The following is a 222814-nucleotide window of genomic DNA, read 5'->3' on the forward strand; positions in this document are numbered from 1 at the left end:
GGCGTGAGGAACGACGGCGCGACGATGAGCACGAACACCACGGCGTACAGGACGAGCACCCAGCGGACGAACGCGTGGGACGCGACGTACCTGAGCCCGCCGACCAGGTCGTCGAAGTAGCCGAGCCGCCCGTCCGAGGAGCGCACGAGCCGCGGCACCGTCACCGCCAGCAGCAGGCCGATGCCGATGACGGCGGTCACGACGTCGATGTAGAACACGGCGACGATCGACATGTTCGCGTAGACGGCCGCCGCCGCGGCCGGGGCGACCAGCATCATGGCCGACTGGATCGTGCCGTGGATGCCGTTGACGCGCATGAGCTTGTCCGTGGGCACGATCTGCGGCAGCAGCGCCGCGACCGCGGGCATCTGGATGCCCGCGCCGGCCGAGCGGATGGCGATCGCGACGAAGATCAGCCACAGGTCGGTGGCGCCCGCCGCCATGAACATCGCCAGCGCCAGCGTGACGACGGCGATGGTCGCGTCCGCGCCGATGATCAGCTTCTTGCGGTCGAGCCGGTCCGCCCATACTCCGCCGAAGATCGAGATCACGGCCTGCGGCAGGAAGCCGAACACCGCGTACAGCGCCATGATCCCGCCGGACTTGGTCTCCAGGGTCAGGTGCCACATCACGGCGTACTGCACGAGCATCGAGCCGAACAGCGAGATCGTCTGCCCGGTCAGGAAGAGGGTGGTCTGGCGGCGCCATCCCGGTCGGTCCACGGCCGGGACCTCGTGCGGCTCGCTCATGGCCGTCATGCTGTCAGTACCCTCCGACATCGTGCACGCGAGTTTCGGTGAGGGCCGCCGCCCTGGCCATCAGCAGGTTCCGCTCGCGCTGCGTCGGCGCGAGAGCCGCGGCGCTCTCCAGCTCGTCGGCCGCCTCGTCGCCCCGACCGAGCCTGGCCAGCACGTCCGCCCGCACCGCGCCGAGCAGGTGGTAGCGCGCCAGCCGCGGGTCGTGCCGGACGGCGTCGATCGCCGCGAGCGCGGCCTGCGGCCCGTCGGCGTGCAGGATCGCGACCGCCCGGTTCACCTCGACCACGGGTGACCGGGTCAGCTGCGCGAGCGCGTCGTAGAGCGCCACGATCGCCTCCCAGTCCGTGTCGGCGAACGTCGGTGCCCGGCTGTGGCGCGCCGCGATGGCCGCCTGCAGCGTGTACGGACCCAGCGGCTTGCCCAGCGTCGTCGCGCGGTCCAGCGCCCGGAGACCGTGCTCGATCAGCGTGCTGTCCCAGCGCCTGCGGTCCTGGTCCTGCAGCAGCACGCCGTCGCCGCGGGCGTCGAAGCGCGACGCCTGCAGCTCCATGAGCGCGACGAGCCCGTGCACCTCCGGCTCGCGCGGCAGGAGCCCCGCCAGCACGCGGCCCAGCCGCATCGCCTCGTCGGCGAGGTCGCGGCGCACCCACGTCGGACCCGAGGTCGCGGCGTGCCCCTCGGTGAACACGAGGTAGATGACCTCGAGCACGGACCCCAGGCGTTCCGGCAGCGCGTCCGCCTGCGGCACCTCGAACGGCACCTTCGCCTCGGCCAGCGTGCGCTTCGCCCGCGAGATCCGCTGCCCGACGGTCGGCGACGGGACCAGGTAAGCGCGGGCGATCTCCTCGGTGGTGAGCCCGCCGAAGAGCCGCAGCGTGAGCGCGATCCGCGACTCGCGCGGCAGCACCGGGTGGCAGGTGAGGAAGACCAGCGACAGGAGGTCGTCGCCGATGGGCTCGTCGACGATGCTGTCCGCCCCCGCCTCGTCGGCCGACCCGGACGCGAGCAGGGCGTACTTGGCGCCGCGGTTCTGCTCGCGCCGGACCAGGTCGATCGCGCGGTGCCGTGCGGTGACCATGAGCCACGCGCCCGGGACGTCCGGGACGCCGCTGACCGGCCACTGCTCGAGCGCCGCGACGAACGCGTCCTGCGCCAGCTCCTCGGCCAGGGCGACGTCCCGAACCAGGCGGGTCAGCGACGCGACGAGCCGCGGCGACTCGATCCGGAAGACGACCTCGACGGTGCGCCGCGCGTCAACCGTGCCGCTCCTTGAGCCGGTCGAGCAGCGCCTGCTCCCGCTCGAGGGTCTCGGGCGAGACCATCGCGGCAAAGTCCTCCATCTCGAAGTACGGACGGATCTCGAGCACCGAGCGCAACCCCTCGGTGGACGGGCAGCGCTTGGCCCACTCGACGGCCTCGTCGAGCGAGCTGACCTGCCAGATCCAGTAGCCGGCGATGATCTCCTTGGCCTCCGCGAAGGGGCCGTCCACCACCGAGACCTCACCGGTGGTCTCCCACACCACCTTGGCGCCGGCCCTGCTCGGCTGCAGCCCTTCGCCGGCGAGCATGATCCCGGCGTTCACCAGCTGCTCGTTGTAGGCGTTCATCTCGGCGAACATCTCGTCCGTGGGGGTGATCTTGTCCTCGTCGGCGCCGTCGCCCTTGATCATGACCAGGACCTTCATGGTGCTCTCCTTCGTTGGGTGGTTCGAGCCTTCACCTGTGTCGTCGAACGGGCAACGACGGCTTCGACAGCGGGTCGCGACGAATCGCGGGGATCTGTGCGGCACCGGTGGGACGCTGGACCCATGAAGCTCTTCGCGCGTCGAGGCGCGGTCCTGGCGGACGTGGGCGACGGCTTCGTCGCGGGCGAGGCCGTCGCGCTCCAGGCCGCGTTCACGGGAGCGCTGACCGCGGCCGAGCGCAGCTCGGCAGAACCCGTACGGGTCGACCTCACGCTCGAGACCGAGCACGGCGGCCGCGCCCTGGTGGTGTGCCGCAACCACGTCGTGGGGTTCGTGCCGCCGTCGTGGGACCAGGCCGTGCGGGCGCAGGTGGCCGCTGCCGGTCGGGCGCGCCTCGCGACCACGGGCCAGGTGTACCGCGCCGAGGAGGGGTGGCGGCTGTGGGTCGGGCCGCCCCACGCGGGCGACTTCCCCGGACCGGAGCCCGGCGCCGACACCCTGCGCGCCCCGCAGCGCCGGATCCTCGGGATCGCGCTCCCCGACGCCTAGGCCTACGTTAGGTGGACTGGTTCGTCTACCAAGGAGGCCCCGGTGCGCCTGACCACCACCACGGACGCCGCAGCATGAACGCCGCGCGGACCGCTCGCGCACTCGTCACGGTGCTCCGGGGCGACGTCGTCGCGGCACCGCCCACCCGGCGCAGCGGTGTGCTGCGGACCGTCGGGCGCCTCTGGCTCGGCGCCACCCTCGCGCTCGCGGGGACCTCTCACCTGACGGTCGCGCGCGAGGAGTTCCAGGCACAGGTGCCGACGTGGTTCCCGGCCGACCCGGACGCCGTCGTGGTCGTGTCCGGCGTCATGGAGATCGCGCTGGGTGCCGCGCTGCTCGCTGCGCCCGGTCGGCGGCGGGCGGCCGTCGGGTGGGTCGTCGCCGGCTTCTTCGTGGCGATCTTCCCCGGCAACATCTCGCAGCTGGTCACGCGGACCGACGCCTTCGGGCTCGAGTCGGACACGGCGCGGGCCGTCCGCCTGCTCGGGCAGCCGCTGCTGGTGCTCTGGGCCCTGTGGTCCACCGGCGCCTGGCGCTCGCTCCGTTCCGCGCTGGCGGCGGACCCCGTCGTCGCCCTCGAGCGATGACGGTCGAGCTGAGCGCTCCCGTGATCGGGCGGCCGACCCGCGACGGGGGGCAGTCCGAGGTCGCGCGCCGGATCCTGGCCGCGGCCGCGCCGCGGTTCTACCTGGAGGGGATCCGCGCGGTCAGCGCCGACGCCGTCATGGCCGACGCCGGCGTCACCAAGGTGACCTTCTACCGCCACTTCCCGACGAAGGACCGCCTCGTCGAGGCCTACCTGGAGACGGTCGCCGCGGCCGAGCGGCAGGCAGTCACCCTATGGCGCACCGAGCACCCGGACGATCCGCGGTCGGTCCTGGCGGCCTACGCGGCCCAGCTCGAGGCGCAGCTGTGCGGCGACGGCTTCCGCGGGTGCCCGTTCCTCAACGCCGCCGCCGAATACCCCGAGGTCACCCACCCCGTCCGCGCGGTCGCCGAGCGGCACCGCGAGTGGCTCCGGGGCGTGGCCGAGGAGCTGGCGGCCGACCTGGGCGTCGCGGACCCGCACTCCGTCGCGGCGCAGCTGGTCCTGCTGCGGGACGGCGCGATGTCCACCGGCGTCGGGGTCGAGCCCGCGGAGGTCGGCCAGGCGCTGCGGCGCGCAGGCCTGGCCGTCCTCCACGCGGCCTGAGAGCACTCGCCCGAGAACACTCAGGGGACGGGCCACTCCAGGACCGTGCTCGGGCCCGCGAAGGTCGGCGTCACGGGGTCACCCGTGTCGTTGACCACGTGGTCGATCGTGCCCGCGGCGTTCAGCGACACGGTCAGCACGTTGTGCAGCCGCACGCCCGGCGTGACCGGCACCTCGTACGCCCGGGTGGCGTGCAGGGTCGGGTTCACGTTGGTGTAGATGTACGCGCCCATGCCCCAGGCCTCGTGCACCTTGACCTTGTCGCCGACCTTGTAGGCGGCCCAGCCGTTGACGCCGTCGTGCTGCCAGGACGCCTGGTCCGGCGGGTCGTACGGCAGCTCGTTCTGGAACATGACCGTCCTGCCCCGCTCGCCGTTCCAGATGACGTTGTACTTCTGGTAGTGCTCGGCGAACAGGCCGGTGGCCGTGACGTCGTTGCCGTTGACCAGCACGCCCGTCTCGGCGGTGTTCAGGTCCCAGCCGACGCCCGTGCCGTGGTCGGCCCGCCACGCCCACGTGTGGTCGATGAGCGTCTGGTTGGTGTTGACCACCAGGCTCTGGGTCGCCTTGCCGACGGCCTCGCCACCGATCCGGAAGAAGACGTCCTGCACCGCCGTGGGGTTGTCGGCGCTGCTCAGGAGCGGCCTCTTCAGCCGGGCGTCGAGCGACGACACCTTGGTGCCCAGCTGCAGCAGCGCCGGAGAGTTGACCGGGCCCGCGTCGAACATGATCCCGGCGATGTCGATGCCCGGGACGTCGAACGTCTGCATGGCCACGACGCCGTTGTCCGGGATGATCGTCGCGAGGCCCAGCCCGAGCACGACCTGGTTCGGCCACGGCACGGTGAGCGTCCGGTTGACGTGGTAGACGCCCGGCGTGAACAGCACGTTCTTGCCCAGCGCCAGGGCGCCGTTGATCTTCGCGGCGCTGTCCCCCGGCTTGGCGACGAAGAACCTGCTCAGCGGGATCGACCTGCCGGGCGTGCTGCCCGCGGCCCAGGTGGCGCCCGCGGAGTTCTTCTGCGCCGACGGGACGAAGACGCTGTACCGGCCGGCGTCGTCGACGTAGAGGTACGGCTTCTCCTTGGAGACCGGCGTGGTGTCCAGCGTCGTGTACTTGGGCTCGCCAACCACGGGACTGAAGTCGGTGGCCGGGGCGCCCTGGACGCCCGCGAACACCTGGTTCCAGACGCTGTTGCTCCAGCCGCCCACCGAGCCGTTGCGCACCAGGAACTGCTGCTGGCTGCCGCTGGTCACGAACGGCAGCGTCGAGTCCGCGATGAAGCCGCCCGACGCGTACTGCGGCCCGGCGGTGCAGTAGTCCATGAGGCTGAGGTTGGCGCCGGTGACGTTCACCCGCCGCATCGGGGCCGCCTGGGAGACCGCCCAGAAGTTGGCGGAGCTGCGGCAGCCGTCGGCGTCCCCGGGTGCGTACTGGATGGTCAGGTTGGACAGCGAGCGCCAGAAGTTGACCAGCGCGATGCAGTTGGGGTCGGCGCCCTCCGGGACCGGCAGGCACTGGTTGTAGACCTCGATCGCGCCGTTGATGACCACGTCGCCCGGATCCTGGCCGAGGCCCGCGACCTCCGTGAAGTAGCCCACCTCGAAGCGCAGCGGCTGCGCCGGGGTTCCGTACGTGCCCGGCTTGAACAGCAGCGCGTACCGGTCCTCGCCGAAGTGCGCCGGCACCTGCTGGGTCGCGATGGCGTCGACCGTCGCCTGGATCTGCTCGATCGGCTGGCTGGGGTCGAACACGATCGTGTTCGGGCCGAGGTCGACGGCCGCCGCCTGGGCGGGACCCGCCTGGGCCGGCGCCGCGACCAGGGGGACCAGCGCCACGGTCAGCGCGGCGGCGAGCACCGTCGCCGTCCGCCTGCGCCGGTGGGTGGAGCGGTGTCTACGAGGGAGCACGGGGTGGGACCTTTCTCCGCACAGGGCACGTCGCAAGACGGGTCCCCGCGCGCGAGGAGGCACCGTCGTTGGCGCCGGAACCGGACAAGTGTCGTCGGCCACGACAAAACGTACTCAGCCGTTGGCACGTGTCAACAGCGGTCTGCCGACCTCAGTCTCCGGGTGTGCCCGCCTGCGCGAGCCGGGTGATCCACGACGGCGTCGCCGCGCCCCTGCCGCGGTCGGTCGCCACGCGCAGCCGCGCCGCGGCCACCTCGGAGCGCGTGACCGTGACCACCGCGCGCGCGCTCGACGGGCGCACCGGGGCCGGGTCGGCGGCCGGCACGAAGTCGACATCGTCGACCGTCGCGCGGTCCTGGACGGCGTCCAGCACGTCGATCGACAGCCCTGCCAGGAAGGCGTCGTCGTCGGGACCGGCCAGGGGGGAGGACGCGAGCAGCGCCAGCGCGTCGAACCCGACCGAGCGCCTGGCCTCGTCCGACTGGAACGTCAGGTCCACCGCCCACTGCACGCGGGCCCACCACTGCGCCCGGGCGTCCGCCGCGCTGCGCTGCCGCACCGTCAGGATGCCGACGGTCAGCGCACCGATGGCGCCCAGCGCCGCCGCCAGCGGTCCGAGCGTGGCCACCACGATGTACCAGGGCTCGTCCATGGGCATCCTTCCGTCGGCACCGCTGGTGAGCGTAGCGGGACGGACCCACGGTCCCTGAGAACCGGCTGTGACCCCGGGGCGCCGGGGAGGTGCGCCGTCCTAGCGTGGGGCGCGACGACAGGGGGCCGGCCGATGAGCATCGCCACGAGCTGGGGTGTGACCGCGGCCGAGCGGGACCGCGCCTACCCGTGCGACGACCTGCCGCGCGAGCCGGGGTACCGGTTGCTGCGCGGCGTCGACGTCGCCGCCCCGCCCGACGTCGTCTACCGATGGGTGTCCCAGCTGCGCGCCGCGCCCTACAGCTACGACTGGATCGACAACGGGGGCCGACGCAGCCCGCGCCGGCCGCTGCCCTGGTGCTGGGACCTGCAGGTCGGGCAGGTGGTCGCCAAGGTCTTCACGATCGCGTCGTTCGTCCCCGACGAGCACCTGACGCTCCGCGTGGCACCGGGGGTCGGGACGCGAGCGTTCGGCGACATCGCGCTCAGCTACGTCGTCGTCCCCGTCGGGCCCACGCGCAGCCGGCTCCTGGGCGTGGTCCGCGGCGGCGCTCCGGCCGGGCGACCCCTGGCCAGGCGATTCCTGACCGCGCGCGACCGGCTGCTGGCCTGGGGCGACCTGGTGATGATGCGCAAGCAGCTGCGCACCTTCGCGGCGCTCGCCGAGGCCGAGCACGCCCGCCGCGCAGACGCTCAGTCCAGCCGGTAGACGCTCAGTCCAGCGTGTAGTCGAGCCGCAGCCGATGCGTTCCGTCGGCGTCGATCACGATCGCGCCGCCCCCGGAGATGCCCGCCAGCTCCCCCGTGCCGCTCGACCGCGCGATCACCAGGTGCTCGTCGTAACGGTCCGCGCCGTGCGTCGACGCGGAGTGCGCGTAGTTGAAGGTGCCGCTGCGCCCGTCGATGCTGCCCTCGAACGACTCCATCGCCACGTAGGTGCCGACACCGCGCTCCGCGTCGTAGGCCGACGTGAACAGCGTCGTCGACCGACCCTCGATCCCGCCGACGTACTCCTTGACCATCGTCGCCAGGCCCACCGCCAGCGCCGTGCGGACCGGTTCCACGTCCTCGGCAATCGGCACACCGGTGAACCCGCTGACGGTGAATGTCCCCTCGGTAACCATCCCTGAACGCTAGCGACGAGCACCGACACGGCCCAGGCGAGAACCGGCACGGCTCAGAAGGGTGGGTCGCCGACGTCGGGTCGCCCCGAGGAGGTCGCCGCCGGGCGCCCGCGACACTCGGGCACCCGGACGTCGAAAGGGTGGGTGCACCCGACCGTCAGAAGGGTGGGTCGCCGGGGTCGGGTGGTGGGGGTGGTGGGGGTCGGTGGATGGCGGCGGTGGGTGTGGTGTGTACGGGGATGGGGTGGCGGGCGTAGGTCAGGCCGTGCCGGTCGGTCCAGGTGGAGATGCCGGTGTTCTTGTCCCAGGTGACCTGCCACCAGCCCGTGGTCTTGGCCTGGTGGTGGTGCTTGCACAGCGCGTGCAGGTTCTCCAGGCAGGTCTGGGGGTCGGCGTCGTGCTCGCGTCGGGCCTGGGAGTGGTCGTAGGGGATGCGGTGGTCGAGCTCGCAACGGGTGGCGGGTTGGCGGCAGCCGGGGAAGGTGCAGGTGACGTCGCGGGCGATGACGGTGCGGGTCAGGTCCGCTCCGGGCCGGTAGGCGGTGGTGCCCACGGCGCAGACCTGTCCGGCGGGATCGGTGAGGATGCGGCGCCAGGTGGCGTCCTGGGCGAGCTCGCGGGCGACCTGGGCGGGGATCGGGCCGTACGAGCCGAGGGTCGCGGGGTGGTCGTCCAGTCCGAGCAGGGTCGTCGCGGCGACGCTGACCTGCAGTGCGGCGCGTTGCCCGTGTCGGCTGGGCAGCGGGGTGCCGTCCAGCGTGGCCTGGCGGTCCAGGATCGTGGTGAACACGTCGGCGAAGGCGTCGGCGCGGCGTTGGTCGATCGGGCGGGGGTCACTGTCCGGGGCGCCGTTCCCGGCCAGGGCGTCGATCACGGTGAACGCCGCGGTGGCCTCGGCGGCGGGCAGGTAGGCGATCAGGCGGGCCATCGCGTCGGGGGCCAGGTCCAGGAACACCCCGCGCCGCGCGCGCTCGGCGACCCGACGCGCCTCGGCCGCGGCGGGGTCGCTGCCGATGACGCTCGCCCGCAGGTGACGGGTCAGCTGGGCAGCGGTGAGCTCGACCGCCTGCTCGACGGCATCGGCGACCACCGCGCGCACGGCACCCGCCTCGACCTGAGCCGTCTCGGCCAGGATCACGTCGACCTTGCGCGCGTCGATGGCGCCGGCCGCCCACGCGTCGGCCACAGCGGGATGCTGCCCGGCGCCCCAGGCGCGCAGGAACAGGTCCTGCGCGGCCCTGCGGGTGCACACCAGCGCGCACGCGAGCTCGTCGGGAACCCGTGCCAGAGCATCGACCGTGCGAGCCTCGATCTCGCGAACCACCTCCGCCTGCGCCGCCTGAGCCATGTTCAGCACCCGCTGCCACGCCGCCACCGCGTTCACCAGCGCCACGTCCGACAGGTCCGCGACAGCCACCGACCCCAGCATCGTGGCCAGCACGCCCACATCCCCACCAGCGACGGACGGCTCGGGAAGATCAGCCAGGCCCGCCACGCGCACTCTCGCGGGCATCGTGGTCGGGACGTCGGCCGCGTCGAGGCGCCCGTCCAGCAGCGTCGCCGTCATCGCCACCATCTCCCTCACCTCGCGGGAACCACCCGATATCGGGCATAGAACAAATGTACGACCGGCCACTGACACCGCCGCTGGCCTGCGGCTCCGGCGCACCACGACGCCGGTCGGTCACGGATCGGCGGCCGCGTACCGCTCGACCAGCTCGGCCCCGAGCGCCGCGAGCTCGGACCGCACCGACGCCGGCTCCAGGACCTCCACCGCCGCACCGAAGCCGGCCAGCTTCTCCGCGACGGACCGTGCGGTGTGCGACGCGACCCGGATCCTGACCCGTCCGTCCTCGGCGGGCCCGAGCTCGGTCAGGTGCCGGCCGAACTGGCCCCGGAGAACGCCCACCAGGAAGGCGCTGGTCAGGGCGGTCGCGGCGACGCGTGAGCGCCGCTGCTCGGCCTCGTCGACCACCGACTCCCAGATCGCGGCGACGTCGAGCCCGTCGGGGCGCGGTGCGGGCGAGTCGAGGACGCTCAGCGACCGGATCCGGTCCAGCCGGAACGTCCGCCGACCGCCCGGGGTGCCCGCCACGAGGTACCAGACCTCGCCCTTGTCGACGAGCGCCCACGGGTCCACCACCGGGGCGGACGGCCCGGCCCGCCCCGCGTACGTCAGGGACACCTGGCGTCGCCGCACGACGGCCCCCTGCAGCTCGTCGATCCAGGGAGCCCGTGGCCGGGCCGACGAGCCCCACCCGGCCGGGTCCACCAGGACCGCCCGCCCGGCCGCCTCGGCCTCCGCGCGGAACGTGGCGGGCAGCGCCTGCACGAGCTTGCGCAGGGCCGACGTGGCGTCGGCGGACCGCCCGCTCGACGACCCGACCAGGAGGAACAGCGCCTGGGCCTCGGACGCGGTCAGGCCGGTCAGGTCGGTGCGGGCCCCGCCGACCAGCGACCACCCGCCGCCGCGCCCCGGCTGCGGGTAGACCGGGATCCCCGCCGTGGACAGCGCCTCGAGGTCGCGCCGCGCGGTCGCGACCGACACCTCGAGCGCCTGCGCGACCTCGGCGGCGGTCACCCGGCCCCGGGACTGCATCAGCAGGAGGGTCGCCACCAGACGGTCGGCACGCATGACTCAAGGATGCGCGACAAAGCGCTCAGGAGGTGAGCACTTACGCGGGAAGAGTGGGTGTCATGACCACAACGACGCACACCTTCCGCGGCCTCGCCAACGTCTCGTTCTTCGCCGACGACCTCGACGCCGCCCGCACCTGGTACACCGAGCTGTTCGGCTTCGAGCCGTACTTCACGCGCGAGGGCTACATCGAGTTCCGGATCGGGGACCACCTCGACGAGCTCGGGATCATCGACCGCCGGTACGTCCCCGGCGCAGGCGGCCCGAGCGGCGCCGTCGTGTCCTGGCACGTCGACGACCTGGAGGCGACGCTCGCGCGCCTGCTCGCCCTCGGCGCCACCGAGCACGAGGGCATCCGCGAGCGCGGCGAGGGCTTCGTCACCGCATCGGTGGTGGACCCGTTCGGCAACCTCCTGGGGATCATGCACAACCCGCACTGGCTGGAGATCACCGGCTGAGCCGCGCTCCCCTGTAGTGCGCCCGCAGCGCGGGGGAGAGCCGCTCGAGCGAGTAGCGCAGTGCCGTGCGCGGCATGGTCGCGGCGTGCTCGTCGAGGTACGCGAGCAGGCGCGGCTCGTCGCGCTTGCCCGCCTCGCGCAGCATCCACCCGACCGCCTTGTGCAGGAGGTCGTGCGGGTCGCCCTCCAGCAGGGCGGCCAGCGCGAACGTGTGGTCGAGGTCGCCCGCGCGGATCAGCGGGAACGTCGCGACGATCGCGATGCGCCGCTCCCACAGCACCGGGGACCGGGCCAGGCGGTACAGCACGTCCGCCGGCAGCCCGGCGAGCACCGCGCGGCCGAGGACGTCCGGCGCGCTGGCGTCCACCAGGTCCCAGCCGTTCACCCGGTCGGTCCGCCGCAGGTAGAGGTCGAGCAGCTCCCGACGCCGTTGCGACGAGGTCCGCCGGGCGGCGCACTCGAGCGCCATGATCTTCAGCGCGAGCAGCCGGACCTCGTGCCGGGGGTCGTCGAGCAGGCCCTCGAGCGCGGCGACGGGCAGCCCGAGGTGCCGCCTGGCCACCGCAACCACCTGCGGCACGGACAGGCCGAGGAACTCGTCGCCCTCGCCGTACTGCCCGGGGCCGGTCTGGAAGAACCGCGCCATCCCGGCCGCCCGCTCCGGATCGGCGAGCGCCACGAGCTGGTCGACGGCTTCGCTCATCCGTCGATGGTGCCCTGCGGCACCGACAGGATCCCGACGACGACCGTCGCCTCGGTGTCCTCGTCGCGAGCCACCCGCGCCACCAGCCCCGCCGCCGTGAACGCGTCGGCCGCGGCGGGCGCCTGCGCCTCACTGGTCTCGACGAGCAGGTGACCGCCGGGCGCCAGCCACCCGGGCGCGACCGCCGCGACCCGACGGAGCACCGCGAGCCCGTCCGCGCCGCCGTCGAGCGTGACCGTCGGCTCGTGCAACCGCGCCTCGGGGGGCATGAGGGCGATCGCGTCGGTCGGCACGTACGGCACGTTGGCGACGAGCAGGTCGACGCGGCCGCGCAGCGAGGCGGGCAGCGGCTGGTCCAGGTCTCCCTCGAAGACCTGTCCCGCGACGGCGCCCACGTTGCGTCGGGCGCAGCGGACGGCCGCGGGGTCCACGTCGGCGGCGTACAGCGACACCGGGTCGAGCAGGTGCGCGAGCGCGACGCCGAGCGCACCGGACCCGCAGCACAGGTCCACCACGACGAGCGGTGCCGACGGCGCCAGCCGCACCGCCTCCCGCACCAGCAGCTCCGTCCGGCGTCGCGGGACGAACACGCCGGGGTCGATCTCTATCCGCAGCCCGCAGAACTCGGCCCAGCCGACGACCACCTCGAGCGGTTCCCCGGCGATCCGGCGCTCGACCAGCCGCTCGAGCTCGGGGCCGGCCGCGGCCGCGAGGAGCAGGGACGCCTCGTCCTCGGCGAACACGCAGCCCGCGGCCCGCAGCGCGGCCGTGAGCTCCGGGTGGGTCAGGGACACGGCGGGCAGACTACGCGCGCCGGGCACCGAGGTGCCCGGCGCGCGTAGTGGGACGGGTCAGACGGTGGCGTAGCCGACCGGCTCGCGGCCGGCGGCGCCCTGGTAGCGGTTCGAGTCGTAGCCGAGGATGAACAGGAAGACGACGCTGAGCAGCACGAGGCCCACGGTGAAGCCCGCCCCGTGACCGAACGAGGTCGACAGGCCGTGCATCACGAGGACCATGACGACGATCTGCACGATCGGGATCAGGAACAGGACGATCCACCACATGGGCTTGCCGGCGACCTTGATCAGGACGATCGAGCTCCAGATCGGGACGAAGGCCTGCCACACGGGCTCGCCGGCCTTGCGGAAGACTCCCATCAGCGCAAACGCGGTGATGAGGTAGCCGATGACTCCGGCGATGAACGGGCCGGGGCCGGGGTCGACTGCGGTCGTGTTCGCCACCGCGGTGGCCAGAGAAGTGATCATGCGCGGGACAGTAGTGGCAAACGCTCGCGGACCGCAGGAGGTTCGCCGACCGTCTCACGCCAGGCCTCCCGGATCGAGAAATTGCCTCCACAACGTCCTGCTCCTACCGTTGCTGGCGACACACAAGGGGACGGCCCGCCGCGGCGCGGCCCCTCGGAGAGGCCCCCATGACGACTCCGCAGACGTCCCTGTCGGCGCAGATCTGGCGCAAGAAGCCGATCACCCCCGCAACCGCGACGTCGAGCGAGGGCCTCCAGCGGTCCATCGGCACGTTCACGCTGATGATGTTCGGCGTCGGCGCGACCGTCGGCACGGGCGTGTTCTTCGTCATGCACGAGGCGGTCCCCGACGCCGGTCCGGCGGTCGTCATCTCGTTCCTGCTCGCCGGCCTGGCGGCGGGTCTGTCGGCGCTGTCCTACGCCGAGATGGCGTCGGCGGTCCCCGTGTCGGGATCGACGTACTCCTACGCCTACGCGACCCTCGGCGAGCTGATCGCGATGGGGGTGGCCGCCTGCCTGCTGCTCGAGTACGGCGTCTCGACCGCCGCCGTGGCGGTCGGCTGGAGCGACTACCTCAACCAGCTGCTGCACAACCTGATCGGCTGGCAGATCCCGACGGCCCTGTCTGCGGCCCCGTGGGACGCCGAGCCGGGCTTCGTCAACCTGCCGGCGCTGATCCTGGTCCTGATGTGCGCGATCCTGCTGATCAGGGGCGCAGCCGAGTCCGCGACCGCCAACGCCGTCATGGTCGTGATCAAGCTCGCCGTGCTGCTGATGTTCGTCGCGATCGCGTTCACGGGCTTCCACGCCGACAACTTCGCCGACTTCGCGCCGAACGGCATCACCGGGATCACGGCGGCCGCGGGAACCATCTTCTTCACGTTCATCGGCCTGGATGCGATCTCCACCGCCGGCAACGAGGTCCGGGACCCGCAGCGGACCATGCCGCGCGCCATCCTCGGCGCCCTGGCGATCGTCACCACGATCTACGTCCTCGTCGCGGTCTCGGCGCTCGGGACGCAGCCGTGGCAGGCGTTCGGCGACGCGGCCCAGAGCGAGGCCGGGCTGGCGAAGATCCTGGAGGACGTCGTCGGCTCGACCTGGCCGGGCACGGTCCTGTCCGCGGGTGCCGTCGTGTCGATCTTCTCGGTGACGCTGGTGACCATGTACGGGCAGACGCGCATCCTGTTCGCGATCGGTCGTGACGGGCTGCTGCCGCAGACGTTCGCGCGGGTCAACGCCCGCACCCACACGCCCGTGAACAACACCGTCGTCGTCGCGGTCGTGGTCGGCCTGCTCGCCGCGTTCGTCCCGCTCGACTACCTGTGGGACCTGGTCTCCATCGGCACCCTGATCGCGTTCATGGTGGTGTCGATCGGGGTCATCATCCTGCGCCGCACCCGGCCGGACCTGCCCCGCGCCTTCAAGGTGCCCGGCTACCCGGTCACCCCGGTGCTCGCCGTCGCGGCCTGCCTCTACATCCTGTCCGGCCTGCCCTGGTACACCTACGCCTGGTTCCTGCTCTGGCTCGGCGTGGTCCTCACGTTCTACTTCCTGTGGGGCCGCAAGCACTCGCGCCTGCAGCGCGCCGTCGAGGCGGGCACGCTCGACCGGGAGGAGATGCGATGACCATCGTCGTCGGCGCCAACCCCTTCGGGGACATCCGCGGAGCGATCGACCTGGGCGTCACGCTCGCGCACACGCTGCCCGCCACCTCCGGCACCACCGTCCTGGTGGTGGCGACCGTGATCCCGCCCGGCTGGACCGTGCGGTCCGCGCCTCGCTTGACCGAGGTCGAGGCGGCCGCCCGCGGCGTCCTCGAGGGCCGGGCGGACGAGCTCACCGTGGAGTTCGTCCGGCTGTCGGACCGGTCCACCCCCCGCGCGCTGGCGGTCCTGGCGGAGGAGCGCAGGGCGACGGCGCTGGTTCTGGGGTCGTCGCCCGACGGCCCTGACGGCCGCGTCGTGGTCGGCTCCACCGCCGACTACCTCCTGCACTCCTCGCCCGTCCCGCTCGCGATCGCCCCCCGGTCGTACCAGTGCGCGCCGAGCACGGACGACGTCACCGCGCACCGCCTCACGTGCTCGTTCAGCGGCTCGAACCTGGCCGCGTCCGCGGTCCGCTGGGCCGCGCGCCTCACCCGGGAGATCGACGTGCGGCTGCGCGTCGCGTCGTTCGGGGTCCGCTCCGCGACGATGTACCCGCCGGAGATCGGCACGGACATCGAGTCCGAGGTCACCGAGCAGTGGCGCGCGCAGATGGTGGAGACCCAGGGGGCGCTCCGCGCGTCGATGGGGGATCTCCTCGACGACGACGTGGAGTTCGTCGTCGCGTCGGGGGCGAGCTGGTCGGAGGTGCTGACCTCGGTCGACTGGCTGCCCAACGAGCTCCTCGTGCTGAGCTCGTCGAGCGGGGGGATGCTGCGGCGGGTTTTCCTCGGCACCGGGGCGACGAAGATCATCCGGCACTCGCCGGTGCCGGTGCTCGTGGTGCCGCGCGACGACCTGACCTAGGAGCCCTCGGTCAGGTCCTCCGAGGAGTCCGGCTGGTACACGCACACCCAGAGGCTGTCCGGGCGGACCGTCACCGCGAGGGTCTTCGAGGGCTCGATGACGTCACCGTCGAGCTGGCGGGGCTGCGGCCGGTCGCTGGTCACCGTGATCCGGGAGCCCCGCAGCACCTCCATGTTGGGCACCCTGTTCTTGCCGGGCCGCAGGACCGCGAACGCCGTCTGGATCCAGTGGCCGAGGTTGCGGGGAGCCAGGACTGCGATGTCCATCTCGCCGTTGTCGGGCTCGGCGTCCGGCAGGAGGTTGACCCCGCCCTGCAGGCGACCGACGTTGCCGACGAGCACCGTGCGGGCGCGGCGGCGCAGGACCGGGTGGTCGTCGATCTGCACCTCGACCTTCATCTGGGGGTCGCGGAGGTGCTTCAGCGCGGAGAAGACGTACGCGACCGAGCCGAGCTTGGCCTTGAGCTTGGTGGGGGCGTCGTCGACCATCGCGGCGTCCAGGCCCATGCCGGCCATGACCGCGAAGGTCTTGCCCTCGACCTCGCCCAGGTCCATCACGCGGCGGCCGCGGTCCAGCGCGAGCTGCACACCGTCGATCGTGTTCGTCGGCACGCCGAGGTTCGTCGCCAGCAGGTTCCCCGTGCCACCCGGCAGGATCGCGAGCGCCGTCTGGGTGCCCGCCAGGCCGTCGATGCACGCGCGGACCGTGCCGTCACCGCCGGCGACGAACACCACCTCGGCGCCGTCCTCGACGGCCTTCCGCGCCTGCCCGGTGCCGGGGTCCTCGGCGGTCGTCTCGAGCCAGGCCGGCTCGGGCCAGCCGGCGTCGGTGAGCTGCTCTGTGATGCTCGCGCGCAGCTCGTCGAGCCCATCGACGCGATTCGGGTTGACGATCACCGCCGTGCGCAGCGGACCGCGGTCCTCCCTCTGCTCGGCAGCGGGCTCGGCGGTCGCGTCATGGGGGGTCGTCACGCTCGCGAGTATGTCCCTCGGCTCGCGCACCGGCCACTCAGGGCGCCGTACGCTGTCGCGGTGATCACCGACGTGCTCGACGCCTGGACCCCGCGCGACCCGGCCCAGGCGTCGCTGTTGGCCGAATACCGTGCGTTCGTCGTCGCATCGGGACCCGCGGCCACCGATCGGTCCCTGGCACCCGCACACCTGACCGCGAGCTGCTTCGTGCTGACGCCGGACCGCTCCCGCGTCCTGCTCTGCTTCCACCGCAAGGGGCAGTTCTGGGTGCAGCTGGGCGGGCACCTGGAGCCCGGCGACGCGTCCCTGTCCGCGGCCGCGTACCGCGAAGCGCGCGAGGAGGGCGGCATCCTCGACCTGACTCCGGGCGGGATACAGCCGGCCGATCTCAACCGGCACGACCTGTCCGCGGCGTTCGGCCGGTGCCGGACGCACTGGGACGTCGGGTTCGTCGCGTACGCCCCCGCATCCTCGGTGCCCGTGGTCAGCGTCGAGAGCGAGCAGGTGGCGTGGTTCGACGTCGACGCGCTGCCCGAGCGCACGCCCGAGGACTTCGCGCTGCGGCTGCGGACCGTGCTGGCGGAGCTCGAGGGCTAGGCGCCGGCCGGGGCGACCGTACCCACCTGGATCGACCCGCCGGTCATGACGTCGGCGAGGCAGTCGGTCACCCGGTCGACGTCGGCCTCGGTGGCCTCGGCCACGAACACGGCGGTCACGGTGGAGCCCGAGGTGGTGGGCGGTGTCACCAGCGGGTCGTCGAAGCACGACGCCCAGTCACCCGCGGGGTCGGTGAGCTGGATCGCCCACGGTCCGTCCTGCGGCTCCTGCTGCGGCTGCCCACCGAGCCCCACCAGCGCGGTCAGGGCCAGCGCCAGCGCCAGCACGAGTGCCGCGACGACAGCGATCTTTCCCCTGATTGCTCGCACACCCCCAGTCTACGGGCCGTCATTGCACCAAGCGGTTCAGTGTCCTATGGTGAACCACATGGTTCAGCATGAAGTTCTCGACCGGGTCTACTCGGCGCTCGCCGACTCGACCCGGCGCGACATCCTCACCCGGCTCGGAGAGGAACCCGCCACCATCGGGCAGCTCGCCGAGCCGCACGGCATGACCCTCACCGGCATGACGAAGCACGTGCGGATCCTCGAGGACGTCGGCCTGGTCCGCACCGAGAAGGTCGGCCGGTCCCGGCAGTGCCGGCTCGGCGAGGAGCGACTGGAGGACGCGATGGCGTGGATCTCCTTCTACCAGCGGCTCTGGGAGCGTCGGCTCGACGGTCTCGAGGCCTACTTCACCCTGCAGAAAGGCGCGGACCGATGACCACCGACACCTCGCTCGACCTGCGCATGACGCGCATCCTGCCCGCCAGCCCGGAGGAGGTCTTCGACGCCTATACCGACGCGGAGAAGCAGAAGATCTGGTTCTCGATCCTCGACGAGGAGCCCGGCATCGTGGAGATCGAGGTCGACCTGCGCGTCGGCGGCCAGCAGACCGCCGTGTGGGGGCCGGACCGCGACACGCTGTTCCGCGAGGTCCAGACGTTCCAGGTCATCGACCGGCCGCACCGGCTGGTGACCGAGTCCACGGGCAGCACCCCCGACGGCATGACCATGACGACGCACATCGAGGTCACGTTCGACGCCGTCGACGGCGGCACTCTGGTGACCGTCGTGCAGAGCGGCTTCCCGGCCGTCGAGGTGCGCGACTTCTTCAGCCAGGAGGTCTGGGTGGGTGCGCTCAACCGCATCGAGGCGTACCTGAAGTCGGTCGCGACCGGCGATTGACGTTGCCGGTCCGCGGGGGCGGGCACGAGGCTGTGCGACATGCCGGAGCTCGTGCACGTCCCCGCGCAGCGGCAGCGGCGCCTGTGACGGACGTGGCCGGCTGGCAACCCGGGTCCGTGCGCGACGCCGCCGGCGGTCTGGCCGCCCTCACGCTGGCGACCTTCGTCGCGCTCACCACCGAGCTGGTGCCCGTCGGGCTGCTGCCGCAGATCAGTGCCGACCTGGACGTCACCGAGTCGGTCACCGGACTGCTGGTCACCGTCTACGCGTTCATGGTGGCGGCCCTCGCGATCCCGCTGACGGTCGGCACCCGTCGGCTCCCGCGCAAGGGCCTGCTCCTGGTGACGCTGTCCGCCTACACGCTCAGCAACGCCCTCGTCGCGATCGCGCCCTCGTTCACGCTCGTCGCCGCCGGGCGCGCCCTCGGCGGCATCGCGCACGCCCTGTTCTTCTCGCTCAGCATCGGCTACGGCGCACGCCTGGTGCTGCCGCAGGTCACCGGCCGGGCGCTCGCCCTGGTCACCGGCGGGGCGACCGCGGGAATGGTGCTCGGCGTACCGCTGTCCACCACGCTGGGCGCCGCCGTCGGCTGGCGCAACGCGTTCCTGGTGCTGGCGGCCGTCTGCGCGGTGTCCACCGTCCTGGTCGCCGTCCTGCTCCCCGCGGTGTCCTCCGACGACGCCCCGCCCGCCGACCAGACGAGGACCGTGCGCCGACAGCGGCTCGGTGCGGTGACGGCGACCAACGCGCTCACCTACCTGGCGCACTACACCGTCTACACGTACGTGTCGGTGATGCTGCTGGCCACCGGGCTGCGTGAGTCCGCCGTCGGCCCCGTCCTGCTGAGCCTGGGCGTCCTCGGGCTGGTGGGGACCGCGTTCGCCGCGGCCTCGCTCGACCGGCAGCCCCGGCGCGGCACGCTCGGCGTGCACGCGGTGATGCTGCTGGGGATGCTCGCGCTCGGAGCCGCATTCCCGTCGCGCCTGGGCGTCCTGGTCGCAGCGGCCGCCTGGTGCGGGGCGTTCGGCGCGATGGCCTCCATCTTCCAGACCGCCGCCCTCCGCACCCGCGGCGCCTCCCCCGACATCATCGGCGCCCTGGTGAACACGACCGCGAACATCGGGATCGGGGGCGGGGCCGCCGTCGGTGCCGTCGTCCTCGTCGGACCCGGCCTGGGTGCGCTGCCCTACGTCGGCGCGGCGCTCGCCGCCGGGAGCCTGGCGACGGTGCTCGTCGCGCGGCGGTCGTTCCCGGCGCTCACGCGGTAGTCGTCCCGTCCGCCTCCGGCGCCGCCTCGTCGGCGACGACCGGCGGTTCGGGCGGTGGCACCCGCAGCGGCGGGTCCTCCCCCGACAGCCACAGGTACCAGGCCGAGTCGGGGCCCCCGGGCAGGAGCACGGCCCGCGCCAGCAGGGTCAGCGGCACGGCGAGGATCGCCCCGAGCGGGCCGATGACGAACGTCCAGAAGATCACGGACACGAAGCTGAGCGTGAGCGTGATGTTCACGGCGTCGGCGACGAACTTCGGCTGCACCAGCACCTGCAGCACCACGTTCACCGCGCTGTAGACGGCGATCACGGCGAGCGCCAGGGGCCAGCCGCCCACGACGAGCGCGAGCAGCGCCGGTGGGACGACACCGATCACGAACCCGATGTTCGGGATGAAGTTGGTGACGAACGCGAGGATCGCCCAGACCGCGGGCGCGGGGACGCCGAGCGCCCACAGGGCGAGCCCGTCGATGACCGCCACCACCGCACCGAACGACGCGCTGACCACGAAGTACCGCCGCACCCCGATGTTGACGGCGGTGGCCCGGGCGAGCACGTCGCCGTGCGTGGAGCTGAACCGGTCGTCGGCCTCGTCGTAGCGGGCGGCGTCCACCGACACGAAGATGACGTACGCGACGACGACGAACAGGGTGCTCGCGACGCCCACGACCGTCCCGCTGACACTGGTCGCGACCCCGAGCAGCTGTGACGGCTGGAGCGCATCGGTCGCCGTCCGGACGGCCGACCGGTCGAGGCCGAGCGAGGCGAGCCACCGGCTGAGACCGCCGATGGCGTCCTGCAGCTCCGAGACGTACGTCTGGACGAGCCCCGCGAACTGCATGCCCGCGAACACGAGCATGGCGACGAGGACGAGCAGGATCAGGTAGACCACCGCGATGACGACCGTGGTGGCGGCCGGACGCGGCCACCCGCGACGCTCCAGCGGGTGCCGGAGCGGGTGCACGATGATGACCAGGACGGTGGCCAGGAACAGCGGCGCGAGCACCTCGCGCGCGGCGTGCAGGCCTGCGACGACGATGACCGCGGACGCGAGGAACAACAGCGTCCGGGTCGGGGGCGCGAGCCCCTGCGGCGATGCCATGGGCGCAGGGGCTCCCTTCGACGACGGCCGGGCGGGTCTTGGCAACATAGCGCGGCGGCTCAGCCCGCAACGCGCCACTCGCGGGGCGTCATGCCGTAGGTCTCCCGGAAGGCCCGACCGAAGTGCGAGGCGTCCGCGAAGCCCCAGCGGGCGCCGACGACCCCCACCGTCAGGTGTGCCGACGCGGGGTCGCGCAGCTCTCGGCGGCACTCCTGGAGGCGCTGCTCCCGGATGGTCGCCCCGAGCACGACGCCCGCCCGTGCGAGCTCGGCGTACAGGTGCCGGACCGACACGTGGTGCGCCGCCGCGATGGTCGCCGCCGACAGGTCGCGGTCGGCCAGGTGCGCGCGCACGTACGCCTCGACGCGGACGACGAGCGACCCGCTCCGCGGTGCGGCGACGTGCGTGGCGACCAGGGCGCGCACCAGGTCGACGCTCGGCCGGGTGAGCGCCACGGCCGTGGGGTGCTCGAGAGCGGCTGTCGTCGCGAGCGTGCCGAAGTAGGCGGCGACGACGGCAGCGAGCGGGTTGTTGTCCGGGCCGATGCGCCGCCCGGCGACGGCCTCGATCGTCGGAGCCGGCAGGGCGAGCTCGTCGCGGGCGACCCCGAAGCAGTAGAGCTCGCTGGGGTGGGTGTTCAGCACGGTGTACGGCCGGGTGCTCTCGTAGACCGTCATGTCGCCCGGGCGCAGGACCGCCTGGCTGCCCCCCTGCGCGACCATCGTGGAGCCCGAGACCTGCACCGCGAGGAAGACCGCCGGGTCCTCGTCGTGGCGCAGGACAAGGCTCATGAGAGACCTCGCAGGTCGGGCTGCACGGACCAGCCCACCGTAGGGCGCGGGGCCTGCGCGCCGACAGGGGTCCAGGACTGCGCGCATCGTGCAGCGACCGGCCAGAACCGTGCACGCGACGGCCATCCGCCCTCGGCAGCCGCTTCGAGACTGGCGTGACCCGCCGCCTGCTCCGAAGGAGAACCGACCATGAGCCCCACCGTCGTCCTCGTCCACGGTGCCTTTGCCGACGCCTCGGGCTGGTCCGGCGTGATCAGCCGCCTGACCGCCGCCGGGTACCAGACGTACGCCCCCGCCAACCCGCTGCGCTCGCTGTCCGGTGATGCGGCGTACATCCGCGCGTTCCTCGCGACGATCGAGGGCCCGGTCGTCCTGGTCGGGCACTCCTACGGCGGCGCGGTCATCACGAACGCGGCCGTCGGCGCCGACAACGTCACGGCCCTCGTCTACATCGCCGGTTTCGCGCTCGAGGAGGGTGAGGCGGCCGGGGCGGCCACCGCGCTCGGCAGCGACGGACCGCCGCCGGACCTCACGCAGGTCATCCTGCTGCGGCCGTTCCCCGACGCGGGCGACGGCAACGCCGACGGCTACCTGAAGCCGGAGATCTTCCCGCAGGTGTTCTGCCAGGACCTGCCGCCGGAGGAGGGCGCGATCATGGCCCTCTCGCAGCGGCCGGCCGCGCTGGCCACCCTCGGGGAGCCGTCGGGGCCGCCCGCCTGGAAGTCGCTCCCGGCCTGGTACCTGGTCGCGTCGTCGGACCGCGTGATCCCGCCCGCGGCGGAGCGTGCGATGGCGCTGCGGGCAGGCGCGACCACGGTCGAGATCGAGAGCTCGCACGTCGCGATGATCAGCCACCCCGACGAGGTCACCGCCCTCATCCAGCAGGCGATCGACGCGGCGGGGTGACGGACGGGGGTGCGCCCTACGCTCGACCGGTGATCACCCCCGCGCTCGTCGAGCGGCCCGACGGCCGCACGCTTCGCGCGTACGACGTCCCGGTCGACGACGAACGCCTCACCGTGTTCTGGCACCACGGCACCCCGAACGTCGGCACCCCGCCGGAGCCCCTGCTGCCCGCGAGCGCCGAGCGAGGGATCCGCTGGGTGTCCTACGACCGCCCCGGGTACGGCGGGTCGACGCCGCACCCCGGCCGGGACGTCGCCTCGGCGGCCGGCGACGTCGCCGCGATCGCCGACGCCCTGCGCATCGAGCGTTTCGCGGTGCTGGGCCACTCCGGCGGCGGGCCGCACGCGCTGGCCTGCGCGGCGCTGCTCCCCGACCGGGTCGTCGCCGCCGTCAGCGGGTCGGCCCAGGCGCCGTTCGGTGCGGACGGGCTCGACTGGTTCGCGGGCATCAACCGGTCCGGCACGGCCGAGCTCCGGGCCGCGGTGGCCGGCAGGGCCGCCCTCGAACGTGTGCTGGCCGCGAGCGAGTTCGACCCCGAGATGTTCACGCCGGCCGACCACGCGGCGCTCGCCGGCGCATGGGGCTGGCTCGGCCGGATCGCCGGGGAGGCCGCGGCGGCCGGCATCGGCGGCATGGTCGACGACGACCTCGCGTACGTGGCGCCGTGGGGCTTCGACCCGGCGGACGTGGTCGCGCCCGTGCTGCTGGTGCACGGCGACGCCGACCGCGTGGTGCCGCCCGCCCACGGCCGCTGGTTGGCGGACCGGATCGGGTCCGCCGAGCTGTGGCTGCGCCCCGGCGAGGGGCACGTGTCGGTGCTGGGTGCCGCGACCGACGCACTCGACTGGCTGCTGCGCACGTAGGACGTCTCGAAAGTCGTCGTGGCGCGGGGGTGAATCGCTTCGGTGCCTGGTCAGCCCGCGGTCGCGTGGTGAGGGTGGACGGACGCCCCCGCCACCCCGTCAGCGACACGGTCGCCCGGCGAGGGGGTGCTCCCGGGGGGTCAACGTCGACGTCTTCGAGAAGGGGACCCTATGTCTGTCCGAGCACGACCTCGCACTCTGATCACCGCGCTCCTCGTGGTGCTCATGGCGATGGCGGCCGCGATCGTCGCCTCCCAGCCCGCTTCCGCGCACGGGTCGGTCACCGACCCGCCCACCCGCAACTACGGCTGTTGGGAGCGCTGGGGCAGCAACCACCTCGACCCGACCATGGCGCAGAAGGACCCCATGTGCTGGCAGGCCTGGCAGGCCGACCCCAACGCCATGTGGAACTGGAACGGGCTGTACCGGGAGAACGTCGGCGGCCGGCACGAGGCCGTCATCCCGAACGGCCAGCTCTGCTCCGGCGGGCGGACGTTCTCGCCGCGCTACGACGCGCTCGACAAGCCCGGACCCTGGGTGGCCAAGACCGTCCCGACGTCCTTCACCCTCACGCTGACCGACAGCGCCAAGCACGGTGCCGACTACCTGCGCATCTACGTCTCGAAGCCGGGCTTCGACCCGACCACCGAGGCGCTCGGCTGGGACGACCTGAACCTGGTCAAGGAGACGGGTCGCTACGGCACCACGGGTCTGTACCAGACGGACGTGAACCTCTCGGGCCGCAGCGGCCGAGCCGTCCTGTTCACCATCTGGCAGGCGAGCCACCTGGACCAGCCGTACTACCTGTGCAGCGACATCAACATCGGCGGCGTCCCGGACCCCGACCCGACCACTCCCGACCCGGAGCCGACCACCCCCGACCCCGAGCCGACCACCCCCGACCCGGAGCCGACCACGCCCGGGCCGACCACCCCTGCCGGCTCCTGCACGGCGACCGTGAAGGTGGTCAACAGCTGGAACGGCTCCTTCGTCGGTGAGGTCACCGTCAAGGCCGGCTCTGCCCCGCTGACCGGCTGGCACACCGCCATCGCCGGGGCGACCATCACCCAGGCGTGGAACGGCTCCCTGTCGGGTGCCAACACCATCACCAGCGCTGCGTGGAACAGCGCCGTACCTGCGGGCGGGACCGCGACCGCCGGCTTCATCGCCAACGGCAGCGGGACCAACCTGACCGCGACCTGCGGCACGCACTGACCCATCACCACAGGCGCCCGCCGTCCCGGTCCGGGGCGGCGGGCGTCGTGGTCAGGGCAGCGTGTCCGGCAGGCCGAACGCCTCGAAGTGCTCCACGCCGATGAAGGCGGTGAGCTCCGCGACCAGGTCCCCGCGCAGCGTGAGCACGTCGAGCGACCAGGCCCGGTGCACGTCGTCGTCGGGTCTGCGCAGGTACGACGCCACGGCCGGGTGCCCGTTGGCGCTCGTCGGCACGTGCCGCCAGGAGCCGCACGCGAACGCGATCGTCGTCGCGAACTCGGCCACCGCGGACCGCCCGCGGTACCAGTGCGGCAGCGGAGGCATCGACCAGGTGACGTCCTCGGTCAGCAGCGACAGCAGGAGCTCCACGTCGCCCTGCTCGAGCGCCGAGGCGTAGGCCGCCACGGCCTCCCGGGCCCGCGCGTCGGCGGCCGGGTGCTCGTCGCGCGGCGGCACCTTCTCAGCCACCGTCGCCCGCGCGCGCTGCAGGGCGCTGTTCACCGACGCCGTCGACGTGTCCATCCAGGTCGCGATCTCGGCGGCGCTGAAGCCGAGCACCTCGAACAGCAGGAGCGCCGCGCGCTGGTTGCCGGGCAGGTGCTGCAGCGCGGCGACGAACGCGAGCTCGACCGCCTCGCGCTGCTCGTACCGCGCGTCCGGGTAGGGGCTGAGCCAGGCGACGTCCGTCAGCGGGACGTCGCCGACGACCGCGTGGTCGCTCGACGGCCCGAGGTCCACCGGCATCGCGCGGCGACCGCGGCGGCCGATCTGGTCCAGGCACGAGTTGGTGGCGATGCGGTACAGCCACGACCGCAGCGTGCTGCGCCCCTCGAAGCCGTCGAGCGCACGCCAGGCACGCAGGAGCGCGTCCTGGAGGGCGTCGTCGGCGTCGTGCACCGAGCCGAGCATCCGGTAGCAGTGCGCGTGCAGCTCCCCGCGCAGCGGAGCGACGAGCTGGGAGAAGTCCTGAGCGCGGATCTCGTCGATCTCGGTCATGTCCGATGATTCTGCCCCGCGGCGCAAGTCCTACCCGCATGACCACACTCACCACCGCCACCACCCTCGACGTCCCCGGCGCACGGCTGCACTACGAGCTGCGCGGATCCGGCCCCCTGGTCGCCCTCGTCGGCGCCCCGATGGATGCCACCGCGTTCGCTCCCCTGGCCGACCTGCTGGCCTCCGACCACACCGTCCTGACCACCGACCCGCGCGGCATCAACCGGAGCACGGTCGACCACCCGGATCGCGACTCGACGCCCGTCGAGCGCGCGTCCGACCTGGCCGCGCTCCTGCGGCACGCGGACCGAGGCCCCGCCGCGGTGCTCGGCTCGAGCGGCGGCGCCGTCGCCGTGCTGGCCCTCGTCGAGGCGCACCCGGACCTCGTGCACACCGCGATCGCGCACGAGCCCCCGCTGGACGAGCTGGTGCCCGACCACGCCGACCTGTACGAGCGCACCGAGCGGATGATCGCGACCTACCTGTCCGGCGACACCCGCGCGGCGTGGCGGCAGTTCATGGAGATCGGGAACATCCACATGCCCGAGGAGGCGTTCGAGATGTTCTTCGGCACGCCGCGCGAGGGGCAGGACGGCGCCGACGAGCACTTCCAGTTCGTGCACATGATCCGGGACACCGTGCGGTTCCGGCCGGACGTCGCCGCGCTGACCGCTGCTCCCACGCGGATCGTCGTCGGCATCGGCGAGGAGTCCACGGGCCAGCTCTGCGACCGGACCTCGCGCGCGCTCGCGTCGCTGCTGGGGATCGAGCCGGTGTTGTTCCCCGGGGACCACATCGGGTTCGCCGAACAGCCCGAGGAGTTCGTTGTCCGGCTGCGCGAGGTGCTCTAGCGTCGGGCGGATGACACCCGTCGTCGGCCACCTCACGATCGACAGCGCCGACCCCGGCACCCTCGCCGCATGGTGGGGGCAGGCGCTCGGGTGGCAGGAGGTCTGGCGGTCGCCGGACGGTGCCGAGGTCGCGATCGGCTCGCCCACCGGCGGGTCGACCAACTGGCTGTTCAACCGGGTCGAGGACGCCAAGACCGTGAAGAACCGGCTGCACGCCGACCTGCGCCCGCCGGACGGGTCCGACTACGACACCGAGCTGGCGCGGCTGCTCGGGCTCGGGTCCGTCCGCGTCGACATCGGCCAGGGCGACGCGCCCTGGGCGGTGCTCGCCGACCCCGAGGGCAACGAGTTCTGCCTGCTGCGCCACACCCCGGCCGAGATCGCGGCCTACCTGACCACCACCGACTGAGGAGAACCATGACGTTCCAGGCGTACCTCGACACGATCGAGGACAAGACCGGCCTCACCCCGCGGCAGCTGGTGGAGATCGCGCACGAGAAGGGTCTCGACGCCCCCGGGGCCAAGGCGGCCGGCGTCGTGACGTGGCTGCAGGAGGACTACGGGGTCGGCCGCGGGCACGCCATGGCGCTGTGGCACGTCATCACGAAGGGACCGACGATCAGCACCAAGCACGTCGGCACCGACGGGGTGCACCGCGACGACAGTGACACGCTCTGGCTGGACGGCAAGGCGACGAAGCCCAGCTAGGACGTCAGTGCCGCGGCCAGCTTGTCCAGCGAGGACTCCAGCCCCGTCCGGGACAGCTGCGCGGTCTCGTCGTCGGCGTAGCCGCGCTCGATCACGGTCATGAGCCCGTCGCGCACGGTGACCACGTGGGGGACCTCGCGCGGGATGCCGGGTGGGAAGCCGGCGTCCTGCGGGTCGACCGAGCGACCGTCGGCGTCACTGAAGCCGAACCGGAACTCGAGCCGCTCACCGGGGTCGATCCGCGTGTAGGTCCAGGTGTTCCACAGGTCCACCCCGTCGGGGGTGCGCATGGCGACCAGCGACACCCCGCCCACGCGCACGTCCATCCGCGCGACCGGACAGGTGAAGCCCTGGGGCCCCCACCACGCGCGCACCGCGTCGGACTCGGTCCAGGCTGCCCAGAGCGCCGCTGCCGGGGCGTCGAACGCCCGCTGCACCTCGAGATCGGTCACGACGCCACCGCCCGGTCGAGTGCCTCCATCGACGCGCGGGTACCCGACTCCAGGCCACCGGAGGGGACCCATCTGTCCCGGTCCTCGACCGACGCGAACAGCGACACCGAGGTGAGGCGGCACCCGGTCGGCGCGGGCTCGAAGGTCTCGACGAGCAGCTGCAGCGCGCCCGGGCCGCCCGGCTCGAACTCGAACGTCGACACGAGCCGGTGTGGTGGGCTGACCTCGTGGAAGACCCCCCGCATCGGGTACTCGACCCCGTCACCGCGCGTCATGAGGAGCCGCCAGCGACCGCCGACGCGCAGGTCGTACTCCTCGACGACGACCGCGAAGCGCTCGGAGCCCTTCCATCGCGGCATGAGCTCCGGGTCGGTGTAGGCGCGGAACGCGACCTCGGGCGGCACCTCGAAATCGTGCACGACGACGACGTCCTGCCGGCCCGGCTCCACGATCAGCTCAGTGGTTCCCATCGCTGTTCCCTTCGTCCCGCCGCAGCGCGGCGATCTCGCGGTCCAGTGCGTCGAAGCGGTGCCGGAACGCCGCCCGGTGGTGCTCGAGCCAGTCCGTGGCGTCGTCCAGCGCGTCCTCGCGGAGCCGGCTGGGCCGCCACTGCGCCCGCCGCCCCCGCGTGATCAGGCCGGCCTCCTCCAGGACGCGCAGGTGCTTGGAGACCGCCTGGGTCGTGATGTCGAACGGCTCCGCCAGCTCGGCGACCGTCGCCTCGCCCTCCGTCAGCCGGGCCAGGATCGCGCGGCGGGTCGGATCCGCCAGGGCGGCGAACGTCGTGCTCAGCGGATCCATCAATGAAACCCCTCGGTTGTACAACCAACAGGTTTGATACTGGCCGCCTCAGCACCCCGCCGTCAAGCACATCCGCGACGCCGTGGATACGCTCGCCGGGGCGGCGACGCCGCTGCACGGCTGCGAGACGAGGGAGTGTCATGAGCATCAACGACGACGACATCACCAGCGAGCCGGCCCCCGCGGGGGAAGGCGTGGCGGACGGCGGCGCGAACCCGCACGGGCACGACGGCGGCGCGGACGGCTCGGCCGGCGAGGGTACCGCCGACGGCGGGGCCAACCCCGACGGGCACGACGGCGGCGCGGACGGCTCCGCGGGCGAGGGCCCGGCCGACGGCGGCGCCAACCCCGACGGGCACGACGGCGGGGCGGACGGCTCCGCGTAGTGCCCGAGAACGTCCTGGCGGAGCGCGGACCGGTCCTGCGGTCCGCGCTCTCCCGCTGCATCAACGTTCCCCGCGAGCAGTTCGCCCAGGAGGTCTGGGGCCGGACCGCCCTGCTGTCGCCGGCGAACGACGACTTCACGGACCTGCTCTCCCCGGACGCCGTCGACGAGCTGGTCGGCCGGCGCGGGCTGCGCACCCCGTTCATCCGCCTGGCCCACGAGGGCACCGTCCTGCCGCCCGACCGGTTCACGGCGTCCGGCGGGTTCGGCGCCGAGGTGTCCGACCAGGTGTCCAGCGACAAGGTGCTGGCGCAGTTCGCCGCGGGCGCGACGATCGTGCTGCAGGGCCTGCACCGGATGTGGCCGCCGCTGGTGGACTTCACGCGGCAGCTCGTCGAGGAGCTCGGCCACCCCGCGCAGGTCAACGCGTACGTCACGCCGCCGTCCTCGCAGGGCTTCGCCCCCCACTACGACACGCACGACGTGTTCGTCCTGCAGGTGTCCGGCGAGAAGCACTGGGTCATCCACGCCCCCGTGCACCCGGACCCGCTCAAGGACCAGGTGTGGACGGACCATCGCGCGGCGGTCGCGCAGGCCGGCCGGGGGGACCCCGTCATCGACCAGGTGCTGCGCCCCGGTGACGCGCTGTACCTCCCGCGCGGCTGGATCCACTCCGCGACCGCGCTCGGCGACACGTCCATCCACCTGACCGTCGGGCTGTCCGCGTACACGCGCGCTGACGTCGTCGACACCCTGCTCAGCGTGGTCGGCGGCTCTGCTGCCCTGCGCGCGTCGTTGCCGCTGGGCATCGACGTCGGCGACCCCGACCAGCTGCGACCGATCGTCGAGCAGACGGTGAGCGACCTGGTCGCCGCGCTCTCGACCGCCGACGACCTGGCAGGGCTCAGTGCCGGCCGGCTCGGCGCCCGGTTCGGGCGGGACACCCGCCCGGAGCCGGTCGCGCCGCTGGCCACCCTGAGCGCCATCACGGCCCTGAGCGAGGCCACCGCGGTCCGCTGGCGGCACGGCTACGGCGGCCGGATCGACCTCGCGGACGGCCGCGTCCGGCTGACCGCCCGCGGCACCACGCTGTCGATGCCGGTCGAGGCCGCGCCCGCCCTGGAGGTGCTGCGCGCCGGCCACCCGATCACCGTCGGCGCGCTGCCCGGGCTCGACCTGGCGAGCGCACTCGTGGTGGTCCGGCGCCTGCTGCGCGAAGGCGTGGTGGTGACGTCGCCGTGACCGACGGGTGGGTGCCCTGCAGCGACGGCGCCCGCGTCCGCGGCGACAGCCTGGTCGGCACCGGGTCCCACGGCGAGCGCTGGTTCCTCGTCGAGAACCAGGCGGGCTGGGGCCGGCACGCGCTGCTGGACCCCCCGTTCGACCACGCCCTCGGGCGTGCGCTGGTGCACCGGATCGAGGGAGCCGGGATCCGGCCGCTCGCCATCCGCCGCCCCGGGCGCAGGACGGCGCAGGACGGCACCCGGTGGGCGCTGGTCGACTCGCGACCCGGGCGGGAGTCGGTGCGCTGGGGGCGGGTCGACGGGCCGCGCGGCCTCCTCGACGTCCCGCTCGACGGCTCCGCGGGGGTGGCCTCGGACCGACCGGTGTTCGCCGTGTGCGCCCACGGCCGCCACGACCAGTGCTGCGCGGTGCGCGGCCGGGTGGTCGCCGCCCGCCTGGCCGAGGCCTACCCGGAGGAGACCTGGGAGTGCTCGCACCTGGGGGGCGACCGGTTCGCCGGCACGATGGTCCTGCTCCCGCACGGCCTGTACTACGGCTGGGTCGACGACGGTGACCCGGTCGCGGTGGCCGACGCCTACCTGGCCCGCCGGGTCGAGCCGCGGCTCCTGCGCGGACGCAGCGCGTTCTCGAACCCCGTCCAGGCCGCGCAGCACTTCGCCCGGGTGCAGCTGGGCGACGACGCCCTCGACGCCTATCCGCCGCTGCGCGAGGACCGGACGGCCGACGGCTGGTCGGTCCGGCTCGGGGCACCGGACGGCCCGGTGACCGTGACGCTGGTCGAGACGTCGTCGCCACCCCTGCTGTCCACGTGCGCGGCCACGCAGGCGCTGCCCGTACGGCAGTGGGCGCTCGGCCGGATCGCCGGGTCGGATCGCTAGGACGCCTGCGAGATCCTGAGGTGGTTGCCCGACGGGTCGCGGAACGCGCAGTCGCGCGGACCCCAGCCCTGGTCCTTGGGCTCCTGGAGGACCTCGGCGCCGGACGCCCGCACGGCCTCGAACGTCTTGTCGAGGTCGTCGGAGGCGAACACGAGCATCGGCAGGGAGCCCTTGGTGAGCAGCTCCTGGATGGCGTCGCCCTCGGCCTGCGACCGGCCCGCGTGCGGCTCGGAGAGCACGATGCCCAGGCCCGGCTGGGCGTCGGTCCCCAGGGTCACCCACCGGAACCCGCCGGACGACACGTCGTTGCGGACCTCGAGTCCCAGCGCGTCACGGTAGAAGCCCAGCGCCTCGTCGACGTCGGTGACGGTGATGTTGGTGAACTGCAGTGAGATCGTCATGCGCACGACGCTAGGAGCCGGGCGCGGTCGAGGCTTCTTCGATCCTGCTCCGTGTGCGGACCGGGCGCGTGTGCACCTTGGCGATGCACGGGGGCATCGCCTCGACCGCGCTGTGCGCGCGGCTGCGGTACGCCGACGGGGTCTCGCCCACGATCTCGGTGAACCGCGAGCTGAACGACCCGAGGGACGTACAGCCGACCGCCATGCAGGTATCCGTGACGCTCGTCCCCCTGCGGAGCAACGCCATCGCCCGCTCGATCCGGCGGGTCATCAGGTAGCTGTACGGCGTCTCGCCGTAGGCGGCGCGGAACTGGCGGGAGAAGTGCGCGGGCGACATGAGCGCCCGGGCCGCCATGGTCGGGACGTCGAGCGGCTGGGCGTAGTCGCGGTCGATCAGGTCCCGGGCGCGGCGCAGGTGAGCGAGGTTCTGCAGCTCCTCCTCAGTCACGCGATCGACGCTAGCCCGAGCGGCTCCCGCGACGCTAGAACTGGCGGATGACTGTCGTCGCGCACCTGAGCGATCCGCACATCGGCGCCACCGCTGCGAGCGTCGACCGCCTGGACCGGGTGCTCGCCGAGGTCGGCCGGCTGCCCCGGCTCGACGCACTCCTGATCACCGGTGACCTGGCCGACCACGGCCTTCCCGACGAGTACGCCGCCTTCTTCGCGGCGCTCCCGCCGGCGGTCCCGACGCTCGTCACGCCCGGCAACCACGACGTCCGCGACGCGCTCCGGCCGTTCGTGCCCGCGGCGGGTGCCGGCCCGGTCAACTCGGTGCTCGACGTCGCCGACCTCCGGCTCGTCGGGCTGGACACCTCCGTCCCCGGGCGCGACGAGGGCTACCTCGAGCCCGCCACCCTGGCGTTCGCGCGGAACGCCATCGATCAGGCCCCCGGGCGCGTGCTGCTCGCCATGCACCACCCGTCGATACCGGTCGGCAACCCCGTCCTGGACGGGATGGCCCTGACCAACGCGTCGGCGCTGACGGAGCTGGTCACGTCGTCCCCGTCCGTCATCGGCTGCCTGACGGGGCACGTCCACAGCGGCCTGGCCGGGACCTTCGCCGGGCGACCCATGCTCGGCGCGGTCGGCATCGTGTCGACCCTGCGGATCGATGGTGGCACCGACCCGCTGGAGGACCGCACGGCCATGCCGGGACTTGCCCTGCACACGATCGACGACAGCGGCGGCATCATCACCGTCTTCCACGCCCTGGCTCCCGGCACCACCTAGCGCGTCGAGCCAACGGCCTCCCGGGTGCCTTGTCGGATCAACGCGAAGACTTGGTCGCGCCGGGTAGGACCAGGTCTTCGGGCTGCCGTCGGGACGCCAGCAGGCTTGCCTGGGGGCGGCGCTCGCCCGCGGCGGGTTCGCGGACGAGGCGGGCGTCGATGACGAACCCGGCCGCCTCGAGGAGGGCGGCGACGGTGTCCGGTGCGTGCAGCCAGGCGTCGCAGCTCACCTCGTGCCCGTAGGCGCGCGTCATCGCGCGGTGCTCGTCGTGCCCGGCCTGGAAGCCGAGCAGCAGGTGCCCGCCGGGGGCCAGGACACGACGCAGCTCGGCGACGACCGCCCGCAGCCCGTGCGGGGGCGTGTGGATGATCGAGTACCAGGCCAGCACCCCCGCCTGGCTCTCGTCCGGCAGGTCGAGCGCGGTCATCGAGCCGACCTCGAAGCGCAGTCCCGGGTGCGCGCCGCGGGCGACCTCGATCATCCCCGGCGACAGGTCGATGCCGACGACGTCGATCCCGAGCCCGGCCAGGTAGGCGGTCAGCCGACCCGTCCCGCAGCCCACGTCGGCGACCGGTCCGTCCACGCGGTCGGCGAAGTCGGCCAGCATCGCGCGGTCCAGCGGACCCTCGGCGTCCAGGCCCGTGACCACCCGCGCGTAGTCCACGGCCACGGTGTCGTACGTCGCGCGGGTGGCGTCGAGGGTCATCGCTCAGCCCGTGACGGTGAACTCCGCGCGCAGGAGCACCTCGTCGCGCGACGACGGGCCGACGAGCAGCTCGAACTGGCCGGGCTCGACGATGCGGCGACCGGCCGCGTCCACGAGCGTGCAGTCCGCGACGGGCAGCGAGAGGTCGACGACCACCCGCTCACCGGGCGCGACCTGCACCTGCCGGTACGTCTTGAGCTCCTTGATCGCCCACGTCACCGACGTGACGGTGTCGCGCACGTAGACCTGCACGGTCTCCAGCGCCGGCCGGTCGCCTGTGTTGTGCAGCGTGACCTGGGCCCGGATCGTGTCGCCGGTACCGAGCTCGGGCTCCAGGACCCGCAGGTCGTCGTACGTCACGGTCGTGTACGACAGGCCCTCGCCGAACGCGAACGGCACGCGCTGCGTCAGGTCGGCGTAGCGCGTCCCGTGCTGGCCGGGGAGCTGGTTGTAGAACACGGGCAGCTGGCCGACGTGCTGGGCGAACGAGATCGGCAGGCGGCCCGACGGCTCGATCCGGCCGAGGACCAGCTCGGCGATGGCCTGGCCGCCGCGCATGCCGGGGTTGGCGGCCCAGATGATCGCCGCGGCGTCCATCGCGCTGGCCGGCAGCACGTGCGGCTTGCTCGCGATGACGACGACCACCAGCGGCGTGCCGGTCGCGGCGAGCGCGTCGAGCAGCGCCACCTGGCCGCCGATGAGCTCCAGGGTGGCGGTGGACCGGCCCTCGCCGACCAGCTCGATGCGGTCGCCCACCACGGCGACGACGACGTCGGCGGCCCGGGCGGCGGCGACCGCCTCCGCGATCAGGGCCTCGTCGGGCTCGGCGGGGATGACGACCTGCGGGCGCGGCTGGCCGTCGGGGAAGAGCTCACCCTCCGGGTCGGCGCCGAGCGTGAGGATGTCGGCGCCGCGGGCGTGCGTGACCGTCCAGCCGTCGGGCGCGTGCTCGCGGAAGCCGTCCAGGACTGTGGTGGTCAGCTCGCGCGGGTGGCCGTCCGGCAGCCAGTCGGCCTGGCCGGAGGACCCGGCCCAGTCGCCCAGCTGGGTGTGCTGGTCGTCCGCGTTGGGCCCGACGACCGCGATGGTCCGGGTGCCGGAGTCGAGCGGGAGCGTGCCGTCGTTGGTGAGCAGGACCAGGGAGCGCCGGGCCACCTCGAGGTTGATCGCGGTGTGCTCGGCCGAGCCGATGACGGCGGCCTGCCGCTCCACCGAGGGGTGGCGGGCGTCCTCGAACAGGCCCAGCTCGAACTTCACGGTGAGGATGCGGGACACGGCCGCGTCCAGCGCGTCCTCGTCGAGAAGCCCGTCGCGCACGGCCTGCTGCGCGCCCTCGAAGAAGCCGGGCGTCGTCATGACCATGTCGTTGCCGGCCCGCACGGCCGCGGCCGACGCGTGCGCGTAGTCGGGCTGGATGCGCTGCTCCCAGACCATCCGGCCGACGTTGTCCCAGTCGGTGATGAGCGTGCCCTCGTAGCCCCACTCGCCCCGCAGCACCTCGCCCAGCAGCCAGTCGTTGACGGTGATCGGCACACCGTCCATCGACTGGTACCCGAGCATGAACGTGCGGCAACCCTCGCGGGCGACGCGCTCGAACGGGGGCAGGAACCACGAGCGGAGCTTGCGGCGGGAGATGTCGGCCTCGGTGGCGTCGCGGCCGCCCTGCGTCTCGGAGTACCCGGCGAAGTGCTTGGCCGTCGCCAGGATCGCGGTGGGGTCGGACAGGCCGTCGCCCTGGTAGCCGCGCACCATGGCCGACGACAGCTCGCCGATGAGGAACGGGTCCTCGCCGAAGGTCTCGCTCACGCGGCCCCAGCGCAGGTCCCGGGCGATGCAGAGCACCGGCGAGAACGTCCAGTGGATGCCGGTGGCGGCCACCTCGACGGCCGTCGCGCGCGCACCCCGCTCCAGCAGGTCGGCGTCCCACGTCGCCGCCATGCCGAGCTGCGTCGGGAAGATCGTCGCGCCCTCCCAGAAGGAGTGCCCGTGGATGCAGTCCTCGGCGATGAGCAGCGGGATCTGCAGCCGGGTCCGGGCGGTCAGCTCGTGTGCCTGGCGGACCCGCTCCGGCGACGTGTGCAGGATCGACCCGACGTGCTGCGTGAGCACCAGGTCCTCCACGCCGTCCTTGGCGTTGAGCTGCATCATCTGGCCGACCTTCTCCTCGAGCGTCATGCGCCCGACGAGGTCGGCGACGCGCTCGGCGACGGGGAGAGAGGGGTCCTGATAGGGCGCGCTCATGGGGTGTCCTGGTGGGGTCGGAACGATTCGAGGATGCTGGCTGCGAGACACCCTAGAGCAGCGCGCGACGGCGGACGAGTACGCGCTCGGTGGACGAGAGGACGGCGGCGCGGACCGCGCTCACCACGCCCCGGCGACCGTCACGAGCGCGAGCGCCAGCACCAGACCGGTGACCACGCTGCAGAACCAGAGGAAGCCGAGAGTGGGACGGCGACCACGGCGACGGCGACCACGGTCGCGATCGATGAGCGGCGCGCTGCCATGCAGGAACGATAGGGATGCGGCGCACAGGCGCGGCGGGTCGATGCGAAGATCACCCGGCTGGGTGGTCGGGAGCTTCGAGCGGTCGGCGGACCGCGGGTTCGGGACGTTGTCGAGATGCACGACAGATGGACCGCGGCCGAGCGTCGCACCTCGACCGGCTACCCGTCTCGGCCGGTCGCCAGTCAAGGTGTGCAGTCGGCTCAGTGGGTCAGACGGGATCGGTGAACGAGATCGGCTCGCCGGCGGCGTGAGCGGAAGTGATCTCCCCGCGCGTCGACTCGCCGATGTACCCACCGGGGTTGACGACCACAACCCGGTCAGCCCCGACGTCTGGCTACTGGCCCGGTAACGTCGCTCACATGCCTGGCTTCGCCCCTTTTCAGCCCGGCGCGGGGCATCGCCCAGCGCCGGTCGCCGTGCGGCCGGCAGCACTGGGTGATGTCGAGGCCATGCTGGAAATTCAGCGGCGGGCGGGCAGGCCGGCTCATCCGGATGCGTACCGCCGCGCGGTGGGGAACCCGGACTGCTGCGTTCTCGTCGCAGAATGCTCGTCGCAGGCGGGTGACCCGATCACCGTCGGCTGGGCCCGGACGTACCGCCACGCCGCGGCAGTAGATCCGGCACCCACCGGTCACTACCTTGGCGGCGTCACGGTCGACCCCTCGTGGCGGCGAAGGGGCATCGCCCTCGCTCTGACCGCGGCGCGCGTGCAGTGGATCGCGGACCGCGCAGACGAGGTCTTCTACGTCGTGAACCCCCGCAACCTGGCCTCGATCGAGCTGCACCGTCGCTGGTCCTTCGAGGAGGTCATGCGCTCGTCGCGTCTGACAGGTGTCGAGTTCTCGGGCGGCGTGGGGATCCTGATGCGCGCCACGTTGGCCCAACGCGCTGACTCTCAAGACGGCACTCTCCGGTAGCCATCCGCCCGAGGCGAGCGCAGGACGCCACCTGGCGTCGCGTGCTCACCGATCCGGCCGGACAGGTCTGCTCCGTCGGCACCCGGTCGTACCGGCCCGGCGCGGACCTGACGCGCACGGTGATGGCGCGTGACGTGACCTGCACGTTCCCCGGGTGCCGTCAGCCTGCGGCCCGCTGCGAGATCGACCACCGCGTCCCACGACTTCTCGCGCAGCCCGGACGACCACCTCCACGACCCGCCGACCTGCGAAGCGAACCTGCACTCGCTGTGCAAGCACCACCACCAGGCCAAGACCGAGGGCTGGTGGACGGTCCACTACGACCGGGCCACCGGCGTCTCCACCTGGACCGACCGGCACGGCATCACCCACGCCCGCCATCCCGTCCAGGTGTGCATCCCTCCCGAGGCCCTGACGCACCGAGCGCCACCACCCGACATCGGCGCCCCACCCTTCTGAGCTGGGGCTCACCGCGCCCGGCGCACCGCGATGACGTTGTCCGTGACCTCGGCGACCTGACCGTCGGGACCGGTCGCCATGCGCCGCGGGGACTCGAGCCGCTCCACGGACCAGCCGTCGCCCAGCTCGAACGACGCGAGCGACTCCTGCGCAGTCGGGAACTGCGCGTGGTGCATCCACGGCGCCACCGACGCGTGCTCGACGATCAGCAGGAGCCCGCCGGGCGCGACCAGATCAGCGGCGCGGTGCAGCACCTCGGACCGGGGGAACTCCGCCGGCCCGTGCAGGTAGGCCGAGGTCACCAGGTCGAACCGGCCGGACGGCATCGACACCTGCAGGTCGTGCTGCTCGACGGTCACCCGGTCGGACAGGCCCGCGTCGGCGGCGGCCTGGGCCACGCGGCCGAGCGCGACCGCGGAGGCGTCCACCGCGGTGACGTGCCAGCCCAGCGACGCCAGCCAGAGGGCGTCGCCGCCGTGCCCGCAGCCGAGGTCGACCGCGCGGCCGGCGGCGGGCGCCAGGCCTCCGAGGACGTCGACGAGAACCGCGTTCGGGCGCGTGCCCCACGCGGGGTCGATCGTCGCGTAGTGCTCGTCCCAGTAGTGCTCGTCGTGCGTGTGCCCGTCAGGCGTGTGCTCAGTCATGCTCGCCACTGTCCGTCGCCGCGGCGGCGGCCGGCAAGCCTTCTTGCCGGTCCGGCAAACCGACCGCGGCGACCAGGCGGCGGACCACCTCGTCCGGGTCCGACTCCCACTCGGTGGCCAGCACCTGCACCACGCGCCAGCCGCCCGAGCGCAGCGCGGTCGGCTGCGTCACCCGACGCTCGTCGAGCGAGTGCGCGCGCAGGCGTGCGGGCTGGTCGACGAGCACCCCGACGGTGTGCGCGGTGGCGCCCGGGGGCCGCAGGGCCAGGTCCGCGCGGAACGCGGACTGCCCGACTCCCGCGACGACCTCGACGCCGGCCGCGCGGACCGCGTCGGCGATCTGCTCGACGATCGGCACCACGGGAGCACCCGCCGCGGGCCCGGTGTGCTCGTGGAGGCCCGCCAGCACGCCGGCGGCTGCGGCCGCGTCGCCGTTGGAGACCGCGTCGGCGTAGTGCAGGAACTCGCGCAGGGTGTGTGCGCCGTCGTTGTAGACGTTGGTGATGGCTGTGTGGTCGATGCTGCTGACCAGGACCATGTGCCGGCGGGCGCGGCTGAAGATGACGTTGAGCCGCTTCTCGCCGCCCGCGTTGTTGATGGGCCCGAAGTTCATCCGCATCCGACCGTCCGGGCCGGCGGCGTAGCAGACGCTCATCAGGATGATGTCGCGCTCGTCGCCCTGGACGTTCTCGAGGTTCTTCACGAACAGCCCGACCACCTGGCCGTCCTCCTCGCGCGTCACCTCGGCGTCGTAGCGGCGGGCGAAGTCGGCGTCGTCGCGGCCCAGGCGCTCCAGCGCCCGCTCGATCTCCGACTGCTGCGCCTCCGAGAACGCGACGATCCCGAGCGTCTGGCCCGTCTCCCGGCGCAGGAGCTCACGCACCAGCTCCCCGATCCACGCGGCCTCCTGCGGGTTGGTGCGCTGCTCGTAGACGCCGTCGAGCACGCGCATCGCGCTGATGCTCCGCTCCAGCAGACCGTCGACGGCGGCCTCGACCTCCTGCGGCGAGCACGTCCCCACGGCGACCTCCAGGGGACGCGCCCGGACGTGGGTGAGCGTCCGGTCCGGGATCGTGGTCAGCCGGCCCTCGTAGAACGCCGCGTTGCTGAACTGGATGAGCGCCTCGTACTGGCTGCGGTAGTGCCAGGTGAGCATGGTCGACGGCAGCCGGACCGACCCGACCGCGAGGAAGCTGTCGGAGTCGAGCACCGCCCCGACCGGGGCGTCGTCGTCGAGGCCCTCCTGCGGAGATCCGCCCACCTGGAAGTACCGCGTCGGCGGCAGCTGCATCCGGTCCCCGACCACGATCACCTGCGCACCGCGGTACAGCGCGGGCACGGCCTCCTCGACGGGGATCTGGCTCGCCTCGTCGAAGATCACCACATCGAACGACGTGTCCAGGGGCAGGGTGTCCGACAGCGACGACGGGCTCATCAGCCAGACGGGCCGCATCGCGGCGACGACTGCGCCGGGCTCGGCCGAGGCGAGGTGCCGGATCGACTTGTACGCGCGCACCTTGCCGAACTCGTGCTCGAGCTCGCGCCGGCCCGCCATCCAGGTCGCCTTGAGCGCGCGGTCCTCCGGGTGCATCCCGGTGACGCTGCGCTGGGAGTGGGCGACCGCCTCGACGAACCGGGCACGCAGCCGGGCGGTGACCACGTCGGCGTTGGCGCGCTGCAGCGCCGGGGCGCGCTCGGCCACGCGGTCCAGCAGGTCGGCCAGCCGGTCGCCGTCCAGGTGGTTCAGGGTGGGCTGCTGGGCGCGCGCCTCGCGCATCGACGCCGCGACGACGGCGTGCTCCAGCTGGTCCGGCGACGCGTCCAGGTGCCGCAGCGCGCGCAGGACGGTCGGTGCCACGGCCAGGTCGCGCAGCGTGCCGGCGGCGGCGCGGACCAGGGCCTGGCCGTCCGCACCGGTCAGCCCCCGCAGCTCGTCGCGCAGCGTGCTCATGGGCAGGTCGTCCACCCCCGTGACGAGGCCGGCGAGGCTGGTCCGCACGGCCTCCACCTGCTCCGGCAGCCTGTCGAGCGCGTCGTCGGGCTCGGCATCGGACAGCCGGGTGCGCCAGACCGCGAGCGTTCCGGTGTGCGTGCGGATCGCGGCGATCCGGTCGCTCAGCACCGCGAGGTCGCCGTGCCCCCACTCACGGGCCAGCTCCTGGGAGAGCGCGTCCGCGCGCGCGGCGGTCTCGTAGCGGGACACGAGGAGCTCGAGCGCCTGCGTCACGGTCGGTCGAACCTGTCGGTCACCGGCGTCGAACCCGGCCGCGACGAGCCCCTTCACGCGCCGCCAGCCACCGTCGAGGAACTTCCACGCCGAGGGCTCGCGCCGTCGGGCGATCTCCAGGGCGGCGGCGGCGTCGGGAGCGGACAGCGGCTCCCGCCAGCCGGCTGCGGCACGGTCCGCGGCATCGGCTGCCGCCTCGACGTCACGCCAGGCCGCCGTCGCGTCCTGGAGCCGACGGGCGGCCGGCGTGCGCGGGGTGACCGCAGTGGCCAGGTCCCGCTGCACCAGCGGCGCGAGGACCGCGTGCATCTGCCCCACCGCGTCGGCGTCGTCCACGGTGAGGCCGTCACCGTCCGCCGACGCACCCGCCGCGACCAGCAGGGCGAGCACCGCGTCGAGGGCCTGCACCGCCCCCTGGGCGCGCTGGGCCACCACGGCGTCGGCGCGGGACTCGTCGAGGACGGCCGGGTCGACCAGCCGCACCGGCGTGCGCGCGAGCACCGGGGCCGCGCCCGCCCGGGCCAGGGCGGCGACGAGCGCGTCGACCAGCGGACGAACCGGGACCCAGTCGGCGGGCTCGGGCAGCAGCGCCTGCTGCGCCGGCGAGAGGTCGTCACCCCAGCGGAAGCCGCGCAGCGCGATCAGCCGGTCGAGCACGTCCTGCACGCCCGCCAGTGCCTGCTCGTAGGCGCCCACCTCCGCCAGCGCGCCGGTCGTCGCGGCGATCAGCGCGGCCCGGCGCTCCTCGACCGCCTCGAGCGGCTCGGTGTCGGCCAGCCACCGCTCGTAGGTGTCGCGCAGACCGTGCACGAACTCCTTCTTGTCCTGCTGGCTGTCGTGCACCAGCGTGCAGATCTCACCGAGCCCCTGCGCGCGCAGCCGTGCGTGCACCACGTCGAGGGCAGCGCGCTTCTGGCAGACGAACAGCACGCGCTTGCCGTGCGCGACGAAGTCGGCCACCAGGTTGGTGATCGTCTGCGACTTGCCCGTGCCGGGTGGCCCCTGGATGACGAAGTTGTCCCCGGAGCGGGCCAGGGCCACGGCGCCGATCTGCGAGGCGTCCGCGGGGACCACCAGGTAGCGGTCGGCCACGGGGATCGTGGCGCCGTGCTCCGCGACGTCCCGCGGGGCGTCCGAGAACAGCTCGTCGAACGCGGCGTTCGGCATGGGCTCGGTGAGCAGGGCGTCGTAGTCCCGGACCAGGCTGAGCGTGCGGTAGTTGAAGTTGGCCAGCGTGACCATCGTCAGGTCGACGTCCCACGTGTACGGGTTCTCGTCGGCCGTGCTCTGCACGGAGAACGTGTCGACCATGTGCTGCGGGGCCGGTGCGTCGCCGAGCTCGACCGACAGCGGGATCGGCCGGCGCTGGATCCGGTCGGCGAAGATCTGCACACCCAGCGGCGCCCAGCCCGGGCGGCGGTAGGAGTAGGCGTACTGGCGGCGCCCGAAGGTCGGGCGGCTGCTCGGGCGGCGGCGGCGGTAGGCCTGCAGCGCCGCCTGCGCGCGGTGCCGCACCAGCTCGATGCGCGGCGTGTCCACCAGGCCGACCACGACCGCGGGCTGGGTGGCGCGTGCCTGCTTCTCGATGCGCGCGCGCAGCTCCTCGACGGCCCCCTCGACGGCGAGGTCGATCGTCTCCGGCAGCCGCAGCCCGAACAGCTCGTCGAGCTGGTGCCGCAGCACCGGGTTGACCTCGGCCACCGTGCTGGTCAGCTGCAGCCGGTACGCGTCCCGCACCCCGCGCTGCTTGGTCAGGGTCACCGGCGCGAGCACCAGGGGCGACTCGATCGGCGTGGTCGGGTCGTTCTTGACGTCGTGCCAGCGCAGGAACGCCACGACGAGCCGCAGCTGGTCGCGGCCGTACTCGGCACGGTCCCGACGGGCCGAGGAGATCAGCGCGTCGAGCGCGACCGCGGCGTAGGGCGCGTCGTCCCAGCGCACCAGCGAGCCGACGTCGAGCACCTTCCCGTCCACCAGCCGCGCCGATGCCGCCCCGCCCCACGTGAACAGCTGCGCGGCGCGGATGTGCCGGGCGTCGAGCACCAGCGGCACGGACGCCTCGGTCAGGTTGATCGTCCGCCCGGTCGGGCGGAAGTGCAGCAGCGGGTTCCGCCGGGACGCGTCGAAGAGTCGGTCGCGCAGGTGCTCGAGCACCGCGGCACGGGAGTCCGCCTGCGCGCCGAGGACGCGGTCGAGGTCGAAGTCCTCGGGCTGGTCACGGTAGGACTCCAGCCGCACGATCACGTCTGCCAGGTCCTGCGCGCGGCGCCGACGGTCGGGCGCGATCATCGAGCTGGCGACGGTGGCGAGCACCGGGTGCAGCCCGGGGGCCAGCGCGAACAGGTTGCTGCGGCGCTCCTGGAGCAGCGCCGCGTCGTCCTCGTCGGCCAGGTCCAGGCCGCACACCAGCGCGACGAACAGCTCGCCCAGGCTCGCGATGTCGGTCAGCTCGTCGTGGTGCCCGGCCAGGTGCTCCCAGCGCTGCCAGCCGGCGACCACGCGCATCGCACCGGGCCCGGTCACATCCGCGTCCTGCACCTCGACCGCGCCGGTGACCTCGGCGGCGGCGATGGCGGCTCGGTTCCGGACGGGCGGCCCGGCGAGCGCCACGTCGATCGTCACGGGGTCGCGGTCGTCGAGTGCGGCGAGCCCACGCAGCGGCGCGACCCGGCCTGTCTCGTGCAGGCCCTGCACCGTGCGGAACATCGGCAGCAGCAGCCCGAGGACGTCGTCGGGGGGCAGCCCGCCGCGGTCCACAGCGCGCCCGACCAGCCGGCGCATCAGCGGACCGTCCGCGGGGAGTCGGCCGCCGCGAGGACCCTGGTCATCGCCCGGTCGCCCAGGTCGAGCTCGTCGCGGATCATCTGCAGGAGCTCGTCGCCCAGCCCGACCCGGCGGGCCAGCGCGAGCACCGCGCCGAGGTCGTCGGCCCCGCCCTCGTCGTCCGCCGTCGCGAAGTCGAGCAGCACCGCCGCGAGGTACCTGCGCGTCTCCGTGCCGAGCGTGGTGGGCAGGTCCGTCACCACCGGGGCCTGCCCGACGACGACGCCGAACCGCCCGGCCAGGTCCAGCGCCTCGTCGCTGCGCACCGTGTCCTCGGTGCCCTCGGTGCCCTCGTCCACCAGCATCCACACCAGCGCCCGCGTGACCTCGGCGAGCCTGTCCTGCCCGAGCACGTCCAGCACCGCGAGGTCGAGCTGCGGGCCGAGCGCCGCCGCGACCAGCGGGTCGGCGCCCCGCCCTCGCTCGGCCCACTCCTGCAGCGCCCACGCGCGCAGCACCGTCTCGGGGTGCGTGCTCCCGGCGCTCGGCACGCTGTAGTCCACCTCGGCGGCCTGGCGCAGGTAGGCGGCCGAGTCGACCTTGGCCAGGCCGGTCGCCAACTTGACCAGGCCGCTGACGGTGGTCGTCAGGGACCCGCAGGCCAGCATGCCTCCGCGATCGGCGTACAGCTCGGTGGCCAGCCGGAACCGGCGGGCGGTCTCCAGGTACTCCGACGGGGTGCGGGCGTCCGACTCGGCCGCGTCCAGGAGCCGCGACGCCGCCAGGAACCGCCCGTCCTGGGCGGTCCACAGCACGTGGTGGGCCAGCTCGTGCCCCGCGACGGCGCACAGCTCGTCGGCGTCGAGCAGGTTGAGGGTGGCACCGGACAGGATCAGGACGACGCGGTCCGGCACGAACACCAGCTCGGCATTGGCCCGCTGTCCCCCCTCGTCGACGTAGATCTCGACGGGCGCCACGACACCGAGCGCGTCGGCGGCCCGCTGGACGGCCGCGTGCACCTCGGCATGGGCGAGCGCGTCCACGCGGTACGTCTGACGCAGCAGCAGCTGGTTCAGCTCCGTGGTGGGTCCCATGGGCCGCAGCGAGCCGAACGCCACTGGGTTCTCGCGCTCGAGGACGGTCGCGACGTCGTGGTGGTACGCCAGCGGTCCCCAGTCGGTCACGGCCACCTCCCTCGTCATCGGCCCCGGCGACGATAACGTGCGGAAACCCCCGCGCCGCTCCGCTCGTTCACCCTGGACGGCCACCCATCCGGACGGAGACCCCATGAACCCGCTCGTCTGCCCCAAGTGCGGCTCGGACATGCGCGCCTACGAGCGCAACGGTGTGACCATCGACCAGTGCACCGGATGCCGCGGCATCTTCCTGGACCGGGGCGAGCTCGAGCGCCTCACCGACGCGGAGGCCGCCTTCTACGGCTCGCCCCAGGCCACGGCGCCCGCTCCCGCGCGGTACCCCGAGGACGACCGCTACGGAGGCGACCGGGACCGTGATCGAGACCGTGATCGAGACCGTGACGACCGCTACCGGGGCGACCGCGACGACTACTACAAGAAGAAGAAGCGCAAGAGCTTCCTCGACGAGCTCTTCGACTGACCGCCCTCGGGTGCCACTGGGGGCGCAGGCACCTGGCGCTCGAGTCGGCCCGGCGGTCAGACCAGCCGCTCGACGAGCGCGATCTCGGCGGAGTCGTTCCAGCCGGTGACCCCCTCGAACACGACCGCGCGCTCGGGCGAGGCCATCCACGCCTGCTCGAGCCGCCCGAACTCCTCCGGTGAACCCTCGGCGCTGACCGCCCAGGTGAACTCTGCCGCCGCGCGGTCGAGGTAGGCGGACTCCACGGTGAACCCGAACTCGGCCCGCGCGGGCACGAGGAGCGCCGGCCACCACGCCAGGAACTCGTCGACCAGGTGCGGCTTGAGGTGGTACCGGCGGAGCTGGACGGTGCGGGCCATGGCGGGTCCTCTCGGGTGGTCAGTGCACGCGCAGGGAACCCACCGTCGCCTCGACGTGGATGACGGCGTCCCGCAGCGCGAGGCCGGTGAGCGTCACGCCGTCGACCTTGGTCGAGATCGCGCGCTGGACGGCGATCACGACCCAGGGCTCCGACTCGCCGCGCTGCACCTCGACCAGGCCCGGCGGCAGGCCCCGGGCCTGCAGCGCGGTGTTGATCGGACCGACGAGGTACGGCACGAGCTTGTGCGCGGGCAGGGCCCTCGCGTGCGCCGTCACCACGAGGGTCACCATCCCCGCGGAGTAGTCGGCGAACCGGACGGTGACGGCGACGGTGCCGGCCGCCGCCGCGGCGAGGCGCACACCGGTGGACGGGTCGGGGATCGCGCGCAGGTCGATCTCGGCGTGGATCGTCGAGCCCTCGCAGCGCAGCGCCTGCACCATCGGCGGGAGCGGTTCCCGGGCCACGGCGATGGCCATCGCCTCGGCGAACGGTAGGGCGAGCTGCATCGGTGCTCCTCGGTGTGCTGGACGGCGACCTCAGCACCGTACGGCCTCCCCGCCCCGTCCGCCGCCGTCACCCGGCAGAGAGCGCCGCCGTCACCAGCCCGGAGGAGTGCCGGTTGACGTGCGGCTCCAGTCCGAGGTTCGCCCGCAGCGTCGTCCCCTCGTACTCCCGCCGGAACAGCCCGCGGTCCTGCAGGATCGGCACCACCGTGTCGACGAACACGTCGAGCCCGCCGGGCAGGTACGGCGGCATGACGTTGAAGCCGTCGGCGGCACCCTGCTCGAACCACGTCTGGATCTCGTCGGCCACCTCGGTGGGGGTGCCGGCGAACGTCCGGTGCCCGCGACCCCCGCCCAGGCGCGCGATGAGCTCGCGGACGGTCAGGTTCTCGCCCTCCGCGAGGTCGCGCACCAGCTGGTAGCGGCTCTTGTTGCCCTCGATGGAGTCGATGGGCGGGATCGGGGGGAGCGGCGAGTCGAGCGGGTGGTCGGTGAGGTCGAGGCCGAGCATCCCGGACAGCTGCCGCAGCGCGTAGTCCGGGGAGATGAGGTCGGTGAACTCCTGCTCGAGGGCCCGCGCCTCCTGCGTGGTGGGGGCGATGAACGGGACGATGCCGGGCAGCACCGCCAGGTCCTGGGGGCGGCGGCCGTAGGCGGCCAGCCGGCCCTTGAGGTCCCCGTAGAACGCCTGCCCCTCGGCCAGCGTCCGCTGCGCCGTGAACACCGCCTCGGCGTACCGCGCGGCGAACACCTTGCCCGACTCCGACGAGCCTGCCTGCACCAGCAGGGGCCGGCCCTGTGGCGATCCCGGGACGTTGAGCGGGCCGGCCACGCGGAAGTGCTCCCCCGCGTGGTCGGCGCGGTGCACCTTGGTGGCGTCCGCGAACACCCCGTCCGCCGCGTCGAGCCGGATGGCGTCCGCCTCCCACGAGTCCCACAGGGCGAGGGCGACGTCGAGGAACTCGGTGGCGCGCCCGTAGCGGTCGGCGTGCGCGCGCACCTTGTCGAGGCCGAAGTTGGCCGCCTCCGCGTCCGTCCCGGAGGTCACGATGTTCCAGCCGGCGCGGCCGCCGCTGATCCGGTCGAGCGACGCGAACGCCCGGGCCAGGGTGTACGGCTCGTTGTAGCTGGTGGACGCGGTCGCGATGAGGCCGATGTGCAATGTCGCCCCGGCGATGGCTGTCAGCAGCGTGATCGGCTCGAAGACCGCCTGGGTGTTGCGCTGGACGTTCGGTCCGACCGCCAGGCCGTCGGCGAAGAACACCGAGTCGAGGCGACCACGCTCGGCGATCTGGCCGAGCTCCACGTAGTGGGCGACGTCCAGCGCGCGGGACGGGTCGACGCGCGGGTGGCGCCAGGCCGCCTCGTGGTGGCCGACGCCCATGAGGAACGCGTTCAGGTGCAGGGTGCGGGTGGTCATGAGGGCTCCAGGGTCAGGAGGTGGGGCGCCAGCGCGACAGGCGTCGCTCGGCGAGCAGGAGGACGGCGTTGATCGACAGCCCGACGAGCGCGATCGTGATGATCCCGGCGTACACGGCGGGGATCTGGAAGTTCTGCTGGGCGGCGGTGACCAGGTAGCCGAGGCCCGCACGGGCCCCGACCATCTCCGCGGCGACGAGCACGAGGATCGAGGCCGCCCCAGCCATGCGGACGCCGGTGAAGATCGTGGGCACCGCGGCCGGCAGGGTCACCTTGGTGAACAGCTGCAGCGGACGCAGTCCCAGCGACCGGGCGGACTTGAGCAGCAGCGGGTCGACCGTGCGCACGCCCGTGATGGTGCTGAGCAGCACCGGGAAGAAGCACGCGTACACCACCAGCGCGATCTTGGACGTCTCCCCGATGCCGAGGATCAGCACGAAGACCGGCAGGAGCGCGAGCGCGGCGGTGTTGCGGAACAGCTCCAGGACGGGGTTGAGGAACCGGGCGACCGAGGGCGAGCGGCCGATCAGCGCACCGAGCGGGATCGCCGTGGCGAGCGCGATGCCCAGCCCCACCAGTGCACGCGTGAGGCTGGCCCGGAGGTGCTCGGCCAGCTGCCCGCTGCCCAGCAGGTCCCCCAGGGCGGCGAGCGACGTGCTGAGCGGTGGCAGGAACACGCGGTCGACGAGCCCGACCCGGGGGGCGACCTCCCAGAGGGCCGCGAAGGCCAGGATCGCGGCACTGCCCCGCAGCAGCCTGCCGAGCGCCGGACGGAGCCGGGCCGGCCGGTGCGCGTCGAGGCTGAGGCCGGCGCGTCGCCGGTAGTCCTCGGGCGCGGGGTCGAGCGACGGTGCGGTCCTGGCGAGCGTGGAGCTAGACATGGGCGGCCTCCCGGGCGTGGGCGGTGGGTTGCTGCCGGGTGGGTTGCTGCCGGGTCGGTTGCCGCAGGGCGGACCAGACGCGGTGCCGGAGGCGGCCGAACGCCGGGTCGGACCGGACGTCCTCGCCCGGCACCGGGTCGAGGTCGATGTCGATCAGGTCGCTGATCCGGCCGGGCCGTGGTGACATGACCGCGACCCGCTGACCGAGGTACACGGCCTCGTCGATGCCGTGCGTGATGAACACGACCGTCTTGCCGGTGGCCCGCCAGATCCGCAGCAGCTCGTCCTGCAGGGACTCCCGCGTCTGGGCGTCGAGCGCGGCGAACGGCTCGTCCATGAGCAGCACCCGCGGGTCGACCGCGAGCGCCCGGGCGATGGCCACCCGCTGCTTCATGCCGCCCGACAGCTCGTGCGGGTACCGGTCCGCGAACCCCGTCAGGCCGACCAGGTCCAGGTGCTCGTCGGCCAGCCGCCCGCGCTGCCGACGGGGGACCCCCACCGACTCGAGCCCGAGCTCGACGTTCTTGCGGGCGGTGCGCCAGGGCAGCAGCGCGTACTGCTGGAAGACGACGGCGCGGTCGGTCGCGGGTCCGGTGACGGGTCGCCCGTGCAGCAGGATGCGTCCGGCGGTCGGCGTCGTGAGCCCCGCGACGAGGTCCAGCAGCGTCGACTTGCCGCAGCCGCTCGGCCCGACGACGGCGAGGAACTGCCCGTCGGGCACCTCCAGGTCGACGTCCTGCACGGCGGTGAACCGGGCGCTGCGGCCCTCGTCGCGCACCACGAAGTCCTTCCGGACGCCGTCCAGCACCAGTGCCGCGGTCATGACGTCACCTCGCCGTCCGGGCCGCTCGCCGGGTCGAAGGTGCCGTTGCTGTAGGGGTTGTACTTGTTGGTGTACAGGTCCTCCGGGTCGATCTGGCCCTCCTCGAGCGTGCCCTCGCGGACCAGCCAGTCGACCCAGATGGAGATCTCCTTCGGGTCGATGACGCCCCCCGGTCCGGCGACCCCGGCGCTCTTCCAGTACTGCACGAGGTCGGTGTTCTCCTCGCGGCCACGCCCCTCGATGATCGACTCGAAGCGGTCGATCACGACCTCCCGGGGGTTGGTCTGCGTCCAGCGGATCGCGCGGGCGACCCCCTGCACGAAGTCCGCGACCGCCTCGGGGTTCCTGGCGATGAAGTCGTCCCGGAACACGTAGGAGCCGTAGGTGAACTCCCCGTACAGCGACGTGTCCGTGAACAGGGGCCGCAGCCCGCCGCGCTCCAGGGCGCTGTCCCGGAAGACGCCGCCGAGGGTGCCGACGTCGATCTGCCCCTCGCGCAGCGCCTGCTCGGTGGACACCGGCGGCACCACGACGAGCTGGACCGATGCGACCTGGTCCGCCGTGAGTCCCTCGGAGGACAGCCACTCCCGGACCACGAACTCGTGGTGCGCACCGAGGGTGTTCATCCCGACCTTCTTGCCGATGAGGTCCTCGGCGGTGCTGATCGGGCTGTCCTCGAGCACGTAGTAGCCGTTGAACGCGACGTCGTCGGACCCGTAGTAGCCGATGACCGACGTGATGGGCGACCCGGCGGCGACGAGCTTGGTGATCGCGCCGTTGAACGCCCCACCGAAGTCGGTCTGCCCAGTGGCGGCCGACTGGATGTCCTGCGGCCCGCTCGTCGTGTCGCCCACCCACTCGAGCGTGACGTCCTCGAGGTAGCCCAGGTCCTCGGCCAGCTCCGGGAACGTCACCTGGCTCGCGCTGCCCTGGTAGCGCAGGGTCACCGGCTCGTCGGGGTCGGTGGTGGCGGAGGCCGAGGAGCACCCGGCTGCGAGCGCGGCCACGGCCAGCAGCGTCGCGACGGACGCGAGGCGGCGGTTCACGACGCGATCCGTCGGTAGTCGCCGGCCCAGTACAGGAGCGGCTCGCGCGTGCCGACGACGCGCACCTGGCTGACCTGCGCCAGGACCACGTGCTGCTCACCGGCGGGGATGCGGTGGGTGATCTCGACGCGCAGCGCGATGGGCGCGAGCGTGAGGACGGGCTCGCCGCTGTCCAGCCGGTGCCACGGGGTCGCCGCGCCGAACCGGTCGGCGCCGTGCGTGGCGAACGTGCGGGCGATGTCGGTGTGCGAGGCGTCCAGCAGGTTGATCACCGCCGTCGGCGCCTCCCGCAGGGCGGGCCAGCTGGAGGAGGCCTCGTTGATGACGAACGAGACGATCGGCGGCTGGGCGGACACGGACGTGAGCGACGTGGCGGTGAAGCCGTGCGGGCCGTCGGTCCCGTCGAGCGTCACGACGATGACGTCGCCGGCGTACTCCCGGAAGACGCTGCGGTACGTCTCCCGGTCGACGGTGGGTTGCGGGGTCAGCAAGGACACGGAGGTCTCCTGGGGTAGGCGGAAGCGGCCCGCCCCGGGACAGGGGCGTGGCGGAAAGAGAGGTCGGGACGAGGGGCCCGCTCAGCGCGCGGGCGGGGGTGCGGGCGGCTCGACTAGCGGCCGGGGCACATGACGCGACGACAACACGCGGTCGCCCGGGCGGCGTCGCGGTGCGACACGGCGGGGCCGACGGGGTGTGCCGGGAAGGTCATGGAGCGACCGTAGTTATACCCAACCAATCTGATCAACATTCGTCCACCCAGTGGACGTCAGCCCTCCGCGAGCCACTCCGCGAACGCGTCGAACGACGAGGGCCGCCCCAGGAACCGCTCGACCAGCTCGGCGGCGTCGGCGGAGCCGCCGGGCGCCAGGATCGCGTCGCGGTACGCGCGCCCCACCACGGGGTCCATGAGGCCCGAGGCGAACCCGGTGCGCAGGTCCTTGGCGATGATCAGGCTCCAGAGGTAGGTGTAGTAGGCCGACCCGTAGCCGTCCAGGTGGCCGAAGCCGGCGTACTGGTGCGTGTCGGGGATCGGCGTGAACGGACCGAACCGGGCGTCGATCTCAGCGGTGTACGCGGCCAGGTCGGCGGGCGGGTCGGCGTGCAGCCCGTACGACAGCGCGGTGAAGTTGAGCTGGCGACGGGTCCACGTCCCGCGGCCGAACGCGTCGGCGGCGCGCATCCGCGCCACGAGGGCGGCTGGGATGGGCTCGCCGGCCGCGTTCGTCGCGAAGGAGCCCAGGACGTCGGCGTCCCAGCCCCACTCCTCGAGCAGCTGGCTCGGCGCCTCGACGAAGTCCCACTCGGTGGCGACCCCGGAGAACATCGCCCACGGCTGGTGGCCGCCGAGCACCTCGTGCACCAGGTGGCCCAGCTCGTGGAAGAACGTCAGGACGTCGTCGTGCTCCATGAGGCCGGTCGGGAAGTTGCAGACCAGCGCGCCCTCGGGCAGGAACCGGCCGGCGATCCCGGGCACCAGCGAGAACTGGGCGGCGTGGTTGAACTTGCCGGGACGGGGGTGCATGTCCAGGTAGACCCGGCCGATCACGCGTCCGTCGTCGGTGACGTCGTAGACCTCGACGTCGCTGTGCCACGTCGGCGCGTCGACCGGCTGCAGGGTGATCCCGAACAGCCGCGAGACGACGTCCAGCACGCCCGGCTTCACGGCCTCGTACCGGAAGTACTCGCGGACCTCGCGCGAGTCCACGTCGTACTGCTCGTTCTTGATGATCTGGTCGTAGTACAGGTTGTCGGCCGGTGTCACCGCAGCTGCCCCGGGCACGTCCTGGCGGTAGCGCGCGAGCATGACGTCCACGTCGCGCGCCGCGGGCGCCGCGGTCAGCGCGTCGAGCCGCTCGATCAGGTCGGCGATCGCCTGGCCCGAGCCGATCATCTTGATCTCGGCGTCGTAGGTGGGCCAGTCCGGGTAGCCCAGCAGCGTCGCGCGCTCGGCGCGCAGCCGGAGCAGCTCGGCGAGGATCGGCGAGTTGGCCGGCCACCCGATGCACTGGTGCTCGAACGTCAGCGCGAGCCGGACCGCCGGGTCCGTGGCGTACGTGCGCACCGGCAGCAGGTCGGGGTACTCGGTGGTCAGCGTGACCAGACCGTCCTCGCCCGCCGGGTGCTCCGCGCGGAAGTCGTCGGGCAGCCCGTCCAGCTGCTCGGGCGCCACCCGGACGCTGCGTGCCCCGTCACGGATGTTGCGCGAGAACTCCAGCCCGAGCTCCGTGCATCGCTGGGCGAGCGCGCGCAGGCGGTCGCGGTCCTCGGCCGAGCGGTCGACCCCGGCGCGACGGAAGTCGCGCAGCACGTGCTCGCGCACCCGTGCGGCCCCCGGCTCGAGCCCCTCGGCGTCGGTCGCGGCGAGCACCTGCCAGAGCTCGTGGTCCAGCCCCCGCTCCGTGACCAGGTCCTCGGCGGCCTGCGCGCGCTCCTCGGCGGCTGCCCGCAGGTCGGCGTCGGGGTGCACCTCGGACAGCAGGTGCGCCGCCGACGAGCTGCGGGCGATCGCGATGTCCGCGTCGTTCCAGAGGTCGAGGACCTCGGTCGTCGTGCGCGACGTGCCGTCCTTCAGGCGGGCCAGCAGCGCCCGCGCATCGTCGAGGGACGAGTCCACGGTGCCGGCCAGGAACGCCGGCCAGGCGGCGCCGTCGGTGGGGAACGCGGTGGGCTCGGCAGTCGACATGTGCCGACGATATCCGCGGGTGCCAGGTCCTGAGCAGCGAGATTCCGCTGCTCAGCGACCGCGGGCTCGTAGGCTCGGCCCGTGCAGACCCGGCTGGCGGACATCGCGCAACAGGCGCAGGTGAGCACGGCGACGGTCTCCCGCGTGCTCAACGGCCGCCCGGGCGTCTCCGGCGCCACCCGGCAGGCGGTGCTCGCCGCGCTCGACCTGCTCGGCTTCGAGCGCCCCGCCGCCCTGACGACGAAGTCGGTGGGTCTGGTCGGCCTGGTCGTCCCGGAGCTCACCAACCCGGTGTTCCCGGCGTTCGCCGACGCCATCGAGCGGCGGCTGTCCGAGGCCCGGTTCACGCCGCTGCTGTGCACGCAGGCGCCGGGCGGCACCACCGAGGACCGGTACGTCGAGGTGCTCCTGGACCACGCCGTGAACGGCATCGTGTTCGTCTCCGGGCTGCATGCCGACACCCAGGCCAACCTCGGCCGGTACCACCGGCTGCGCAACTCCGGCGTGCCGATCGTGCTGGTCAACGGCTACACGCCCGAGATCGACGCGCCCTTCGTCTCGACCGACGACGCCGCGGCGGTCGACCTCTCCGTCGACCATCTCGTCTCGCTCGGGCACCGGCGCATCGGGCTGGCGATCGGTCCCGAGCGGTACGTGCCCGCGCGGAGGAAGGTGGCCGCGTTCGGTGCCGCCCTCGCGCGGCACGGGCTCGACGACGGCGAGGTCCACGTGAGCACGTCGCTGTTCACCGCGGAGGGCGGGCAGGCCGCCGCCGCGGAGCTGCTCGCCACCGGCCACACCGCCCTCGTGTGCGGCTCGGACCTCATGGCGTTCGGCGCCGTCCGCGCCGCGCGCTCGGCCGGGCTGCGCGTGCCTCAGGACGTGTCGGTGGTCGGCTACGACGACTCCCCCCTCGTGGCGTTCACGGACCCGCCGCTGACCACGGTGCGCCAGCCGGTCGAGGCCCTGTGCCGCGCGGCGGTGGACGTGCTGCTGGCGCAGATGCGGGGGGAGAAGGCGTCGCGCGAGGAGCAGCTCTTCGCCCCGGAGCTGGTTGTGCGAGGGTCGACGGGTGGACGGATCTGAGCTGCTCGTGATCGGTGGGCGCTCCGGCGTGGGCAAGTCGTCGGTGGCGAACGCCCTGCACGCGCTGCTCCGGGACGCCGACGTGCGGCACGCGGTCATCGAGGGCGACGCCCTGGACCTGGCGTGGCCGCCGCCCTGGGAGCACCGGCTGAGCATGCGCAACCTCGCGGCGGTGTGGGCAAACTACCGCGAGCTGGGGTACCACCGGCTGGTCTACACCAACACCGTGTCCGTGCTGGAGGCCGACGAGCTGGCCGCGGCGATGGGCGACGGGCCGCGGATCTCCGGCGTGCTGCTCACCGCGGCCGACGAGGTCGTCGACGCCCGGCTCGCGGGCCGGGAGTCCGGCGACGAGCTCGCCGCGCACGTCGAGCGGTCGGCGCGCGCCGCCCGCCGGCTGCACGCCGACGCCCCGGCGTGGATGCCCCGCGTGGCGACGGACGGCCGGACCCCGACCGAGATCGCGCGCACGATCGCGGAGCTGGTGGGGTGGGTCAGCGCGGACCACCCAGGACCAGCCGCACGGTGACGACGTCGCCCAGGTCGAGGAGCTCCGCCTTGCGCACCGCGTCCTTGACCGGCACCAGGTAGCGCCCGTCCTTGGGGAACAGGGACGTCTCCCACTCGGTGTCGTCGATCCGGGCGAGCACCGGGATGACACCCCAGCCGTAGGTGATCTCCGCGGAGACGGCCTTGATGGCGGCGCTCTCCTGCTCCGGGACGGGGACGTAGTGGAACGGTGACGGGCCGCGCCAGTAGATGATCTCGCCGGTGAACTCGAGCTCCATCGCGCCATGATGGCGCACGGCGGCGGGTGAGGGGTCGGCCGGGCTCAGTGCCAGTCGGAGATCCGGACGTCGTCGGGCGCGGGCGATCCGGCCCCCGTCTCGACGAGCTGCTTGAGGCTCATCAGGAAGGTGGCCCACTTGGTGCTGCAGTGCGCCATGAAGTCGACGGGCTCGCGCCAGCCCTCGTGGCCGAACAGGACGATCGTGTAGCCGTCGGCCTGCGCGAGGTCCCACCGGACCGTCGTACCGATCCACTCCGGCGGCCCCTCCACGACCTCCCAGAGCACCCGCTTTCCGGGCACCTGCTCGCGGACCAGCATGTCGAACCCGTCGGTCCCGAACCCGAACGAGACCGTGCCGCCCACCTCGGGGGTTCCGGTGGTCTCCACCGTCCACCACCGGGACAGCCCGTCGATCGTCGTCAGCGCCGCGTACACCTCGTCGGGGGACGCGTCCTTCATCCCCACCCTGTGCAGGATGTCCACCATGTCGCTCACTCCTTCTCGGTCGTCGTGCGTCGGTGGATCGCCTCCGCGATCCGCGTGATCCGCTGCAGCCGGGCGTCCCACGTGGCGCCCACGGCGGACAGCTGGGCGACCGCCCGGGCCAGCTGCGCCTCGTCGACCTCGTAGCGGCGCTCGCGCCCGGCGGGCGTGACGTGCACCAGGCCCACTCGGTCGAGGACGACCAGGTGCTTGGCCACGGCCTGCCGCGTCACCGGCAGGTGCTCGCTGAGCGTGGTCGCGGTGCCCGGCCCCTCGGTCAGCAGGAGGTCGAGCAGGCGGCGGCGGGTCGGGTCGCCGACGGCGGACCAGAGGTCGTCGTCGACCGCGACGGTCACGGCGTCGCCACCAGCCGGGCCACGTACGCGGCGATGGCGGGCACGTACAGGTCCCAACCCGTGACGTGGTCGTCGTACGCGGCCTCGAGCACCGCCGCCTCCCAGCCATTCTCCCGGAACCCGGTCTCCGTGAGCCGGAGCAGGGTTCCCGCGTCGGAGGGCACGAGCTCGAAGGTCACCAGGAGCGAGTTCGTGGCGGTGGCGGCCTCCGCGCCCTCGTCATAGGTCCATCGGAACGAGAACAGGCGAGGCGGATCCGCCTCGACGACCGTGAGCGGTCCGATGTGCTCGTCGGCCGTCCCCCGCCCCCAGCTGATCTCGGCGACCGATCCTGGCGTGGGCGTCAGGTCGGTCTCGGCGCCGCCCCACCACTCGCGGATGTGCTCGGGGGTGCTGAGCACCTCGAACACGGTCTCCGGGGGTGCGTCGACGTAGATCTCCCGCTCGATGCTGCCGACCTCCATGAGAGGACTCCTTCGCGATATGCAACGTGTGGTTGCACACCACGGTAGGGGCGGGCGTGGCGATGCGCAACCGTCAGTTGCATATGCGTCCGAGGTGCCCGGCCCGGGTCAGGCGGGGACGCTCTCCCGGCCCGGCAGCTCCACGCCGATGCGCAGGGCCTCCACCAGGTCGCGGTACAGCGCGTCGGTCTCCAGCAGCTCCTCGTGCGTCCCGCGGGCGCGCAGCCGGCCCTCCTCCATCACGAGGATCGTGTCGGCGTCGAGCACCGTGGACAGCCGGTGCGCCACCGTGACGACGGCCCCGCGTGCGGCCAGGTCCCGGATGCAGTCGTGGATCGCGGACTCGGTCAGCCCGTCCACCTGCGCGGTCGCCTCGTCGAGCAGCAGCACCTCGGGCGCCTTGAGGATCGCCCTGGCCAGCGCGATCCGCTGCCGCTGGCCACCCGAGACGGACGTCGAGGTCAGCGACGTGTCCAGCCCGTCGGGCAGCGCGTCGAACGCACCCTCCAGCCGGACGGCGGCCAGCACCCGGTCGAGGTCCTCGCCGGACGCGTCCGGCGCGCTGAACAGCAGGTTGTCGCGGATGGAGCCGGGCACGATCGGCGTCTCCTGCTCCACGTAGGCGAACCGGGACCGCAGCCGGTCATGGCCGATCTCCGCGAAGGGCCGCCCGTCCAGCAGCAGCTCGCCCGACTGCGGCTCGAGGAAGCGCAGCAGGAGAGAGAACACGGTGGTCTTGCCGGCGCCCGAGGGCCCGACGAGCGCGGTGTGCCCCCGCCGCGGCACCGCGAACGACAGGTCCCGCACCGCCGGCTCCGCGTCCGGGCCGTACGCGGCCGTCACGTTGCGGAGCTCGACCACCGGCGTCGCCTCGTCGGGAGCCTCGTCGGGAGCCTCGTCGGGGAGCACGACCGCACCGTCGACCGCCTCCTCGCTCTCCATGTCGGTGACCTCGCGGATCCGGGCGGCCGCCGCGATGCCCGACTGCAGCTGCGTGAAGCTCTGGGTGAGGTCGGTGATCGGTCCGACGATGTTGAACGCGTACAGCAGGAACGCGACCAGGCTGGAGACGGCCAGCAGGTCCTGCGAGACCCGCCAGGCGCCCAGCCCGAGGATCACCACGATCGCCAGCTGGATCCCGCCCCAGGAGATGGTCCACGCCACCGCGGTCGTGCGCACCGCGCGCACCGAGTGCTCCTTGGCGTCCCGGGCGTCGGCCAGGATCCGCTCGGCCTGCCGCTCCTCCGCGCGGCTCGACTTGACCGTGCGCACCGCGCGCAGCGTCCCCTCGAGCGTGCCGCCGAGCCGGCCGACCGACTCCTGGGCGGCCTGCTGCGAGGTCGCGATCCCCGGCAGCAGCAGCGCCATGAGGATGCTCACCACGATGATCGCGCCGATGGTGGTGGCCAGCAGGACCAGGTCGAGCACAGCCATCAGCACCAGCGTGCCGACGAGGGCCACGACGCCGTTGACCAGGCTGACCAGGCTCGACGAGGCGGCCTCCCGCAGCAGGACCGTGTCCGAGGTGGTCCGCGTGACGAGCTCGCCGACCGGTCGTCGGGTCACCGCGGGGACGGTCGCGTGCAGGAAGTGCCGCACCAGCGACTCGCGCGCGTCCAGCACGATCCGCTCCGCGACGGTGCCCAGGAGGACCCACTGCGCCAGCCCGACGACGGACCCGACCACCAGCAGCCCGAGCAGCAGCGCGATCGGCGCCGCGAGGCTGAGACCGCCGGACAGCGAGTCGAGCACCCACTTGGTCACCATCGGCGTCGCCAGCGCCATGGCGGTGGCGACGAGGCTGAGCCCGAGGCCGAGGAGCAGGGCGCGCTGGTGCGGCCGCGCGAAGCCGATGAGGATGCGGAGCCGCTCGCCCCGGGGCTGCTGGGTCTCGTCCGTCGCCATGGGTCCAGTGGAACATCACCGTTCCGTAGCGGTCAAGAGTGTTCCATGACGGAACAGCGGTGCTACTTTTGGCACGTGACCACCGACATCGCGACCGGCGCCCGAGGCCGCACCCGCAAGGCCATCCTCGACGCGGCGATCCGCGTGCTCGCCACCGAGCCGACGGCCAGCCTCGGCCAGATCGCGGACGCCGCCGACGTCGGCCGCACCACGCTGCACCGCTACTTCCCGGAGCGTGCGGGCCTCCTCGCCGCCCTCACGCAGGAGGCGGCGGTGCGGCTCACCGACGCCGCCGTCCGCGCACGCCTGGACGAGGGGCCCGGGCTCCCCGCGTTGCTGCGGGCGTGCCAGGAGTGCCTGCGGCTCGGGGACCTGCTGACGCTGGTGTTCACCGAGGTGGTCTCGCTCGACGCGTGCGGTGACGAGGACGGCTTCTCCCGGTCGCTCGACGCCGCCTGCGCCCGCGGGCTGGCCGACGGCACGCTCGACGCTCGGCTCACCCAGGAGTGGGTGCAGGGCACGCTCTGGTCGAGCCTCTACCTGGCGTGGAGCGAGCTGCGCGCGGGCACGGCGCCGCCGCACCAGGTGCTCAGCCAGCTGCTGCTGGTCGTCGAGAAGGCACTCGCGGCGCCCGCGTAGGCGCTGGCAGACTCGGCTGGTGCCCGAGCCGCTACCCGACCAGCGACCGGCCCGGGTCCGGCTCGAGTGGGGCCTGACCGGCGCCCGGGCGCTGCTGGGCGCGGACGGGTCGGCCTGCCTGGTCGTCGTGGTGGACGTCCTGTCGTTCTCCACCGCGGTGACCGTGGCCTGCGAGCGGGGCACCGTCGTCCATCCCTACCCGTACCGGGATCCCGCAGGAGCATCGGCGCTGGCCGCGCGCCTCGGCGCCACGCTGGCCGGCCCGCGCGGCGACGGACGGGTCAGCCTCTCGCCGTCGACCCTCCGTCACCTTCGCGGCGGGCGGCTGGTCCTGCCGTCGCCGAACGGCGCGACGATCGCGCACGGGCTGGCGGGCACGGGCGCCGTCGTCGTCGTGGGCTGCGTGCGCAACGCCTCGGCCGTCGCCCAGGTGGTCGACGAGCACCTCGCGGCGGACGCGACGCACGACGTGGTCCTGGTCCCCGCCGGCGAGCGCTGGGCCGACGGCAGCCTGCGCCCCTGCCTGGAGGACCACCTCGGCGCGGGTGCGATCGCCGCGGCGATCCCCCGCGTCGGCGACCTCTCGACCGAGGCGCGCGCCGCGGCGCTGCTGTGGCAGGCCACTCCCGACCCGGCCGCGACGATCCGCGACACGACGAGCGGGCGCGAGCTCGTCGCCGCCGGCTGGCCGCAGGACGTCGAGATCGCCGCCGAGCACGACGCCACCGAGTCCGTCGCCCGGCTGACCGACGACGGCCTCGGCCCGGCCTTCACCGGGAACGGGCCGTGAGGGAGGTGATCACCGGGGCCAGCAGGGCGACGGCGGCCGCGACGAAGGCCGCGGTCGCGACCGTCTGGTCCACCAGGGGTCCGTTGGTGCGGCCGAGCCCGATCCAGCCGAGCCCCCACGCCATGGCCAGGCCGATCGGCACGATCACGGTGGGCCGCCGCCGGCCGAACACGGCGTACGCCACCGACAGCGCCGCACCCGCCGCCAGCACGATGACCGACCACACCGTGGCGCCCAGGCCGAGCTCGCCCACGCCGGCGACCGCGAGGAACGCCGCGGTGTTCGCGAGCGACGCCACGCTGACCCAGCCGAGGTAGAGCCCGACCGTCGTGTCGGTGATCAGGGAGGTCACGGCCCCGGTGTGCGCGAGACGGACGAGCCGGACGAAGATGACCGCCAGGACGGCGAGCAGCGCGAGGATCACCACCACGCTGCCCCCGACGCTGTCCGCCTGCACGACCCCGATCCAGAGCGCGTTGAGCAGCATCGAGGCCAGCACCCACCACGACACCGCCCGCAGCCGGGGGTCGGCGCCCTGGCGCGGCAGGGCCTGCGCGACCGCGAAGACGGCGAGGCCGAGGTAGATCAGCGACCAGATCGAGAACGCCGGCGAGTCGGGGGCCAGCGGCGTGGCGGTCGCGGACAGCGCGCCGTCGGCGGCCTCGGCGACGGGCTGGCCACCGAAGGCCCCCGAGCCGTAGGCGGCTCCGCCGATCGCGATGATCGCGCCCACGAGGACCGTGGCCTGGCGGACCCGGTCGCGGGACGTGGCAGGTGCGTCGAGGGCTGCGCTCGTGGTCTCCATCCCTCCAGGATGCCAACACTCAGCATGCTGAGCATCTTGGGAGACAATCACCTTGCCCGGTGCGGGAGGCTGGTTCGCGATGACTCCCCGCATGCACGCCGACGAGCTGGACCTCCCCGTCGCACTCGTCGCGAACCTCCTGGCCGACCAGTTCCCGCAGTGGTCCGACCTGCCCGTCCGGCGCTTGGCGTCCAGCGGCACGGACAACGCGATGTTCCGGCTGGGCGACGACCTCGTGGTCCGGATGCCCCGGATCCACTGGGCGAGCGGCACGGTGGATCACGAGGCGACGTGGCTTCCGCGGGTCGATGGCCACCTGCCGGTGACGGTCCCGCGCGTGCTGGCCGTCGGCACGTCCGCGCGCGGCTACCCCTGGACCTGGTCGGTGATGACCTGGGTGCCGGGCGTGAACCCGGTCCTGGACCGGCTGCGCGAGCCCGTCGCGCTGGCCCGCGACCTCGCGGCGCTGGTGCGGTCGGTCCGGGCGCTGCCGCTCGACGGCGGGAAACCGAAGGCCGGTCCGTTGGCCGACCGCGACGAACAGGTCCGTCGCGACATCGTCGCGGTCGCCGACGAGATCGACACCGCCGAGGTCACGGCCGTCTGGGAGCACGCGCTCGCGACGGCCGAGTGGGACGGGCGCAGCACGTGGGTGCACTGCGACATCGCGCCCGGCAACCTGCTGCTCACCGGCGACCGCCTGACCGGGCTGATCGACTTCGCGGGCATCGGCACCGGCGACCCGACGCTCGACCTCGGCGTCGCCTGGAACCTCCTGCCCCCGCCCGCGCGGGCGGTGTTCCGGTCCGAGCTCGACGTCGACGAGACGACCTGGACCCGCGCCCGGGCGCGCGCGCTCGCGCAGGCACTCGTCCAGCTGCCGTACTACCGTGACACCAACCCGGTGCTCGCGGCGAACGCGCGGCACGTGATCCGCGAGGTCAGCACCTAGACGGGCACGCCGGATCGGCCCGGCAGCTCCTCGCTCATCCGCAGCGCCTCGACCAGAGTCGCCGATCGGGACGTGGCCCGCACGAGCCATTCGGTTGCCGCGGCGAACGTTCTCCCGCCTGTGCGCGAACTGTGCTGGTCTAGGCACGGCCGGCAGGGGCCCGGCCCGGCGCAGCCTCGGCCGCGCCGACGTGTGAGGAGGACCGCGCATGGCACCACGTCGAACTCTGGTCGCACTCGTCTCGTCCATCTCGATCCTCGCCGCCGGCGCCCTGGCGTCCCCGGCGGCCGCGCACGGCCGGGGCGGCACCCCGGAGAGGTTCGCGCAGCAGGTCAGCACGCGGGCCGTGCTGGGGCACCTGGCGGCGCTCCAGCAGATCGCTGACCGCAACGGCGGCAACCGCGCCGCGCTGACCCCCGGCTACGAGGCGAGCGCGCGGTACGTCGAGAAGACCCTGCGCAAGGCGGGGTACCGCACCGAGCGCGACCCGTTCACGTTCGACCGTGAGGTCATCGACACGGCGACCCTCACCGCCGGGGCCACGGCGTACGAGGTCGACCAGATGGCGTTCTCGCCCAACGCGCCCGCGGGCGGGGTGACCGCGGACCTGGCGGCACCGACCGACCCGCTCGGCTGCGCGCCCGACGACTGGGCCGGGGTCGAGGTCACCGGCAGGATCGCGCTGGTCAGCCGAGGCGTCTGCCCCTTCGGGGACAAGGCCGTCAACGCCGAGGCCGCCGGCGCGGTGGGCGTGGTGATCTACAACAACGTGCCCGACGTCCAGCTCTTCGGCACGCTCGGCGCCGAGGGTCTCGTCGAGGTCCCCGTGGCGGGCATCCGGCAGGCCGACGGGCAGGCACTCGCGACCGCTCTGGCCGCCGGTCCTGTGACCGTGACGCTGGACCTGAGCAGCCACGTCGAGACCGTCGAGTCGTTCAACGTGATCGCCGAGACCCGGCAGGGCCGCGACGACAACGTCGTGATGCTCGGGGCGCACCTCGACGGCGTCGAGGAGGGTCCGGGGATCAACGACAACGGCACGGGCTCGGCGGCGATCCTCGAGGTCGCCGTGCAGCTGGCGAAGTCGCACACCCGGCACCACAACACCGTGCGGTTCGCCTGGTGGGGCGCCGAGGAGCTCGGGCTGCAGGGGTCGACCGCGTACGTGGCCGAGCTCGCGACGCAGGAGGGCGAGCTCGACCGCATCGCGACGTACCTCAACTACGACATGGTCGGCTCGCCGAACTACATCATCGGCGTCTACGACGCGGACCAGTCCACCTATCCCGCACCGGTCGAGGTCCCCGCGGGGTCGGAGGCCACCGAGGACGTGCTCACCACCTGGTTCGACTCGGTGGGGCAGCCGTGGGTGGACACCGAGTTCTCCGGGCGCTCCGACTACCAGGCGTTCATCCTCAACGGCATCCCGGCGTCGGGCCTGTTCACCGGCGCCGACGACATCAAGACCGACGAGGAGGTCGCGCTGTTCGGCGGCACGGCCGGGATCACCCACGACCCGAACTACCACTCGGCCGGGGACGACCTGAGCAACGTGAACCGGACCGCGCTCGCCATCATGACCAAGGCGATCGCGGCGTCGACCTACAGCCTCGCGTGGGACACGTCGGCCATCAACGGTGTCTCCGGCCCCGGCGACGACCGCCCGCGGCCGTGGCCCGGGCACGGCCACGGCCGGCACGGTGACCAGGACGACCGCACCCTGTGGGAGCGCGCCTCCTGACCGACGACCGGGTGGCGCGCGCGGGTCCCGTGCGCGTCACCCGGGCAGGCGGTACACCGAGACGTGCGAGCGGGACTCCGCGGTGAACGGTGCGCCGTCCCAGTCCGCGTCCCTGCTCTCCAGCTCGAAGCCGGCCAGCTGCGCCATGAGGTCGAGCTCGGCCGGCCAGACGTAGCGCTGCGGCGTGCGCCCCAGCCGCGCCTCGGTACCGTCGCCGAAGCGGAAGTGGTGCGAGACCAGCTGCTGGTTCAGGACGTCGTACGTGTCGAGGGCGAGGTAGCCCGGCTCGTCGAGCCAGACCGTGGCCTGCACCCCGGGCGGGAGCCTGCGCAGGTCCGGCACCCCGAGCTCGATGACGAACGCACCGCCCGGCAGGAGGTGGCGCGCCGCGTTGCGGAAGCAGGCCACCTGGTCCTCCTGCGTCAGCAGGTTGCCGATGGTGTTGAAGACCAGGTACACGAGGCTGAACCTGCCCGGGGCTGTCGCGGACGACATGTCGCCCAGGACCACCGGGATCGTCGCCTCGTCGACCTTGGTGCGCAGCTGGTCGACCATGTGCGGCGACAGCTCGACGCCCACCACCGGCACCCCGCGTTCCGCGAGCGGGACGGCGACGCGGCCGGTGCCGATGGCGAGCTCGAGCGCGCGACCGCCGTCCGCGAGCGCGGCGAGCCGGTCCGCGGTCGTTCTCAGCAGCTCGGGGGCGAACATCCCGACGCCGGGGGTGTCGTAGCGCCGCGCGGTCTCGGCGTCCCAGAGCTGGCTCATCCGACCGACGATGGCAGCGGGCCGGCGACGCCGTCCACGGGATTGTCGGCCGGGGCCGACGAGCGAATCGGACGAACCGGTGGCAACCGGTGCAGGAGCGGGGCCTGGCGGCCGTACACCCAGTAATCACCCTGTGACGTGGGACGGAAGACTCATGACGCCCACCAGGATGCCTCACGCAACCGCAACGCACCGGACGCCCCCTCGTCCCACGCCCGCGCTGCGGCCGGCCGCCCCGACCTCGAGCCACGCGGGTCGGTGCGACCGGCGCCCACACGCCTGGAGGAACCCCCGTGCAGCACCAGTCCCCGCCCGGACGACGGTCGATCGCAGCAACCCGCCGCAGCTCCTCCCGGACGCGCGGGTCGGTCACCGCCGCGAGCGCGCTGGTGCTCGGGCTCCTCGGCGGCGGACTGGCGCCCCTGTCCGCCACCGCCGCACCGGCGCCGGCGCCCGGTGCGAGGACCTTCGCCCCCGGGCAGACGGTCGCGGGCGAGGTGCCGGACGGTGCGTGCTTCGTCGACGCCCACGTCGCCGGCGGGGCGGGCGGGCGCTCCGCCCCCGGGGCGAACGGCATCGGCTCCAACGGAGCGGGTGCGGTCATCACCGCCCGGTTCGCCGTCGTGCCTGGCATGCAGTTCACCGGCGCGGTGGGCGGTGGGGGCGACGTGCACCACGGGAAGACCGGTGGAGCGGGTGGCGTGAACGGCGGCGGGGCGGGCGGCTCAGCGAAGGTCGATCACGCGGGTGCGGGCGGCGGCGGCTTCAGCAGCCTCTCTCTCGGCGGTGACCTCGCCGTCGTTGCGGGCGGCGGCGGCGGCAGCGGCGGCGGGCACTCGACCACGAACGCTGGGTTCGGCGGAGCCGCCGGGCTGCCCACAAGCCTGGCCCGCACGGCCAACGGCGTGGCGGGAACGGATGGTCGCGACCGGGTCGGCCTGACCGCCGGCGGCGGCCAGGGCGGCGGCACCACCACCACGGAACCAGGCGGCGCGGGCGGTGTGCACAGCACCACGCCGACGCTCAACGGCGGGGCCGGCGCTGCCGGAGCGGGGGGCGCGGGCGCGGAGGACCCGAACTACGACGCCGCCGGCGGCGGCGGCGGCGGGTACTTCGGCGGCGGCGCCGGCGCCGCCACGTTGATCCAGAACGACGACGACGGGCTCAAGGACGTGGCCGGCGGTGGCGGCGGCGGCGGGTCCAGCTTCGTCGCCTCGACCGCGACCGACGTCTCGGCGAAGCTGCATGGCCAGGAGACGGGCACCGGTCCCGGCGACAGCGGCTCCGTCACGCTCACCTGGGTGCCCTGCGCCTACGACCTCGACGTCACGAAGAAGGTGAGCGTCACTCCGTCGGGTGCGCCGTCGGGCGTCGCCCCCGTCGGCTCGACCCTCACCTGGACCGTCACGGTCACCAACACGGGACCGTCGGCGATGACGCGGGGTGACACCGTCACCCTCGCCGACTCCCTGCCCGGCACGGGCGCCAAGACCCTCCTCGGCTACAGCACGTCCGCCGCTGCGTCCACCAGCTCGAGCTTCCAGACTGGCCCTGTCACGTGCGGCACGGCGATCGGCGGGACGATGCCTGCCGTGCTCACCTGCGCCCGTCCGTACGCCCTCCCGGGCGGCGCGGCCGACGGCGTGCGCGGCCTGGACGTCGGCGAGTCCCTCACCGTCGTCTACACCCAGGCGGTGTCGGACCCGGCCGGGACGGTGCTCGCGAACACGGCGAGCGTGACCGACCGCACCGTCGGCGACACCAACGACAGCGCGACCGCCACGGTCACCGTCGTGGGCCCGCCCACGGCCACGGACGATGACGACCTCGGCAACGTCATCGGCGAGCCGGTGACGGTCCCCGTGCTCACCAACGACACCGCCGGACTGCCCGTCGCGGGCGTCGTCCTCCACGACACGACCGCGGGCACCTGGGTGACCGAGCTCGTCGTCGACGGCGAGGGCACCTGGACCGTCGCCAACGGGAGCGTCGCCTTCGTCCCCGAGCCCGGCTTCCTGGTGGACCCGGCACCGGTGACCTACCGGGTGACCGACGAGAACGGCCTCACGGACACGGCGACCGTCACGGTCACCTACGTCCCTCAGACGGCGACGGACGGCAGCTGGGATCACCTGGTCGGGGACGCCGCCACGGTCGACGTCCTCGCCAACGACACGGGGGTCTTCGACGCCTCGACGGTCCGGCTCCTGGACGGCACGAGGCCCGTGACGAGCCTGGCCGTCCCCGGCGAGGGCACCTGGACCGTCGACGCGGGCACCGGTGCCGTCACGTTCACCCCCGAGGCAGGCTTCCTCGTCGACCCGACGTCGGTGACGTACCAGGTCATCGACGTCACGGGTGACGTGAGCGCCCCGACGGTCGTCCACGTCGGGTACCTGCCGACCGCGGTCGACGACGCCGACCTGCGCAACACGATCGGCTCGGTGGTCACCATCGACGTCGTGACCAACGACGTGGGTGACATGGACCGGGCCACGGTCATGCTGGTCGACAACCGGATCGGTGTCCTGGTCCGGACGCTCGTCGTGCCCGGTGAGGGCACCTGGACCGCCGACCCCACCACGGGGAAGGTCACGTTCACCCCCGAGGCGGGCTACACCGGCAATCCCACCCCGGTGGACTACGAGGTCAGGGACACCACGGGCGACGGCGCAGCCGCGACGATCACGGTCACGTACCTGCCGGAGGCCGACCCCGACGTCAAGGCGGGCAACGTCCTGGGCAGCACGGTGACCGTCGACGTCCTGGGCAACGACACGGGCCGCTTCGACCGGACGTCCGTGCGGCTCGTCGGCCCGACCGGGGCCCGCGTCACGCGGCTGGCCGTGGCCGGGGAGGGCACGTGGACGGTCGACGGCGCGACCGGCGCCGTCACCTTCGCCCCGGTGGCGGGCTTCGTCGGCAACCCGACGCCCGTGCAGTACGAGGTGCGCAACACCGCGGGCGACCCGGTGACGTCGCTGGTCACGGTGACCTACGTGCCGGAGGCTGCGGACGACCGCAGCGAGGGCAACGTTCCGGGCAGCACCGTCACGGTGCCGACGGTCGGCAACGACAACGGCACCCTCGACCGGACGTCCGTCCGGCTGGTCGGCCCCACCGGCGCGCTCGTCACGACGCTCGTCGTCGCCGGTGAGGGCACCTGGACGGTGGACCCGACGACCGGCGCGATCACCTTCACGCCGGCTGCCGGCTTCACGGGCAACCCGACGCCGGTGACGTACCAGGTGACCGACCAGGCGGGCAGCACGACGACCGCCGAGGTGGCGATCACCTACGCGCCCGCACCGGCGGCGGCGCCCATGACGCCGACCCCGCCGCCGACGACCGTGGCGAACGTCGTGCGCGACGCGCTCGCGGTGACGGGGTGGTCGCCGGTGGCCGGCGCGGCCGGCGGGCTGACCCTGCTGCTCGCCGGCGTGGCCGCCCTCGTGGTGTCCCGCCGACGCGCGACCCGCTGAGCACGACCGCAGGGGGACGGGCCGAAAGGTCCGTCCCCCTGCGGTCGTGCCCGCCCCTACGATGCAGCGATGGACCGCCACGAGCTCGTCGAGTACGTCCGCGCGCGCAAGGACGGCATCGTCAGCACGATCGGCCCGGACGGGTCCCCGCAGGCGGCCTACCTCGGCCTGACCGCCACGGACGGCGGCGACCTCGTCTTCGACTCCCACGCGTCGGCGCGCAAGATCGCCAACCTCCGCCGCGACCCCCGCGTGGCCGTCGTCGTCGGCGGGGCCGACCGCACCACGCTGCAGTGCGAGGGGATCGCCGACGTGCCGGTCGGCGCCGAGCGGGAGGCGTGTGCGCGGGCCTACCTCGACGCGTTCCCCCGGTTCCAGGCGTCCCTCGCGGACGACGGGATCGTCCTCGTGCGGGTCCGGCTGCACTGGGCACGCTTCGGCGACTACCGGCCCGGGACGTCGTCGTCGGAGGACGTCGAGCTCCACCCCTCGGTCCGGCGCGTCCGCGCCGACGAGTGGGAGACCGCGCGCGACCTGCGGCTGGACGCCCTACGGGACGAGGCGGCCGGCATCGCGTTCCTCGAGACCTTCGAGCACGCGTCGGCCGCGCCGGACCAGCTCTACCGCGACCGCACCGCCCACGCGGCCGACGGGGACGAGGTCGCGCAGTTCGTCGCCGTGGACGGCGGGACCTGGGTCGGCTCGGTCACCGTCCTGGTCCAGCGGGCGGGCTCGGTGGACTACCACGGCACCACCATCGAGCGCAGCCGGGCCGCGCTCGTCGGGGTCTACGTCCGGCCCGACCAGCGAGGCACCGGCCTCATCGACCGCCTGGTCGAGACCGCCGCCGACTGGTCGCGCGCCCGCGGTGTCGACCAGCTGGCTCTCGGCGTGCACCGGGACAACGCGCGAGCGCAGGGCGCCTACCGACGCGCCGGCTTCGCCCCGTCGGGCGTCACCTTCACGAGTTCCATCGGGCCCGAGATCGAGATGGTGCGCGCTCTGTGAGTCAGGGCTGGCGGCGGTGCACGACCCAGGCGTCCGCCGCGCCGAGCCCACCCGGCCCGACGCGTGCGTACACGAGCCGGTCGTGCAGCCGGTCGCGCCGGCCCGCCCACAGCTCGACCTCGTCGCAGTCGATCCGCCACCCGCCCCACCCGTCCGGGACGGGGACGTCGTCGACGGAGCCGGTGTCCGGGTAGAGCGCGGCGTACCGCTCGTAGGCGGCCACGAGCGCCGCCCGGTTCGCGACCGGCTGCGACTGGTCCGACGCCCAGGCGCTGATCCGCGAGCCCCAGGGCCGGGCGACGAAGTAGGCGGCGATCTCGTCGCGCCCCACGGGCACCGCAGTGCCGCGGAACCGGATCGCCCGGTACATCGTCGGCCACGTCAGCGCGGCCGCCACCGCGCCGGTCGCGGCGATCTCCCGGCTCTTCGCGGAGCCGAGGTCGGTCACGAATCCGGGTCCGCGGTCGTCGAGGAATCGCAGCAGGACGGTGCGCACGTTGGGCCGGCCGTCGGCGTCGACCGTCGCCACGGACAGCGCCGTGGGCTCGGGGACGTCGCCCGTCTCGGCCTGCCGCGCCTCGGCCGCGGCCACCCAGCGGCGCACCTGCTCGAGCGGGCTGCGCGCGAGGTCGCCCTCGCCCAGACCGTCGCCGGAGTACTCGCTGCGCACGACGCCACCCATCGTCCTCCCCTTCCGGCCTCCGCCGAGGGTACGCGTAGCCAGATATATGTCTTGTCTCCTATGCGACAAGTCCCCTATGGTGGGTCGATGTCACTGAAGCACGCGGTCCTCGGGTTCCTGTCGATCGCCCCGATGACCGGCTACGACCTGCGCAAGCACATGGAGGAGTCGGTCGCGCACTTCTGGCCGGCTGACCAGGCCCAGATCTACCGGACCCTGGGCCACCTGGCGGCCGACGGCCTGGTCTCCGTCGAGACGATCCCCCAGGAGGGCAAGCCGGACCGCCGCGAGCACTCGATCACCGACGCCGGGCTGGCCGAGCTGGACGCGTGGCTGGCCTCCCCGGTCGAGTACGCACCGTCCCGCGAGGCGTTCCTCGTGCGGCTCTTCTTCGTCGGCCGCCTGGGGGTCGACCAGGTCCGGGCGGTCCTGCAGGAGCGCGCCGACGAGGCCCGGGAGCTGGCCGCCGTGCTCGACCAGACGCGGACGGCCACCGAGGAGGCCCTCACGGACGTCGAGCCGAACCTCGAGATGCGTCTGCGGCTGGCGACCCTCGCCAACGGGCTGGTCCACGCGCGCGCCGAGCTGGCGTGGGCGCAGGACCTGCTCACCGACCTGACCGACCTGACCGACTGAGCCGACCCGCACCACCACCGACCGTCGACCGGCGGCCGGGCGATCCCGCACGCCCGCACCCGAAGGAGCCGCACCATGACCGCCACCACTGCCACCCCCGCGCGCACCCGCCGACCCGCGAGCCGCCGCGGCGTGCTCGTCTACGCCGTGGGCGTCCTCACCCTGTCGACCGCCGGCGGGCTCGTCATGGCGTCGTCGCCGGACCCCGCCACGAGTGCCGGCGCCCTCCTGTTCGTCCTGAGCCCGCTCCTGCTCGCGGTCGGCCTGCGCACGGTCGGCCGGGAGGGCTGGGCCGACGCGGGCCTGCGCCTGGGGCGCGAGCGCGGCTGGTACGCGGTCGCCCTGCTGCTCTTCCCCGTCCTGTTCGCGGTGCCGATCGTCCTCGGCGCTCTCACCGGCGACGTGCGCGTCCCACCCGGCGCCGGTCAGCGGTTCCTCACGCTGTTCGCCACCGGACTCGTGGCACGGATCGCGTTCGCGGCGTTCGAGGAGCTCGGGTGGCGGGGCTACCTCGAGCCCCGGCTCGCGGCGCTCGGCGTGCCGGCACTACGCCGCCACCTCACGGTGGGCGCGCTGTGGGCCGTGTGGCACGTGCCGTACATCGTCGCGCTGGGCGACGAGTACACCGAGCTCCCGCTCGCCGCCCAGCTTCCCCTGTTCACCGTCGCGGTGCTCGCGATGGCCGTGATCTGGGGAGTCGTCCGCGACCGCACCGGCAGCGTCTGGCCGTCGGTGCTCGGGCACGGGATGGCCAACGCGGTCGCCTTCCCGCTGCTGGCCGCGGACGTCGTCGTGATCGACAGCCCGCTCGTCCACGCCGCACGCCCGGAGGGGCTCGTGGTGCTGCCGCTGCTCGTGCTGACGGCGGCCCTCGTCTACCGGCGCTGGGGGAGGTCCGTCCCGTCGGTACTGTCTGGCGCATGACTGACGAGGCGCCGCCCACGCGAGGACTCCCCTGGGCCACCGCTGCGTCCTGGGTCGCGCTCGCACTGGCGGTCGCCGGTGCCGTCGGCGTGGTGCTCGCGGTGGCGTCCGCGGTCAGCGCGGTGCAGGACCCGCAGTCGTTCGGCGCCCTGGGCGCGGTCGCGCTCCTCGTGTACGCGCTCGTCCCGTCGCTGCTGGCCCTGCCCGTGGGGATCGTGCAGGCACGGCGCGGATGGTCGTCCCGGGGCCGGGCGCGGACCACGATCGTCCTGGCCTCGCTCGCCCCCGTGGCGGTGTGGGGCCTGCTGATGGTCAACACCGTGCGCGACTTAACAGCGTGACCCGGGCCGCCGCGCGCTCCTAGCGTGCCGTGATGGACCAGACAGACCTCCGCCACCACTACGACACCGTGTACGACGAGGACCAGCGCCTGCGCACGGGCCTCGGCCGGCTGGAGCTCGCCCGCGTGCAGGAGATCGTCCGCCGCCACCTGCAGCCGGCGTCGCGCGTGCTGGACGTCGGCGGCGCGACGGGGGTGCACGCCGAGTGGTTGCTCGACGACGGGCACACCGTGCACCTGGTGGACCTGATGCCCGGTCACGTCGCGCGCGCGACCGAGCAGCTCGGTGCGCACGAGCGGTTCACGGCGGAGGTGGGCGACGCCCGCACGCTGCCCGTGCCGGACGCGTCGTACGACACGGTCCTGCTGTTCGGTCCGCTCTACCACCTGGCCGACCGGGCGGACCGCCTGGCCGCGTGGCGGGAGGCGAGGCGCGTCGTCGTCCCCGGCGGCCTGGTGATCGCGATGGCGATCTCGCGGTTCGCGTCCCTGTTCGACGGGCTCGCGCAGTCGTACCTGTTCGAGCCCGCGTTCCGGGCGATGGTCCTGCAGGACCTGGCGACCGGCATGCACGAGAACCCGACGCGCGACCCGCGCTGGTTCACGACCGCGTACTTCCACCAGCCCGAGGACCTCGCCGCGGAGGCGACCGACGCGGGGCTCGCCGTGCGCGAGACGGTGGGCGTCGAAGGGCTCGCCCACTGGCTCCGCCCGCTGGCGGGAGCGCTCGACGACGACCGTCGCCAGGTCCTGCTCGAGTCCTCGCGCCTGGTCGAGGCCGAGCCGAGCGTGCTGGGAGTCAGCCCGCACCTGATCACGGTGGCCACGTCCCCCGTCATGTGATCGCTAACATCGTGCACTCACCGCGAGCGCAACCGGAGACGTGCACACATGGCGACGACGCCTTCCCCCCGCCCCCCGATGGGCTGGAACAGCTGGGACAGCTACGGCACGAGCGTGACGGAGCAGGAGGTCCTGGCCAACGCCGAGTTCATGGCCGAGCACCTGCTGCCGTTCGGCTGGGACACGGTCGTCGTCGACATCGACTGGGCGGACCCGACGGCCCGCGCGCACGGGTACAACGCGGACGCGCCCCTGGAGCTGGACGAGCACGGCCGGCTGCTGCCGGACCCGGGCCGGTTCCCGAGTGCGGCCGGCGGCGCCGGGTTCGGGCCGCTGGCCGCCAAGGTGCACGCGCTCGGGCTGCGGTTCGGGATCCACACGATGCGCGGCATCCCGCGCGGCGCGGTCGAGCGGGACACCCCGATCCTCGGCACCGACGCGACGGCGTCGCAGGTGGCGGACCCGACCAACGTCTGCGAGTGGAACCCCGACATGGTCGGCCTGGACCACACGCAGCCCGCCGCCCAGGCGTACTACGACTCGACGCTCGCCCTCTACGCGCAGTGGGGCGTCGACTTCCTCAAGACGGACGACATGCTCTGGCCGTACCAGGCCGCGGACATCGAGGCGTACGCGCGGGCCATCGCCCGGACGGGCCGGCCGATCGAGCTGAGCCTGTCCCCGGGGCGGGACCTGTCGCTGACCCGCCTGGACCACCTGCGCGAGCACGCGACGATGTGGCGGATCTGCGACGACCTGTGGGACCGCTGGGAGGACGTCGAGGCGAACTTCGCGCGGTTCGCGCGGTGGGCGCCGTTCGCGGGCGAGCACGGCTGGCCCGACGGCGACATGCTGCCGCTGGGCAGGATCGGGATCCGGGCCGAGCGCGGTGAGCCGCGGGACGACCTGCTGACCCCCGCCGAGCGGGTCACGCTCCTGACGCTGTGGGTCGTGGCCCGCTCCCCGCTGATGGTCGGCGGGGACCTGCCGACCTCCGACCCGGCGACGGTCGCGCTCCTGCAGAACCGGGACGTGCTCGCGGTGCACGCGACGTCGACCGGCAACCGGGAGGTCTTCCGCGAGGGCGGGCTCGTGCTGTGGACCGCGCAGGGTCCCGACGGCGTGCGCTACGTCGCGGCGTTCAACCTGGACGCGGAGCCGCGGCACGTCGCGGTGGACGCCCGCGACGTGGGGCTGCCGGTCTCGGCCGACGGCGTGGACGGCGAGGTCGTGGAGCTGTGGAGCGGGGAGCCGGTCCGGACTTCCGCGGTCGCGGTGCAGAGTGACGACGCGCGCGGGGTCGCGCCCGGAAGCGCCGCGCTGCACCTGAGCATCGAGCCGCACGGAGCGCTGCTGCTGCGCTGCTCACCCGCCGCCTGACGCCGCACCGGACGTCCGGCTGACGGAGTTGACTGCACTTCGTTCAATCCTCAGACTAATGGTTGGATTGAGCAGTGATCGTCTCGCCGTGCACGCCCGGCCGACTGATGACCGCCGCGTGTCGATGACGACGAGAGGTGCAGGGACCATGACCAGGTTCGAGATCGGCGCGGAGGACTTCCTCCTCGACGGGCAGCCCGTACGCATCCTGTCGGGGGCCTTGCACTACTTCCGGATCCACCCGGACCAGTGGCGCGACCGCATCACCCGCGCCCGCGAGCTGGGGCTCAACACCATCGAGACGTACATCCCCTGGAACGCGCACTCGCCCGCGCGCGGCAAGTTCCGCACCGACGGCATCCTCGACCTCGGCCGCTTCCTGGACGAGGTGGCGGCGCAGGGCATGCAGGCGATCGTCCGCCCCGGCCCGTACATCTGCGCCGAGTGGACCGGCGGCGGCCTTCCCGGCTGGCTCTTCACCGCCGGCGCCGGGGTGCGCCGCCACGAGCCCACCTACCTGGCCGCCATCGCGGAGTACTACGAGGCCGTCGCCCGGATCGTCGTGCCCCGGCAGGTCGACCGCGGCGGGCCGGTGGTGCTGGTCCAGGTGGAGAACGAGTACGGCGCCTACGGCGACGACAAGGAGTACCTGCGCGCGCTGGTCGAGCTGCTGCGCGGGTCGGGCATCACGACGCCGCTCACCACGATCGACCAGCCAGAGCCGTGGATGCTCGAGAACGGAAGCCTGCCGGACCTGCACAAGACCGGCTCCTTCGGCTCGCGCGTCACCGACCGCCTGGCGACGCTCCGCGCGCACCAGAGCACCGGGCCGCTGATGTGCGCCGAGTTCTGGGACGGCTGGTTCGACTCCTGGGGCCTGCACCACCACACGACCGACCCGGCGGCGTCGGCGCGCGAGCTCGACCACCTGCTCGCCGAGGGGGCGTCGGTCAACCTCTACATGCTGTGCGGCGGCACCAACTTCGGCTTCACCAACGGCGCCAACGACAAGGGCACCTACGTGCCGATCGTGACGAGCTACGACTACGACGCGCCGCTCGACGAGGCCGGCCGCCCGACGGCCAAGTACTGGGCGTTCCGCGAGGTCCTCTCCCGCTACACCGACGTCCCCGAGTCGACCGCCCCGGCGCACACCCCCGCGCCCGCCTTCTCGGTCCCCCTGACCACGGTCGCGCCGCTCTGGGACGTGCTCGACCTGCTGGGCCCCGAGCACCTGCACGACCACCTGCCGACGGTCGACGAGCTGGGCCGGTTCGACGGCTTCGCCCTGTACCGCGCGCTCGACGACGTGCCCGCCGGCGTGCTCGACCTGGCCGAGGTCCGCGACCGCGCGCAGGTCTTCGTCGACCGCGAGCCGGTCGCCGTCCTGGGCCGCGACCTGGGTGAGCACCGTGCGGTGGTGCCGCGTGGCGGTCGGCTCCAGGTGCTCGTCGAGGACCAGGGCCGCGTCAACTACGGGCCGCGGATCGGGGAGCCGAAGGGCCTCATCGGGCCTGCGCGCCTGGACGCCGCCGCTGGGGCCGGTGTCGACCTCGACCGCTGGGCCGTCCAGCCGCTCGACCTGGACGACGTCACCGCGCTGACCGCCCGGGTGCGCGACGCCGCCCCGGTCGACGGCCGCCTCGTCGCCGGCCCGTCGTTCGCGCACGCGACGTTCGACACGCCCGACCCGGACAGCGACCACTTCCTCGACACCACCGGGTGGGGCAAGGGTGTGGTGTGGGTCAACGGGTTCTGCCTCGGCCGGCACTGGTCGCGCGCGCCCCAGCGCACGCTCTTCGTGCCCGCTCCGATCCTGCGCGCCGAGGGCAACGACATCCTCGTTCTCGTGCTGGACACCGCGGCCCCGCACGTGGCGTTCGTCGAGGACCTGGCGCTCGGCCACACCGAGGAGTGAGCACATGATCGACGGCTACCTCTTCGCCTACTTCGCGGGCGAGTACACCCCGGACGGTGAGCAGGTGCGGTTCGGGCTCTCGCGTGGTGCCGACCCGCTGTCCTACGACGACCTGCACGGCGCCCGGCCGGTGCTGGTCTCCACCCTGGGCGAGGGCGGCGTCCGCGACCCCTTCCTCGTCCGTGCACCCGGTGGGGACCGCTGCTTCCTCATCGCCACCGACCTGAGGATCCACCCCGACGGCGACTGGGCCGCGGCGGTCCGCACCGGGAGCCGGTCGATCGTCGTGTGGGAGTCCGCCGACCTGGTGGACTGGTCGCCGCCGCGGCTGGTCGAGGTGTCCCCGCAGACCGCCGGCTGCACCTGGGCGCCCGAGGCCGTGTGGGACGACGAGCACGACGAGTTCTTCGTGTTCTGGGCCTCCACGCTGTATGACCCGGCCGACGCCGGGCACGACGGCGACAGCCACCACCGGATGATGTACGCGACCACGACGGACTTCCTGACGTTCTCGCCGGCGCGCGTCTGGAACGACCCCGGGTACTCGGTCATCGACTCGACGCTCGTGCGGCACGACGGCTGGTGGTACCGCTTCACCAAGGACGAGCGCGACCCGTCCTCGTCGTCGCCCACCTCGAAGTTCATCACCGCCGAGCGCTCCCGTGACCTGCGCTCGACCGCCTACGAGCCGGTCACCGACGGCATCGGGCGGGCGGGCGAGCTGGGTCCCGGCGTCGAGCACGGCGAGGGGCCGGTCGTCGTGCCGTCTCCGGCCGGCGACCGCTGGTACCTGCTCGTCGACGAGTTCGGCGGCCGCGGCTACGTGCCGTTCGAGTCCGCGGCCCTCGACGCCCCGCACTGGGCGGCGTCGACCTCCTTCCGCATGCCCACGGGCGCCCGGCACGGCTCCGTCCTGCCGGTCACCCGCGACGAGCACGACGCCCTGCGCCGGGCCTTCGGGTCCGGCACCATCACCTGAGAGGCCCTGGTCCGACGATGCCCAGCCCCGCCCTGCCCCGCCACTACGCCGACCCGAACCTGATCCGGTTCGGGGACACGTACTACCTGTACGCGACGACCGACGGGTTCGAGGGGTGGTCCGGCACGTCGTTCGAGGTGTGGTCCTCGCCCGACCTCGTGGACTGGACCAACCACGGGGTGATCCTCGACGTCGCCACGGACGTGGCCTGGGCGCAGGGCAACGCGTGGGCACCGACCGCGGCCGAGCGGGACGGGAGGTTCTACTTCTACTTCACCGCGTCGCAGAGCATCGGCGTGGCGGTCGCGGACTCCCCGACCGGGCCGTTCGTCGACGCGCTCGGCCGCCCGCTCGTCGACAAGGTCGACTACGACGGCGAGCAGCAGATCGACCCCGCGGTCTTCGTCGACGACGACGGACGCGCCTACCTGTACTGGGGCAACATGACGCCGCGCGTCGTGCCGCTGCGCGACGACATGGTGAGCTACGACGCCGCCGACATCGTGGTGCTCGACGGGCTCGACGACTTCCGCGAGGCGCCCTGGGTGGTGCGGCTCGGCGACGGGTACCACCTGAGCTGGTCGGTCGACGACACCCGCAGCGCCGACTACCGCGTCGCCCACGCGACCGGCCCCACCCCCTACGGCCCGTGGACCGGTCACGGCCTGCTGCTCCAGAAGGACGAGTCGCTCGGCGTCGTCGGCACGGGGCACCACTCGATCCTGCGCGCGCACACCGGGGACTGGTACATCGCCTACCACCGGCACGCGATCCCCGACGGCGACGGCTGCCACCGCGAGACGGTGATCGACCGCCTGCGCGTCGCCGACGGCACGTTCCTGCCCGTCGTGCCCACGCTCGAGGGCATCGAGCCCTTGCCCGCCGCGGAGAACGCCCGTCCGACGCACGAGTCCGTCGTCCCGCCCACCGGCGTCCGGCCCGCGCGCTTCCGGCCCGCCGACGGCGCGACCGACGCCGCGACGCTGGACCTCGACGGCACCTGGCGGTTCCGCCTGTTCGACGAGGCCGTCACGGGCGCCGACCCCGCCGACGCGGGTGAGTCGTGGGACGCGATCGAGGTCCCCGGCCACTGGCAGCTCACCGGCGCCCCCGACGCCTGGCCGTACGGGAAGCCCGCCTACACGAACGTCCTGTTCCCGATCCCGGTGGACCCGCCGCGCGTCCCCCGCGCCAACCCGACGGGCGAGTACCGCCGCACGTTCACCGTTCCCGCGTCCTGGCGCGACGGCGGCCGCGTCGTCATCCGGTTCGACGGCGTCGACTCCTGGTTCGAGGTCGCCGTCAACGGCCGGGTCCTCGCGCAGTCGCACGGCTCGCGGCTGCCCACCGAGGTCGACGTCACCGACGCCCTCGTGGACGGCGACAACCTGCTCGCCGTCCGCGTCACGCAGTGGTCGGCCCTGACCTACGTCGAGGACCAGGACCAGTGGTGGCTGTCCGGCATCTTCCGCGGCGTCACGGCCCAGCACCGGCCGGCCGGCGGCATCGAGCACGTCACCCTGCACGCCGACTACGACCACGTCACCGGTGACGGCACGCTGCGGGTCGAGGTCGAGGGCGAGCGCACCGACGCGGTCGTGCGGATCCCCGAGCTGGGCGTCGAGACCACCGCGGGACGCGCTGTGCGGGTGCCCGGCGTCGAGCCGTGGAGCGCGGAGAGCCCTCGCCTGTACGACGTCGTCGTCGACACCGGGTCGGAGGCCGTCACCCTGCGCGCCGGGTTCCGGACCGTCGCGGTGGTCGACGGCGTCTTCACCGTCAACGGGACCGCCGTGAAGCTCTACGGCGTCAACCGGCACGAGTTCGAGCCCACGCGCGGACGCGCCGTCACGCCGGAGACGATGCTGGCGGACGTGCTGCTGATGAAGCGGCACCACGTCAACGCGGTCCGGACCAGCCACTACCCGCCGCACCCGCACTTCCTGGACCTGTGCGACGAGCACGGCCTGTACGTCATGGACGAGAACGACCTCGAGACGCACGGCTTCGAGCCCCTCGGCTGGCGCGGCAACCCGACCGACGACCCGACGTGGGAGCCCGTCCTGGTCGACCGCGTCACCCGCATGGTCCGCCGCGATGCGCACCACCCCAGCGTCGTCATCTGGTCGCTCGGCAACGAGGCGGGTCCCGGCCGCAACCTCGCCGCGATGTCCGCCGCCATCCGCGCGCTGGACGGCACCCGCCCGCTGCACTACGAGGGCGACTGGGCCAGCGAGCACGTCGACATGTACTCGCGGATGTACCCCACCAGCGAGGAGGTCGCGCTGATCGGGCGCGGCCACGAGGGCGCCTGGCCGGACGGTGCCGTCGACGCGCGCCGCCGGACCCTGCCGTTCGTGCTGTGCGAGTACGCCCACGCGATGGGCAACGGCCCCGGCGGGCTGACCGACTACATCGATCTCGTCGACGCGCACCCGAGGCTCATGGGCGGGTTCGTGTGGGAGTGGATCGACCACGGCATCGCGACCCGCACCCCCGACGGGACCCCGTTCTTCGGGTACGGCGGCGACTTCGGCGAGGAGCTGCACGACGGCGTGTTCATCGCCGACGGCCTGCTGCTGCCGGACCGCACGCCCTCACCCGGGCTCGTCGAGCTGGCCGCCGTCTACGCCCCGGTGCGCATCCGGCCGGTCGGCGACGACCTCGAGGTGCTCAACCGGTACGCGTTCACGACGACCGCGCACGTGCGGCTGGTCTGGACGCTCGTCGCCGACGGACTGACGGTGGCGAGCGGCGAGGTCGACCACGTGCTCGCTCCGGGCGCCTCGGTCGTCGTCTCCCCGGCCACCGTGCTCGGCGACGCGCTGGACCCGGTCGACCCCCGGGCCACCGTGTGGTTCGTCCTGCGCGCGCTGCCGCGGGACGCGTCGGCCGCCTTCTCCGGCGGCTCCCTCGGCGCCGGGCAGGTGCTCGTCCGCGGCGCCGCGGCACTCGCCCCCGCGACGGGCACCCCGGTCCGCACCGCCGTGGGTCACCGCGTCGGACCCGTCGAGCTCGACGCGTCCGGTCGGCTCGTCGCGATCGGCGGCACCCCCGTGCGCCTGGCGCGTGCCGACGCCTGGCGTGCGCCCACCGACAACGACAGGATCCGCTCCTGGTACGACGCGATCGGCGACGACGAGGCGTGGACCCGCGCGGGGCTGTCGCGGCTGCACGAGCGGGTCGACACGGTCCGGCGGGAGGGTGACGCGCTGGTCGTGACCGCCCGCACGGCCGGTGCCGCGAGCGACTGCGGGCTCGACGTCCGCTACGAGTGGCGGGCGGTCGACGACCGGACTGCGGACCTGGTGGTCCGGCTCACGCCGTCGGGCCGCTGGCCCGGCTCGGTGGCCCGGCTCGGCTGGCTGCTCGCGCTCGAACAGGACGACGCCGGCGACGTGGTCGTGGACTGGGCGGGGCTCGGCCCGCACGAGTCGTACGCCGACTCCACGCGCGCCGCGCTGGCCGGCCGCTGGCAGCACTCGGTCGACGCCCTGCAGACCCGGTACACCCGGCCGCAGGAGAACGGCGCCCGGCGCGGGGTCACGACGGCGACGGTCGGCCTGGCCGCCGGTCCGCTGACCGTGGCGGCCGGAGCCGTCCGCGTCGGCGGTCGGGACGTCCCCGGGTTCGAGCTCACCGCGCGACCCTGGTCCGACGCGGCCCTGGCCGCCGCGGACCACCCGCACGAGCTGACGCCGGACGGTCTGCTGTGGCTGCACCTCGACGCAGCCGGGCACGGCCTCGGCTCCGCCGCATGCGGTCCGGGCGTGCTGCCCAACGCGGCCCTGCACCCGACGACGGCGACGCTGCACCTGCGGCTCACGGCCTGAGGCGGCTCGCGCGCCCCCTCGGCCTGAGGGACCGCTACAGGCTGAGGGGCGCGCGGCTGGTGACCAGGCCGACGTCGCCGAGGAACCGCTCGAACGCGACGGTCGCCATGCCGATCGCGGTGGAGTTGCCGCGCACGGTCGAGATACCGACGGTGAGGTCCGAGGCGGCACCGTTGGGGGACTGCGTGCGGATCACGGAGTGGGCACCCGGCAGCAGGTGCTCGCCCAGCGCCCACGTGGTCCAGCCGGTGAGCATGACGACCTCGGGGTTGATGATCGCCACCAGGTCCGCGATCGCGGCACCCAGGTACCGGGTGGTGCGGTCGATCGTCTCGACGACGGCCTGGTCGGGGGTCGCGCTGTCCAGGGCGGCCGCGAGGGCGGCGATGACGTCCCGCTGCTGCAGGTTCGGGTCCGCCGCGGGGTGGTCCGGCGCGATCTCGCGCAGGGTCTGCAGGATTCCGGGGGCGCCGACGTAGGCCTCGACGCACCCGCGCCGCCCGCAGCGGCAGCCGCGGCCCTCGTACACGAGCAGCGAGTGGCCCCACTCGCCGGCGCTGTTGGTGGCGCCGCGCAGGACGGTGCCCTCCAGGGCGATGCCGGCGCCCACGCCGGTGCCCAGGTTGATGATGATCATGCTCGACGTGCCGCGGCCGGTGCCGAGCCACAGCTCGGCGGTCGCGATGGCCTTGAGGGGGTTCTCGACGACCAGCGGCAGGCCGACGCGGGCGCGGAGCTGGTCGATGAGGTCGTGGGCGCGCCAGCTCCACCGCGGCACGACGACGGAGATCGCCCCCGTGCCGCGCTGCACGAGGCCCGGCAGCGCGACGCCGACGCCGAGCAGGCGCGAGCGGTCGAGGCCCGTGGACGCCACCGCGGCGTCGAGGGCTCGGACGATCGCGTCGACCACGTACTCGGCCGACGTCTCGTGCTCGTCCAGCGTGAGGTCCGCGGTGCCGACCTCCTCCAGGGCGGCGTCGAACACGTGCGCGCTCACGTACGTCTCGGCGACGTCGATCCCCGCGATGAGGCCGCGCCCGCCGTGGATGCGCAGGGTGGTCGTCGGCCGCCCGACGCCGCTCGCCGACAACCCGGCCTCCTCGACCAGCCCCTCGGCCAGCAGCTCGGAGACCACGGTCGCCACGGTGGCCAGGCTCAGCCCGGTCGCGCGCGCGAGCTCGTTCCGGTTGGACTCGCCCGCCGACAGCAGGGCGTGCAGGACGTCGAGCCGTGACTCCGACCTGATGTCCCGGGAGGACCTCTTGCGCACGACCATGCCTACTCCTCTGTCGGCGTGACCAGCACGGCGACCAGTGCGGGTGCGGCGGGCCCGGCTGTCGCCCGCACCGCGACTCGAATGCTCCCACCGTTCCACCCGGCAGGCAGCCAGATCCGGCCGGGATCACCCCCGGTGAACCGGGGGCGGGCGGGGTCGTCGAGCCAGACGCGCCCCAGCAGCTCGTCGTGCGCGTACGCCCAGACCCGGACGTGCGTGCCCTCGAACCGGATGGAGCAGCCGCCCGCCGGCACGTCGAGGTCGAGCCAGCGCTCGTCGCCCGGGTCGAGGGTCAGGGGAAGCGTGACGGGCGTCGACGCGGCCGGCGTGGCGGCGAGCGCCAGCAGGTCGCGGTCGGACTGCCCTTCGACCTGCCAGCCGCGCACGGGGGCGAGCCGCAGGAGCGTGGTCGTCGGGCCGAACGCACCCGGCGTGTGCGGGACCGTGACGGCGACCTCGCGGCCCTCGCCGGGCGCCAGGTGCACCCAGGGGTCGAGCGCGGTGACCAGGCGCTCGGCGCCGTCGACGGTCACGCGCGCGGCACCGGGGATCCCGTCGATGCGCAGGGCGTGGGAGTGCTCGCCGTCCACGTCGAGCCGTCGGCGGTAGGTGACGGGCAGCCCGACGCGCGTGCTGCTCCACCCGCCGAGCGTCCGCAGCGGGGCGGGGTCGCCGGCCCACTGGTCGCCGCCGTCGACGGTCCACAGCGCGTGCACGTTCTCGCTGCCGACGACGGACCACACCTGGCCGAGGCCGCGCAGCGACCCCATGCGCATCGCGGGCAGCCGCGTGTCGTCGAAGTTCGGGTGGCCCCACGTCTCGACGGTGGCGTCGAGGCGGGTCGCCCCGTCGACGTCGACGAGCTCGGTGGCGCCGAACCGGGCGACCGAGGGCAGGGCGCGGCCGTCGAGCGTGAGGTCGACGATGTCGGCGGCGCCCGCCACCAGCAGCGTCGTGACCCCGGTGAGGTCGGTCGCGTAGTGCATACGGCCGCGGTGGACACCGACCTCCTCGGACGCGGGCGGCAGGTCGTGCGCCGTGGTGCGGCCGGTGCGCGCGGGCAGGTCGAGCAGCCGGGCGGCGGTGACGGGGGTAGCCGCGGCCGGCGCGGTCGCCCGTCCGGCGGGGGCCGGGTAGCGCGTCCCGTCGGGGCCGGCCACATCCTGCGGGTGCCGGACGACCACGTGCCAGGTCGTGGAGCCGTCGTGCACCGTGGTGGTCACCGGGGCGTCCGGTCGCGGTGCGTCGAGCGCGACGACGTCGGCGCCGACCCCGGTCCCGTCGGCCCGCAGCGCGAGCAGCGACGGCCCGTGCGCGGCGAGCTCGATCCCGTCCGGTCCGGCGGCGACGAGGTCGGCGGTCGCCAGGACCAGCGTCCCGGGCAGGCCGTAGCCGGACAGCGGCAGGTCCCGCAGCACGAAGGCGCAGGTCCGCGGCGCGAGGTCGACGGTCAGGTCGGGCAGGCCGTCGGCGGCCAGGAGGACCGCGGTCGCCGCGTCCGCACCGAGGTTCGTGACGCCCAGCAGCGACCCGCCCCCGTCGAGCAGCAGCCGCGACGGCGACGCGCTCGTGGGGGCGGCGGTCGTGTAGGCGCCGTCGGCCGCGACCGGGACGGCGCGGGCGAGGCGGTGACCGAGGGTCCGGGTCACGGCGGCGAGCACGCGCGCCTCGACCATCTCGGGCCGCGGCTCCCCGACGGGCGACAGGTACCCGCCGAAGTCGTAGTCGTGCGTCATGAACCCGCCCGGGTCGCCCCAGTTGCCGGTCGACGGCGTGAACCCGAAGTCGTACCCGGACGCCTGCAGGTAGGGCGCGAGCAGGCCCGCGCCGCTGACCAGGAGCCGGCGCAGCGTGACGTGGGCGCGGTTGGTCTCCGTGACCAGGAGGGGCAGGTCGCGGCCGGCGAGCAGGTCGGCGTACCGGCGGACCTCGGGCTCGACCGAGACCGAGGTGTCCGACGGGTAGAAGTTGTAGGCGGGCACGACGCCCTCGACGTCGCCCGTGGCGCCGGACGTGTCGCCCTGCCCGGCGCACGCGATCAACGGCACCGTGATGCCGTGGGCGAGCGCCATGTCCCGTAGCGCCCGGACGTAGGCCGGGCGGTCGGCGGTGTCGAAGAAGTCCAGCTCGTTCTCGAGCTGGACCGCGACCACGCTGCCGCCGCGCCCGTGCTGACGGGAGGCGAGGAGGGGCAGCGCCTGGTCGAACCAGCGCCGCACCTGCTCCAGGTACAGCGGCTCGGCCTGGCGCAGGCCGAGCCCCGGCGTGAGCGGCAGCCACGCCGGCAGCGCACCGCCGTCCCACTCCGAGCAGATGTACGGCCCCGGACGGGCGATGACGGCGAGCCCGGCCTCGTGCGCGAGGTCCAGGAACGCGCCGACGTCGCGCCGCCCGTCGAAGTCCCACTCGCCCGGGGCGAGCTCGTGGAAGTTCCACGGCAGATAGACGTCGATGACGGTGTACCCCGACGCCCGGACCTGGGCGAGACGTGCCGCCCAGGTCTCGCGCGGCATCCGGAAGTAGAACAGCGAGGCGCACAGCAGCACGCGCTCCTCGCCGTCGAGCACGAGCCCGGAGCTGGTGAGCCCGAGCCGGGCGTCGAGGTCCGTGGTCACTTCACACCAGCGCTTCCGCCGGAGACGTTCATCTCGTACAGGTACTTCTGGCCGAGGTAGTAGATGACGATCATCGGCAGGGTCAGCATGATCGACCCGACCATCACGAGGTTCCACGGTGGCAGCTGCATCGCGTTGCTCGTCGAGGTCATGTACTGCAGGCCCAGGGCCAGAGGCATCATGTCCTCCTGGTTGAGGTAGATGAGCGGGCCCATGAAGTCGCCCCACGCCGCGGTCAACGTGAAGATCGCGATGGCCGTGAGGATCGGCCACATCATCGGCAGGATGATCCGGCGGTAGATGCCGAAGTAGCCCAGCCCGTCCATCTGCGCGGCCTCGTCGAGCTCGCTGGACACCCGCGACACGAACTGCCGCACCAGGAACACGTTGAACGCGTTGGAGAAGAAGTTCGGGATGATCAACGGCAGGAACGTGTTGACCCAGCCGAGCTCCTTGAACAGCAGGAACTGCGGGATCATCGTGATCTGCGCCGGGATCATCATCGTGGCCAGGACGACCATGAACATGAAGTTCTTGCCCGGCGCCCGCAGCCGTGCGAACGCGTAGCCGACGAGGGACGACGACACCACCTGCCCCACGGCCGACAGCGTCGCGATGATCACCGAGTTCATGATGAACGTCCCGACCGGCAGGCCGGTCGCCGTGAAGACGCTCGAGAAGTTCGACCACGTGAACTCGGTCGGGATGATCGAGAACATGTTGGTCGCGCTGGTCTGGTCGCTGGACAGCGCGATCGAGACCATGAGGATGAACGGCACGAAGAAGAGTGCCGAGACGATCATCAGAACCGCGTACGACGCAGGCGTCGCCTTGAACGCCTTGAGACTGCGGGCGGACGTCGCGCCGCGCCTGTCGTTCTTGTCGTTCTCTGGGGGCACCGCGATGGGCGGGACCTGGGTGGCGATGGCCATCACCGCACCTCCGTCTCGTAGAAGACCCACTTCTTGGATGTGCGGAAGGCGAGGATCGTGAACGCGATGATCACCAGGAACAGCAACCACGCCACAGCCGACGCATAGCCGAAGTGGTAGAAGCTGAATGCCTCACGGAAGAGCAGCGGCACCATCATCATGCTGGCGTTGTCCGGTCCTCCCGAGGTGAGGATGTAGACCTGTCCGAAGATCTGGAACGCGCCGATCAGCCCCATGATGAGGTTGAAGAAGATGATGGGCGTGATCTGCGGGAACGTGATCGACCAGAACTGACGCATCGGCCCCGCACCGTCGATCTCGGCGGCCTCGTAGAACTCCTTCGGGATGCCGTTCATGGCCGACAGCAGCAGCACGGTCGCGCCACCGGCTCCCCACGCGGAGAGCACGACGAGCGCGGGCTTGACCCACGTCGGGTCGAGCAGCCAGTTCGGTCCGTCGACCCCGAAGATGCCGAGGAGGTCGTTCAGCGGCCCGGACGGCGCGAGCACCATCTTGAACACCATCGCGGTGGCGACCAGCGGGACGAGCGTGGGCAGGTAGATCATCGTGCGGAAGAACTTGCGCCCGCGGACCTTCTTGTTGAGCAGGTTGGCCAGCCAGACGCCGATCACGAGCCCGAGCGGGACCGAGACCAACGCGTAGAAGAAGGTGTTCCCGAGCGCCTTCCAGAACACCGGGTCCTGCGTCAGCGCCGTCGCGTAGTTGTCGAGACCGACGAACTCAGGCGGGGTGAACGAGTCCCACTCGGTGAGCGAGATGTACACGGACGCGATCATCGGCCCGAGCAGGAACCCCACGAAGCCGATGAGCCACGGGGAGATGAACAGCCAGAACCAGCGAGCCTCGGACTTGCGTCGCCGCGTGAGCTTCTGGCGAGGCGCCTTGCGCCCCCCGGCGCGGCGCGGGCTGGTCGCCCGCGCCGCACCGAGAGCCTCGCCGAGGTTCACGCTCATCAGCTAGCCGGCTTGATGACGGACTCGAGCTTCTTCTGGACGATGTCCAGCTGCGCCTTGGCGTCACCACCCTCGTTCCAGAACGTGCCCAGGTTGTCGTCGAACGCGGCCTGCATCTCGTTCCACTCCGGCAGGAGCGGGGAGCGGAAGACGAAGCTGGACGACTCGCCGAACGCGGCCATGTTGACCTCACGCGTGGCCCACTCGGGCTTGAGGAACGCCTCGGAGTTCTGCGCCTCGAGGTTGGCGGGGACGTCCTGCGCGTTCTTGATGATGACGGCCTGCGCCTCGGCGTCGGTGAGGAAGTCGATCGCCTCGAACGCCTGCTCCGCCTTCTTGCTGTCACGCGAGATCGCCAGGCCGGAACCGAACGCGGAGACGGCCTGCTCGTCGCCCTGCCACATCGGGGCGATGTCCCAGTTGAAGTCGGCCTCGAGCAGCGAGTTGATGGCCCAGAAGCCGGTCGTGTTCATCGCGACCTTCTGCGCCGCGAACGCGGGGTCGCCGCCCATGTCCGGGCCCATGTCCGCGTACTCCGCCGCGGTCGGGACGACGTGGTGCTTGTGCACGAGGTCGTTGCCCCACTGGAGCGCCTCGACGACCTCGGGCGAGTTGGCGTGCGGCTGGCCCGACTCGTCGATGATCTGGCCGCCGTTCTGGTAGGCGAACGACCACCACTGCGCCCACCAGCCGGCACCGGCGTAGCCCCACTGCTGACCGGGGATGGTGAGCTTCTCCATCGCGGCCTGCGCGTCCTGCCAGGTCCAGTCCGCGTTGGGGTACTCGACGCCGGCCGCGTCGAACATGTCCTTGTTGTAGTAGACGATCATCGCGCCGGAGCGGTCGGGGATCGCGTAGATGCTGTCGTCGTAGGAGTAGAGCGTCCCGACGGGTCCGAACCGCTCCTCGAGGTCGAGCCCGGCGTCCGCGGCGAGCTCGTCGAGGGGGATGATCTGGTTCTTCGACGAGTAGACGTTCACGCCCTCGGCGACCTGCATGATGTCCGGGCCGTCGCCGCCGGCGATCATGGTCTGGACCTTCTGCTCGTACTGGTCGCCCGGGATGAGCTGCAGCTCGATCTTGATGTCCTCCTGCGAGGCCTCGAACAGGTCGACGCGTTCCTGGTACGACTTCTTGTCGACGTCGCCGCCCCAGACGGTCATCTTCAGCGTGGTCGCGCCGCCCTCTGCGGCGTCGTCGCCGCCGCCCGAGCTGCACGCCGCGAGCGCCGCGATGCTCAATGCGGTGATGACTGCCGTTCCGGCACGGAACCCGATGGACCTCTTCGTGCTCATGCTGTCCGCCTCTCTGCGGTCAGGGACGGCTCTGCCACGCGTGGTCCGGTGGCACCGTCGACAAACTGTGGCGCTAAATCTAACCCTTGGACGAAGGGATGGAAACCGCTGCTGCGGTCACAGTCCGGTCACGGGCCCACGAGGAGTCCCGTCGCGCCCCCACCACACCGTCCAGCCCTTCTTCTAATGGCTAGAGATATGGCTAGAGTGTGGTGCACCCGAGGTGGCGCGGCGCGCGCCGGCACCACGGACCGGGGAGGACGAGCTCTCCGGGTAACCCCGTCAGCCTGCTCGGGAGGCCACCCCGCATGTCAGTCGCTCACCGAGGCGCGACCGTCGAGATCGACGGCCAGCACCCCCTGCGGTCGGTCCTGCGGCTCCTGGGCAACCACCGCCGGCGCGTGGTCGGCGCCGTCCTGGTGTTCCCGCTCAAGGACTCGCCGCAGTGGCTCATGCCCGTGGTCACCGCCCACATCATCGACACGGTCGTGGACGGCGGGCCCCTGCGTGACCTGGGCATCTGGGCGATCGTCGCGTTCGTCGCGCTGCTGCAGAACTACCCCACGCACGTCCTGTACACCAAGCTCTACATGGGCGCGGTCCGGCAGGTCGGCGCCGACCTGCGCAACGCGCTCGCCGCCCGCCTGCAGAGCCTGTCGATCGGCTTCCACTCGCGGACCTCGTCCTCGATCGTGCAGACCAAGGTGGTCCGCGACGTCGAGAACATCGAGCTCGCGCTCCAGCAGGTCACCCACCCGGTGCTCGCGCAGACCACCGTCGTGATCGGCGCGATCGTCATGACCGCGCTGTCCGTCCCGCAGTTCCTGCCCGTCTACGCGCTGACCATCCCCCTGGCGGTCCTGCTGCGGCACGTGCTCGCCCGCCGCTCGCGCGAGCGCAACGAGGTGTTCCGCAGGAACGTCGAGACGTTCGCGTCCCGCGTCGGCGAGATGGCGACCCTCGTCCCCATCACCCGCGCGCACGGCCTGGAGGCCACCGCGCAGGCCCGCATCGCCGAGGGCGCCGAGGGCGTCCGGGTGTCGGGCTACGAGCTCGACGTCCTCAACGGGCGTTTCCAGTCGCTGTCCTGGGTCGTGCTCCAGATGCTCAGCGTGAGCTGCCTGGTCACGGGCGCCTGGGCCGCCGTCACGGGGCTCGTCACGATCAGCCCCGGCGAGGTCGTGCAGCTCTCCGCGTACTTCGGCCTCATCACCGGCGGTGTCACGCAGGTGCTCATGGTGCTGCCGGTCGGGCAGAAGGGCCTGGAGTCCGTCCGGTCCGTCGCCGAGGTGCTCACCGAGCCCGACCTCGAGGAGAACGAGGGCAAGGCCGTGGTCCGGACGGTCGGCGGCGCCCTGCGGTTCGACCGCGTCACCTTCTCCTATCCCGACGCCGCCGTGCCCGCCGTGGTCGACATCGACCTCGACGTCCACCCCGGCGAGACCATCGCGTTCGTCGGCCCCTCGGGTTCCGGCAAGTCGACGATGCTGAACCTCGCGCTCGGGTTCCTGCGCCCCACCGGAGGGCGGCTGCTGCTCGACGGCGTCGACGCCGCGACCCTCGACCTGCGCACCTACCGCACGCACGTGTCGGTGGTGCCGCAGGACTCCGTCCTGTTCGAGGGGTCGATCCGGGACAACATCACCTACGGCATGACCGACGTCCCCGACGACCGCGTCCGACACGCGCTCGAGGACGCCAACGCCGCGGAGATCGTCGACGCCCTGCCGGACGGCTGGGACACCGTCGTGGGCGAGCGCGGGGCCCGGCTGTCCGGCGGGCAGCGGCAGCGCATCGCGATCGCGCGCGCCCTGGTGCGCGACCCGCGGGTGCTGCTGCTCGACGAGGCGACGTCCGCGCTCGACTCCGAGTCCGAGGCCCTCGTCCGCGACGCCCTCGCCCGCCTGATGGCCGGCCGCACGACGCTCGTCGTCGCGCACCGGCTGTCCACCATCCGCAACGCCGACCGCATCGTCGTGCTCGACCACGGCCGCATCGTCGAGATCGGCGGCCACGACGAGCTGCTCGAGGCGGGCGGCCGCTACGCCCGGCTCTCGCACGCGCAGCGCACCTGAGCACCCGCACCACCCCAGTCGCGCTCCCGCGCGACATCTCGAGGAGAGGCAGAGTGGCCATGACGAGCACGGCGAAGCGACGCACCCGGATCGGCATCGGCATCGCCGCGGTCGCCACCACCGCGGCGGGCGCCACCATCGCCGCCCTCGTCGTCGGCTCGGCCCCCGACGAGGTGGCCGGCGAGCCCGTGACCCTCAGGCCGAACCCGTCCTACCGCGCGAGCGAGCCGTTCCAGGGCTGGGGCACGAGCCTCGTCTGGTTCGCGCACGCGACCGGCGGCTACCCCGAGGACCTGCGCGAGGAGCTCTACCAGCTGGTCTTCGGCGAGGAAGGGCTCAACCTGACGATCGCCCGGTACAACGTCGGCGGCGGCAACGCGACCGACGTCGACTCCGCGGCGTACATGCGCAAGGGGGGCGACGTGCCCGGCTGGTGGGACCCGTCACTGGCGGGACCGGACGGCGCCGTGCGCGACGCGGCCGACGCCTACCGCGCGGCGTTCGACGCCGACGACGACGCGTCCTACGACCTGGACGCCGACGCGGGGCAGCGCTGGTGGGTCGAGCGGCTCGCGCAGGAGGGGCGCATCACGCACTGGGAGGCCTTCAGCAACTCCCCACCGTGGTTCATGACGGAGTCCGGGTACGCCACCGGCGGTCTCGACGCGACGTCCGACCAGCTGCGCGCGGACAGCGTCGAGGACTTCGCGGCTTACATGGTGCGCGTGGTCGAGCACCTGGAGCAGACGTACGGCATCGAGGTCGCCACCATCGACCCGATGAACGAGCCGAACACCGACTACTGGGCCACGCGGTTCACCCCGGAGGGCGAGCTCGAGCCCGGTCGTCAGGAGGGTGCGCACCTGAGCCCCGCGCTCCAGGCGCGCCTGGTCGAGGCACTCGCCGCCCGGCTGGCGGACCCGTCGACCACGACGGACGCGACCGTCTCCGGTCCCGACGAGACCAACCCCCGACTGTTCCTGCAGGACTGGGAGGGGTGGACGCCCGCCGCGCGCGAGGCCGTCGGCCAGCTCAACGTGCACACCTACGGCACCGAGGACCGGGTGCAGGTCCGGGACGTCGCCAAGGCGACGGGCAAGCCGCTGTGGATGAGCGAGGTCGAGGGCGACTTCAGCCTCGAGGCCGGTTTCGACCTCGACGACATGGCCAACGGCCTGGGCATGGCCGGGCGCATCGTCGACGACCTGCGCGAGCTCGAGCCGCGGGCCTGGGTGTTCTGGCAGCCGGTCGAGGACCGCTGGCACATGGAGCTCGAGTCCGACGGCAACTGGGGCAGCATCTACATCGACCTGGACTGCGGGGCCGACGGCACGTCCGCGCGCCGCGTCGCCGCCGGGCACGCCGACCCGACCTGCCGGGTGCTGACCAACACCAAGTTCGACACGGTCCGGAACTTCACGCACTACATCGAGCCGGGCGACTCGCAGATCGCCGTCGACGACCCCTCGACGACCGCGTTCGTGCACGGCGACGGCACCGGCGCGACGCTCGTGCACGTCAACACCTCGTCCGAGGACCGGGCCGTGACGCTCGATCTCTCCCTGTTCGGCGACACGGACGGCGCGACGGTCACGCCGGTCGTCACCACGGCCCCGCCCGCCGTCCGCACCGCCGACAGCGCGCCGCACGCGCTGGTGCCGGGTGAGGCGGTCCGCGTCCGCGACGACGGCACCGTCACCCTGCCCGTGCCCGCCAAGTCCGTGACGACCTTCCTGGTCGAGGGCGTCTCCGGCGTCGCCGACGGTGCCGCACCCGCGGACGGCACCCCGTACGCGCTGTTCGGGCTCGACGGCGACCTCGCGCTGACCGCCGTCGACGACGCGACCACCGTCGAGACGCCCGACGGCTCCGCCGGCCAGATGTGGACGCTGCACACCCTCTCCGGGGAGGGCACCAACCGGCGGGTCGTCGCGCTCACGGACGGCACCGGCGCCTTCCTCGCGTCCACGGAGGACGGCACGGCGCTCGTCCCCTCGGACCTCGGGACCGCCCGCACCGCGCCGGCGCAGCAGTGGGTGCTCAACAGCATCGACGGCCGCACCTACTCGCTGCTCAACGTCGCGACCACCCGGCAGCTCGACGTCACCCGCCGGTCCGCCGAGCCCGGGACACCCGTCGCCCTGGCCCCCGCCACGACGGACCCGCAGCAGGCCTGGAGGTTCGAGCCCGCGTCGTGATCCGCCCCGATGTCGTCGAAACGCTTGCACCTCACCTGAGGTGAGGGTCTAGCGTCGGCCGCAGCGGCGACGACGGCGCGCCGCCCGAGCGCAGGAGCAGCCATGACGAGCCTGGTCCCCTACCTCACGGTGCACGACGCGACCGCGGCGATCGCGTTCTATGCCAGCGCGTTCGGGGCGCAGGAGACCGGCGAGCGCGACGAGGGCGACGGGCGGATCGGCTTCGTCGCCCTCACCGTCGGCGGCGACCCGTTCTACCTGTCCGACGAGTTCCACGACTACGGCGCCTACGCCCCCGCGACGCTCGGGCACAGCACGGTCGCCCTGGTGCTCGGCGTGGACGACGCCGACGCCGTGTACGCCGCCGCGGTCGCCGCGGGTGCGACGCCCGATCGCGAGCCCGCCGACCAGGGGGACGAGAGGCGCGGCTGGCTGGTCGACCCGTTCGGCCACCGCTGGGCCATCCACTCGCCGCTGCGCTGAGCGGGTTCCGCTGGACTCCAGCACCGTCACCGGGCAGCCCGCGCCAGGCGCGCCTCCCGCTGCTTGCGCTTCTGGCTCGCCAGCTCCTGCTCGCCCTTGAGCGTCGCGTTCTCCACCCAGGCCAGCACCCCGGACTCGTCGGCCGCCCGGAACACCTGCCCGTACCGGATGCGGCTGAACACGTCCGGCATCCGCGTGCTCAGGTAGCCGATCGTGACGCGGCCGAGCGCCCAGGCGACACCGACGCCGTTGACCACCCCGACCAGCACCGCGGCGGCCATCAGGACCGGCTGCTCGGTCACCTGCGACCAGACGATCATCGCCGCCGTCGGGACGGCGGCCACCGGGACCAGGATCAGGACGATCCACACGTGCAGCGAGATGTTGCCGTTGGCGTCGTTCGGGCCCAGACGCCTGCGGGGGTCGACGCCGGGCGACACCCCGAGCGCCGACACCAGGATCGCCGCACCGGCGGCGGCGCCGAAGACCGCCGGGATCGCCGCGAGCAGGACCGGCACCGTCCACCACTCGCGGGTGAGCAGCACGAACGGGACGGTGACGACGAGCGCGCGCGGCAGGAACACGATCAGCATCGCCCACTGCCGCCCGCGGACGTCGGACCGCACGGACGTCTCGTCCTGCCCGACCACGTTCTGCCACACGGCCGAGCCGTCCTGCCCGTAGAGGTTGCAGCCGCTGAGCCCGAGCATGAAGGCGACGATGAGCCCGGCGAAGGGCGCCGCGGGCGCGGTGTAGCCGCCGAGCAGGGTCAGGACGCCGATCACGGCGCCGGTCCACACGGCGGTGCTGCTCTCCAGGGCGCGCCAGGCGTCCCGACGCCACTGCCGGACCTCCTTCATCGTGACGGCCCCCGTCTGGGTGGCGGGCAGGATGCCGCCGCCCGCGACCAGCCCCGGCGAGCGCCGACGCTGCCGGCGCTTCTCGACGGCCGCGCTGCGCGGGACGAGCAGCGGCACGGTGGCCAGCACGACCACGACGTCGAGGGCCGCGAGCGCGAGCAGCAGCAGCCCCGCGCGCGTCCAGTCCCCCGCCGCGGCCGCGTCCACGGACAGCACGACCCACGACGTGGGCAGCGCGTCGACCACCGAGGTGATCGCACCGTCGGGCAGGCCCTCGCGCAGCAGCCGGGGGACGCTCTGGATGGCGACCTGGACGATGATCCAGCCGGCGAACATCGCCGCGAAGAACAGGCCGAACTGCACCCCGGCGATCTCGACGCCCAGCTTGGTCCTCATCGCGGCGCCGAGCAGCCCGTACACGAGCCGGGACAGGGACACGACGAGGACCCACGTCAGCGGGGCGCCGACCAGGACGACGACGACCGTGCGCGGGTCGACCTGCAGCGCGTGCACGGTCACGGCCAGGAAGGCGAGCAGCACGTAGCCGGACGCGATGCTGACGAAGACGGCCGCCAGCATCCCCCGCCCGAGGGCCGCCCGTCGCAGCGGCAGGAGGGCGAAGTAGTCGGGACGCAGGACGCCGGAACCGCTGGTCAGCACCGGTCCGATCGCGGCGCCGACACCCCACAGCGCCAGGACCAGGGTCAGGGCCGACGCCCGCACCGCGTCGCCGTCGGCCAGGACAGCGACCGCCCACGTGGCCAGCACCGCGGCGGCGCCGACGAACCAGCCGACCCTGCGCAGCCCCGGCGTGGTGTTGCGGAGCATCGCGAACTTCAGCGAGATCAGCTCGCGATCCATGCGAGCTCCTCCTCGTCCACCTCGGGCGCGCCGACCAGCTCGACGAAGCGGTCCTCGAGGCTGACCCCGCGCCGCACCTCGTCGAGGGTGCCGTCCGCCACCACCTGTCCCCGGGCCACGATGGCCACCCGGTCGCACAGCTGCTCGACCATCGCCATGACGTGGCTGGAGATCACCACGGCGCCACCGCCCGCGGTGAACCGGCGCAGGATCCGGGTCAGCACCCGGGCCGAGACCGGGTCGACGGCCTCGTACGGCTCGTCGAGGACCAGCACCTTGGGGACGTGCAGCAGGGCCGTGGCCAGCCCGATCTTCTTGCGCATGCCCGTGGAGTACTCCCCGACGAGCGTGCCCAACGACTCCGCCTCGTCGAGCTCGAGGATCTTCAGCAGCTCGTCCGTGCGCGCCGCGACGACCTCGCGCGGCAGGCGCCGGAACCGGCCCCAGTACGTGAGCAGCTCACCACCGGTGAGCCGCTCGGGCAGGGCCAGGCCGTCGGGCAGCACCCCGAGGCGCTGCTTGGCACCGATCGGGTCCGCCCACACGTCGACGCCCTGGACGAACGCCCTACCGCTGGTCGGGCGCAGGAGACCGACCGCCATGGACAGGGCGGTGGTCTTGCCCGCGCCGTTGGGTCCGACGACGCCGTAGAACGACCCGTACGGCACCCGCAGGACCATGTCGTCCACGGCCACCTTCTCGGCGAACTCCCGCCGCAGGTCGACGAGCTCCAGGGCCCACTGTGATCGCTGTTCGTCTGCCATGCGCCCAGTCTCGGCGGCTCGCCGCGCCGGTCTCCTCGGCCGATCGGCCAGACCCGCGAGCCGTCCGGCCAGAAGTCCTCGGTTCCTCCCGGCCGGCCGCACCCCCTCCGTATCCTCGGAGCATGGCCGCCGCCGTCGCCCCACGTGAGCGTGGGTGGCCGCGCGCGCTCTCGCCGTGGGAGCCGCGACGCACCCCCCGGGAGTGGGTCGTCGACAGCGCGCTGTTCGTCGCCGCCCTGCTGGCCTGGTACTTCTACGGCTTCGCCAGTGCGTCGTACTTCGGCGAGGTCAGCGACTGGTTCTGGCCGGTCGACCGCACCCTGGGCCTCGGCGCGTGCCTGCTCCTGTGGTGGACCCGCCGGTACCCGCGCGCGGTCGCGCTCATCATGGTTGTCCCCGGCTCACTGTCCATCACGGCCGGCTTCGCCGCGCTCGCCACCGTCTTCCGCCTCGGGATGCTCGCCCGGCCACGCAGCTCGGTGGCGATCACCGTCCTGCACATCGCGTGCGCGCTGCCGTACCACTGGCTCTTCCCGCTGCCGGGCATGCCGCTGGAGGTCTGGCTGGTCACGATCCCGCTGCTCTACCTGCTGGTGCTGAGCTTCGGGCTGCTCGCCCGGTCCCGCCGTCAGGTGATCGAGGGACTGCGCGCGTCGGCCGCCCGGGACCGAGAACGCTACGAGGAACGCCTGTCCACCACCCGGCGCGACGAGCGCGAGCGGATCGCGCGGGAGATGCACGACGTCCTGGCGCACCGGGTCTCGCTGCTGTCGGTGCACGCGGGTGCGCTGGAGTACCGCACAGACCCGGTGCGCACCGGCACCGCTGCGCCGACCTCGCAGGAGATCCACACGGCGGCGCTCGTCATCCGCGAGAACGCGCACCGCGCGGTGGAGGAGCTCAGCGAGCTGCTCACCGTCCTGCGCGAGGACGAGGCGCCACCCGGCACCGACCGTCCACAGCCTCGGCTCCGGGACATCCCCCAGCTCGTGGCCGAGGCCCGGGAGGCCGGCGAGTCGGTCGACATCCACATGGACGTCCCGCGCGACGGGTTGCGGGAGTCGATGCAGCGCACCGCCTACCGCACGGTGCAGGAGGGGCTGACCAACGCGCGCAAGCACGCTCCGCACGCGTCCGTCCGGGTGCTCGTCGAGGAACGCGACGAGGCCATCCGGGTCGAGGTGGAGAACGCGGTCGCCGTCGGGCTGACCTCGGCGGAGATCCCGGGCGGCGGGCGCGGGCTCGTCGGTCTCGCCGAGCGCGTGCGGCTGGAGGGCGGCCGGATGGAGGCCGCGGTCCGCGACGGCCGGTTCCAGCTGACCGTGGTGCTCCCGGCCGGTCTGCGATGACCGAGCCGACGATCCGGGTCCTGCTCGTCGACGACGACCCGCTGGTCCGCGCGGGACTGAAGCTCATGCTCGCCGGCGCGGACGGCGTCACGGTCGCCGGGGAGGCGTCCGACGGCGACGAGGTCGACGCCGCGGTCGCGCGCGCCGACCCGCACGTGGTGCTGCTGGACGTCCGGATGCCGCGGATGGACGGGGTGACCGCGCTGCGTGGGCTGAGAGCGACCCCGCGCGGGTCGCGGGTGGCGGTGATCGTGCTGACCACCTTCCGGACCGATGCGGTGGTGCTCGACGCGCTGCGCGCCGGGGCGGCGGGGTTCCTGCTCAAGCACACGCCACCCGAGGACATCGTCGCGGCGGTGCGCACCGCCGCGGCCGGGCAGCCGATCGTCTCGCCGAGCGTGCTGGCCCAGCTGATCGAGCACGCCCGCGCGGGTGCGGCTCCCGCGGCGCCGGACCTGCGCGACGCGGGACTCAGCCAGCGGGAGTACGACGTGGCGCTCGCGGTCGCCGACGGGCTCGGGAACGCCGAGATCGCCGAGCAGCTCTTCCTGTCCCTGGGCACCGTGAAGGCGCACATCTCCAGCGCCCTCACCAAGCTCGGCCTCGAGAACAGGGTGCAGCTCGCCATCCGGGCGCACGACGCCCGGCCCCGCGGGTGAGCGTCAGGCCGGCTTGTCGAGTCGGCCGCTCAGGTAGCGGAGCGTTCCCGCGGCGAAGCCCTCGGGGTTGCGGGTGCCCTCGAGCCCCGCGAACGGCCGGAGCGCCGACTGGAACGGTCGGGGGATCCACTCGCGCACCAGCTCGGTCTTGCGGGCGTCGTCGAGCCGGAGCGCCTGGAGCACCTCGGCCGTGATGTCGCGGTCCGCCACCGGCACCAGCCCGCTGGACGCGAGCTGCGCGCGGGTGGTCGGCACGTCGTCGGCACCGCGCAGGTCGGCCCACACGAACACCCCGCCGGGCCGCAGCACACGGTCCGCCTCGGCCACGAACGCCTCCATCGACGCGTAGCAGTGCGACGACTCGACGTTCACGACGACGTCGAAGGATGCGTCCGCGAACGGCAGCGCCTGGGCGTCGCCCTGCACGAACCGCAGTCCCGGACCCGTGCGGTCCCGGCGGGAGAGGGCGACCGCCGACGCGGCGAAGTCGAGCCCGGTGGTCGAGGCCGGACGGAGGGACCGGCTGATCCACGAGGCACCACCGCCGCGACCCGACCCGACCTCGAGGACATCCGCGCCCGCGACGTCCACGCCGTCGAGCACGTGGGCGTAGAGCTGGATGCAGAACCGGTCCGGCTCGTCCGCGGGGTCCAGCGCCAGCGGCGTCCCGGGCGCGACCGGCGCGTAGCCGTAGTTCATGAACGCCCACTCGGGGCGTCGCACGCGCGCGCCGAGCAGCTCGTAGCAGGCCCGCCAGGCGAGCTGTCGCAGACCCATCGCGCGAACCTACAGCTGCCCGGTGCGGCCGTACAGCCGATGGGATTACGCTCGAACGATCCAGCGCAGCACACGACATCCGATCCGCGGGGGCCACGTGACCGACACGATCGACCGGCCGCTCGTCATCGACCTCGATGACGACGTCCGCGAGCGCCCGGTCGTCACGCGCCGCCCCCTGCGGGCACCGGATGCGCCGTACCAGCCGCTGTCGGCCACGGTGCGCTATCCGACGGGCCGCGTCCCCGACCTCGAGGACGCCGCGCCCGAGCCGGCGCCCGGTCGCACGCCGCGGCAGTGGCCGGTCATCCGGCTCCGGCGGTGGACCAGGTCCCGCGTCGTGGCCGGGCTGCTCGGCGTCTTCGTCGGCGGTTTCGGGCTGCACCGCATGTACCTCGGCTACTGGCGCCGCGGTCTGACCATGCTGGCGATCACCGTCGTCGGCGGGTTCTTCACGCTCGGGCTCGCGGCGCTCGTCATGGGCCTGTGCGGGTTCGTCGAAGGGCTGCTGATCCTGTCGGTGCGCCGCGGCCGGTTCGCCCACGACGCCCACGGGACGCTGCTGCGCGGCTGACGGTCACCGGGTCAGCGCGTCGACCACCGCCGCGACGGGTCCGAGGTCGACGACCCCGCTGCCCGCCGCGCGCTCGCCGACGGCCGGGCGGAGGGCGTCGAGCACGCGGTGGCCCGCCGCGCGGTGCCCGACCGCGAGCGCGGCCCGGCCGACGAGGCACCACGCCACCTCGAGCAGCAGGTCGCGCGGGGGGTCGGGCACTCGGTCGAGCGCCGTCGACGCCGCGTGCCGGTCCGCGTGGGCCAGCAGGAGCGGGCGCGCCCACGGCTCGTAGGGGCCGAGGTCTCCGTCGGGAAGGGGCTCGCCCGCGCGGAGCGCGGACGTGAGTCGCGCGAGCGCGTCGATCCCGTGCGCGAACCCCGGCATCTCGTCGGCGGCGGGCGGGACGACGGCGGCGCTGAGGAGGGTCCGGCGGAACCAGGCGGTGAACACCGAGGCCAGGGGCCGGTCGTGGCGGGCCGCGAGCGCGTCGACCGCATCCGCCTCCACCGCCGCAGCGTCGACCCGGTCGAGTGCGCAGAGGGCCTGCATCCGGGTGAGGCGTCCGTGGATCTCGTAGGTCGGGAGCTCGGCGGTGGTCGCCGTCGCGATGATCTCCGCCGCGATCTCCTCGCGCTGCGCAGCCCGGCCGGCCGTCTCGAAGCACTGCATGGCGCGCGCCGCCAGGGCGAAGCACAGCAGCTGGGGGTCGCCGAGCGACCGCGCCAGCCGCTCCGCCTCCCGCGCCTCCGCCATCCGGTCGGCCGTGCCGCGCGACTCCATCGCGACGGTCGCCAGCAGCCGCGCCCGGGTGCGGCCCGACGACGACGGCAGCATCCGCGACGCGGCCGCGACCAGCGCGGCGGACAGGACGGGGTCGTCCGGGCGGGTCCAGACACCGGGGACGTCGAACCCGCCGATGACGCGCGCGGTCAGGTCCGGGTCGCCCAGCTCCTCCGCGGCGGCGATCGCCGCCAGCCGCTGCTCACCGACCTGGCCGAGACCGCCGGACACCGCGAGCCCGGGCAGCAGCGCCGTCGCGCTCTCGACCTGCGCCCGCGCACCGGTGACGGCGTGCGCCGTCGCGGCCCGCAGCAGGAGGGACCCCCCGGTGTCCGGGACCTCCCCGCGCAGGATGGCGCGTTCGAGCTCCGCCAGCCGCGGCGCGGGATCCAGCCCGAGGTCGTCCACCAGGCGGCGGCGCGCCCGGCGCAGGACCTGGAGCGCCTCGGCCCTGCGCTCGTCGCGGTAGAGCGCCAGAGCCAGCAGCCGCCAGGCGTTCTCCCGCCACGGGTCCGTGGCGACGAGCTCGTGGAGCAGGGGCACGGCACGCCCGGCCTCCGCGGTCGCGAGGAAGGACTCCGCCAGCCGCTCCACGGCGTCGGCGTGCAGCCCGGCCAGCCGGGCGCGCTCGGCGAGCGCCCAGGGCCGGTCGGCGAACTCGTCGAACGGCGTACCGCGCCACTGCGCCAGCACGTCGTCGAGCCCCGCCCCCGTCGCTCCCGCCAGCGCGCGCTCGACGCCCCACAGGTCGACGCTCTCCGGGGCCAGGCGCAGCCCGTAGCCGGTGCCGACGGTGACCAGCACCGCGGGCGGCGTGCGCGGCGGGCGGTCCGGTTCGAGCAGCCGCCGCAGCTCGCCGACGAACGTGCGGACCGCGCCGACCGCTCCCGCCGGCGCATCGTCCCAGAGCTCGTCGACCAGCCGGGAGGTGGAGACCACCCCACCGCGCTCGACGACGAGCAGCGCGAGGAGCTCGCGGTGCCTCGACCGGGACAGGCGGACCGGGACGCCGTGGACCTCGACCTCGATCGGGCCGAGGACCCGGATGAGCGGCTCGTCCACCGGGTCACTGTAGTTCGCGCTGATCGGGCGCTGATCGGGGCCGAGCAGGGTGGAGCCATGACGATCACACTCCCCGGGTTCGACTACCACCGCGTCCGCGCCGCCGACGGCGTCGACCTGTCCGTCGCCGTGGCCGGCTCCGGTCCCGCCGTCGTACTCCTGCACGGCTTCCCGCAGACGCACCTCATGTGGCGGCACGTGGCCGCCGACCTGGCGGCGGACCACACGGTCCTGGTCCCCGACCTGCGCGGCTACGGCGCCAGCGACAAGCCCGCCGAGGCGGGCGAGGACACGTACTCCAAGCGGACGATGGCGGCCGACGTGGTCGAGGTCGCGCGTGCCCTGGGCCTCGACTCGTTCGCGCTCGCGGGTCACGACCGCGGCGCCCTCGTCGCCACCCGGGCCGCGCTGGACCACCCCACCGTGGTCACGCACCTGCTCACCCTGGACGTCCTGCCGACCCTCGACATGTGGGACGTGCTGCACGGCGCCGACGCCAAGGTCGCGTGGCACCTGTACCTCATGGCGCAGCCCGTGGGGGTGCCCGAGCCGATGATCGAGGCGACGGCCGACAGCTTCTTCTCCTCGTTCCTCGACGACTGGGTCCAGCACCCGGACGCGATCCCCGGCGAGTACCGCGCCGAGTACCTGCGAGCGTCGCGCGAGGCGGTGTGGTCGATCGTCGCCGACTACCGCGCCACGGCGGCCGTCGACGTGCGCCACGACCTCGAGGACCGTCGCCTCGGCCGCACGCTGGACCTACCCGTCACCGTGATCCAGCAGGACTGGGGTTCCGCGCTGGGGTACGACGCGGCCGCGCTGTGGCGTGCCTGGGCGCCCGCGGTGGACCACCGCACGCTCGACGCCGGCCACTTCATGGCCGAGGAGGCGCCGACGGAGGTCGTCACCGCCCTCCGCGCACTGCTGACGCGCTGACCCCCCCGGCGTCCGGTGGCCGGGCCCGCCCCACCGGCGTAGAACGGAGTCCCGCCACTCGACGACGAACGGCAGACTCCGATGCGGATGATCCCCCGTCTCCTCACCGTCACCCTCACCGTCGCGCTGGTGCTGACCGCACCCGGTGCAGCCGTCGCGACCGGCGACCGCGGCCGACCCGACGGGACGCCGTACGCGAACCCGGTCAGCGCCGGGTTCGCGGACACGTACGCCGACCCCGCCGTGATCCGCGGCAAGGACGGCTGGTGGTACGCGTACGGCACCACCGACCCGCTGCGCGAGGGCGAGGGGACCCGGCACCTGGTGCCGATCTCGCGGTCCGCCGACCTGGTGACGTGGGAGTACGTCGGCGACGCGTTCACCGAGGACACGCTCCCCGCGTGGGCGGACCGTGAGCGTGGGGCGGCGGTGTGGGCACCGGACATCCGGTACGTCGACGGTCAGTACCGCCTGTACGTCGTCGTCACGCAGACCACCGTGACCGCCGAGGCGAACGACAGCGCGATCGGCGTCGCGACCGCCCCGACCCCGACCGGCCCGTGGACGGCGACGGAGCAGCCGGTGGTCGGCCCGCGCCACGGCAGCGGCGGGTCGGACGACTTCCTGTGGACGTTCGACCCCTCGCACGTGGTCGGGCCCGACGGGACCGAGCACCTGTTCTACGGGTCGTACTACGGCGGCATCTGGGTCACCCCGCTGTCCGACGACGGCACCGCGGCGGTCGGCGAGCCCGTCCAGGTCACGATCGACAACAAGTACGAGGGCGCGTACGTGGTGCGGCGCGACGGCTGGTGGTACCTGTTCGCGTCGTCGGCCAACTGCTGCGCGGGCCCCACCACCGGCTACAGCGTGCACGTCGGGCGCTCGCGCGACCTGACCGGCCCGTACGTCGACCGTGAGGGCGTGCCACTGAACCAGTCCCGCGCCGGTGGCACCCCCGTGCTGGCCCCGAACGGGAACCGGTGGGTCGGCACGGGGCACAACGCGGTGGTGACCGACCTCGGCGGCCAGGACTGGATGGTGTACCACGCGATCGACCGGGCCGACCCGTACCTCGACGGGACGGACGGCATCAACGAGCGCCCGATGCTCCTGGACCGGCTCGACTGGATCGACGGCTGGCCCACGGTCCGCGCGGGGGCCTGGGCGTCGGAGGGTCGTGAGGCCGGCCCGGTCGCGGACGGCGCGACGGGCTTCCACCCGGGGATCCCGCGCGGCTGGACCACGTGGGGGCGCTGGGTGGCGACCGACGGGACGGACGCCGGGCGGCACCTGGTGTCGCGCGGCGACGCGGCGCTGACCCGTGCGGTGCCCGGGCGGGACGTGCGGGTGGAGGCCGACGTCCGGCTCGACCCGGGAACGTCGACGGTCGGGCTCACGACGGGGCACCGCGGGCGCAGCCCGCGTGCCGCCGGGCTGACCGCCACGGTGGACCCCGTGGCCCGCGCGCTCGTGCTCACGGCCGGCTCGGGGCGGTCGGCCGTGCGCGGGACGGCGGCGCTGCCGGCCGACCTGGACCTCACCGACTGGCACGCGCTGGCCCTCACGGTCCGCGGGGGCGTCGCGACCGCCGAGCTCACGCACGCTCGGCTCGGCGACCCGCTCGCGCTGGTGACCCTCGACGTGCCGCGGCACGTCGGAGGGTCCGGACGCGCGGGCGCGGTGGCCACCGGACCGGGTGCCCACGTCGACAACCTCAGCGTGCTCAGGGCCACGCGTCCGGTCACCGAGAGCGTGCCGCCGCAGCAGCCCGGGGTGCTCGACCCGGCGCTCGGTGACGAGCTCGACGGCGGGGCGCTCGGCCCCGGCTGGACCACGGTGCGCGACCCGCAGGTCACGGTCGCCGGCGGGGTGCTGCGCTGGCCGACCGAGGCCACGGACCTGGTCGGAACGGTCAACGACGCCGGCCTGCTGCTGCGCGACGTCCCCGAGACCGACTGGGTCGCCGAGACGCGCCTGACCATCGACCTCGGCACCGACACCGTGCGCAACTTCCAGCAGGGCGGGATCGTCGCGTACGTCGACGACGACCGCTGGGCCCGGCTCTCCCACGTCGCGATCTGGAACACGCGCCAGACGGAGTTCGGCACGGAGCAGCCGTACGCGGGCCGGCTCCCGTACGGCGGGACCATCGTCGGGCCGCCCGCCGAGACCACGTGGCTGCGGCTCGCCCACCGGACCGACGACGCGGGCGAGCACGAGGTCCAGGCGTTCACCAGCACCGACGGGACCACCTGGGTGGCCGGCGGGGTGTGGACGTTCCCGGCGGGCTCCGACCTGCGGGTCGGGCTCGTCTCGCACGGCGGCACCGGCGCGACCGCGCAGTTCGACTACCTGCGCGTCTACCGCCCGGCGCCCTGACCGACCCGGCCGTCGCGGCGCACCGGCTCGTAGACGCGGGGCGCCAGCCGCGTCCGCGCCCGCTCGCCGACGACCAGCCCGAGGCCGAGGCCGTGGAGCACGCGCGTGACGTCGTCGACGTGCAGCGACCCGTGCCGTTCGAGGACCAGGTGCACGCGACCGTGCGACCGCTCGGCCCGGTGCAGCGCGAGGATCGTCGTCGACACGGTGGTGTGCCGCGGGAACCGGGCCCGCGCCGCCGCCTCGTCGTCGTGCTCGAGGAACACCAGACCCGGGTGGCCCAGCTCGGCGCGCAGCCCGTCGATGCGCCAGTGCACGGGTGCGTCGAGCCCGCCCGTCACGTGCCGGGAGCGGTTCGCCGAGGTGATGGCGAGCGGGAGGTCGCCCGCGGCCCGCGCCGCCGCCGCGAGGAACACCTGCGACGGGCACGCGTCTCCCGGCACGATCACCTGCGTCGTCGTCGCGGTGCCGTCCCGGGCGGTCAGCCCGACGGGCAGGTGCGCGGCGGCGGGCCCGCGGAACCCGAACGGTCCGAGTGCGCCGAACGCGTCGACGACGTCCTGCACCAGGCCCGGGGACACCGCGGGCGGCAGCGCGGACAGGTCGAACGCGTCGAGCACCCGTCCCGTCGGCGCCGTCACGCTGCCGGTCTGGTCGAGCGGCCGGCCCTTGAGGGCGTTGACCCGACGCACGGCGTCGCCGCGGGCGGTCAGGGCGTAGATCCCACCGAACCCGTGCGCCACCGGCAACCCGTCGCCCAGCAGGGCCGCGGCGAAGCGGGCGTCGGCGGGACGGTCGAGGACTCGTCTGGCTCGGTCGTGGGGCACGTCGACAAGGAGCGCGGTGATCCCTCGCAGATACCCGGGGCACCCGTGACGGGGCGGTCATCCGGTGGCATCGTGGACCGGCATGACGGTGATCCTCGACCTCACGATCTCCCTCGACGGCTTCGTCACCGGACCGGCCGCCGGACCGGACAACGGGCTGGGCGACGGCGGACTGCCCCTGCACGAGTGGGCCATCGGTGACCGGACCGCCGAGGACGTCCGCGTGCTGGCCGAGCTCACGGCGGCCACGGGTGCGGTCGTGATGGGCCGCCACACGTTCGACGTGGTCGACGGCCCGCACGGCTGGGACGACGACGTCCACTACGGCGCCGACCAGGGCGACCGGCCGCCGCCCTGCTTCGTCGTCACCCACCACCCGCCCGCGACGGTTCGGCTGACGGACCGGATGACGATCGTCACCACGGGGCTGCGCGACGCGCTCGACCAGGCCGCCGCGGCCGCGGGCGACGAGGACGTGTTCATCATGGGCGGCGGTGAGCTCGGGGCGTCGGCCCTGCGCGAGGACGTCGTCGACCGCCTGCACGTGCACGTGGCGCCCCTGCTGCTCGGCGCGGGGACGCCCCTGTTCGACCGCGTGCCCCGCCGGTCGCTCCGCCTCGACGAGGCCGCGACCGTCGTCACCCGCAACGCGGCGCACCTGTTCTACGACCTGGTGCACGACTGACCACTCCGCCCGCTGTCGGCGGTCGGTGGGACGGTGGCCGCATGGAGATCACCCGGTTGCAGCCGGCGGGCCTCGTCCGGAGCCCCGCGTTCAGCCACGTCGCCGTCGTCCCCGCGGGTGCGACGACCATCTACGTCGGCGGCCAGAACGGCGTCGACGAGTCCGGCACGGTCGTCTCGCACGACGCGGCCGAGCAGTCGGTGCGCGCGGTCGAGAACGCGGCCACCGCGCTCGAGGCCGCGGGCGCCTCGCTCGCCGACGTCGTGCAGTGGACGGTGCACCTCACCGCCGGCGTGGACCTCGCCGCCGCCTACGGTGCGATCGGGCCCCTGATCGCCGGGCCCGGAGCACCGCCGCTGGTGAGCGCCGCGGTCGTGGTGGGGCTGGGTGTGCCGGGTGCGCTGATCGAGGTCAGCGCGATCGCGGCGGTCCTGCCCGCCTGACGTCAGCCGGCGGTGCCCTCCAGGACCCGCTTGAGCAGGCCCAGGTCACGGGTGACGAGCGCGGCGTCCCGGTCGAGCTCGGCGTCGGTCATCCCGGGCGACCGGCGCAGCGTGAACACGACCTCGCACCCGTCCCCGTCGGCGACCACCCGCAGCGGGACGTACACCGGCTCGCCGGACGGGGGTCGAACCTCGTGGTCGAGGACGCCGTACTCGTTGCGCGGCGCGAACGTGAGGCGCACCCGCCCGTCGGTGGTGTCGATGAACCAGCCGTCGTCGTCCTGCGCGACCGTGGTGCCCAAGCCCGGCGCCCACCGGTGCAGGTTGGCGGGGTCTGCGGCGAACTCGTAGACCTCGGACACCGGCCGGTCGATGCGCACGCTCAGGTGGCGGGAGCCCATCCCGCGATCGTGCCACGACCCGCGTCAGGGGCGCGGAATCACGCGGAGCGTCACGTCGACCACGTCCGGTCCGACGACGGTGCCGACGATCGCGGGGCCGAACTTGTCGTACTTGGCGTGGTACGCCGCGTCGATCGCGTCGTGCACGTCCGGCGGTGCCGGCGCGTACGTGACCTCCTGCTCGAGGCCGCCGACGGCGACCCGGCCCGTCCCGGACGCCCGGGCGCGGCGGAACCACCCGTTGCCGGGGCCGTAGGCGGAGCGGATGTAGACGTCGTCCCCGACCCGGACGCCCCAGATGGTGACGAACGGACGCAGGGTGCCGTCGGGCCGGTAGGAGGAGACCTGCAGCTCCTCGGCTCCCCCGATCCGATCCAGTGCCTCGCTCGTCCAGGCGCTCACTGCCGTCCTCCTCCGCTGGCGACGATGCCGGTGACCTCGATCCTGCCGCGTCGGGCGCGTCGCGTGCACCCGAGCAACGGGTGCACGCACCGGTGGACTCCAGGCATCGGTAGGTTGTCGGACCTCACGGATGTCTTCCGGCTCACCGCCCCACCGGTGGGTTCTCCTCTCACGGCAAGGGCGTGCGAACAGTGACGGCATCGGCTGACGCGCTGGCCATCTACCAGGAGTACGAGGACCTGGTCCGCGCGGCCGGCTCGCAGTTGGCCGATCAGTTCGCCCCACCCCACCCCGACCCGGTGGGCGCGTTCTCCACTGCGTTCCCGGGCCTCGATCTTCCCGATGAGCTCGCGACTTGGTGGGCCTGGCACGACGGAATCACCCAGAGCCTCGGTATCGGCGCCCCCATCGGTGGGTCGAACATGCTGTTCCGCTCGATGGCGCAGACGATCGACCTGCGCCGGATGGAGCTGGACATCGCGGAAGAAGCCGCGGAACCCCCCGACATAACTGCCGAGCTCATATGGCCGCACACCTGGATCCCGGTGCTCGCCACCCAGGACAGCACGTTCGCGATCGAGTTGGCACCACGCGGCCGCGGCACCGTCCTGTTCCGCGACGGCCGCGAGATGGGCCGCAACGCACCGACGGCCGCCCAGTCGTGGCCCGTCGTCGTGCAGTGGTGGTCCACACTGCTGCGCATCGGAGCGACCCGCTGGGACGCCACCGCCTTGCGTCACGGCAGGTGGGTCACCGACGAGAAGATGGTGCCCGACGAGCTCAAGGGGAACCCGCTCGCGTACTCGCCCCACCCCAGCCGGTACGCGCCCCAGTTCCACCCCCTGTTCCCCTACTGAGCGACGAGCTACGAGCTGCCACGGCGCCGCCTCACCAGCTACAGGGCTCGGGCATCGCCAGGCGCCCACACACGTGAATTGGCGGGCCTAGCTTGTGTGGGGGCGGCAACGGTCACGGGACGCTCGCCAGGGTCCGGGCGAGGAACGCGTCGACCTCCTCCTGGTACCGGGCCGGCTGGTCGCGCCGGACACAGTGCCCCGAGTCGGGGACGACGACCGTCCGGACCAGCGGGTTGTGCAGGGCGTCCGCGCGCGGTGCCATCGGCGCGTCCGGCGGCACGAGCAGCAGGGTCGGCACCGTGAGGGTGTTGAACAGCTCCTCCCACTCGGGACCGCCCAGGTGCAGCCCGCGGCGGACGTACTCCCGGTCGACCAGCGGCTTGCACGTCGCCCACGCCTCCACCTCCGTGCGGCTCCACGGGGTCTCGGCCAGCATCCGCGCCACCTCCGCGGCGGGATCGGCGGCCACCGAGTCGAGGAGCTGCTCGTTCCCGGCGACGAAACCGGGGTCGGCGCCGGCCCCGGTCGGCTTGGCGGGGTCCTCCAGCACCAGCGCGCGGACCTTGCCCGGGCGCGCCAGCGCGGCTCGCAGCGCCAGCACGCCGCCGAGGGAGTGCCCGACCAGCGCGACGGGCTCGGGCAGGGCGTCGACCAGCGCCACGATGTCGGCCAGGAGCACCGCCGAGGCGGCCGCGAGCTCGTCGTCGGTGAAGCGCGGCGAGAGCCCGTGTCCCCGCAGGTCCGGGGCGTGCACGTCCCACCGGTCGCCCCAGTGCTGCACGAGGTCCGGCCAGGCCGTCCCCGCATCGGTCAGCCCGTGCACCAGGACGACGGGCAGCGCGTCGGGGTTGCCGTAGCGGTGGACGGTGATGGACTCAACCGAGCTCAAGGTTCTCTCCCGTGGTGAAGTTCGAGCCGAACAGTCTGTGGCCCGCGACCCACAGATTGTCGATGCCGTCGGGCAGTGGTGCGTGCCAGACCTCCTCGCCGGTGCTCAGGTCCCTCCCGACGAGCTGTGCGCCGCCCTCGCCGGCTGGCCGCTGAGCCTGGGCGTACACGAGCCGTCCGTCGGTGAAGATCCCGACCTGCGAACCACTCTCCTTCGCCGACCACAGCGTCGCGCCGGTGTGCGCGTCGATGGCCACCACCGCCGCGTCGGGGCTCGTGACGTAGACCCGCTCGTCCAGGACGATCGCGGTGGCCGGCTGCATCCCGCCGCCGAGCTGGGTCATGCCGACGAACCACCGCCGCTCGCCCGTCCCCCTGTCGTACGCCTGCAGGCCGGGCCCCGACTCGCCGGACGGGTCGGCGAGCCGTGTCCCGCTGGTCACTGTGAGCAGGAGCCCCGGCACCGAGCCGTCGTCGACGGGTGAGTGCAGCGGCTCACCGACGTAGACCCGGTCCGACGCGGGGTCGCCGTCGGGCCCCACGAAGGTCGTCGTGATCTCGCCACCTGACCCCGGCGACACCACGACCACGGAGCCGTCCTGGGAGTACGCGTAGCCGTCCGGCCCCCGCAGGTCGTCGCGGACGAACCGCCCCTCGGCGTCCAGCAGGGTCAGCGACGCCTGGGTGCCGACCACCACCAGCCCGCCCACGGCGAACAGGTCGGTGCCCAACGCGCCGTGCACGAGGTCGCGCTCAGAGCTCGCCGGCAGCACGTGGCGCCACCGCTCGGCGCCGGTTCGCTCGTCGTAGGCCACCACCGTGACGCCGGCGGACGCGTCGGTCACCGCCACCACCACCAGCCCGAGCAGCGTGGTCAGCGCGTCCGCGGCGACCGTCGGCCACTCGGCGACGACCGTGCCGTGGCGCGTGTCGACCACCAGCGCCTTCGTGGTCGTGGCGGCGACCCACTGCGGCTCATCGTCGTCGGTGGAGTACGTGAGGTACCCGTCGGACAACAGGCACACGGAGGTCGTGGGATGGGCCCCCGGCACGCACCGGCTCAGACCCATCACGGCGTTACCCAGAGCGGCGCGCACGGGATCCGGTCCGGTCAGGGGCACCGACCAGGCGGCCTCGTCGTCCGTGAGGGGCGTCGACGTGACCGCCTGCGAGCCGTCCGGCGCCACGACGATCTGCGCGTCCGGGCCCCGCGGCGAGCCGTCGAGCTCGGCCAGCTCACGCTCCTCGACCGCGCGGACCTCGAGGGCGTCTCCGAGCGGGCGGACCACCCCGTCGACGTCCGCGACGCGTGCCCACGCCGCCCGGTCCCGCGCGTCGACGACCTGCTGGACGACGACGAGCGCAACGACCACGACCCCCGCGGCGACGACGAGAACCCACCGCCGCCGAGCCCTGACGGCGGACGTGCCGGCGCTCGGGTCGGAAGCGGCGGCCTCGTCGCCGTCGACGAGATCGACCTCCTGCATCTGCCGCGTGCCGCGTGCCATGGCACGGACCGTACCGCCGGCGGGCCGACCAGAGCCCCGGTCTCCCCCGTGGCCCGCCCGGCAGTTCGTGCACGAGCTCGGCTACCGGGGACAGAATGCAGCCAGGGCGACCTCCGAGTGCGATCCGATCCGTCGCTGTGAGCAACCTTTCCGTCCGCCGATCCGTGTTCCAGGCATGACATCAGTGGCGGAGGGAGCCTCGGTGGTCCCCGACGACCCGACGTCCCGCACGGACGGGATCGCGGTGACGGTCGAGTCGGCGGTGACGCGCACCCGGGCGGAGGAGTTCTCCGCCTTCATGCTCGAGTCGCAGCCGGTGCTGTGGCGCATGGCGTGGCTGCTCACCGGCGACGTCCACAGGTGCGAGGACCTGGTCCAGCAGGCGCTGGTCCGCACCTATGTGGCCTGGCCCCGTGCCCGGGCGACCGACCCGCTCGCGTACGCGCGGCGCACGCTGACCAACCTGCGGATCGACACGTGGCGGCGCCACCGTCGTGAGGTCCTGGTCGCACCGGAGCACCTGCTGCCGGGGTTGGAGGTCTCCAGCGCGCAGCGGCACGCCGAGCGGGACGTCCTGGTGCGGGCGCTCATGCAGCTCAGCCCGCGCCGCCGCCGCGTCGTCGTCCTGCGCTACCTGATGGACCTGTCCGAGCGGGAGGTCGCTGACGACCTCGACATCAGCGTCGGCACCGTGAAGTCCACCGCCTCCCGCGGCCTCGACCAGCTGCGCACGCTGCTGGCGACCACGGACCAGCCCGCCACGTCTTCGAGGGAGCACTCATGAGCACCGACGACCAGTTCGTCGCGCACCTCCGCGCGCTCGAGTCCGCCCCACCCGGCTCGACGATCGACCCGCACCGCGTGCTCCTGGCCGGGCGGCGCCGACGGGTCGGCCGCGGCGCCGGCGTCGCGGCGCTCACGCTCGTCGCCGTGACCGGGCTGTACACGGGCGTCTCGGCCCTGCCTGATCCGGTCCGGCCTGCCCCGCCGTCGACGTCGCTCGCGCCGGTTCCGTCGCCGTCCGTGACACCCATGGGCCCGCGGGCCGTCGTCGACCCGACGGGAGACGTCACGCTCCCGTTCGCGGAGTACTACGCGAGCCCCGACCAGAACGCCGCCATGATGACCGCGCACTACCTCGCGATCTCCCGGTGCATGACCGACGCAGGGTTCCCCGACGCCTACCGGTTCATCGGACCGGAGACACCCGAACCCGGGTTCCCGCGGTACGGCGTGACCAGCGCGGCACAGGTGGAGAGGGACGGCTACACCTTCCCGAGTCCGGAACCCACCTCCGGCACCGACCTGAACCTGGACGTCCCCGGCGCCCGCGATGCCTTGGCGGCGTGCCTGCCCCGGGTGCTCGCGCTCGGGTTCGTCTTCGAGCCGGGTGACGAGAACGGCCTCGGCCAGCCGCCCTACGCCCCTACCCAGGCCAAGGACACCCCCGAGGGCCAGGCGCTGCTCGCCGAGCTGTCCGCGTGCCTGCTGGACCGCGGTGCGCCGGGCGTCGACACCGCGGACGGCGTGATCATCCCGACAGGTGTCCTCGACCTGCCTCACGAGGAGCAGGTCCGGATCGGCCTGCTCGACCTCGAGTGCCGGCAGAGCATGGACTTTCTCCAGCGCTTCGCCGACGTCGACGCCGCCCAGCAGCAGCAGTACATCGACGACAACCGGGCCTACTTCGACGCGTACAAGGCGATGCGCGACGCGTCGCTGGCGGCGTCCTACGCCTACCTGGACGCCGCCGGCATCGTCATGGACCGCTAGCCGAGGACCGCCACCGGCCCAGCCTGAGCAGAGGGCGGCTGCGTCAGGGGCCGAGCGTCCCGATCGGGATGACGACGACTCCGTCGGCACGTGTGTAGCCATATCCCGTACCCGTGATGACGGCCAGGACCGCGGCCTCATCCCTTCCGCCCCGCTCGCGGCCCGTGGTGCGTAGTCTCCGGCCATGGGACGGCGTGGCGACATGCGGGCGGTCGAGCTGCTCGACGCCGCGGCCAGCCGCGCTCCCAGGCGCTGGCACCGCTCGGGGCTCGTCATCGGCGTTGCACTCCTCGCCGTGATGCTCGCGGGCGCCCAGCTGGTCATCGACGCACGCGAGCGGGCCGCCGTCGCCGCGCTCGCCTCCGTGCCCGGCGTCCTGGACCCCGTAGACGCCGACCTCGACGTCGTGCGCCGGATGGCGCCGGCGGAGATGGGAGAGCTGTACGGGGCCGGCGGGTCGATCGGGCTCGGGCCGGACGGGTCGCAGCGCTTCTCGTGGACCGGCCCCGACGGCGGCGAGTGGACGACCGAGCTCCTCGGCCCGAGCCCTGCGCTGAGCGGCCCGAACGCGTCACCCCTGAGCGGCTGCACGCCGGACCGCCTTCCCGGGAGGACCGCGAGCGTCGCACGCCGCGTGGTGTGCCTGGTGACCGACGGCGCGACGATCAGGGACGAGGCGGGGCGCACCACGACCGTCCCCGCGACCGCCCGGCGGGTCGTCCTGCTCTCGGTAGTCGACGGATCCATCCAGGCCCAGTGGCCGGTCGAGAGCGGCCACAGGATGGCCCTCCTTCCGGGCGAGGTGGTGGTGGTCGGGGAGATGACCGCGGACGCGAGCACCACCACCGCCTACGACCTGCTCACCGGTGAGAAACGCTGGACGTACCGGCACCCGCTGCCCCCGGCCTCGGCCTCGGCCGCCGAGGACAACCCCTTCGGTACGGGCCTGTTCCGCGCCGGGGACCTCGTCGCGATCGTCACGCCGCCGAGCTCGCTGCTCCTGCTGTCCGCCCAGGGCAAGGCGGTCCGCGAGGTGGACCTCGACCTCGAGGGGTCCGGAAGCTGGATGACCGACCCGACGACCGGGGGCCTGATCCTGCAGAAGCGCTCGACCGCGCGGGTCTCGCAGTCCATCCTCATCGCCCCCGACGGCGACCCCGCCAAGGACATCACGCTCGACGGGGCGGTGGTCTGGCCTCTGGTCGACGACGGGTCCGTCCCCGGTCTGCGACTCTCCAGCGATGCCGCCCTGCACGGCTGGGACTCGACCGGCGGGTCGGAGCTCTGGTCGCACGACGCGCCGGACGCCGATCGTGCGCTCATCCTGCGCGGGCGCGTCTACGTCACCTCCGGCAACGCCGTCCAGGCGATCGACGGCGCAACCGGCGCCGCGCTGTGGAGCACCGAGGCCGAGGACTGGCTCAACCCCAGCATGCTCATGACCGACGGGCACCACATCCTCGTCGCGTTCGAGGCCCTGAGCTCGACCGCCGAGTCGGTCCTCGTGGCCTACGAGCCGCTCGGCGGCCGCGAGGCGTTCCGGGTGCACTACCCGGAGGGGGTGACGGCGCTCATCCCGGTGGAGCGCCACCTCGTCGGTCTCGACGAGGCCGCCGTCGAGTACGTCCTGCTTGACTGACGGCGGCCCTTGACCCTGACACCGTGCGAAGGTCTTCGATCAGGGGTGGAGGTGATCGACGTGACCCAGACACGTGTGTCGCGACTGAGGGACGCGCTGGAAGCGCCGTCCTCGTCCGTGCGGCTGCGGGCTGCGCTCGCGGCGGGCAGCGCCCCGGCCCCCGACGACATCGAGGTGCTCGTCGCGCGGTGCGGGGTCGAGCCGGACTTCTTCGTCCGGGACATGCTCACCTGGGCGCTGACCCGCCACGACACGTCGGCGGTGGTCGCACGGTTGCTGCCCGAGCTCGGGTCGCCGACCGCGCGGGCGCGGGCCCAGGCGCTGCACGCGCTCTCGAAGATCGGCCGCCCGGACGTCTGGTCGGCGATCACCGCGCTCCTTCTGGACGAGGACGACGAGGTGGCCCGCACCGCCTGGCGCACCGCGGCCGGGCTCGTCCCCGCGGGCGGGGAGGAAGGGCTGGCGCGGACGCTCGCGACCCAGCTCGGCCGGGGGGACCGGGACACGCAGCTGAGCCTCAGCCGTGCGCTCGTCGCGCTGGGGGAGGAGGCGGCGTCGGTCGTCGACCGAGCCAAGACCCACCCCGACCCGGGGGTACGAGCGCACGCGATCGCGACCGAGCGCCTCATCGGGGACCCCGACCACGGGTTCGACGCGGCGATCGCCGACGCCCGGCGGTTCGTCGCGCTGCGCGACTCCCCGGTCGTCAGGCAGTGAGCGGCATGCTGATCGGCGAGGTCTCCGAGCGGTCCGGCATCAGCGCCCGGATGCTGCGGCACTACGACGCGCTCGGGCTGGTGTCCCCCACGGGGCGCACGCTCGGCGGGTACCGGCAGTACTCGGCGGACGATGTCCGGCGCCTCTTCCAGGTGGAAGGGCTCCGGTCGCTCGGCCTGAGCCTGCAGGAGATCTCGGACGTGCTGGCCGACCTCGCCTTCGACCCGGCGCCCCTCGTCGAGCAGCTCATCGAGCGCACGCGCGAGCGGCTCGCCCGCGAGGAGGAGCTGCTGCGCCGGCTGACCCAGGTCCACACGACCAACCCGGCCGCCTGGGCCGACGTGCTGCGGACCATCGGCCTCCTGCGTGGGCTCGAGGTGGGCGACGCGTCCTCGCGCCAGCGCCTGGTGCTCGAGCTGACCGGCCACGCGGGCGATGTCCCGTCGCTCGCCGAGGCGGCGCTGAACGAGCCGGAACCGAACGTGTCCGGTGCGCTCTACTGGGCGCTCGCGCGCAGCGGCGACACGGCGATCCCGATGTTGGTGGAGACCCTGGACGCACCGGACGCCGACCGCCGTCGCCGCGCGGTGGAGGCGCTCGAGAAGATCGGCTCGCCGGACGCGCTGGCGTCGCTGGCCGACGCGTTCCGGCACCCCGACCCGTTCGTCGCCGGACGCGCCGTCCTGGCGCGCGGCGCACGCGGCGGGGCGGACGTCATCCCCGCGCTGGTCGCGCTCGTCGTCGAGGGGCGCGACGACGTCGCCGCCGCCGACGCCCTCGGTGTGCTCGCCGCCCGCCACGGTCACGCGGACGCGATCGTCCGAGCGATCCGCGACGAGCTCACCGACGCACCGGTCGCCGCCCGGCAGCGCCTGGCCGGCGCGCTCGCGGAGGTCCCCGGACCGGCGGCCGACGCCGCGCTCACCGCCCTCCTCGACGATCCCGAGCGGAGCGTCGCCCTGACGGCGACGTCGGTCCTGCGCGCCCGCCGTAGGGTGCCGGGGTGACGATCGAACGCCGGACCGCCCGCCTGCTCATGCGCCAGTGGACCCCTGCCGACCGGGAGCCGTTCGCGCAGATGAACGCCGACCCCGAGGTGGTCGAGTACTTCCCCTCCGCGCTCACGCGCGAGGCGAGCGACTCCCTCGCCGCGCGCGCCCAGGCGCACCTCGATGAGCACGGCTGGGGCCTGTGGGCGCTGGAGGCAGACGGGCGCTTCGCCGGGTTCACCGGGCTGGCGCGACCGTCCTGGGACCGGTCCGTGGTCGAGGTGGGCTGGCGGCTGCCGCGCTGGGCCTGGGGACACGGCTACGCGACGGAGGCCGCGCGGGAGGCCCTGGCCGTCGGCTTCGACGAGCTCGGCCTCGCGGAGATCGTCTCGTTCACGGCGGCGCCGAACGAGCGTTCCCAGGCGGTGATGCGTCGGCTGGGCATGACGCGGGACCCCACCGCCGACTTCGACTACCCCGGGATCGCCGAGGGCCACCCGCTGCGCCGGCACGTGCTCTACCGGATCAGCGCAGCGTCGTCGCGCACCACGGAGTAGTCCAGCAGAAGGACCCCCGTCGTCGTCGGCGTCGAGCTCGCCAGCTGCAGGCGCTGCGGCCGGTCCGCGCCCCGGAACAGGCGCTTGCCCGTGCCCAGCAGGAGCGGGTGCAGGAACAGCCGGTACCCGTCGACCAAGCCGTGCGCCGCGAGGTCCTGGACCAGGACTCCGCTACCCATCACCGCGAGCGTGCCGGAACCCTGCGACAACAGGTCGGCGACGGCCGACGGAAGGTCGCCGTCGAGCACGTGGGAGTTGCGCCAGGTGAGGTCGGTGCGCGTGCGGGTCGCGACGTACTTCGGCGTCGCGTTCAGGTGGCCGGCCATCGCGTTGGTGTCCGGCAGGTGCGGCCAGAACGCGGCCATGCTGTCGTAGGTCCGGCGCCCGAACAGGTACGCCGTCGTGCCGGCCATCCCCTCCGCCGCGGCATCCGCCAGGACGCCGTCGCCGTACGGCCCGGCCCAGCCGCCGTGCTCGAAGCCGCCGTCGCGGTCCTCGTCCGGCGAGCCCAGCCCCTGCATGACCCCGTCGAGGGTGATGAACTCGATGACCACCAGCCGTCGCATGCCCGTACCGCCTCCCTGGACCGGCCCCGTGCCGATCACTCGTGACCTGTACGAACGGGCGGGACCCACATCGACGAACCCGCCCAGCCGAGCGGCGCTACCTCGGCAGCGTGAGGATCTCGGCTCCGTCGTCGGTGATCGCGATGGTGTGCTCGCTGTGCGCCGTCCGGCAGCCGGTCGCGCTGCGCAGGGTCCACCCGTCGGCGTCGGTGACCAGCTCGTCGGTGTCCACCATGACCCACGGCTCGAGCGCGAGCAGGAGGCCGGGACGCAGCGTGTACCCGCGGCCGGGCCGGCCGGTGTTGGTGACGTGCAGGTCCTGGTGCATCGTCGAGCCGATGCCGTGCCCGCCGAACTCGGTGTTGATCGGGTACCCCGCCTCGCTCAGGACCGTGCCGATCGCGTGGGAGAGGTCGCCGATGCGGGCTCCCGGCCGGGCGGCGGCGATCCCGGCGGCGAGGGCGCGTTCGGTGGCGTCGATCATCGCGACGCTCTCGGGCGGTCGCGCGTCGCCCACGAGGAAGCTCACCGCGGAGTCCGCGGCCACCCCGCCGCGCAGGACGGCGATGTCGAGCGTCAGCAGGTCGCCGTCGGCGAGCGCGTAGTCGTGGGGCAGCCCGTGCAGGACGGCGTCGTTGACGGACGTGCAGATGTAGTGGCCGAAGGGGCCGCGGCCGAACGACGGGGCGTAGTCGACGTAGCAGGACTGCGCGCCGGCGTCGGCGATCATCTCCTGCGCCCACCGGTCGATGTCGAGCAGGTTCGTGCCGACGCGGGTGCGGCTCTTCAACGTCTGCAGGATCTCGGCGACCAGCGCACCGGTCTGTCGGGCTCGCCCCAGCTCGGTCGGGCTCAGGATCTCGATCACGGTGCGCCTCCAATAACTATCCCGGCCATGTTATACCGGTACTACTATCGGAGCCATGGTCAGGCTGCCGCTCACCCCCGCCGAGCTGGAACGCGGACAGCGTCTCGGTGCTCTCCTGCGCCGAGCGCGGGGGGAGCGCTCGATCCTCGTGGTCGCGCTCGACGCCCGCGTCTCACCCGAGACCCTCCGCAAGATCGAGACCGGCCGCGTCGCAACCCCCGCCTTCCCGACCATCGCGGCGCTCGCCGGGGTGCTCGGCCTGTCCCTCGACGCCGTGTGGGCGGAGATGAACCGGCCCGCGCCCGAGCTCTCCGAGTCGCCCGCATGAGCGAGACGCCGGTCATGTCGCCCGAGGTCGAGCGGCTCACCCGCCGCGGGCTGCGCCTGGCGCAGTTCACCGTCGCGTACAACGTGGTCGAGGGTGCGGTCGCGATCACGCTCGGGCTCCTGGCCGGGCTGGTCTCGGTCGTCGGGTTCGGCATCGACTCCGGCATCGAGTCGATCTCCGCGATCCTGGTCAGCCTGCGGCTCTCGGCACGGCTCCGGTACGGCCACGCCGACGAGGCCAAGGAACGCCGCGCCCTCAAGCTGGTCGCCGGGACGTTCTTCCTCCTGGCCGCGTACATCACCTTCGAGGGGATCCGGAGCCTCACCACCGGCGAGACCCCGGACTCCTCACCGCTGGCCGTCGCCCTGCTCGTCGCGTCGCTGATCGTGATGCCCGTCCTGGCCGCGCTCAAGCGCCGCGTCGGCCTGCGCCTGTCGGACAACCTGATCCTCGCCGACGCCGCCGAGACCAGGATCTGCGTCCTGCTCAGCGCGTCCACGCTCGCGGCCCTGGTGCTGTTCCAGTGGACCGGCGCCGCCTGGCTCGACCCCGTCGCCGCGTTCGTCATCGCCGCCTTCGCCATCCACGAGGGTCGCGAGGCGTGGGAGGGCGAGCTCGTCGAGGACGACGACTAGCGGACGCGTCGGCCGTGCGGTCGGTAGCCCGACACGAAGGATCGCAGCGTCGCCTGCCACTCGGGCGACGACGTGCGGACCCCGACGGGGGCGGCGTCGAGGTCGTCGAGCCACGACCCGAGCGTGCCGACCCGCAGATCGACAAAGCGGTCCACGGCTCCCTCCGACAGGCGCGGGCCGCCGGACCGGTAGCCGTCCACGAAGTGCCGGCAGAAGGTCGAGTACGTCTCCGGCCGACCGTGGAGGGTGGCGTCGAACAGCACCATGTACAGCGCGTTCGCGACGTCGAACTCCGGCGGTCCGTACCCGCAGTCGTCCAGGTCGAAGATCCGCACGACGCCGTCCTGCGCCCGCAGGTTGGCGGTGCCGAAGTCACCGTGGAGGAGCTGGTGCGCCCCGGCGGTCGCATCGGACGGCATGCCACGCAGGGCGTGGACCACGGGGAGTGGAGCCGCGGGGAGTCGCGCCATCGACCGGTGCAGCTGCGCGAGCGCGGAACCCATGAGTGCGGCGTCGGCCGGGCTTGCGGCGTCGAGGGTGCGACCGTCGGCGAACTCGTAGCAGACGACGTAGTGCGCTCCGCCGGCTGACGACACCTCGGCGATCCGCCGCTCACCGATCACCCGCGGCCGGCAGACACGCGGGTCGAGGTCCGCGAGCGCGGCCATGACGTCGAGCCGCACCTCGAGCTCCGCACGATCGACCGCCGAGGCGTCGAGCACCTTGGCCACGGCCGGCCGGCCGCTGCGGTCGACCACACGGAACACGCGGCTCTGGTGACCCCCGGAGAGCTCCTCGACCCGGTCGACGCCCAGCACGGTGGCGACGTGCTCGGCGAGGTCCATGCCGACGAGGGTCGCACGCGTCAGCTCACTCGTAGGCGACCGCGTCGACCACCCTCATCCGGGCGGCGGGCGTCGCCGGCCACACGGCGGCGAGCACCCGGCCCACCTTCCTCCTCTTCGGGTGTGCTTCCGTCCTAGATTCCTGGCATGACGATGCAACGCGGTGCGGGCACGTGCTGAGCCAGGTGATCGGGGCGACCCTCGCCCCCGCGCTCGCCGTGGCACTCAGCCCGTTCCTCGTGATCGGACAGCACCACGTCGGCCGTCGTGGACTGGTCGCGTGTCGTCGCCGGTGCGGCGCTGATCGTGCTGGGCGTGCGCAAGTGGGTCGCGCGGCCGCGTCGGGGTGAGGCCGTCGAGACACCGGCGTGGATGGCCTTGCTGGAGGACGCGTCGACCGGTCGGGCGCTCGGGCTCGGGCTCCTGCTGTCCGGGGCCAACCCCAAGAACATCGTCCTGATCGGCTCCGCCATGGCGGCCGCCATCGAGACCGGTGCGCACGACGGCGACCTCGCGCTGGCGGCGGCGGTGTTCGTCGTGATCGGGTCGTCGACGGTCGTCGGCGCGGTGCTCGCGCACACGTTCGGCGGCGCGGGGGCCGCCGCGGCGACCGCGCTCGATCAGACGCGATCGAGGAACGCGCGCTGCGCGGCCAGCAGCGCGGCCGCCTCGTCCGCCATCCCCGGGTAGTCCATGTGGCCGGCGGTCCGGATGAAGCTCTCCCGGGGCCCGCTCAGGGCGTTGTAGACGGCGAACTGCCCGGGCGGGGGCACCGCCGGGTCGGCGAGCGCGAGGCCGACGTGCGTCGGCGCCCGCATGAAGGTCGCGGCCGTCGCGGCGTCGAAGTACCGCAGCGTGTCGAGCGCCTCAGGGTGGTGGGTCACGTGCCGGCGGACGGCCTCGCCGGAGCCCGTGCACGGCAGCGTGACGCGCAGCGGGTGGTTGCCGAAGCTCGGGACCGACAGGCACACGGCCGCGATGCGTTCGTCCCAGGGCGCGGCCAGGGCGCCGATCCCACCGCCGAAGCTCCCGCCCAGGTAGTCGACGCGCGCGGCCGCCTCGGGCACCAGCTCGCACAGCGCACCCACCGCGGCCCACACGTCGGCCGCGCAGCCACCGTGCACGTAGGTGTCCCGGCTGACGATGCCGTGCAGCACGTGCTCCTCGGCGGTGTCCGGGATCGACCCGATGCGGCTCCGGTCGCCCATGCCCCGCGCGCAGGGGAACAGGACCGCCGCACGCTCGACGGGGACGGCCGGCTCGGGCGCGATCCGGCCGCCGTACCCGTGGCTCATCACCAGGCCGCGCTCGACGCGCCCGTCGGCCGGCACGGCGAGCCACCCGCCGAGCCGGATCCCGCCGAGCGAGGAGAGCCCGACGTCGTACAGGTCGAAGCCGGGCATCGCGAACGCCTGGCTCGGCCGCATGATCGCGGCCGGCTCCACCGACCGCGCCTCCCGGTACAGGCCGGTCCAGAAGTCGGCGAAGTCGGGGGGCGGGGGCGGGCCGCCCACCTCGAGGAGCGTCTCCAGCGTGTAGCCGTAGGTGGGGTCCATGCATCCGATTTTGGTACATCGATAGACCTGTTATGACCAGGCACGACGCGTGTCGGAAGATCGTTGACCCAGGTCAGGTATACCGGTTAACCTGCCAGGACGGACGGGGGTACCTGCGACGACGCTGGGGCTCGACCCCGCGTTCGCGCACCGCATCGCAACGACGCGAGAGGACCGCCCTATGCACCGTCCACGCAAGCTCCTGGCTGTCTTGACTGCCCCGGCCGTGCTCGCCGGACTGCTGTTCGCCCCACCCGCGATGGCCGCCGAGGCCGCGATCGAGCCCGTGCCGGACGCACCCGCGGCCGTGGCCGACGCGGTGACCGCCGTCCTGATGGACGAGGGCTTCGACGGCACCACCCTCGACTCCACCCGCTGGACCCGCGGGTGGTTCGGCAACGACACCGCGATCACCGCACCGGTCAACGCCGGTCAGGCCCAGTGCTACGACCCGGCCAACGCGGTGGTCGTGGACGGCGGCCTGCAGCTGGACCTCGAGCAGCGCGCGGTCACGTGCGCCGGGGTCGAGCGTCAGTACGCGGGCGGCATGATCAACGGCTACGGGAAGTTCACCGTCCGGCCCGGTAGCTACATCGAGGCGCGGGTGTTCCTGCCCTCCGCCGAGGTCGGGATCGCCAACGAGCCGACGTTCTGGATGCAGGGCCGCAGCCTGAGCTGGCCCACCAACGGCACCATCGTGGTGATGAAGGGTGAGCCCGCCGGCGCCTGCAGCGCGGTCACCCGGGCGGACGGCACGACGACGAAGCGGTGCGCCCAGCTGGCGACCGACGCCTGGCACACCGTGGGCGCGCACTGGAAGGTCGACGGCACTGTCGACGTCTACTACGACGGGTCGCTGCGGTCGAGCTTCACGCTCGGCACCACCGACCCGATGTACCCGATCCTCAACGTGGCGGCGTGGCCCGGCCGCGCGGTCGCCCCGAGCCGCTTCGAGGTCGACTACGTCCGGGCGTGGGACATGATCCGCGGGGTCACGCCCGCCGCGCCGGTGCGGGAGGCCGCCGAGTGCGGGGCCGAGCCGCAGATCACCATCCCGCAGGTCGCGGGCGTCTCCTACGCCCAGGCGCGCACCGGGAACCTGGTGACCGTCACCGCGAGCGCCCTGCCCGGTTACGCCGTGGCCGCGGGGGCGCAGACGCAGTGGACCTATGACGTGACCCCGCTCGTGTGTCCCCCGGGCGACGGTCCGTGGCCCGTCGCACCCGCCGACGTGGCGGGGCAGATGACGACCGTGCTGCTGGACGACAACTTCGACGGTCCCGCGCTCGACTCGACCATCTGGAACCGCGGCTGGGTCGACGGCGTGGACGGCGAGATGACGACGCCGGTCAACGTCAACACCGAGGTGCAGTGCTACGACCCGGCGAACATCGCGCTGGCCGACGGCAACCTGCTGCTGAACTACACGCAGAAGGAGACGCAGTGCAGCCGCCGGGGCCAGACCTTCGAGTACGACTACGCGGGCGCGATGATCCAGAGCAGGCACAAGGTCACGGTCGCTCCGGGCAGCTACGTCGAGGCGCGAATGAAGACCCAGGGGGTGGGGCAGCGGATCGCCAACTGGCCCGCGTTCTGGCTCAACGGTGAGAGCCACAACTGGCCGCACACCGGCGAGATCGACGTCATGGAAGGCCTGGCAGGACGCGCGTGCGCGAGCGTGCACGGCCCGGACATCGACGCCCGCCAGTGCCTCGACGTGGTCGCCGACGCCTGGCACACCTACGGCGCGTTCTGGCGCACCGACGGGAACGTCGACTTCTACTACGACGGCGCCTTCCTGGCCACGCACTACCTCGGCACGACGGACCGGCAGTACCTGATCCTCAACCTGGCTGCCTCGAACGCCCAGGCGCCGACCGTCCCGAGCACGTTGTCCGTCGACTACGTGCGGGCCTGGGACACGCTGGCAGAGGCACCGGACACGGTCCGTCCCGCCTCGACGCTCGCCGCGCCGAGCGCGGCGGGCCCGTTCCGTGCCGTCGATGTCCGCGTGGACGCTTCCGACGACCGCGGGCTGGCGCGCATCGTCGCGAACATCTATCGGGACGGCGTGCTCGTGCGCAGCACGCAGACCGCGGTGGACGGTGCGACCACCGGGTCGCACCAGGCCACCGTGACCCTGCCCGACGGGGCCTACACGGTGAAGTACAACGCCCAGGACACGGCGGGCAACATCTCCCGCACCGGCACGTTCGCCGTCACCGTCGACGGCACGCCGCCGACAGCCACGGTGAAGACCGGTGACGGCTTCACGGTCGGGGGCGACGGCGGCTATGACAGGGTCAGCTTCAAGCTCCACGACGCCGGGAAGATCGCGCGCGTCGAGCTGAACGGCACGGTCAAGGACCTCGTCGACAACGTCTGGTCCGACCTGAACCACGTCGTGCCGGGCGCGTTCGGTGCCGTCGAGGGCTCGAACACCCTCGTCGTCCACGACGTCGCCGGGAACAGCGCGACGCTCACGTTCGTCCTGAGCTAGGGATAGCAGAAGGGCCGCGACGCCCGGCGTCGCGGCCCTTCTGTTCTGCCCCGGCTCAGTCGCCGACGAGCTCCCGCACGGCGGTCGAGCCGACCGGCGCGCCCACGGTGTCCTCCTCGCGCACGATCAGCGGGTCCTGGCCCGCGGCGACGAGCGCGAAGTAGCGGTCGGCGAACGCGAGATCGGGAACCTGCCCGGCCGGCACCACGAGGGGCACGCGGGTCCCGTCACCGGGCCGGGCTACCTCTCCCCGGCGGTACGCCGCGATCGCGGCGGCGATAGCCGCGCCCGCGGGCTTGACCTCGTTGTCCACCGTGAGCAGGCCGAGGTCGTACTCCAGCTCGTCGAACCCCGCCAGCGAGCGGTCGATGTCGTGCGAGCACCACCAGGTGATCCCCCACGGCTGTGCCGCCAGTGCGTTGACCAGCATCGACGCGGCGAACGCCGGCAGGTCCGCCGCAGGTACCCACTGCGACGAGACCCCGATCTCCTGCAGCCAGACCGGCCGCTCCCGCGACGTCCCGTACGCCCGGGCGACCTCGACGAGGTAGCGCGCCAGGTGCAGCGCACCGGTCCCGTCCACGCCGTACCGCTCGAGCGCACCCGTGAAGTAGACCCACGAGTGGACGGTGGACGCGGCTCCGGTCGTCCCGAGCACCTCACGGCTGAACGGGCCGTCGTCGCGCAGCCACGGCACGTGGTCGACGCCGACGGTGTGGAAGCCACCGGGCATGACGAGGTCGCAGTGGGCAAGCATGTCCGTCAACCACGCGTCGCCCTGCTGCCGCGAGACGTCGTTGCCCACGAACGACGCCATCGCGTTGGGCTCGTTGGCGACGTCGAGGCCCAGGACGTTGCCCTTGGTCCGCAGGGCTCCTGCCACGGCCGTGATCAGCGCGCGCTCCGCCTCGAGCGTGTCGCTGTCGCCGAAGACGCTGCGGGACTCTCCCTGCCACGCGGGGCGGAAGTACGTCCCGGACATCCAGCCGTTCAGGACGCAGACCACCACGTCGAGCCCGGACCGGGCGGCGATGTCGGTCAGCTCCCCCAGCCGGGCGAGCATCGCCGGGCTGACGAACGTGCGGTTCGGCTGGAAGTACGGCCAGAGGCACTGCACCCGGACGTGGTCGAAGCCGAGCGACGCGATCGCCTCGAGGTCGCGCTGGATCGAGCTCGCGTCCCAGTCGACCCAGCCGTAGAGCCAGTCCTTGGACGGTACGTAGTTGACGCCGAACCGGCAGCTGTCGGCCATGGCGTCCTCCCTTCGACTCACGCGCATCGCGGGCGCATCCGTTGTGCCTGTCGTGCCGCAAGGCGGCACTCGTCCGCGCCCCGCGCGGTGTGCTCGGGTCTCAGTGGGGCACCAGCCCGACCACCCGGACGTCACGCGGCCCGACACGCACCTCGGTGACCTCGGGATCGGCGGCCGAGAGCGTGCCCAGGCCGACCACCCGGATCTCGTCGCCGTGGTTGAGCAGGAACAGGCGGTCACCACGGCGCACGGCCTCGACGCCCGCGGGCAGGTCGAGGACCGTCGGGCGCACCCCCGCGTCGGCGGCGAGCGCCCCCGCCACGGCAAGCAGCGACTCCTCCTCGAGGGAGACGGCGAGGTACGTCGCGCGGCCCGCTCCGTGCCGGCGGGCGACCACGGCCGGGGCACCGGCCAGGTCACCGTCGACGAATGTCGCCAGCGCGTCGCCCCCGCGCGCCTCGACGAGCTCGGCGAACCGGGCGTAGCCCAGCGTTCCCCAGTGCGACTCCACCGGTCCGGGGAACGGCGCGCGGACGGCGCCGGAGATGCGGGCCACGCCGGGGACCGGGCTCGCGGTCGCCGTGGGCAGCGGCCAGTGCTCGAGGACCCGCACGCCGAACAGCTCGCCGAGCGGGCCGGGGTAGCCGCCGGCGTGCACACCCTGGGTGTCGTCGACCACGCCGGTCAGGTACGTCCCGACGACGTGCCCACCCTGGTCGACGAACCGCTCGATCCGCTCCGCGGTCGCCCGGGAGACCAGGAAGTGGCTCGGCAGCACCAGTACGCGGTACCCGGACAGGTCGCTGTCCACGGAGACGAAGTCCGTCGGGATGCCGAGCTCGAAGAACGCGGCGTGCCAACGGCGCAGCTCCGCGTCGGGGGCGGCGTCGTCGGGCGTGTGCGCGGCGCGGCGAGCCCAGGAGCTGTTCCAGTCGAGCAGGATCGCGACGTCCGCGTGCACGCGCTCGTCATTCGTGAGGTCGAGCGTCTCCAGCTCGGCGCCCAGGCGGACGACCTCGTCCCAGCGCGGACCCGTGGGACCGGCGTGGCCGACCATCGCCGAGTGGAACGTCTCCGCGCCGCGGACCGAGGCCCGCCACTGGAACTGGCACACGCCCTGGGCGCCGCGGGCGACCGCCTGCAGCGACCACAACCGGAACTGACCGGGCCGCTTCGGGGTGTTCAGGTCCCGCCACTGGACCGCTCCGACCGCCTGCTCCAGCACGAGGAACGGTTTGCCCTCACCCAGCGACCGCATGAGGTCCAGGTGCAGCGCGTTGTCCTGCGCGCCGCGCGGGTCGTTCGGATCCGGGTAGGTGTCGTCCGTGACCAGGTCCTCCTCCCGCGCCCACGACCAGTAGTCGAGCTCGGGGAACAGGCCCATGAAGTTGGTCATCACGCGGGCGTCGGGGTTCACGGCCTTGATCAGGTCGCGCTCGGCCGTGAACTGCTCGAGCAGCAGGTCCGACCGGAACCGGTTCCAGTCGAGCGCCTGCGCCGGGTTGTGCAGGTCGGACGTCGCGCGCGGTGGCTCGACGTGCTCCCACCGCCCGAGCCGCAGTGACCAGAAGGCGGTGCCCCACGCCGCGTTGAGTGCGTCGAGGTCGTCGTACCGGCGCTTCAGCCACACGATGAAGCCCGCGCCGCACCGCTCGCAGTAGCAGGCCTCCGGCCCGCCGTACTCGTTGCCGGAGTGCCACATGACGACCCGGGGGTCGTTCGCGTACCTCTCCGCGAGCGCGGCCGTCAGCCGCAGGGCGGCCAGCTGGTAGGCCGGCGAGCTGGGGCAGTGGTGCCCACGGGCCCCGCCGGCCCGTCGACGGCCCCAGCGGTCCACCGACCCGAGATCGTCGTCCAGGTCACCGAGCCACGTGGGGGTGGACGCGGTGCCGGTCGCCAGGTCGACGGCGATGCCGGCGTCGTCGAGCCGACCGATGAGGTCGTCGAGCCACGCGAGCTCGAACTGCTCGGGACGCGGCTCGAGCTCCGCCCACGCGAACACCGCGAGCGTGACCAGGTTGACGCCGGCCTCCGCCATGAGCCGGACGTCCTGCTCGACCGTCGCGGCGTCCCACTGCTCGGGGTTGTAGTCGCAGCCGTACCAGATCACGTCATCACCCCTTGACCGCCCCGAGGGTCAGCCCCGTGCGCCAGAACCGCTGCATGAGCAGGAAGCCGATGATCAGCGGGACCACCATCACCAGCGACCCGGCGAGGATCAGGTTGTAGGTCGCCTGGCCCTTGTCTGCCTGCCACGCGTACAGCCCGAGCGTGACGGGGTAGAGCGTCTTGTCGGTCAGCATGATCAGCGGGAGCATGAACCCGTTCCAGGCGCCGACGAAGCTGAAGAGCCCCACCGTCGCGAGCGCCGGGGCCATGATCCGCCCCGTGATCTGCGCGAAGATCCGCAGCTCGCTGGCGCCGTCCATCCGGGCCGACTCGATGATCTCGTCCGGCACTGCACCCTCGGCGTAGACCCGGCAGAGGAACACCCCGAACGGGCTCACGAACGAGGGGATGATGATCGCCCAGATCGTGTTGGTCAGCCCGACGGACGCGGCCACCAGGTACAGCGGCACGGTGAGCAGCGCCCCGGGGATCAGGAGCCCGGCGATCACGCCGCCGAACAGCAGCCGGTCGCCGCGGAACCGGAACTTGGCCAGCGCGTAGCCGCAGGCGCCCGACGTGATCGTCGCGCCCAGGGCCGCGGCGATCCCGTAGCCGACCGAGTTGGCGAACCAGCGTGGGTACAGGCCCCCGTCGCGGCTGAAGACCGCCTTGACGTTCTCGACCAGGTTCATGTCCGCGAACCAGAACCCGTTCGAGGAGAACAGGTCGGGGTTCGACTTGGTGGCGGAGACCAGCAGCCACCAGACGGGGAACAGGAAGTAGATGGCCGTGAGCGCGAGCGCGCCGTTGACGACGACGCGGCTGCTCCATCCGGGTCCACGCATCAGGACTCGCTTCCTCGGGTCGAGAGCTTGCGGTAGACCACGGCGAGCACGCCGGCGATCAGCGCGATCACGACGGAGACCGCGGATCCCAGCTCGAAGTTGTTGGCGGCAAACGTCGCGTTGTAGGCGAGCATCATGGGCGTCCACTCGGCGCCGACGGCCGTCGTCACGGTGCGCAGGACGATCGGCTCGCTGAACAGCTGGATCGACCCGATGGTCGACAGCAGGGCGGTCAGCGCGATCGGTCCCTTGATCAGCGGCGCCTTGATCCGCATCGCCAGCGTCCACTCGCTCGCGCCGTCCACCCGCGCGGCCTCGATGATCTCGCGCGGGATCGACTGCAGCGACGAGCTGTAGATGATCATGTTGTAACCGGCCCACGACCAGATGGCGATGTTCGCGATCGAGAACAGGACCACCCTGTTGCCCAGCAGGTCGATGCTCAGGTCCCACGACTGCAGCAGCTGGACCACCGGGCTGAGCTGCGGGACGTACAGGTACGCCCACAGCAGCGACGCCACGATCCCGGGGATCGCGTAGGGCAGGAACGTCGCGAGCCGGTAGAAGCCGCGGGCGCGGGCCGCCTCGGAGTCGATGAGCAGGGCGATGCCCATCGCCAGGACGAGCATCACGGGGATCTGGATGAGCCCGTAGGAGAAGACCCGCGCGATGCCCGCCCAGAAGGTCGACGAGGTGACCACCTCGGCGTAGTTGTCGAGGCCGACGAAGACGTCCGTCGACGGTCCGATGCCCAGCCCGGACGACTGCTTCTTGAACAGGCTCCGGACCAGCGAGTAGGCGAGCGGGATGAGATACACGGCGAAGAACAGGACGACGAACGGGCCGACCATCACGCTCAGGGCAAGGGTCGGGCGGGACCGCCGCGTGGCGGCCCCGCCCGGGTGACGGCGACTCACGGCTCGGTGACCGAGATTCCCTTGGCTTCCATGGACTCGACCTGCTGCGCCTGCAGCGCCGCGAGCAGGTCGCTCAGCGTCCCGGTCCCGTCCTTGAACGCGGCCATGGAGTCACCCAGCAGGGTCATCCCCTCGGTCCACGTGGGCGAGTACCGCCACGGGCGCATCGTCTGCGCGTAGTTGGAGAGCTCCTGGTTGACCTCGGCGCCCCCGAAGAAGGCCTTGACGTCGTCCGGCGTCGTCATCTTGTCGGTCTTCATGGCCGGGAAGCTCTTCAGGCTGAGGATCGCGTCCATGTCCGTGGTGAGCCAGTTGGCGAACTTCATCGCCTCGGCGGGGTGCTCGCACCCCTTCAGGGCGAGCTGGGCGCCGCCCCCGTTCGTGGAGGACGCGACCTCACCCTCGGTCCAGTTCGGCAGGGGTGCAATGGCCCACTCGCCGGCGCCGCCGGAGACGTTCGCCGCCAGCAGCGGGGCCTGCCAGGCGCCACCGACCACGGCGAGCTGGCGACCTTCGCTCAGGTCGTTGTAGAAGGTCGGGTCCCACCGGTTCGTCGTGTTGAGCAGACCCTCGTCGCGCAGGCCCTGCCAGAACTCGGCGACGTCCTCGGAGTCGGGGTTGGTGACGTTCACCTGCCACGAGTCGTCCGCGATCTCGAACCACGGGCTCGACTTCTGGCCGACGAGCGAGACGAAGTCGGTGTGCGAGTCGCCGCCGAGCCCGATCAGGTAGGTGCCGGGCGCCTTCTGCGTGACCGTGCGCGCCGCCTCCTCGAACTCGGCCCACGTGGTCGGGACCTCGATGCCGAGCTCCGCGAACTTGTCGGCGCGGTAGTACATCGCCATGGGGCCGCTGCCCGAGGGCACGCCGTACGTCTCGCCCGCGTAGTTGACGAGTTCCCAGGTGCTCTCCAGGTAGTCGCTCTCGTACTCGGCGACGGCCTCGGTGACCGGGATGAGCGCGTCGGCGACGAGCAGCGACGGGATGTAGTCGTACGGCATCAGCATCATGCACGGCGCATCGCCGGCCTGCTGCGCCGCCATCAGCTTGGCGAACTGCTCGCCCCAGGACCCGTCCGAGGTGGACAGGCTCACCTGGATGTCGGGGTTCGCGGCGTTCCACTCGTCGACCAGGACGTCCGTGCCCTGCAGGCCGGACCAGTACTCGATCGTCACGGGCTCAGCCGGGCCGGACGACTCCGCATCCGCCGGGGCCGGGTCGTCTCCGTTGCCGCAGGCCGCAAGCAGGCCCATCGACAGAACGGCGACCGGGGCCGCCCACCGCCACCGATTCATGCTCATCTTGTTCTCCTCCAGGGGTCACCCGCGCGTCGCTGCGCGAGTGGTTGGCGATCGGATCGAGACACCCCGGGGGGCGCGGGAGCTGGCCCGTCCACCCGCGGCTTGGGGCACCACGGTGCCGATCGCTTCTGCGAGAGCCGGGCCGACGAGCGGCCGTTCCACGATGTCGATCGGCGTCCTCGCAACAAGTCGTCTGCGCTGACAGCGGTGAGGTTAATCGGTATACCTGAGGGTGTCAAACACCCCGCCGCGCTCCTGACCAGTCAGAGCGCATAGCAGCGCACCTCGACCAACGAGGCCGCCGGGTCGCCGTTCGTAGCCAGGACCAGCACGCGCAGCGCCCGGGCGTCCACCGGTCGGTCCAGCTCGTGGCTGCGCCGCCACGACGTGTTCCCCGTGACCCGCAGGACCTCGACGCCGTCGGCCTCGACGACGTAGTCCCGGGCGGTCTGGGGCTCGACGTAGAACGGCGGAGTGCCATGGACGTCCTTGAGCAGCGTGCCGGGGAAGGTGAGCTCGACGCGGCCGACACGCTGCTCCTGCGGCCAGGTGAGCTCGAGCCACTGCGGCAGACCGCGGCCGGGGTCGCTGCGCCACGTGCTGGGGCTCGCCTGCGGCCGGGCGGTCCCCGACAGCACCTCGGCGGGCTCGAACGCCGCCTGCTCCGGGGACAGCCGGAAGGCGAACGAGCCGTGCACGTCACGCCAGTGGGTGGCGGACAGGTGCCGGACACCGAAGTGCCCCGGCAGCACCCCGCGCGCCGCGCGCCAGGCCACCCCGGGGGCGGGCTCGACCGTCTCGATCCGCAGCCAGCCCGGCGCGATCTGCTGGTCGACGTCCCACGCCACCCACCGACTCGCACCGGGCCCCGCGGTGAGTGCGGCCTCGGCGAGCACCTCGGAGCCTCCCTTGCGGTTGTCCCAGATGCCCTCGACGCGCACGAGGCGCACGGGCACCTGCACCGGCTCGGCCAGGTCGTTGTCCAGGCACAGCTCGACGCGGTCCAGCCGTCCGCTGCACCACACGTGCTGGCCCAGCGTGACGTCCAGGTCGAAGCGGTCGCGGGGCGGCACACCGATCAAGCCCTCGAACGGCGCGTGGTCCTGCGGCGACAGGCCGACCGACGGCTGGGTCGACGAGGCGGTGACGCTCGCCGTGCGGGCCAGGTCCCCGGGGTCGGTGTTGCGCACGTCGGGCAGGTGGACGCCGTCGCGCACCAGCCGCTGCTGCAGCTCACCGGTCGCCGGACCACCCGCGGCCGCGTCGTCGGCCAGGTCGGGCAGGGTCATGCCGCGCCGCCGGAGCATCGCGGCGGCGGTCCCCACCGCCTGACCCATGACCGCGGTGGTGCCCATGACGCGCACGGAGCCGAGCGCCGCACGGGTGGTGGAGATGCACCGGCCGGCGAGGAAGAGGTTGTCGACGTCGCGGGCCATCAGGGCGCGCAGCGGGATCCCGTACGGCTTGAGGTAGGTCTTGCCGGCGTACCTCGAGTCCTCCCGGTAGTTCTCGGCCGCCGCAGGCTCGGACGTCGCGGCGAGCAGGCCGCCGGGCGTGTGCAGGTCGACGCCCCAACCGCCGTGCGCCACGGCGTCGGGGAAGCTGCGCCGCTCCTGCAGGTCGCTCTCGACGATCCAGTGGCGGCCGCGCACCCGGCGGCTCTCGCGCTTGCCCGGCACCTGCCCGACGAAGTCGAGCGCGTACGTGCGGCAGCGCTCCATCGTCAGCGGGTCCCGGTTCTTCATCCAGTCCCAGACACCCAGCGCGTGCCGCGTGAGCTCGTGGCGGATCGTCTCGTTGTCGAAGATCGTGTGCCACGGCACGCCGATCTCGATCCACCAGTAGCCGCCGCGCGGGTCGGAGGGGACGCGGCCCTGGTCGTAGAAGTACGAGGCGTCGTCGTGGCGCACCGCCCACGGCGGCGCGGTGAAGGGCGCGTCGCGGCCGACGTCCTTGGCGCGGATGTGGATCGAGCTCCCCATGGTCGCCGTCGACGCCGTCACCGAGGCGTGCGGCTCGTCGTGCTCGTCCCGCGACTCGCTGCCCATGCGCCACTCGCACCCGGCGCGGTCGGCGACGACGGCGTCGCCCGTGCAGTCCACGAACAGGGGCGCCTCCAGGACGAGCTCGACCTCGGCCGACAGGGTGCGGGCGACCAGCGCCTCGATCCGCCGGCTGGGCGCGCAGGCCTCGCGCAGGTAGTAGCCGCGCTCGGTGTGCGGCTCCACCTCGGCCTGACCGCCGCCCTCCATCCGTACCGCCAGGACGGTCGTGTTCAGGTGCAGGGTCAGGTTGGGCTCGCGCTGGCACCAGTCGTAGAGCACCTGGTCGAAGACCGAGTTGGTCCAGCCGTTCTCGTTGATGTCCTCGTGGTTGCGGCGCCGCTCCTCGCTGAGCATCTCGGAGATGATGCCCGTCTCGCGCGCGAAGGCGTGGTTGTGCGCCGCCCCGTGCACGGTCACGCGCATCTCGCTCGACGCGACACCTCCGAGCACCGGCCGCTCGTGCACCAGGCAGGTCTTGGCTCCACCGCGCGCGGCGGCGATGGCTGCGCACACGCCCGCGAGCCCACCACCGGCGACCACCACGTCGAACGACTGCTCGATCCGCTTGCTCACATCTGCTCCTCAAGGGCTGTCCGAACAGCGGCGGCGCCGCGGTCGAGGTGGGTCCGGGCGAATGCGTCGGCGTCGTCCGGCATGGGCCCGACGAGCGCGACCGCCAGCGGCGCATGCCCGGCGACGTCGACGCGCACCGCGACGCCGAGGATGCCCGGCGCGTCCCAGGCGTCGATGCGCAGCATCCCGTCGCGCAGCCGCCGGCCCGCCTGCGCGAGGCACTCGGCCGGGTTCGCGGGGGTGGCCGGGGTCGGCCGCTCCCAGCCGTACCGCCGCTCGGCGCGTTCCAGCGCGGCGGTCGCCTCGGCGGCCGGGACGTCGAGCAGGAGCCGCAGGCCGACCACGGAGAGGTGCAGCGGGAACCCGCCGGCCACGCCCGTGATGGTCTCGGCGGCCTGGCTGCGGTGCAGGTAGAGGACCTCGTCGTGGTGCAGGGCCGCGAGCGTGGCCTGCATCCCGGTCTCGCGTGCGAGCGCCTCGATCGCCGGCCGCGTGCGCGCCACGGCGGGCAGCCGCGTGACGGCCTGGCCGGCCAGCGCCAGGACGCCGAGGTCGGCGGCGAACGAGTGGTAGGTCGGCTTGCGCAGGTAGCCGTGCCGGACGAGCACCGCGAGCGTGCGGGAGACGCTGGAGACGTGCAGCCCGACGCGCTGGGCGATGGCCGTCGCCGTCAGCGGCGCCTCGGCCTCGGCGACGATGCGCAGGATGTCGAGTCCGGTCGTGAGCACACGCGGGACCATATTGCACTGATCGCAAAGTGAGCAAGGATGAGACCCGGTTTCGGCGGGTTGCGACGGCTACTCTGACGCCATGCCGCCAGCCAAGCGCCGACGCGTGACCATCTCGGACGTGGCCGCGCTGGCAGGGGTGTCGAAGGGCGCGGTGTCGCGTTCGTTCAACGGTGCCGAGCGGCTCCCCGCCAGCACGGTCAAACGCATCCACGACGCGGCCGACCAGCTCGGATGGCGTCCCAATGCGGCGGCGCGGGCGATCAAGGGCGCCCCCGCCCACACCATCGGATTCGTCCTGCAGCGCGATCCCGACCTGCTCGGCCTCGACCCCTTCTTCCCGCTCTTTCTCGCCGGGCTGGAGCGCGTCCTCTCGCAGAACGCGTACAGCATCACCATCCGGTTCGTCTCGGACGCGACCGAGGAGGCCCGGTGCTACAAGGACTGGGTCGCCGAGGGACGCGTCGACGCGTTCATCGTCTCCGACCTGCGCGACGACGACCCGCGGTTCGCCATGCTCGACGACCTCGGGAGCGCCGCGGTCGTGATCGGCGAGCCGCCCGCCGACGTCCACCGCCCGTCGGTCTTCCACACCTCCGACGAGTGCATCGAGGAGGTCCTGGAGGGGTGGATCACCCGCGGCCACACCCGCATCGCTCACGTGATGGGTGACCCGAACCTCCAGCACGCCCGGCGGCGTCGCGACGTCTGGGCCCGCGTGCTGGAGCGCCACGGCCTGTCCACAGACGCGCTGGCCGTCGGCGGATTCACCGAGCCGGGTTCCGCCGAGGCGACCCGCGAGCTCCTCACCGCCGCCGAGCGGCCCACGGCCATCTTCTACGCCAACGACATCATGGCCGCTGCCGGGATGCGGGTGATGTCCGAGCTGGGGCTCCAGACCGGGTCGGACGTCGCCGTCTTCGGTTTCGACGGGATCCCGCTGGGCCCGTACCTGTCGCCGCCGCTCGCCACGATCGCGTGCGACTACATCGAGCTCGGGTCGATCGCCGGCCAGGTCCTGCTCGAAGAGCTGGCGGGCCGGCCGGCGGACCCTGAACGCCGGACCCTGCCCGCCCGCTTCGTGGAGCGCGCGTCGTACGGGGCCGACGCCGCCAGCTGACCCTGCCCCCAGGGTGCTCGCGCGCATACCCCACCCGACCGGCCGCCGCGGGTCCTGCACTGATGAGCGGCTCGGCCCGAGCCGCCGCTCTACCGGGACGCGCCCGTGTCCACGATGGGGGCGAGCGCGTGCGCGTCGTCCAGGCGTGCACCGCGCAGCCCCGACCCGACGGAGACGGCGGCGGAGACCACCAGTGCGGATCCCGCGACCACCAGCGCGACACCGTAGCCGGCCGCGTCCCCGAGCAGCCCGCCGAGCGGCGCCGCCACGACGATCATCGCCCGGTTGATCGAGCGCATCGTGGCGTTCATGCGCCCCTGGAGCGCATCGGGAGTGACCGTCTGGCGGTAGGTCATCTCGTTGGTGTTCTCCGCGCCCATGCACACCCCGAGCAGCAGCTGCCCGAGCGCGAAGACCGCCCACGCCCACCCGCCGCCCCAGTCTCCGAGCACGGGCGCGTCCGGCAGGGCCAGCGGTGCCGCCGCCATGAGGCACCAGGCGACGCCGGTGCCGACGCGTGCCGCGATGATCAGCCACCCCGCCCCGAGGCGTCGGCCGAGCTGTACCGCCATGGACGCACCGGCCAGGGCGCCGAGGCCCGCCGCGGCCAGGGCCAGGCCCAGCGTGAACGCGCTCAGGTGCAAGGTCACCAGAGCGAACGGCGTCATCACCGCCCCAGCGATCGCGGAGCAGACGAACCAGAAGTGGGTGGAGAGCGCCATCGGTCGCAGCGTCGGGTGGCGGTAGATCCAGCGCAGCCCCTCCCGGACCTCGGCGCCGATGCCCCGGACGCGACCCGCGGAGCGGGCTGCGGCGACGCGCTCGTCGCTGCGCACCGTGGCCACCAGGACGGCCGAGGCCAGGTAGCTGAAGGAGTCGACGAGCACCGAGAGCGGCGCGCCGAGCACGGAGACGAGTCCACCGGCCAGCGCCGGACCGCTCGCCTGCGCGACGGCGTCCGACTGGTCCAGCCGCGCGTGGGCGGGGCCCAGCAGCCGCGCGGGAACCACCTGCGGCACGAACGACTGGTACGCCGCGTCCCCGACGAGGGTGCACAGCCCGAACACCGCCATCAGGACCACCAGCCAGCCCACGACCAGGTGCCCCGTCGCGGCGAGCACCGGGATCGCCGCGAGCGCGAGCGCGCTGAGCAGGTCGGCGACGACGAGCAGCGGGCGGCGGCGCACCCGGTCGACGAGCACGCCCGCGAGCAGCCCGAACAGCAGGTACGGCAGCCATCGGGCGGCGTTGACGAGGCCGACGTCGACCGCGTCGCCGGCCAGCACGTCGACGATCAGCACCTGGATCGCGAGGATCGTCACGTAGCTGCCGAACGCCGAGGTCGTCGACGCGGTCCACAGCCGGGAGAACCCGCTGACCTGGCGCAGCGTCTCGGGGCCGGCGGTGGCGTTGTTCACCGCTGATGTCTACCGCATCGCGCCCGTGCTCTAGGTTCTAGCGATGCGATGGCACCCGAGCCGGTCACGGAGCTCGATCCTGGCCGCCTCGCTGGTCGGCGGGTCGGGCGAGATCCTCGACTTCCTGGTGCCGCTCTGGGTGGGCGTCGAGCTCGGCGCCACGCCCGCGCAGATCGGCGCGCTCGTCGCGGTCGAGATGTTCTGCTCGTTCGTCGCCCGTCCGCTCGCCGGCTGGCTCACCGACACGCGTCAGCGCACCCAGGTCGCGGCGGTCGGCGCAGCCCTCTTCGGCCTCAGCTGCCTGGGTTATGCGCTCGCGCACAGCCTGCCGGCCGCCTTCCTGGCCGCCGTCGCCGGAGGCGTCGGCGGGGCACTCCTGTGGGTGGCCGTCCGAGCGGTGACCGCCGAGCGGCTCGCGGACGACGGCGCAGCGTTCGCGGACCTGTTCGCCTCGGTCTCCTTCGCGTCGTGGTTCTTCTGGGTCCCGTCGTTGGTCCTCCTGCCGACGCTCGGCTATCGCGGGGTGTTCGGCGCGCTGGCCGCCACGTGCCTCGTCGCTGCCGCCGGCCTGATGCTGGCGCCGCGTCTGGCGGTTCCGACCTCCGAGGCGCCGACGCCGACGTCGGACCTGCGGCGGCTCGCCCCGCTCCTGGCCGTCGTGGCGCTGACCGCGCTGGCGGAGGCCGGTGTCGGCCTGCTCCTGCTGCTGCATCTGCAGCGCGCGTTCGACCTCGAGGTGCACCAGATCGCCCTGGTCTACCTGCCCGGCGGCATCGCGATGACCGTGCTGCCCCGGTACCTGCACGGGGTCACCGACCGCGTGGGGCGGCGGACGGTGTACGCGGTCGCGTCGCTCGCCTCCGCCGTGTTCGCCGCGGGACTCGCGCTCGCCCCGAGCCCGCCGGTGATCGCGGCGCTCTGGGTGCTCGCGGGAGCCGCCTGGGCGGCCATCACGCCGATCCACGAGGCGGCCGTCGTCCAGGCGTCTCCCACCCGGACCGGTCGCGGCATGAGCCTGCTCGGCAACGCGGCGCTGGGCGGGGGCGCCGTGGGGTCGGCACTCGCCGGAGCACTGTACGGAACCACGTCGTGGGTGCTCGTGTGCGCCGTGTTCGCCGCACTCATCGCCGTCGGTGCCGTCGCCGGACCGCGTGCCCTTCGCGCCCTGGGCATCAGCGACCGGCCCTCCGCGCCCGTGGACGCGCCGATCGCACCCGCTGCGGGTCCGGACCTCTAGCCGCGGTCGCCCCGCCGAGCGGCGTACGCCCGTTGCATCTTCACGTGGTTCCCGCAGCCCGCCATCGAGCACCAACGCCGCGCCTGGTTGCGTGACTCGTCGTAGAACGCCCACCGGCAGGTGTCCCGCGCGCACACCTTGAGCCGGGGCCAGCTGCCGTCTTCCCCCGCCGACCGGATCGCCTCGACCAGCCCGGCGACGGCGTCGTCGAGCGCGGCGTGCTCGACTGCCCGGAGCCGAGGCGACCCGTCGCCCAGACTCAGTCGCACCGGGACGCGCGCGAGCGCCCGGTCGAGCTCGGCGACGACCGCCGGGTCCACCTCGTGCCCCGCGTGGCCGAGCAGGACCTGACGCACGCCCTCGCGGATCGCGCGAAGGACGTCGAGGTCCGAGGCGACGAAGGCCGCATCGGTCGCGACCAGGCCGTGAGCACGGAACCAGTCGCGCAGCGCGTCGGGCGTGGTCAGCGACTCCGTGCCGGTCTGCGGCTCGCGCGTGTTCACGAAGTCCCGGAGCACCACTGCGGACCGGGAAGGTCTCGTCGGCATGACACCACCGTACCCGGTTGACCGGTGTCAGTCACTGGTGCAAGGGTGGAGTCACACCACCAAACCGATTTCGCCGGTGTAGGAGTCGATGATGAAACTCCGTACCCGACCCGGAGCGCTCGCGACGAGGCAGGTGCTCGTCCTCGGACTGCTGACCGCCCTGGGACCCGTGTCGATCGATCTGTACGTCCCCGCGCTGCCCACGCTGCAGCACGACCTCGATGCGAGTGGTGGTGCCGCGCAGCTCACGCTCGCGGGCATGACGCTCGGCCTCGCGCTGGGCGAGCTGTGCATCGGCGCGTGGAGCGACCGGGTGGGGCGACGGCGCCCGCTCCTGCTGTCGTGCACCGTGCACCTGGGGGCGACCGTGGGTTGCGCGCTCGCGCCCACGGTGACCGCCCTCGCCGGCTACCGCTTCGTGCAGGGCGTCGGCGCGGCCGGCGGCTCGGTGCTCGTGCTCGCGATCGTCCGCGACATCGCCGCGGGCGACCGGCTCGCCCGACTCGTCGCGCAGGTCACCGTGGTCACGACGACGGCGCCGCTGCTGGCTCCGGTCGTCGGCGCCGAGCTCCTGCCGCTGACGGGGTGGCGCGGCGTGTTCGGCGTCCTCGCGGTCGCGTCGGCGCTGCTGCTGCTCGTGACCTGGCGGACCATCGGCGAGACGCACCGGCCCGACAGTGGAGCGACCGACGTCGTCCGGCGCGTGCGTGCCGTGCTGGCGGATCGGTCGTTCCGGCAGGCCGCGGTCGTCGGCAGCGCCGTGTCCGCAGGCGTCTACGCGTACGTCGCGGCCTCGCCGTTGCTCCTGCAGGACGTGCACGGGCTCAGTCCGCGCTCGTACGGCCTGGTCTTCCTGGCCAACTCGGCCGGTCTGGTTGCCGGCGTCCGGCTGAGCGGGTGGCTGACGCCGCGACGGGGCACACCCGTCGTGCTAGCCGGGTTCGCGGGCGCGACCCTGCTGACGGCGTCCGCGCTGCGCCCCCTCGAGGCGTCGTTCGGCCTCGCCGGCCTGCTGGCCGGACTGTGGTTGTTCGTCGCGTCGTGCGGTGGCTGCTTCCCCAGCGCGGCCGCGCTGGCCGTCGGGCGGCAGGCCGACCAGTCGGGCACCGCGTCGTCGCTGTACGGGTTCGCCGTGTTCACGGCGTCGGGCCTCGTCTCCCCGATCGCGGGCACGATCGGGTTCACCGACGCGACGACGGTGGCCTGCGTGCTCGTCGGGACGTCGTCGGTCGCCGTGGTCGGAGGCCTCCGCGTCCTGCGCTCGACGCGGGAACCGAGCGTGCGTCCGCCGTCCGGCTGAGCAGCGTGTGCGTGCCCCAGCCGGTCACCGCAGGTCGCGCGCCAGCCGGCTACCGGCCTCGTCGACCTCGTCGAGCCATGCGCGCCGCTGCTCGTTGTCGACCTCGTGGACGCCGGCCAGCACCTGGCGACGGACGCGGGCGGGTGCGTCGGCGGGAGCCAGGTAGGTGCCGACGCAGCGTTCCCAGATGTCGGCGAGCGGGTCGCCGAAGGTGTCCCGCTCGCGCTGCGCCGGAGTGTCGGTGGTGTTCACCACGAGGAGCTGACGGATGCGGAGCAGCACCTCGGGACGCCCACCCGCGTCGGGCAGGTGGTAGGCGACGCCCGGCAGCAGGACACGGTCGAGCCATCCCGCGAGGATCGCCGGCGGCTTGCCCCACCAGTTCGGGTGCACCACGGCCAGGGCGTCGGCCGCAGCGACCTCGGCGCGGTGCAGCGCCAGCAGCGGGTCGCTGTCGCTCACGTCGAGCCCGCGTCCGACGACGTACGACTCCTCGGGTCGCAGGAGCGGGTCGAACCGCTCGGCGTACAGGTCGTGGAACTGCACCTGGGCGCCCTCCCGCTCCAGCGCCACCCGCAGCCGGTGCGCCAGGGCGTGGTTGTAGCTGTCGCTGCGCGGGTGGGCCAGCAGCAGGAGGACGGCCGGTGCGCCCACGAGTGTGCTCCTTCGCTGGTTCGCGACGACCGTTCCGTCAGTCCGTGATCAGGGTCGGCAGGTCCACGTCGAGGCAGGACATCGCCATCGGGTCCCCGCCCGCGAGCGCGGTCACCCGCGCAGCCGCCTCGGACAGCCGCTCCTCGGGCAGCCCTCCCGCGTGCACCGCCGCGACGAGGGCGTCCCGCATCCGCACGGCGTTGCGGCCGTCGGTCGTGAGCACGGCGTCCGCGCCCGCCCCGACCGCGGCGACGGCGGCGGCCGGGAAGTCCCAGCGCAGGTTGACCGCGCCCATGCCGACGGAGTCGGTGATCGCGACGCCCTCGAAACCCATCTCCCGCAGCAGCGCGTAGGCGCGTGGGCTCAGGGAGGCGGGCAGGTCCGGGTCGAGGGCCGCGTACTGCAGGTGGTTGAGCATCACGACGGGTGCGCCCGCGTCGATCGCCCGCTGGAACGGGACCAGGTCGGTCGCCCGCAGCTCGTCCACACCCGCCTCGACGAGCGAGGACTCCTCGTGCGAGTCGACGGCCGAGCGGCCGTGGCCGGGGAAGTGCTTCACGGTGGGGGTCACCCCACCGTCGGTCAGGCCCGCCGCGTACGCCAGCCCGTAGTCCGCGGCGATGGCCGGGTCCGCACTGAACGACCGGTCTCCGATGACGCCCCCGGACGGCCCGTCATCGAGGTCCAGGACGGGCGCCAGGTCCAGGTCGACCCCCACACCGGCGAGCGCGGTGCCCGTCGCGGCGGCCCGTGCCCGCACGTCCTCAGGGGTGCCCCGCTGCGCCATCCTGCGCGGCGACGGACCCTCACCGACGACGTCGCGCATGAGTGCGACGCGCCCCGACTCCTCGTCGGTCGAGATCAGGAGCGGCCGGCCGGCCGCACTGCGCAGGCCGGCCGACAGTGCGGCCACCTGCTCACCGGAGGCGACGTTGCTCTCCGAGAGGAAGACGCCCCCGACGCCCAGCGCGATCACCTCCTGGGCGAGCGGCTCACCCGCGTCGCGGATCCCCGGCAGGCCCACGACGAGGGTCGCGGCGGCCCGCTGCTCCAGCGGCGCCGGGGTGCAGGCGGGGGTGGGCGTGGGCGTCGGGGTGGCAGCGACCCGTGCGCGCGTCGGCTCCGCGACCTGCTGGACCGCCGGGTCGTCGAGCGCGACCGCCGCCAGGGACCCCGCGCTGAGGCACCCCACCGCAAGCCCGACGAGCGCCACGAGGCGAACGCGACCGACCCGCCCTCCGCGACGTGCGTGCCGTGGGGAGGGTGCATCGAGGGGTTGTAGCGCCACGCCTGCAGGCTAAGTCGGAGTCAGGGTGCCCGCCCGATCTCCCGGCTGCCCCGGTTGCCAGGGTGTGCCCGAGTCAGGACGATCGGACAAGGCGCTCCGACCCGGCTGAACGGCCAGCCGGGCGGTCGCGGGCGTCGGCCGCGGAGGATCGACATGCCCTCGCCCGTCACACAGCGCGCCTTCGACGCCGTCCTGTTCGACCTCGACGGGGTGCTCACCACCACGCGAACGGTCCACGCGGCGGCGTGGAAGCGCATGTTCGACGAGTTCCTCGCCGAGTGGAACGCCACCCACGGCACCCATCTCGCGCCGTTCGACGAACAGTCGGACTACGCGTCAGCCGTCGACGGCAAGCCCCGCCAGATCGGGGTGCGCGACTTCCTGGCGTCGCGCGGGATCACGCTGCCGCCCGGGACGCCGGACTCACCGGCCGACGAGCTGTCCGAGTGGGGGCTCGGGAACCGCAAGCAGATCCTCGTGGAGGACGAGATCGCGCGGCACGGGGTCGAGGCGTTCCCCGGGTCGGTCGCGTGGGTCCGCGAGCTCCGGGAGGCCGGGCTTCAGACGGCCGTCGTGTCGAGCAGCCGCAACTGCGAGGCCGTGCTGGAGGCGGCGGGTATCGCCAACCTGTTCGACGCCCGGGTCGACGGCGAGACCTCGCTCGAGCTGGGCCTGGCCGGGAAGCCCGCACCGGACGGCTTCCTGGAGGGCGCGCGCCGGCTGGGCACGACGCCGGAACGGACCGTCGTCGTCGAGGACGCGCTCTCGGGCGTGGCCGCCGGCCGGGCCGGAGGGTTCGGGCTCGTCATCGGCGTCAACCGGGACCATCACGCCGACGAGCTGCGCGCGAACGGCGCCGACATCGTGGTCGACGACCTCGGCGAGATGCTGGCACCCCCCGACGACGCGGTGCACCGCTCCGGACCTCGCCGCCATCATCTGCTGGCAGCGGCGCGGCGCATCATCGCCACGTACGGCGAGTACCCGGCCGACCCCTGGCGGCTGGTTGAGCGGGCGTACAACCCGGAGTCGGTCCCGCAGACCGAGGCGTTGTTCGCCCTGTCCAACGGCTATCTCGGCATCCGTGGCTCGTTCGACGAGGGAACGCCGTCGTTCAACCCGGGCACCCTGCTCAACGGGTTCCACGAGACGTGGCCGATCGTGTACCCCGAGTCGGCCTTCGGGTTCGCGAAGACGGGGCAGACGATCCTGCCCGTGCCGGACGGCACGACGATCCGTCTGCTCGTCGACGACGAGCCGGTGACGGGCGAGACCACGATGATCGGCGAGTTCGAGCGCGCCCTGGACACCCGCCGCGGGGTGCTGACCCGCACGGTCGTCTACCAGCTGCGCGACGGCCGCCGGTTCCAGGTGCACACCGAGCGCATGGTCTCCCTGGCCCGCCGCCACCTGGCGATGATCCGGTACGAGGTCACCGCGCTGGACGCCCCGGGTCGGCTGCTGGTCGCGTCCGAGCTCGTGACGCCGGCACCAGCGGCCGACGAGGACGCCATGCTGGATCCACGGCGCGGCCGCACGTTCCGTGGTGCGCTCGAGCCGGACGTAGAGCTCGTCGACGGACTGCGCGTGGTGCGGACCTACCGGGCGCCGAGCAGCGGGCTCGCGGTGGCGGCAGGGATGCACCACGTCCTCGACGCCCCGGCAGTCACGCACGTACGCACCTTCGTCGACGCGGCACGGGCGTACGTCGTGGTCGAGGTGGACGCACAGGTCGGGGCACCCGTCGGGCTCACGAAGCTGCTGGCCTACCACTACGGGCCGGAGGACTCCGCGGCGCTGGCCGCGCGCGCGCGGCTCACGCTGCACCAGGCACGGGAGGCAGGACGGGACGTCGTCGTCGAGGAGCACGAGCGTGAGCTGAGCGACTTCTGGCGTCGCAGCGAGATCGTCTGGGAAGGAGCCAGCGCCGCCCAGCAGTCGCTGCACGTCAGCCAGTTCGCGCTGCTGCAGGCGACGTGGCGCAGCGAGGGGCACGGCGTGCCCTCCAAGGGGTTGACCGGGACGGGCTACGAGGGTCACTACTTCTGGGACACGGAGGCGTACATGCTGCCGTTCCTCATCCACACCGCGCCCGACGTGGCACGCAGCCTGCTCATCCACCGCGTCCGCATGCTCCCCGAGGCGCGGCGGCGGGCCGCCGAGGTGGGCTGCTCCGGGGCGCTGTTCCCGTGGCGGACCATCAACGGCCAGGAGGCGTCGGCGTACTACGCCGCGGGCACCGCCCAGTACCACATCAACGCCGACATCGCGTACGCGCTCGGGCAGTACGTCGAGGTCACCGGCGACATCGAGCTGCTGTTCCGGCACGGCGTCGAGCTGCTCGTCGAGACGGCCCGGATGTGGGTGGATCTCGGGTTCTTCTCCGCCCGGCACCAGGGCCAGTTCGTGATCCACAAGGTCACCGGACCGGACGAGTACTCGACGGTCGTCGACAACAACCTCTTCACGAACGTCATGGCCGCCGCGAACCTGCGGGGGGCCGCCGACGCCGTCGCCCGGATGCGGGCGGAGGTCCCCGTGGATTTCCAGCACCTGGTGGAGCGCATCGGGCTCCGTGACGACGAGGAGGGCCGGTGGCGGCGCGCGTCCCAGCGGATGTTCGTCCCGTACGACGAGCTCGCCCGCGTGCACCTGCAGGACGAGAACTTCCTCGAGCTGCCGCTGTGGGACTTCGCCAACACCCCGCCGGACAAGTACCCGCTCCTGCTGCACTTCCACCCGCTGGTCATCTACCGGCACCAGGTCATCAAGCAGGCCGACGTCGTGCTGGCCACGGTGCTGCTGCCGGACCGGTTCACCCCGGAGCAGCGGCGCCGGATCTTCGAGTACTACGACCCGCTGACCACGGGTGACTCGTCGCTGTCCGAGTGCATCCAGACGATCGCCGCCGTGGCCGTCGGCAAGTTCCGCACCGCCGAGGAGTACCTGGTGGACGCGGCCGCGCTCGACACCGCGGACACGGCCGGCAACCTGCGCGACGGCGTGCACGTCGCGTCCGCCGGGGGCACGTGGATGGCACTGGTGCTGGGCTTCGCCGGCTACCGGTGGCGCGGCACCCGGTTCGCCCCGATGCTGCCGACGCGGTGCCGGCTCCTGCGCTTCCCGCTGCGGATCCGCGGCTCGGAGCTCGAGGTGGAGATCCAGGCCGGCCGGGTCACGTACACCGTACGCAGCGGGCCGCCTCTGACCGCGAGCCACTACGGGGAGCCCTTCACCGTGGAGGTCGGCTCGCCCGTGTCGTTCTCCGGCACGTTCCACACGAACGACGCCGACCCGCCGGCCGACGACCAGCAGGATCAGTGAGCCGCCCGCACTACAGCGCCCGCAGGCGTGGCGCAAGGTCGCGCTCGCACAGCTCGAGGAAGCGCCGCTGGTCGTGGCCCGGGGCATGCAGCACCAGGTGGTCCAGGCCGGCCTCGACGTACGGCCGCACCGCCTCGACGACCTCGTCCGGGTCGGAGCCGACGATCCACCGCGACGCGATCTGCTCGATGGGCAGCGCGTCGGCGGCGCGCTCCATCTCGACCGGGTCGGTGATGTCGTGCTTCTGCTCCTTGCTCAGCGCCAGCGGCGCCCAGAAGCGTGTGTTCTCCAGCGCCTGGTGCGGGTCCGGGTCGTACGACACCTTGATCTCGATCATGCGGTCCACCGCGTCGACGTCGCGCCCCGCCGCCTCGGCCCCCTCGCGCACGGCGGGCAGCAGTTTCTCGGTGTACAGCTCCATGCCCTTGCCGGACGTACAGATGAACCCGTCACCCGCACGGCCCGCATAGCGCGCCACGACGGGGCCGCCGGCCGCCACGTAGACCGGCACGCCACCCTCGGGGCGGTCGTAGATCGACGCGTCGTGCGTCGAGTAGTACTCGCCGCGGAAGCTCACGCGGTCTTCGCGCCACAGCGCCCGCATGAGCTCGACCGCCTCGCGCAGCCGCGCGAACCGCTCCTTGAACTCGGGCCAGACCTGCTCTCCCGCCCCCCGGAACCCGGTGGCGACCTCGTTGAGGGCCTCACCGGTGCCGACGCCCAGGAACACACGCCCCGGGTACAGCACGCCGAGCGTCGCGAACGCCTGCGCCAGCACCGCCGGGTTGTAGCGGAACGTCGGCGTCAGCACGCTCGTGCCGATCTGGATCGTGCTGGTCCGCTCACCCACCGCCGCCAGCCACGCGAGCGACGACGGCGCGTGCCCACCCTCGTGTCGCCAGGGCTGGAAGTGGTCGCTCACCGCGACGCTGTCCATCCCGTGCGCCTCGGCCGCCACCGCGAGCTCGACCAGCTCGCGCGGGTCGAACTGCTCCGCCGATGCCTTGTACCCCACTCGGATCGTCACGTCGTCCCTTCCTCCCGGTTTCCTGCTCCAGCTGGTCGCGGCACGTGCCGCGTCGTCCATCGAGCCCATCGTCACGACCTACGGTGGTCCCGTGCACCGACCGTCAGGACACGGATGAGCCGCATCCACACGGCCGTCCCCAGCTACTCCGAGCTGCTCCTGGACCGCAACGACCTGTCCGAGCGCAACCGGGAGTATGTCCTCGTCGTGCTGACGTGCCTGCTCGAAGGGCGCGACCCCAGCGACACCGAGCTCGAGCGCAGCGCTCGTAACGGTGAACGGCGCGCCCTGCAGGGAGTCTCGCAGGTCGCGGTCATCCAGTCCTTCCGGACCGCCGCCGCCGCGTTGGCCGAGCAGGATCAGCGGCGCGGCGCTCCCGGACGACCTGTCGCCGCACGGCGACCACGGCGCTCCTGCGCGCTCACCGGCGAGCGCCGATGATGCCGATCGTCGTCACGTCTGCCTCGCGACATCGCGCTCGCCGGCCGAGGTCGGCAGGGTGGCCGAGGCCAGGAGCGCCAGCCGGTCCGCATCGCCGGAGCCGGCGTCCGGGTGGTAGACGACGAGCATGAGACCGGCGGTGCCGCTGATGGCGAGCCGTTCCCGGTTGAGCGTCATCCCGCCGACCTGGGGGTGGTTGATCCGCAGGGGCGTCCCGCGCTGCCCGCGCACCTCGTGGCGTGCCCAGAGCTGGCGGAACCGCGGGCTCGCCAGCGTGAGCTCGCCGGTCAGCTCGATGAACCGCGGGTCGTCGACGTCGGTGCCCACGGCCTGTCGCAGGTTGGCGACGAAGCACTCGGTGACGTTCTCCCACTCCGGGTGCAACGCCTGCTCGGCCGGGTCCAGGAACAGGTCACGCAGCTGGTTGCCCCCGACGGCCAGCCCCGGCGAGAGCGCGGTCGCCAGGCGGTTGGCGGCCAGGATGTCGAAGTACCGGTCCTCGATGAACGCGGGCTGCGGCAGGGAGTCGAGGAGCTTGAGCATCCCCGCGGGTGGCGTCTCCTTGCGCGGCCGGCGCCTGCGCTGCCGGGGGACCTCGGCGACGAGGGTCATCAGGTGCGCGAAGTGGTCGTCGTCGAGCTGCAGCACGCGGGCGATGGCCTCGAGCACCTGGACGGACGGGTGGCGGTCGCGGCCGCGCTCCAGCCGCAGGTAGTAGTCGGCGCTGATGCCGGCGAGCATGGCGACCTCCTCGCGCCGCAGCCCCGGCACGCGTCGCACACCGGACTCGGGGATGCCGGCCTGCTGCGGCGTCACCAGCTCGCGCCGGGCGCGCAGGTAGGCGCCGAGGGCATTCGTCGACTCGCTCACGTCGTGACCCTAATCCGGCGCGCAGCGGTGAGAGAGGGTCCTGTCACACCCCAGGCTGGGCGGGGCACTGGGTGTGCCGGCGTGCCGCTCCTAGCGTCGAACCATGACCGTCACACTGATCACCGGCGCCAACAAGGGCATCGGATTCGAGACCGCCCGACAGCTCCTGGACCTGGGGCACGACGTCTACATCGGCGCCCGGGACACCGAGCGCGGCAAGAAGGCCGCCGCCGAGCTCGGCGCGCGGTTCGTGCAGCTCGACGTCACCGACGATGTCTCCGTGGCCCGCGCACTGACGGAGATCGACGCGGCCGAGGGCCGCCTCGACGTCCTCGTGCACAACGCGGGCGTCCTGGAGTCCGTGCTCGACGGCCCGTCGGCCCTGCGCGCCTTCGACACCAACGCGGTGGGGATCGTGCGGGTCACCGAGGCCGCGCTGCCGCTGCTGCGCAGGTCGGCCCACCCGAACGTGGTCACCATCTCCAGCAGCGCCGGGTCGTTCTGGGCGGTGAACAACCCCGAGCGGCCGGAGTTCGGTCTGCCGTTCCCGCTCTACTCGGCGTCCAAGGCCGCCGCCACCATGCTGACGGTGCAGTACGCCAAGGCGCACCCGGGCATCAGGTTCAACGCCGTCGAGCCGGGGACCACCGCCACCGACATGACCGCGGCGTTCGGCATCGGGCGTCCGGCGCACGAGAGTGCCCGGGTCGTCGTGCGCCTGGCCACGCTGGACGCGACCGGTCCGACGGGGACGCTTCAGGACGAGACCGGCACCCTGCCCTGGTGAACACCTAGCCGACCGTGACCGTCGTCCGCAGCGGTCGGTCGAGGAGGGAGACCAGCCGAGCGATCCCCTCGTCGAGCGCGTCCGACGCCGGGCGGGTCACGTCGGCGAACAGCGCGAGGTTCAGGTCGTCGTCACTCGTGGACCACGTCCCGACGACGACCCCACCGGCGACCACGATGTTCGCGCCCCGGCTGACCAGCGAGCGGTGCGCGGGCGGGACGACGTCCGGATCCGCGGTGCCCGGACCGAGCACCCACTGGTCGTACGCAGGCAGCAGGCGCACGGTGTCGGTCGGACCGGTCCCGGCGAGCTCGCCGACGTCCTCCGCCAGCACGAACGACGCCGTGCCGTCCACGACGACGGGGGCGAGCCGACCGCTCAGGTCGTCCAGCCACGTCTGGATCCGCTTGCGACCCGCGCTCAGTCCGGCCCCGAGCCAGTACTGCAGGTGGTCGGGCGTCGTCGGACCGTACGCGCGCACGTACGCCTCGATCGCACGTGGACCGGCGTCGGCGAGCTCCGGGACACCCGCCCAGCGCGGGTTGCGGGACAGCGGCCGGAACGTCGGTCGCCCGTCCCGCGGCGGGCCGAAGGCCAGGTCACCCTGCCACGCGAGCGCCTTGAGGAGGGCCCACGGGTCCGCGTCGAAGATCGGACGCAGGTGTCCGTACCGCGACCCGGCGGCCAGCGCCGCGCCCAGCTCGCCGGGAGTCAGCGGGTGGTCGTCGAGGGCCTCGAGGACCGCGGTCCGGAAGTCCGGCCAGTCCTCAGGAGCCAGGCGGTAGTACTCCTGCCAGCTCGGCAGCTCCCACTGGCGGCCGGCCGCCCGCAGCGCGAGGTACGTGCCCCCGTCCTCGGGCGTGAGCAGGTGCACCGCACCGCGGAACGCGAAGGTCCGCAGGATCCGCCCGTCGGCGACGGCCTGGGCCACCTCGCCCGGCCGGGAGGTCTGCTGCCGGCTCCGGATGGCGAGCTCGACGTCGGACTGGGCTGGCACGGCAGTGAGCCGGCGCACGACGTCCTCGGCCGCTGCCGTGCCGACAGGAGCCAGCTGCTGCCGGGACATCCGCCAGGCGAGGGCCTGCGCTCTCGTGACCTCGACCTCTGCCGCCATCCGTCCACCTCCGGGACCAGCGACGGTCGTCGCTGCCCGACAAGGCTATCCTCGGCCTCCCGACCTGCGCCGACGCCTGGGGGTGAGCGATGTCCGACGTGACGGGCCCCCACGTGGTCGTCGTCGGCTCCGGGTTCGGCGGGGCGGTCGCCGCGCTGCGCCTGGCCGAGAAGGGCTACCGCGTCACCGTCGTCGAGGCGGGCCGGCGGTTCACCCCGGAGACGCTGCCGCGCACGTCGTGGGACGTGCGGCGGTTCCTGTGGGCGCCGCGCCTGGGCTGCCACGGCATCCAGCGGATCCATGTCCTGCCGGACGTCGTCCTGCTCGCCGGGGCCGGGGTGGGCGGCGGCTCGCTGGTGTACGCCAACACGCTGTACCAGCCGGACTCGGACGACTTCTACCGTGACCCGCACTGGGCGTCGGTCACCGACTGGCGCAGCGAGCTCGCGCCGCACTACGACCAGGCCCGGCGCATGCTCGGCGTCGTCGAGAACCCGACGGTGACGCCCGCCGACGACGTGGTCCGGGCCGTCGCTCGCGACCTGGGGGTCGAGGGCACCTACCGACAGGCGCCCGTCGGCGTCGTCTTCGGCCCGCCGGGCGCGCCGGTGCCGGACCCGTTCTTCGGCGGGGTCGGGCCGCAGCGCCGCGGGTGCCTGGAGTGCGGCGAGTGCATGACCGGCTGCCGGCACGGTGCCAAGAACACGCTGGAGACCAACTACCTGTGGCTCGCCGAGCGCGCCGGTGCGTCGATCGTCCCCGACACCACGGTCACGTCGCTCGTGCCGCGATCCGACGGGCGCTGGGACGTCGGCACCGTCCCGACCGGCCGGCGCCGGCCGGGCACGACCCTGCTCGCCGACCAGGTGGTCGTCTCCGCCGGTGCCTGGGGTACGCAGGAGCTGCTCCACCGGCTCAAGGCCGACGGCACCCTGCCGCACCTGTCCGACCGGCTCGGTCACCTGACCCGGACGAACTCCGAGGCGCTGGGCGGAGCGGCGCGGCGCGCACGGGTGCCGGGACCGCGCGTCAACAGCGGCGTCGCGATCACGTCGTCGGTGTGGCTGGACGAGCGCACCCACCTGGAGCCGGTGCGCTACGGGCACGGCTCCAACCTCATGGCCCTCCTCGGCACCGTCCTCACCGACGGCGGCGGGCGGGTGCCCCGCTGGGTCCGGTGGCTGGGGCAGGTGGCCCGGCACCCGGCGCACGCACTGTCCGTGCTGACCGGGCTGCGGTCCTGGTCGGACCGCGCCGTCATCGGGCTGGTCATGCAGACCGGCGGCGCATCGCTCACCGTCGGCCCGCGTCGCACCTGGACGCGACGGTGGCGGCTGACGTCGACCCCCGGTGACGACGAGCCCAACCCCACCTGGATCCCGCAGGCCAACGCCGCGTACCGACGGATGGCCCACCACCTGGACGGCATCCCGATGAGCACCCTCGGAGAGGTCGCCGACGTGCCCATGACGGCGCACTTCCTGGGTGGCTGCACGATCGGCGCGGACGCCTCGACCGGGGTCATCGACCCGTACCACCGGGCCTTCGGGTACCCCGGGCTGCACGTCATGGACGGGTCGACCATCTCCGCGAACCTGGGCGTCAACCCCTCGCTCACCATCACCGCGCAGGCCGAGCGGGCGTGCTCCCTGTGGCCGAACGCGGGCGAGACCGACCCGCGACCCGCGATGGGGGAGCCCTACCGGCGGCTCGCGCCGGTCCGCCCGCACCGGCCTGTCGTGCCGGTCCACGCCCGGGCGGCGCTGCCGCTGACGGTGCTGCGCGCGTCGGCCTGACGTTCGACGCCCGCGCCGCATTAATCGTTTTGCACCCGGTCAAGCCGGTATCGCCGCGTGCCACAGTGTCCGAGTCCTGGTGTTAGCGCTAACACGGGGACGCCCTGAGCTCCTCACGTCAGCACCCGGAGACGACCATGAGCGACAACGATGTCGAACGGTCCAGCTTGCGCCCACGCCGGTCCCACGGGCGACGTCGCTCGACGACCGCCCTGCTCACCCTCACCGTCGCCCTGAGCGGGATGGTCGCCATGTCCACCGCGCCGGCGGCGAGTGCCGCGTCGATCGACCCCTCGGCGTCCTACGTGCTGGTCAACCGCACCAGCGGCAAGGCCCTGGACGTGTACAACCTGGCCACCACCGACGGCGCCCGCATCACCCAGTGGTCCCGCAACGACGGCGCCCAGCAGCAGTGGCAGTTCGTCGAGTCCGGCGGCGGCTACTACCGGCTCAAGTCACGCCTGTCCGGCAAGGTCCTGGACATCTCGGGCCGGTCCACCGCCGACGGCGCCGCCGTCATCCAGTGGTCCGACGCCAACTCCACCAACCAGCAGTTCTCCATCCAGGACATCGACGGCTACATCCAGCTCATCGCCCGCCACAGCGGCAAGGCCGTCGAGGTCCAGGGCGCCTCCACCGCCGACGGCGCCAACGTCGTGCAGTACGCCGACTGGAACGGCGCCAACCAGCAGTGGCAGCTGGTCCGCCTCGGCGGCACCACCAACCCGCCACCCACCGGGACGTTCACCAACCCGGTCGTCTGGCAGGACTTCGCCGACGGCGACATCATCCGGGTCGGTGACGCCTACTACTACTCGGCGTCGACCATGCACTACTCACCCGGCGCCCCGATCCTGCGGTCGTACGACCTGGTCAACTGGGAGTACGCGGGGCACTCGGTCCCCCGGCTCGACTTCGACGACAGCGGCTACGACCTCACCGGCGGGCGCAAGTACGTCAAGGGGATCTGGGCGTCGACGCTGGGCTACCGCGCCAGCAACAGCACCTACTACTGGCTCGGCTGCACGGAGTTCAACCGCACGTACGTCTACACCGCCGCCGCGGTGGACGGCGCCTGGTCCAAGAAGGCGCGGATCAACGGCTGCTACTACGACGCCGGCCTGCTGATCGACGACAACGACACGATGTACGTGGCCTACGGCAACGGCACGATCAGCGTCGCCCAGCTCAACGCCGACGGCACGGCGCAGGTGCGCGCGCAGCAGGTGTTCCAGACGCCGTCGAGCGTCGGCACCCTCGAGGGCGCCCGGTTCTACAAGCGCAACGGCTACTACTACATCTGGCTCACCCGGCCGGCCAACGGCCAGTACGTGCTGCGGTCCAGCTCGCCCTTCGGTCCGTACGAGATGCGGCAGGTGCTGCTCGACCTGCCCGGCCCCATCTCGGGCGGCGGGGTGCCGCACCAGGGCGGTCTCGTCCAGACGCAGGCCGGCGACTGGTGGTACATGGCGTTCACCGACGCCTACCCGGGTGGGCGGATGCCGACCCTGGCCCCGATCAGCTGGAGCGCCGACGGCTGGCCCTCCGTGCAGACCGTGAACGGCCGCTGGGGCACCACGTACAACCGGCCCAACATCACGACGACCAAGACGGTCGCGTCGATGATCGGCAGGGACACGTTCGCCGGTCCCGCGCTGGGCCACCGGTGGGAGTGGAACCACAACCCGGACACCAGCCGGTTCAGCGTGAGCAACGGGCTGCGGCTGCAGACCGCCACGGTCACCAACGACCTGTACAACGCCCGGAACACGCTCACGCACAGGATCCAGGGTCCGTCGTCGACGGCGACGATCGAGCTGGACTACTCGGCCATGGCCGACGGGGACCGGTCCGGGCTGGCGATGCTGCGGCAGTCCTCGGCGTGGATCGGCGTGGTCAGGACCAACGGGACCACCCGGGTGGTGATGACCGACGGGCTCACGATGAACAGCTCGTGGGCGACCACCGGCACCGGCGTCGAGCGCGCGTCGGCGGGGGTGTCCGGTGGCCGGATCTGGCTGCGGGCCACGGCCGACATCCGTCCGGGCTCCGGTCGGACCGCGACGTTCTCGTACAGCACCAACGGCACCACGTTCGTGCCGCTCGGCCCCGCCTTCGTCCTGAACAACTCGTGGGAGTTCTTCATGGGCTACCGGTTCGGGATCTTCAACTACGCCACCCAGGCACTCGGCGGAGCAGTGACGGTCCGCAGCTTCGACCTGACTACGCCCTGACCGGGCACGCGGACACCCCCTCGACGGCGCGCGCCCGCGTGCCGTCCCGACAGAGAGCGAGCCACCATGCGCACGACGCCCCCGCAACCGCACCGACCCGGATGGAGGCGGCAGGCGGCAGCGCTCGCCGCCACCACCGGGATGGTGCTCACGATGTTCGTCGCACTGGCCAACCCGGCCCAGGCGGCCTCGACGCTCGGTGCGTCGGCGGCCGAGAAGGGCCGGTACTTCGGCACCGCGATCGCGGCGGGTCGGATGAGTGACTCGACGTACATCGGGATCGCGAACCGTGAGTTCAACATGATCACGGCCGAGAACGAGATGAAGTGGGACGCCACCGAGCCGAACCAGAACCAGTTCAGCTACAGCCGCGGCGACCAGATCGTGAACTGGGCCCGCAGCAACGGCAAGCAGGTCCGCGGCCACGCCCTGCTGTGGCACGCCCAGATGCCCGGCTGGGCGCAGAACCTGTCCGGCAGCGCCCTGCGCAACGCCGCGATCAACCACGTCACCAAGGTCGCGACCTACTACCGCGGCAAGATCCACTCCTGGGACGTGGTCAACGAGGCCTTCGCCGACGACGGTCGCGGCAGCCGTCGCGACTCGAGCCTGCAGCGCACCGGCAACGACTGGATCGAGGCCGCGTTCCGCGCCGCCCGCGCCGCCGACCCCGGCGCCAAGCTCTGCTACAACGACTACAACACCGACGGCATCAACGCGAAGTCCACCGGCATCTACAACATGGTCCGCGACTTCAAGTCCCGCGGCGTGCCGATCGACTGCGTCGGGTTCCAGGCCCACCTCGGCACGAGCATGCCCGGGGACTTCCAGGCCAACCTGCAACGCTTCGCCGACCTGGGCGTGGACGTGCAGATCACCGAGCTCGACATCCAGCAGGGTGGCAACCAGGCCAACATGTACGCGGCCGTGACCAACGCCTGCCTCGCCGTCTCACGCTGCACCGGCATCACCGTGTGGGGCGTGCGCGACTCCGACTCCTGGCGCACCGGAGCCAACCCCCTGCTCTTCGACGCCTCCGGCAACAAGAAGGCCGCCTACACCTCCGTCCTGAACGCCCTCAACGCCGGCAACAACGGTGGCGGCGACGGCGGCTCGTCGTCGATCGACACCGGCGCCTGGTACGTGCTGGTCAACCGCAACAGCGGCAAGGCGCTGGACGTGTACAACCTGGCCACCAACGACGGTGCCCGCATCACCCAGTGGAGCCGGAACAACGGCAACCAGCAGCAGTGGCAGTTCGTCAGCACCGGCGACGGGCACTACGAGATCCGGTCCCGGCTCTCGGGCAAGAACCTGGACGTCTCCGCCAGGTCCACGGCAGACGGCGCCGCCATCGTGCAGTGGACCGACAACAACGGTGCCAACCAGCAGTGGCGCGCCACCATCACCGACGGGTACGCCACGTTGATCAGCCGCAACAGCGGCAAGGCCCTCGAGGTGCAGGGCGCCTCGACGGCGGACGGCGCCAACATCGTGCAGTACAGCAGCTGGAACGGCGCCAACCAGCAGTGGCAGCTCGTCCGCGTCGGCTGACCGACACCCGCACCAGGGGTGGGGCGCCGACCCGGCGCCCCACCCTCGCGCCCACCGAAGGAGTGAGACCCGTGAGAAGAAGCCCCAGTCTGCAGCGTCGCTGGCAGGCGCTGGTCGTCGCGCTCGGCATGGCTGCCACCGGCGCGATCGCGGTGGTCGCGGCGCCGGCGGCGAGTGCCGCGTCGATCGACCCCTCGGCGTCCTACGTGCTGGTCAACCGCACCAGCGGCAAGGCCCTGGACGTGTACAACCTGGCCACCACCGACGGCGCCCGCATCACCCAGTGGTCCCGCAACGACGGCGCCCAGCAGCAGTGGCAGTTCGTCGAGTCCGGCGGCGGCTACTACCGGCTCAAGTCACGCCTGTCCGGCAAGGTCCTGGACATCTCGGGCCGGTCCACCGCCGACGGCGCCGCCGTCATCCAGTGGTCCGACGCCAACTCCACCAACCAGCAGTTCTCCATCCAGGACATCGACGGCTACATCCAGCTCATCGCCCGCCACAGCGGCAAGGCCGTCGAGGTCCAGGGCGCCTCCACCGCCGACGGCGCCAACGTCGTGCAGTACGCCGACTGGAACGGCGCCAACCAGCAGTGGCAGCTGGTCCGCCTCGGCGGCACCACACCCACCGACCCGCCGCCCACCGGCTGCACCCTGCCGTCGAGCTACCGGTGGTCATCCACGGGCGTGCTCGCCACCCCGAGGTCGGGCTGGGCGTCCCTCAAGGACTTCACCACGGCCGAGTACAACGGCCGGCACCTGGTCTACGCGACCACCCACGACAACGGTTCGACCTGGGGCTCGATGAACTTCAGCCTCTTCTCCAACTGGTCCGACATGGCCTCCGCGTCGCAGAACGCCATGTCGTCGGCGACGGTGGCCCCGTCGCTGTTCTACTTCGCACCCAAGAACATCTGGGTGCTCGCCTACCAGTGGGGTGGCCCGGCGTTCTCCTACCGGACCTCGTCCGACCCGACCAACCCCAACGGGTGGTCGGCCCCCCAGACCCTGTTCACGGGCAGCATCACCGGGTCCGGGACGGGTCCGATCGACCAGGCGCTCATCGGCGACGGCACGAACATGTACCTGTTCTTCGCCGGTGACAACGGGAAGATCTACCGGGCGAGCATGCCGATCGGGAACTTCCCGGGCAACTTCGGTTCCTCGTACACCACGATCATGAGCGACACCACGAACAACCTGTTCGAGGCTCCGCAGGTCTACAAGGTCCAGGGCCAGAACCAGTACCTGATGATCGTCGAGGCCATCGGCGCCAACGGCCGGTACTTCCGCTCGTTCACCGCCACCAGCCTGTCCGGCTCGTGGACGCCTCAGGCGGCGACGGAGAGCAACCCGTTCGCGGGCAAGGCCAACAGCGGCGCGACGTGGACGAACGACATCAGCCACGGCGAGCTCATCCGCTCGAGCAACGACCAGACGATGACCATCGACCCCTGCAACCTGCAGCTGCTGTACCAGGGGCGGTCGCCGAGCTCCGGCGGTGACTACGGTCGTCTGCCGTACCGGCCGGGTCTGTTGACGCTGCAGCGTTGACGGCTGACGACCGGTACTGAACCGGGATGGGCGGGCTCGCGTGGACCGAGCCCGCCCATCCCCGCGTGAGGGCGTCCGTCGGCCGTGCGGTGCGACGGCCACCCGCGCATCAGGACCGGGTGCGACGACCACGGGTGCGGAGCCCGACCCCGGCACAGATCCCGATGACGCCCGCCGCGGCAGCGGGCCAGAAGGCGTGCTCCACGGTGCCGGCCAGCGCCCCGCTGGTCGCCGCTCCCGCGGACAGCCCGAGCACCAGCGCGGTGGCGAGCAGAGACATCGTGGAGGCGACCAGCTGCGGCGGAGCCACCTGCTCGGCACGGGCGTAGCTGCTCACCAGCAGCGTCCCGGCACCGGCGCCGAGCACGAGCGCGAACGCCGCCGCGCCCCACGCACCGGGCAGCGTCGTCAGACCCAGCGCGCCGGCCAGCACTGCCGCACCCCCGGCGATCACCCGGACGGCGATGTTCCCGCCCCGGACGAGCCGGGTGATCCACAGGCTCGCGATCGCGCTGCCGAGCCCCACGCAGGCGTACAGGAGACCGGTGAGCTCCTCGGTGCCGCGCAGGGTGTTCACGGCGGTGAGCGCGGTCTGCGTCGAGCCGAACGCCGCCCCCACGGCGAGGCACGCGAGCATCGGCGCGACGAGGGGCGCCAGCCGCAGGCGCGCGCGGGCGTGCCGCTCGCCCGACGCGGTGGTGCGGTGCCGCGGCCAGTCCGCACGGTCGGTCCACAGGTACACCGCGAAGGCGCCCTGTCCGAGCACCGCCAGGCCGATCAGCACCCAGAGCGCGGGCACCGGTCCCAGCAGCGCCACGAGCAGGCCGGCAGCGACGGGGCCGACGATGAAGCCGACCTCGTCGGCCGCGACCTCGTACCCCATCGCGCGGTGCACGAGGTCCGGTCCCCCGCTGCGACGTCCGAGGTGCGACCACCGCGACCGGGCGATCGACCCGACCTGCGGGTTCGCCGCCCCGACCACGCCGGCACACAGGACCACCGCCCACATCGCGGCGTCCCGCTGGGTGGCCTCCAGGACCGCGAGCAGCCCGGTCACCTGCACGAGGGTCGCCACGACGACGACGGGCAGCGGACCCCAGCGGTCGACGCTGCGTCCCACGAGGGGCGCCCCGACGGCGGTGCCGATGCCGACGGCCGCGACGGTCACGCCGCCGAGCCCGACACCGAGCCCGGACGAGGCCACGAACATCAGGAGGCCCAGCTGGATCATCGAGGACGGGATCCGGCCGGTGAGCGCCGTGGCCAGGAACGGCAGGCCGCCCGCGGCAGGCAGCGAGAAGCGGGCCGAGGGGGCAGGGGTGAGTGATTCCGCGCGCGTGGGCGCGAGCTGTTGCGTCAAGGGAGGTGCTCCGGGTGCGTCGAGTGCCCCGTGCGCCCCACCCCACACACGGAAAACTGCCCCTGAGCTGGCACCAGTTTACGGGGAAGCCGGTGAAGTGCGAGCGTGCTCTGCGCCACTCAGGTAGACCCGAGCGTCGGGCCGCCTACCGACGGGGCCCCGCAGGAACAAGGGCTGGTTCGCTCCTGCTCCTGCGGGGACCCGGTGGTGAGTGCGGCCGTCACTTCCTCGGGCGGTGGGGCTCCTTACGCTCCAGCGCGGCGACCGCGGCAACGAGCGCTGCGGTGGCCTCGTTCACCTTGGCCTGCGAGGCACCCTTGGCGAGGGCGGCCTTGGCGCCGCCCAGGGCCTTCTTCACCGCGCCCAGGCTCTTGCCGGTGTAGGTGTGCCCACGCAGGTCCAGTGCCTCGGCCTGCGCGACGGTCTCCTCGAGCGCCGAGGTGTCGGTGATCGGCTTGCGGATGCCGAGCCAGCCCTCGGGGTCGGCGACGGCCGCCGCGCCGAGCTTCTCGGAGAAGTCGCTGTTGAAGATCAGCGGGTTGTGGGTGGACCGCCAGCTGAGCTGGTCGGTCAGCCCCCAGAACGTCACGCGGTTGATGTCCGTGGAGTACTTCTTGTAGACGGCGAAGTACTCGGCGAACCGCTGCGCCTGGATCGCCTCGAGCTCGGCGCGGTTCTCGATCTTGCCGACCCAGTAGTCGAACTCGCCGCGGGAGATGCGGTCCTTGACGGACGGGTCGGTCAGGTCGCGGTACGCCGACCGGTCGTCACCCTCGGGCTGGCCGTTCCACGCCTCCCAGACCTGCAGGTCCAGCTCGCTGATGCTCACCGAGAAGCCCGCCTCGATGATGAGCTGGATCGACCGCTCCACGGACGCCTCGTCCGAGCACGCCCCCGGCTGCCACTCCTGCGCGGAGTCCTCCACGAGCCGGGGCAGGCGCGTGAGGTCGGAGCAGGCGAACGCCGGCGTCTGGTTGATGTAGTTGTGCGACTGCATGCCGAGGGCCTCGACGAGCGGTCGCGGGTCCTCCGGGTGCTCAGCGGCGTAGCGCGCGTTGAGGTCCGTGGCCATCGCGATGATGGCCTGCGCCTTGCCCTCGGACTGGAAGACGTTGAAGTCGTTGTACTCGAGCCGCGTCTCCGGGCCGTAGGTGCGCGCGTACACGAACGCGTCGTACAGGAAGTCCGCAGGGTGCTCGCCGGCCGCCGTGTCCGCGCCGTTTGCGTAGGCGTTGTACCAGTTGGAGAAGCCGCCGTTGGGGCCGCCGCGCAGGAAGTCGCGCCAGTCCTGCGTCTCGGGGTCGAACTCCGCGAGCCCGTCGACGAACGCCTCGTTGACGACGTCCCAGGAGACGGTCCGCCCCCGGAAGTGCGTCAGCACCTCCTTGATGTACCGCTCCATGTTGGCCTTGGCCTGGGCCCGCGTGCCGCCCGTCGTGCCGCTGTTGATCCGCGGTGGCGACTGGCCGTGCCACACGAGCACGTGCCCGTGGACCTTCATGCCACGCGCGAGCGTCTGGTCGACGAAGGCGTCGGCGGCGCTGAAGTCGAACGTGAACGCGCCGGTGACGGGGTCGATGTTGTCGTTCGGCAGCAGCTGGTCCGGCTTCATGTTGTTCTCGGCCGTCATGACGTTGTAGTGCCGCGCGATCGTCTCCGAGGCCGGCGACCCGGCCTGGTAGGTCCCCGGGTTCGAGTAGATGTTGCCCACGTCGAAGTAGTCCCGGTACACCTCCTTGAGCGGGGCCATCTGACGCCGGAACGTGGTCTCGAGGACGACGTCGCCGGCGGGCATCGTGAACGAGTCGACCCGGGCGCCGATCCAGTCGAGCTCCGCCGACGTCCAGCCGCCCCAGACGTGGGACCGCGCCGGGGTCGCCGTCAGCTGGACGGTGTCGCCGGCCTCGTAGCTGCCCTCTCCCGTGACCTTCCCGGGGCCGGAGACCCGGATGTCCACGTCGAACGTGGTGTCCGCGACGGCCGACGCCGGTGCGGCGAGCCCGACGGCCGCCAGCACGACCGCCGTGGCCGCCCCGATCCACCGCCCGGCCCAGCGCCGGCCGTCCCGCGGCACCGCCTCTGGTCCACCGACACCTCGTTGTGTGGCAAGCCGCGTCATCTCGGTTCCTCTCGCTGTCGGAGTCGGCGCGGCGGCGGCGTTGCCTACCGGGTCGACATTCGTGCACACGGACCGGGAGCCTCGTCGTGGCGGGCGATAACCGCTCTCACGATGCAGTCGTCGTCATCGACGAAATCGTTATCGAAGCCGTGTGGATGCCACAGTAGGTAGCGCCCACAGCCGGGTCAAGCGCACCATGCCTGCGGATACAGGGCCGATGACTGCCGGCTCAGGCGGCGGCGCCGAACAGGGCCGTGACGAGGTCGGCGGCCTCGTCGGGCGCCCCCACCTCCAGGCGAAGCTCGCCGACCGCCAGCCGCACCGTGAAGGTGAAGAAGCCGCAGCAGCTCTGCTCGGCGGCCGCGAGCCGCGCGACCTCCTGCGCAAGCTCCGGCGACGGGGCGAACTGCAGGGCGACGCCCCCGGGGATCTGGTCGCGACGCACGGCCCGGCCGGCCAGCGCCTGCCAGTCGGACACCCGGTCCGCCATCGATCCGGCGTCGAGCGAGCAGGCGATCACGGGGACGTCCGGCGCCGGCACGGCCGGGCCGCGCGTCAGCGGCACCAGGGTCCGCCGGTCCGTCAGCGGCGCGGGCGCCGCGGTCGCGCACGGGCACCCCTCGCCGCAGCCACCGGCGGTCGGCGCGTCCGCGAGCCGCGCGTCGACGCTCTGCAGGTGGGCAGCCAGCGCCACGAGGTCGCCGATCCGCGTCCGGGTCTCGGCCACTCGCGTGGCGACCATCTCCACCATCTGGTGGGCGACCGTCGCGCAGTCCTCGACGTCGTACGCCGTCATCAGGTCCGCGACGTCGGCCAACGGGATGCCCAGGTTCCGTGCCGCGCTGAGGAACCTCAACCGCGCGACGTCGGCGTCGTCGTAGGTGCGGTACCCGTTGCCCCCGCGGGCGGGTCGCTCCAGCAGACCGATGTCCTCGTAGTAGCGCAGCGTCGTGGCCGGCACCCCGACCAGCTCCGCGACCTCGGCGATGCGGTAGCCCATCCCGCGACGGTAGACCTTCGACCCGGCTCGAAGGTCAAGTGCTCCAGGACATCCGGGTCCAGGGCATCGCGTCGGGCCGAGCGGTCCGCGACTTCACCCCCGTGCCACGAGCAGGTCACCCACCGGCCCGCACGGCGGGGCGCTACCGTCCCGCAGACCACCTCGCAGGGGCGAGGGGACCGGGACACGGGAGCGACGCCATGGGACTGTTCGGCCGGAACAAGGATCGCGACGGCCGGCCGAGCACGCCCGGCGCGGCGGGGGTTCCCCAGGCTGTCCGGGAACGCGTCGAGCACGACCTCCGGCAGAAGATCGCGCAGGACCCGATGGTCGGCAACAAGCTCGCCGGGCGTGAGGTCCTGCAGCGCATGCTCACGGTGCTCAAGAACGAGCACGGCGTCCAGGTCGAGGGCGTCGCCACGGCGCTGGGCGCGCTGAGCGGGCGTGCGTGCCACCTGGCCGCGAGGGACGGTGTGCAGAACCAGCGCCCGGAGTACGCCGGCCTGGGCATCGTCCAGGTCGGCGGTGCCGACGGACAGACCTACGTGATGGGTCCCGCCATCAACCGGCCGCTCCTGGAGAACGCGTACTCCGTGTGGGCGCTGGTCGCCGGCTACGCCCAGAGCAAGGGCGCCGGCCTCCCGGACGTGCAGGAGCTGGCCGCCCACGGCGCCCGAACCGTCGGTGGCCCCGAGTTCGGTCGGCCCCGCTACGTGCCCGGGACCGAACCGGCCATGCTGCCCGTCCAGTACCTGGAGGTGTGGGAGCCGATGCTCACGCACATCCTGCCCCTGGCCCCGTCCCCCCAGCAGTGGCCGGTCGTGTACGGGCTCGCCGTCCAGGGACTGTTCGAGATGACGGGTGGACAGTTCGACCTGACCGTCCTGACCCGGGTGGTCATGGACAGCGCGATCGCGACGTCGAAGATCCCTGTCGCGCCGTAGCGCCGTCCTGGTCAGCGCGGGTCCTCCTGCCACCGGTCGTCGACGCGGCGCCATCGCCGGCCCGCCTCCGTCGAGGGCGGGGGGTCCGTGAGCCAGTACGCCTCGTCCGGGTTCCAGTTGGCCAGGACGGAGCGGGCGTCCCCGTCGACCGCGACCGCGCGGCCGGCGGTAGCGAGGTAGCCGGCCGTCGTCAGGTGGACGGCGTCGTACCGGTCGGCCACGCGTGCCCAGTCGGGGATCACCCAACGGCCGGCGACACCGGTGGTGCGGAACCAGTCGTGACGCCGTGACGCGGTGACGTCGAGCGGGAATCGGCGGCACAGGTCGGACCACGCCTGGACCCCGTCCACCTCGTAGACGCGCGCCTCCGCCGGCACGCTGATCGCTCGGACCGAGGCGCGCTCCCAGCTGAAGGCGTCCTCGACCAGCCCGAGGCCGACGGGCCCGGCGTCCCCCAGCTGGCGCGTGGTCCTCGTCAGGCCGTGCGGTGGTGTGGACCACCACGTCCCGCTGAAGGGAGCGCGGGGGTCGGCGGGTCGCTCCCGCTGCGCCCGGGCTTCCTCCTCGAGCGTGTCGTCGTGCCAGCGACGCAGGGTCTGCTCGGCGGTCAGGGCGGGCGTCGTCCGCGCGGCGGGGTCGTCGAAGACGACGCTCGCCTGCGTCGTGCGCTCGAGCGGGGCCACCCACCACGCGGCCGGGCTGGACGACGCGACGGCAGCCGCGACCCGGGACAGCGACGCGCGCACCTCGGCGGTGGCGGCGAGCACGTCCTCGCCGTCCGGCTCCTGCCAGTACCGCGCGTTGTCGACCGCTGCCTGCAACGCGGCGAGCAGGACGCCGGGGCCGAGGCGGTCCAGCGGCAGGCCGTCGAGGCGGCGCGCGACGTCCGCGGGCGTGGGGATCGGCTCCGCGTCGTCGTCCCGCCCACCGTCCGACACCAGCACCATCATCCGGGAGGTGCCCGCACCCGGATCCAGGTGGTACGCGCAGAGGAATGCCGCGCGGAGGTACTCGTCTCCCTCGGGCGTGCCCGTGGCGCGCGCGCGGCCCGCGGCGAGCTCCAGGCACAGGCGTCGCCCACGGGGTCCCGCCATGACGTCGTCGGGGTCGATCACGACGTCACCGTAGAGCCCGGGCGCGCCTTCGTCTGCGGTTGCCGATGACGCGCCCTACCAGGGCCCGCTCAGCTCGGGCGCGGGTGCTCGATCGAGGAGCCAGGCGAGGAGCTCGGCTCGGTCGGCCCGGTCGGGGAGAGCGCGGAGGCGCTTGGGCAGCTCGCCGTCGACGAACACCGACGGCCAGTCGGACGGTCGATGCCCGATGTCGAGATCCACGTGGTGGACCTCGACGTTCCGCAGGTGGTGCCCCACGATCTCGGCCATCGTCCGCGGGCCGGCGGCCATGTGCCCCCGCCGGGTCCAGAGCGCATCGTCGAGCCCGGCCCACGCGGTCTCGAGAAGCCCGAAGCACTGGGCCAGCTCGGTGCGGAGCTCGACGCCGGGGCGGGCCGCGCCCAGCTCCGCCGCCCGGTCCGGGTCGTACCCGTCAGGGTGGATCCTGCGCACCTCCCCGGCGACGGCGCCGTCGAAGAGCAGCGCGTGCGCCTTCGCCTTGTTCACGACGTGCGCGACGACGTGTCCCCGCGAATAGCCGGGGAGCAGGCTCGGCGCGCGAAGGTCCTCCTCGGTGAGCGACGCCAGGCGCTCCAGCAGGACCCGATGGCTCGTGTGGCACGCGTCGATGGTCGCGACCGGCTTCATCGGGCAACGGTAGCCACCAGGCTTCGAGACGGGCCGTCATGGACAGCGCGATCGTGACGTCGACGATCCCCATCGCGGCGTCGTGCCGGCAAGGGCTCAGGACTGCAGGTCCCGAACTCGAGGACGTGCGCGCCGGGAGCGGGCCAGGACGAACCCACCGAGAACGACGGCGAGCGCCCCGAGCACCACGGCCACGACGGCACCGCCGAGCCCGTTGCCCGTGCCCAGACCACCGTCGGCGGTGGCCGCGAACACCGCCCCGGACACCACACCGAGCAGTCCCAGCGCCACGGCCGCGACGGCGGCAGAGCGCCCTGCACGGCGCCTGAGGGCCAGAGCGCCGAAGACCGCTCCGGCCAGCGCCAGGACCGCCACGGCGGTGGGCCCGACACGTCCGGAGGTGAGGCCGGAGGTGTCACGTGCCGCCTGCACGTGAGCGTGCGCCGCAGCCGGTGCGGCGAGCGCGCACGTGACGACGAGGACTGCTCCGGCTGCGGCAAGGGCCCGCCGGACCGACGTGAGTGCTCCTGGCGTTCGCATGGACTCGCTCCTCTTCCGTGGCTGTCCTGCGAAGCCTGTCGCGGGTCGGCCCGCGGGTCGTCCCGCCGACGCGGACACTTCACGCTGCCGCGGACGTCGTAGGAGCGGCTCGGATACCGCGACCGCGGTACGGGCCGGTCCTCCCCGAGCCGGATCCGCTCGACGACGGCGCGCCGCTACGGTGCCCGTATGAGCCAAGGTCGGTTCCGCGTGCCTGCTCCCGTCAGGGACACCGGCGTCGGCATCGGCGTCGCCGTTGCACTCGTGCTCGCCGGACTGTCGGGCGAGCGGCCGGCCGGCGACCTCGATGTGCTCGGTCTGGTGCTGCTCGCCGCCGGCGGGCTGACCCTCGCCGCCGGCCGCCGCGCACCGGTCGCCGTCCTGGCCGTCACCGGGCTGTGCGCCGTGGGCTATCAGGCGGTCGGCTTCGACGGCCCTGCGGTCGCGTTCCTGTTCGCGGTGTTCGCCGCGATGCGGGCGGGCCATCACGCCGCCACGGCGATCGCGAGCGTGGCCATGCTGGCGGCGCTACCGCTCGTGGCCCTGTCCTCCGGGCGCGACGTGGGCACGGCGTTCACGCAGGGCCGGGACGCGCTCGAGCTCGCGTGGCTCATCGCGGCCGCCGCCGGCGGCGAGGCGCTACGCCAGGCGGAGCGGCGCGCGGACGAGGCGGAGCGCACCCGGGAGGAGGTCGCGAAGCGCCGCGCCGACGAGGAGCGGCTGCACATCGCGCGCGAGCTGCACGACTCGCTCACCCACCAGATCTCGATCATCAAGGTGCAGTCCGAGGTCGCCGTCCACGTCGCACGGAGGCGCGGCGACCAGGTGCCGGAGGCCCTGCTGGCCATCCAGGAAGCCAGTCGTGAGGCGACCCGAGAGCTCCGCGCGACGCTGACCGCGCTCCGCGACGACGACCTCGCTCCGCCACGCGGGCTCGACCACGTCCACGAGCTGGTGTCGGGCGCCCGGTCCATCGGTCTGGACGCGACGCTGACGATGGACGGCCCACGCGCCGACGTGCCGACCGCCGTCGGCCGGGCCGCCTACCGGATCATCCAGGAGTCGCTCACCAACGTGGTCCGGCACGCCGGCGCCACGACGGCGTCGGTCACGGTCGACTGCCGCCCGGACCTGCTGTCGGTCCAGGTCGACGATGACGGTCGGGCGACGCCCGGCACCGTCCAGCTGATGGGTGTGGGACTGCTCGGCATGCAGGAACGCGTCCGCGCGCTCGGCGGTCGGCTGAGCGCGGGAGCCCGCAGCGAGGGAGGGTTCACCGTCCGGGCCGAGCTCCCCGTGGACCGCACGCCGTGATCCGGGTCCTGCTCGTCGACGACCAGCCGCTCCTGCGCAGCGGGTTCCGCGCGCTCCTCGACCTCGAGGACGACATCACGGTGGTGGGCGAGGCCGCGGACGGGGAGCACGGCGTCGCGCTCGCGCGGGAGCTCCGGCCGGACGTCGCGCTCATGGACGTCCAGATGCCCGTGGTCGACGGCATCGAGGCCACGCGGCGCATCGCCCTCGACCCCGATCTCGCCGGGGTGCACGTCGTGATCCTGACCAACTACGGGCTCGACGAGTACGTCTTCGAGGCACTCCGCGCCGGGGCGGCAGGGTTCCTGGTCAAGGACATCGTCCCGGAGGACCTCCTGCACGCCGTGCGCGTCGCGGCACGTGGCGACGCCCTGCTCGCACCGTCGATCACCCGCAAGCTGATCGACCGGTACGTCACCCGGCCGCCCCGGGCCGTCGGCGACGCGGCGCTGCGCGACCTGACCGCTCGCGAACGTGAAGCCGTCGCCCTCGTCGCCGGAGGCCTCACCAACGACCAGATCGCCGCGACGATGGTGATCACGCCGATGACCGCCAAGACTCATGTCAACCGGGCCATGGCCAAGCTGCACGCCCGCGACCGGGGCCAGCTCGTGGTGCTCGCCTACGAGTCGGGGCTCGTGGCACCGGGCGACCGCTGACGTCCGCCACGCGACCACTCGGTGGTCGACCAGGCCGCTCCCCGTCTGAAATGTTTCATCCCTGGCTCGCGGACCGTGCCGGCTCCTAGGTTCCCCCACGGGAGCTCCCGCCGTCATCGACCGACCGGCTGGTCGCGTTGCACCGGACCAGCTGCACCGGACCAGGAGGCGGCCGTGCTGCCCGGTGACGCCCGTGTCCTCAGCCCGATGCACATCCGATGCAGCGAGGAGCAGCTCGTGCTTCCCACCCGGCACCCCCGTCGAGGCGGGATGCGCCTCGGCCTGATCTTCGGCTGCCTGGCCGCCCTGCTCCTGGGCGGGAGCACGACGGCGCTCAGCGCCGACGCTGCTGCGGGGTGCCGGGTGGACTACAGGGTGCCGTCGCAGTGGCCGAGCGGCTTCACCGCCGACGTGAAGGTCACCAACCTGGGCGATCCGTTGCACGGTTGGCGCCTGACGTGGACCTTCCCGTCGGGACAGCGGGTCACGCAGGCGTGGAACGCGACGACCACGGCGTCGGGCAGCCAGGTCACCGCGACCGACGTCGGCTACAACGCCGTCGTGCCGAGGAACGCGGTGATCTCGTTCGGGTTCAACGGCTCGTGGACCGGCACCAACGGCGCACCGGGTGTGTTCACCCTGAACGGTGTGGCGTGCACCGGGCAGGCGGGACCGACCTCGTCACCGACGGTCACCACCACGCCGACGGCGACCCCGACGGCCACCCCGACCCCGACCACGACACCGCGACCGGTCGACGCGATGGCGACGGTCGCGGCGATGCAGCCCGGCTGGAACCTGGGCAACACCCTCGACGCGATCCCGGACGAGACCGCGTGGGGCAACCCCCTGACCACCCGGGAGCTGCTGCGCCACATCCGCTCGCAGGGGTACAACAGCATCCGCATCCCGGTGACGTGGAACGGTCACTTCGGCCCGGCTCCCGACCACACGATCGACGCGGCCTGGCTCGCCCGGGTCGAGCAGATCGTCGACTGGTCCCTGGACGAGGGGTTCTACGTGATGCTCAACCTGCACCACGACTCGTGGGAGTGGGCCGACTCGTACCCCACGGACAAGGCCGGCGTGCTCGCGACGTACCGGGCGCTGTGGGACCAGCTCGCGGCGACGTTCCGTGACCACTCCTCGAAGCTCGTTCTCGAGAGCATCAACGAGCCGGCGTTCACGGACACCGCGGACGAGCAGGGGGACGTGTTCGTCCAGGAGCTCAACACCGACTTCGTCGAGCGCGTCCGCGCCTCCGGCGGGGGGAACGCGACGCGGCTGCTCGTCCTGCCCACCCTGCACACCAGCAGCGAGCAGCCCCGGCTCGACGCGCTGGCCGAGACGATCAGCCGGCTCGACGACCCGAACATCGCGGCGACCGTCCACTTCTACGGGTGGTGGCCGTTCAGCGTCAACATCGCCGGCGGCACCCGCTACAGCAGCGAGGTCGAGCAGGACCTCGTCAGTTCCTTCGACCGCGTGACCAGCACCTTCGTCGAGCGCGGGATCCCTGTCATCATCGGCGAGTGGGCGCTGCTCGCCTGGGACCACACGCGCCCGGGCATCATCGAGCGGGGCGAGTTCCTCAAGTACGTCGAGGCGGTCGGGTACCACGCGCGCACCCGCGGCCTCACGACGATGGTGTGGGACGCCGGTCAGTTCCTCGACCGCAGCGCGCTCCGGTGGAGGGACCAGGGCGTGCACGATGCGATGCGGTCGAGCTGGACGACCCGGTCCGGCACCGCGTCGTCGGACCGGGTCTACCTGCCGCGCACCGGCACCATCACCGCCACGTCGCTCACGCTCAACCTGAACGGCACCACGTTCCAGGGGCTGCGGTACGGAAGCGCCGACCTGGCCCGTGGGACCGACTACACGGTCGACGGCACCCGGCTGACCCTGACCGCGTCGGCCCTCTCCCGGCTGGCAGGCAACCGGGAGTACGGCGTCAACTCCACCCTCGAGGCCCGCTTCTCCCAGGGAGTGCCCTGGCAGATCAGCATCATCACCGCCGACCCGCCCCTCCTCGGCGCCGCGACCGGCAGCACGAGCGGACTGACCATCCCCACCCAGTTCCGCGGCGACCAGCTGGCCACCATGGAAGCCCGGTACGACGACGGCACGAACGCCGGACCCGCCAGCTGGACCTCGTACAAGGAGTTCTGGAGCAGCTTCCAACCCGACTACACCGCGGGGACCATCCTGCTGAAGCCGGACTTCTTCGCCGAGGTCCGCGACGGCCGGGTCACGCTCACCTTCCACTTCTGGAGCGGCGCGCAGGTGACGTACATCGTCACCAGGTCCGGCACGTCTGTGGTCGGCGCGGAGAGTCCCCCGACGGGCGGCTGACAACGTGTCCGCGCCCGATGCACGACGAGACGTCCCGAGTGCCCGCGATCATTCGTCGAACCGTGTCCACTGCCCTTCGGAGACCACCTCGACGGTGCCGTCGACGACCATGATCGCCGTCTGCTCATCGATGGCGTAGGCCGGGCCACCGAGGTCTGCGGCCCACCGCTGCGCGTGCGCCAGGGTGTTGCTCGGGAAGGCGTCCAGGTGCGGGAAGATCGAGAAGTCGACGACGCCCAGGGTGCGGTCGTCCGGCGCGGCCGGCCATTCGACGAAGTACTCCCCGATCCGCGGCGTCAGCACCATGCTCCCGGCGCTCACCCCTACCCAGACCGTGTCCGGCAGCGAGGGCAGCAGGTCGGCCAGCCCGGACTCCCGCATCCAGTGGTTCAGGTACGTCGCGTCGCCACCGTCGACCAGGAGGACGTCCGCCTCCCGCACCCAGGGCGCCCACCGCTCCTCGCCGATGGTGGGCAGCGCGGTGAGCTCGAGGACACCGAGCGACCCCCAGCCCAGACCGGAGAAGTGCCGGGAGCGGGCATCGGCGGCCACCAGGCTGCGCACCGACGCCGGCCCGCACAGGGGATGACCCCACTGCGCGGTCGGGACGACGAGCGCGTCGCACTCGTCGACCGGCTTGCCGAGAAGCTGCACGAGCGCCGAGTGGATGCTGGGGTTCGTGACGCCGCCCGACGTCAGCAAGAGCTTCACGGTGCCTCCGAGGTGGAGGGGAGATGGGATGTGCGAGGACCGCTTCGAGTCGATCTTCGCCTGAATCGCTGCCTGGCTGCAGTGTCGAACCGGCGCGGATCTCACGCACGCGAACCGATCCCGCCGGCTGGGCGCCCCGGCGGCCGCCGGCGCGAGGGCTACGACTCGTCGCGCCCCGACTCCGGCACGACTCGGCCGGTTCGGTTCGCACGCCGTGCGGCAGGTAGACGGTCCCAACCGAACCGGGTAGTCCCGCTCGAGGGGCTGGCCGAGTCGGCGCAGGAACGGGCGTGCGGCGTACGTCGACGGACGTTCGCGGACGGTGTCTCGGTCCTTCAGTCCGACTCGCAGACGCAGAGCTGGACCGGGGCGTCCCCGGTGAACGGTCGACCGGACCAGTCGCCGAAGCGCTCGACGAGCCGAAGCCCGCCCAGCGCGAGCAGGAGCGGCAGCTCCTGGGGAAAGATGCTCCTGATCTCCAGAGGCGCGACAGCGACGTCGGCCTCGGACTCGGTCGAGAAGTACCACCTCGCGCGAGTGACCTGCGCAGCCGCGTCGTAGGTTTCCGCGACGTCGACGTGCATGACGCCACGATCGGGGTCCACGAACGACAGCGCCTCGCGCCTCCGTCGGACGCCGTCGGCATGGGCAAGCATCTGCACGCTCGGGTTGAACCCGTCGAAGACGAGCCGTCCTCCTGGCGCCAGGTGCCTTCGCACCGACCGGAAGCAGTCGACCAGGTCCTGCGTCTCATGCAGATGGAGCAACGAGTTGGCGGCGACGATCACGAGGTCGAACGTTCGGCCGAGGTCGAACTCGCGCATGTCGCCCTCCACCAGCTCCAGCTCCACGCCGCGCTCGTCCGCCTTGCGCTGAGCCTCGGCAAGCATGGCCGTCGAGAGCTCCAGGCCCACGCACGGATGCCCGTCGGACGCGATCGGTATCAGCTTGTTGCCGGTGCCACACCCGAGTTCCAAGACAGACCCGCCCTGCCGGTCGGCCTCAGCCCTGTAGAAGTCGACGGCCGGCGCGCGACCCGGGAACAACCGGTCGTACAACTTGGCGTCCGAGTAGAACGGTTCGCTCATGAAGCGCATCCTCCTCCGTCTGACCCGACAAGTCGGGTGGTCAAACTAGGAGGCCCGAATAGTCGGAGCATCTTGCATCTCGACACGTCGGCAGCAATGCTCCTGTCGAGAAGCGCAGCAGATTGACCGCCGCTGATCGTCGCACTTTGACTCGCCGGGTTCGACCGCCTCCCGAGACGCGAAGTCCCGCGGCGAGGCCCCGTGCTCCCGTACCGTCCGGTCTGCGGTGGTGCGCGTACGGCCCTCGCTCAGGAGCGGCAGCGGGAGAGGGCCCCGACCGCGGGACGGATCGGAGCCAGGTCATGACGTCGTCCACAGGTGGACCGGACCAGAGCGTGCCGGGCGGCTCGCCGCGCGGGAGGGTGTCGGTCGCGTCGCGCACCGCGCTCGTCGCAGTGCTGAGCGCCGCGTGCTGGTTCGCGTGGCTCGGGTGGGACACCACGTACCAGACCGACCCGGCGACTGGCGTCGCGAGCGGGCCCTACGAGGCCTGGCAGGTGCTGGGCTGCGTGCTCAGCCTCGCGGCGGTCGTCGCGCTCGGGTCCCTGGTGCTCGGGCCGTGGTGGACGGTGCTCACCGTGACCGTGGCGTTCACGATCGCGTTCTCGGTCACGGCGAGCAGCGACGAGACGGGGCTGTGGGGCGTCGGGGCGCTGCTCGTCGCTTTCGGGGTGGCCGCGGGATCGACCGTCCTCGCGATGATCATGAAGGCGGTGGCCAGCCGCCGTCGCGCCCGGGCGGCGTAGGCGAGTGGCTTGGCTCGTCGTCCGGGCGTCCACCGCTCCGGCCTAGGCTGACCGGATGCCCGAGCAACCAGTACGACGTCCGCGCCTGGAGGAGCTCGCCTGGGAGCCGACGACGATGGGCGACATCAGCCTGCGTCGACGCCAGGACCCGGTGACCGGAGCCGACGTGCTCGAGGTCAAGCTGGGCGACGAGTTCCTCATGTCGAGCCTGTTCACGGTGGCCGAGGAGGAGCTCGCGCGGCTCGGGCTGGCCATGACCGGGGGGTCCGCCGACGGTGGTACGGCTCCTCTCGACGTCGTCGTCGGCGGCCTCGGGCTCGGGTACACCGCCCTCACCGTGCTCGAGGATGCGAGCGTCGGCTCGCTGGTGGTCGTCGACGCCCTCGCCGAGGTGATCGACTGGCACCACGCCGGCCTGATCCCGGCCGGCGCCGTCCTCACCGCCGACCCGCGGTGCCGGCTGGTGCACGCCGACTTCTTCGCCGCCCTCGCGTCGGACGACGGCCTGGACCCCGGCATGCCCGGCCGCCGGTGGGACGCCGTCCTGGTCGACATCGACCACTCGCCCCGCCACCTGCTCAACCCCAGCCACGCGAGCTTCTACACCCCGGCCGGCCTGCAGCGGCTGCGCGAGCAGCTGAAGCCCGGCGGCGTGTTCGCGCTGTGGTCCAACGACCCGCCGGACGAGGCGTACCTGGAGCTCCTCCGCACCTTGCTGGTCGACGTCCGGGCGGATGTGGTCGCCTTCCCGAACCCCTTGCAGAGCCGGGACGCCACCAACACCGTCTACCTCGGGCGCGCGCCGGGCTGATCCCGCCTGGTCCCGTTCGATGCCGTCCGCGAGAGGTACACCGGAAAAAAGCCCTGCCCGAGATCCGCGTCCCGCCTAGCGTACGAAACATGTCCTGCCGACTGACGGCCCTCGCCCTCGACGCGTACGACCCCGCCCGGTTGGCGCGCTTCTGGGCGGGCGTCCTCGGGCGGGAGGCCCTCGAGGACGCACAGGGTGGCGTACTGCTGCCCGGTTCCGGGACCCAGCTCGGCCTGCGGTTCGTACCGCGGCAGGTCGAGAAGGTCGGCCGGAACCGGATGCACCTCCACCTCACGAGCACGACTCCCGACGACCAGCGACGGATCGTCGAGAGGGCCCTCCGCCTCGGCGCGCAGCACCTCGACGTCGGACAGCTCCCCGAGGAAGGGCACGTGGTGCTGGCCGATCCCGAGGGGAACGAGTACTGCGTGATCGAGCCGGGGAACGCCTACCTCGCCGGCTGCGGGCTCCTCGGGGAGCTCACGTGCGACGGCACGCGCGACGTGGGCTTCTTCTGGGCCGAGGCGCTGGAGTGGCCGCTGGTGTGGGACCAGGGCCTGCAGACCGCGATCCAGTCCCCGCGGGGAGGCACCAAGATCTCCTGGGACGGCTGGGACGTCGCCGCCGTAGCGCCGGAGCACCGGAACCGGCTCCGGTTCGAGGTCGTCCTGGCCGCCGGCGACCTGACCGAGGAGATCGAACGACTGACCTCGCTCGGCGCGACCCGGCTCAGCGCCGCAGGTGACGGTGGGGTGACCCTCGCCGATCCCGACGGCAACGAGTTCCACCTCGGTACCCCCGCGTCCTGACCCCGCGGACGGTCGGACGCTCACCGGCGCAACCGATCACCGAGCAGGAGGAGCGCCGGCACCAGGACGAGGGAGCCGGCCGCGAGCGCCAGCGTGGACCAGCCGGCGGCCGCGAGGACCACGGTCGAGCTCAGGGTGCCCGCCGCGGCCGAGATCCACACGACCGCCTCGACCGAACCCTCCACACCCGGGCGCTGGTCCTCGGGAAGCCCGACGGCCAGGGATGCGCTGCCGCCGACGAAGCACAGGTTCCAGCCGTACCCGAGCGCGAACAGCCCGACCGCCTGCGGGACGAGGTCGCCGGACGCGGCGACGAGCGTCGAGACGAACAGCGTGCCGAGGCCGAGCGCCATCACCGGTCCGGGGCCCAGGCGGTCGACGAGGCGCCCTGTGACCGGGGACAGGGCGAACATGCCGAGCGTGTGAGCCGCCAGGACGATCCCGACGACGTCCAGACCGTGATGGTGCAGGTGCAGCTGCACCGGCACCGACGTCATGACAACGGCCATCACGACCTGCCCGGCGACCATCACGGCGAGGCCGTCGCGCCCGGCCGGGGACACCAGGATCGTCCGGACGGGCACTCGGGCGCTGCTCACCGGTCGTCGGGCCGTGTGCAGCCCGCTCACCACCAGCGCGGCCAGCAGTCCTGCCGGCACGCTGATCAGGAACGCACCGGAGAGGGCGGGCTCTCCGAGGGCCTCCGCGAGGCGCGCGGTCGGCAGCAGGAACAGGGGGCCGCCCACGGCGCCCACCGTGCCGGCCCACACGATCAGCCCGATGGCGAAACCGCGGCGTCGCGGGGGCACGAGCTCGGCCGCCACGTACCGGGACAGCTGTGCCGCGGCGTTGCCCACGCCGATCAGGAACATCGCACCGACCAGGAGCCCGACGTGTCGCAGGGGTACGGCCACGGCTCCGGCCGCGGCGCCGAGCGAGCTCGCCAGGTACCCGAGCCGCAGGGCCGTCGGAGTTCCGAAGCGGCGGGTGAGCCGGGTGACCAGCAGGGCGCCGGTCCCCGTTCCGACCACCGCCGCGGTGCCGGGCACCCCGCCCCAGGCCGGCCCCAGGACGTCGACCGCGACCAGTGCAGCCACCGTGCTGGTGGTCGCCATGACCGCGCTGCTCAGGGCGGCCGCGACGAACAGGGCCGACGTCGCCGGGGTGACGCGGGTGAGGACGGCCGTGCTCTGCACCATGCGACCGAGGCTACGAAGGCTCGGCGGCGCGTTGAATGGCCGATCGCAGGCGTTGGTGGCTCTTCGCCTCTCGATCGTGACGTGTTCGGTCGCTACGGTTTGTGAATGAGCAGAGCGCTCGACGGCACCGACTGGCGCATCCTCTCCGAGCTCCAGGAGGACGGCCGCCTGTCGTTCAACCAGCTCGGCCGCAAGGTCAACCTGTCCGCGCCCGCAGTCGCCGACCGGGTGCGGCGGCTGGAGGAGGCCGGCGTGATCGCGGGGTACCAGGCCCGGATCGACGCCACGCGTGCGGGACTCCCGCTGACCGCGTTCATCAAGCTGCGGTGCTCACCCGGCCGCTGTCTGCTCACGACCACCGCGTCCGACGAGTACCCCGAGGTCGTCGAGATCCACAAGCTCAGCGGCAGCTCGTGCACCCTCCTGCGGGTCCGCGCCGCGTCGATGCCGCACCTGGAGGAGATCTTCGAGCGCATCGGCAGGCACGGCGAGATCGACACCCAGATCGTGCTCTCCACCCAGTACGAGGGTCGTCCCGTCGCCGAGCCGCCCGCGCACACCCGGTCTGCTCAGCCGTCGCCGGGATGGAGCCGTGCCGCACCTGCCCGACCGGGGGAGCCGAGCTAGGCGGTTGCCTAGTGTGGAGTGCCATGCGGACGACGACGGGACGGGTGGCGGTGGTCCTCGCTCTGGTGGCCGCGACCGGGCTGGCCGCGTGCGGCGCCCCCCTGTCGCAGGACGAGAAGGACGCGCGCGGCGTGGTCGTCGACTTCATGCGGACCACGCGCATGACGTCGTACCACCCGGACATCGAGGACTTCGTCCGCGCAGCCCCCGGCGGACCGACGCTCGTGGCGTGGTCGGACGAGGCCTCCGGCAGCCGGATCGGCACGCTCACGTTCGCGGTGACGCTCCCCGAGCCGCCCGAGACGTACGGCGTGTTCGCACCCGAGCGGGAGCTCGACCCCGGCCCGTACTGCTTCGCGGTCGAGATGGACGCTCACGGCAAGGTCGGAGAGTTCGGGACGCCGGAGGGCATCCGGTCGGTCGACTGCCCCGAGCCGCTCGTCGCGGTGACGCCCCCGACGTCCGACGAGCCGGTGGTCGCCGACAACGCCCGCGAGGCGGCGTGGCAGGTGCTCGCGGACCTGCCGTCGACCCCGGATGCGGACGAGGTGGCGGCCCGGATCACCGACCTGCTCACGCCGGAGGAGCGACGCGTGCTCGCCGAGGTGCGGGTGGGGGTCGACGGTGCCGACGTCGGGGTCGCGGTCGGCGGGCCCGACGACTGCGTCCTCGTCGCGCGGCGGGACGGCACCGTCACCGACGTGCACGTCACCTCCGTGCAGCTGCAGCCCGGTGAGGCCGGGTGCACGGCCGGCACCGCGCTGGCGCCGCCCGACCCGCCGCACTGACGTCGACGTCGGACGTCAGAACAGCGTCAGCTCGTCCTCGTCCTCGACGTCCACCACGGCCGCCGTGACCACCGCGGGCGCCCTGGCCGGGGTCGGCGGCCGCGTCACGACCGCGCCCGGGGCGTCGTCGGCACCCGAGGCCAGAACGCGCGCCGCCAGCCACTGCAACGAGTGCATCTCGACCGCGGCCAGCGCGTCGTGCAGGACCTGCGCGTCCACGGGCAGCAGCCCGCGCCCGTCGGCGCCGAGGCCCAGCGCGAGATCCAGGTCCGTGCGCATGGTCATCAGCTCGACGTTCTGCCAGAACGCGGCGCGACCGTCGGGGTCCGCAAGCTTCTTCACGCAGGCCTTGCCGAGCACCTCGGCGACGCGGGCTCCGCCGTTGGTGTCGACGTCCGCGAACGCGGCCTCGACGGAGCCGAACGCGTTCAGCAGCGCGACGCCCGTCTTCTCGCCGATGCCCCGGATGCCCGTGAGGTTGTCGGACGTGTCCCCGCGCATCGCGGCGTACTGGCGGTACTGCCACGGGTCGATGCCGAGCAGGATGCGCAGCCGCTCCGGCGTCAGGACGGGAGAGGCCTCGACGCCGCCGTTGATGATCCGCAGCACCGACGTCGTCTCGTTGACCAGCGCGAACGCGTCGCGGTCGGACGTGCACACGACCGTGTGCCAGCCCGCCGTCGTCGCGGCCGAGGCGGCTGACGCGAGGACGTCGTCCGCCTCGAGCCCGTCCGGGGTGACCACGTGCAGGCCCGCTGCCCCGAAGACGTCGACCGCGAGCGCGAGCTGGCTGACCAGCTCCGCGGGCTTCTCGGTGCGATGGGCCTTGTAGTGCGGGTGGGCGACCTTGCGCTGGTTGTTGCCCGCGTCGTCGAACCCGATGACGACCGCGTCGGCGGCGACCCGGTCGACGGCGCCGAGGATCTGCGAGAGGGCACCCTTGACCGCCCACGTCGGCCGTCCGTCACGCGTGCGCAGCTGGGACCCCGCCAACGCGTGGAACGAACGGTGGAGCAGAGAGTTGCCGTCGACGGCCAGGAGGGTGTTCGTCATGGGGGGTCGGGCGGCAGGGGCCGCCCGGGTCCTTTCGTGGGAGCGCACTCCAGGGTAGGTGCTCGGGTGACGTCGGCGTGCGGGTCGGGTGACTCTTGACAAGATTTCTCGTCAATGCCACGGTGGCGACATGCAGGACATCGAGGTCATCGAGGACGCCGAGGCCGCCGCCGCCGCGCTGGATCCGGTCCGAGCGCGGCTGCTCGCCGAGCTGGCCGTCCCAGCATCCGCCGCCGGTCTCGCCGCCCGGGTCGGCATCGCCCGTCAGAAGGTCCACTACTACCTCAAGGCGCTCGAGGCGCACGGCCTGGTGGAGCTGGCCGAGGAGCGCCGGCACGGGGGCATCACCGAGCGGGTGCTGCGGGCGTCGGCGGCGTCCTACGTCGTGTCGCCCGCGGCCGTGAGCCCGGCCGCGGCGGACCCGAACGCCAGCGCCGACCACCTGTCCGCCGCCTACCTCGTCGCGCTGGCCGGCCGGCTGGTGCGCGAGGTCGGCGCCCTGGCACGCCGTGCGGGTGCGTCCGGCAACCGACTGTCGACCCTGACGATCGACACGCGGATCGGGTTCCGGTCGGCTGCCGACCGGGCCGCCTTCGCCGACGACCTGACCGCCGCGGTGCTCGACCTGGCCGCGCGCTACCACCACGACGACGGCCGACCACACCGGCTCGTCGTCGCCGCCCACCCGCTTCCCGAGGAGGACCAATGAGCGCCACCACGACCGTCCCGTACCGCCTCGACCTCAGCGTCGAGGTCCCCGGCACCCCCGAGCAGGTCTGGCAGGCCATCGCCACTGCCCAGGGCCTGAGCGCGTGGTTCCTGCCGACGGAGCTGGAGGAGCGCGAGGGTGGCGCCGTGCACTTCGCGATGGGCCCCGAGATGGGCTCCGACGGCCGCGTCACCGGTTGGGACCCGCCGCGCCGCATCGCCTACGAGGAGGACTGGGCCGCCCTCATGGGCAAGGACCCCGGTTCCCTGAGCCCGCTGACGTCGGAGTTCCTTGTCGAGGCGCGGTCCGGCGGCACCTGCGTCGTGCGTGTCACCAGCAGCGGCTTCGGGACCGGCGCCGACTGGGAGCAGGAGTGGTGGGACGACATGGGGTCCAGCTGGCTGCCGTTCTTCGACAACCTCCGTCTCTACCTGGCGCACTTCCCCGGCCAGGAGGCCACGCCGCTCGAGGCCGCCGCCTCGCACGCGGTCGACGAGGGAACGCTGTGGACCGCCCTGCACGACGCGCTCGGGCTGGGCGCGGAGGGCGCAACGATCGAGGTGCGCGGCGCCACCGGCACGGTCGAGCGGATCGCTGAGCGGCAGGCGCTGGTGCGGCTCACCGCGCCGGTGCCCGGGATCCTCACCGTCTTCGCGCACAGCATGGGCAGCGAGACGTCGACCGCCGGCGTCAGGGCCTACCTGTTCTCCGCCGACGCGGCCGACTACGTGCGACGCGAGGAGCCGACCTGGCAGGCCTGGCTGCAAGGCCTCCGCGTCCCCGTCTGACCGGGGCGGTACGGGGCCGGGTCCGACGAGGGGACCGGGTTCGTTCAGTCGGTCGGCTCGACTGCCGACGGGTCCTCCTCGAGCTCGCCGGGCGTCGGTCCGTCGCCGTCAGTGTCCTCCTCGGCGGACTCGGCACCCTCCAGCACCTCCGGGGTGACCTCCTGCTCGAGGGTCGGGTACCCGTAGCCGCCTTCCTCCACGCCGGTGTCCGGGTCCTGAGATGTGTCGCTCATGGTCGCCCTTCCCTGCCGTGACCGGACCGTCGTGGTCGTCGGTCCCATCGTCGCCGCCCGCACCCGGCCGCGCATCCGGACACCACTGGCGCCCGGGAGCCGAGCAGCGGACGCGGACCACGCCCCGCGACCGCGTGCGCCCGACGTCGGGCCAGGCCGGGTCAGTGGGTGATGAGGCGCACGAGCGTCTCGAGCCGCTCCTCCTGGTGCACGGCCGGGAACCGCCCGGCGCGACGGAGTGCGACGAGGCCGTGCACGGCGGCCCAGAGCACCTCCGCGGTCGTGGGGACGTCGGCGGGCGGGTCGTCCAGGCGGCGCAGTGTGCCCTCGATCGCCTCGAACCCGGCGCGCACGACCTCCGGCGTCTCGTCCGACGCGAAGGGCACCAGCACGGGGAGCAGGAACATCGCGTCGTAGGTCGCGGGATGGCGCTCGGCGAAGTCGAGGTACACGGTCACGAGTGCTCGGACACGCTCGACGTCAGTGCCCGTGCCAGCGAGCGCCGACGGCGCGAGAGCGGCCGCGAGCTCCTCGAAGCCCTCGAGCGCGACAGCGGTGACGATCTGGTTCCGGCCCTGCGGGAAGTGCCCGTACAGCACCGGCTGGCTGTACTCGATCGCATCGGCGAGGCGGCGGGTCGTCACCGCGTCCCATCCCTGCTCCTCCGCGAGAGCGCGCGCAGCGCCGACGATCCGCAACCTGCGCTCCTCGAGCTGACGGGCTCGGCGTGCCGCAGCGGGAGTCGTCATGGGCGGGACTCTAGCACTGCTAGACGATCGCTGATACCTTCACTAGCACCGCTAGATACTAGCAGCGCTAACATCGGAGGAGTGCGTCATGGAGTGGTTGCCTATCGTCGCCGTGGTCGTCGTCGGGCTGATGGTGGGGGTGGAGCTGTCGGTCGCGTTCGTCATGAACCCGATCTTCAACCGCCTCCCGACAACCGCCGGGATCGCCGCCCGCAGTGACGGGGCCCGCATGCTCGGGCGCATCATGCCGTTCTGGTACATCGGCTCGACGCTCCTGGTCGTCGGCACGGCGCTGGCCGAGCCCGCTGCCACCGCGCCCGCCTGGGTCGCCGTGGCGCTGCTGCTCGTCAGCGTGGTCATGTCCGTCGCCCTGCTGGTCCCGATCAACAACCGGTCGAAGGCCTGGACCCCCGAGACGGTCCCGTCCGACTGGCGCGAGCAGACGAGTCGGTGGGACCGCCTGCACCTGGTGCGCCTCGCCGTGATCGTCACCGCATTCGTCCTCGTGGCTCTCGCCGCGACGAGGTGAGGTCGACGCACCGGTGCGGAGCTGCTGGGCAGTTTCGGCCACCGTGTGGGCTGTCCCCGAGGCGAGAGCAGCCGTCGGCTCAACCGTGGCATCCCGAGCCGCCACAGCTGGCCGCCTGCCTGCTGTGACGCGGCGCGGCACCTCGACAGGGTCAGACGGTCACCAGCGACGACCAGACCTCGTTGGGGCTGTTGGTGCAGGCACCCCAGGTGAGCGTCGCCGTGCGGAAGTCCTCGATGCAGCCCATGCCCCAGTCGAGCTGGTGGATACGGCCGTCACTGGTCGGTCCCCAGTGCACCAGCAAGCCGCTGTCGCAGGCCGCGACGAAGATCCCGGAGGAGCTTCCGGTGGCCAGGCACCGGCCGTCCGGGGTGCGGATGGTCTGGTCCGCCGACGAGTAGACCCAGCGCTGCGTGGCCGAGCCGTTGCACTTCGTGGTGAACGCCGCCACCGGCCGCTCGGGGTGCTCCCGGCGGTCGACGCACAGTCCGGTGTCCTTGTTGCGCAGCTCGCTGCCGGAAGCGGCGGCCTGTGCGGGCTGTGCCGCGCCGAACAGGCTCAAGGCCAGCAGGGCGGATGCCGCCAGGGTCGAGATGATCTGTCGCACCATCGTCGGGCTCCTTGTCGCGAGACTGAGTTCGGACCGTCGCACCGCCGCATTCCGACGTCGGCACCGACGTGGATCTGTGGAGATAGTGGAGATAGTGGAGATAGTGGAGATAGTGGAGATAGTGGAACTTTGCACCACTTCGGACCTGGCCACAAGGGCGGCGGACCCTGGCGGGGCGACTCGGACCCGATGAGGAGGTCGTGGCCGTCGGCGGGGCGTGGGCATGTGGAGGGCGCAGCTGCCTGAGCGGTCGACGCCCTTGGGAGGTCGCAGCTAGCGTGGCGCGATGGCAACGGACCAGCGCCTGCTCACCTGGCTGCTCGACTCCGATCCCGCCCTTCGCTGGCAGGTGGAGCGGGATCTGGCGGGCGCCCCGCCCGAGACCTGGGAGGCGACTCGTGCCCGGGTCGCCACGGAGGGCTTCGGCGCCGAGCTGCTCTCGAAGCAGGACGCGGACGGTCAGTGGGCAGGCGGCGCGTACTTCCCCGCCGGATTCTTCGGGAGCGCCGAGGCCGAGCGTCCGGGCCAGCCGTGGACCGCGACGACCTGGGCGTTGAAGGACCTACGTGAGTGGGGTCTCGACGCCTCCGTGCTGACCGGGACGGCCGAGAAGATCGCGGCGAACAGTCGCTGGGAGTACGACGACCTGCCGTACTGGGGTGGTGAAGTCGACGTCTGCATCAACTCCTACACGCTCGCGACCGGGGCGTGGCTCGGTGCCGACGTCTCAGCCCTTGCCGCGTGGTTCCCCGCCCACCGACTCACCGACGGCGGCTGGAACTGTGAGGCCGAGGAAGGCCGCTCGACTCGCTCCTCGTTCCACTCGACCCTCAACGCACTACGCGGCACGCTCGCCTATGAGCGGATCACCGGCGACACCAGCGTTCGCGCGGCCCGGCACGCCGGCGAGGAGTACCTGCTCAGCCGGCACCTGCTGTACCGGGCGTCCACAGGCTCGCCCGTCGGTGACTTCGTTGGGCAATTCGTGTTCCCGAACCGGCACCGGTACAGCGCGCTCGTGGCGCTCGATCACTTCCGCGACGCCGCGCTGCTCGACGGGACGCCTCCCGATCCGCGTCTCGCCGATGCCGTCGATGTCGTGCGCGCCGCGCGCCAGCCGGACGGCACCTGGCTGCAGGGGGCTCCCCTGCCTGGCCGCACGTGGTTCGACGTCGATGTCCCCGAAGGCGAATCGTCGCGGTGGCTCACTCTGATCGGAGCACGTGCGCTCGACTGGTGGGACCAGGATCCGGCTCGAACCGCTGGCGGTGCGACCGGGCGGTCGCGCTGACGGCATGAACGCGCGCGGCGGCACCGAGCCGACCTCGAACCGCCCGTCGGCGACGCTCGCTGCGATGCTCCGCCGATCGTCCTAGGGGTCAGCGAGGTTCGAGTCATCTCTGTGGACCCGCTCGACCGCGTCTGCCAACCGCCGGGTGGTCTCGTCCAGGTCGCCCTCGACCTGCTCGACGACCACGACGCGCGGCCGTGTCGCAAGGAGCTCTCGGTGAGCAGCGACGACTTCGGCCATGGGCGCCCAGAGCGGACCGTGCACCGCCACGTCCCCGAGGTCGGCAGAGCGACGGTCGAACCGGCGCTGCGCCATCTCCACGCCCACCTCGAGCTCGACCTCGACGAACGCGGCTCCCACCTCGCTGGCGAGCGACGCCAGGTCGTCGGCGAACCCGGTCCGGCGCAAGAACTGGGGCACGATGACATCTCGGCCGCCCGTCAGGTGGGTGCGCGCCATCGCCAGCGCCAGGTCGCGCGCGGCGACGCCGGCCGAAGCGGGATCGTCCTGCCAGGCGCCGAGCAGTGAACGCACCACATCGACATCCAGCACGAGCGCAAGCGGCCGGCCATCTGCCCAGCGGCGCGCGAGCGTCGACTTGCCCGACGCCGGAGCGCCGTGGAGCAGGACGAGCAACGGCATGCAGTCATCTTGTCGCTGAAGCACTCCGGCGTCGCGCGTCCCGCCGCTGCTGCTGGAACCGGTCGAGCCTCGAACACGCCTGACCTGACGGCTCGCGGCGGGAACGGCGGCGCAGCGAAGGCTGGCGCTGCAGCGAAGTCCAACCAGGCAACCGCCGTCGAGGTGCGCTCTTGCCCGGCCCTCGGGTGACGGGTGAACATTGACCCACGGGCAAGTTCCGTTCACACAAGGGCGGCGACGGGGCTTGAGCCTCCTGAGCTGCTCCAAGAGGTGCCAGCATGGCGCAGAACGAGCCCGTGCGAGAGCCGCTCGTCGTACCTGCGTGGCACGACCCAAAGGCGCGCACCGTCGTTTTCAACCCGTCAGACTTCGAGGTTGGCATCGTGGTGGTGACCGACGAGCTCATCAGCTTCGCCACGAAGGACACGGCCACGTTCGTCGCACCCTGCAGCCAGGTCGGCGTGAAGTGGCTCAGAATGGCGCGGCCCACACGCGGGTGCGAGATGACGTTCGCCGGGGAACGGCATCGGTTCTACTTCGCACGACCGCTCGAATCCGTCCCGGGGATCGACGAGACGGGCGCGCAAGCCGCCCTTGGCAACATCTCGGTCGCTGCGGACCTACTGGAGCTCGCAACCGGGCCCCTCGCGACCTTCGCCTCCGTCACAGGCTTCCTCGGCGAGCTCGCCGCACTCCCCGGCGAGGTGCTCGCCGCCCGCCGGGGCATCCGAAACGGCGACTCGGTGCGGCAAAGACTGGAGTCCGCCGCTGCCGAGGCCTGACCACAGCTCGAACACACCGGAACGGGCGCGACCCTTGCGCTGCGGGCGGAGCCGTTCAGAGTACGGATCGTCGTGGACGCCCCCGGCCCGCTCGGCTGGATGGGTTCATCAAGGTGCGTAATGGTCGGTCAGGGGCCGAACGAGGTCTGGCGGCCAGCGAAGCCGGCCTGCGGTCAGTGCAGGCAGCGCAGTGCGCCGGGTCCGAGCAGGCCGCCCAGCAGCAGCGCGGTGCCGGACGTGACGCCGAGCCGGTAGGGCGTTGGGGCGGCCGTCATGCCATCAGTTCGAGGCGCTTGGTCAGCTTGGTGACGCCGTTGCGCGGGCCGTGCACGATCAGGCCCACGTAGTCGAGGGTGTGCGACGGTGTCGCGGCCAAGGCTTGCTCGTACTCCGGGTAGGTGCGCGACCGGCGGGCCACCTCGTTGAAGCCGACCACCGTGACGTCCGCTGCACTGGTGGCCTGATCGTGCAGGGCACGCAGCTCCTCTGCCGAGGCGACGAGCGTGGGTACGGGTACCGGGTTCAGACCCGCGTGCAACGTCCCGGAGGCGTCCGGGCTGTCGGCTGCGACGGATCGCTCGAGGCGACCGCCGAGCGCGAGCCCCAGAACGGCCGCGGCGTTGGCCGCCAGCGCCGGTGGTAGATCAGCACGCAGCACCAGAACGATCTTCACAACCACGTCCTCCCACCATCCTCGATCATCGGCTTCTGGCCGAAACGGTAGGCGGATGAGCGGGTGGAAAGACTTGTCACCGAACTTTGTTCGATACCGGTTCTACCCTGACGAGATGGATGAACTTGATTCGGTGATCGTGAGCGAGCTGCAACGCGATGCGCGGCTGACCAACCGCGAGCTCGCACGCCGGCTGGGCATCGCCCCCTCCACATGCCTGGAACGGGTGCGACTGCTCCGCCGCCGTGGCGTGATCCTCGGCTACCGGGCCGCGATCTCCCCGGCAGCGCTCAACCGACAGGTTGAGGCCTTCATCTCGACACGCCTGCGGCCGCTGAACCGGACGGTGATCGACGGATTCAGAGCGGCCGTCCTCGACCTGCCCGAGGTCGTGGCCGTGTACGTGATAGCCGGCGACGAGGACTTCCTGATCCACGTCGCCGTGCCCGACCTGGACCACCTGCACGCCTTCCTTGTCGACCGCCTCGCACAACGCCGCGAGGTGGTGAGCTTTCGCAGCCAGATCGTCTACCAGAGCGCCCACAAGGATGTGCTCGAACGCCTACCCCTCTGAGCCGCCCCGGACACGCCGAGGCGTACCCACGACGCCGGCCCGGCGACGGTCTAGAGCCAGCCGAACCGCTCGGCGGTCCTGACCGCCTCGGCACGGGTGGACGCGTCGAGCTTGGCCTGGGCGGCGAGCAGGTAGTTGCGCACGGTGCCCGGTGCCAGGTGCGCCCGCTGCGCGATGACGGCGGCGGGTAGGTCGAACGACGCCAGGCGCAGCACCTCGAGCTCACGCGGGCTGAGCGGACACGGCGGAGCGCTGAGCGCGTCGGCCGCCAGACCCGGGTCGACGTACCGCCCACCGGCGTGAACGGTGCGCAGCACGTCCGCGAGCGTCGCGCCGGACGCGCCCTTGGTGACGAAGCCCCGCGCGCCCGACTCGAGCGCGCGGCGCAGGTGCGCCGGGCGGCCGCGGCCGGTGAGGACCACGACCCGGCACCCGGGCAGCGCGCGCGTGATCTCGGCAGCGACCGCCACGCCGTCGAGGCCGGGCATCTCGAGGTCGACGAGCGCGACGTCCGGGCGGTGCGCGAGCGCGGCCGCGACAGCGGCCGGCCCGTCGGCGGCCTGCGCGACGACGTCGAGGTCGTCCTCGAGTGCGAGCAGCGCGGCGACGGCGGAGCGGACGAGCTCCTCGTCGTCGGCGAGCAGGACGCGGATCACGGTGCGTCGGCTCCGGGCGCGGCGGGAACGACCCGCGGAACAGGCACGCTCGCCCGGAGCAGGAACTCGTCGCCCAGCCTCTCGACCCGCAGCGACCCACCCGCGTCGGCGAGCCGCGCGGCCAGCCCGTCGAGCCCGGAGCTGTGCGCGTCCGCGACCCGGGTGTCGACGCCGTCGTTGCGGACGGTGAGCGTCGCGAACCCGCTGGCCGACGCGGCCGCGGCGCCGCCCTCAGGGTCGACCCTGACCTCGACGCGGCACCACGTGGCGCGGCTGTGCCGCAGCACGTTCGTCACCGCCTCGCGCAGCACGGGCGCGAGCCGGGCCGCGATGTCCGGCGGCACGTCGGCGGCCTCCCCGACGACCGTGCACCGCACACCCACCGAGTCGAGCACCTGGCGCACGGCCGCCACCTCTTCGTGCAGGTCGACCGAGCGGTAGGCGTGCACGGCCTGCCGGACCTCCGCGAGCGCCGTCGTCGCGAGCCGCTGGATCTGGGCGGCCTCGTCGCGCACGGCCGGGTCACCCGCAGGCAGGCGCACGACGAGCTCGGCCTTGAGCGCGATGACGGTGAGGCTGTGCCCGAGCAGGTCGTGCACGTCCCGGGCGAACCGCAGCCGCTCCTCCCCGGCCGCCAGGCGCGCGCGGGCGTCGCGGCCGGCGTCGGCGTCGAGCAGCAGCGCCCACATCCACACCGGCGCCCAGTTGACGGCCGCGACGAACAAGCCGATCCCACCCGTCACCACGAGCGCCTGCACGGGCGATCCCCCGACCGCCCCGGCCACCACCACGCTCACCGCGGCGCAGACCGACGCCACGACGACGACCCACCGCCACGTCACGAGCAGCGGTGCGATGCCGACGACGCCCGCGCCGACCCACGCCCACGTGGCCCACCGCCCGCCCGCGACCGGCCCCACGAGCGCGACGGACGCCACGGTCGTCAGGACGAGGGCGAGGGTCCACGCCCGCCGGGTCCCGGCCGGCGTCCACGGCGTCACCGCCCCGTGCACCGCGCCCGCCGACGCCACCGTGACCGCGACGATCCCCAGCGCGCCCAGGGCGACCCACAGCGGTCGCGGCTCGTCGGCCAGTCCGAGGCCGGGCATCACGAGGCTCGTGCACACCGTCGTCGCCAGCCACACGAGGACGAGCGCCCGCGCACGACCCAGCCGTCGGTCGCGCGGGGCGGCCGCCCACGGCAACGCTGCGACGGTGTTCACAGGCGTGATGCTAGGCGCGGCGGGCGCACGGCGGACCCGTGCGATCCGCACCGGATCCGGTGCGGAGGACCCGGGACCCGCGGGCGCCCATCAGCCCGAGCGTGAGTCCATGGACACCACGACGTACCCAGCACCGCAGCACCGCACCGCGACGACCACGGCACCCCCGCCCCGCGGGCCGGCCGCGACCTTCGCCCTCCATCTCGGCGCCATGGCCGTGGCCATGCTCCTCGGGATGCTCCTGCTCGCCCCCGTCGCGACCGCCCTCGCCGACGCCGCGGGGTGGGACCAGGCCGCAGCCGGCCCCGAGGCCGAGGCCCTCGTCATGGCGGCGACCATGACCCTCGGCATGGCCGTGTGGATGGTGCACCGCGGGCACGGTCCGCGGGCGGTCGGCGAGATGACGGCGGCGATGGTCCTGCCCTTCGCGATGGGCCTCGCCCCGTACTGGGCCGGTCTGGTGAGCGCCGCGGACGCTCTCGTCGTCGGCCACGTCCTCATGCTCCCCGCCATGGTCGGCGCGATGCTCCTGCGCCGGTCGGAGTACACCGGCGGGCATGCCCACATCCGGGCGCGCACGGCATGGGGCCGGGCGGTCGAGGCGGTCGCGCACCGTTGGCCGACGCTGCTCGCTCTCGGTCTGACGTTCGACTCGTGGCTGCGCCCGGGCATCCCGCCCGCGTGGACGCTGCTCCTCCTCGGGGCGGAGTACCTCGTCATCGGCGCGGTGCGACGCGAGTTCCACCGCGACCGGCTGCTGGCGGCGCACATCGCCGGGTTCGTCCTCTACCTCGGGCTCGCCGCCGTCGCAGCCACGACGCCGGCCACGGTCGCCGGACCCGTCATCGCCGCCGCGTGGATCCTGCACATCGCCTGGGACGCTGCGCTGCACCGGGCCGACCGGGTCACGTGGCGCTGGTACGCCGAGGCGTGCGCCGTGATCGACCTGGTCGTCGGCGTGACCGTCCTGCTGGCGCTGTGAGCCACGGCGGCGGCGCTCGAACCTGCGCAGTCCGGCGTCGACACCCATGCCCGCAACCACGAGCCAGCGTTCAACGGTCAGCTGGAGACACTCGAGCTCGCCCCCTGCGACACGCAGCGCTACGCGCGGACAGCCAGGACCGTCTCGCCTGTCACGTCCGACCTCGGCCTCGATGCCTGAACGAAGACGATGTCGCCGCCCATCACCCGCGCCCGGCCGACCTGCGCTGCGTCTGCAAGGCCTGCCGATGACACGAGCCGCTCGATGCCGTGGTCGGCGTTGTCGGCCAGGTAGGCGCGCGATCGTCGGGCGTGGCCTGGTTCACCCGGCGCCATGTCGGCGATCGTCACGCGGCCGCCCGTTGAGCGGGCTACTTTGACCGGATGGCGGTAGATCCGACCGGCGGTCAAAGTAAGGAGTCCGCGCGAGGCCCGACTGCCGTGCTGATCATCAGGCCACTGGCGGTAGCCTCCACGCTGCACGCCCCAAGGTCAGGTATGACCGCGTCTGCAGCGCAGAGGTCCTGAGCCGAATGGGATGTCGCCACGGCGAGCACATGGGCCCCTGCGGCGCGACCGGCCTCTAGGCCGGCTGGCGCATCTTCGACGACGAGGCACCGGCGAATGTCGAAGCCGAGCGCCCGGGCCGCCTGCAGGTACCCCTGCGGGTCGGGCTTGCCGAGCCGCACATCTTCGGCCGCTACCAACACGTCAGGCACCGGAAGCCCCGCAGCCGCCAGTCGCGCACGCATGAGCGCCCGTGACCCGGAAGTCACCGCGGCCCACCGGCCCTCTGGAAGGGCCGACAACAGGTCGCGCGTGGCCGGGAGTGCGGTCACATCACCGAGGTCGGCTAGCTCCAAGCGCTCAAGCTCGGCAACCGCCTCGGCGCGTTGGTCGCTCGGAAGAAACTCAGCGACCGTGTCCTCCGAGCGGCGCCCGTGACAGACCCGGAGAATCTCCGCAGGGTCGATCCCCCGCGCCGCCGACCACGCCTCCCAGGTCCGCACGACCGCCCCGGTCGAGTCCACCAACGTCCCATCGATGTCGAACAGGATCGCGTCGACCTCAAAGCGCATGGGCAACAACCTACGCGGGCCGGAGCCTGACCCCGGGCGAGGTCACGGTGTCCTACCGTGCCAGTCGAAAGGTGGTGCGTCGACCGGTTGAGACCGCCATCGTTTGCAGGTGGTGCCGCCCAGGTGCGCCGCGCAGACGACCGGAATCCGTCCTCGTCCGGAACGGGGTTTCGGGGCGGTGGCCCTCGTGCTGTGGATCGCCCCAGAGGCCCAGACGGGTGCATCGGTGTCGGAAGACCTACTTTGACCAGCCACCCCGGCATCGAGTAACCCCGTGGACTAGCCGTCAGCTCCAGCAGTTGTGCCCAGAAGCTCGTTGGTATCCATGTCGACGATGACGATCGCCCCCTTCGGCCAGTCACCGTGAACCGTGGCTTGATTGGTGCGGCTACCGGTCTCCACCGGTCACCAGTCAATGTGTGCAGTCTGCTCAGTGCGTGCCCGGGCCGCCCTCGTGGGACTGGCCCGGCGGAACACGCTCCGGGCAGCTGCCGTCAAGCGACCCGCCTGAGCCCCTCGAGCCCTCGAAGGGCTTCTCTACTAGCGCTCGTCGTGACCGTGCGCCATGCTCCGGGGTGCTTTCGAATCACCGGAAGCATCAGACCCTCCGGCAGGCTCGCCGGACCCCTCCCCTTGGAGTGCTCATGCTTGCGCTCGTCTCTGCCGCGATCTTCGCCCTCGCCCTGCTCCTCGACCTCGTCGAGGCGAACGTCGGGGACGCTCTGACCCCACAGACGCTGATGTTTGCCGGTCTGTTCTTCCTCGCGCTGCACCTGGGAGGGGTCGGCGGCGCGTCGCCGGTGAACGGCGGCTGGCGGGGGCGTGGGGGGAGCTCCCGCCGGCGGTAGGGGCTCGTACCACCCGCTCCCGTCATCACGCCGGAATGCACCAAGAGGTCACGGCGCGCTCCGCGCGTTCGTGGCCTCTTGGCGCCTGCTGCTGCTGCGCGGTGGTGGCGACTGTCGAGAAGCACGACAGATTGACTGGGCTCGCGGGCACCGTCAGGGCCACCTCCGTACTGTCGGGGCATGGCAGAGCTTGGGCGCGTCCCGTGGCCACCCGGACCGATCGCTACCGATCGACTTCTGCTCCGTCCGCCGGAGGCGCGCGATCGCGGGGCATTCGTCGCGCTTTACACATCGCCCGACGTCGGAACCTATACGGGCGGAGCGCGATCGCGTGAGGCGGTCGAACGCGCGCTGCCCGAGGCTCCACGGGGCCGTCCCGGTCATTTCGTGATCGACCTCGACGGAGCAATGGTCGGGATCGTTCAGCTCGAACGCCGGGACCTCGACTACGAGGTTCGCCAGGCGGCCGGCCACGTGGACCTCGGGTACCTCCTTCTTCCGGAGGCATGGGGACGGGGATACGCCACCGAAGCCTGCGAAGCCGCACTCAGCTGGTTCGCTGACGCACTGCCCGGTGAAGCCGTCGTACTCATCACCCAGACCGCCAACGTGCCGTCGATGCGCCTGGCATCGAGGCTGGGGTTTGTCGAGGTCGAGCGGTTCGAGGCATACAACGCCGAGCAGTGGTTCGGTACGTGGACCCCCGCCGCAGCGACTGGCCGAGCTGTGCCGACCGGTACTTAAAGTATCCGGGCCCGATTTCAAAGCATCATGCATCTCGACAACAGCTACAGGATCCGAGCAGCAGCATCTGGTCAGGACTGCATGTCCACGAACCGCGAGTAGTGCCCCTGGAACGCCACGACCAGCGTGTCCGTCGGTCCGTTTCGGTGCTTGGCCACGATGACGTCGGCCTCACCCGCGCGGGGTGACTCCTTCTCGTAGGCGTCCTCGCGGTGCAGCAGGATCACGATGTCGGCGTCCTGCTCGATCGAGCCCGACTCGCGCAGGTCGCTCATCTGCGGGCGCTTGTCGGTGCGCTGCTCGGCGCCACGGTTCAGCTGCGAGATGGCGATGACCGGGACCTCGAGCTCCTTGGCCAGCAGCTTGAGCGCTCGGGAGAACTCCGAGACCTCCTGCTGGCGGGACTCGACGCGCTTGCCGGACGACATCAGCTGCAGGTAGTCGATGACCACGAGCTTGAGGTCGTGCTTCTGCTTGAGCCGCCGGCACTTGGCGCGAATCTCCATGAGCGACATGTTGGGCGAGTCGTCGATGAACAGGGGCGCCTCGGAGATCTTGCCCATGGTCGCGGCGATCTTGGCCCAGTCGTCCTCGCCCATCTGACCGTTGCGCAGCTTCTGCAGGTGCACGCGCGCCTCGGCGGCGAGCAGACGCATGGTGATCTCGTTGCGGCTCATCTCGAGCGAGAACACGACGGACGTCATGTTGTGCTTGATCGACGCCGACCGGGCGATGTCGATGCCCATGGTCGAGTTGTGCGTCGGGATCATCGCGCGGCCCGCGAGGTACAGGTGTGACGCGTGCTCGATCTCGACGCAGCGGACCGGCACGGTCTCGATCGGCTCGACGGCCACGATGAACCGCTGGGTCAGTCGGGGAGTCGAGGGACGTCGGCGTTCCTTGTGAACGAGCCGCTTGCGCTCGAGGCCGAACACCTCGTCGTCAGTGGTGAACGTCAGCGTGTACGCGACCGACGACGCCTCGCTCCGCCCGGCCACGCGCTTCGTCGACCAGCCAGTCCGGTACCCGAGCGAGTGGACGAGCTCGCGCACGTCCTCGGCCAGCCGCCGGTTGGTCAGCGCAACCTGCGGAGAGCCGGTGGGGTTCACGGTCCCGCCGGTGTCCAGCAGTCCCGCGAGCAGGTCGCGTCGCTGCTGCTCGCTCGCCCGCAGGTAGCTCGCCGGGATGTGCTTGTTGCCCAGGACGCCGAGTGTCCGTAGCCGCCCATGGATGGTGCCGTTGGCGTCGTGGCATGCCTGGCAGCGCACGAGACCAGTCGTCGCCACGCCGCAGTCCGGGCAGGTCGGGGTGGGAACCGGGCCAGACAGCGTCTTGACCTTGCCCCCGCACGACCGCCCACAGGTAGGGACGTCCGAGCGTCGCGGTTCGAACGCCTGGCCGCAAACCTCGCAGTTGCGCGCGGCGACCGGCTCGACCGGTAGCTGGAGCGTGTACAGCCGCGCTGGGCCAGCACCACCGACAGCGGCACGAGCGACGAGGCCACGGCCTTCGATGAGCATCGCGATCTCGGGGTCTGCGCTCGTGAACCGGGCCGAGGCCGAGTGGCCGTCGCCGAGCCACACGCCGAGTGCGTACGGGTCGACCGGGAGATCCGCCGCAGGCAGCTGCAGTGCTGTCGTCGTCGCCACGGAGTGGTTCGCGCGCGCGTCGGCGGTCGCGCACCTCACGGTCGCGTGGATCTCCTCTGTGGTCCGAACAGCGCAGCCGCTGTTCCTGCGACGTTCCGCGCGGGTGGTGGTGGCCCACTGGTGAAGGGCGTCCGCGACGATCTCGCTGCCGTCGTCGAAGGTCACGCGGTAGGTCGGGCGCCCCGTCATGACGGGGGTCGCGCCCACGACACGCGTCGGCGTTCCGTCGGCGGCGAGGAGCTGGTCGCCGACCTGAACCTCGCCCATCGTCGTCCAGCCCGTCGGGGTAGCCAGCGGGGTGTCGAGCGCGAGCGCCTTGCCAATTGCAGGCCGGGCGGCCAGGACGATCATCTGCCCCGGGTGCAGCCCGTTGGTGAGGCGGTCCAGGTCGGAGAACCCGGTCGGCACGCCGATCATGCCCTCGCCGCGGTGGCCCGCGGCCTCGATCTCGTCGACGGCCCCGCCGATGATGTCGCCGAGGATCAGGTAGTCCTCCGACGACCGGCGCTCGGTCACGGCGTAGACCTCGGCCTGCGCGTTGTTCACGATCTCGTCGACGTCGCCGCCGTCCGTCCCGTACCCCAGCTGCACGATGCGGGTGCCCGCCTCGACCAGCTTGCGCAGCACCGAGCGCTCGCGCACGATCCGCGCGTAGTAGCCGGCGTTGGCGGCCGTCGGAACGGAGGAGATGAGGGTGTGCAGGTACGGCGCCCCGCCGATCCGCTGGATCTCCCCGCGCTTGGTCAGCTCGTCCGCGACGGTGATCGCGTCGGCCGGCTCGCCGCGGCCGTACAGGTCGATGATCGCGTCGTAGACGACCTCGTGCGCGGGGCGGTAGAAGTCCGTGCCGCGGATCTGCTCGACGACGTCGGCGATCGCGTCCTTGGAGATCATCATGCCGCCGAGCACGCTGCGCTCGGCGTCGAGGTCCTGCGGGGGGGTCCGGTCGTACCCGCCGCCGCCGCGGCTGGTGCCCGACGGCGCGCCGTACTCGAGCTCCTCGATCGTCATCTGGTCCCCATCATCTCGTCCGAACACATGTTCCATGGGGGGTCTGACATCCGCGCCCAAGTGGTCTGCCAGGCACAGCATCGGGTCCTCGCACACGCGACGTTAGGGCCCTCGCGGCGTCGTTCCAAACGCGCTCGGGCCCCTGTGCGGAACCTCTCCTGGATCTGTGGGGAAGCCCCGACATTCTGTGGAGCAACCCCTCGCCTACTGTGAGCAGGGCTGTGGATCGCGTCCGATTCTGTCCACAGGCCGTGGACAGGGGTGTGGACAGCGGCCGGATCTGCGACGGAGATCGGCGCGTCACCCGCAGTAACGCTGTACACGTGCTGTGGACGCGAGAAAGGTTTGCTGAGATTTCATCTGTCGGACACCGGCCGTCCGGTATCGATCGCCAGATACTGGCCCTCGCCGTTCCAGCGCTCGGTGCGCTCGTCGCCGAGCCGCTCTTTGTGCTCGTCGACTCCGCCGTCGTCGGCCACCTCGGCACCGCGCCGCTAGCCGGTCTGGCCCTGGCGTCGACCGTGCTGGTCACGGTCATCGGCCTGTGCGTCTTCCTCGCGTACGCCACCACCGCGGCCGTCGCCCGGCGCATCGGCGCAGGTGACCGCGCCGGTGCGCTGCAGGTCGGCGTGGACGGGATGTGGCTGGCGCTGGGCCTCGGACTCGTGCTCGCCGCGGCCACCTGGCTGAGCGCGCCGTGGCTGATCGAGGCCCTCGGGGCCGCCGACGAGGTCGCCCGCCAGGCCGTGCTCTACCTGCGCTGGTCCGCACCCGGCCTGCCCGGGATGCTCCTGGTCCTCGCCTCCACCGGCGCCCTGCGCGGCCTGCTCGACACCCGCACCCCGCTCGTCGTCGCCGCCGTCGGCGCGGTGGTCAACGCCGCGCTCAACGTGGCGCTGGTCTACGGCGTGGGTATGGGGATCGCCGGGTCCGGGCTGGGGACCGCCCTGACGCAGCTCGGCATGGCGGTCGCCCTGACGGTCGTCGTCGTGCGGGGCGCGCGCTTTGCCGGTGCCCAGCTGCGCCCGGCCGCGGGTGGCATCTGGGCCAATGCGCGCGCCGGCACGCCGCTGTTCGTCCGCACGCTGTCGCTGCGCCTGGCCATCCTGCTCACCGTCTGGGTGGCCACCGGGCTGGGCGCCGTCGAGCTGGCCGGGCACCAGGTGGTCAACGCCGTCTGGGGTCTGGCGGCGTTCGCGCTCGACGCCCTGGCGATCGCCGCGCAGGCGCTCGTCGGGCACGCCCTCGGCGCCGCCGACGTCCCGCGCGTGCGGGCCGTCCTGCGTCGGACCCTGCAGTGGGGCATCGGGGCCGGCGCCGTGCTCGGCCTGCTCCTCGGCGGGCTCGCCTGGTTCTACGTGCCGCTCTTCACGTCCGACGACGACGTGCGCCGGGCCGCCGTGGTCGCGCTCGTCGTCGCCGCCGTGACGATGCCGATGGCCGGCTGGGTGTTCGTGCTCGACGGCGTGCTCATCGGCGCCGGCGACGGCCGCTTCCTCGCCTGGGCCGGCATGGCGACGCTGGCGGTCTACGTGCCGTTCGCGCTGGCGGTGCGGCAGGCCGCTCCGCCGGGTGCGGCGGGTCTCGCCTGGCTGTGGGCGGCGTTCGCGGGCGTGTTCATGCTCGCCCGGGCGGTCACCACCGGCTGGCGCGCCCGCGGCACCGCCTGGATGGTCACGGGGACCTGACCCGCCCGCCCACTCCCACGCAGCGCACCGGACGCAGAAGCGCCCCGCACCGGCGAACGGGGCGGGGCGCTTCTGGTGGTGCTCAGCTCAGGCTGCGACGACCTTGACGGTCACCGTGGCCGACACGTCTGCGTGCAGACGGACCGACACCTGGTACTCGCCGAGGGCCTTGATCGGCTGACCGATCTCGACCTTCCGCTTGTCGATCTGCGGAGCGCCGGACTTCTTGACCGCCTCGGCGATCTCGGCGGTCGTGACGGCACCGAACAGACGGCCCGACTCGCCGGCCTTGGCCGTGACGACGACCGGCTTGCTCTGCAGCGAGTCGCGGATCGCCTTGGCGTCGTCGAGCGTCGCGATCTCGCGGGCCTTGCGGGCCTTGCGGATCGCCGTGACGTCCTTCTCGGCGCCCTTGGTCCAGGCAGTCGCCAGGTTGCGCGGGACGAGGAAGTTCCGGGCGTACCCGTCCTTCACCTCGACCACGTCACCGGGCTCACCGAGACCGGTGACCTCGTGGGTCAGGATGATCTTCGCCATGATGGTCCCCTTTCTCAGCGCGCCGACGACGAGTACGGCAGCAGGGCCATCTCGCGAGCGTTCTTGACAGCGCGCGCGATCGCGCGCTGCTCCTGCGTGGACACACCGGTCACCCGGCGAGCGCGGATCTTCCCGCGGTCGGAGATGAACTTGCGCAGCAGCGCAGTGTCCTTGTAGTCGACGACATCGATCTTCGCCGCCTTGAGCGGGTTCAACTTCTTCTTGGGCTTACGAACCACGGGCTTGGCCATCGTGGTGCTCCTTGTCTGCTGGAGCCCTGGGCGTTGCCGTGCCCAGGGATGGGGAATGTCTGAGTGTCAGGCGCCGATCAGAACGGGGGCTCGTCGGAGTAGCCGGCACCGCCAGCACCACCCGCGGGCGTCGCCCACGGGTCGTCCTGCTGGTTGCCGCCACCGCCGCCGCCACCGAATCCGCCGCCACCGCCACCGTTGTTGAAGCCGCCGCCGCCCCCGCCGCCGAAGCCACCGCCGCCGCCACCCGAACGCTGGGTCCGGGTGACCTTGGCCGTGGCGTAGCGCAGGGACGGGCCGACCTCGTCGACCTGGAGCTCGTACACGGTGCGCTTCTCGCCCTCGCGGGTCTCGTAGGAGCGCTGCACGAGCCGGCCGGTCACGATGACGCGGGTGCCCTTGGTGAGCGACTCGGCGACCGACTCGGCCGCCTCCCGCCAGATCGAGCAGCGGAGGAACAGCGTGTCGCCGTCCTTCCACTCGTTGCTCTGGCGGTCGAACGTACGGGGGGTGGACGCGACGGTGAAGTTCGCGACAGCGGCCCCCGAAGGGGTGAAGCGCAGCTCGGGATCCCCGGTCAGGTTCCCGATCACCGTGATGACGGTCTCACCGCTCATGCCCTGCTCCTCGTTCGTTCGATCAGTCGGTAGGTGTGGGACCGCACGTTACGGGCGGCCGCCCACAGGAGATCAGGCGTCGGCGCGCATGACCTTGGTCCGCAGGACGACCTCGTTGAGGCCGAGCTGACGGTCGAGCTCCTTGGCGGTCGCAGGCGTCGCGTGGAAGTCGATGACGGCGTAGATGCCCTCGGACTTCTTCTGGATGTCGTAGGCAAGCCGACGACGGCCCCAGATGTCGACCTTGTCGACAGTGCCCCCGTCGGTCTTGATGACCGTCAGGTACTTGTCGAGCGACGGAGCAACGGTGCGCTCTTCGATCTCGGGGTCAAGGATGATCATGAGTTCGTACTGACGCAGGCTCATACCCACCTCCTCTGGTCTTCACGGCCACGGTCGATCCGTGGCAGGAGGGTGTGTGCGTCGCTGGCCGCAGTGATCCGTCCATTTCGACGGAGCCCTCCGGGCACAGCAATGTTCTAGGGTACCGGCCGCCGGGCCAGGCCCGAAATCGCCTGGGGAAAACCAGGTACCGGGCGATCCGGTGAGGGGCGCACCGCCCCTCACCGGGATCACGGCTCGACGGGGGCGGTCTCCGTCGGCACGGGCACCGGCGGCGCGGTCGGGACCGGCTTCGGCTTCGGCCCCGTCGACACGACGACGGTCACCGAGCTGCCGGGCGCCAGGGCCGCGCCCCCCTTCGGGTCCACGCGGATCACGCGGCCGGCCGTCACGGTGTCGGACGGCTCGGAGACGACGCTCGCGGTGAGCCCGGCGTTGACGATGGTCGCGGTCGCGTCCGCCTCGAGCTTGCCCTCGAGCCCGGCCGGGACGGTGACCTCCGTGGGCGCCTCCTGCGTCGGCTCCACCGTCGGCGCGACCGTCTCGGACGGCGCCTGGGTCGCGGTCGGGGAGGGCTTGCCGCCGACGTTCGCCCGCTCCGGGAACTCCAGGACCTCGGCGTACTGCGGCTGCGCGAACACGTCCTTCATGTACGACTGCCACAGGAAGGCCGGCCAGGTGGATCCGGTGACGAACTTGACCTTGCCGATCTGCCCGATCGACTCCTGGGACTTGCCGTCCTCACCGATCTGGCTCAGCGACACCTCGGTGACGATGTTGGGAGTGAAGCCGACGAACCAGGCGGCCTTGTTGTCGTTCGTGGTCCCGGTCTTGCCGGCGACGGGGCGGTCGAGCGGCTTGATCCACTGCTTGCCGGACCCCTTCTGCACCACCTGCGTCATGGCGTACGTGGCGTCGGCGATCACGTCCGCGGCGAACGCCTGCTCCGTCGGGTCCTTGTGCTGGTACGCGACCGAGCCGTCGGGGTTGGTGACGGTGCGGACGATGTACGGGTCGACCCGGACGCCGCCCGAGGCGATGGTGGCGTAGGCCCCGGCCATGTCCATCGGGTTCAGGGTCTCGGTGCCGAGCACGTTGGCGCGGTTGGTGTCCACGGGCGCGGTCAGACCGGCGCGCTCGGCCACCTGGGCCGTCTTCTCCGGGCCGATCTCCAGGTTCAGCTGCGCGTACACGGTGTTGACCGACTGCGCGGTCGCCTCGACGAGGTCGATGTTCCCGAAGCCGTCGTTCCCGAAGTTGTTGACCTTCCAGTCGCCGAACTCCTGGGGCGTCCTGCCGCTGTAGCGCGTCTTCAGGGCGATGCCCTGCTCGAGCGCGGCGATGAGGGTGAACGGCTTGAACGTCGAGCCGGGCTGGATGAGGTCGAACGTCGCGGTGTTGCGCTGGTCGGCCAGGAAGTCCGGCCCGCCGTACAGGGCCACGATCGCGCCGTCCTTGGGGTCCACCGAGGAGAGCGACACCCGGGTGCGCTCGTGCGGCGTGGCGCCGTCCTGGCCGGGGAGCGTGCCGGCGCGGAAGGCGCCGACCTGTCCCTCGGCCGCCGCCTGGAGCGGCTGCTGGATCGTCGTGACGACCGACAGTCCACGGCGGTTGATCTGGTCGTCCGTGAGGGCGAGCGGCTCGCGCTTGAGCTCGTCACGCACCATCTCGAGCAGGTGGCCCTTGGGGCCGGCCATCGTGTTGTCCCGCTTGTACTCCACCGTCGGCGGGAAGACCATCGGCGCCCGCTCGGCGGCCGTGAGCCAGCCCTCCTCCTCCATGGAGTCGAGCACGATGTTCCAGCGCGCCTCGGCCTTCTCGGGCGCCTTGGCCGGGTCCCAGTTGTTGGGCGACGGGATGATCCCGGCCAGCAGGGCTGCCTGCTCGCGGGTCAGGTCCTTGGCGTCGACGTCGAAGTACGCCCGGGCGGCGGCCTGGATGCCGTACGAGTCGCGACCGAAGTAGATCGTGTTGAGGTACCGCTGCATGATCTCGGTCTTGGACTCCACCTTGGCGATCTTGATCGCCAGGATGGTCTCCTTGAACTTGCCGACGTAGTCGGTCGTCGTCTCGTCGACGTAGTACCGCTCCACGTACTGCTGCGTCAGGGTCGACCCACCCTGGGTCGGGCCGCCGCGCAGGTTGTTGAGCAGCGCGCGGCCCATGCCGGTGATCGACACCCCGCTGTTGTTGGTGAAGAACGTCTTGTCCTCGGCGGCGGCGACCGACTGGCCGACGTACTCGGGCAGCGTCTCGTACTCGACGAGCGTGCGCTTCTGCGCCGCGAACGTCCCCATCACCGGGCCGGGGGAGCCGTCGGGGTTGTTGGCGTAGTAGACCGTGGTCGTCTGCGCCTTGGTGTCGTCCGCCGGGTTCGGGATCTCCGTGCTGGCGTACGCGGCGACGAGCGCGCCGGCGCCGAGGAACGCGACCGCGAGGATCGCGCCGAGCACGAAGCGCCACGACGGCAGCCAGCGGTGCAGGCCCTGGTAGCCGGAACGGGGGTAGTCGAAGAAGCGTCGCTTGGTGGCGCTGCTGGGCGACGAGCTCGCCGTTCCGCGGGGCGCGGTGCGCTTGCCCCGGGCGGGAGCCCTTCGATTCGTGCCTGCCAACGCGCTGCCTTCCGTTCGGGTGCTTGGTCGGGCCGGGCCTGCCGCCGGTCGTGGACCGGTTTCGGGCAGGCGTCAGCCGCGCAGCCCAGTATGGGGGACCTCGCCGTGCGTGCCAGGTACTCCGCCGCACGATCCGGTCAGCCTTCACACGATCGGCACCGTGCACGCCAACCCCGGACGCACCCGTCGTCCCACGCGCGCGGACGCAGTGGCGTGGGTCACTGCACTTGCTGCGCCGACGTTCCCGACATATTCTCCGGATGTATCGAGTTGATACATCGAGTTCGACCCCGACCCGAGGAGGTGCCGAGTGCGCGGACGTTCTGACGTCCTGGAGCCCGCCATCCTCGGCCTGCTCCACGAGTCCCCGATGCACGGGTACGAGCTGCGCAAGCGGCTCAACCTCGTGCTGGGCTCGTTCCGTGCGCTGTCGTACGGCTCGCTGTACCCCTGCCTGAAGTCGCTCGCCGACCGCGGGTGGATCCAGGGCATCGAGTCGATCGACACCACGCACGCCGTGGCGTCCAAGCGCGCCCGCATCGTCTACCAGCTGACCGCCGACGGCAAGGAGCACCTGCAGCAGGTGCTCGCGTCGTCGGGACCGGCCACGTGGGAGGACGAGAACTTCGACGTCCGGTTCGCCTTCTTCGGGCAGACCGACGCGGAGACCAGGCTCCGGATCCTCGAAGGTCGGCGCACGCGCCTGACCGAACGACTCGAGAACGTCCGACAGTCCTTCGCCCGCACCCGCGAGCGCATGGACGAGTACACCCTCGAGCTCCAGCGGCACGGCCTCGAACAGGTCGAGCGTGAGGTCCGCTGGCTCGACGGGCTGATCGACAACGAGCGTGGCCTCGGCCGCACCCGTCCAGCAGGCACCGGCCGCCCGGCCGTTGCTGACACATCCGTTGGGGACGACGACGTCGACCTCGCGCGAATCACCGAGAAGGAGCGAGGATGACCTCCATCCGCGTCGCCATCGTCGGCGTCGGCAACTGCGCCGCGTCGCTCGTCCAGGGCGTGCACTACTACGCCGACGCCGACCCGACCAGCACCGTTCCCGGACTGATGCACGTCCAGTTCGGCGACTACCACGTGCGGGACATCGAGTTCGTGGCGGCGTTCGACGTCGACGCGAAGAAGGTCGGCTTCGACCTGTCCGAGGCCATCGGCGCCTCGGAGAACAACACGATCAAGATCGCCGACGTGCCCCCGCTCGGCGTGACCGTGCAGCGTGGCGTGACCAACGACGGTCTCGGCAAGTACTACCGCGAGACGATCACCGAGTCCGACGCCGAGCCGGTCGACATCGTCGCCGCCCTGCGCGAGGCCCGCGTCGACGTCCTGATCTGCTACCTGCCCGTCGGGTCCGAGATCGCCGCGAAGTACTACGCGCAGTGCGCGATCGACGCCGGCGTCGCGTTCGTCAACGCGCTGCCCGTCTTCATCGCCTCCGACCCGGTCTGGGCCGCGAAGTTCGAGGCCGCCGGCGTCCCGATCGTCGGCGACGACATCAAGTCGCAGGTCGGCGCCACCATCACGCACCGCGTGCTCGCGAAGCTCTTCGAGGACCGCGGCGTCGTGCTGGACCGCACGTACCAGCTGAACGTCGGCGGCAACATGGACTTCAAGAACATGCTCGAGCGCGAGCGCCTGGAGTCCAAGAAGCTCTCCAAGACGCAGGCCGTGACCTCCAACCTGACCGGCCCCCTGGGCGGCAAGAAGGAGGACCGCAACGTCCACATCGGCCCGTCGGACTACGTCGCGTGGCTCGACGACCGCAAGTGGGCCTACGTCCGCCTCGAGGGTCGCGCGTTCGGCGAGGTGCCCCTGAACCTCGAGTACAAGCTCGAGGTCTGGGACTCGCCCAACTCGGCCGGCATCATCATCGACGCCCTGCGCGCCGCGAAGATCGCCAAGGACCGCGGCGTCGGCGGCCCGATCCTGTCGGCCTCGACGTACTTCATGAAGTCCCCGCCGGTCCAGATGGAGGACACCCTGGGCCGCGCCCAGCTGGAGGCCTTCATCAACGGTGAGAACGAGCGCTGAGCTAGCCGAAGGCGCCGCACCCCCCGGGTGCGGCGCCTTCGTCGTGTGAAGAGTTCGTCACGGCAGGCGGTGCGAAGTCTTCACTCGAAGTCGCCTGTGCATGGCCTCGGCGGCTGGACCCTGACGTGCGGGACCGTGGCTGGGTGAGCGACGGCGCGCGACTGCCCCCACAGCTCGACGACGTGGCCCGGGAGACGGTATCTCGACAGGACGCGGTGGTGACCACAGCGCAGATGCAAGCCTGGGGCGTCAGCCGGTCGGTCGTCGCGCGCCGCGTCGGGTCCGGCCAGTGGCAGCACCTCTGGCGCGGGGTCGTCGTCGTGCATTCCGGGAACGTCACATGGCGGCAGCGCGCACGCGGCGCGCTCCTGTACGCAGGCAGAGACGCGGCCCTGTCGCACGGCTCGGCCGCGTTCATCCACGGGATCGTCGCCGCCCCGGGGTCGGATCTCGTCGTGAGCATCCCCGTCAACCGGGTGGTGACGCCTCAACCGGGACTCGTGGTCCGGCGACGTCGGGTGATGCCGTACGCCGGTGGTCGACTGCGAACGGTCGGAGTCGATTCCACTGTCCTGGACCTGGTCGACCAGATGCGTTCCGAGGACGAGGTCGTCGGCGTGGTGTGCGACGCACTCCGCACCGGCGTGCTGCCGGGCCGCCTCCTCATGCACGCCGGACAGCGGCGTCTGCTGCGCCACCGCGCGCTGCTCACGGAACTCCTCGGGGAGTCGAGTCAGGCTGTCGAGTCGCCGCTCGAGCACCGGTACGCGCGGGACGTCGAGCGGCGGCACGGCCTACCGGCCGCCCGGGCACAGGTGTCCGAGAGGGTCGACGGCCGGTGGATCCGTGCGGACCGCGTGCACGTCGGGCTCGGCGTACGGATCGAGCTCGACGGGCAGCTGGCCCACCCGTTCGGGCGTACCGACGACGACACGTGGCGGGACAACGCCGTCGTGATCGCGCGCGACGAGGTCACGCTGCGCTACCGCTGGCGGCACGTCGCCGTCGACCCGTGCGCCACAGCCGCCCAGGTGGCCGCCGCCCTGCGATCCCGCGGCTGGGAGGGCAACGCCACGCGCTGCAGCCACACCTGCGCGGTGTCGCCCAACCAGAAGACTTCGTCCCGGTGAGCAGGACCAGGTCTTCGGGATCACGGGACCACCGGCCGGCGGCGTGACCGAGCGCTGATTCTCGGGTGCGAGGATGAGCCGGTGCAGGTGATCTCCGACCTCAAGGCCCTCTGGCCCCTCAAGGACTTCCGCAAGCTGTTCGCCGTCCGGCTCGTGAGCCAGAGCGCCGACGGCATGTTCCAGGTCGGACTCGCCACGCTCTTCTTCTTCTCGCCGGAGAACGCGAGCACCGCGACCGGCGTCGCGGCGGCGTTCGCGGTGCTGCTGCTGCCGTTCACGATCGTCGGCCCGTGGGCGGGGGTGCTGCTCGACCGGTGGCGCCGCCGGCAGGTGCTCTTCGTCGGCAACCTGGTGCGGGTCGCCATCACCGTGGTCATCGCGCTGCTCATGCTCACCGAGGGCGTCGGCCCGGCCGTGTACGTCCTCGCGCTGGTCAACCTGTCGATCAACCGGTTCCTGCTGTCGGCGCTCAGCGCGTCGCTGCCGCGCACGGTCGACGGTCCGCTGCTGCTCACCGCGAACTCCCTGACCCCCACCCTCGGGGCCGGGGCGGCCGGGGTCGGCGGTGCGATCGGCCTGGTGCTCGGCCTGGTGCTGCCGGCCGGTCGGGGGCGCGACGCGGCGGCGCTGTTCATCGCCGCCGCCGTCATGGCGATCGCCGCCGCGCTGGCCACCCGGCTGGGCAAGGACCGGCTGGGTCCCGACCAGCGCGCCGACGCCCGCCAGATGAAGGCCGCGCTGAGCAGCCTCGCCCACGGGCTGGTGGCCGGTGCTCGGCACCTGATCGCCCGCCGGACCCCGGCGCGCGCGCTCGGGATCATGGCCGCTCACCGGTTCCTGTACGGCGTGACGTTCATCGCCAGCATCCTCATCGCCCGCAACCTGCTGTCGAACCCGGCGGACCCCGACGAGGGCCTGCGCACCTTCGGGCTGGTGCTGGGCGCCTCGGCGGCCGGGTTCGTGCTGGCCGTGATCCTGACGCCGGTGCTGTCGCCGCGCACCGGGCCGCACGTGTGGATCGTGCTCTGCCTGGGTCTGGCCGCGCTCAGCCAGCTGCTGCTCGTCGCGTCGGCGAGCAAGCCGGCCGTGCTGGTGGCCGCCGGTTTCCTCGGCCTGGCCGCCCAGGGCGCCAAGATCGCGGTCGACACGATCGTGCAGCGCGACACCGACGACGCCTACCGCGGCCGCGCGTTCTCGCTGTACGACGTCCTCTACAACGCCGCGTTCGTCGGCGCCGCGGCCCTCGGGGCCGTCACGTTGCCGGACACCGGCTACTCCCGCGGCCTGTTCCTCGCCCTCGCCGTCGCCTACGCCGGGTTCGCAGCCCTGTACGGCTCGGCGTCCCGAGGGGTACCCACGGCGCACACCCCCGAGGCACGATTGGCCTCGTGAGCAGTGACGACAGGGTGGTCGGGCGGCAGGACGACCTGCCCCTGGACGCCGTGCTCGCCAGCGACCTCGCGATGTCCATCTCGGACGCGCAGCGGCCCGACGACCCTCTGGTCTGGGTCAACGGCGCGTTCAGCCGCCTGACGGGGTACCCGCTCGACGAGGTGCTGGGGCGCAACTGCCGGTTCCTGCAGGGCGCGGACACCGACCCGATCGCCGTGGCCCGCGTCCGGGTCGCGCTGGACGAGGACCGCGCGGTGGCCACCGTCCTGCGCAACTACCGGCGCGACGGCACGCCGTTCTGGAACCAGATGGTCATCAGCCCCGTGGTCGACGGGTCCGGCCGGATCACGCACCACATCGGCATCCAGGCCGACGTCACGGACCGCGTGGACGGCGACCGGGTGCGCGACCTGGAGATCGAGCTGGTCGACGAGGTGACGGCGCGACTGGGGCTGCTCGCGCACATCAGCGACGAGCTGGCCGTCCACCTCGACTACGACGCGGCGGTCGACGCGCTCGGCGACCTCGCGATCCCGTCGTTGGCCAGCTGGGGCTTCGTCGCCATCACGGACGACCGCGGCCGGTTCTCCCGGGTGCACCTGGTGGCCGGCGACCCGCGGAACCGCGACGTCGTCGAGGCCCTGGCCGGTGAGGACCTCAGCTGGCTGGTGCGCGCCCCGAAGGTCGTGGAGGCGCTGCACAGCAGTCCCGGCTTCGTCGCCGCGCCGTACGCGATCGACACCATGGGGCTCCCCGACCGCACGACCCCGGCGCAGCTCGAGCTGCTGCGCCGGCTCGGGCTCGGCCAGGCCATGATCGTGCCGCTGCGTGCGCGCGACCGCGTGCTGGGGGTGCTGACGCTCGTCGCGGCCGACGGGTTCAGCGCCGAGGTGGTGGTGACCGCCGCCCACCTCGGGCGTCGCGCGGGCCTGGCGCTGGACAACGTCCGGCTGTTCCTCGCGGAGCGAACCGCGGCGCTGACCCTGCAGCACAGCCTCCTGCCCGAGATCCCCCACCTCCCCGACCTCGACGTCGCCTCCGCGTACGTCCCGTCCGGCCGCCACGCGGAGGTCGGCGGGGACTGGTTCGACGTCCTGCCCCTGCCGGACGGCACGATCGGGCTCGCCGTCGGTGACGTCGTGGGGCATGACCTGCGGGCCGCGGCGGCGATGGGTCAGCTCCGGTCGCTGCTGCGGTCGTACGCGTGGGAGGGGTCAGCACCGGGCGAGGTGCTGGCCCGGGCCGACGAGCTGGTGCGCGGCCTGGACATCGCCGACGTCGCCACGTGCACGTATCTGCGCTGGCGGTCGGTCGACGGGGGCGCAGAGGTCTCCTACGCGCGCGCCGGCCACCCGCCGCCGCTGCTGCGGCTCGCCGGCGGTGAGGTGCGCCTGCTCGACGCCGGCCTGTCCACGCCGATCGGGCTCGGCGGCCCGGGCGGCGCGCAGGCCTCCGTGGACGTGCCGTCCGGCTCGACCCTCGTGCTCTACACCGACGGGCTCGTGGAGCGTCGCGACCGCGGCCTGCGCGAGGGGATCGCCGCCCTCGTCGCCGAGCTCGCGGCCCTGCCCGACGACGCCGACTCCACCACGGTCAAGGACCGGCTCGTCAACGCGTTCGTCGGCACCCACCCGGAGGACGACGTCTGCCTCCTCGTGGTCAGGAGCGAGCCGCCCACCAGCTGAGCAGCTCCTCGCGCGCCGCATCGGGCCCCAGGGGCCCGCGCTCCATCCGCAGCTCGAGCAGGTACTTGTAGGCCTCGCCGACCTCACGACCCGGCGGCAGGTCGAGGATCGCCATGATCTGCGTCCCGTCGAGGTCGGGCCGGATCGAGCTCAGCTCCTCCTGCTCACGCAGGCGCGCGATCCGCTGCTCCAGGTCGTCGTACGCCGCCGACAGCTGCGCCGCCTTGCGCACGTTCCGCGTGGTGCAGTCGGACCGGGTCAGCCGGTGCAGCCGCTCCAGCAGCGGTCCGGCGTCCGTGACGTAGCGGCGCACCGCGGAGTCGGTCCACGCACCCTCGCCGTAGCCGTGGAAGCGCAGGTGCAGCTCGGTCAGCCGCGCGACCGCCTGCACGGTGGCCTTGTCGAAGCGCAGCTCCTTGAGCCGCTTGGCCACCAGCTTGGCGCCGACCATCTCGTGGTGGTGGAAGCTGACGCCCCCGCCCTCCTCGAACCGCCGCGTGCGCGGCTTGCCGATGTCGTGCAGCAGCGCGGCCAGCCGCAGCACGAGATCGGGTCCGGGGACGGCGCCGTCGGGGCCGGTCTCCAGCGCGATCGCCTTGTCGAGGACCATCAGCGAGTGCTCGTAGACGTCCTTGTGCCGGTGGTGCTCGTCGATCTCCAGGCGCAGCGCGGGCAGCTCGGGCAGCACGTGCTGCGCCAGCCCGGTGTCCACCAGCACCTCGAGCCCGGTCCGCGGCTGCACCGAGAGGAGCAGCTTGCTGAGCTCGTCGCGCACCCGCTCGGCCGACACGATCGCGATCCGGTCGGCCATCTCGACGATCGCCTCGCGCGCGGCGGGGTCGACGGCGAACCCCAGCTGGGCGGCGAAGCGTGCGGCGCGCATCATGCGCAGCGGGTCGTCGTCGAACGACTGCCGAGGGTCCACGGGCGTGCGCAGCACACCGGCGGCCAGGTCGGTGAGGCCGTCGAACGGGTCGACGAACGTCAGGTCCGGGACGCGGACGGCCATGGAGTTCACGGTGAAGTCGCGGCGGGACAGGTCGCCCTCGAGCGAGTCGCCGAACGCGACCTGCGGCTTGCGTGACGTGGGGTCGTACTCGTCGGAGCGGTACGTGGTCACCTCGACGACGACGTCCTGCGCGAGCGACGCGCGGCGACCGGCGAACCGGCGGGCGCCGATGGTGCCGAACTCCTTGCCGATGTCCCAGTGCGCGTCGCCCCAGCGGGCCAGGATCGCCTGCGTCTGGTCCGGGTCCGCGGAGGTCGTGAAGTCCAGGTCGGCCGACGAGCGCCCGAGGAACGCGTCCCGCACCGGACCGCCGACGAGGGCGAGCTCGTGCCCCGCGGCACGGAAGAGCTCACCCAGCTCCAGGGCGTCGGGCGGCAGCGCGGCGAGCACGCTCAGCGCACGCTTCTGCAGGGCAACCAGGGCGGCGCTCGGGTCGGGGAGCTCGGGGCTGACGGGCGGATCGAGGGACGGCACTCGTCCAACCCTGCCAGATCCTTTCCCTGCCCAGGACGCTGCGCGGACCGGGCGAGGGTGTTCATGTCGTTACAGTGTCGATATGTCGAGCCCGGTGCGCCCACCCGTACCCGGGGGTGTGCCAGCGCCGCCGGGCGGCCATCCGCTGCGCATCGACCCGAGGCACACGGTGGCTCGGGTCCCTGCGGTGCCGCTGCCCGTGGTCGACGAGACGTCGGCCGGCGGCATCGTCGTGAGCCGACGCGAGGGCGTGGACCACGCCGCCGTCATCGCCCGTCGCAACCGCGCCGGCCGCCTCGAGTGGTGCCTGCCGAAGGGCCACCTGGAGGGCGACGAGACGCCCGAGGAAGCGGCTGTCCGCGAGATCGCGGAGGAGACCGGCATCACCGGCCGCATCCTGCGGCGCCTGGGCGTCATCGACTACTGGTTCAGCGGCGACGACCGCCGCGTGCACAAGGTCGTCCACCACTTCCTCCTCGGCGCGACCGGTGGGTCCCTCTCGGTGGAGGGCGACCCCGACGGCGAGGCGGAGGACGCCGCCTGGGTCCCGGTGGTCGACCTGCGCGGAGTCCTCGCGTACCCGAACGAGCGGCGACTGGCCGAGGCGGCACACCTCGTGCTCGTCGGCGAGGAATGAGCGCCGGCTCGCTGCGACGCCGGGTGCTCGGTGCGGCCCTGGCGGTCGTCGGCGCTCTCGCACTCGCGGCCCCCGTCGCCGGACCCGCCGTCGCGGCGACCGAGCAACCCGAGCTCGCGGTCTCCGTGCAGGTCACCGAGGTGTCGCCGAGCATCCTGCGGCCGGGAGAGGACCTGCGCGTCCGCGCGACGCTCCGCAACGACTCCGACGAGGCGATCGCTCAGCCGAGCGCCGCCCTGCGGATCAGCCGCTTCCGGATCAGCTCGCGCGCCGAGGTCGACGCATGGGCGACCGCCGGCACCACGGGACTCAGTCGCACCTCCCGGGTCGCCGCCGCCCCCGTCGCCGAACCCCTGCTGCCGGGCGCGAGCGTGGCCGTCGAGCTCGTCGTCCCGGCCGCCGACGTCCGGCTCCTCGACGGGGCGGACACCTGGGGACCGCGTGGCCTCGTGGTCGAGGTGCTGGACGGCACGAGCCGGGTGGGCCTCCAGCGCACCTTCCTGCTGTGGCTGACCACCGACGACGTACCGCGGACGCAGCTCTCGCTGCTGGTGCCGGTGGTCGGGCCGCCGACCGCGCCGGCGGACGCCGACCCCGCGACGGCGTCCGCGCTCGACGACCAGGTCGCGCCCGGTGGGCGGCTGCGCGACCTGTCGAGCGTGATCGCGGCTTCGCCGAACATCGGTGTCGCGGTGGATCCGGCGCTCCTCGCGGACGCGTCGGCCGGGGGCGAGGAAGCCCGCAGCTGGGCGGCGGAGCTGACGGACGAGCTGGCGGGGCACGATGCCATCGCGCTGCCGTGGTCCGACCCGGACATCGCCGCGGCGGCGCACGCGGGCCACCCGGACCTGGTCCGGCTGGCCGCGGACCGCACCGCGCAGGCTGGGATCCCCGCACTGACCGCGGCCGGGCTGCTGTGGGCGCCGGGGACGGACCTGCCGGACCAGTCGACCGCTGCCGTGACCGCACAGGTGGGTGCGGGCGTGCTCGTCCTGCCGCCCGTGGCCCCCGACGACGGTGACACCCCGGGCGCGGCCGTGCGCGTGCAGACGACCGCCGGCCCCGTGAACGCCCTGGCACCGGACGCGACGCTCACCCAGCTGCTCACCGCACCGCGCGCGGTCGACGAGGGCGCGACGACGACGACGACCGTGCAGCGTGCGCTCACCGAGCTCGCCGTCATTTCGCGGGAGAGCGACGACCCGCCGCACCTGCTGGTCGCGCCGGGGCGCGACTGGGAGCCCGACGTGGCCACGGTGACGGCGCTGACGAACGCGTTCTCCGCCGCGCCCTGGGTGCGCGTCGCACCCGTGTCCGCGCTCGTCGAGTCGCCGTCGCCGGACGCACGGGTCACCCTCCCGAGCCGGGCGGTCTCCGACGACGAGCTCGCACCGTCGGACGTCGGCGCCCTGGCCGACGCCCGGACGCGCGCCGTCGCGTTCGCCGGGGTGACCAGCGAGCCGGCGACGCTGCTGGACGGCGTCGACACCGAGGTCCTGGACCCGCTGTCGGTGGCGTGGCGCGCCGAGCCCGAGCGCCGGGCGGCCCTGGTCGCCGAGGTGGTCGCAGACATCGACGCGCGCACGACCGGCCTGAGCATCGCCGACCTCAGCGACGTCCGCGTCGTCGCGGCCGACAGTGCGCTGCCCATCGTCGTACGCAACCAGCTGGCCGTGCCCGCGACCGTCCTGCTCGACGTCACCCCCCGGACCGCGTGCCTGGAGGTCGGCGAGGTGGAACCCGTCGTGCTGGACGCCCGGAGCGAGAAGAGCGTGCGGATCCCGATGCACGCCCGCGCCAACTGCACCGTGACCGTCAGCGCCCAGCTCACCGCGCCCGACGGCCTGGCGGTGTCCCCGCCCGTGGAGTTCACTGCGCAGGTGGCGCCCACGATCGAGAGCATCGGCACCGTGGTCATCGGCGTGCTGCTCGCGCTCGGCCTGGTGCTCGGCATCGTCCGGACCGTGCGGCGCGGCCAGAGCGCCCGGCGTGGCGCACGCATCGCCGCCGAGGCCGACGCCCCGACGTCGCTGCCCGTGCTCGGCGGCGCCCCCGACGACGACGCGACCGGACAGGCCCGATGACCGACGACGGCACCCGTCGCGGCGCCGCCCTCATGGCGTCCGGCACGGCGGTCTCCCGTGGGCTGGGCCTGCTGCGCGGCATGGTCATGGTCAGCGCGATCGGCGCCACCGGCCAGGCCGCCGACGCGTTCGCGGTGGCCAACAAGCTGCCGAACGTCCTGTACATGCTGCTCGCGGGCGGTGTGCTGAACGCGATCCTCGTCCCGCAGGTGGTGCGCGCCTACAAGCGCAAGGTCGGTCAGGAGTACGTCGACCGGCTGCTGACCTTCGGGTTCGCGGCGCTGGCAGCCGTGACCGTGGTGCTCACGCTCGCGGCGCCGCTCCTCGTGAACCTGTACTCGGACTTCGACAACCCGGCGCAGCAGGCGCTCGCGACGGCGTTCGCCTACTGGTGCATCCCGCAGCTCTTCTTCTACGGCGTGTACGGCCTGCTGGGTCAGGTGCTCAACGCGCGCGGGTCGTTCGGTCCGTACATGTGGGCGCCCGCGGTCAACAACCTGGTCGCCATCGTCGGGTTCGGCGTGTTCATCGCGGTCTTCGGCGTGTGGTCGCGCTCGGACGTGGTCGAGGCGTCCACGTGGACCGCGGGGCAGACGGCGCTGCTCGCGGCCGCCGCGACGCTCGGGGTGGTCGCCCAGGCCGTGGTGCTCATCCCGCCGCTGCGCCGGGCGGGCGTCCGCTACCGGCCTCGCTGGGGCCTGCGCGGCTCGGGGCTGGGGACGGCCGGCGGCGTCGCCACGTGGACCCTCACCGGCCTGGCGATCGGGCAGCTCGGCTACGTCGTCGTGTCCAACGTCGCGTCCGCCGCGCCGGCTGCAGCGGTCGCCGAGGGCGCGGCACCGTCCGCGGTGGCCGGTACCGCGGCCTACGACGTGGCGTTCCTCATCTTCATGCTGCCGCACTCGCTGGTGACGGTGTCGCTGGCCACGGCCCTGTTCACACGCCTGTCCGGCCAGGCGCACGACGCCGACGTCGCGGGCGTGCGCACCACGTTGTCCTCGGGGCTGCGGGTGGTCGGGGTGTTCACCGTCTTCGCCACGGCGGCGATCGCGGTGCTCGCGCTGCCGCTGACGCGCGTGGTGCTCGCGACCGCGTCGGCGGGGTCGGCGGAGGCCGTGGCGACCGTGGTCCTGACCATGATCCTCGGCCTGCCGGCGTTCGGCGCCTGGTCGATGTACCAGCGGGCGTACTACGCCTACGAGGACGCCCGGTCGATGGTGCCGATCCAGATCGTCATGGCCGGGATCGTCGCCCTGGGTGCCGTGCTCGCCCAGGCCTTCCTGCGTCCCTCGCTGTGGGTCGCCGGCGTGGGCGCCGCCATGAGCCTGTCGTACGTCGCCGGGGCGCTGATCGCCCAGTGGCGGCTGCGCCTGCGGCTCGGAGGCGTCGACGACGCGCGCGTGGTGCGGCTCATGGTCCGCGCGACCCTCGCGGGGCTGGTGTCCGCGGCCGTCGGGCTCGGCGTGCTGCAGCTGCTCCGCCTGGGTCTGTCGACGAGCTTCGCGGCCTCGCTGATCCAGTGCGCCGTCGTCGGCACCGTCATGGTGCTGGTGTACGGCGGCGCCCTGCGACTGCTGCGGGTGCGGGAGCTCGATGAGCTGCTCGTTCCGGTGGTCCGTCGGCTGCGCAGGGGACGCCGCTGATCCAGCACGTCTAGCATGCAGGTGTCCGGAGGACAATGGTGCAGGTGATCGAGTCGGAGGTGCTGGTGAGCGAGGTCGTCGGACGGGGCACGGTGCTCGCGGGCCGCTACCGCGTGCTGTCCCCCGTGGTGTCCGACCTCGAGGGCGCCAGCGCCTGGCAGGCCACCGACCAGATCCTCGACCGGCCGGTGCGGGTCCGCATCCTCGAGCACGGAGCGGTCGCCCCCGCGCTCGACGCCGCGCGTCGCGCGGCCCTGGTCACCGACTCCCGCCTGGTGCGGGTGCTGGACGTCGGTACGCACGAGGGCTACGGGTACGTGGTGTCCGAGCAGCTCGTCGGCCCGTCCCTGGCGCGGCTCGTCGCGCAGGAACCGCTCACCGCCGACCAGGCGCGTGCGGTCGTCGGCGAGGCCGCGTCCGCGCTCGAGGTGGCCCGTCGCCGTGGCGTGCACCACCTCGCGCTGCGCCCGTCCGTGCTGCACGTGAGCCCCGACGGGCGCGTGCTCGTCGGCGGGCTCGCGCTCGACGCCGCCCTGCTGGGCGACTCGGGCGGTGATGCGCGCTCGACCTCCCGGGCCGACGCCGTCGGCCTGGTCCGGCTCCTGTACGCGGCCCTCACCGGACTGTGGCCCGCCGACCCGCGCACGCCGCAGACCCCTGGCGGGGAGACGCTCCCGCCTGCCCCGATCGTCGACGGCGCGCCGGTCGCGCCTGCCGACCTCGTGCCGGGCGTGCCCAACGACCTGGACACGCTCTGCGTCGTGACGCTCGGTCCCAACGACGACGGCCCGCACAGCCCGGGCGAGCTCGTGCGCGAGCTCGAGCCGTGGGGGGAGATCCGCTCCTCCGTCAGCGAACCGGCCACGCCCGGCGGCGCGGTCACCGCCCTGTTCCCTCCCACCGGTGCGGCCGCGCCCGGCGGCGGCGTCCCGGTGCCCCACGAGCACGACGCCCGGGACACCGCGCCCGTGACGGTGCAGCGCAACTCGGTCCGCAGCGCCTTCCAGCAGCAGGACCCGCCGGGCGCCAACCGCCCGGGCACCCCGCCTCCGGCGACCCCCGCGCGGAACCGCTCCGTGGGTGCGGCCGCTGTGGAGAGCGACACGGCCGCCGCGACCACGCCGCTGCCGCCCGCACCGACACCGACTCCTCGGCCACAGGCACAGCCACAGCCACAGCCGCTCCCCCCGCCCGTGCCGCCCTCGGTCCAGCGCCGGCCGGTCTCGCAGACGACGTCCGCCGCGCCGGCCGCGTCCTCCGTGCCGCCCGTGGCGCGGGAGCCCCGGCCCCAGCGGCAGCCCGAGCCGGAGCCCCAGCCGCGCGACGACGACCCGTTCGACTTCGGCGATGTCATCGGCGCCGACAACGGTCCCCCCTCCAAGAACCGGTTCAACGCGACTGCCCTCGTCCTGATCGTCGTCGTCGCCGTGGTGATCCTGGGCGTGGTCCTCGCGTTCCGTGCCCTCTTCTCGTCGTTCGATCCCGCGAGCGGGTCGGCCGACGAGGGCCCCGAGCCCTCGCAGTCCGCCGCGGCGCCGCCCGTGGCCGAGCCGTCCGAGGGGGCGCCGGCCGAGGAGCCACCCGCTCCCGTCGCGGCTCCGCCGGTCATCGCGTCGGCGACCTCGATCGACCCGTCCGACGCCGACGGCGAGCACGAGGAGGACGTCGCCAAGGCGTTCGACGGCGACCCGGGGACGTACTGGTACACCCAGACCTACAAGCGGGACGACTTCGCGGGCTTCAAGGACGCGGTCGGATACGTCATCAACCTCGCGGAGAAGACCACCGTGAGCACCGTGACGCTGCGCACGAACAGCGCGGGCGGGAACGTCGAGGTCCGGGCGACGGATGCCGCCAACCCGACGGCCGGCACCGTGCTCGCGTCCGGCGCGTTCGGGCCCGACACGGTGCTGACCCTGAACCCCCCGACGGAGACCCAGTCGCTCGTCCTGTGGATCACACAGCTGCCGACAGCCTCGGACGGTGCGTTCCGGCTCGAGGTCACCGAGATCGAGCTGTCCTGAGCCGTTCCGGCGCCGGCCGTGGAACAGATCGCCCCTAGGATCGGTTGAAGCCGTCAGCCCACGCCGGTGCGTCACCGGCACGCCGAACACGCAAGGACCCCACGTGACCGACCAGTCCACCACCGTCCGCGACCTGATCATCGTCGGGTCGGGTCCCGCCGGCTACACGGCCGCGATCTACGCGGCCCGTGCCGGCCTGGCCCCCCTGGTGATCGCCGGTTCCGTCACCGCCGGCGGTGCGCTCATGAACACGACCGAGGTGGAGAACTTCCCCGGGTTCCCCGACGGCATCCAGGGCCCCGAGCTGATGGAGGGTCTGCAGAAGCAGGCCGAGAAGTTCGGTGCCGAGGTGCTGTGGGACGACGCCTCCGCGCTCGACCTGGCCGGTGACGTCAAGACGGTCGAGACCCTTGGCGGCGAGACGTACCAGGCACGTGCCGTGGTCCTGGCCACCGGTTCCGCCTACCGCCAGCTGGGCCTCGAGGACGAGGCGCGCATGTCCGGCCGCGGCGTGTCGTGGTGTGCCACGTGTGACGGGTTCTTCTTCCGTGACCAGGAGATCGTGGTGGTCGGCGGCGGCGACTCCGCGGTCGAGGAGGCCACCTTCCTGACCCGGTTCGCCAAGCGCGTCACCCTGGTGCACCGCCGCGACGGCCTGCGCGCCTCGAAGATCATGGCCGACCGCGCGGCGAACGACCCGAAGATCGAGTTCGCCTGGAACAGCGAGGTCGTCGCGATCCACGGCGAGAACAAGGTCACCGGCATCACGCTGCGCGACACCGTCACGGGTGAGACGCGCGAGCACCCGGCCACCGGGCTGTTCGTCGCCATCGGCCACATCCCGCGCTCCGAGCTGCTCAAGGGCCAGGTGGACCTCGACGAGAACGGCTACGTCCAGGTCGTCGGCCGGACCACCGCCACCAACCTGCCGGGCGTGTTCGCGTGCGGTGACCTGGTCGACCACACCTACCGCCAGGCGATCACCGCGGCCGGCACCGGGTGCTCGGCCGCCCTCGACGCGCAGAGCTACCTCGCGTCGCTCACCGACCTCGGCCACGCCGTGCCCCCCACCGAGGGCACCTTCTTCGGGGAGAGCTGATGGGCGCCACCACCGCGGTCACGGATGCCACGTTCGGCACCGAGGTCCTCGAGTCGCAGATCCCCGTGATCGCGTACTTCTGGGCGCCCTGGTGCGGCCCGTGCCGGATGGTCGGTCCTGTGATGGAGGAGCTGGCCGAGCAGTACGCGGGCCGGGTCAAGATCGTGAAGATCAACTCCGACGAGAACCCGCAGACCGTCGCCGACTACGGCATCGTGTCCATCCCGACGCTCAACTTCCACGCCGGCGGCGAGCTGGTGAAGTCCGTCATCGGGGCGCGTCCCAAGTCCATGGTCGCGCAGGAGATCGAGTCGGTGCTCGCGTCCGCCTGAGGGCGCCTTCGCGGGCGGTGTGCCGGCACGTGCCACACTGCGGGGCATGACTGCGCCCCTGGTTCCCGACGGCGAGACGTCGGGCCCCCCCACGTCCTTCGCCGCCGGCACCGGAACGCGCCTCGACCGCTGGCTCGGCTCCTACGCCGAGCGCACCCACGGGATGCGGTCGAGCGAGATCCGCGCCCTGTTCGCCGTCGCCAACCGGCCCGAGGTCGTGTCCCTGGCGGGCGGCATGCCGTTCCTCGAGGGACTTCCCCTCGACATCCTCGGCGAGCTCGCCCAGCGGGTGGTGGCCAGCCGCGGTCTGCAGGCGCTGCAGTACGGCTCCGGTCAGGGTGACGAGACGCTGCGCGAGCAGATCCTCGACGTCATGGCGCTGGAGGGGATCGACGCGCACCCCGACGACGTCGTCGTGACCACCGGATCGCAGCAGGCGCTCGACCTGGTGACCCGCATCTTCATCGACCCGGGCGACGTCGTCGTCGCGGAGGCCCCGTCGTACGTGGGGGCCCTCGGGGTGTTCCGGGCGTACCAGGCCGACGTGGTGCACGTGCCGATCGACGCCGACGGGCTGGTCCCCGAGGCGCTGGAGGCCACGCTCAGCGCCCTCGCCCGCGAGGGACGCCGCGTCAAGTTCCTGTACACCGTGCCCAACTTCCACAACCCCGCCGGCGTCTCCCTGTCCGCGCAGCGCCGCCCGCAGGTGCTCGAGATCGCGCGTCGCCACGGTGTGCTGGTGCTCGAGGACAACCCGTACGGCCTGCTCGGGTTCTCCGGGGACCCGGTCCCGGCCCTGCGGTCGCTCGACGACGAGGGTGTGCTGTACCTGGGCTCGTTCTCCAAGACCTTCGCGCCCGGCTACCGCGTCGGCTGGGTCGTCGCCCCGCACGCCGTGCGCGAGAAGCTGGTGCTGGCCAGCGAGTCGGCGATCCTCTGCCCGTCCAACGCCTCGCAGATCGCCATCTCCACCTACCTGGCGACCTGCGACTGGCGGGGGCAGATCAAGGCCTACCGCGAGCAGTACCGGGAGCGGCGCGACGCGATGATCTCCGCGCTCTCCGAGCACCTCCCCGACGCCTCGTGGAACGTGCCCGACGGCGGCTTCTACACCTGGGTCAAGCTCCCCGACGGCCTCGACGCCAAGGACATGCTGCCGCGAGCCGTCACCGCTCGCGTGGCGTACGTGCCGGGCACGGCGTTCTACTACGACGGCTCGGGTGCCGACCACATGCGGCTCTCGTTCTGCTACCCCACGCCCGAGCGCATCCGTGAGGGCGTGCGGCGGCTCGCCGGTGTCGTGGAGAGCGAGCGGGAGCTCGTGGAGCTGTTCGGCACCTCCGGCTCCGCCGGGCAGGGAGACGTGCAGTCCCCCGGCCCGGACGTGTCCTGAACCGTCCCCCCCGACCAGCCTCGTCTCGACATCGGAGTCCCGTGAGCACCACACCGTCCCCTCGCGTCGTCGTCCTGGCCGGGGGCCTGTCGCACGAGCGGGACGTCTCGCTCCGGTCCGGCCGCCGGGTGGCCGACGCGTTGCGCTCCGTCGGGGTCGACGTCTCGATCCACGACGTCGACGCCGACCTGGTGCCCGCGCTCGTCCAGCTGCGCCCGGACCTGGTCTGGCCCCTCCTGCACGGCACCAGCGGTGAGGACGGCTCCGTGCGTGACGTCGTCCAGATGCTCGGCCTCCGTCTGCTCGGCACCGGGCCGCGCGAGAGCAGAGTTGCCTGGAGCAAGCCGATCGCGAAGACGGTCGCCGCGCGGGCCGGCCTGGCCACCCCGGACTTCGTCACGCTGCCCCAGTCGCTGTTCCGGGAGCTCGGCGCCCGGCACGTGCTCGACTCCATCGTCGCGAGGCTCGGCCTTCCGCTCGTGGTGAAGCCGTCCCGCGGCGGGTCCGCCCTGGGCGTCACGCTGGTCACCCGTGCCGACGAGCTCCCGCAGGCCATGGTCGACTGCTTCGCGTACGGCGACACCGCACTCATCGAGCGGGCCGTCCTCGGCACCGAGGTCGCCGTCAGCGTGATCGACACCGGCGACGGCCCGACCGCGCTGCCCGCCGTGGAGATCGTGACCGAGGGGCCCTACGACTTCGACGCCCGCTACAACCCCGGTCGCACCGAGTACTTCGTGCCCGCCCGGCTGTCCCCGGAGCTGTCCGCAGCGGTCGCGGACGTCGCCGTCGCCGCCCACCGGGCGTTCGGGCTCGACGGCCTGTCGCGCACCGACCTCATCGTCGACCACGACGGGACCGTCTGGTTCCTTGAGGTCAACGTGGCCCCGGGGATGACCGAGACCTCGCTGCTCCCGCAGGCGGCCGAGGCGGCCGGGCTCTCCCTCGGACAGCTCTACCGCGCGCTCGTCGAGACCGCGCTGGCGCGCTGACCTGCTGCTTGGCAGCCGACGCCAGCTCGCCACCAGCAGCGGCGGCACGGGTTCGGCTACCGGCCGTGGCGGTCCGCGTGTGCCACAGTCGTCACCGTGCCCCTGTCCCGTCTCAGCACGCGCCCCGGCGCCCTGACGCTCACCTGGTCGTTCTCCGCCCCGATGGAGGACGTCTGGGTGGGCCTCACCGATCCGGCGCTGGTGGCGCAGTGGTTGGGTCGGCCCACCCAGTACGACGTCCGATTGGGCGGGGCGCTCGTCGTGGACCACGGCGACGGGTTCCTGTCCCGCAGCGTCGTGACCGAGCTGGAACCGGCCCGCCGGCTGGCCATGACCTGGGACTTTCCCGACGAACCCGCCTCGGTGGTCGGGTTCACGCTACGGCCGTCGGGTGCCGGGACGGTTCTGGAGCTGGCCCACGACGGCCTCGGTGAGCTCGTCGCGGCGTACGGTCCCGGGTGGGTGACCCACCTGACGTACCTGGAGGCCGCGGTCGCCGGTGCACCGATCCCCCGGGCGCAGTTCTGGGCGCTCCACGCGACGTTCGAGCTGCTCCACGCGGGAGCCGCCCGGTAGGAGGCCGGGCGGGGCACGTGTGCGCCCGCCCGGCCGATCGCGTCAGTTCTTGAGCAGGCCCGGGTCCTCGGGGGCCAGGCTCGCCAGGATGCGGTTCAGGTCCTGGACGGACGCGAACTCGACGGTCAGCCGTCCGCGCGACTTGCCCAGGCTCACCTTGACGCGGGTCTCGAAACGATCCGAGAGCCGTGCCGCCAGGTGATCGAGCGCCTCGTTCTTGACGCCCGCGCGGGGGGCAGCCCGACGAGCCGACGAAGACCCGTCGCCGCCGAGCGACACGATCTCCTCGACCGCTCGCACCGAGAGACCCTCCGCCACGATGCGCTGGGCCAGGCGCTCGATGGCCGCGCCGTCGTTCAGGCCGAGCAGGGCACGGGCGTGTCCCGCGGACAGGACGCCCGCCGCCACGCGGCGCTGCACCAGGGGCGGGAGCCGGAGCAGTCGCAGCGTGTTCGAGATCTGCGGCCGCGAACGGTGGATGCGCGTGGCCAGCTCCTCGTGCGTGCAGCCGAAGTCGTCGAGCAGCTGCTGGTACGCGGCGGCCTCCTCGAGCGGGTTCAGCTGCGAGCGGTGCAGGTTCTCGAGCAGCGCGTCACGCAGCAGGTCCGAGTCGTCCGTGTCCCGGATGATCGCGGGGATCGACTCCAGGCCCGCCGCCTGCGTGGCACGCCACCGCCGCTCGCCCATGATCAGCTCGTAGCCGTCGCCGGTGTCGCGCACGACGATGGGCTGCAGGACGCCGACCTCGCGGATCGAGCCCACGAGCTCGTCGAGAGCGTCCTCGTCGAAGACGGACCGCGGCTGCTTCGGGTTCGGCCGGATGTCGCCCACCGGCAGCTCCGCGAAGCGGGCGCCAGGAACCGGGAGCAGTCCGTCCGACGGCTCGTCGTTGGCAGGGGTCGCCGGCTGCGCGGCTTCCGGCGCCACCACGGCCGCCGGCGCGTCCGTGGTCCCGGGCGTCTCGTCCACCCGGCGCGCCTCGTCGACCACCACCCCGACGGCCTTGGCGTCCGGCTGCACCGGCGCGCCGAGCGCGCCGTCCGGCGTCGACTCCGCGGCCGGCCGCTCCTCGGTCACCGTCGCCGCCGCGGCTGCCGCCGCAGCCGCAGCCGCAGCACCGTTGCCTCGATTGTCGGGGAAGAACACGTCCACAGGCCGCTCTGCCCCCGTGGGGCGCTGGCCGTCCAGCCCGGTCGGGATCAGGGCACCCAGGCCCTTGCCCAGCCCGCGTCGCTTCTCTACCACTGTTCCTCCTGCAGGACCGGCGCAGCCGCCTGGTTCTCGTGGGTCGCGTTCCGGGCATCGCCGTCGGCCGGCGCCCCGTCGGTGTAGTCGTCTCGCATCTCGACGGCGCCGCGCTCGGCCACCTCACGCGCGGCCTCGAGGTAGGCCAGCGCGCCGGACGAGCCGGGGTCGTACGTCATCACGGTCTGGCCGTAGCTCGGCGCCTCGGAGATCCGCACCGAGCGCGGGACGGTCGTGCGCAGCGTCCGCTCCGGGAAGTGCGTGCGCACCTCGGTCGCCACCTGCTGCGCCAGATTCGTCCGGGCGTCATACATGGTCAGCAGGATGGTCGAGACGTGCAGCCGCGGGTTGAGGTGCGCCTGGATCAGCTGGATGGTCTTCAGCAGCTGGCTCAGCCCTTCCAGCGCGTAGTACTCGCACTGGATCGGGATCAGCACCTCACGCGCCACCACGAAAGCGTTGACGGTCAGCAACCCGAGGCTCGGCGGGCAGTCGACCAGCACGTAGTCCATGCGCTCCTGGCCGTTGGCGACGCGCCACTCCAGGTAGGTGTCGAGCGCGTTCCGCAGTCGAGTCTCGCGGGCGACCATCGAGACCAGCTCGATCTCGGCGCCCGACAGGTCGATCGTCGCGGGCAGGCACCACAGGTTGGGGACGTCCGGGCTCTGCTGCACCGCCTCCGCAAGCGGGGCACCGTCGACGAGCACCTCGTAGATCGACGGCGTACCCGCACGGTGCTCGACGCCCAAGGCGGTCGACGCGTTCCCCTGCGGGTCGTTGTCGAGGACGAGGACGTTCAGTCCTGCCTGGGCCAGCGCGGCCGCCAGGTTGACGGTCGTGGTCGTCTTGCCCACGCCGCCCTTCTGGTTCGCCACCGTGATCACCCGCGTCTGCGGGGGCCGGGGGAAGCGGCGACCGCGCAGCTCGATGCGGCGCCGCGCGTCCTGCTGGAGCTGCGCCATGAGCGGTGTGTCATCCGTGACCGCCGGCAGGCTCTCGACCAGCGCTGCGCGACGGCTCTCGTCGGGGTCAAGATCGTGACGCTGAGCCATGGGCGAGATGGTGTCACGCGATCCCCCACCCGCACCGCCGCTGGCGTCGCTCGCGGTCTTCGTTTCGATCACATTGCTCGCCGCGGAGATGTTCCCCGCATCGCGGGCGTCACCGTCGTCGCGTCCAGCGGCGCTCTGACCAGCGGTGACGCCGCCCGCAGAATCGCGTGCGGTTGTCGATCCGTCAGGCGCCTCGCGCTCTGTTTCACGTGAAACGGTCTCGCCCAACCCTGCCTCGCCGCCGACGGCGGGACGCGCGGATCGTTGATCCGCGCCTCGGGACGGATCGGTCGTTTCACGTGAAACGCCCTCACCGATGACGCGGTCTGTGGCGGGCACAAGGTGAGCGAACCGGCGGTCACCTGCGTCGTCCGGACCGCCCGCCGTTTCACGTGAAACGGTGCCGTCGAGTCCTTCGGCGGGCAGGGCGTGCGCGGCCCGGGGGTCGCCCGCGGGCGAAACTGGAGAGGTCGAGGCGGCGATCGGCAGGTCGTGTGCCGCGCTTGCGTCGGGCGTCGTGTGGAGCACACGGGCGCCACCGAAGGGGTCACCGGTCGGTGTCCCCTGCTCTGTCACACCCTCCGCACGGGGCGCAGTCGGTGGCGTCACCGCCGCCACATCGGCTCGGTCGGGCTCGGGAGCCCACCCCCCGGGATTCGGCTGGACCGTCGTACCCGGCCCGACGGGCTGCTCGACTGCTGCCGGCTGCCCTTCCGGCGCCTGCTGGGCGGCCAGCTGCTCGTCGCGACGCTTCTTCCTACCGAACACCAGGAACTGCCTCTCGTACGACGCGGACCACCCTCGTCACCTCGACCCCCTCGATCGTCGGCGCGTCCAGGACCGACGCCGTCCCCGCACCGAGCTTGCGCCCGACGTGCTTGGCCGCCTCGATCTCCTCTTCCGCCTTGGCGCCCTTGAGCGCCACCAGCTGCCCGCCGCGCACCAGGAGCGGCATCGCCCAGCGGTACAGCTTGTCCAGCGACGCGACTGCACGGACCGTGACGGCGTCGCCGGTCAACCTGCCGTGCTCGTCCTGGGCGCGACCGCGCCGGACCACCACGTTGTCGAGCTTGAGCGTGTCGGCCACCTCGCTGAGCCAGTCGGTGCGACGCTCCATCGGCTCCAGGAGCACCACCTCGACGTCCGGCAGCATCGCCGCGACCACGATTCCGGGTAGGCCGGCCCCGCTGCCCAGGTCGATGACCCGGCCCTGCGTGGGCAGGAAGGGCACCACGGCGGCAGAGTTCAGCAAGTGCCGCTCCCACAGGCGGGCGAGCTCGCGCGGGCCGACCAGTCCTCTGAGCTCGCCCTGGTCGACGAGCAGATCATGGAACGCCGAGACTCTCGGCCACGCCGAGCCGAAGTACTCGGGAAGGCGTTCGTCGCCGTCCAGCGGGTCCGCTCGATCGGTCTCGGCCGACTGAGCTTCCGTCACTGTGGGGCCCCCTGGTTTCACGTGAAACGCGTTGCACTTGCGACTGCGCGCGCCAGCCGGGTCCACCGCCACAGGTGGCTCGCTCGGCGTCGCGCGGCCCTACCGTACCGTGCTGCGGCGGCGTTCCTCGTGCGTCCACACCGCTACATCTCGGGTCTCTCGACTGGTGGTATCGGGACCGTCCATCGCCGTGTGCGTAAGCACACGTTCGCGCCCAAGGTGGCCTCGGCGCGTGCGTGACCTGCAGATACGGGTCTACGGTCGCCGGCGGGTGGCACGAGGCGGGGTAGGACTTCTCACACTCCGCGCGGGCGCGCGTGGTCTCGGCACGGTGGACGTGGACCGTTCGGGAACCGAAGTGCCCCGGCCGCGGTTCGGGAAGCCGACGCCCGCGCGTAAGTGACGGCGCCGACCCGGCCCTCGTGGACGAGCGGCACATCCGCCCTCGGCCGCCACATTCCCGCAGACGTTGGCATGATCGGGACGCCGAACAGGGCTCCCGTGCGCGTGGGGAATCCCATCGCAACGCGGGACAGCCCACGCGCGTTCCGGATAGCGCATGTGCCCCTTCGGATCGACGTGGCAGGGCGTGTGCTGACTCGGCTTGCCGGCACGCCGGCCCGCGCGCGGCCAGAGACCCGCCAGCCGGCGACGAATCATCGGTGCTGCATGGTGCGCTCAAGCCTCGCGCCGTGCTGCTTGCCCTCCTGCGTTACGGGTCGCGATCTGAGCGTGAGGCGTCGGGCTGACTCGTTCGACGTGGTCCCGCGTGCGTATGCGTGGTCCTCCCCCCGGCGGTACGAGGAGCTCGGCGGCCGCGGCCGCAGCGTGGGGCCAGGCCGACATCATGAAGCAACCTCAGTCGGCCGCCTTACCTGCTCGAACCCTGGCCGCATCCGCTGCCAGCCTCGCCCGCGGACACCCCGGCGCGCCAAGCCTGGCCGCGACGGCCCGCCGTCGAATGCTCGTGCCGACAGGGCGAGGCAACTCACGGCGGACGGTGTCGTTTCACGTGAAACACGCTTAGGCCCTCCGCCACGGGTGAACCTGACGAAGCGCGCCTTCCAGCCGAACAGCCGGCGCAACGGCCAGTGAATCGGTCGCGGCCGAGCACCAGAGCTATTCGCGTGTCCCTCGCGGGCGTGCGCCGTATGCTCCGCCGTCCTCGACCGAGCCCCGGGCACCCCTAGCTCGCGATGTCTGTGTGACGGGGAGCGCGCTCGACCGCTTGCGCCGCACGGGCGGCACTGCGGTCCGCTGCGGGCGGCTGGGTCCTCGTGTGTTGGCGCCTCGTCGCCGGGTAGGCAGTCCTCCGGTTCCGGCGACTGCGCCGAAAGGCCGTTGCCACTTGAGCCCGGGAGGCCCTCCGCGCGCGGTGGAAGAGTCAACGGCCGCCCGCGGCAGGAGAATCCGAAAGAGCGACGCGGCGGCGTGACGTTCAGAGCCTGCGCGGCGGGCGCTCAGGGGGTCGAGCCGCTCGGCCGTCAGGCCGCAAGCGCGTCCGGCCGCGAGCCGTCAGGCCGTCGGGTCGGGGGCCATCCGGTCCTGAGTCGCGAGCCATCAGGGGCCGAGCCGCTCGGCCGTCAGGCCGCAAGCGTGTCGGGCCGCGAGCCGTCAGGCCGCCGAGCCCTCGGGGCAATCCGGTCCAGAGTCCCGAGCCGTCAGGGGTCGAGCCGTTTGGCCATGAGGCCGTCCGGGCCACAAATCGTCAGGCCGTCACGCCGAGAGAGTGCCGGCAACCCGCGGCCGCTGACAATGAACCTTCGCGACCGTGAGTCCTGTTCCACGTGAAACATCGCCGGCGCCAGTCGTTCAGTCCCGCCGGTCGGCGGTCCCCTATCGCGACGCCGCCACGGCATCGAGCTGTTCGTCTGCACTCCGCGACCGCCGAACTGTCCAGACCAGTCCAGCGACAGTCCTGTCACGCGAAGGTCGCGTGCCAACTGCGCCAACCCCGTCGGTAGCACCTCGCACCACGACCCCATGTTGAAGCGATCGCTCTTCTCGACCGCGCGACCTCCTGACCTCCCGAGCGCCCGCGCCTCGCAGGGTTCGCAATCGACGCGTCGCCTATCCATCAGAATCGACGCGGGCGGCACCGTTGCTTCCGCCTGCAGAGCCGGACCTTTGATCGCCCGCACGTCGACGCCGTCCGTCAGGCTGCCCGGGCGCGGGACGCCCGGACGGTGCCGGACACCGCGTAGGCGCGCTAGGTATGCTTCTCGTTTCACGTGAAACGGGTCCGCGCCATCGGTTGGCCTTTCGTCGCTTAGTCCCAATCCCCTGCGACGCAGCGCGGGGACGGATACCGACGCCGCCGGTCCACGAATCCCCGCAGAATGGCTCCTGCAGAAGACACAAGGCCGGGATGAGCCTGCGTGAGGTCAACCGCACCCGCCTTCCCTAGCCAGAACCGGTGCGAACTCGGGCACCGACTTTCCCGCGGCGCCGCTCCCGTTCCGAGCGCTGCAAAATCGCCCGTGCAGGGGCGGCTCGCGTCAACGGCGAACGTCACGCTGCCGAAGCGAGCCTAACCAGCCGACGGGAGGGCGGACGAGGACGACTGACCCCACTGTCTGCCGACTCCATCCTCGCTCGGACGCGGTCATACTGCCGCGACCGTGGTGGGCGCGTTTCACGTGAAACGGTGAAGGGGCAACTGCGCCTCGCAGGACACTCAACTGGCGACACACTCCGCGGGCACGGCTACGGGTCGGGAGAGGTGGGCCGTACCCGAAGCTTCGCTCGCACGGAAGGAGCCACACATCTGCGAGCACGGCGAGAGTCCCGGACGCCCCGGGCATTCCATCGCTCGACACTCGATGCCCGAACTCGAAGGCCAAGTCCGGAAGCCTAAGAGGTCCGGGCGTCCCACCGCTCGAGGTCCGATGCCCGAAGCCGAAGCTCAAATCCGAAGCCCAGGGGATCACCCCGCTCTGACGCGCCGAGGCACGAGGCGCCCCGACGAGCGAGTTTCACGTGAAACAAGGCGCCCGCTTTGCCGCCTCGGCGCCGGCGCAGAGGCTCCAACTACTCACATCGCGCACCCTGTGTCATCGTCGGCACCGGTGCGAAGGGGGCCGATCACCGTCGACACATCCGACCGGTTGCCCGGCCTTCACCCGCCCTCACCACCTGTCCCGGAGCCGCCTTCGCTTTGCGTCCGCCCTGCCGCCTGTCGTTCTCACACGCGAGCGCCTGTAGGACTGCCCCAGTATCCGCAGCGCGCTGCCCGCCGGCGCGCACGAGAGCGTCCAGACCGCCTGGCCGATAGGCCGAGTACACCCGGACTGGCGCCGTCGCGCTCTACCTGCGGGGACCGGGAACACGGGCTTCCGGCGAACGACGCCACGGGAACTGCCCTGCTCGACCGCAAGTGTGCCCGCACGCGCTAGTGGGTAACGCCGCCGCCGCCAACGTGCGACGTGCGGGGGCCGCAGGCTGAGCGTGCGTGCCGACGCGCATACGCACGACGCCCGCCGCCCGAGCAGAAGGCCGAAGTGGATGCCCCGGCCGGTGTCGCCTGGATCTCGGTGCGCCGACTAGAGCGGCATGTCCGCGGCGAGGGCGATACCAGTCGTTTCACGTGAAACGAAAAGGGGTGAGCCCGTAGGCCCACCCCTCTTCGCACGGTCAGATCACGCGGGACGAATCACCACGTGCCGGTTGGGCTCGACGCCGTCGGAGTCGCTCGACATCCCGGCGGCCGCCACGGCGTCGTGGACCACCTTGCGCTCGAACGGGTTCATGGCATCGAGTGCCACCGCCGCGCCGGACTCCTTGACGCGAGCGATCGCCTCCTCGGCGACGGCCACCAGCTCGGCCCGACGACCGGCCCGGTACCCGGCGACGTCCAGCATGAGACGGCTCCGTTCGCCGGTCTTGGCCTGGACGGCAAGGCGGGTGAGCTCCTGGAGAGCGTCGAGGACCTCGCCGTCGTGTCCCGCCAACCGCGACAGCGAACGATCTGCCGGGTCCTCCGAGACGATCTCGACCGCGGCGCGGCCGTGATCGATGTCGATGTCGATGTCGCCATCGAGGTCAGCGATGTCGAGAAGCTCCTCGAGGTAATCGGCTGCGATCTCGCCCTCTTCTTCGAGGCGCTTCAAACCGGTCGCCTCAACAGGAGCGGCGTCAGGCTGGGTCGACGTCATGGAGTCCCTCTCCGAATCATCATCACGCGGGGGCACTACTTCTTGGGCCTGGTGGGGCGGGCCGGCGGCGGGGTCACGGGACCGTCGGTGTCGCCGTCCTTCGGTGTGCTCGAGGGCGCGCTCGGAGGGGTGCCGGGCTGAGTGTTCGGGCCCTCGGTTCCGGGCCGCGGCTTTGCGCGGTCCTTACGCTTGGGCTGGACGCGCTGCCCACGCGGCTTCTCCTCGATGACCGCCGTCGTCGGAGCCTCCTCGATCACTCCCTGCGGCTTGGCCTTCTTCGCCTTGCGCGCCTTCATGGCGAGCTCGGCCTGCGAGCCGGGGGCCGGCATGCGGCGGATCGTGTAGAACTGCTGGCCCATCGACCAGAGGTTCGTGGTGGTCCAGTAGATGAGGACACCGATGGGGAAGTTCACGCCCGAGAATGCGAACACCAGGGGGAGCACGTACAGCAGGACCTTCTGCTGCTGTGCCATCGGGCCCTGGAGTGCGGCCGGCGGCATGTTCTTCATCGTGAGCTGGCGCTGCGTGAGGAACGTCGTCGCGGACATCGCGATGATCAGGACGACGGTGACGACCTGGATGTGCCAGTTACCGTCGGCACGCATGAACGTTCCGGACAGCGGAGCGCCGAACAGCGTGGCGTTCTCCGCCTGCCCCGCCAGGTCGGCGCTGAGCGGACCGATCGGGGGATAGCTGCCGTTCGCGATCCGGGGGAGCTCGATGAGCACCCGGAAGAGCGCGAAGAAGATGGGGGACTGCAGCAGGATCGGCAGGCAGGACGCGAACGGGTTGGTCCCGTGCTCCTTGTAGAGAGCCATCGTCTCGCGGCTCATCGCCTCACGGGAGGCGGGGTCGGTCTTGCCCTTGTACTTCTTCTGGATCGCCTGCATCTGCGGAGCGATCAGCTGCATCCCGCGGGACGCCTTGATCTGGCGGAAGAAGAGCGGGATCAGTGCGATCCGGATGACGATCACCAGCCCGACGATGGACAGCGACCACGCCGCACCGCCCTCGGGGTCGAGCCCGATGGCCGTGAACAAGGAGTGGAACTGGACCATGATCCAGGCCACGGCGATCATGATCGGTTTGAGCAGACCGTCGAACCAGTCCATCGGGCAGAACTCCTCGGGGGGTCAGTGTGTGGACGAGGCCACGTCGAGATGGCGGTGATCGGGTCGTGCTGGTGGAACGTCGTCGATGCCGCCGGGGTTCCACGGGTTGCAGCGAAGCAGCCGGCGAGCGGCGAGCCAGGTGCCACGGAGAGCTCCGTGGCGTTGCACCGCGATGACGGCGTACTGCGAGCAGGACGGGTAGAACCGGCAGGTCGGCGGGGTCATCGGCGAGATGAACTGCTGGTACGCCCGAAGCAGGAGCAGCAGCAGCCGCGCGGGAGCGTGAAGGATCCCCCGGGTCACCGCTCGAAGAGTCATGGGATGACTACGCCCCGGCCCGTCGTTGTGACCGACGACTGGCCGTCTCGAGCGCGGCGTCGAGATCCGCGCCGAGCTGGGCGAACGGACGTGACGCGGCAGGTGGCAGAGCCCGGACCACGATGCCCGCGTCAGCCGGCATCGTCGACAGCCGCGCGCGGACGAGCTCTCTCAACCGCCGCTTGACCAGGTTCCGGGTGACCGCAGTGCCAACGGCCTTGGACACCACGAGACCGACCACCGGTCCGGAGGACGAGTGGTCGGTCCTGGTCGTCAGGTGCACCACGAGGGTGTCCCGTCCGCCGCGCGCGCCTCTGCGCACCGCCTGCTCGAAGTCGGCAGCGCGGCGCATTCGGTGCGCAGCGGACAGCACCGACGCGCGTGTCAGGCCGAGAGCTCCGTGCGACCCTTGCGGCGACGAGCCGCCAGGATCGCGCGGCCGGCGCGGGTACGCATGCGCAGGCGGAAGCCGTGGGTCTTGGCACGGCGCCGGTTGTTCGGCTGGAAGGTGCGCTTGGTCACGAGGGTCTCCAACTACATCGGGTGGGTCTCGCATGTGCCGCGCGACCAGGTTCAGGCTGCCGAGACCGAATGCTCCCAGGACACGCATCGCGTGCGTGCGGCGTCAGGGCGCGCCAGCAGGAGCCATCGATAAGGCTGCAATACCGTACTTCCAGCCGTACTGATGGGTCAAATGCGTGCGACTCGCCGGGACGAGAGCACACCCACCGCCGCTGCCCGGGTAGCGGCACCTCACCCTACGGGCCCCTGC

213 protein-coding genes (1 of these 213 cut by a window edge) are annotated in these 222814 nt (G+C 72.7%); 103 read left to right on the top strand and 110 right to left on the bottom strand.

Annotation, left to right across the window (positions count from 1 at the left end):
• The 3 genes in view from KG102_RS17605 to KG102_RS17615 are tightly spaced (at most 13 nt apart) and all read right to left on the bottom strand, a layout consistent with a single transcriptional unit that may run on beyond the window.
• Nucleotides 1-749, bottom strand: partial view of an MFS transporter gene (locus tag KG102_RS17605; RefSeq protein WP_243885009.1) — the 5' portion only. The gene continues 505 nt to the left of window position 1, outside the view; the window shows 749 of its 1254 coding nt (coding positions 1-749); it begins with the start codon at nt 747-749; the stop codon falls past the left edge of the window.
• 13 nt (nt 750-762) lie between these two features.
• Nucleotides 763-2088: an RNA polymerase sigma factor gene (locus tag KG102_RS17610; RefSeq protein WP_208290216.1), complete on the bottom strand. Its 1326-nt coding sequence runs from the start codon at nt 2086-2088 to the stop codon at nt 763-765.
• Complete coding sequence (locus tag KG102_RS17615; RefSeq protein ID WP_208290215.1) at nt 2012-2443, bottom strand: YciI family protein; 432 nt, start codon at nt 2441-2443, stop codon at nt 2012-2014. The genes KG102_RS17610 and KG102_RS17615 overlap by 77 nt, the downstream gene beginning before the upstream one ends.
• 123 nt (nt 2444-2566) lie before the next feature.
• Here KG102_RS17615 and KG102_RS17620 point away from each other — a divergent pair, with 123 nt between their 5' ends.
• From KG102_RS17620 to KG102_RS17630, 3 genes are all read left to right on the top strand, one after another.
• Complete coding sequence (locus KG102_RS17620; protein ID WP_208290214.1) at nt 2567-2992, top strand: hypothetical protein; 426 nt, start codon at nt 2567-2569, stop codon at nt 2990-2992.
• Between the two features lie 74 nt (nt 2993-3066).
• Nucleotides 3067-3579 (top strand): DoxX family protein, encoded by a 513-nt coding sequence (locus KG102_RS17625; protein WP_243885007.1) that lies wholly within the window; start codon nt 3067-3069, stop codon nt 3577-3579.
• Nucleotides 3576-4184 carry a TetR/AcrR family transcriptional regulator gene (locus KG102_RS17630; protein WP_208290213.1) on the top strand — a complete coding sequence of 203 codons (609 nt, stop codon included), beginning with the start codon at nt 3576-3578 and terminating at the stop codon, nt 4182-4184. The genes KG102_RS17625 and KG102_RS17630 overlap by 4 nt, the downstream gene beginning before the upstream one ends.
• Nucleotides 4185-4204: 20 nt before the next feature.
• Here the strand turns inward: KG102_RS17630 and KG102_RS17635 are convergent, their stop codons facing one another.
• Complete coding sequence (locus tag KG102_RS17635) at nt 4205-6094, bottom strand: adenylyl cyclase (protein ID WP_208290212.1); 1890 nt, start codon at nt 6092-6094, stop codon at nt 4205-4207.
• Nucleotides 6095-6245: 151 nt separating this feature from the next.
• On the bottom strand, nt 6246-6746 hold the full coding sequence (locus tag KG102_RS17640) for a hypothetical protein (protein ID WP_208213208.1): 501 nt from the start codon (nt 6744-6746) through the stop codon (nt 6246-6248).
• 132 nt (nt 6747-6878) lie between these two features.
• Here KG102_RS17640 and KG102_RS17645 point away from each other — a divergent pair, with 132 nt between their 5' ends.
• Entirely contained in the window at nt 6879-7454 is a 576-nt protein-coding gene (locus KG102_RS17645; RefSeq protein WP_243885005.1) for an SRPBCC family protein, read from the top strand.
• Nucleotides 7455-7458: 4 nt separating this feature from the next.
• On the opposite strand, the gene KG102_RS17650 is transcribed toward KG102_RS17645, so the two are convergent.
• The 3 genes from KG102_RS17650 to KG102_RS17660 form a co-directional block, all read right to left on the bottom strand.
• Nucleotides 7459-7869, bottom strand: a complete 411-nt coding sequence (locus KG102_RS17650) for a DUF3224 domain-containing protein (protein ID WP_208213209.1) — start codon at nt 7867-7869, stop codon at nt 7459-7461.
• Nucleotides 7870-8026: 157 nt separating this feature from the next.
• Complete coding sequence (locus KG102_RS17655) at nt 8027-9445, bottom strand: HNH endonuclease signature motif containing protein (protein WP_208290211.1); 1419 nt, start codon at nt 9443-9445, stop codon at nt 8027-8029.
• A 108-nt stretch (nt 9446-9553) separates the two neighbouring features.
• Nucleotides 9554-10504 (bottom strand): helix-turn-helix transcriptional regulator, encoded by a 951-nt coding sequence (locus KG102_RS17660; protein WP_208290210.1) that lies wholly within the window; start codon nt 10502-10504, stop codon nt 9554-9556.
• 62 nt (nt 10505-10566) lie between these two features.
• Between KG102_RS17660 and KG102_RS17665 the strand changes: the two genes are divergently transcribed.
• Nucleotides 10567-10965 carry a VOC family protein gene (locus KG102_RS17665; protein ID WP_208214835.1) on the top strand — a complete coding sequence of 133 codons (399 nt, stop codon included), beginning with the start codon at nt 10567-10569 and terminating at the stop codon, nt 10963-10965.
• Here the strand turns inward: KG102_RS17665 and KG102_RS17670 are convergent.
• The 3 genes from KG102_RS17670 to KG102_RS17680 are packed head-to-tail and all read right to left on the bottom strand — an operon-like array spanning nt 10955 to nt 12933.
• Nucleotides 10955-11668 carry a DNA alkylation repair protein gene (locus tag KG102_RS17670; protein WP_208290209.1) on the bottom strand — a complete coding sequence of 238 codons (714 nt, stop codon included), beginning with the start codon at nt 11666-11668 and terminating at the stop codon, nt 10955-10957. The two genes, KG102_RS17665 and KG102_RS17670, sit on opposite strands and share 11 nt — an antisense overlap.
• Nucleotides 11665-12462: a putative protein N(5)-glutamine methyltransferase gene (locus KG102_RS17675; protein WP_208290208.1), complete on the bottom strand. Its 798-nt coding sequence runs from the start codon at nt 12460-12462 to the stop codon at nt 11665-11667. The genes KG102_RS17670 and KG102_RS17675 overlap by 4 nt, the downstream gene beginning before the upstream one ends.
• A 57-nt stretch (nt 12463-12519) precedes the next feature.
• On the bottom strand, nt 12520-12933 hold the full coding sequence (locus KG102_RS17680; protein WP_208214832.1) for a DUF5684 domain-containing protein: 414 nt from the start codon (nt 12931-12933) through the stop codon (nt 12520-12522).
• A 167-nt stretch (nt 12934-13100) separates the two neighbouring features.
• On the opposite strand from KG102_RS17680, the gene KG102_RS17685 reads away from it, so the two are divergent.
• Together KG102_RS17685 and KG102_RS17690 are read left to right on the top strand one after the other, a co-directional pair.
• Complete coding sequence (locus tag KG102_RS17685; RefSeq protein WP_208290207.1) at nt 13101-14561, top strand: APC family permease; 1461 nt, start codon at nt 13101-13103, stop codon at nt 14559-14561.
• Nucleotides 14558-15445 carry a universal stress protein gene (locus KG102_RS17690; RefSeq protein ID WP_208214830.1) on the top strand — a complete coding sequence of 296 codons (888 nt, stop codon included), beginning with the start codon at nt 14558-14560 and terminating at the stop codon, nt 15443-15445. Before KG102_RS17685 ends, KG102_RS17690 begins: the two co-directional genes overlap by 4 nt.
• Here KG102_RS17690 and KG102_RS17695 read toward each other — a convergent pair.
• The gene (locus KG102_RS17695; RefSeq protein WP_208290206.1) at nt 15442-16416 is read right to left on the bottom strand and encodes a diacylglycerol/lipid kinase family protein; all 975 of its coding nucleotides are present in this window, start codon (nt 16414-16416) and stop codon (nt 15442-15444) included. The genes KG102_RS17690 and KG102_RS17695 overlap by 4 nt on opposite strands.
• Before the next feature lie 60 nt (nt 16417-16476).
• Here KG102_RS17695 and KG102_RS17700 point away from each other — a divergent pair, with 60 nt between their 5' ends.
• The gene (locus KG102_RS17700) at nt 16477-17013 is read left to right on the top strand and encodes an NUDIX hydrolase (RefSeq protein ID WP_249667388.1); all 537 of its coding nucleotides are present in this window, start codon (nt 16477-16479) and stop codon (nt 17011-17013) included.
• Here KG102_RS17700 and KG102_RS17705 read toward each other — a convergent pair.
• A complete protein-coding gene (locus tag KG102_RS17705; RefSeq protein WP_208290204.1) occupies nt 17010-17342 on the bottom strand; it encodes a hypothetical protein in 333 nt (110 codons plus the stop codon). The two genes, KG102_RS17700 and KG102_RS17705, sit on opposite strands and share 4 nt — an antisense overlap.
• A gap of 58 nt (nt 17343-17400) precedes the next feature.
• Between KG102_RS17705 and KG102_RS17710 the strand changes: the two genes are divergently transcribed.
• The 3 genes from KG102_RS17710 (at nt 17401) to KG102_RS17720 (ending at nt 19468) form a co-directional block, all read left to right on the top strand.
• Complete coding sequence (locus KG102_RS17710) at nt 17401-17736, top strand: ArsR/SmtB family transcription factor (protein WP_243885003.1); 336 nt, start codon at nt 17401-17403, stop codon at nt 17734-17736.
• Nucleotides 17733-18200: an SRPBCC family protein gene (locus KG102_RS17715; RefSeq protein ID WP_208290202.1), complete on the top strand. Its 468-nt coding sequence runs from the start codon at nt 17733-17735 to the stop codon at nt 18198-18200. The genes KG102_RS17710 and KG102_RS17715 overlap by 4 nt, the downstream gene beginning before the upstream one ends.
• A gap of 83 nt (nt 18201-18283) precedes the next feature.
• The gene (locus KG102_RS17720; protein ID WP_208290201.1) at nt 18284-19468 is read left to right on the top strand and encodes an MFS transporter; all 1185 of its coding nucleotides are present in this window, start codon (nt 18284-18286) and stop codon (nt 19466-19468) included.
• Here KG102_RS17720 and KG102_RS17725 read toward each other — a convergent pair.
• Nucleotides 19458-20570 carry an AI-2E family transporter gene (locus KG102_RS17725; RefSeq protein ID WP_208290200.1) on the bottom strand — a complete coding sequence of 371 codons (1113 nt, stop codon included), beginning with the start codon at nt 20568-20570 and terminating at the stop codon, nt 19458-19460. The genes KG102_RS17720 and KG102_RS17725 overlap by 11 nt on opposite strands.
• A 59-nt stretch (nt 20571-20629) precedes the next feature.
• The gene (locus tag KG102_RS17730; RefSeq protein WP_208214822.1) at nt 20630-21361 is read right to left on the bottom strand and encodes a helix-turn-helix domain-containing protein; all 732 of its coding nucleotides are present in this window, start codon (nt 21359-21361) and stop codon (nt 20630-20632) included.
• A 189-nt stretch (nt 21362-21550) separates the two neighbouring features.
• On the opposite strand from KG102_RS17730, the gene KG102_RS17735 reads away from it, so the two are divergent.
• The 3 genes from KG102_RS17735 to KG102_RS17745 all read left to right on the top strand — a co-directional run bounded on the left by KG102_RS17735 (nt 21551) and on the right by KG102_RS17745 (nt 24345).
• Nucleotides 21551-22267, top strand: a complete 717-nt coding sequence (locus KG102_RS17735; protein WP_208290199.1) for an alpha/beta fold hydrolase — start codon at nt 21551-21553, stop codon at nt 22265-22267.
• 29 nt (nt 22268-22296) lie between these two features.
• Entirely contained in the window at nt 22297-23130 is an 834-nt protein-coding gene (locus tag KG102_RS17740; protein WP_208290198.1) for an alpha/beta fold hydrolase, read from the top strand.
• Nucleotides 23131-23301: 171 nt separating this feature from the next.
• Nucleotides 23302-24345, top strand: a complete 1044-nt coding sequence (locus KG102_RS17745; protein WP_208214819.1) for a lytic polysaccharide monooxygenase — start codon at nt 23302-23304, stop codon at nt 24343-24345.
• Nucleotides 24346-24396: 51 nt separating this feature from the next.
• Here KG102_RS17745 and KG102_RS17750 read toward each other — a convergent pair whose 3' ends face one another.
• Complete coding sequence (locus tag KG102_RS17750) at nt 24397-25341, bottom strand: sigma-70 family RNA polymerase sigma factor (RefSeq protein ID WP_208214818.1); 945 nt, start codon at nt 25339-25341, stop codon at nt 24397-24399.
• Nucleotides 25342-25379: 38 nt separating this feature from the next.
• Between KG102_RS17750 and KG102_RS17755 the strand changes: the two genes are divergently transcribed.
• Genes KG102_RS17755 through KG102_RS17765 form a run of 3 tightly spaced genes read left to right on the top strand, consistent with a single transcriptional unit; the run spans nt 25380 to nt 26900 of the window.
• The gene (locus KG102_RS17755) at nt 25380-26192 is read left to right on the top strand and encodes an alpha/beta fold hydrolase (RefSeq protein ID WP_208214817.1); all 813 of its coding nucleotides are present in this window, start codon (nt 25380-25382) and stop codon (nt 26190-26192) included.
• A gap of 10 nt (nt 26193-26202) precedes the next feature.
• On the top strand, nt 26203-26601 hold the full coding sequence (locus tag KG102_RS17760; RefSeq protein ID WP_208214816.1) for a VOC family protein: 399 nt from the start codon (nt 26203-26205) through the stop codon (nt 26599-26601).
• A gap of 8 nt (nt 26602-26609) precedes the next feature.
• Nucleotides 26610-26900, top strand: coding sequence for a DUF4287 domain-containing protein (locus KG102_RS17765; RefSeq protein WP_208214815.1), 291 nt, complete (start codon nt 26610-26612; stop codon nt 26898-26900).
• On the opposite strand, the gene KG102_RS17770 is transcribed toward KG102_RS17765, so the two are convergent.
• The 3 genes from KG102_RS17770 to KG102_RS17780 are packed head-to-tail and all read right to left on the bottom strand — an operon-like array spanning nt 26897 to nt 28153.
• On the bottom strand, nt 26897-27352 hold the full coding sequence (locus tag KG102_RS17770) for an SRPBCC family protein (RefSeq protein WP_208214814.1): 456 nt from the start codon (nt 27350-27352) through the stop codon (nt 26897-26899). The two genes, KG102_RS17765 and KG102_RS17770, sit on opposite strands and share 4 nt — an antisense overlap.
• On the bottom strand, nt 27349-27822 hold the full coding sequence (locus KG102_RS17775; protein WP_208214813.1) for an SRPBCC domain-containing protein: 474 nt from the start codon (nt 27820-27822) through the stop codon (nt 27349-27351). The genes KG102_RS17770 and KG102_RS17775 overlap by 4 nt, the downstream gene beginning before the upstream one ends.
• Nucleotides 27809-28153, bottom strand: coding sequence for an ArsR/SmtB family transcription factor (locus tag KG102_RS17780; RefSeq protein WP_208214812.1), 345 nt, complete (start codon nt 28151-28153; stop codon nt 27809-27811). Before KG102_RS17780 ends, KG102_RS17775 begins: the two co-directional genes overlap by 14 nt.
• Nucleotides 28154-28293: 140 nt before the next feature.
• On the opposite strand from KG102_RS17780, the gene KG102_RS17785 reads away from it, so the two are divergent.
• The 3 genes from KG102_RS17785 to KG102_RS17795 are packed head-to-tail and all read left to right on the top strand — an operon-like array spanning nt 28294 to nt 30661.
• Complete coding sequence (locus KG102_RS17785; RefSeq protein WP_208290197.1) at nt 28294-28539, top strand: BatC protein; 246 nt, start codon at nt 28294-28296, stop codon at nt 28537-28539.
• Nucleotides 28539-29780 (top strand): cupin domain-containing protein, encoded by a 1242-nt coding sequence (locus KG102_RS17790; RefSeq protein ID WP_208290196.1) that lies wholly within the window; start codon nt 28539-28541, stop codon nt 29778-29780. The genes KG102_RS17785 and KG102_RS17790 overlap by 1 nt, the downstream gene beginning before the upstream one ends.
• A complete protein-coding gene (locus KG102_RS17795) occupies nt 29777-30661 on the top strand; it encodes a sucrase ferredoxin (protein WP_208290195.1) in 885 nt (294 codons plus the stop codon). Before KG102_RS17790 ends, KG102_RS17795 begins: the two co-directional genes overlap by 4 nt.
• Here the strand turns inward: KG102_RS17795 and KG102_RS17800 are convergent.
• Both KG102_RS17800 and KG102_RS17805 read right to left on the bottom strand, forming a co-directional pair.
• Nucleotides 30658-31062 (bottom strand): VOC family protein, encoded by a 405-nt coding sequence (locus KG102_RS17800; protein WP_208290194.1) that lies wholly within the window; start codon nt 31060-31062, stop codon nt 30658-30660. The two genes, KG102_RS17795 and KG102_RS17800, sit on opposite strands and share 4 nt — an antisense overlap.
• 10 nt (nt 31063-31072) lie before the next feature.
• Nucleotides 31073-31510, bottom strand: a complete 438-nt coding sequence (locus tag KG102_RS17805; protein WP_208214807.1) for a helix-turn-helix transcriptional regulator — start codon at nt 31508-31510, stop codon at nt 31073-31075.
• A 47-nt stretch (nt 31511-31557) separates the two neighbouring features.
• Between KG102_RS17805 and KG102_RS17810 the strand changes: the two genes are divergently transcribed.
• Entirely contained in the window at nt 31558-32295 is a 738-nt protein-coding gene (locus KG102_RS17810) for a metallophosphoesterase (protein ID WP_208290193.1), read from the top strand.
• A gap of 37 nt (nt 32296-32332) precedes the next feature.
• On the opposite strand, the gene KG102_RS17815 is transcribed toward KG102_RS17810, so the two are convergent.
• The 3 genes from KG102_RS17815 to KG102_RS17825 form a co-directional block, all read right to left on the bottom strand.
• On the bottom strand, nt 32333-33001 hold the full coding sequence (locus tag KG102_RS17815) for a class I SAM-dependent DNA methyltransferase (RefSeq protein WP_208214805.1): 669 nt from the start codon (nt 32999-33001) through the stop codon (nt 32333-32335).
• Between the two features lie 3 nt (nt 33002-33004).
• Nucleotides 33005-35242: an exo-beta-d-1,3/1,6-glucosidase gene (locus tag KG102_RS17820; protein WP_208290192.1), complete on the bottom strand. Its 2238-nt coding sequence runs from the start codon at nt 35240-35242 to the stop codon at nt 33005-33007.
• Nucleotides 35243-35362: 120 nt separating this feature from the next.
• Nucleotides 35363-35626, bottom strand: coding sequence for a hypothetical protein (locus KG102_RS17825; RefSeq protein ID WP_208290191.1), 264 nt, complete (start codon nt 35624-35626; stop codon nt 35363-35365).
• Nucleotides 35627-35865: 239 nt separating this feature from the next.
• Between KG102_RS17825 and KG102_RS17830 the strand changes: the two genes are divergently transcribed.
• Complete coding sequence (locus tag KG102_RS17830) at nt 35866-36423, top strand: GNAT family N-acetyltransferase (RefSeq protein WP_208290190.1); 558 nt, start codon at nt 35866-35868, stop codon at nt 36421-36423.
• A 467-nt stretch (nt 36424-36890) separates the two neighbouring features.
• Here KG102_RS17830 and KG102_RS17835 read toward each other — a convergent pair whose 3' ends face one another.
• Genes KG102_RS17835 through KG102_RS17845 form a run of 3 tightly spaced genes read right to left on the bottom strand, consistent with a single transcriptional unit; the run spans nt 36891 to nt 43700 of the window.
• Nucleotides 36891-37526 (bottom strand): SAM-dependent methyltransferase, encoded by a 636-nt coding sequence (locus KG102_RS17835; RefSeq protein WP_208290189.1) that lies wholly within the window; start codon nt 37524-37526, stop codon nt 36891-36893.
• The gene (locus KG102_RS17840; RefSeq protein WP_208290188.1) at nt 37519-42534 is read right to left on the bottom strand and encodes an AAA domain-containing protein; all 5016 of its coding nucleotides are present in this window, start codon (nt 42532-42534) and stop codon (nt 37519-37521) included. The genes KG102_RS17835 and KG102_RS17840 overlap by 8 nt, the downstream gene beginning before the upstream one ends.
• A complete protein-coding gene (locus KG102_RS17845; protein WP_208290187.1) occupies nt 42534-43700 on the bottom strand; it encodes a M48 family metalloprotease in 1167 nt (388 codons plus the stop codon). The genes KG102_RS17840 and KG102_RS17845 overlap by 1 nt, the downstream gene beginning before the upstream one ends.
• A gap of 103 nt (nt 43701-43803) precedes the next feature.
• On the opposite strand from KG102_RS17845, the gene KG102_RS17850 reads away from it, so the two are divergent.
• On the top strand, nt 43804-44133 hold the full coding sequence (locus KG102_RS17850) for a TFIIB-type zinc ribbon-containing protein (protein ID WP_208214797.1): 330 nt from the start codon (nt 43804-43806) through the stop codon (nt 44131-44133).
• A 56-nt stretch (nt 44134-44189) separates the two neighbouring features.
• Here the strand turns inward: KG102_RS17850 and KG102_RS17855 are convergent, their stop codons facing one another.
• From KG102_RS17855 to KG102_RS17890, 8 genes are all read right to left on the bottom strand, one after another.
• Nucleotides 44190-44492 (bottom strand): hypothetical protein, encoded by a 303-nt coding sequence (locus tag KG102_RS17855; RefSeq protein ID WP_208290186.1) that lies wholly within the window; start codon nt 44490-44492, stop codon nt 44190-44192.
• A gap of 19 nt (nt 44493-44511) precedes the next feature.
• Entirely contained in the window at nt 44512-45000 is a 489-nt protein-coding gene (locus KG102_RS17860; RefSeq protein WP_208290185.1) for a hypothetical protein, read from the bottom strand.
• Between the two features lie 67 nt (nt 45001-45067).
• Nucleotides 45068-46417, bottom strand: a complete 1350-nt coding sequence (locus KG102_RS17865; protein ID WP_208290184.1) for an LLM class flavin-dependent oxidoreductase — start codon at nt 46415-46417, stop codon at nt 45068-45070.
• Nucleotides 46418-46430: 13 nt separating this feature from the next.
• A complete protein-coding gene (locus KG102_RS17870; protein WP_208290183.1) occupies nt 46431-47297 on the bottom strand; it encodes an ABC transporter permease in 867 nt (288 codons plus the stop codon).
• Nucleotides 47290-48120: an ABC transporter ATP-binding protein gene (locus tag KG102_RS17875; RefSeq protein ID WP_208214792.1), complete on the bottom strand. Its 831-nt coding sequence runs from the start codon at nt 48118-48120 to the stop codon at nt 47290-47292. The genes KG102_RS17870 and KG102_RS17875 overlap by 8 nt, the downstream gene beginning before the upstream one ends.
• On the bottom strand, nt 48117-49166 hold the full coding sequence (locus KG102_RS17880; RefSeq protein WP_208290182.1) for an ABC transporter substrate-binding protein: 1050 nt from the start codon (nt 49164-49166) through the stop codon (nt 48117-48119). The genes KG102_RS17875 and KG102_RS17880 overlap by 4 nt, the downstream gene beginning before the upstream one ends.
• A complete protein-coding gene (locus KG102_RS17885; protein ID WP_208214790.1) occupies nt 49163-49663 on the bottom strand; it encodes a flavin reductase family protein in 501 nt (166 codons plus the stop codon). Before KG102_RS17885 ends, KG102_RS17880 begins: the two co-directional genes overlap by 4 nt.
• Before the next feature lie 269 nt (nt 49664-49932).
• A complete protein-coding gene (locus KG102_RS17890; protein ID WP_208290181.1) occupies nt 49933-51849 on the bottom strand; it encodes a M3 family metallopeptidase in 1917 nt (638 codons plus the stop codon).
• A gap of 81 nt (nt 51850-51930) precedes the next feature.
• Here KG102_RS17890 and KG102_RS17895 point away from each other — a divergent pair, with 81 nt between their 5' ends.
• Together KG102_RS17895 and KG102_RS17900 are read left to right on the top strand one after the other, a co-directional pair.
• Nucleotides 51931-52935, top strand: a complete 1005-nt coding sequence (locus KG102_RS17895) for a LacI family DNA-binding transcriptional regulator (RefSeq protein WP_208290180.1) — start codon at nt 51931-51933, stop codon at nt 52933-52935.
• Nucleotides 52922-53464 carry an AAA family ATPase gene (locus tag KG102_RS17900; protein ID WP_208290179.1) on the top strand — a complete coding sequence of 181 codons (543 nt, stop codon included), beginning with the start codon at nt 52922-52924 and terminating at the stop codon, nt 53462-53464. The genes KG102_RS17895 and KG102_RS17900 overlap by 14 nt, the downstream gene beginning before the upstream one ends.
• On the opposite strand, the gene KG102_RS17905 is transcribed toward KG102_RS17900, so the two are convergent.
• The 5 genes from KG102_RS17905 to KG102_RS17925 form a co-directional block, all read right to left on the bottom strand.
• Nucleotides 53430-53723 (bottom strand): DUF1905 domain-containing protein, encoded by a 294-nt coding sequence (locus KG102_RS17905; protein WP_208290178.1) that lies wholly within the window; start codon nt 53721-53723, stop codon nt 53430-53432. The genes KG102_RS17900 and KG102_RS17905 overlap by 35 nt on opposite strands.
• A gap of 44 nt (nt 53724-53767) precedes the next feature.
• Nucleotides 53768-54211 (bottom strand): SRPBCC family protein, encoded by a 444-nt coding sequence (locus tag KG102_RS17910; protein WP_208290177.1) that lies wholly within the window; start codon nt 54209-54211, stop codon nt 53768-53770.
• Nucleotides 54212-54216: 5 nt separating this feature from the next.
• Nucleotides 54217-54564 carry an ArsR/SmtB family transcription factor gene (locus KG102_RS17915; protein ID WP_208214784.1) on the bottom strand — a complete coding sequence of 116 codons (348 nt, stop codon included), beginning with the start codon at nt 54562-54564 and terminating at the stop codon, nt 54217-54219.
• Nucleotides 54561-55028, bottom strand: a complete 468-nt coding sequence (locus KG102_RS17920) for an SRPBCC family protein (protein ID WP_208290176.1) — start codon at nt 55026-55028, stop codon at nt 54561-54563. Before KG102_RS17920 ends, KG102_RS17915 begins: the two co-directional genes overlap by 4 nt.
• Nucleotides 55029-55136: 108 nt before the next feature.
• Nucleotides 55137-56933, bottom strand: coding sequence for an ABC transporter ATP-binding protein (locus tag KG102_RS17925; RefSeq protein WP_208290175.1), 1797 nt, complete (start codon nt 56931-56933; stop codon nt 55137-55139).
• Between the two features lie 75 nt (nt 56934-57008).
• On the opposite strand from KG102_RS17925, the gene KG102_RS17930 reads away from it, so the two are divergent.
• Together KG102_RS17930 and KG102_RS17935 are read left to right on the top strand one after the other, a co-directional pair.
• Nucleotides 57009-57572 (top strand): TetR/AcrR family transcriptional regulator, encoded by a 564-nt coding sequence (locus KG102_RS17930; protein ID WP_249667389.1) that lies wholly within the window; start codon nt 57009-57011, stop codon nt 57570-57572.
• Nucleotides 57573-57591: 19 nt separating this feature from the next.
• On the top strand, nt 57592-58362 hold the full coding sequence (locus KG102_RS17935; RefSeq protein ID WP_249667390.1) for a 2-phosphosulfolactate phosphatase: 771 nt from the start codon (nt 57592-57594) through the stop codon (nt 58360-58362).
• On the opposite strand, the gene KG102_RS17940 is transcribed toward KG102_RS17935, so the two are convergent.
• Entirely contained in the window at nt 58343-59167 is an 825-nt protein-coding gene (locus KG102_RS17940; protein WP_208214780.1) for a tryptophan-rich sensory protein, read from the bottom strand. The two genes, KG102_RS17935 and KG102_RS17940, sit on opposite strands and share 20 nt — an antisense overlap.
• Before the next feature lie 79 nt (nt 59168-59246).
• Here KG102_RS17940 and KG102_RS17945 point away from each other — a divergent pair, with 79 nt between their 5' ends.
• The gene (locus KG102_RS17945; RefSeq protein WP_208214779.1) at nt 59247-60119 is read left to right on the top strand and encodes an aminoglycoside phosphotransferase family protein; all 873 of its coding nucleotides are present in this window, start codon (nt 59247-59249) and stop codon (nt 60117-60119) included.
• 208 nt (nt 60120-60327) lie between these two features.
• The gene (locus KG102_RS17950; protein WP_208214778.1) at nt 60328-61860 is read left to right on the top strand and encodes a M20/M25/M40 family metallo-hydrolase; all 1533 of its coding nucleotides are present in this window, start codon (nt 60328-60330) and stop codon (nt 61858-61860) included.
• A 36-nt stretch (nt 61861-61896) separates the two neighbouring features.
• Here the strand turns inward: KG102_RS17950 and KG102_RS17955 are convergent, their stop codons facing one another.
• The gene (locus KG102_RS17955) at nt 61897-62628 is read right to left on the bottom strand and encodes a class I SAM-dependent methyltransferase (protein WP_208214777.1); all 732 of its coding nucleotides are present in this window, start codon (nt 62626-62628) and stop codon (nt 61897-61899) included.
• Between the two features lie 293 nt (nt 62629-62921).
• On the opposite strand from KG102_RS17955, the gene KG102_RS17960 reads away from it, so the two are divergent.
• Together KG102_RS17960 and KG102_RS17965 are read left to right on the top strand one after the other, a co-directional pair.
• Nucleotides 62922-66110, top strand: a complete 3189-nt coding sequence (locus tag KG102_RS17960) for an Ig-like domain-containing protein (RefSeq protein WP_208290173.1) — start codon at nt 62922-62924, stop codon at nt 66108-66110.
• 69 nt (nt 66111-66179) lie between these two features.
• The gene (locus tag KG102_RS17965) at nt 66180-67118 is read left to right on the top strand and encodes a GNAT family N-acetyltransferase (protein ID WP_208214775.1); all 939 of its coding nucleotides are present in this window, start codon (nt 66180-66182) and stop codon (nt 67116-67118) included.
• Between the two features lies 1 nt (nt 67119).
• Here KG102_RS17965 and pdxH read toward each other — a convergent pair whose 3' ends face one another.
• A complete protein-coding gene (pdxH, locus tag KG102_RS17970; RefSeq protein ID WP_208214774.1) occupies nt 67120-67800 on the bottom strand; it encodes a pyridoxamine 5'-phosphate oxidase in 681 nt (226 codons plus the stop codon).
• An 87-nt stretch (nt 67801-67887) separates the two neighbouring features.
• Between pdxH and KG102_RS17975 the strand changes: the two genes are divergently transcribed.
• The 8 genes from KG102_RS17975 to KG102_RS18015 all read left to right on the top strand — a co-directional run bounded on the left by KG102_RS17975 (nt 67888) and on the right by KG102_RS18015 (nt 78653).
• Complete coding sequence (locus KG102_RS17975) at nt 67888-68436, top strand: PadR family transcriptional regulator (RefSeq protein ID WP_208290172.1); 549 nt, start codon at nt 67888-67890, stop codon at nt 68434-68436.
• 75 nt (nt 68437-68511) lie between these two features.
• Nucleotides 68512-69360, top strand: coding sequence for a CPBP family intramembrane glutamic endopeptidase (locus KG102_RS17980; protein WP_208214772.1), 849 nt, complete (start codon nt 68512-68514; stop codon nt 69358-69360).
• Complete coding sequence (locus KG102_RS17985) at nt 69357-69701, top strand: hypothetical protein (protein WP_208214771.1); 345 nt, start codon at nt 69357-69359, stop codon at nt 69699-69701. Before KG102_RS17980 ends, KG102_RS17985 begins: the two co-directional genes overlap by 4 nt.
• Nucleotides 69702-69733: 32 nt before the next feature.
• Complete coding sequence (locus KG102_RS17990) at nt 69734-70543, top strand: class I SAM-dependent methyltransferase (RefSeq protein ID WP_208214770.1); 810 nt, start codon at nt 69734-69736, stop codon at nt 70541-70543.
• Nucleotides 70544-70591: 48 nt separating this feature from the next.
• On the top strand, nt 70592-71923 hold the full coding sequence (locus KG102_RS17995) for a glycoside hydrolase family 27 protein (protein WP_208290171.1): 1332 nt from the start codon (nt 70592-70594) through the stop codon (nt 71921-71923).
• A 148-nt stretch (nt 71924-72071) separates the two neighbouring features.
• Nucleotides 72072-73841, top strand: coding sequence for a glycoside hydrolase family 35 protein (locus KG102_RS18000; RefSeq protein WP_208290170.1), 1770 nt, complete (start codon nt 72072-72074; stop codon nt 73839-73841).
• Nucleotides 73842-73845: 4 nt separating this feature from the next.
• A complete protein-coding gene (locus KG102_RS18005) occupies nt 73846-74820 on the top strand; it encodes a glycoside hydrolase family 43 protein (protein WP_208214767.1) in 975 nt (324 codons plus the stop codon).
• Between the two features lie 17 nt (nt 74821-74837).
• Entirely contained in the window at nt 74838-78653 is a 3816-nt protein-coding gene (locus KG102_RS18015; RefSeq protein ID WP_243884997.1) for a glycoside hydrolase family 2 TIM barrel-domain containing protein, read from the top strand.
• 34 nt (nt 78654-78687) lie between these two features.
• Here the strand turns inward: KG102_RS18015 and KG102_RS18020 are convergent, their stop codons facing one another.
• The 5 genes from KG102_RS18020 to KG102_RS18040 are packed head-to-tail and all read right to left on the bottom strand — an operon-like array spanning nt 78688 to nt 85745.
• A complete protein-coding gene (locus KG102_RS18020; RefSeq protein WP_208214766.1) occupies nt 78688-79929 on the bottom strand; it encodes an ROK family transcriptional regulator in 1242 nt (413 codons plus the stop codon).
• A 2-nt stretch (nt 79930-79931) separates the two neighbouring features.
• A complete protein-coding gene (locus tag KG102_RS18025) occupies nt 79932-82544 on the bottom strand; it encodes a beta-galactosidase (RefSeq protein WP_208290169.1) in 2613 nt (870 codons plus the stop codon).
• Nucleotides 82541-83476 (bottom strand): carbohydrate ABC transporter permease, encoded by a 936-nt coding sequence (locus tag KG102_RS18030; RefSeq protein WP_208214764.1) that lies wholly within the window; start codon nt 83474-83476, stop codon nt 82541-82543. Before KG102_RS18030 ends, KG102_RS18025 begins: the two co-directional genes overlap by 4 nt.
• A complete protein-coding gene (locus KG102_RS18035; RefSeq protein ID WP_208214763.1) occupies nt 83476-84450 on the bottom strand; it encodes a carbohydrate ABC transporter permease in 975 nt (324 codons plus the stop codon). The genes KG102_RS18030 and KG102_RS18035 overlap by 1 nt, the downstream gene beginning before the upstream one ends.
• The gene (locus KG102_RS18040) at nt 84450-85745 is read right to left on the bottom strand and encodes an ABC transporter substrate-binding protein (protein ID WP_208290168.1); all 1296 of its coding nucleotides are present in this window, start codon (nt 85743-85745) and stop codon (nt 84450-84452) included. The genes KG102_RS18035 and KG102_RS18040 overlap by 1 nt, the downstream gene beginning before the upstream one ends.
• 308 nt (nt 85746-86053) lie before the next feature.
• On the opposite strand from KG102_RS18040, the gene KG102_RS18045 reads away from it, so the two are divergent.
• The 3 genes from KG102_RS18045 to KG102_RS18055 all read left to right on the top strand — a co-directional run bounded on the left by KG102_RS18045 (nt 86054) and on the right by KG102_RS18055 (nt 90501).
• The gene (locus tag KG102_RS18045; protein ID WP_208214761.1) at nt 86054-87820 is read left to right on the top strand and encodes an ABC transporter ATP-binding protein; all 1767 of its coding nucleotides are present in this window, start codon (nt 86054-86056) and stop codon (nt 87818-87820) included.
• Between the two features lie 59 nt (nt 87821-87879).
• Entirely contained in the window at nt 87880-90018 is a 2139-nt protein-coding gene (locus KG102_RS18050) for a glycoside hydrolase (protein ID WP_208290167.1), read from the top strand.
• A 102-nt stretch (nt 90019-90120) separates the two neighbouring features.
• Entirely contained in the window at nt 90121-90501 is a 381-nt protein-coding gene (locus KG102_RS18055; protein ID WP_208290166.1) for a VOC family protein, read from the top strand.
• Nucleotides 90502-90527: 26 nt separating this feature from the next.
• On the opposite strand, the gene KG102_RS18060 is transcribed toward KG102_RS18055, so the two are convergent.
• On the bottom strand, nt 90528-92222 hold the full coding sequence (locus tag KG102_RS18060; RefSeq protein ID WP_208290165.1) for a hypothetical protein: 1695 nt from the start codon (nt 92220-92222) through the stop codon (nt 90528-90530).
• Nucleotides 92207-92986: an ABC transporter ATP-binding protein gene (locus KG102_RS18065; RefSeq protein WP_208290164.1), complete on the bottom strand. Its 780-nt coding sequence runs from the start codon at nt 92984-92986 to the stop codon at nt 92207-92209. Before KG102_RS18065 ends, KG102_RS18060 begins: the two co-directional genes overlap by 16 nt.
• A 122-nt stretch (nt 92987-93108) precedes the next feature.
• On the opposite strand from KG102_RS18065, the gene KG102_RS18070 reads away from it, so the two are divergent.
• Both KG102_RS18070 and KG102_RS18075 read left to right on the top strand, forming a co-directional pair.
• Nucleotides 93109-94335 (top strand): sensor histidine kinase, encoded by a 1227-nt coding sequence (locus KG102_RS18070; protein ID WP_208290163.1) that lies wholly within the window; start codon nt 93109-93111, stop codon nt 94333-94335.
• Complete coding sequence (locus KG102_RS18075) at nt 94332-94994, top strand: response regulator (RefSeq protein ID WP_208290162.1); 663 nt, start codon at nt 94332-94334, stop codon at nt 94992-94994. The genes KG102_RS18070 and KG102_RS18075 overlap by 4 nt, the downstream gene beginning before the upstream one ends.
• A gap of 3 nt (nt 94995-94997) precedes the next feature.
• Here the strand turns inward: KG102_RS18075 and KG102_RS18080 are convergent, their stop codons facing one another.
• Nucleotides 94998-95771 (bottom strand): class I SAM-dependent methyltransferase, encoded by a 774-nt coding sequence (locus tag KG102_RS18080; protein ID WP_208290161.1) that lies wholly within the window; start codon nt 95769-95771, stop codon nt 94998-95000.
• 97 nt (nt 95772-95868) lie between these two features.
• Between KG102_RS18080 and KG102_RS18085 the strand changes: the two genes are divergently transcribed.
• Complete coding sequence (locus KG102_RS18085) at nt 95869-96345, top strand: TM2 domain-containing protein (protein ID WP_208214753.1); 477 nt, start codon at nt 95869-95871, stop codon at nt 96343-96345.
• Nucleotides 96346-96348: 3 nt separating this feature from the next.
• Here KG102_RS18085 and KG102_RS18090 read toward each other — a convergent pair whose 3' ends face one another.
• Nucleotides 96349-98169, bottom strand: coding sequence for an AfsR/SARP family transcriptional regulator (locus KG102_RS18090; RefSeq protein ID WP_208290160.1), 1821 nt, complete (start codon nt 98167-98169; stop codon nt 96349-96351).
• Nucleotides 98170-98226: 57 nt separating this feature from the next.
• Here KG102_RS18090 and KG102_RS18095 point away from each other — a divergent pair, with 57 nt between their 5' ends.
• Together KG102_RS18095 and KG102_RS18100 are read left to right on the top strand one after the other, a co-directional pair.
• Entirely contained in the window at nt 98227-99105 is an 879-nt protein-coding gene (locus KG102_RS18095; protein WP_208290159.1) for an alpha/beta fold hydrolase, read from the top strand.
• An 87-nt stretch (nt 99106-99192) separates the two neighbouring features.
• A complete protein-coding gene (locus KG102_RS18100; protein ID WP_208290158.1) occupies nt 99193-101487 on the top strand; it encodes a family 43 glycosylhydrolase in 2295 nt (764 codons plus the stop codon).
• Here the strand turns inward: KG102_RS18100 and KG102_RS18105 are convergent.
• Complete coding sequence (locus tag KG102_RS18105; protein WP_208290157.1) at nt 101469-102314, bottom strand: hypothetical protein; 846 nt, start codon at nt 102312-102314, stop codon at nt 101469-101471. The genes KG102_RS18100 and KG102_RS18105 overlap by 19 nt on opposite strands.
• A gap of 82 nt (nt 102315-102396) precedes the next feature.
• Here KG102_RS18105 and KG102_RS18110 point away from each other — a divergent pair, with 82 nt between their 5' ends.
• Together KG102_RS18110 and KG102_RS18115 are read left to right on the top strand one after the other, a co-directional pair.
• Nucleotides 102397-102999, top strand: a complete 603-nt coding sequence (locus KG102_RS18110) for a dihydrofolate reductase family protein (RefSeq protein ID WP_208290156.1) — start codon at nt 102397-102399, stop codon at nt 102997-102999.
• Between the two features lie 41 nt (nt 103000-103040).
• Nucleotides 103041-103442, top strand: coding sequence for a RidA family protein (locus KG102_RS18115; protein ID WP_208290155.1), 402 nt, complete (start codon nt 103041-103043; stop codon nt 103440-103442).
• A 2-nt stretch (nt 103443-103444) separates the two neighbouring features.
• Here the strand turns inward: KG102_RS18115 and KG102_RS18120 are convergent, their stop codons facing one another.
• The gene (locus KG102_RS18120) at nt 103445-103843 is read right to left on the bottom strand and encodes an SRPBCC family protein (protein WP_208214746.1); all 399 of its coding nucleotides are present in this window, start codon (nt 103841-103843) and stop codon (nt 103445-103447) included.
• A 24-nt stretch (nt 103844-103867) separates the two neighbouring features.
• Nucleotides 103868-104245, bottom strand: a complete 378-nt coding sequence (locus KG102_RS18125; RefSeq protein WP_208290154.1) for a DUF2255 family protein — start codon at nt 104243-104245, stop codon at nt 103868-103870.
• A 191-nt stretch (nt 104246-104436) separates the two neighbouring features.
• On the opposite strand from KG102_RS18125, the gene KG102_RS18130 reads away from it, so the two are divergent.
• The gene (locus KG102_RS18130; RefSeq protein WP_208290153.1) at nt 104437-105102 is read left to right on the top strand and encodes an SMI1/KNR4 family protein; all 666 of its coding nucleotides are present in this window, start codon (nt 104437-104439) and stop codon (nt 105100-105102) included.
• A 112-nt stretch (nt 105103-105214) separates the two neighbouring features.
• Here KG102_RS18130 and KG102_RS18135 read toward each other — a convergent pair whose 3' ends face one another.
• Complete coding sequence (locus KG102_RS18135; protein ID WP_208290152.1) at nt 105215-105991, bottom strand: alpha/beta fold hydrolase; 777 nt, start codon at nt 105989-105991, stop codon at nt 105215-105217.
• Nucleotides 105978-107498: an outer membrane protein assembly factor BamB family protein gene (locus KG102_RS18140; RefSeq protein WP_208290151.1), complete on the bottom strand. Its 1521-nt coding sequence runs from the start codon at nt 107496-107498 to the stop codon at nt 105978-105980. Before KG102_RS18140 ends, KG102_RS18135 begins: the two co-directional genes overlap by 14 nt.
• 202 nt (nt 107499-107700) lie before the next feature.
• On the opposite strand from KG102_RS18140, the gene KG102_RS18145 reads away from it, so the two are divergent.
• The 6 genes from KG102_RS18145 to KG102_RS18170 all read left to right on the top strand — a co-directional run bounded on the left by KG102_RS18145 (nt 107701) and on the right by KG102_RS18170 (nt 113173).
• Nucleotides 107701-108282 carry a SigE family RNA polymerase sigma factor gene (locus KG102_RS18145; RefSeq protein WP_249667391.1) on the top strand — a complete coding sequence of 194 codons (582 nt, stop codon included), beginning with the start codon at nt 107701-107703 and terminating at the stop codon, nt 108280-108282.
• A complete protein-coding gene (locus KG102_RS18150) occupies nt 108279-109271 on the top strand; it encodes a hypothetical protein (RefSeq protein WP_208290149.1) in 993 nt (330 codons plus the stop codon). Before KG102_RS18145 ends, KG102_RS18150 begins: the two co-directional genes overlap by 4 nt.
• A gap of 184 nt (nt 109272-109455) precedes the next feature.
• Nucleotides 109456-110910 (top strand): outer membrane protein assembly factor BamB family protein, encoded by a 1455-nt coding sequence (locus KG102_RS18155; RefSeq protein ID WP_208290148.1) that lies wholly within the window; start codon nt 109456-109458, stop codon nt 110908-110910.
• A gap of 60 nt (nt 110911-110970) precedes the next feature.
• Nucleotides 110971-111627: a HEAT repeat domain-containing protein gene (locus KG102_RS18160; RefSeq protein ID WP_208290147.1), complete on the top strand. Its 657-nt coding sequence runs from the start codon at nt 110971-110973 to the stop codon at nt 111625-111627.
• Between the two features lie 5 nt (nt 111628-111632).
• Nucleotides 111633-112634 (top strand): HEAT repeat domain-containing protein, encoded by a 1002-nt coding sequence (locus KG102_RS18165; protein WP_208290383.1) that lies wholly within the window; start codon nt 111633-111635, stop codon nt 112632-112634.
• Complete coding sequence (locus KG102_RS18170; RefSeq protein WP_249667392.1) at nt 112631-113173, top strand: GNAT family N-acetyltransferase; 543 nt, start codon at nt 112631-112633, stop codon at nt 113171-113173. Before KG102_RS18165 ends, KG102_RS18170 begins: the two co-directional genes overlap by 4 nt.
• Here KG102_RS18170 and KG102_RS18175 read toward each other — a convergent pair.
• Nucleotides 113134-113739, bottom strand: coding sequence for a dihydrofolate reductase family protein (locus KG102_RS18175; protein WP_208290146.1), 606 nt, complete (start codon nt 113737-113739; stop codon nt 113134-113136). The genes KG102_RS18170 and KG102_RS18175 overlap by 40 nt on opposite strands.
• A gap of 97 nt (nt 113740-113836) precedes the next feature.
• Complete coding sequence (gene map / locus KG102_RS18180; RefSeq protein WP_208290145.1) at nt 113837-114607, bottom strand: type I methionyl aminopeptidase; 771 nt, start codon at nt 114605-114607, stop codon at nt 113837-113839.
• A gap of 55 nt (nt 114608-114662) precedes the next feature.
• On the opposite strand from map, the gene KG102_RS18185 reads away from it, so the two are divergent.
• Together KG102_RS18185 and KG102_RS18190 are read left to right on the top strand one after the other, a co-directional pair.
• On the top strand, nt 114663-114935 hold the full coding sequence (locus KG102_RS18185; protein WP_208290144.1) for a helix-turn-helix domain-containing protein: 273 nt from the start codon (nt 114663-114665) through the stop codon (nt 114933-114935).
• Nucleotides 114932-115570, top strand: coding sequence for a cation transporter (locus tag KG102_RS18190; RefSeq protein ID WP_208290143.1), 639 nt, complete (start codon nt 114932-114934; stop codon nt 115568-115570). Before KG102_RS18185 ends, KG102_RS18190 begins: the two co-directional genes overlap by 4 nt.
• Here KG102_RS18190 and KG102_RS18195 read toward each other — a convergent pair.
• Nucleotides 115567-116415 (bottom strand): phosphotransferase enzyme family protein, encoded by an 849-nt coding sequence (locus KG102_RS18195; RefSeq protein ID WP_208290142.1) that lies wholly within the window; start codon nt 116413-116415, stop codon nt 115567-115569. The two genes, KG102_RS18190 and KG102_RS18195, sit on opposite strands and share 4 nt — an antisense overlap.
• 267 nt (nt 116416-116682) lie before the next feature.
• Here KG102_RS18195 and KG102_RS18200 point away from each other — a divergent pair, with 267 nt between their 5' ends.
• On the top strand, nt 116683-117105 hold the full coding sequence (locus KG102_RS18200) for a GAP family protein (protein WP_208290141.1): 423 nt from the start codon (nt 116683-116685) through the stop codon (nt 117103-117105).
• Here KG102_RS18200 and KG102_RS18205 read toward each other — a convergent pair.
• On the bottom strand, nt 117036-117971 hold the full coding sequence (locus KG102_RS18205; RefSeq protein WP_208290140.1) for an acetylxylan esterase: 936 nt from the start codon (nt 117969-117971) through the stop codon (nt 117036-117038). The two genes, KG102_RS18200 and KG102_RS18205, sit on opposite strands and share 70 nt — an antisense overlap.
• Nucleotides 117972-118182: 211 nt before the next feature.
• On the opposite strand from KG102_RS18205, the gene KG102_RS18210 reads away from it, so the two are divergent.
• Entirely contained in the window at nt 118183-120471 is a 2289-nt protein-coding gene (locus tag KG102_RS18210; protein WP_213363012.1) for a hypothetical protein, read from the top strand.
• Nucleotides 120472-120526: 55 nt separating this feature from the next.
• Here the strand turns inward: KG102_RS18210 and KG102_RS18215 are convergent, their stop codons facing one another.
• The 7 genes from KG102_RS18215 to KG102_RS18245 all read right to left on the bottom strand — a co-directional run bounded on the left by KG102_RS18215 (nt 120527) and on the right by KG102_RS18245 (nt 130241).
• Complete coding sequence (locus tag KG102_RS18215; RefSeq protein ID WP_208214727.1) at nt 120527-121723, bottom strand: glycoside hydrolase 5 family protein; 1197 nt, start codon at nt 121721-121723, stop codon at nt 120527-120529.
• Between the two features lie 100 nt (nt 121724-121823).
• A complete protein-coding gene (locus KG102_RS18220; protein WP_208290139.1) occupies nt 121824-123833 on the bottom strand; it encodes a beta-galactosidase in 2010 nt (669 codons plus the stop codon).
• 4 nt (nt 123834-123837) lie between these two features.
• A complete protein-coding gene (locus tag KG102_RS18225) occupies nt 123838-124677 on the bottom strand; it encodes a carbohydrate ABC transporter permease (protein WP_208214725.1) in 840 nt (279 codons plus the stop codon).
• Nucleotides 124677-125594 carry a carbohydrate ABC transporter permease gene (locus tag KG102_RS18230; RefSeq protein ID WP_213363013.1) on the bottom strand — a complete coding sequence of 306 codons (918 nt, stop codon included), beginning with the start codon at nt 125592-125594 and terminating at the stop codon, nt 124677-124679. Before KG102_RS18230 ends, KG102_RS18225 begins: the two co-directional genes overlap by 1 nt.
• A complete protein-coding gene (locus KG102_RS18235; protein ID WP_208290137.1) occupies nt 125591-126895 on the bottom strand; it encodes an ABC transporter substrate-binding protein in 1305 nt (434 codons plus the stop codon). Before KG102_RS18235 ends, KG102_RS18230 begins: the two co-directional genes overlap by 4 nt.
• A 263-nt stretch (nt 126896-127158) precedes the next feature.
• Nucleotides 127159-129513: an FAD-dependent oxidoreductase gene (locus KG102_RS18240; protein ID WP_249667393.1), complete on the bottom strand. Its 2355-nt coding sequence runs from the start codon at nt 129511-129513 to the stop codon at nt 127159-127161.
• Nucleotides 129510-130241 (bottom strand): IclR family transcriptional regulator, encoded by a 732-nt coding sequence (locus tag KG102_RS18245; RefSeq protein WP_208290136.1) that lies wholly within the window; start codon nt 130239-130241, stop codon nt 129510-129512. The genes KG102_RS18240 and KG102_RS18245 overlap by 4 nt, the downstream gene beginning before the upstream one ends.
• Nucleotides 130242-130323: 82 nt before the next feature.
• Here KG102_RS18245 and KG102_RS18250 point away from each other — a divergent pair, with 82 nt between their 5' ends.
• Complete coding sequence (locus tag KG102_RS18250; protein ID WP_208290135.1) at nt 130324-131361, top strand: LacI family DNA-binding transcriptional regulator; 1038 nt, start codon at nt 130324-130326, stop codon at nt 131359-131361.
• Between the two features lie 89 nt (nt 131362-131450).
• Here KG102_RS18250 and KG102_RS18255 read toward each other — a convergent pair whose 3' ends face one another.
• The gene (locus tag KG102_RS18255; protein ID WP_208290134.1) at nt 131451-132779 is read right to left on the bottom strand and encodes an MFS transporter; all 1329 of its coding nucleotides are present in this window, start codon (nt 132777-132779) and stop codon (nt 131451-131453) included.
• 43 nt (nt 132780-132822) lie between these two features.
• On the opposite strand from KG102_RS18255, the gene KG102_RS18260 reads away from it, so the two are divergent.
• Nucleotides 132823-134016 carry an MFS transporter gene (locus KG102_RS18260; RefSeq protein ID WP_208290133.1) on the top strand — a complete coding sequence of 398 codons (1194 nt, stop codon included), beginning with the start codon at nt 132823-132825 and terminating at the stop codon, nt 134014-134016.
• On the opposite strand, the gene KG102_RS18265 is transcribed toward KG102_RS18260, so the two are convergent.
• Entirely contained in the window at nt 134013-134564 is a 552-nt protein-coding gene (locus tag KG102_RS18265) for a CGNR zinc finger domain-containing protein (RefSeq protein WP_208290132.1), read from the bottom strand. The genes KG102_RS18260 and KG102_RS18265 overlap by 4 nt on opposite strands.
• 91 nt (nt 134565-134655) lie before the next feature.
• Between KG102_RS18265 and KG102_RS18270 the strand changes: the two genes are divergently transcribed.
• Entirely contained in the window at nt 134656-135864 is a 1209-nt protein-coding gene (locus KG102_RS18270) for a Bcr/CflA family efflux MFS transporter (RefSeq protein ID WP_208290131.1), read from the top strand.
• A 24-nt stretch (nt 135865-135888) separates the two neighbouring features.
• On the opposite strand, the gene KG102_RS18275 is transcribed toward KG102_RS18270, so the two are convergent.
• Nucleotides 135889-136518, bottom strand: a complete 630-nt coding sequence (locus tag KG102_RS18275) for an NAD(P)H-dependent oxidoreductase (RefSeq protein WP_208290130.1) — start codon at nt 136516-136518, stop codon at nt 135889-135891.
• Nucleotides 136519-136555: 37 nt separating this feature from the next.
• Complete coding sequence (locus KG102_RS18280) at nt 136556-137731, bottom strand: glycoside hydrolase family 3 N-terminal domain-containing protein (RefSeq protein WP_208290129.1); 1176 nt, start codon at nt 137729-137731, stop codon at nt 136556-136558.
• Between the two features lie 228 nt (nt 137732-137959).
• Between KG102_RS18280 and KG102_RS18285 the strand changes: the two genes are divergently transcribed.
• Nucleotides 137960-141130 (top strand): HAD-IA family hydrolase, encoded by a 3171-nt coding sequence (locus tag KG102_RS18285; protein ID WP_208290128.1) that lies wholly within the window; start codon nt 137960-137962, stop codon nt 141128-141130.
• 10 nt (nt 141131-141140) lie between these two features.
• On the opposite strand, the gene fgd is transcribed toward KG102_RS18285, so the two are convergent.
• Nucleotides 141141-142157, bottom strand: coding sequence for a glucose-6-phosphate dehydrogenase (coenzyme-F420) (gene fgd / locus KG102_RS18290; protein WP_208214713.1), 1017 nt, complete (start codon nt 142155-142157; stop codon nt 141141-141143).
• A gap of 114 nt (nt 142158-142271) precedes the next feature.
• Between fgd and KG102_RS18295 the strand changes: the two genes are divergently transcribed.
• Nucleotides 142272-142598: a hypothetical protein gene (locus KG102_RS18295; RefSeq protein WP_208290126.1), complete on the top strand. Its 327-nt coding sequence runs from the start codon at nt 142272-142274 to the stop codon at nt 142596-142598.
• A 12-nt stretch (nt 142599-142610) separates the two neighbouring features.
• On the opposite strand, the gene KG102_RS18300 is transcribed toward KG102_RS18295, so the two are convergent.
• A complete protein-coding gene (locus KG102_RS18300; protein ID WP_208290125.1) occupies nt 142611-143468 on the bottom strand; it encodes a helix-turn-helix domain-containing protein in 858 nt (285 codons plus the stop codon).
• Nucleotides 143469-143571: 103 nt separating this feature from the next.
• Between KG102_RS18300 and KG102_RS18305 the strand changes: the two genes are divergently transcribed.
• The gene (locus KG102_RS18305) at nt 143572-144255 is read left to right on the top strand and encodes an SDR family NAD(P)-dependent oxidoreductase (RefSeq protein WP_208290124.1); all 684 of its coding nucleotides are present in this window, start codon (nt 143572-143574) and stop codon (nt 144253-144255) included.
• A gap of 4 nt (nt 144256-144259) precedes the next feature.
• Here KG102_RS18305 and KG102_RS18310 read toward each other — a convergent pair whose 3' ends face one another.
• Nucleotides 144260-145369, bottom strand: coding sequence for a DNA glycosylase AlkZ-like family protein (locus KG102_RS18310; RefSeq protein WP_208290123.1), 1110 nt, complete (start codon nt 145367-145369; stop codon nt 144260-144262).
• Between the two features lie 89 nt (nt 145370-145458).
• Here KG102_RS18310 and KG102_RS18315 point away from each other — a divergent pair, with 89 nt between their 5' ends.
• From KG102_RS18315 to KG102_RS18330, 4 genes are all read left to right on the top strand, one after another.
• The gene (locus KG102_RS18315) at nt 145459-147165 is read left to right on the top strand and encodes a GMC family oxidoreductase (protein ID WP_208290122.1); all 1707 of its coding nucleotides are present in this window, start codon (nt 145459-145461) and stop codon (nt 147163-147165) included.
• A gap of 137 nt (nt 147166-147302) precedes the next feature.
• On the top strand, nt 147303-149399 hold the full coding sequence (locus tag KG102_RS18320) for a family 43 glycosylhydrolase (RefSeq protein WP_213363014.1): 2097 nt from the start codon (nt 147303-147305) through the stop codon (nt 149397-149399).
• A 66-nt stretch (nt 149400-149465) separates the two neighbouring features.
• Nucleotides 149466-150953, top strand: coding sequence for an endo-1,4-beta-xylanase (locus KG102_RS18325; protein WP_213363015.1), 1488 nt, complete (start codon nt 149466-149468; stop codon nt 150951-150953).
• Nucleotides 150954-151024: 71 nt separating this feature from the next.
• Nucleotides 151025-152506, top strand: coding sequence for a non-reducing end alpha-L-arabinofuranosidase family hydrolase (locus KG102_RS18330; RefSeq protein ID WP_249667394.1), 1482 nt, complete (start codon nt 151025-151027; stop codon nt 152504-152506).
• A gap of 109 nt (nt 152507-152615) precedes the next feature.
• On the opposite strand, the gene KG102_RS18335 is transcribed toward KG102_RS18330, so the two are convergent.
• The 3 genes from KG102_RS18335 to KG102_RS18345 all read right to left on the bottom strand — a co-directional run bounded on the left by KG102_RS18335 (nt 152616) and on the right by KG102_RS18345 (nt 156985).
• The gene (locus KG102_RS18335) at nt 152616-153866 is read right to left on the bottom strand and encodes an MFS transporter (RefSeq protein WP_208289830.1); all 1251 of its coding nucleotides are present in this window, start codon (nt 153864-153866) and stop codon (nt 152616-152618) included.
• A gap of 220 nt (nt 153867-154086) precedes the next feature.
• The gene (locus tag KG102_RS18340; RefSeq protein WP_213363016.1) at nt 154087-155940 is read right to left on the bottom strand and encodes an endo-1,4-beta-xylanase; all 1854 of its coding nucleotides are present in this window, start codon (nt 155938-155940) and stop codon (nt 154087-154089) included.
• A 274-nt stretch (nt 155941-156214) separates the two neighbouring features.
• Nucleotides 156215-156985, bottom strand: a complete 771-nt coding sequence (locus KG102_RS18345; protein ID WP_208289828.1) for a MerR family transcriptional regulator — start codon at nt 156983-156985, stop codon at nt 156215-156217.
• 200 nt (nt 156986-157185) lie between these two features.
• Between KG102_RS18345 and KG102_RS18350 the strand changes: the two genes are divergently transcribed.
• On the top strand, nt 157186-157929 hold the full coding sequence (locus KG102_RS18350) for a hypothetical protein (RefSeq protein WP_208289827.1): 744 nt from the start codon (nt 157186-157188) through the stop codon (nt 157927-157929).
• A gap of 11 nt (nt 157930-157940) precedes the next feature.
• Here the strand turns inward: KG102_RS18350 and KG102_RS18355 are convergent, their stop codons facing one another.
• From KG102_RS18355 to KG102_RS18365, 3 genes are all read right to left on the bottom strand, one after another.
• A complete protein-coding gene (locus KG102_RS18355; RefSeq protein WP_208289826.1) occupies nt 157941-159044 on the bottom strand; it encodes a hypothetical protein in 1104 nt (367 codons plus the stop codon).
• A gap of 54 nt (nt 159045-159098) precedes the next feature.
• On the bottom strand, nt 159099-159689 hold the full coding sequence (locus KG102_RS18360; RefSeq protein ID WP_208210863.1) for a maleylpyruvate isomerase N-terminal domain-containing protein: 591 nt from the start codon (nt 159687-159689) through the stop codon (nt 159099-159101).
• Nucleotides 159690-159785: 96 nt separating this feature from the next.
• Nucleotides 159786-160229: a DUF6223 family protein gene (locus tag KG102_RS18365; protein ID WP_208289825.1), complete on the bottom strand. Its 444-nt coding sequence runs from the start codon at nt 160227-160229 to the stop codon at nt 159786-159788.
• 210 nt (nt 160230-160439) lie between these two features.
• On the opposite strand from KG102_RS18365, the gene KG102_RS18370 reads away from it, so the two are divergent.
• The 3 genes from KG102_RS18370 to KG102_RS18380 all read left to right on the top strand — a co-directional run bounded on the left by KG102_RS18370 (nt 160440) and on the right by KG102_RS18380 (nt 164557).
• Nucleotides 160440-161543: a sensor histidine kinase gene (locus tag KG102_RS18370; RefSeq protein ID WP_208289824.1), complete on the top strand. Its 1104-nt coding sequence runs from the start codon at nt 160440-160442 to the stop codon at nt 161541-161543.
• A complete protein-coding gene (locus KG102_RS18375; protein ID WP_208210854.1) occupies nt 161540-162202 on the top strand; it encodes a response regulator in 663 nt (220 codons plus the stop codon). Before KG102_RS18370 ends, KG102_RS18375 begins: the two co-directional genes overlap by 4 nt.
• Nucleotides 162203-162472: 270 nt before the next feature.
• On the top strand, nt 162473-164557 hold the full coding sequence (locus KG102_RS18380) for a cellulase family glycosylhydrolase (RefSeq protein ID WP_213363019.1): 2085 nt from the start codon (nt 162473-162475) through the stop codon (nt 164555-164557).
• A 48-nt stretch (nt 164558-164605) separates the two neighbouring features.
• Here KG102_RS18380 and KG102_RS18385 read toward each other — a convergent pair whose 3' ends face one another.
• Together KG102_RS18385 and KG102_RS18390 are read right to left on the bottom strand one after the other, a co-directional pair.
• Complete coding sequence (locus KG102_RS18385; RefSeq protein ID WP_208289822.1) at nt 164606-165268, bottom strand: Type 1 glutamine amidotransferase-like domain-containing protein; 663 nt, start codon at nt 165266-165268, stop codon at nt 164606-164608.
• Nucleotides 165269-165603: 335 nt separating this feature from the next.
• The gene (locus KG102_RS18390; protein WP_208289843.1) at nt 165604-166356 is read right to left on the bottom strand and encodes a class I SAM-dependent methyltransferase; all 753 of its coding nucleotides are present in this window, start codon (nt 166354-166356) and stop codon (nt 165604-165606) included.
• Between the two features lie 302 nt (nt 166357-166658).
• On the opposite strand from KG102_RS18390, the gene KG102_RS18395 reads away from it, so the two are divergent.
• From KG102_RS18395 to KG102_RS18405, 3 genes are all read left to right on the top strand, one after another.
• The gene (locus KG102_RS18395; protein ID WP_243884684.1) at nt 166659-167102 is read left to right on the top strand and encodes a hypothetical protein; all 444 of its coding nucleotides are present in this window, start codon (nt 166659-166661) and stop codon (nt 167100-167102) included.
• A gap of 55 nt (nt 167103-167157) precedes the next feature.
• Nucleotides 167158-167913 (top strand): polyamine aminopropyltransferase, encoded by a 756-nt coding sequence (locus tag KG102_RS18400; protein WP_208210842.1) that lies wholly within the window; start codon nt 167158-167160, stop codon nt 167911-167913.
• Nucleotides 167914-168002: 89 nt separating this feature from the next.
• Complete coding sequence (locus KG102_RS18405; protein WP_208289821.1) at nt 168003-168722, top strand: VOC family protein; 720 nt, start codon at nt 168003-168005, stop codon at nt 168720-168722.
• A 20-nt stretch (nt 168723-168742) separates the two neighbouring features.
• On the opposite strand, the gene KG102_RS18410 is transcribed toward KG102_RS18405, so the two are convergent.
• Nucleotides 168743-169921, bottom strand: a complete 1179-nt coding sequence (locus tag KG102_RS18410; RefSeq protein WP_208289820.1) for an MFS transporter — start codon at nt 169919-169921, stop codon at nt 168743-168745.
• Nucleotides 169922-170026: 105 nt separating this feature from the next.
• Between KG102_RS18410 and KG102_RS18415 the strand changes: the two genes are divergently transcribed.
• Together KG102_RS18415 and KG102_RS18420 are read left to right on the top strand one after the other, a co-directional pair.
• Nucleotides 170027-170548: an Lrp/AsnC family transcriptional regulator gene (locus tag KG102_RS18415; protein WP_208289819.1), complete on the top strand. Its 522-nt coding sequence runs from the start codon at nt 170027-170029 to the stop codon at nt 170546-170548.
• Between the two features lie 23 nt (nt 170549-170571).
• A complete protein-coding gene (locus tag KG102_RS18420; protein WP_208289818.1) occupies nt 170572-171336 on the top strand; it encodes a hypothetical protein in 765 nt (254 codons plus the stop codon).
• Nucleotides 171337-171351: 15 nt separating this feature from the next.
• Here KG102_RS18420 and KG102_RS18425 read toward each other — a convergent pair whose 3' ends face one another.
• A complete protein-coding gene (locus KG102_RS18425) occupies nt 171352-172389 on the bottom strand; it encodes a 5'-3' exonuclease (protein WP_208289817.1) in 1038 nt (345 codons plus the stop codon).
• Between the two features lie 130 nt (nt 172390-172519).
• On the opposite strand from KG102_RS18425, the gene KG102_RS18430 reads away from it, so the two are divergent.
• Together KG102_RS18430 and KG102_RS18435 are read left to right on the top strand one after the other, a co-directional pair.
• Nucleotides 172520-173098, top strand: a complete 579-nt coding sequence (locus KG102_RS18430; RefSeq protein ID WP_208289816.1) for an ArsR/SmtB family transcription factor — start codon at nt 172520-172522, stop codon at nt 173096-173098.
• Nucleotides 173095-173886, top strand: coding sequence for an SRPBCC family protein (locus KG102_RS18435; RefSeq protein ID WP_208289815.1), 792 nt, complete (start codon nt 173095-173097; stop codon nt 173884-173886). Before KG102_RS18430 ends, KG102_RS18435 begins: the two co-directional genes overlap by 4 nt.
• 44 nt (nt 173887-173930) lie before the next feature.
• Here the strand turns inward: KG102_RS18435 and KG102_RS18440 are convergent, their stop codons facing one another.
• Together KG102_RS18440 and KG102_RS18445 are read right to left on the bottom strand one after the other, a co-directional pair.
• The gene (locus KG102_RS18440) at nt 173931-174119 is read right to left on the bottom strand and encodes a hypothetical protein (protein ID WP_208289814.1); all 189 of its coding nucleotides are present in this window, start codon (nt 174117-174119) and stop codon (nt 173931-173933) included.
• Nucleotides 174120-174280: 161 nt separating this feature from the next.
• Nucleotides 174281-174868 (bottom strand): TetR/AcrR family transcriptional regulator, encoded by a 588-nt coding sequence (locus KG102_RS18445; protein ID WP_208289813.1) that lies wholly within the window; start codon nt 174866-174868, stop codon nt 174281-174283.
• Between the two features lie 88 nt (nt 174869-174956).
• Here KG102_RS18445 and KG102_RS18450 point away from each other — a divergent pair, with 88 nt between their 5' ends.
• Nucleotides 174957-175397 (top strand): DUF1772 domain-containing protein, encoded by a 441-nt coding sequence (locus KG102_RS18450; protein WP_208289812.1) that lies wholly within the window; start codon nt 174957-174959, stop codon nt 175395-175397.
• A gap of 151 nt (nt 175398-175548) precedes the next feature.
• Here KG102_RS18450 and KG102_RS18455 read toward each other — a convergent pair whose 3' ends face one another.
• Nucleotides 175549-176007, bottom strand: coding sequence for a ricin-type beta-trefoil lectin domain protein (locus KG102_RS18455; protein WP_208210815.1), 459 nt, complete (start codon nt 176005-176007; stop codon nt 175549-175551).
• Nucleotides 176008-176293: 286 nt separating this feature from the next.
• On the opposite strand from KG102_RS18455, the gene KG102_RS18460 reads away from it, so the two are divergent.
• The gene (locus tag KG102_RS18460) at nt 176294-177298 is read left to right on the top strand and encodes a squalene cyclase (protein ID WP_208289811.1); all 1005 of its coding nucleotides are present in this window, start codon (nt 176294-176296) and stop codon (nt 177296-177298) included.
• Nucleotides 177299-177379: 81 nt separating this feature from the next.
• On the opposite strand, the gene KG102_RS18465 is transcribed toward KG102_RS18460, so the two are convergent.
• Nucleotides 177380-177940: an AAA family ATPase gene (locus KG102_RS18465; protein ID WP_208289810.1), complete on the bottom strand. Its 561-nt coding sequence runs from the start codon at nt 177938-177940 to the stop codon at nt 177380-177382.
• 278 nt (nt 177941-178218) lie between these two features.
• On the opposite strand from KG102_RS18465, the gene KG102_RS18470 reads away from it, so the two are divergent.
• Complete coding sequence (locus KG102_RS18470; RefSeq protein ID WP_208289809.1) at nt 178219-178722, top strand: hypothetical protein; 504 nt, start codon at nt 178219-178221, stop codon at nt 178720-178722.
• 271 nt (nt 178723-178993) lie between these two features.
• Here the strand turns inward: KG102_RS18470 and KG102_RS18475 are convergent, their stop codons facing one another.
• Entirely contained in the window at nt 178994-179401 is a 408-nt protein-coding gene (locus KG102_RS18475) for a DUF2000 domain-containing protein (RefSeq protein ID WP_208289808.1), read from the bottom strand.
• Nucleotides 179402-179510: 109 nt separating this feature from the next.
• On the opposite strand from KG102_RS18475, the gene KG102_RS18480 reads away from it, so the two are divergent.
• Nucleotides 179511-179969 (top strand): Lrp/AsnC family transcriptional regulator, encoded by a 459-nt coding sequence (locus KG102_RS18480; RefSeq protein WP_208289807.1) that lies wholly within the window; start codon nt 179511-179513, stop codon nt 179967-179969.
• 50 nt (nt 179970-180019) lie between these two features.
• Here KG102_RS18480 and KG102_RS18485 read toward each other — a convergent pair whose 3' ends face one another.
• Together KG102_RS18485 and KG102_RS18490 are read right to left on the bottom strand one after the other, a co-directional pair.
• Entirely contained in the window at nt 180020-180625 is a 606-nt protein-coding gene (locus KG102_RS18485) for a response regulator transcription factor (protein WP_208289806.1), read from the bottom strand.
• Complete coding sequence (locus KG102_RS18490; protein ID WP_208289805.1) at nt 180622-181848, bottom strand: sensor histidine kinase; 1227 nt, start codon at nt 181846-181848, stop codon at nt 180622-180624. The genes KG102_RS18485 and KG102_RS18490 overlap by 4 nt, the downstream gene beginning before the upstream one ends.
• Before the next feature lie 109 nt (nt 181849-181957).
• Here KG102_RS18490 and KG102_RS18495 point away from each other — a divergent pair, with 109 nt between their 5' ends.
• On the top strand, nt 181958-182830 hold the full coding sequence (locus KG102_RS18495) for a hypothetical protein (RefSeq protein WP_208289804.1): 873 nt from the start codon (nt 181958-181960) through the stop codon (nt 182828-182830).
• A 119-nt stretch (nt 182831-182949) separates the two neighbouring features.
• Here the strand turns inward: KG102_RS18495 and KG102_RS18500 are convergent, their stop codons facing one another.
• Both KG102_RS18500 and KG102_RS18505 read right to left on the bottom strand, forming a co-directional pair.
• Nucleotides 182950-183180 carry a hypothetical protein gene (locus KG102_RS18500; RefSeq protein WP_208210798.1) on the bottom strand — a complete coding sequence of 77 codons (231 nt, stop codon included), beginning with the start codon at nt 183178-183180 and terminating at the stop codon, nt 182950-182952.
• Nucleotides 183181-183236: 56 nt separating this feature from the next.
• A complete protein-coding gene (locus KG102_RS18505) occupies nt 183237-183908 on the bottom strand; it encodes an HAD-IA family hydrolase (RefSeq protein WP_208289803.1) in 672 nt (223 codons plus the stop codon).
• Between the two features lie 644 nt (nt 183909-184552).
• Here KG102_RS18505 and KG102_RS18510 point away from each other — a divergent pair.
• Nucleotides 184553-184756 (top strand): hypothetical protein, encoded by a 204-nt coding sequence (locus KG102_RS18510; RefSeq protein WP_208210795.1) that lies wholly within the window; start codon nt 184553-184555, stop codon nt 184754-184756.
• A 180-nt stretch (nt 184757-184936) separates the two neighbouring features.
• On the top strand, nt 184937-185500 hold the full coding sequence (locus tag KG102_RS18515) for a GNAT family N-acetyltransferase (protein WP_208289802.1): 564 nt from the start codon (nt 184937-184939) through the stop codon (nt 185498-185500).
• A gap of 71 nt (nt 185501-185571) precedes the next feature.
• Here the strand turns inward: KG102_RS18515 and dnaB are convergent, their stop codons facing one another.
• Together dnaB and KG102_RS19065 are read right to left on the bottom strand one after the other, a co-directional pair.
• On the bottom strand, nt 185572-188160 hold the full coding sequence (gene dnaB / locus KG102_RS18520) for a replicative DNA helicase (protein WP_208210791.1): 2589 nt from the start codon (nt 188158-188160) through the stop codon (nt 185572-185574).
• Between the two features lie 356 nt (nt 188161-188516).
• Nucleotides 188517-188639: a hypothetical protein gene (locus tag KG102_RS19065; protein WP_372438410.1), complete on the bottom strand. Its 123-nt coding sequence runs from the start codon at nt 188637-188639 to the stop codon at nt 188517-188519.
• On the opposite strand from KG102_RS19065, the gene KG102_RS18525 reads away from it, so the two are divergent.
• Nucleotides 188610-189848 (top strand): MATE family efflux transporter, encoded by a 1239-nt coding sequence (locus KG102_RS18525; RefSeq protein ID WP_372438409.1) that lies wholly within the window; start codon nt 188610-188612, stop codon nt 189846-189848. The two genes, KG102_RS19065 and KG102_RS18525, sit on opposite strands and share 30 nt — an antisense overlap.
• Before the next feature lie 87 nt (nt 189849-189935).
• Here KG102_RS18525 and rplI read toward each other — a convergent pair whose 3' ends face one another.
• The 5 genes from rplI to KG102_RS18550 form a co-directional block, all read right to left on the bottom strand.
• Nucleotides 189936-190385, bottom strand: coding sequence for a 50S ribosomal protein L9 (rplI, locus tag KG102_RS18530; RefSeq protein ID WP_175348959.1), 450 nt, complete (start codon nt 190383-190385; stop codon nt 189936-189938).
• A 14-nt stretch (nt 190386-190399) separates the two neighbouring features.
• Entirely contained in the window at nt 190400-190636 is a 237-nt protein-coding gene (gene rpsR / locus KG102_RS18535) for a 30S ribosomal protein S18 (RefSeq protein WP_056018476.1), read from the bottom strand.
• A 77-nt stretch (nt 190637-190713) separates the two neighbouring features.
• Nucleotides 190714-191253 carry a single-stranded DNA-binding protein gene (locus tag KG102_RS18540; protein ID WP_208210789.1) on the bottom strand — a complete coding sequence of 180 codons (540 nt, stop codon included), beginning with the start codon at nt 191251-191253 and terminating at the stop codon, nt 190714-190716.
• A 72-nt stretch (nt 191254-191325) separates the two neighbouring features.
• Complete coding sequence (rpsF, locus tag KG102_RS18545; protein WP_208210787.1) at nt 191326-191619, bottom strand: 30S ribosomal protein S6; 294 nt, start codon at nt 191617-191619, stop codon at nt 191326-191328.
• 206 nt (nt 191620-191825) lie between these two features.
• Nucleotides 191826-194207 (bottom strand): transglycosylase domain-containing protein, encoded by a 2382-nt coding sequence (locus KG102_RS18550; RefSeq protein WP_208210785.1) that lies wholly within the window; start codon nt 194205-194207, stop codon nt 191826-191828.
• Nucleotides 194208-194517: 310 nt separating this feature from the next.
• On the opposite strand from KG102_RS18550, the gene KG102_RS18555 reads away from it, so the two are divergent.
• The 5 genes from KG102_RS18555 (at nt 194518) to KG102_RS18575 (ending at nt 200463) form a co-directional block, all read left to right on the top strand.
• A complete protein-coding gene (locus KG102_RS18555; RefSeq protein ID WP_208210783.1) occupies nt 194518-195168 on the top strand; it encodes a PadR family transcriptional regulator in 651 nt (216 codons plus the stop codon).
• A complete protein-coding gene (locus KG102_RS18560; protein ID WP_208210781.1) occupies nt 195165-196256 on the top strand; it encodes an inositol-3-phosphate synthase in 1092 nt (363 codons plus the stop codon). Before KG102_RS18555 ends, KG102_RS18560 begins: the two co-directional genes overlap by 4 nt.
• Nucleotides 196257-196399: 143 nt before the next feature.
• Nucleotides 196400-197386 (top strand): hypothetical protein, encoded by a 987-nt coding sequence (locus tag KG102_RS18565; protein WP_208289801.1) that lies wholly within the window; start codon nt 196400-196402, stop codon nt 197384-197386.
• A gap of 81 nt (nt 197387-197467) precedes the next feature.
• Entirely contained in the window at nt 197468-198778 is a 1311-nt protein-coding gene (locus KG102_RS18570; protein ID WP_208210766.1) for an MFS transporter, read from the top strand.
• Nucleotides 198775-200463 (top strand): SpoIIE family protein phosphatase, encoded by a 1689-nt coding sequence (locus KG102_RS18575; protein ID WP_249667395.1) that lies wholly within the window; start codon nt 198775-198777, stop codon nt 200461-200463. The genes KG102_RS18570 and KG102_RS18575 overlap by 4 nt, the downstream gene beginning before the upstream one ends.
• On the opposite strand, the gene KG102_RS18580 is transcribed toward KG102_RS18575, so the two are convergent.
• Entirely contained in the window at nt 200438-201946 is a 1509-nt protein-coding gene (locus tag KG102_RS18580) for a CCA tRNA nucleotidyltransferase (protein ID WP_208210764.1), read from the bottom strand. The two genes, KG102_RS18575 and KG102_RS18580, sit on opposite strands and share 26 nt — an antisense overlap.
• An 82-nt stretch (nt 201947-202028) precedes the next feature.
• On the opposite strand from KG102_RS18580, the gene KG102_RS18585 reads away from it, so the two are divergent.
• From KG102_RS18585 to KG102_RS18625, 9 genes are all read left to right on the top strand, one after another.
• Nucleotides 202029-202583 carry an NUDIX hydrolase gene (locus tag KG102_RS18585; RefSeq protein ID WP_208210762.1) on the top strand — a complete coding sequence of 185 codons (555 nt, stop codon included), beginning with the start codon at nt 202029-202031 and terminating at the stop codon, nt 202581-202583.
• Nucleotides 202580-204667: a DUF6049 family protein gene (locus KG102_RS18590; RefSeq protein WP_208289800.1), complete on the top strand. Its 2088-nt coding sequence runs from the start codon at nt 202580-202582 to the stop codon at nt 204665-204667. The genes KG102_RS18585 and KG102_RS18590 overlap by 4 nt, the downstream gene beginning before the upstream one ends.
• A complete protein-coding gene (gene murJ, locus KG102_RS18595) occupies nt 204664-206310 on the top strand; it encodes a murein biosynthesis integral membrane protein MurJ (RefSeq protein WP_208210758.1) in 1647 nt (548 codons plus the stop codon). Before KG102_RS18590 ends, murJ begins: the two co-directional genes overlap by 4 nt.
• Nucleotides 206311-206354: 44 nt before the next feature.
• Nucleotides 206355-208334 carry a protein kinase family protein gene (locus tag KG102_RS18600; protein WP_208289799.1) on the top strand — a complete coding sequence of 660 codons (1980 nt, stop codon included), beginning with the start codon at nt 206355-206357 and terminating at the stop codon, nt 208332-208334.
• Nucleotides 208335-208437: 103 nt separating this feature from the next.
• Complete coding sequence (trxB, locus tag KG102_RS18605; protein WP_208289798.1) at nt 208438-209433, top strand: thioredoxin-disulfide reductase; 996 nt, start codon at nt 208438-208440, stop codon at nt 209431-209433.
• Entirely contained in the window at nt 209433-209765 is a 333-nt protein-coding gene (gene trxA / locus KG102_RS18610; RefSeq protein WP_208210752.1) for a thioredoxin, read from the top strand. Before trxB ends, trxA begins: the two co-directional genes overlap by 1 nt.
• A gap of 46 nt (nt 209766-209811) precedes the next feature.
• Nucleotides 209812-211158 (top strand): aminotransferase-like domain-containing protein, encoded by a 1347-nt coding sequence (locus KG102_RS18615; RefSeq protein ID WP_208210750.1) that lies wholly within the window; start codon nt 209812-209814, stop codon nt 211156-211158.
• A gap of 41 nt (nt 211159-211199) precedes the next feature.
• Nucleotides 211200-212150, top strand: a complete 951-nt coding sequence (locus tag KG102_RS18620) for a D-alanine--D-alanine ligase family protein (protein ID WP_208289797.1) — start codon at nt 211200-211202, stop codon at nt 212148-212150.
• 96 nt (nt 212151-212246) lie between these two features.
• Complete coding sequence (locus tag KG102_RS18625) at nt 212247-212726, top strand: SRPBCC domain-containing protein (RefSeq protein ID WP_208289796.1); 480 nt, start codon at nt 212247-212249, stop codon at nt 212724-212726.
• A 42-nt stretch (nt 212727-212768) separates the two neighbouring features.
• Here KG102_RS18625 and KG102_RS18630 read toward each other — a convergent pair whose 3' ends face one another.
• The 8 genes from KG102_RS18630 to rpmH all read right to left on the bottom strand — a co-directional run bounded on the left by KG102_RS18630 (nt 212769) and on the right by rpmH (nt 222564).
• Nucleotides 212769-213971: a ParB/RepB/Spo0J family partition protein gene (locus tag KG102_RS18630; protein WP_208289795.1), complete on the bottom strand. Its 1203-nt coding sequence runs from the start codon at nt 213969-213971 to the stop codon at nt 212769-212771.
• Nucleotides 213965-215551 carry a ParA family protein gene (locus tag KG102_RS18635; RefSeq protein WP_307802848.1) on the bottom strand — a complete coding sequence of 529 codons (1587 nt, stop codon included), beginning with the start codon at nt 215549-215551 and terminating at the stop codon, nt 213965-213967. The genes KG102_RS18630 and KG102_RS18635 overlap by 7 nt, the downstream gene beginning before the upstream one ends.
• 229 nt (nt 215552-215780) lie before the next feature.
• Nucleotides 215781-216458, bottom strand: a complete 678-nt coding sequence (gene rsmG, locus KG102_RS18640; protein WP_208210723.1) for a 16S rRNA (guanine(527)-N(7))-methyltransferase RsmG — start codon at nt 216456-216458, stop codon at nt 215781-215783.
• 3638 nt (nt 216459-220096) lie between these two features.
• Complete coding sequence (locus KG102_RS18645) at nt 220097-220612, bottom strand: Jag family protein (protein ID WP_208289794.1); 516 nt, start codon at nt 220610-220612, stop codon at nt 220097-220099.
• A 35-nt stretch (nt 220613-220647) separates the two neighbouring features.
• Nucleotides 220648-221724 carry a membrane protein insertase YidC gene (yidC, locus tag KG102_RS18650; RefSeq protein ID WP_208289793.1) on the bottom strand — a complete coding sequence of 359 codons (1077 nt, stop codon included), beginning with the start codon at nt 221722-221724 and terminating at the stop codon, nt 220648-220650.
• A gap of 21 nt (nt 221725-221745) precedes the next feature.
• On the bottom strand, nt 221746-222042 hold the full coding sequence (gene yidD, locus KG102_RS18655) for a membrane protein insertion efficiency factor YidD (RefSeq protein WP_208210717.1): 297 nt from the start codon (nt 222040-222042) through the stop codon (nt 221746-221748).
• 7 nt (nt 222043-222049) lie between these two features.
• Nucleotides 222050-222415, bottom strand: coding sequence for a ribonuclease P protein component (gene rnpA, locus KG102_RS18660; protein ID WP_208210715.1), 366 nt, complete (start codon nt 222413-222415; stop codon nt 222050-222052).
• An 11-nt stretch (nt 222416-222426) separates the two neighbouring features.
• A complete protein-coding gene (rpmH, locus tag KG102_RS18665; protein WP_191783193.1) occupies nt 222427-222564 on the bottom strand; it encodes a 50S ribosomal protein L34 in 138 nt (45 codons plus the stop codon).
• Nucleotides 222565-222814: the final 250 nt, after the last annotated feature.

This window comes from Cellulomonas fengjieae, from assembly GCF_018388465.1.
GTDB lineage: Bacteria > Actinomycetota > Actinomycetes > Actinomycetales > Cellulomonadaceae > Cellulomonas > Cellulomonas fengjieae.

Bases quoted from the DNA above. Each gene is read 5' to 3' on its own strand.
- KG102_RS17615 (WP_208290215.1), bottom strand. From the start codon at position 2,443: ATGAAGGTCCTGGTCATGATCAAGGGCGACGGCGCCGACGAGGACAAG.
- KG102_RS17620 (WP_208290214.1), top strand. From the start codon at position 2,567: ATGAAGCTCTTCGCGCGTCGAGGCGCGGTCCTGGCGGACGTGGGCGAC.
- KG102_RS17625 (WP_243885007.1), top strand. From the start codon at position 3,067: ATGAACGCCGCGCGGACCGCTCGCGCACTCGTCACGGTGCTCCGGGGC.
- KG102_RS17630 (WP_208290213.1), top strand. From the start codon at position 3,576: ATGACGGTCGAGCTGAGCGCTCCCGTGATCGGGCGGCCGACCCGCGAC.
- KG102_RS17640 (WP_208213208.1), bottom strand. From the start codon at position 6,746: ATGGACGAGCCCTGGTACATCGTGGTGGCCACGCTCGGACCGCTGGCG.
- KG102_RS17645 (WP_243885005.1), top strand. From the start codon at position 6,879: ATGAGCATCGCCACGAGCTGGGGTGTGACCGCGGCCGAGCGGGACCGC.
- KG102_RS17650 (WP_208213209.1), bottom strand. From the start codon at position 7,869: ATGGTTACCGAGGGGACATTCACCGTCAGCGGGTTCACCGGTGTGCCG.
- KG102_RS17655 (WP_208290211.1), bottom strand. From the start codon at position 9,445: ATGGTGGCGATGACGGCGACGCTGCTGGACGGGCGCCTCGACGCGGCC.
- KG102_RS17660 (WP_208290210.1), bottom strand. From the start codon at position 10,504: ATGCGTGCCGACCGTCTGGTGGCGACCCTCCTGCTGATGCAGTCCCGG.
- KG102_RS17665 (WP_208214835.1), top strand. From the start codon at position 10,567: ATGACCACAACGACGCACACCTTCCGCGGCCTCGCCAACGTCTCGTTC.
- KG102_RS17670 (WP_208290209.1), bottom strand. From the start codon at position 11,668: ATGAGCGAAGCCGTCGACCAGCTCGTGGCGCTCGCCGATCCGGAGCGG.
- KG102_RS17680 (WP_208214832.1), bottom strand. From the start codon at position 12,933: ATGATCACTTCTCTGGCCACCGCGGTGGCGAACACGACCGCAGTCGAC.
- KG102_RS17685 (WP_208290207.1), top strand. From the start codon at position 13,101: ATGACGACTCCGCAGACGTCCCTGTCGGCGCAGATCTGGCGCAAGAAG.
- KG102_RS17690 (WP_208214830.1), top strand. From the start codon at position 14,558: ATGACCATCGTCGTCGGCGCCAACCCCTTCGGGGACATCCGCGGAGCG.
- KG102_RS17710 (WP_243885003.1), top strand. From the start codon at position 17,401: ATGGTTCAGCATGAAGTTCTCGACCGGGTCTACTCGGCGCTCGCCGAC.
- KG102_RS17715 (WP_208290202.1), top strand. From the start codon at position 17,733: ATGACCACCGACACCTCGCTCGACCTGCGCATGACGCGCATCCTGCCC.
- KG102_RS17725 (WP_208290200.1), bottom strand. From the start codon at position 20,570: ATGGCATCGCCGCAGGGGCTCGCGCCCCCGACCCGGACGCTGTTGTTC.
- KG102_RS17730 (WP_208214822.1), bottom strand. From the start codon at position 21,361: ATGAGCCTTGTCCTGCGCCACGACGAGGACCCGGCGGTCTTCCTCGCG.
- KG102_RS17735 (WP_208290199.1), top strand. From the start codon at position 21,551: ATGAGCCCCACCGTCGTCCTCGTCCACGGTGCCTTTGCCGACGCCTCG.
- KG102_RS17745 (WP_208214819.1), top strand. From the start codon at position 23,302: ATGTCTGTCCGAGCACGACCTCGCACTCTGATCACCGCGCTCCTCGTG.
- KG102_RS17750 (WP_208214818.1), bottom strand. From the start codon at position 25,341: ATGACCGAGATCGACGAGATCCGCGCTCAGGACTTCTCCCAGCTCGTC.
- KG102_RS17755 (WP_208214817.1), top strand. From the start codon at position 25,380: ATGACCACACTCACCACCGCCACCACCCTCGACGTCCCCGGCGCACGG.
- KG102_RS17760 (WP_208214816.1), top strand. From the start codon at position 26,203: ATGACACCCGTCGTCGGCCACCTCACGATCGACAGCGCCGACCCCGGC.
- KG102_RS17765 (WP_208214815.1), top strand. From the start codon at position 26,610: ATGACGTTCCAGGCGTACCTCGACACGATCGAGGACAAGACCGGCCTC.
- KG102_RS17775 (WP_208214813.1), bottom strand. From the start codon at position 27,822: ATGGGAACCACTGAGCTGATCGTGGAGCCGGGCCGGCAGGACGTCGTC.
- KG102_RS17780 (WP_208214812.1), bottom strand. From the start codon at position 28,153: ATGGATCCGCTGAGCACGACGTTCGCCGCCCTGGCGGATCCGACCCGC.
- KG102_RS17785 (WP_208290197.1), top strand. From the start codon at position 28,294: ATGAGCATCAACGACGACGACATCACCAGCGAGCCGGCCCCCGCGGGG.
- KG102_RS17800 (WP_208290194.1), bottom strand. From the start codon at position 31,062: ATGACGATCTCACTGCAGTTCACCAACATCACCGTCACCGACGTCGAC.
- KG102_RS17810 (WP_208290193.1), top strand. From the start codon at position 31,558: ATGACTGTCGTCGCGCACCTGAGCGATCCGCACATCGGCGCCACCGCT.
- KG102_RS17815 (WP_208214805.1), bottom strand. From the start codon at position 33,001: ATGACCCTCGACGCCACCCGCGCGACGTACGACACCGTGGCCGTGGAC.
- KG102_RS17820 (WP_208290192.1), bottom strand. From the start codon at position 35,242: ATGAGCGCGCCCTATCAGGACCCCTCTCTCCCCGTCGCCGAGCGCGTC.
- KG102_RS17830 (WP_208290190.1), top strand. From the start codon at position 35,866: ATGCCTGGCTTCGCCCCTTTTCAGCCCGGCGCGGGGCATCGCCCAGCG.
- KG102_RS17835 (WP_208290189.1), bottom strand. From the start codon at position 37,526: ATGACTGAGCACACGCCTGACGGGCACACGCACGACGAGCACTACTGG.
- KG102_RS17840 (WP_208290188.1), bottom strand. From the start codon at position 42,534: ATGCGCCGGCTGGTCGGGCGCGCTGTGGACCGCGGCGGGCTGCCCCCC.
- KG102_RS17850 (WP_208214797.1), top strand. From the start codon at position 43,804: ATGAACCCGCTCGTCTGCCCCAAGTGCGGCTCGGACATGCGCGCCTAC.
- KG102_RS17855 (WP_208290186.1), bottom strand. From the start codon at position 44,492: ATGGCCCGCACCGTCCAGCTCCGCCGGTACCACCTCAAGCCGCACCTG.
- KG102_RS17860 (WP_208290185.1), bottom strand. From the start codon at position 45,000: ATGCAGCTCGCCCTACCGTTCGCCGAGGCGATGGCCATCGCCGTGGCC.
- KG102_RS17865 (WP_208290184.1), bottom strand. From the start codon at position 46,417: ATGACCACCCGCACCCTGCACCTGAACGCGTTCCTCATGGGCGTCGGC.
- KG102_RS17870 (WP_208290183.1), bottom strand. From the start codon at position 47,297: ATGTCTAGCTCCACGCTCGCCAGGACCGCACCGTCGCTCGACCCCGCG.
- KG102_RS17875 (WP_208214792.1), bottom strand. From the start codon at position 48,120: ATGACCGCGGCACTGGTGCTGGACGGCGTCCGGAAGGACTTCGTGGTG.
- KG102_RS17890 (WP_208290181.1), bottom strand. From the start codon at position 51,849: ATGTCGACTGCCGAGCCCACCGCGTTCCCCACCGACGGCGCCGCCTGG.
- KG102_RS17905 (WP_208290178.1), bottom strand. From the start codon at position 53,723: ATGGAGCTCGAGTTCACCGGCGAGATCATCTACTGGCGCGGCCCGTCA.
- KG102_RS17910 (WP_208290177.1), bottom strand. From the start codon at position 54,211: ATGGTGGACATCCTGCACAGGGTGGGGATGAAGGACGCGTCCCCCGAC.
- KG102_RS17920 (WP_208290176.1), bottom strand. From the start codon at position 55,028: ATGGAGGTCGGCAGCATCGAGCGGGAGATCTACGTCGACGCACCCCCG.
- KG102_RS17925 (WP_208290175.1), bottom strand. From the start codon at position 56,933: ATGGCGACGGACGAGACCCAGCAGCCCCGGGGCGAGCGGCTCCGCATC.
- KG102_RS17940 (WP_208214780.1), bottom strand. From the start codon at position 59,167: ATGGAGACCACGAGCGCAGCCCTCGACGCACCTGCCACGTCCCGCGAC.
- KG102_RS17945 (WP_208214779.1), top strand. From the start codon at position 59,247: ATGACTCCCCGCATGCACGCCGACGAGCTGGACCTCCCCGTCGCACTC.
- KG102_RS17950 (WP_208214778.1), top strand. From the start codon at position 60,328: ATGGCACCACGTCGAACTCTGGTCGCACTCGTCTCGTCCATCTCGATC.
- KG102_RS17955 (WP_208214777.1), bottom strand. From the start codon at position 62,628: ATGAGCCAGCTCTGGGACGCCGAGACCGCGCGGCGCTACGACACCCCC.
- KG102_RS17965 (WP_208214775.1), top strand. From the start codon at position 66,180: ATGGACCGCCACGAGCTCGTCGAGTACGTCCGCGCGCGCAAGGACGGC.
- pdxH (WP_208214774.1), bottom strand. From the start codon at position 67,800: ATGGGTGGCGTCGTGCGCAGCGAGTACTCCGGCGACGGTCTGGGCGAG.
- KG102_RS17975 (WP_208290172.1), top strand. From the start codon at position 67,888: ATGTCACTGAAGCACGCGGTCCTCGGGTTCCTGTCGATCGCCCCGATG.
- KG102_RS17980 (WP_208214772.1), top strand. From the start codon at position 68,512: ATGACCGCCACCACTGCCACCCCCGCGCGCACCCGCCGACCCGCGAGC.
- KG102_RS17985 (WP_208214771.1), top strand. From the start codon at position 69,357: ATGACTGACGAGGCGCCGCCCACGCGAGGACTCCCCTGGGCCACCGCT.
- KG102_RS17990 (WP_208214770.1), top strand. From the start codon at position 69,734: ATGGACCAGACAGACCTCCGCCACCACTACGACACCGTGTACGACGAG.
- KG102_RS17995 (WP_208290171.1), top strand. From the start codon at position 70,592: ATGGCGACGACGCCTTCCCCCCGCCCCCCGATGGGCTGGAACAGCTGG.
- KG102_RS18000 (WP_208290170.1), top strand. From the start codon at position 72,072: ATGACCAGGTTCGAGATCGGCGCGGAGGACTTCCTCCTCGACGGGCAG.
- KG102_RS18005 (WP_208214767.1), top strand. From the start codon at position 73,846: ATGATCGACGGCTACCTCTTCGCCTACTTCGCGGGCGAGTACACCCCG.
- KG102_RS18015 (WP_243884997.1), top strand. From the start codon at position 74,838: ATGCCCAGCCCCGCCCTGCCCCGCCACTACGCCGACCCGAACCTGATC.
- KG102_RS18020 (WP_208214766.1), bottom strand. From the start codon at position 79,929: ATGGTCGTGCGCAAGAGGTCCTCCCGGGACATCAGGTCGGAGTCACGG.
- KG102_RS18030 (WP_208214764.1), bottom strand. From the start codon at position 83,476: ATGGCCATCGCCACCCAGGTCCCGCCCATCGCGGTGCCCCCAGAGAAC.
- KG102_RS18035 (WP_208214763.1), bottom strand. From the start codon at position 84,450: ATGAGCGTGAACCTCGGCGAGGCTCTCGGTGCGGCGCGGGCGACCAGC.
- KG102_RS18040 (WP_208290168.1), bottom strand. From the start codon at position 85,745: ATGAGCACGAAGAGGTCCATCGGGTTCCGTGCCGGAACGGCAGTCATC.
- KG102_RS18045 (WP_208214761.1), top strand. From the start codon at position 86,054: ATGTCAGTCGCTCACCGAGGCGCGACCGTCGAGATCGACGGCCAGCAC.
- KG102_RS18050 (WP_208290167.1), top strand. From the start codon at position 87,880: ATGACGAGCACGGCGAAGCGACGCACCCGGATCGGCATCGGCATCGCC.
- KG102_RS18055 (WP_208290166.1), top strand. From the start codon at position 90,121: ATGACGAGCCTGGTCCCCTACCTCACGGTGCACGACGCGACCGCGGCG.
- KG102_RS18060 (WP_208290165.1), bottom strand. From the start codon at position 92,222: ATGGATCGCGAGCTGATCTCGCTGAAGTTCGCGATGCTCCGCAACACC.
- KG102_RS18065 (WP_208290164.1), bottom strand. From the start codon at position 92,986: ATGGCAGACGAACAGCGATCACAGTGGGCCCTGGAGCTCGTCGACCTG.
- KG102_RS18070 (WP_208290163.1), top strand. From the start codon at position 93,109: ATGGCCGCCGCCGTCGCCCCACGTGAGCGTGGGTGGCCGCGCGCGCTC.
- KG102_RS18075 (WP_208290162.1), top strand. From the start codon at position 94,332: ATGACCGAGCCGACGATCCGGGTCCTGCTCGTCGACGACGACCCGCTG.
- KG102_RS18080 (WP_208290161.1), bottom strand. From the start codon at position 95,771: ATGGGTCTGCGACAGCTCGCCTGGCGGGCCTGCTACGAGCTGCTCGGC.
- KG102_RS18095 (WP_208290159.1), top strand. From the start codon at position 98,227: ATGACGATCACACTCCCCGGGTTCGACTACCACCGCGTCCGCGCCGCC.
- KG102_RS18100 (WP_208290158.1), top strand. From the start codon at position 99,193: ATGATCCCCCGTCTCCTCACCGTCACCCTCACCGTCGCGCTGGTGCTG.
- KG102_RS18110 (WP_208290156.1), top strand. From the start codon at position 102,397: ATGACGGTGATCCTCGACCTCACGATCTCCCTCGACGGCTTCGTCACC.
- KG102_RS18115 (WP_208290155.1), top strand. From the start codon at position 103,041: ATGGAGATCACCCGGTTGCAGCCGGCGGGCCTCGTCCGGAGCCCCGCG.
- KG102_RS18120 (WP_208214746.1), bottom strand. From the start codon at position 103,843: ATGGGCTCCCGCCACCTGAGCGTGCGCATCGACCGGCCGGTGTCCGAG.
- KG102_RS18140 (WP_208290151.1), bottom strand. From the start codon at position 107,498: ATGGCACGCGGCACGCGGCAGATGCAGGAGGTCGATCTCGTCGACGGC.
- KG102_RS18150 (WP_208290149.1), top strand. From the start codon at position 108,279: ATGAGCACCGACGACCAGTTCGTCGCGCACCTCCGCGCGCTCGAGTCC.
- KG102_RS18155 (WP_208290148.1), top strand. From the start codon at position 109,456: ATGGGACGGCGTGGCGACATGCGGGCGGTCGAGCTGCTCGACGCCGCG.
- KG102_RS18165 (WP_208290383.1), top strand. From the start codon at position 111,633: ATGCTGATCGGCGAGGTCTCCGAGCGGTCCGGCATCAGCGCCCGGATG.
- KG102_RS18175 (WP_208290146.1), bottom strand. From the start codon at position 113,739: ATGCGACGGCTGGTGGTCATCGAGTTCATCACCCTCGACGGGGTCATG.
- KG102_RS18185 (WP_208290144.1), top strand. From the start codon at position 114,663: ATGGTCAGGCTGCCGCTCACCCCCGCCGAGCTGGAACGCGGACAGCGT.
- KG102_RS18190 (WP_208290143.1), top strand. From the start codon at position 114,932: ATGAGCGAGACGCCGGTCATGTCGCCCGAGGTCGAGCGGCTCACCCGC.
- KG102_RS18195 (WP_208290142.1), bottom strand. From the start codon at position 116,415: ATGGACCTCGCCGAGCACGTCGCCACCGTGCTGGGCGTCGACCGGGTC.
- KG102_RS18205 (WP_208290140.1), bottom strand. From the start codon at position 117,971: ATGGACCCCACCTACGGCTACACGCTGGAGACGCTCCTCGAGGTGGGC.
- KG102_RS18215 (WP_208214727.1), bottom strand. From the start codon at position 121,723: ATGGCCGACAGCTGCCGGTTCGGCGTCAACTACGTACCGTCCAAGGAC.
- KG102_RS18225 (WP_208214725.1), bottom strand. From the start codon at position 124,677: ATGCGTGGACCCGGATGGAGCAGCCGCGTCGTCGTCAACGGCGCGCTC.
- KG102_RS18235 (WP_208290137.1), bottom strand. From the start codon at position 126,895: ATGAGCATGAATCGGTGGCGGTGGGCGGCCCCGGTCGCCGTTCTGTCG.
- KG102_RS18250 (WP_208290135.1), top strand. From the start codon at position 130,324: ATGCCGCCAGCCAAGCGCCGACGCGTGACCATCTCGGACGTGGCCGCG.
- KG102_RS18260 (WP_208290133.1), top strand. From the start codon at position 132,823: ATGCGATGGCACCCGAGCCGGTCACGGAGCTCGATCCTGGCCGCCTCG.
- KG102_RS18265 (WP_208290132.1), bottom strand. From the start codon at position 134,564: ATGCCGACGAGACCTTCCCGGTCCGCAGTGGTGCTCCGGGACTTCGTG.
- KG102_RS18270 (WP_208290131.1), top strand. From the start codon at position 134,656: ATGAAACTCCGTACCCGACCCGGAGCGCTCGCGACGAGGCAGGTGCTC.
- KG102_RS18285 (WP_208290128.1), top strand. From the start codon at position 137,960: ATGCCCTCGCCCGTCACACAGCGCGCCTTCGACGCCGTCCTGTTCGAC.
- KG102_RS18295 (WP_208290126.1), top strand. From the start codon at position 142,272: ATGAGCCGCATCCACACGGCCGTCCCCAGCTACTCCGAGCTGCTCCTG.
- KG102_RS18305 (WP_208290124.1), top strand. From the start codon at position 143,572: ATGACCGTCACACTGATCACCGGCGCCAACAAGGGCATCGGATTCGAG.
- KG102_RS18310 (WP_208290123.1), bottom strand. From the start codon at position 145,369: ATGGCGGCAGAGGTCGAGGTCACGAGAGCGCAGGCCCTCGCCTGGCGG.
- KG102_RS18315 (WP_208290122.1), top strand. From the start codon at position 145,459: ATGTCCGACGTGACGGGCCCCCACGTGGTCGTCGTCGGCTCCGGGTTC.
- KG102_RS18320 (WP_213363014.1), top strand. From the start codon at position 147,303: ATGAGCGACAACGATGTCGAACGGTCCAGCTTGCGCCCACGCCGGTCC.
- KG102_RS18325 (WP_213363015.1), top strand. From the start codon at position 149,466: ATGCGCACGACGCCCCCGCAACCGCACCGACCCGGATGGAGGCGGCAG.
- KG102_RS18345 (WP_208289828.1), bottom strand. From the start codon at position 156,985: ATGGGCTACCGCATCGCCGAGGTCGCGGAGCTGGTCGGGGTGCCGGCC.
- KG102_RS18350 (WP_208289827.1), top strand. From the start codon at position 157,186: ATGGGACTGTTCGGCCGGAACAAGGATCGCGACGGCCGGCCGAGCACG.
- KG102_RS18360 (WP_208210863.1), bottom strand. From the start codon at position 159,689: ATGAAGCCGGTCGCGACCATCGACGCGTGCCACACGAGCCATCGGGTC.
- KG102_RS18365 (WP_208289825.1), bottom strand. From the start codon at position 160,229: ATGCGAACGCCAGGAGCACTCACGTCGGTCCGGCGGGCCCTTGCCGCA.
- KG102_RS18380 (WP_213363019.1), top strand. From the start codon at position 162,473: ATGCGCCTCGGCCTGATCTTCGGCTGCCTGGCCGCCCTGCTCCTGGGC.
- KG102_RS18390 (WP_208289843.1), bottom strand. From the start codon at position 166,356: ATGAGCGAACCGTTCTACTCGGACGCCAAGTTGTACGACCGGTTGTTC.
- KG102_RS18395 (WP_243884684.1), top strand. From the start codon at position 166,659: ATGACGTCGTCCACAGGTGGACCGGACCAGAGCGTGCCGGGCGGCTCG.
- KG102_RS18400 (WP_208210842.1), top strand. From the start codon at position 167,158: ATGCCCGAGCAACCAGTACGACGTCCGCGCCTGGAGGAGCTCGCCTGG.
- KG102_RS18405 (WP_208289821.1), top strand. From the start codon at position 168,003: ATGTCCTGCCGACTGACGGCCCTCGCCCTCGACGCGTACGACCCCGCC.
- KG102_RS18410 (WP_208289820.1), bottom strand. From the start codon at position 169,921: ATGGTGCAGAGCACGGCCGTCCTCACCCGCGTCACCCCGGCGACGTCG.
- KG102_RS18415 (WP_208289819.1), top strand. From the start codon at position 170,027: ATGAGCAGAGCGCTCGACGGCACCGACTGGCGCATCCTCTCCGAGCTC.
- KG102_RS18420 (WP_208289818.1), top strand. From the start codon at position 170,572: ATGCGGACGACGACGGGACGGGTGGCGGTGGTCCTCGCTCTGGTGGCC.
- KG102_RS18425 (WP_208289817.1), bottom strand. From the start codon at position 172,389: ATGACGAACACCCTCCTGGCCGTCGACGGCAACTCTCTGCTCCACCGT.
- KG102_RS18430 (WP_208289816.1), top strand. From the start codon at position 172,520: ATGCAGGACATCGAGGTCATCGAGGACGCCGAGGCCGCCGCCGCCGCG.
- KG102_RS18435 (WP_208289815.1), top strand. From the start codon at position 173,095: ATGAGCGCCACCACGACCGTCCCGTACCGCCTCGACCTCAGCGTCGAG.
- KG102_RS18440 (WP_208289814.1), bottom strand. From the start codon at position 174,119: ATGAGCGACACATCTCAGGACCCGGACACCGGCGTGGAGGAAGGCGGC.
- KG102_RS18445 (WP_208289813.1), bottom strand. From the start codon at position 174,868: ATGACGACTCCCGCTGCGGCACGCCGAGCCCGTCAGCTCGAGGAGCGC.
- KG102_RS18450 (WP_208289812.1), top strand. From the start codon at position 174,957: ATGGAGTGGTTGCCTATCGTCGCCGTGGTCGTCGTCGGGCTGATGGTG.
- KG102_RS18455 (WP_208210815.1), bottom strand. From the start codon at position 176,007: ATGGTGCGACAGATCATCTCGACCCTGGCGGCATCCGCCCTGCTGGCC.
- KG102_RS18460 (WP_208289811.1), top strand. From the start codon at position 176,294: ATGGCAACGGACCAGCGCCTGCTCACCTGGCTGCTCGACTCCGATCCC.
- KG102_RS18465 (WP_208289810.1), bottom strand. From the start codon at position 177,940: ATGCCGTTGCTCGTCCTGCTCCACGGCGCTCCGGCGTCGGGCAAGTCG.
- KG102_RS18470 (WP_208289809.1), top strand. From the start codon at position 178,219: ATGGCGCAGAACGAGCCCGTGCGAGAGCCGCTCGTCGTACCTGCGTGG.
- KG102_RS18480 (WP_208289807.1), top strand. From the start codon at position 179,511: ATGGATGAACTTGATTCGGTGATCGTGAGCGAGCTGCAACGCGATGCG.
- KG102_RS18495 (WP_208289804.1), top strand. From the start codon at position 181,958: ATGGACACCACGACGTACCCAGCACCGCAGCACCGCACCGCGACGACC.
- KG102_RS18505 (WP_208289803.1), bottom strand. From the start codon at position 183,908: ATGCGCTTTGAGGTCGACGCGATCCTGTTCGACATCGATGGGACGTTG.
- KG102_RS18510 (WP_208210795.1), top strand. From the start codon at position 184,553: ATGCTTGCGCTCGTCTCTGCCGCGATCTTCGCCCTCGCCCTGCTCCTC.
- KG102_RS18515 (WP_208289802.1), top strand. From the start codon at position 184,937: ATGGCAGAGCTTGGGCGCGTCCCGTGGCCACCCGGACCGATCGCTACC.
- dnaB (WP_208210791.1), bottom strand. From the start codon at position 188,160: ATGACGATCGAGGAGCTCGAGTACGGCGCGCCGTCGGGCACCAGCCGC.
- rplI (WP_175348959.1), bottom strand. From the start codon at position 190,385: ATGGCGAAGATCATCCTGACCCACGAGGTCACCGGTCTCGGTGAGCCC.
- rpsR (WP_056018476.1), bottom strand. From the start codon at position 190,636: ATGGCCAAGCCCGTGGTTCGTAAGCCCAAGAAGAAGTTGAACCCGCTC.
- KG102_RS18540 (WP_208210789.1), bottom strand. From the start codon at position 191,253: ATGAGCGGTGAGACCGTCATCACGGTGATCGGGAACCTGACCGGGGAT.
- rpsF (WP_208210787.1), bottom strand. From the start codon at position 191,619: ATGAGCCTGCGTCAGTACGAACTCATGATCATCCTTGACCCCGAGATC.
- KG102_RS18560 (WP_208210781.1), top strand. From the start codon at position 195,165: ATGACCTCCATCCGCGTCGCCATCGTCGGCGTCGGCAACTGCGCCGCG.
- KG102_RS18585 (WP_208210762.1), top strand. From the start codon at position 202,029: ATGTCGAGCCCGGTGCGCCCACCCGTACCCGGGGGTGTGCCAGCGCCG.
- KG102_RS18590 (WP_208289800.1), top strand. From the start codon at position 202,580: ATGAGCGCCGGCTCGCTGCGACGCCGGGTGCTCGGTGCGGCCCTGGCG.
- murJ (WP_208210758.1), top strand. From the start codon at position 204,664: ATGACCGACGACGGCACCCGTCGCGGCGCCGCCCTCATGGCGTCCGGC.
- trxA (WP_208210752.1), top strand. From the start codon at position 209,433: ATGGGCGCCACCACCGCGGTCACGGATGCCACGTTCGGCACCGAGGTC.
- KG102_RS18615 (WP_208210750.1), top strand. From the start codon at position 209,812: ATGACTGCGCCCCTGGTTCCCGACGGCGAGACGTCGGGCCCCCCCACG.
- KG102_RS18645 (WP_208289794.1), bottom strand. From the start codon at position 220,612: ATGACGTCGACCCAGCCTGACGCCGCTCCTGTTGAGGCGACCGGTTTG.
- yidC (WP_208289793.1), bottom strand. From the start codon at position 221,724: ATGGACTGGTTCGACGGTCTGCTCAAACCGATCATGATCGCCGTGGCC.
- yidD (WP_208210717.1), bottom strand. From the start codon at position 222,042: ATGACTCTTCGAGCGGTGACCCGGGGGATCCTTCACGCTCCCGCGCGG.